The organism is Pseudomonas sp. B21128, assembly GCF_044218865.1.
GTDB classification, from domain to species: domain Bacteria; phylum Pseudomonadota; class Gammaproteobacteria; order Pseudomonadales; family Pseudomonadaceae; genus Aquipseudomonas; species Aquipseudomonas iridis.
This window is the reverse complement of the sequence record NZ_CP162590.1, coordinates 5,511,204-5,741,358: the sequence shown is the minus strand read 5'-3', so window position 1 is coordinate 5,741,358 and position 230,155 is coordinate 5,511,204. Positions and strand designations below refer to the sequence as shown.

The 230,155-nt window shown below is 59.2% G+C and carries 206 protein-coding genes, 2 tRNA genes and 2 pseudogenes (2 of these 210 only partly in view); 132 read left to right on the top strand and 78 right to left on the bottom strand.

The genetic code is table 11. The annotated features are described in order from the left end of the window. From AB4P91_RS25915 to AB4P91_RS25885, 7 genes and pseudogenes are all read right to left on the bottom strand, one after another. Positions 1-539, bottom strand: the 5' portion of a protein-coding gene (locus AB4P91_RS25915) for a class I SAM-dependent methyltransferase (protein ID WP_395603975.1). The gene continues 190 nt to the left of window position 1, outside the view; only the first 539 of its 729 coding nucleotides appear in the window; its start codon is at positions 537-539; its stop codon lies beyond the left edge, outside the window. Positions 540-776: 237 nt separating this feature from the next. Then, a pseudogene (locus tag AB4P91_RS25910) lies at positions 777-869 on the bottom strand (type II toxin-antitoxin system HicB family antitoxin); the annotation flags it as partial. Between the two features lie 194 nt (positions 870-1,063). Further along, positions 1,064-1,137, bottom strand: a tRNA-Gly gene (locus tag AB4P91_RS25905). A gap of 158 nt (positions 1,138-1,295) precedes the next feature. Beyond that, a complete protein-coding gene (locus tag AB4P91_RS25900) occupies positions 1,296-2,180 on the bottom strand; it encodes an alpha/beta fold hydrolase (RefSeq protein ID WP_150594391.1) in 885 nt (294 codons plus the stop codon). 316 nt (positions 2,181-2,496) lie between these two features. Further along, positions 2,497-3,189: a pseudouridine synthase gene (locus tag AB4P91_RS25895; RefSeq protein WP_395603974.1), complete on the bottom strand. Its 693-nt coding sequence runs from the start codon at positions 3,187-3,189 to the stop codon at positions 2,497-2,499. 33 nt (positions 3,190-3,222) lie between these two features. Next, positions 3,223-3,453 carry a cysteine-rich CWC family protein gene (locus AB4P91_RS25890; RefSeq protein ID WP_150687809.1) on the bottom strand — a complete coding sequence of 77 codons (231 nt, stop codon included), beginning with the start codon at positions 3,451-3,453 and terminating at the stop codon, positions 3,223-3,225. After that, positions 3,446-4,933 carry a diguanylate cyclase gene (locus tag AB4P91_RS25885; RefSeq protein WP_395603973.1) on the bottom strand — a complete coding sequence of 496 codons (1,488 nt, stop codon included), beginning with the start codon at positions 4,931-4,933 and terminating at the stop codon, positions 3,446-3,448. The genes AB4P91_RS25890 and AB4P91_RS25885 overlap by 8 nt, the downstream gene beginning before the upstream one ends. Before the next feature lie 347 nt (positions 4,934-5,280). Here AB4P91_RS25885 and AB4P91_RS25880 point away from each other — a divergent pair, with 347 nt between their 5' ends. Next, on the top strand, positions 5,281-5,667 hold the full coding sequence (locus AB4P91_RS25880; RefSeq protein WP_042558053.1) for a hypothetical protein: 387 nt from the start codon (positions 5,281-5,283) through the stop codon (positions 5,665-5,667). Between the two features lie 57 nt (positions 5,668-5,724). On the opposite strand, the gene AB4P91_RS25875 is transcribed toward AB4P91_RS25880, so the two are convergent. Beyond that, entirely contained in the window at positions 5,725-6,837 is a 1,113-nt protein-coding gene (locus AB4P91_RS25875; protein ID WP_395603972.1) for an enoyl-CoA hydratase/isomerase family protein, read from the bottom strand. A gap of 132 nt (positions 6,838-6,969) precedes the next feature. Between AB4P91_RS25875 and ung the strand changes: the two genes are divergently transcribed. Next, the gene (gene ung / locus AB4P91_RS25870; protein WP_150594387.1) at positions 6,970-7,662 is read left to right on the top strand and encodes a uracil-DNA glycosylase; all 693 of its coding nucleotides are present in this window, start codon (positions 6,970-6,972) and stop codon (positions 7,660-7,662) included. A gap of 106 nt (positions 7,663-7,768) precedes the next feature. Here the strand turns inward: ung and AB4P91_RS25865 are convergent, their stop codons facing one another. The 5 genes from AB4P91_RS25865 to AB4P91_RS25845 all read right to left on the bottom strand — a co-directional run bounded on the left by AB4P91_RS25865 (position 7,769) and on the right by AB4P91_RS25845 (position 13,213). Further along, entirely contained in the window at positions 7,769-8,803 is a 1,035-nt protein-coding gene (locus AB4P91_RS25865; protein ID WP_150594386.1) for an AbrB family transcriptional regulator, read from the bottom strand. Then, positions 8,796-10,310: a tripartite tricarboxylate transporter permease gene (locus AB4P91_RS25860; RefSeq protein ID WP_150594385.1), complete on the bottom strand. Its 1,515-nt coding sequence runs from the start codon at positions 10,308-10,310 to the stop codon at positions 8,796-8,798. Before AB4P91_RS25860 ends, AB4P91_RS25865 begins: the two co-directional genes overlap by 8 nt. Position 10,311: 1 nt before the next feature. After that, entirely contained in the window at positions 10,312-10,770 is a 459-nt protein-coding gene (locus tag AB4P91_RS25855) for a tripartite tricarboxylate transporter TctB family protein (protein WP_150594384.1), read from the bottom strand. Between the two features lie 58 nt (positions 10,771-10,828). Next, positions 10,829-11,806 (bottom strand): tripartite tricarboxylate transporter substrate binding protein, encoded by a 978-nt coding sequence (locus AB4P91_RS25850; RefSeq protein ID WP_150594383.1) that lies wholly within the window; start codon positions 11,804-11,806, stop codon positions 10,829-10,831. A 114-nt stretch (positions 11,807-11,920) separates the two neighbouring features. Then, positions 11,921-13,213 (bottom strand): OprD family porin, encoded by a 1,293-nt coding sequence (locus AB4P91_RS25845; RefSeq protein ID WP_395603971.1) that lies wholly within the window; start codon positions 13,211-13,213, stop codon positions 11,921-11,923. A 236-nt stretch (positions 13,214-13,449) separates the two neighbouring features. On the opposite strand from AB4P91_RS25845, the gene AB4P91_RS25840 reads away from it, so the two are divergent. Together AB4P91_RS25840 and AB4P91_RS25835 are read left to right on the top strand one after the other, a co-directional pair. Next, on the top strand, positions 13,450-14,121 hold the full coding sequence (locus AB4P91_RS25840) for a response regulator (RefSeq protein WP_042558060.1): 672 nt from the start codon (positions 13,450-13,452) through the stop codon (positions 14,119-14,121). Then, complete coding sequence (locus AB4P91_RS25835) at positions 14,114-15,499, top strand: sensor histidine kinase (RefSeq protein WP_150594380.1); 1,386 nt, start codon at positions 14,114-14,116, stop codon at positions 15,497-15,499. The genes AB4P91_RS25840 and AB4P91_RS25835 overlap by 8 nt, the downstream gene beginning before the upstream one ends. 147 nt (positions 15,500-15,646) lie before the next feature. Here the strand turns inward: AB4P91_RS25835 and AB4P91_RS25830 are convergent, their stop codons facing one another. Both AB4P91_RS25830 and AB4P91_RS25825 read right to left on the bottom strand, forming a co-directional pair. Further along, positions 15,647-16,468 (bottom strand): HDOD domain-containing protein, encoded by an 822-nt coding sequence (locus AB4P91_RS25830; RefSeq protein ID WP_395603970.1) that lies wholly within the window; start codon positions 16,466-16,468, stop codon positions 15,647-15,649. A gap of 35 nt (positions 16,469-16,503) precedes the next feature. Continuing rightward, positions 16,504-17,445 (bottom strand): YgfZ/GcvT domain-containing protein, encoded by a 942-nt coding sequence (locus tag AB4P91_RS25825; RefSeq protein WP_395603969.1) that lies wholly within the window; start codon positions 17,443-17,445, stop codon positions 16,504-16,506. Between the two features lie 150 nt (positions 17,446-17,595). Here AB4P91_RS25825 and AB4P91_RS25820 point away from each other — a divergent pair, with 150 nt between their 5' ends. Both AB4P91_RS25820 and AB4P91_RS25815 read left to right on the top strand, forming a co-directional pair. Further along, positions 17,596-17,850 carry a succinate dehydrogenase assembly factor 2 gene (locus tag AB4P91_RS25820; protein WP_042558064.1) on the top strand — a complete coding sequence of 85 codons (255 nt, stop codon included), beginning with the start codon at positions 17,596-17,598 and terminating at the stop codon, positions 17,848-17,850. Beyond that, on the top strand, positions 17,834-18,286 hold the full coding sequence (locus AB4P91_RS25815) for a protein YgfX (protein WP_150594377.1): 453 nt from the start codon (positions 17,834-17,836) through the stop codon (positions 18,284-18,286). The genes AB4P91_RS25820 and AB4P91_RS25815 overlap by 17 nt, the downstream gene beginning before the upstream one ends. Here the strand turns inward: AB4P91_RS25815 and nadB are convergent. Next, the gene (nadB, locus tag AB4P91_RS25810; protein ID WP_150597315.1) at positions 18,255-19,871 is read right to left on the bottom strand and encodes an L-aspartate oxidase; all 1,617 of its coding nucleotides are present in this window, start codon (positions 19,869-19,871) and stop codon (positions 18,255-18,257) included. The two genes, AB4P91_RS25815 and nadB, sit on opposite strands and share 32 nt — an antisense overlap. 558 nt (positions 19,872-20,429) lie before the next feature. Between nadB and rpoE the strand changes: the two genes are divergently transcribed. The 4 genes from rpoE (at position 20,430) to AB4P91_RS25790 (ending at position 24,241) form a co-directional block, all read left to right on the top strand. Next, positions 20,430-21,011, top strand: coding sequence for an RNA polymerase sigma factor RpoE (rpoE, locus tag AB4P91_RS25805; protein WP_003172477.1), 582 nt, complete (start codon positions 20,430-20,432; stop codon positions 21,009-21,011). 30 nt (positions 21,012-21,041) lie between these two features. Then, the gene (locus AB4P91_RS25800) at positions 21,042-21,629 is read left to right on the top strand and encodes a sigma-E factor negative regulatory protein (RefSeq protein ID WP_150687814.1); all 588 of its coding nucleotides are present in this window, start codon (positions 21,042-21,044) and stop codon (positions 21,627-21,629) included. 8 nt (positions 21,630-21,637) lie between these two features. After that, positions 21,638-22,603 carry a MucB/RseB C-terminal domain-containing protein gene (locus AB4P91_RS25795; RefSeq protein WP_395603968.1) on the top strand — a complete coding sequence of 322 codons (966 nt, stop codon included), beginning with the start codon at positions 21,638-21,640 and terminating at the stop codon, positions 22,601-22,603. A 207-nt stretch (positions 22,604-22,810) separates the two neighbouring features. Continuing rightward, a complete protein-coding gene (locus AB4P91_RS25790; protein WP_042558069.1) occupies positions 22,811-24,241 on the top strand; it encodes a DegQ family serine endoprotease in 1,431 nt (476 codons plus the stop codon). Positions 24,242-24,321: 80 nt separating this feature from the next. Here AB4P91_RS25790 and AB4P91_RS25785 read toward each other — a convergent pair whose 3' ends face one another. Next, positions 24,322-25,755: a M48 family metalloprotease gene (locus tag AB4P91_RS25785; protein ID WP_395603967.1), complete on the bottom strand. Its 1,434-nt coding sequence runs from the start codon at positions 25,753-25,755 to the stop codon at positions 24,322-24,324. Between the two features lie 99 nt (positions 25,756-25,854). Here AB4P91_RS25785 and AB4P91_RS25780 point away from each other — a divergent pair, with 99 nt between their 5' ends. Continuing rightward, the gene (locus AB4P91_RS25780) at positions 25,855-26,094 is read left to right on the top strand and encodes a sulfurtransferase TusA family protein (protein ID WP_150594373.1); all 240 of its coding nucleotides are present in this window, start codon (positions 25,855-25,857) and stop codon (positions 26,092-26,094) included. Positions 26,095-26,127: 33 nt separating this feature from the next. Further along, the gene (locus AB4P91_RS25775) at positions 26,128-27,198 is read left to right on the top strand and encodes an AI-2E family transporter (protein WP_395603966.1); all 1,071 of its coding nucleotides are present in this window, start codon (positions 26,128-26,130) and stop codon (positions 27,196-27,198) included. Positions 27,199-27,272: 74 nt separating this feature from the next. Here the strand turns inward: AB4P91_RS25775 and AB4P91_RS25770 are convergent, their stop codons facing one another. Both AB4P91_RS25770 and AB4P91_RS25765 read right to left on the bottom strand, forming a co-directional pair. Then, a complete protein-coding gene (locus tag AB4P91_RS25770) occupies positions 27,273-27,746 on the bottom strand; it encodes a peroxiredoxin (RefSeq protein WP_150594372.1) in 474 nt (157 codons plus the stop codon). Positions 27,747-27,756: 10 nt separating this feature from the next. Then, positions 27,757-28,317, bottom strand: a complete 561-nt coding sequence (locus AB4P91_RS25765; RefSeq protein WP_047300076.1) for a glycine cleavage system protein R — start codon at positions 28,315-28,317, stop codon at positions 27,757-27,759. 337 nt (positions 28,318-28,654) lie between these two features. Here AB4P91_RS25765 and dapA point away from each other — a divergent pair, with 337 nt between their 5' ends. From dapA to AB4P91_RS25725, 8 genes are all read left to right on the top strand, one after another. Further along, positions 28,655-29,533 carry a 4-hydroxy-tetrahydrodipicolinate synthase gene (gene dapA, locus AB4P91_RS25760; protein ID WP_042558075.1) on the top strand — a complete coding sequence of 293 codons (879 nt, stop codon included), beginning with the start codon at positions 28,655-28,657 and terminating at the stop codon, positions 29,531-29,533. 17 nt (positions 29,534-29,550) lie between these two features. After that, on the top strand, positions 29,551-30,666 hold the full coding sequence (gene bamC / locus AB4P91_RS25755; protein ID WP_150594370.1) for an outer membrane protein assembly factor BamC: 1,116 nt from the start codon (positions 29,551-29,553) through the stop codon (positions 30,664-30,666). A gap of 4 nt (positions 30,667-30,670) precedes the next feature. Next, on the top strand, positions 30,671-31,432 hold the full coding sequence (locus tag AB4P91_RS25750; RefSeq protein WP_395603965.1) for an MBL fold metallo-hydrolase: 762 nt from the start codon (positions 30,671-30,673) through the stop codon (positions 31,430-31,432). A gap of 28 nt (positions 31,433-31,460) precedes the next feature. Next, on the top strand, positions 31,461-32,174 hold the full coding sequence (gene purC, locus AB4P91_RS25745) for a phosphoribosylaminoimidazolesuccinocarboxamide synthase (RefSeq protein WP_042558078.1): 714 nt from the start codon (positions 31,461-31,463) through the stop codon (positions 32,172-32,174). A gap of 83 nt (positions 32,175-32,257) precedes the next feature. Next, positions 32,258-32,347 (top strand) — tRNA-Ser (locus AB4P91_RS25740). 462 nt (positions 32,348-32,809) lie between these two features. Beyond that, on the top strand, positions 32,810-33,838 hold the full coding sequence (locus AB4P91_RS25735) for a glycosyltransferase family 2 protein (protein WP_395603964.1): 1,029 nt from the start codon (positions 32,810-32,812) through the stop codon (positions 33,836-33,838). Positions 33,839-33,974: 136 nt separating this feature from the next. Further along, complete coding sequence (locus tag AB4P91_RS25730) at positions 33,975-34,388, top strand: GtrA family protein (RefSeq protein WP_150594368.1); 414 nt, start codon at positions 33,975-33,977, stop codon at positions 34,386-34,388. 66 nt (positions 34,389-34,454) lie between these two features. Next, positions 34,455-37,034 carry a hypothetical protein gene (locus AB4P91_RS25725; RefSeq protein WP_395603963.1) on the top strand — a complete coding sequence of 860 codons (2,580 nt, stop codon included), beginning with the start codon at positions 34,455-34,457 and terminating at the stop codon, positions 37,032-37,034. A 184-nt stretch (positions 37,035-37,218) separates the two neighbouring features. Here AB4P91_RS25725 and AB4P91_RS25720 read toward each other — a convergent pair whose 3' ends face one another. Further along, positions 37,219-37,410, bottom strand: coding sequence for a DUF1508 domain-containing protein (locus AB4P91_RS25720; protein WP_150597308.1), 192 nt, complete (start codon positions 37,408-37,410; stop codon positions 37,219-37,221). A 247-nt stretch (positions 37,411-37,657) separates the two neighbouring features. Here AB4P91_RS25720 and AB4P91_RS25715 point away from each other — a divergent pair, with 247 nt between their 5' ends. Both AB4P91_RS25715 and AB4P91_RS25710 read left to right on the top strand, forming a co-directional pair. After that, positions 37,658-38,578, top strand: coding sequence for a LysR substrate-binding domain-containing protein (locus tag AB4P91_RS25715; protein WP_047300083.1), 921 nt, complete (start codon positions 37,658-37,660; stop codon positions 38,576-38,578). Positions 38,579-38,648: 70 nt separating this feature from the next. Continuing rightward, positions 38,649-39,008, top strand: a complete 360-nt coding sequence (locus tag AB4P91_RS25710) for a 5-carboxymethyl-2-hydroxymuconate Delta-isomerase (RefSeq protein ID WP_047300084.1) — start codon at positions 38,649-38,651, stop codon at positions 39,006-39,008. On the opposite strand, the gene AB4P91_RS25705 is transcribed toward AB4P91_RS25710, so the two are convergent. Continuing rightward, positions 39,005-39,940, bottom strand: a complete 936-nt coding sequence (locus AB4P91_RS25705) for a LysR family transcriptional regulator (RefSeq protein ID WP_150594364.1) — start codon at positions 39,938-39,940, stop codon at positions 39,005-39,007. The two genes, AB4P91_RS25710 and AB4P91_RS25705, sit on opposite strands and share 4 nt — an antisense overlap. 185 nt (positions 39,941-40,125) lie before the next feature. Beyond that, the gene (locus AB4P91_RS25700; RefSeq protein ID WP_395603962.1) at positions 40,126-41,310 is read right to left on the bottom strand and encodes a cyanate transporter; all 1,185 of its coding nucleotides are present in this window, start codon (positions 41,308-41,310) and stop codon (positions 40,126-40,128) included. Between the two features lie 309 nt (positions 41,311-41,619). On the opposite strand from AB4P91_RS25700, the gene AB4P91_RS25695 reads away from it, so the two are divergent. The 5 genes from AB4P91_RS25695 to AB4P91_RS25675 all read left to right on the top strand — a co-directional run bounded on the left by AB4P91_RS25695 (position 41,620) and on the right by AB4P91_RS25675 (position 46,427). Further along, positions 41,620-43,269 carry a phosphoethanolamine transferase gene (locus AB4P91_RS25695; RefSeq protein ID WP_395603961.1) on the top strand — a complete coding sequence of 550 codons (1,650 nt, stop codon included), beginning with the start codon at positions 41,620-41,622 and terminating at the stop codon, positions 43,267-43,269. Between the two features lie 129 nt (positions 43,270-43,398). After that, on the top strand, positions 43,399-44,532 hold the full coding sequence (gene rnd, locus AB4P91_RS25690) for a ribonuclease D (protein ID WP_395603960.1): 1,134 nt from the start codon (positions 43,399-43,401) through the stop codon (positions 44,530-44,532). Next, positions 44,529-44,822, top strand: a complete 294-nt coding sequence (locus AB4P91_RS25685; protein WP_395603959.1) for a YcgL domain-containing protein — start codon at positions 44,529-44,531, stop codon at positions 44,820-44,822. Before rnd ends, AB4P91_RS25685 begins: the two co-directional genes overlap by 4 nt. 104 nt (positions 44,823-44,926) lie before the next feature. Then, positions 44,927-45,859, top strand: coding sequence for a D-2-hydroxyacid dehydrogenase (locus tag AB4P91_RS25680; protein ID WP_042561975.1), 933 nt, complete (start codon positions 44,927-44,929; stop codon positions 45,857-45,859). 118 nt (positions 45,860-45,977) lie between these two features. Beyond that, positions 45,978-46,427 (top strand): YcgN family cysteine cluster protein, encoded by a 450-nt coding sequence (locus tag AB4P91_RS25675; RefSeq protein WP_042558093.1) that lies wholly within the window; start codon positions 45,978-45,980, stop codon positions 46,425-46,427. Between the two features lie 163 nt (positions 46,428-46,590). Here the strand turns inward: AB4P91_RS25675 and AB4P91_RS25670 are convergent, their stop codons facing one another. The 4 genes from AB4P91_RS25670 to AB4P91_RS25655 form a co-directional block, all read right to left on the bottom strand. Further along, on the bottom strand, positions 46,591-46,968 hold the full coding sequence (locus AB4P91_RS25670) for a DUF2892 domain-containing protein (protein WP_150594361.1): 378 nt from the start codon (positions 46,966-46,968) through the stop codon (positions 46,591-46,593). An 81-nt stretch (positions 46,969-47,049) separates the two neighbouring features. Further along, a complete protein-coding gene (locus AB4P91_RS25665) occupies positions 47,050-47,520 on the bottom strand; it encodes an RNA methyltransferase (protein WP_007911337.1) in 471 nt (156 codons plus the stop codon). A 203-nt stretch (positions 47,521-47,723) separates the two neighbouring features. Continuing rightward, on the bottom strand, positions 47,724-48,095 hold the full coding sequence (locus AB4P91_RS25660; RefSeq protein WP_007911336.1) for a YajD family HNH nuclease: 372 nt from the start codon (positions 48,093-48,095) through the stop codon (positions 47,724-47,726). Between the two features lie 48 nt (positions 48,096-48,143). Beyond that, positions 48,144-48,830, bottom strand: coding sequence for a spermidine synthase (locus AB4P91_RS25655; protein ID WP_395603958.1), 687 nt, complete (start codon positions 48,828-48,830; stop codon positions 48,144-48,146). A 78-nt stretch (positions 48,831-48,908) separates the two neighbouring features. Between AB4P91_RS25655 and AB4P91_RS25650 the strand changes: the two genes are divergently transcribed. Continuing rightward, positions 48,909-49,193, top strand: coding sequence for a hypothetical protein (locus tag AB4P91_RS25650; RefSeq protein WP_042558096.1), 285 nt, complete (start codon positions 48,909-48,911; stop codon positions 49,191-49,193). Here the strand turns inward: AB4P91_RS25650 and AB4P91_RS25645 are convergent. Together AB4P91_RS25645 and AB4P91_RS25640 are read right to left on the bottom strand one after the other, a co-directional pair. Further along, positions 49,190-49,663, bottom strand: coding sequence for a cyclic nucleotide-binding domain-containing protein (locus AB4P91_RS25645; protein ID WP_150594359.1), 474 nt, complete (start codon positions 49,661-49,663; stop codon positions 49,190-49,192). The genes AB4P91_RS25650 and AB4P91_RS25645 overlap by 4 nt on opposite strands. 116 nt (positions 49,664-49,779) lie before the next feature. Next, positions 49,780-51,834, bottom strand: coding sequence for a S9 family peptidase (locus tag AB4P91_RS25640; RefSeq protein ID WP_395603957.1), 2,055 nt, complete (start codon positions 51,832-51,834; stop codon positions 49,780-49,782). Between the two features lie 237 nt (positions 51,835-52,071). Here AB4P91_RS25640 and AB4P91_RS25635 point away from each other — a divergent pair, with 237 nt between their 5' ends. The 3 genes from AB4P91_RS25635 to AB4P91_RS25625 are packed head-to-tail and all read left to right on the top strand — an operon-like array spanning position 52,072 to position 53,918. Further along, positions 52,072-52,569: an MFS transporter gene (locus tag AB4P91_RS25635; RefSeq protein ID WP_150597304.1), complete on the top strand. Its 498-nt coding sequence runs from the start codon at positions 52,072-52,074 to the stop codon at positions 52,567-52,569. 16 nt (positions 52,570-52,585) lie between these two features. Then, positions 52,586-53,362, top strand: a complete 777-nt coding sequence (locus tag AB4P91_RS25630; RefSeq protein ID WP_150594357.1) for a class II glutamine amidotransferase — start codon at positions 52,586-52,588, stop codon at positions 53,360-53,362. Positions 53,363-53,375: 13 nt separating this feature from the next. Next, positions 53,376-53,918 carry a DUF2937 family protein gene (locus AB4P91_RS25625; RefSeq protein WP_150594356.1) on the top strand — a complete coding sequence of 181 codons (543 nt, stop codon included), beginning with the start codon at positions 53,376-53,378 and terminating at the stop codon, positions 53,916-53,918. Positions 53,919-54,012: 94 nt separating this feature from the next. On the opposite strand, the gene AB4P91_RS25620 is transcribed toward AB4P91_RS25625, so the two are convergent. Continuing rightward, a complete protein-coding gene (locus tag AB4P91_RS25620) occupies positions 54,013-54,927 on the bottom strand; it encodes a LysR family transcriptional regulator (RefSeq protein ID WP_150594355.1) in 915 nt (304 codons plus the stop codon). Between the two features lie 159 nt (positions 54,928-55,086). Here AB4P91_RS25620 and AB4P91_RS25615 point away from each other — a divergent pair, with 159 nt between their 5' ends. The 4 genes from AB4P91_RS25615 to AB4P91_RS25600 all read left to right on the top strand — a co-directional run bounded on the left by AB4P91_RS25615 (position 55,087) and on the right by AB4P91_RS25600 (position 58,823). Beyond that, entirely contained in the window at positions 55,087-56,373 is a 1,287-nt protein-coding gene (locus AB4P91_RS25615) for an MFS transporter (RefSeq protein ID WP_395603956.1), read from the top strand. A gap of 76 nt (positions 56,374-56,449) precedes the next feature. Next, the gene (locus AB4P91_RS25610; RefSeq protein ID WP_395603955.1) at positions 56,450-57,202 is read left to right on the top strand and encodes a 5-oxoprolinase subunit PxpA; all 753 of its coding nucleotides are present in this window, start codon (positions 56,450-56,452) and stop codon (positions 57,200-57,202) included. Beyond that, positions 57,199-57,903: a 5-oxoprolinase subunit PxpB gene (gene pxpB / locus AB4P91_RS25605; RefSeq protein WP_150597300.1), complete on the top strand. Its 705-nt coding sequence runs from the start codon at positions 57,199-57,201 to the stop codon at positions 57,901-57,903. Before AB4P91_RS25610 ends, pxpB begins: the two co-directional genes overlap by 4 nt. Then, on the top strand, positions 57,900-58,823 hold the full coding sequence (locus AB4P91_RS25600; protein ID WP_395603954.1) for a biotin-dependent carboxyltransferase family protein: 924 nt from the start codon (positions 57,900-57,902) through the stop codon (positions 58,821-58,823). Before pxpB ends, AB4P91_RS25600 begins: the two co-directional genes overlap by 4 nt. A gap of 113 nt (positions 58,824-58,936) precedes the next feature. On the opposite strand, the gene AB4P91_RS25595 is transcribed toward AB4P91_RS25600, so the two are convergent. The 3 genes from AB4P91_RS25595 to AB4P91_RS25585 form a co-directional block, all read right to left on the bottom strand. Then, positions 58,937-60,115 carry a VWA domain-containing protein gene (locus tag AB4P91_RS25595; RefSeq protein WP_042558108.1) on the bottom strand — a complete coding sequence of 393 codons (1,179 nt, stop codon included), beginning with the start codon at positions 60,113-60,115 and terminating at the stop codon, positions 58,937-58,939. Between the two features lie 12 nt (positions 60,116-60,127). After that, positions 60,128-60,973 (bottom strand): MoxR family ATPase, encoded by an 846-nt coding sequence (locus AB4P91_RS25590; protein WP_042558109.1) that lies wholly within the window; start codon positions 60,971-60,973, stop codon positions 60,128-60,130. A gap of 143 nt (positions 60,974-61,116) precedes the next feature. Then, positions 61,117-62,193 (bottom strand): DUF748 domain-containing protein, encoded by a 1,077-nt coding sequence (locus tag AB4P91_RS25585; protein WP_150594350.1) that lies wholly within the window; start codon positions 62,191-62,193, stop codon positions 61,117-61,119. A gap of 128 nt (positions 62,194-62,321) precedes the next feature. Between AB4P91_RS25585 and cysK the strand changes: the two genes are divergently transcribed. Beyond that, the gene (gene cysK / locus AB4P91_RS25580; protein ID WP_150594349.1) at positions 62,322-63,296 is read left to right on the top strand and encodes a cysteine synthase A; all 975 of its coding nucleotides are present in this window, start codon (positions 62,322-62,324) and stop codon (positions 63,294-63,296) included. A 247-nt stretch (positions 63,297-63,543) separates the two neighbouring features. Beyond that, a complete protein-coding gene (locus AB4P91_RS25575) occupies positions 63,544-64,482 on the top strand; it encodes an aspartyl/asparaginyl beta-hydroxylase domain-containing protein (protein ID WP_395603953.1) in 939 nt (312 codons plus the stop codon). Positions 64,483-64,579: 97 nt separating this feature from the next. Here the strand turns inward: AB4P91_RS25575 and AB4P91_RS25570 are convergent, their stop codons facing one another. Next, a complete protein-coding gene (locus AB4P91_RS25570) occupies positions 64,580-65,473 on the bottom strand; it encodes a DMT family transporter (RefSeq protein ID WP_150594348.1) in 894 nt (297 codons plus the stop codon). Between the two features lie 213 nt (positions 65,474-65,686). Here AB4P91_RS25570 and aceK point away from each other — a divergent pair, with 213 nt between their 5' ends. The 5 genes from aceK to AB4P91_RS25545 all read left to right on the top strand — a co-directional run bounded on the left by aceK (position 65,687) and on the right by AB4P91_RS25545 (position 74,049). Then, a complete protein-coding gene (gene aceK / locus AB4P91_RS25565; protein WP_150594347.1) occupies positions 65,687-67,408 on the top strand; it encodes a bifunctional isocitrate dehydrogenase kinase/phosphatase in 1,722 nt (573 codons plus the stop codon). Positions 67,409-67,681: 273 nt separating this feature from the next. After that, the gene (hrpA, locus tag AB4P91_RS25560; protein WP_395603952.1) at positions 67,682-71,593 is read left to right on the top strand and encodes an ATP-dependent RNA helicase HrpA; all 3,912 of its coding nucleotides are present in this window, start codon (positions 67,682-67,684) and stop codon (positions 71,591-71,593) included. Positions 71,594-71,935: 342 nt separating this feature from the next. Continuing rightward, entirely contained in the window at positions 71,936-73,057 is a 1,122-nt protein-coding gene (locus AB4P91_RS25555; RefSeq protein WP_150597294.1) for a beta-ketoacyl-ACP synthase III, read from the top strand. Positions 73,058-73,204: 147 nt separating this feature from the next. Next, positions 73,205-73,816 (top strand): RNA polymerase sigma factor, encoded by a 612-nt coding sequence (locus AB4P91_RS25550; protein WP_150594343.1) that lies wholly within the window; start codon positions 73,205-73,207, stop codon positions 73,814-73,816. Beyond that, positions 73,810-74,049 (top strand): anti-sigma factor, encoded by a 240-nt coding sequence (locus AB4P91_RS25545; RefSeq protein WP_150594342.1) that lies wholly within the window; start codon positions 73,810-73,812, stop codon positions 74,047-74,049. The genes AB4P91_RS25550 and AB4P91_RS25545 overlap by 7 nt, the downstream gene beginning before the upstream one ends. Before the next feature lie 203 nt (positions 74,050-74,252). Here the strand turns inward: AB4P91_RS25545 and AB4P91_RS25540 are convergent, their stop codons facing one another. Then, on the bottom strand, positions 74,253-75,575 hold the full coding sequence (locus tag AB4P91_RS25540) for a putative porin (protein ID WP_150597292.1): 1,323 nt from the start codon (positions 75,573-75,575) through the stop codon (positions 74,253-74,255). 282 nt (positions 75,576-75,857) lie between these two features. Between AB4P91_RS25540 and AB4P91_RS25535 the strand changes: the two genes are divergently transcribed. After that, positions 75,858-76,982 carry a GNAT family N-acetyltransferase gene (locus AB4P91_RS25535; RefSeq protein WP_395603951.1) on the top strand — a complete coding sequence of 375 codons (1,125 nt, stop codon included), beginning with the start codon at positions 75,858-75,860 and terminating at the stop codon, positions 76,980-76,982. 119 nt (positions 76,983-77,101) lie between these two features. On the opposite strand, the gene AB4P91_RS25530 is transcribed toward AB4P91_RS25535, so the two are convergent. The 4 genes from AB4P91_RS25530 to AB4P91_RS25515 form a co-directional block, all read right to left on the bottom strand. After that, positions 77,102-78,934, bottom strand: coding sequence for an ABC transporter ATP-binding protein (locus AB4P91_RS25530; protein ID WP_150597202.1), 1,833 nt, complete (start codon positions 78,932-78,934; stop codon positions 77,102-77,104). Between the two features lie 87 nt (positions 78,935-79,021). Further along, complete coding sequence (locus AB4P91_RS25525) at positions 79,022-79,585, bottom strand: peptidylprolyl isomerase (protein ID WP_395603950.1); 564 nt, start codon at positions 79,583-79,585, stop codon at positions 79,022-79,024. Between the two features lie 3 nt (positions 79,586-79,588). After that, complete coding sequence (locus tag AB4P91_RS25520; RefSeq protein ID WP_395603949.1) at positions 79,589-80,392, bottom strand: alpha/beta fold hydrolase; 804 nt, start codon at positions 80,390-80,392, stop codon at positions 79,589-79,591. Positions 80,393-80,406: 14 nt separating this feature from the next. Further along, the gene (locus tag AB4P91_RS25515) at positions 80,407-81,330 is read right to left on the bottom strand and encodes a LysR family transcriptional regulator (protein WP_150594336.1); all 924 of its coding nucleotides are present in this window, start codon (positions 81,328-81,330) and stop codon (positions 80,407-80,409) included. Between the two features lie 49 nt (positions 81,331-81,379). Here AB4P91_RS25515 and AB4P91_RS25510 point away from each other — a divergent pair, with 49 nt between their 5' ends. The 3 genes from AB4P91_RS25510 to AB4P91_RS25500 all read left to right on the top strand — a co-directional run bounded on the left by AB4P91_RS25510 (position 81,380) and on the right by AB4P91_RS25500 (position 83,754). Further along, on the top strand, positions 81,380-81,694 hold the full coding sequence (locus tag AB4P91_RS25510; protein WP_395603948.1) for a 3-phosphoglycerate kinase: 315 nt from the start codon (positions 81,380-81,382) through the stop codon (positions 81,692-81,694). A gap of 232 nt (positions 81,695-81,926) precedes the next feature. After that, positions 81,927-82,526 (top strand): FMN-dependent NADH-azoreductase, encoded by a 600-nt coding sequence (locus AB4P91_RS25505; protein ID WP_210553738.1) that lies wholly within the window; start codon positions 81,927-81,929, stop codon positions 82,524-82,526. A gap of 361 nt (positions 82,527-82,887) precedes the next feature. Further along, positions 82,888-83,754, top strand: coding sequence for a carboxylate/amino acid/amine transporter (locus AB4P91_RS25500; protein WP_150594333.1), 867 nt, complete (start codon positions 82,888-82,890; stop codon positions 83,752-83,754). A gap of 123 nt (positions 83,755-83,877) precedes the next feature. Here the strand turns inward: AB4P91_RS25500 and AB4P91_RS25495 are convergent, their stop codons facing one another. Beyond that, positions 83,878-85,176, bottom strand: a complete 1,299-nt coding sequence (locus AB4P91_RS25495) for a mechanosensitive ion channel family protein (protein ID WP_395603947.1) — start codon at positions 85,174-85,176, stop codon at positions 83,878-83,880. Positions 85,177-85,367: 191 nt separating this feature from the next. Here AB4P91_RS25495 and AB4P91_RS25490 point away from each other — a divergent pair, with 191 nt between their 5' ends. Then, the gene (locus tag AB4P91_RS25490; RefSeq protein WP_042558129.1) at positions 85,368-86,708 is read left to right on the top strand and encodes a DEAD/DEAH box helicase; all 1,341 of its coding nucleotides are present in this window, start codon (positions 85,368-85,370) and stop codon (positions 86,706-86,708) included. Between the two features lie 60 nt (positions 86,709-86,768). Here AB4P91_RS25490 and AB4P91_RS25485 read toward each other — a convergent pair whose 3' ends face one another. From AB4P91_RS25485 to AB4P91_RS25470, 4 genes are all read right to left on the bottom strand, one after another. Continuing rightward, positions 86,769-87,368, bottom strand: a complete 600-nt coding sequence (locus AB4P91_RS25485; protein ID WP_395603946.1) for a hypothetical protein — start codon at positions 87,366-87,368, stop codon at positions 86,769-86,771. After that, positions 87,365-87,964: a papain-like cysteine protease family protein gene (locus AB4P91_RS25480; protein WP_395603945.1), complete on the bottom strand. Its 600-nt coding sequence runs from the start codon at positions 87,962-87,964 to the stop codon at positions 87,365-87,367. The genes AB4P91_RS25485 and AB4P91_RS25480 overlap by 4 nt, the downstream gene beginning before the upstream one ends. Positions 87,965-88,230: 266 nt before the next feature. Further along, positions 88,231-88,506, bottom strand: coding sequence for a hypothetical protein (locus AB4P91_RS25475; RefSeq protein ID WP_042558132.1), 276 nt, complete (start codon positions 88,504-88,506; stop codon positions 88,231-88,233). A 143-nt stretch (positions 88,507-88,649) separates the two neighbouring features. Next, positions 88,650-89,384 carry a DUF899 domain-containing protein gene (locus tag AB4P91_RS25470; protein ID WP_395603944.1) on the bottom strand — a complete coding sequence of 245 codons (735 nt, stop codon included), beginning with the start codon at positions 89,382-89,384 and terminating at the stop codon, positions 88,650-88,652. 174 nt (positions 89,385-89,558) lie between these two features. Between AB4P91_RS25470 and AB4P91_RS25465 the strand changes: the two genes are divergently transcribed. Then, entirely contained in the window at positions 89,559-89,951 is a 393-nt protein-coding gene (locus AB4P91_RS25465; protein WP_150594327.1) for a transcriptional regulator, read from the top strand. 61 nt (positions 89,952-90,012) lie between these two features. Here AB4P91_RS25465 and AB4P91_RS25460 read toward each other — a convergent pair whose 3' ends face one another. The 3 genes from AB4P91_RS25460 to AB4P91_RS25450 all read right to left on the bottom strand — a co-directional run bounded on the left by AB4P91_RS25460 (position 90,013) and on the right by AB4P91_RS25450 (position 92,078). After that, positions 90,013-90,882, bottom strand: coding sequence for a DUF6279 family lipoprotein (locus tag AB4P91_RS25460; protein ID WP_150594326.1), 870 nt, complete (start codon positions 90,880-90,882; stop codon positions 90,013-90,015). Positions 90,883-90,958: 76 nt separating this feature from the next. Then, the gene (locus tag AB4P91_RS25455; protein ID WP_150594325.1) at positions 90,959-91,675 is read right to left on the bottom strand and encodes a TorF family putative porin; all 717 of its coding nucleotides are present in this window, start codon (positions 91,673-91,675) and stop codon (positions 90,959-90,961) included. Between the two features lie 214 nt (positions 91,676-91,889). After that, a complete protein-coding gene (locus AB4P91_RS25450) occupies positions 91,890-92,078 on the bottom strand; it encodes a hypothetical protein (protein ID WP_181818528.1) in 189 nt (62 codons plus the stop codon). A gap of 340 nt (positions 92,079-92,418) precedes the next feature. On the opposite strand from AB4P91_RS25450, the gene AB4P91_RS25445 reads away from it, so the two are divergent. From AB4P91_RS25445 to AB4P91_RS25435, 3 genes are all read left to right on the top strand, one after another. Then, on the top strand, positions 92,419-93,255 hold the full coding sequence (locus AB4P91_RS25445) for a S1 RNA-binding domain-containing protein (protein ID WP_150594324.1): 837 nt from the start codon (positions 92,419-92,421) through the stop codon (positions 93,253-93,255). A gap of 103 nt (positions 93,256-93,358) precedes the next feature. Beyond that, entirely contained in the window at positions 93,359-93,763 is a 405-nt protein-coding gene (locus AB4P91_RS25440; protein ID WP_150687902.1) for a DUF2177 family protein, read from the top strand. Between the two features lie 272 nt (positions 93,764-94,035). Then, positions 94,036-95,004: a DMT family transporter gene (locus AB4P91_RS25435; RefSeq protein WP_395603943.1), complete on the top strand. Its 969-nt coding sequence runs from the start codon at positions 94,036-94,038 to the stop codon at positions 95,002-95,004. On the opposite strand, the gene AB4P91_RS25430 is transcribed toward AB4P91_RS25435, so the two are convergent. Then, a complete protein-coding gene (locus AB4P91_RS25430) occupies positions 94,952-96,133 on the bottom strand; it encodes an MFS transporter (RefSeq protein ID WP_395603942.1) in 1,182 nt (393 codons plus the stop codon). The genes AB4P91_RS25435 and AB4P91_RS25430 overlap by 53 nt on opposite strands. A gap of 105 nt (positions 96,134-96,238) precedes the next feature. On the opposite strand from AB4P91_RS25430, the gene AB4P91_RS25425 reads away from it, so the two are divergent. Together AB4P91_RS25425 and AB4P91_RS25420 are read left to right on the top strand one after the other, a co-directional pair. Beyond that, positions 96,239-97,132, top strand: coding sequence for a LysR family transcriptional regulator (locus tag AB4P91_RS25425; protein WP_150594321.1), 894 nt, complete (start codon positions 96,239-96,241; stop codon positions 97,130-97,132). Between the two features lie 142 nt (positions 97,133-97,274). Further along, the gene (locus AB4P91_RS25420; protein WP_003184145.1) at positions 97,275-97,403 is read left to right on the top strand and encodes a PA1414 family protein; all 129 of its coding nucleotides are present in this window, start codon (positions 97,275-97,277) and stop codon (positions 97,401-97,403) included. A 230-nt stretch (positions 97,404-97,633) separates the two neighbouring features. Here AB4P91_RS25420 and AB4P91_RS25415 read toward each other — a convergent pair whose 3' ends face one another. The 4 genes from AB4P91_RS25415 to speB form a co-directional block, all read right to left on the bottom strand. After that, positions 97,634-99,013, bottom strand: a complete 1,380-nt coding sequence (locus tag AB4P91_RS25415; protein ID WP_150594320.1) for a sodium:solute symporter — start codon at positions 99,011-99,013, stop codon at positions 97,634-97,636. Between the two features lie 157 nt (positions 99,014-99,170). Beyond that, positions 99,171-100,682 (bottom strand): purine-cytosine permease family protein, encoded by a 1,512-nt coding sequence (locus AB4P91_RS25410; RefSeq protein ID WP_395603941.1) that lies wholly within the window; start codon positions 100,680-100,682, stop codon positions 99,171-99,173. A 51-nt stretch (positions 100,683-100,733) separates the two neighbouring features. Beyond that, positions 100,734-101,156, bottom strand: a complete 423-nt coding sequence (locus AB4P91_RS25405; RefSeq protein ID WP_150594318.1) for a nuclear transport factor 2 family protein — start codon at positions 101,154-101,156, stop codon at positions 100,734-100,736. Between the two features lie 10 nt (positions 101,157-101,166). Further along, positions 101,167-102,117 (bottom strand): agmatinase, encoded by a 951-nt coding sequence (gene speB, locus AB4P91_RS25400; protein ID WP_395603940.1) that lies wholly within the window; start codon positions 102,115-102,117, stop codon positions 101,167-101,169. A gap of 396 nt (positions 102,118-102,513) precedes the next feature. Here speB and AB4P91_RS25395 point away from each other — a divergent pair, with 396 nt between their 5' ends. Together AB4P91_RS25395 and AB4P91_RS25390 are read left to right on the top strand one after the other, a co-directional pair. After that, positions 102,514-103,407: a LysR family transcriptional regulator gene (locus tag AB4P91_RS25395; RefSeq protein ID WP_007914510.1), complete on the top strand. Its 894-nt coding sequence runs from the start codon at positions 102,514-102,516 to the stop codon at positions 103,405-103,407. Positions 103,408-103,412: 5 nt separating this feature from the next. Next, entirely contained in the window at positions 103,413-104,009 is a 597-nt protein-coding gene (locus tag AB4P91_RS25390) for a tRNA-uridine aminocarboxypropyltransferase (RefSeq protein ID WP_395603939.1), read from the top strand. Positions 104,010-104,413: 404 nt separating this feature from the next. On the opposite strand, the gene AB4P91_RS25385 is transcribed toward AB4P91_RS25390, so the two are convergent. From AB4P91_RS25385 to AB4P91_RS25375, 3 genes are all read right to left on the bottom strand, one after another. Continuing rightward, on the bottom strand, positions 104,414-105,775 hold the full coding sequence (locus AB4P91_RS25385; protein WP_150594316.1) for an HlyD family type I secretion periplasmic adaptor subunit: 1,362 nt from the start codon (positions 105,773-105,775) through the stop codon (positions 104,414-104,416). 10 nt (positions 105,776-105,785) lie between these two features. Then, positions 105,786-107,948 (bottom strand): type I secretion system permease/ATPase, encoded by a 2,163-nt coding sequence (locus AB4P91_RS25380; RefSeq protein ID WP_395603938.1) that lies wholly within the window; start codon positions 107,946-107,948, stop codon positions 105,786-105,788. A 148-nt stretch (positions 107,949-108,096) separates the two neighbouring features. Next, positions 108,097-109,455 (bottom strand): TolC family outer membrane protein, encoded by a 1,359-nt coding sequence (locus tag AB4P91_RS25375; RefSeq protein ID WP_150594314.1) that lies wholly within the window; start codon positions 109,453-109,455, stop codon positions 108,097-108,099. Between the two features lie 533 nt (positions 109,456-109,988). On the opposite strand from AB4P91_RS25375, the gene AB4P91_RS25370 reads away from it, so the two are divergent. The 4 genes from AB4P91_RS25370 to AB4P91_RS25355 all read left to right on the top strand — a co-directional run bounded on the left by AB4P91_RS25370 (position 109,989) and on the right by AB4P91_RS25355 (position 126,848). Continuing rightward, positions 109,989-119,345, top strand: a complete 9,357-nt coding sequence (locus tag AB4P91_RS25370; RefSeq protein ID WP_395603937.1) for a retention module-containing protein — start codon at positions 109,989-109,991, stop codon at positions 119,343-119,345. Between the two features lie 271 nt (positions 119,346-119,616). Further along, on the top strand, positions 119,617-121,548 hold the full coding sequence (locus AB4P91_RS25365) for a hypothetical protein (RefSeq protein ID WP_395603936.1): 1,932 nt from the start codon (positions 119,617-119,619) through the stop codon (positions 121,546-121,548). 126 nt (positions 121,549-121,674) lie between these two features. Beyond that, positions 121,675-123,624 carry a hypothetical protein gene (locus AB4P91_RS25360; protein ID WP_395603935.1) on the top strand — a complete coding sequence of 650 codons (1,950 nt, stop codon included), beginning with the start codon at positions 121,675-121,677 and terminating at the stop codon, positions 123,622-123,624. Positions 123,625-124,043: 419 nt separating this feature from the next. Next, positions 124,044-126,848: an autotransporter outer membrane beta-barrel domain-containing protein gene (locus AB4P91_RS25355; protein WP_395603934.1), complete on the top strand. Its 2,805-nt coding sequence runs from the start codon at positions 124,044-124,046 to the stop codon at positions 126,846-126,848. 112 nt (positions 126,849-126,960) lie between these two features. Here the strand turns inward: AB4P91_RS25355 and AB4P91_RS25350 are convergent, their stop codons facing one another. From AB4P91_RS25350 to AB4P91_RS25340, 3 genes are all read right to left on the bottom strand, one after another. Continuing rightward, a complete protein-coding gene (locus tag AB4P91_RS25350; protein ID WP_395603933.1) occupies positions 126,961-131,469 on the bottom strand; it encodes an Ig-like domain-containing protein in 4,509 nt (1,502 codons plus the stop codon). A gap of 156 nt (positions 131,470-131,625) precedes the next feature. Continuing rightward, positions 131,626-132,021 carry a YbaN family protein gene (locus tag AB4P91_RS25345; protein ID WP_150594309.1) on the bottom strand — a complete coding sequence of 132 codons (396 nt, stop codon included), beginning with the start codon at positions 132,019-132,021 and terminating at the stop codon, positions 131,626-131,628. Positions 132,022-132,031: 10 nt separating this feature from the next. Beyond that, positions 132,032-132,619 (bottom strand): YecA family protein, encoded by a 588-nt coding sequence (locus AB4P91_RS25340; protein ID WP_042558152.1) that lies wholly within the window; start codon positions 132,617-132,619, stop codon positions 132,032-132,034. Between the two features lie 394 nt (positions 132,620-133,013). On the opposite strand from AB4P91_RS25340, the gene recQ reads away from it, so the two are divergent. From recQ to AB4P91_RS25325, 3 genes are all read left to right on the top strand, one after another. Beyond that, positions 133,014-135,143, top strand: a complete 2,130-nt coding sequence (gene recQ / locus AB4P91_RS25335) for a DNA helicase RecQ (RefSeq protein ID WP_150594308.1) — start codon at positions 133,014-133,016, stop codon at positions 135,141-135,143. 329 nt (positions 135,144-135,472) lie between these two features. Further along, the gene (locus tag AB4P91_RS25330; RefSeq protein WP_150594307.1) at positions 135,473-135,907 is read left to right on the top strand and encodes a MarR family transcriptional regulator; all 435 of its coding nucleotides are present in this window, start codon (positions 135,473-135,475) and stop codon (positions 135,905-135,907) included. A gap of 128 nt (positions 135,908-136,035) precedes the next feature. Beyond that, on the top strand, positions 136,036-137,826 hold the full coding sequence (locus AB4P91_RS25325; RefSeq protein WP_395603932.1) for a FimV/HubP family polar landmark protein: 1,791 nt from the start codon (positions 136,036-136,038) through the stop codon (positions 137,824-137,826). A 150-nt stretch (positions 137,827-137,976) separates the two neighbouring features. On the opposite strand, the gene AB4P91_RS25320 is transcribed toward AB4P91_RS25325, so the two are convergent. Then, positions 137,977-140,166, bottom strand: coding sequence for a patatin-like phospholipase family protein (locus AB4P91_RS25320; protein WP_395603931.1), 2,190 nt, complete (start codon positions 140,164-140,166; stop codon positions 137,977-137,979). Positions 140,167-140,237: 71 nt separating this feature from the next. On the opposite strand from AB4P91_RS25320, the gene AB4P91_RS25315 reads away from it, so the two are divergent. Continuing rightward, positions 140,238-140,525, top strand: a complete 288-nt coding sequence (locus tag AB4P91_RS25315) for a SelT/SelW/SelH family protein (protein ID WP_093442622.1) — start codon at positions 140,238-140,240, stop codon at positions 140,523-140,525. Here AB4P91_RS25315 and AB4P91_RS25310 read toward each other — a convergent pair. Both AB4P91_RS25310 and AB4P91_RS25305 read right to left on the bottom strand, forming a co-directional pair. Further along, a complete protein-coding gene (locus AB4P91_RS25310) occupies positions 140,519-141,412 on the bottom strand; it encodes a DMT family transporter (protein WP_150687845.1) in 894 nt (297 codons plus the stop codon). The genes AB4P91_RS25315 and AB4P91_RS25310 overlap by 7 nt on opposite strands. Positions 141,413-141,510: 98 nt before the next feature. Further along, the gene (locus tag AB4P91_RS25305; RefSeq protein WP_395603930.1) at positions 141,511-142,275 is read right to left on the bottom strand and encodes an AraC family transcriptional regulator; all 765 of its coding nucleotides are present in this window, start codon (positions 142,273-142,275) and stop codon (positions 141,511-141,513) included. A 134-nt stretch (positions 142,276-142,409) separates the two neighbouring features. Here AB4P91_RS25305 and AB4P91_RS25300 point away from each other — a divergent pair, with 134 nt between their 5' ends. Next, entirely contained in the window at positions 142,410-143,225 is an 816-nt protein-coding gene (locus tag AB4P91_RS25300; protein ID WP_047300237.1) for a UDP-2,3-diacylglucosamine diphosphatase, read from the top strand. Between the two features lie 121 nt (positions 143,226-143,346). On the opposite strand, the gene AB4P91_RS25295 is transcribed toward AB4P91_RS25300, so the two are convergent. Together AB4P91_RS25295 and AB4P91_RS25290 are read right to left on the bottom strand one after the other, a co-directional pair. Beyond that, positions 143,347-143,937 carry an HD domain-containing protein gene (locus AB4P91_RS25295; RefSeq protein ID WP_150597179.1) on the bottom strand — a complete coding sequence of 197 codons (591 nt, stop codon included), beginning with the start codon at positions 143,935-143,937 and terminating at the stop codon, positions 143,347-143,349. Between the two features lie 25 nt (positions 143,938-143,962). Beyond that, positions 143,963-144,274 carry a DUF962 domain-containing protein gene (locus AB4P91_RS25290; RefSeq protein ID WP_150594300.1) on the bottom strand — a complete coding sequence of 104 codons (312 nt, stop codon included), beginning with the start codon at positions 144,272-144,274 and terminating at the stop codon, positions 143,963-143,965. 164 nt (positions 144,275-144,438) lie between these two features. Between AB4P91_RS25290 and AB4P91_RS25285 the strand changes: the two genes are divergently transcribed. Next, the gene (locus tag AB4P91_RS25285; protein WP_224787143.1) at positions 144,439-145,500 is read left to right on the top strand and encodes an AraC family transcriptional regulator; all 1,062 of its coding nucleotides are present in this window, start codon (positions 144,439-144,441) and stop codon (positions 145,498-145,500) included. Here AB4P91_RS25285 and AB4P91_RS25280 read toward each other — a convergent pair. Continuing rightward, positions 145,457-146,911: a TrkH family potassium uptake protein gene (locus AB4P91_RS25280; protein WP_042558162.1), complete on the bottom strand. Its 1,455-nt coding sequence runs from the start codon at positions 146,909-146,911 to the stop codon at positions 145,457-145,459. The two genes, AB4P91_RS25285 and AB4P91_RS25280, sit on opposite strands and share 44 nt — an antisense overlap. 121 nt (positions 146,912-147,032) lie before the next feature. On the opposite strand from AB4P91_RS25280, the gene AB4P91_RS25275 reads away from it, so the two are divergent. Then, complete coding sequence (locus AB4P91_RS25275) at positions 147,033-147,599, top strand: nitroreductase family protein (RefSeq protein ID WP_150597178.1); 567 nt, start codon at positions 147,033-147,035, stop codon at positions 147,597-147,599. A gap of 205 nt (positions 147,600-147,804) precedes the next feature. Here AB4P91_RS25275 and AB4P91_RS25270 read toward each other — a convergent pair whose 3' ends face one another. From AB4P91_RS25270 to AB4P91_RS25245, 6 genes are all read right to left on the bottom strand, one after another. Beyond that, positions 147,805-149,145 (bottom strand): ATP-binding protein, encoded by a 1,341-nt coding sequence (locus AB4P91_RS25270; RefSeq protein WP_395603929.1) that lies wholly within the window; start codon positions 149,143-149,145, stop codon positions 147,805-147,807. Between the two features lie 164 nt (positions 149,146-149,309). Further along, positions 149,310-149,756, bottom strand: coding sequence for a Spy/CpxP family protein refolding chaperone (locus AB4P91_RS25265; protein ID WP_395603928.1), 447 nt, complete (start codon positions 149,754-149,756; stop codon positions 149,310-149,312). Positions 149,757-149,954: 198 nt separating this feature from the next. Next, the gene (locus tag AB4P91_RS25260) at positions 149,955-150,632 is read right to left on the bottom strand and encodes a response regulator transcription factor (protein WP_047300242.1); all 678 of its coding nucleotides are present in this window, start codon (positions 150,630-150,632) and stop codon (positions 149,955-149,957) included. A gap of 7 nt (positions 150,633-150,639) precedes the next feature. Then, a complete protein-coding gene (locus AB4P91_RS25255; RefSeq protein WP_150594296.1) occupies positions 150,640-151,050 on the bottom strand; it encodes a translation initiation factor 2 in 411 nt (136 codons plus the stop codon). A gap of 150 nt (positions 151,051-151,200) precedes the next feature. Next, positions 151,201-151,500, bottom strand: coding sequence for a YciI family protein (locus tag AB4P91_RS25250; RefSeq protein WP_016987935.1), 300 nt, complete (start codon positions 151,498-151,500; stop codon positions 151,201-151,203). Position 151,501: 1 nt separating this feature from the next. Then, positions 151,502-152,098: a septation protein A gene (locus AB4P91_RS25245; protein ID WP_395603927.1), complete on the bottom strand. Its 597-nt coding sequence runs from the start codon at positions 152,096-152,098 to the stop codon at positions 151,502-151,504. 87 nt (positions 152,099-152,185) lie between these two features. On the opposite strand from AB4P91_RS25245, the gene AB4P91_RS25240 reads away from it, so the two are divergent. From AB4P91_RS25240 to rluB, 6 genes are all read left to right on the top strand, one after another. Next, positions 152,186-153,049, top strand: a complete 864-nt coding sequence (locus tag AB4P91_RS25240) for a PHP domain-containing protein (RefSeq protein ID WP_150594294.1) — start codon at positions 152,186-152,188, stop codon at positions 153,047-153,049. 13 nt (positions 153,050-153,062) lie between these two features. Beyond that, a complete protein-coding gene (locus tag AB4P91_RS25235; RefSeq protein ID WP_041478985.1) occupies positions 153,063-153,692 on the top strand; it encodes an L-threonylcarbamoyladenylate synthase in 630 nt (209 codons plus the stop codon). A 123-nt stretch (positions 153,693-153,815) separates the two neighbouring features. Next, positions 153,816-154,514, top strand: coding sequence for a ScpA family protein (locus tag AB4P91_RS25230; RefSeq protein ID WP_181818527.1), 699 nt, complete (start codon positions 153,816-153,818; stop codon positions 154,512-154,514). Positions 154,515-154,525: 11 nt separating this feature from the next. Further along, entirely contained in the window at positions 154,526-155,497 is a 972-nt protein-coding gene (gene scpB, locus AB4P91_RS25225; protein ID WP_395603926.1) for an SMC-Scp complex subunit ScpB, read from the top strand. Positions 155,498-155,640: 143 nt separating this feature from the next. After that, entirely contained in the window at positions 155,641-155,832 is a 192-nt protein-coding gene (locus tag AB4P91_RS25220) for a DUF1289 domain-containing protein (protein ID WP_007919669.1), read from the top strand. Positions 155,833-155,986: 154 nt separating this feature from the next. After that, complete coding sequence (gene rluB / locus AB4P91_RS25215; protein ID WP_150594291.1) at positions 155,987-157,204, top strand: 23S rRNA pseudouridine(2605) synthase RluB; 1,218 nt, start codon at positions 155,987-155,989, stop codon at positions 157,202-157,204. A 206-nt stretch (positions 157,205-157,410) separates the two neighbouring features. Here rluB and AB4P91_RS25210 read toward each other — a convergent pair whose 3' ends face one another. Beyond that, complete coding sequence (locus AB4P91_RS25210) at positions 157,411-158,376, bottom strand: leucyl aminopeptidase (protein WP_395603925.1); 966 nt, start codon at positions 158,374-158,376, stop codon at positions 157,411-157,413. A 72-nt stretch (positions 158,377-158,448) separates the two neighbouring features. Beyond that, positions 158,449-158,586, bottom strand: a complete 138-nt coding sequence (locus AB4P91_RS25205; RefSeq protein WP_191624048.1) for a hypothetical protein — start codon at positions 158,584-158,586, stop codon at positions 158,449-158,451. 892 nt (positions 158,587-159,478) lie between these two features. On the opposite strand from AB4P91_RS25205, the gene AB4P91_RS25200 reads away from it, so the two are divergent. Next, positions 159,479-160,900 carry an amino acid permease gene (locus AB4P91_RS25200; RefSeq protein ID WP_150687851.1) on the top strand — a complete coding sequence of 474 codons (1,422 nt, stop codon included), beginning with the start codon at positions 159,479-159,481 and terminating at the stop codon, positions 160,898-160,900. 222 nt (positions 160,901-161,122) lie between these two features. Then, positions 161,123-161,536 carry an alternative ribosome rescue aminoacyl-tRNA hydrolase ArfB gene (gene arfB, locus AB4P91_RS25195; RefSeq protein WP_042558179.1) on the top strand — a complete coding sequence of 138 codons (414 nt, stop codon included), beginning with the start codon at positions 161,123-161,125 and terminating at the stop codon, positions 161,534-161,536. Here the strand turns inward: arfB and AB4P91_RS25190 are convergent. From AB4P91_RS25190 to phhA, 6 genes are all read right to left on the bottom strand, one after another. After that, complete coding sequence (locus tag AB4P91_RS25190; RefSeq protein WP_191624054.1) at positions 161,533-162,720, bottom strand: MFS transporter; 1,188 nt, start codon at positions 162,718-162,720, stop codon at positions 161,533-161,535. The genes arfB and AB4P91_RS25190 overlap by 4 nt on opposite strands. Before the next feature lie 114 nt (positions 162,721-162,834). After that, a complete protein-coding gene (locus AB4P91_RS25185; protein WP_150594287.1) occupies positions 162,835-163,017 on the bottom strand; it encodes a hypothetical protein in 183 nt (60 codons plus the stop codon). Between the two features lie 72 nt (positions 163,018-163,089). After that, on the bottom strand, positions 163,090-163,221 hold the full coding sequence (locus AB4P91_RS25180) for a hypothetical protein (protein ID WP_263596249.1): 132 nt from the start codon (positions 163,219-163,221) through the stop codon (positions 163,090-163,092). 263 nt (positions 163,222-163,484) lie between these two features. Next, positions 163,485-164,678 carry an amino acid aminotransferase gene (locus tag AB4P91_RS25175; protein WP_042558182.1) on the bottom strand — a complete coding sequence of 398 codons (1,194 nt, stop codon included), beginning with the start codon at positions 164,676-164,678 and terminating at the stop codon, positions 163,485-163,487. Further along, the gene (locus AB4P91_RS25170; protein WP_042558183.1) at positions 164,678-165,034 is read right to left on the bottom strand and encodes a 4a-hydroxytetrahydrobiopterin dehydratase; all 357 of its coding nucleotides are present in this window, start codon (positions 165,032-165,034) and stop codon (positions 164,678-164,680) included. The genes AB4P91_RS25175 and AB4P91_RS25170 overlap by 1 nt, the downstream gene beginning before the upstream one ends. Before the next feature lie 110 nt (positions 165,035-165,144). Next, a complete protein-coding gene (phhA, locus tag AB4P91_RS25165) occupies positions 165,145-165,936 on the bottom strand; it encodes a phenylalanine 4-monooxygenase (RefSeq protein WP_042558184.1) in 792 nt (263 codons plus the stop codon). 389 nt (positions 165,937-166,325) lie between these two features. On the opposite strand from phhA, the gene AB4P91_RS25160 reads away from it, so the two are divergent. From AB4P91_RS25160 to flhB, 51 genes and pseudogenes are all read left to right on the top strand, one after another. Beyond that, positions 166,326-167,885, top strand: coding sequence for a sigma-54-dependent transcriptional regulator (locus AB4P91_RS25160; RefSeq protein ID WP_150594285.1), 1,560 nt, complete (start codon positions 166,326-166,328; stop codon positions 167,883-167,885). A gap of 311 nt (positions 167,886-168,196) precedes the next feature. Then, positions 168,197-168,937: a flagellar basal body rod protein FlgF gene (locus tag AB4P91_RS25155; RefSeq protein WP_150594284.1), complete on the top strand. Its 741-nt coding sequence runs from the start codon at positions 168,197-168,199 to the stop codon at positions 168,935-168,937. 45 nt (positions 168,938-168,982) lie between these two features. Continuing rightward, positions 168,983-169,768, top strand: coding sequence for a flagellar basal-body rod protein FlgG (gene flgG / locus AB4P91_RS25150; RefSeq protein ID WP_150594283.1), 786 nt, complete (start codon positions 168,983-168,985; stop codon positions 169,766-169,768). A 52-nt stretch (positions 169,769-169,820) separates the two neighbouring features. Continuing rightward, entirely contained in the window at positions 169,821-170,516 is a 696-nt protein-coding gene (gene flgH, locus AB4P91_RS25145) for a flagellar basal body L-ring protein FlgH (protein WP_042558188.1), read from the top strand. 27 nt (positions 170,517-170,543) lie between these two features. Next, a complete protein-coding gene (locus tag AB4P91_RS25140) occupies positions 170,544-171,632 on the top strand; it encodes a flagellar basal body P-ring protein FlgI (protein WP_224450856.1) in 1,089 nt (362 codons plus the stop codon). Positions 171,633-171,643: 11 nt separating this feature from the next. Continuing rightward, positions 171,644-172,933, top strand: coding sequence for a flagellar assembly peptidoglycan hydrolase FlgJ (gene flgJ / locus AB4P91_RS25135; protein ID WP_395603924.1), 1,290 nt, complete (start codon positions 171,644-171,646; stop codon positions 172,931-172,933). A 24-nt stretch (positions 172,934-172,957) separates the two neighbouring features. Then, positions 172,958-175,003: a flagellar hook-associated protein FlgK gene (flgK, locus tag AB4P91_RS25130; RefSeq protein WP_395603923.1), complete on the top strand. Its 2,046-nt coding sequence runs from the start codon at positions 172,958-172,960 to the stop codon at positions 175,001-175,003. Between the two features lie 13 nt (positions 175,004-175,016). After that, positions 175,017-176,585 carry a flagellar hook-associated protein 3 gene (locus AB4P91_RS25125; RefSeq protein ID WP_150594279.1) on the top strand — a complete coding sequence of 523 codons (1,569 nt, stop codon included), beginning with the start codon at positions 175,017-175,019 and terminating at the stop codon, positions 176,583-176,585. Positions 176,586-176,699: 114 nt separating this feature from the next. Next, positions 176,700-180,302, top strand: a complete 3,603-nt coding sequence (locus tag AB4P91_RS25120; RefSeq protein WP_395603922.1) for a glycosyltransferase — start codon at positions 176,700-176,702, stop codon at positions 180,300-180,302. A 313-nt stretch (positions 180,303-180,615) separates the two neighbouring features. Continuing rightward, a complete protein-coding gene (gene rfbF / locus AB4P91_RS25115; RefSeq protein WP_150597167.1) occupies positions 180,616-181,389 on the top strand; it encodes a glucose-1-phosphate cytidylyltransferase in 774 nt (257 codons plus the stop codon). Next, a complete protein-coding gene (gene rfbG, locus AB4P91_RS25110) occupies positions 181,371-182,453 on the top strand; it encodes a CDP-glucose 4,6-dehydratase (RefSeq protein WP_150594276.1) in 1,083 nt (360 codons plus the stop codon). The genes rfbF and rfbG overlap by 19 nt, the downstream gene beginning before the upstream one ends. Further along, positions 182,450-183,010, top strand: a complete 561-nt coding sequence (locus tag AB4P91_RS25105) for a dTDP-4-dehydrorhamnose 3,5-epimerase family protein (RefSeq protein WP_395603921.1) — start codon at positions 182,450-182,452, stop codon at positions 183,008-183,010. Before rfbG ends, AB4P91_RS25105 begins: the two co-directional genes overlap by 4 nt. Next, complete coding sequence (locus AB4P91_RS25100) at positions 183,007-184,233, top strand: class I SAM-dependent methyltransferase (RefSeq protein WP_150594274.1); 1,227 nt, start codon at positions 183,007-183,009, stop codon at positions 184,231-184,233. Before AB4P91_RS25105 ends, AB4P91_RS25100 begins: the two co-directional genes overlap by 4 nt. Further along, positions 184,230-185,081: an NAD(P)-dependent oxidoreductase gene (locus AB4P91_RS25095; RefSeq protein WP_150597164.1), complete on the top strand. Its 852-nt coding sequence runs from the start codon at positions 184,230-184,232 to the stop codon at positions 185,079-185,081. Before AB4P91_RS25100 ends, AB4P91_RS25095 begins: the two co-directional genes overlap by 4 nt. Next, positions 185,078-186,148 (top strand): class I SAM-dependent methyltransferase, encoded by a 1,071-nt coding sequence (locus tag AB4P91_RS25090; RefSeq protein ID WP_395603920.1) that lies wholly within the window; start codon positions 185,078-185,080, stop codon positions 186,146-186,148. Before AB4P91_RS25095 ends, AB4P91_RS25090 begins: the two co-directional genes overlap by 4 nt. Before the next feature lie 17 nt (positions 186,149-186,165). Further along, a complete protein-coding gene (locus AB4P91_RS25085; protein ID WP_150594271.1) occupies positions 186,166-186,903 on the top strand; it encodes a cephalosporin hydroxylase family protein in 738 nt (245 codons plus the stop codon). Between the two features lie 55 nt (positions 186,904-186,958). Continuing rightward, positions 186,959-189,874, top strand: a complete 2,916-nt coding sequence (locus tag AB4P91_RS25080; protein WP_395603919.1) for a TIGR00180 family glycosyltransferase — start codon at positions 186,959-186,961, stop codon at positions 189,872-189,874. A gap of 29 nt (positions 189,875-189,903) precedes the next feature. Further along, a complete protein-coding gene (gene pseB, locus AB4P91_RS25075) occupies positions 189,904-190,905 on the top strand; it encodes a UDP-N-acetylglucosamine 4,6-dehydratase (inverting) (protein WP_395603918.1) in 1,002 nt (333 codons plus the stop codon). Further along, positions 190,902-192,065, top strand: a complete 1,164-nt coding sequence (pseC, locus tag AB4P91_RS25070) for a UDP-4-amino-4,6-dideoxy-N-acetyl-beta-L-altrosamine transaminase (RefSeq protein ID WP_395603917.1) — start codon at positions 190,902-190,904, stop codon at positions 192,063-192,065. Before pseB ends, pseC begins: the two co-directional genes overlap by 4 nt. A 6-nt stretch (positions 192,066-192,071) precedes the next feature. Further along, the gene (gene pseF, locus AB4P91_RS25065; protein WP_395603916.1) at positions 192,072-192,767 is read left to right on the top strand and encodes a pseudaminic acid cytidylyltransferase; all 696 of its coding nucleotides are present in this window, start codon (positions 192,072-192,074) and stop codon (positions 192,765-192,767) included. Continuing rightward, positions 192,764-193,894 (top strand): annotated as a pseudogene (pseG, locus tag AB4P91_RS25060) (UDP-2,4-diacetamido-2,4,6-trideoxy-beta-L-altropyranose hydrolase); the annotation flags it as partial. The gene pseF and the pseudogene pseG, both read left to right, overlap by 4 nt. 10 nt (positions 193,895-193,904) lie before the next feature. Continuing rightward, positions 193,905-194,957, top strand: coding sequence for a pseudaminic acid synthase (gene pseI, locus AB4P91_RS25055; protein WP_395603915.1), 1,053 nt, complete (start codon positions 193,905-193,907; stop codon positions 194,955-194,957). Positions 194,958-195,183: 226 nt separating this feature from the next. Continuing rightward, complete coding sequence (locus AB4P91_RS25050) at positions 195,184-196,110, top strand: ketoacyl-ACP synthase III (RefSeq protein WP_047300261.1); 927 nt, start codon at positions 195,184-195,186, stop codon at positions 196,108-196,110. Between the two features lie 87 nt (positions 196,111-196,197). Further along, positions 196,198-197,487: a motility associated factor glycosyltransferase family protein gene (locus AB4P91_RS25045; protein ID WP_395603914.1), complete on the top strand. Its 1,290-nt coding sequence runs from the start codon at positions 196,198-196,200 to the stop codon at positions 197,485-197,487. After that, positions 197,484-197,750: a hypothetical protein gene (locus AB4P91_RS25040; RefSeq protein WP_150594263.1), complete on the top strand. Its 267-nt coding sequence runs from the start codon at positions 197,484-197,486 to the stop codon at positions 197,748-197,750. The genes AB4P91_RS25045 and AB4P91_RS25040 overlap by 4 nt, the downstream gene beginning before the upstream one ends. Positions 197,751-197,993: 243 nt before the next feature. Continuing rightward, a complete protein-coding gene (locus AB4P91_RS25035) occupies positions 197,994-198,845 on the top strand; it encodes a flagellin domain-containing protein (RefSeq protein WP_150594262.1) in 852 nt (283 codons plus the stop codon). A gap of 73 nt (positions 198,846-198,918) precedes the next feature. Further along, positions 198,919-199,275, top strand: coding sequence for a flagellar protein FlaG (locus tag AB4P91_RS25030; protein WP_150594261.1), 357 nt, complete (start codon positions 198,919-198,921; stop codon positions 199,273-199,275). 82 nt (positions 199,276-199,357) lie between these two features. Beyond that, positions 199,358-200,821 carry a flagellar filament capping protein FliD gene (gene fliD, locus AB4P91_RS25025; RefSeq protein ID WP_395603913.1) on the top strand — a complete coding sequence of 488 codons (1,464 nt, stop codon included), beginning with the start codon at positions 199,358-199,360 and terminating at the stop codon, positions 200,819-200,821. 130 nt (positions 200,822-200,951) lie between these two features. Beyond that, positions 200,952-201,347, top strand: a complete 396-nt coding sequence (gene fliS / locus AB4P91_RS25020; protein ID WP_150594259.1) for a flagellar export chaperone FliS — start codon at positions 200,952-200,954, stop codon at positions 201,345-201,347. Positions 201,348-201,357: 10 nt separating this feature from the next. Next, positions 201,358-201,654 (top strand): hypothetical protein, encoded by a 297-nt coding sequence (locus AB4P91_RS25015; RefSeq protein ID WP_042558214.1) that lies wholly within the window; start codon positions 201,358-201,360, stop codon positions 201,652-201,654. A 172-nt stretch (positions 201,655-201,826) separates the two neighbouring features. Next, entirely contained in the window at positions 201,827-203,302 is a 1,476-nt protein-coding gene (locus AB4P91_RS25010; protein WP_150594258.1) for a sigma-54 dependent transcriptional regulator, read from the top strand. 110 nt (positions 203,303-203,412) lie between these two features. Then, positions 203,413-204,621: a PAS domain-containing sensor histidine kinase gene (locus AB4P91_RS25005; RefSeq protein WP_150594257.1), complete on the top strand. Its 1,209-nt coding sequence runs from the start codon at positions 203,413-203,415 to the stop codon at positions 204,619-204,621. 5 nt (positions 204,622-204,626) lie between these two features. Beyond that, the gene (gene fleR / locus AB4P91_RS25000) at positions 204,627-206,018 is read left to right on the top strand and encodes a sigma-54-dependent response regulator transcription factor FleR (RefSeq protein WP_395603912.1); all 1,392 of its coding nucleotides are present in this window, start codon (positions 204,627-204,629) and stop codon (positions 206,016-206,018) included. Positions 206,019-206,145: 127 nt separating this feature from the next. Then, positions 206,146-206,475, top strand: a complete 330-nt coding sequence (gene fliE / locus AB4P91_RS24995; protein WP_042558218.1) for a flagellar hook-basal body complex protein FliE — start codon at positions 206,146-206,148, stop codon at positions 206,473-206,475. A gap of 15 nt (positions 206,476-206,490) precedes the next feature. After that, the gene (gene fliF / locus AB4P91_RS24990; RefSeq protein ID WP_395603911.1) at positions 206,491-208,278 is read left to right on the top strand and encodes a flagellar basal-body MS-ring/collar protein FliF; all 1,788 of its coding nucleotides are present in this window, start codon (positions 206,491-206,493) and stop codon (positions 208,276-208,278) included. Next, a complete protein-coding gene (gene fliG, locus AB4P91_RS24985) occupies positions 208,271-209,290 on the top strand; it encodes a flagellar motor switch protein FliG (protein ID WP_016984305.1) in 1,020 nt (339 codons plus the stop codon). Before fliF ends, fliG begins: the two co-directional genes overlap by 8 nt. A 4-nt stretch (positions 209,291-209,294) precedes the next feature. Beyond that, positions 209,295-210,101: a flagellar assembly protein FliH gene (gene fliH, locus AB4P91_RS24980; protein ID WP_150687863.1), complete on the top strand. Its 807-nt coding sequence runs from the start codon at positions 209,295-209,297 to the stop codon at positions 210,099-210,101. Next, on the top strand, positions 210,091-211,449 hold the full coding sequence (gene fliI / locus AB4P91_RS24975; protein ID WP_042558221.1) for a flagellar protein export ATPase FliI: 1,359 nt from the start codon (positions 210,091-210,093) through the stop codon (positions 211,447-211,449). The genes fliH and fliI overlap by 11 nt, the downstream gene beginning before the upstream one ends. Before the next feature lie 6 nt (positions 211,450-211,455). Next, positions 211,456-211,905 carry a flagellar export protein FliJ gene (gene fliJ, locus AB4P91_RS24970; protein WP_115147823.1) on the top strand — a complete coding sequence of 150 codons (450 nt, stop codon included), beginning with the start codon at positions 211,456-211,458 and terminating at the stop codon, positions 211,903-211,905. A gap of 190 nt (positions 211,906-212,095) precedes the next feature. Beyond that, on the top strand, positions 212,096-212,401 hold the full coding sequence (locus AB4P91_RS24965; protein ID WP_150594253.1) for an STAS domain-containing protein: 306 nt from the start codon (positions 212,096-212,098) through the stop codon (positions 212,399-212,401). Between the two features lie 5 nt (positions 212,402-212,406). Then, on the top strand, positions 212,407-214,110 hold the full coding sequence (locus AB4P91_RS24960) for a SpoIIE family protein phosphatase (protein ID WP_395603910.1): 1,704 nt from the start codon (positions 212,407-212,409) through the stop codon (positions 214,108-214,110). A 31-nt stretch (positions 214,111-214,141) separates the two neighbouring features. Beyond that, positions 214,142-214,489, top strand: a complete 348-nt coding sequence (locus tag AB4P91_RS24955) for an Hpt domain-containing protein (protein ID WP_150594251.1) — start codon at positions 214,142-214,144, stop codon at positions 214,487-214,489. A 104-nt stretch (positions 214,490-214,593) separates the two neighbouring features. Next, a complete protein-coding gene (locus tag AB4P91_RS24950; RefSeq protein ID WP_395603909.1) occupies positions 214,594-215,961 on the top strand; it encodes a flagellar hook-length control protein FliK in 1,368 nt (455 codons plus the stop codon). A gap of 373 nt (positions 215,962-216,334) precedes the next feature. Continuing rightward, positions 216,335-216,838: a flagellar basal body-associated protein FliL gene (fliL, locus tag AB4P91_RS24945; protein WP_150594249.1), complete on the top strand. Its 504-nt coding sequence runs from the start codon at positions 216,335-216,337 to the stop codon at positions 216,836-216,838. 9 nt (positions 216,839-216,847) lie between these two features. Next, the gene (gene fliM, locus AB4P91_RS24940; protein WP_007920032.1) at positions 216,848-217,816 is read left to right on the top strand and encodes a flagellar motor switch protein FliM; all 969 of its coding nucleotides are present in this window, start codon (positions 216,848-216,850) and stop codon (positions 217,814-217,816) included. Between the two features lie 56 nt (positions 217,817-217,872). Further along, complete coding sequence (gene fliN, locus AB4P91_RS24935) at positions 217,873-218,322, top strand: flagellar motor switch protein FliN (RefSeq protein ID WP_042558227.1); 450 nt, start codon at positions 217,873-217,875, stop codon at positions 218,320-218,322. Further along, positions 218,323-218,778, top strand: a complete 456-nt coding sequence (fliO, locus tag AB4P91_RS24930; protein ID WP_150594248.1) for a flagellar biosynthetic protein FliO — start codon at positions 218,323-218,325, stop codon at positions 218,776-218,778. It begins immediately after the preceding gene. Continuing rightward, positions 218,778-219,536, top strand: a complete 759-nt coding sequence (gene fliP, locus AB4P91_RS24925; RefSeq protein WP_150594247.1) for a flagellar type III secretion system pore protein FliP — start codon at positions 218,778-218,780, stop codon at positions 219,534-219,536. Before fliO ends, fliP begins: the two co-directional genes overlap by 1 nt. Next, a complete protein-coding gene (gene fliQ, locus AB4P91_RS24920; protein ID WP_042558229.1) occupies positions 219,533-219,802 on the top strand; it encodes a flagellar biosynthesis protein FliQ in 270 nt (89 codons plus the stop codon). The genes fliP and fliQ overlap by 4 nt, the downstream gene beginning before the upstream one ends. 3 nt (positions 219,803-219,805) lie before the next feature. Further along, the gene (gene fliR, locus AB4P91_RS24915) at positions 219,806-220,591 is read left to right on the top strand and encodes a flagellar biosynthetic protein FliR (RefSeq protein WP_042558230.1); all 786 of its coding nucleotides are present in this window, start codon (positions 219,806-219,808) and stop codon (positions 220,589-220,591) included. A gap of 3 nt (positions 220,592-220,594) precedes the next feature. Next, complete coding sequence (flhB, locus tag AB4P91_RS24910; RefSeq protein WP_395603908.1) at positions 220,595-221,734, top strand: flagellar biosynthesis protein FlhB; 1,140 nt, start codon at positions 220,595-220,597, stop codon at positions 221,732-221,734. Between the two features lie 122 nt (positions 221,735-221,856). Here flhB and AB4P91_RS24905 read toward each other — a convergent pair whose 3' ends face one another. Further along, complete coding sequence (locus AB4P91_RS24905; RefSeq protein ID WP_150594245.1) at positions 221,857-222,216, bottom strand: DUF6124 family protein; 360 nt, start codon at positions 222,214-222,216, stop codon at positions 221,857-221,859. A 589-nt stretch (positions 222,217-222,805) separates the two neighbouring features. Between AB4P91_RS24905 and flhA the strand changes: the two genes are divergently transcribed. From flhA to AB4P91_RS24870, 7 genes are all read left to right on the top strand, one after another. Then, the gene (gene flhA / locus AB4P91_RS24900; RefSeq protein WP_042558242.1) at positions 222,806-224,935 is read left to right on the top strand and encodes a flagellar biosynthesis protein FlhA; all 2,130 of its coding nucleotides are present in this window, start codon (positions 222,806-222,808) and stop codon (positions 224,933-224,935) included. Between the two features lie 11 nt (positions 224,936-224,946). Next, positions 224,947-226,287 (top strand): flagellar biosynthesis protein FlhF, encoded by a 1,341-nt coding sequence (flhF, locus tag AB4P91_RS24895; protein ID WP_150594244.1) that lies wholly within the window; start codon positions 224,947-224,949, stop codon positions 226,285-226,287. Between the two features lie 116 nt (positions 226,288-226,403). Next, positions 226,404-227,234, top strand: coding sequence for a flagellar synthesis regulator FleN (gene fleN / locus AB4P91_RS24890; protein ID WP_016771060.1), 831 nt, complete (start codon positions 226,404-226,406; stop codon positions 227,232-227,234). Then, positions 227,231-227,971 carry an RNA polymerase sigma factor FliA gene (gene fliA / locus AB4P91_RS24885; RefSeq protein ID WP_007920004.1) on the top strand — a complete coding sequence of 247 codons (741 nt, stop codon included), beginning with the start codon at positions 227,231-227,233 and terminating at the stop codon, positions 227,969-227,971. Before fleN ends, fliA begins: the two co-directional genes overlap by 4 nt. Before the next feature lie 167 nt (positions 227,972-228,138). Next, the gene (locus AB4P91_RS24880) at positions 228,139-228,510 is read left to right on the top strand and encodes a chemotaxis response regulator CheY (RefSeq protein WP_008072643.1); all 372 of its coding nucleotides are present in this window, start codon (positions 228,139-228,141) and stop codon (positions 228,508-228,510) included. A gap of 22 nt (positions 228,511-228,532) precedes the next feature. Next, complete coding sequence (locus AB4P91_RS24875) at positions 228,533-229,321, top strand: protein phosphatase CheZ (RefSeq protein WP_395603907.1); 789 nt, start codon at positions 228,533-228,535, stop codon at positions 229,319-229,321. A 37-nt stretch (positions 229,322-229,358) separates the two neighbouring features. Continuing rightward, a protein-coding gene (locus tag AB4P91_RS24870; RefSeq protein WP_150594242.1) for a chemotaxis protein CheA crosses the window boundary here: on the top strand, positions 229,359-230,155 show its beginning. Its footprint extends 1,441 nt past the window's final position; 797 of the gene's 2,238 nt are visible here — the first part of the coding sequence; the start codon lies at positions 229,359-229,361; its stop codon lies beyond the right edge, outside the window.

Genomic DNA, 230,155 nt, shown 5'->3' with positions numbered 1-230,155 from the left:
TTCGTCACCCGTTCCCCTTCCAGCTGATAACTGTCCAGCGGCCAGCGCTTGCGACCTTCGCTGTCGATCAGCCAGCCGGGATTGCGCGGTGCCATGAAGATCGGGTGTTCGATGGAAAACACAAAATGCGAACCCGGTTTCAGCGCTGCGTAGAGGTGCGCAAATAACCCCGGCAGATCCTTGATGTAGTGCAGCGCCAGAGAGCTGTAAGCCAGATCGAAACTGCAGGCGGGCAAGTCGAGCTGTTCCAGGTCGGCGCGTTCGTAGCGGATGTTCGCCACCGAAGTGGTGTCGCGTGCTCGCTGCAGCATTTTCTCCGAGACGTCCAGCCCCAGCACGTTGGCTTCACCGTGCTCGCTGGCCCAGCGGCTGAACCAGCCATAGCCGCAGCCCAGATCCACCACGTGCAAACCGTGCATGGAGGGCAGCAACGCCTTGAGCGCAGGCCATTCCGGCGCGGCATCGAGGCCGCCGATGGAGCGGTTCATCTGGCTGTAGCCCTGGAAGAAGTCGGGATCGTCGTAGACGTTTTGAGTCATGGCTCAAGTGCTCTTTTGAGTGAGGTCGTCAGCGGCAAACGGGCCGCATTGGTTTTCCCTCGAAAGTGATGACGCGTATTCGTCGATGGCCGCGCAGGGGGAGGGTGGTGGTCGATGGGTAAATGCTAGCCGGGCGGACGCAAGGTGAGAACCGATTGAGTGTTGGAGAACTGTAATATTGGCGCACGATTTCAGTGTAAATTCACGACGCCACCGGTGGCGGCCTCGATCACCGTCTCAGCCCTGCTGCAACACCTTCAAGGCAGCCGAAGCCAGAAACCCTGAACGACTCTTCTCCTCCGGGTGATGCAGGACATATTCATCCATCCGTTGCTAATCCGCTCAGTGGTTTGAAGCAGTCTAGATAGGGAGGCAACGGAGGCAGGGAGAGTGTGTTGCAGGTTTTCGCGTTGTTTCAGATGTCAGATGTAAACCTTTTTTCGGGCACAAAAAAACCGGCCATCAAGGCCGGTTTTTTCTGTTCTGCATCCCCCGTCAAACAACAACGTGAGACAAAATTTGAGTGGAGCGGGTAGAGGGAATCGAACCCTCGTCGGAAGCTTGGGAAGCTACTGTTCTACCATTAAACTATACCCGCTCAGAGCGGCTGACTTTGTACCAGACTCGGCGGGGAATTTGAAGTTTTTCTTTTTTGCGCAAGGCATTACAGCGTTGAATCGGTCAATCGCGAGCGAGCACTGCGGGGGGCGTGAACAAAACGGTTAGCCCGGCAGGCTCGCTCGCGATGACGCTGTTTCAAATGGCCAGTGCATGTTGATCCTGAACAAACGAGTATCGCGTTCGGCTCGCCTGCGGTGCCGGTTTCAAAAAGCCCAGCAAGGCGTTCTGGCTATCCCGGCACGCAGCCTTGTGCTCCATGTCGAGAAAATGCCCGGTGGCTTGCACGGTGGTGAAGGTGCTCTGTGCCACGTGGTTGCCGAACAAACGCGCATCTTCGGCGGCGGTGTATTCGTCCCATTCACCGTTGAGAAACAGTACCGGCACGTTGATCTTCTTCGCCGCGTTTAAATAGCACTGACGATCGCTGTGCAGCACGTCGCTGATGTGGAAGTGCATCTGCCCGTATTCGTGTTCGGCCAGGCTACTGACGTGGCGATAGTTGAAGCGTTTGAACAGGGACGGCAGGTGTTTGCCGATGGTGCTGTTGACCAGCTGCCCGACCCGATCACCGTCACGCTGGCCGAGGTAATCGACGCCGCGCTCCAGGTAATCAAGCATGTGCGCGTTGATCACCGGCGAAAACGAGCTGATCACCGCTTTTTCGATGCGCCGTGGCTGGTCAGCAAGGGCAACCAGTGTCGCGGCGCCGCCCCAGGAGAACGACAGCACGTGTTCGGCGGCGAAGTGATCGATCAGCTCCAGCAGAATTTGCCCTTCAACGTCCTTTGTCAGATGTTTCTCGTGACGGTTGTGGGCTTTTGACCGGCCCGCGTAGGGCTGGTCGTAGCAGACCACGTTGAATTGCGGGTGCAGGTTTTTCACGGTTTGTGCAAACGACGCAGTCGTGGCCATCGAGCCGTTGACCAGAATGATGGTTTTTTCTGCGGCGTCTGCGCGATAGAACTCCGTGTAAACCCGATACTGACCCTGTATATCCAGCACAGCGATTTCTGGCCTCATGTCATAAGACTCCTGGCAAGCAAGCGGGTATGCGCGCAAATAGACATTGCACGAGCTTTGTGACAGGTAGGCATACGCCTGGAATTTGCTTGGCCCATGTCGATCCATGACTGCGGTCGACGGGTATTGTTATTGGCGGGCAGTTTGCCGGCTGAGGCGCAGCCCTTGGGGCTGACGACCGGCAAAAAGTTTCTTAGAGGTATGGTGTGACTCATCGGTCACATTTCGGCCGACGTCCTGATTCAAGCAGGGGGAGCAGGATCGCGCAAGTGCCGCAGCGCAATTGTTCGACAACTTCTGCTGAGCGGTCGGCTGCTTAGAACAAATGAATCTCTTCGGTGCGCAAAGCGCGATACTCGCCCGGTTTTAGCGCGTTATCGAGCCTCAGCGGGCCCATGGATTCGCGGTGCAGGCGCAGTACTTTGTTGTTGAAGTAACCAAACATGCGCTTCACCTGATGGTAGCGACCCTCGACGATGCTCAGGCGTGCCGAGCGTGATCCGAGTAGCTCCAACTGCGCAGGTTGCGTGGTCAGGTCTTCGAAGGCGAAGTAGATGCCTTCGGCAAACTGGCTCGTATAGTGCGCGCCGATTTCCTGCTCGGTCTCGACGTAATAGACCTTCGGCAATTTGGTTTGTGGCTGGGTCAGGCGCCGCGACCAGGCGCCGTCGTTGGTGATCAGCATCAGCCCGGTGGTGTTGAAGTCCAGGCGCCCGGCGATGTGCAGTTCGTCCTTGTCCGGTTCATTGATCAGGTCGAGCACGGTCGGATGTTGCGGATCGCGAGTGGCGCTGACGCAGCCCGGTGGCTTGTGCAGCATGAAGTAGCGCGCCGGTTTGCCGAGTTGCAGCACTTCGTCATCGACTTCGACACGGCTGAATTCAAGCACTTCACTGTGCGGGTCGCTGACGACTTTTCCGTCAACGCGCACGCGCTTTTCCACCAGCAACAGGCGAACCTGCTGACGGTTGTAGCGGGGCAGGTTGCTGAGGAAGCGGTCGACGCGCATGTTCAGGCTTCAACGGATCAAGGGGCACGCATCTTACGGGATCGGCTGACCGGCCGCTTGCAGTTGCGCCTCGACCTGCGCGCATCGCGGGCACAGGCAGGATTTGTCGCGCAGTGCTGGCGGCAAGGCTTGGAGCACCGCCGGATCAATGCTCACGCCGTAGCACCAGCAGGCGCGGTCGGCGGTGCGCGGGTCAGCCAGGCTGCAGTCGTTGCGGGCACCGCAGGCCGGGCAGAGGTCGGGTTTATCGTCAGAATCAGGCATAGGTCGAGTGAGGCATTTCCACGCAGGTGCGGTTGCGGCCGGTTTGTTTGGCCCGGTACATCGCATGATCGGCCCGCGACAGCAGACTGTGCAAGGTGTCATCGCGTTGCAGGGTGGTGGCGCCGATGCTCACCGTCAATTTTAGGGCATAGCCGTTGTAGGCATATTCTTGTTGTTCGATGTGCTGGCGAATCTTCTCGGCAATTTTCTGGCCGGTGTCGCCGTCGGTGTCCTTGAGCAAAACGATGAATTCCTCGCCGCCCCAGCGGCAAACGATGTCGGCGTGGCGCAGGCAACTTTGCAAATCCCGCGCAAACCCGATCAACACTTGATCGCCGGCCATGTGACCATAAGTGTCGTTCAACACCTTGAAGTGATCGAGGTCCAGTAGCAGCGCCGTCAGGGGTCTGGTTTCACGCTGCGCTTCGTGCAGAGCCTGACCGGCAAGCAAGTCGAAACCGCGGCGGTTCGGCAGTTCGGTAAGGCTGTCGAGGGTGGCCTGGGCCTGGATTTTCGATTGAAACCGTTTGATCACGCGATTGAGCAGCGCCAACACGATCAACGTTACCAGCAGACAGATCAGCAGATTGAGATAGAGCGACTGGCGGATTTCAATCAGCGCGCCATCCTCGCGTTTATCAACAAACAGGTACCAGTTGAGCTCCGGAATAAACCGCACGTTGAGGAAGTGCCCCTGGCCATGGGTCGAATACTCGTAGCTGCCGCTGTGCGGTTTGGGTAACAGGCTGACCAGGCTTTTCATGCTGTCGAGTTCAGCGAGGCTTTGCCCGATATGCGCGCCTTCAGGCCCGCCTTCGGCACCGGTCAGTACCAGTCGGCCGAAGGTGTCGACGAAATACACGCTGCGTTGATAACGCTGTTGATACTTGTCGATCAGTTTGATCACCGCGTCCACGGTCAGGCCGACGCCGGCCGCGCCAATGAAGCGGTCGTGGTAGTCGTAGACCTTGTAATTGATGAAGAACGTCAGGTTGTCCTTGTTGGCCAGATCCGGGTCGACATTGATCTCGTACGGATCTTCCATGTCCCTCACGCGAAAGTACCAGGCGTCCCGCGGCTCACCGACGCTGACCTGCTTGAGTACACCTTTGGCGTGGTAGTAAGTGAGGGTGGTATTGGAGACGAAAAACGCGGTGTAGGCGCCGTAGTGGGTCATGACCTCATTGAGATAACGGGTCATCTGCTCGGGGTTTTGCTCACCGTTCACCACCCAGTCGCGCATGAAGGTGTCGCGGGACATCATCGAGGAAATCAGGATAGGCCTGACGAGGTCTTTCTGGATTTCCGAATAGACGGTATCGGAAGTCAGCGGCAACTCGGTGTTGACGATGTTGTCGCGGATCGATTCGCGCGAGGCGTAGTAGCTCAGCAGCGAAGTAGCGAGAAAACCGGCGCCGAGCAAGGCGACCAGCGTCAATACCAATGAACGTTGCGAGTACAGCGGAGAACGAAGCGGCATGGCAGTTCCGTTGGCAGTGGCCCGATGGCTAGCATTCTAATGGCACTGTGCGGAAATAACTGCTCCATGTGCGGCGCGAATGTTCGTTCCTGTACTGGTACAAATTGCGTAGTGATCAGTGGGAGAGAGCTTGCTCGCGAATGCAACAGGTCAGTCAACGGTGAATCGCCATCGCCGGGAGATTCCTTCCTGCAGGGAGTAGTGGCGTTTAATCATCACTTGTTTCAACTTGTTGCGGAATCGCACCAGATTCGGAAATCGCTGTCTGATCTTTCGTCAGTCACCGAATTAAAGACTGACGCCTGCCAGCGTCGCTGGTGTGGCTACCCGCGGTCCAGGAGGCCGCCATGTATCGACGAATTCTTCTGCTTGCTGCGTTGATGTTTTCCGTCACCGGTTGTGCCCCGTATTCGTACGCGGACACTTATTACAGGTCTGAGGTCTACACATCACCCGCACCGGCGTATTACAACACTGGCGGCACGTACTACTCGGCACCGCGCTATTACCAGCCAGCGCCGCGTTACTATCAGCAACCGCGTTATTACCAGTCGGCGCCGCGCTATTATCAACCGGCCCCGCGGTATTACGAGAGCCGTCGCTGGCACGGTAATGATCGGGGTCGCTGGGATGGCCATCGTCGTGGCGGTTGGGACAATGACCACCGCGGTCGCGGCAATTACGATCGCCACAGCGGTCGGCGCGACCACAACGGACGTGGCAATCGCTGGTAACTGACCCGCAAACAAAAGCGGCGCATGATGCGCCGCTTTTTTGTGCCTGCGATTCAGTCAGTAAGCCGTCAAGTCCGCCAGCGGATGCCGCCCCTCCCACACCTTGTGAAAGTGCGCCTCAACTACCGCATCAGGCACGCTGCTGATGTCCGGCCAATGCCAGTGCGGCTTCTGATCCTTATCGATCAACCGCGCCCGAACCCCTTCGCTGAACTCCGGATGCCGGCAGCAATTGAGGCTCAGGGTGTATTCCATCTGAAAGACTTCAGCCAGCGACATGTGCCGTGCGCGGATAATTTGTTCCCAGACCAGATGGGCGGTCAGCGGCGAGCCTTCGCTAAGCGTTTTCGCTGCCCGGGCGATGAGCGGATCGCTGCTGTCGCGCTGCAGATGGATGGCTTTCCAGGCGCAGGTCACGTCGCTGACGTCGAGCAGTTCGTCGATCTGCTGACGACGCGGCAGCCACTGCGCCTCGGGCATTTGCGCCGCCGCTTCCTGCTGCAAGGCCTTGAGCAGGCTGTTGAGCTGCATGGCGGTCTGTTCCTGCCAGTTGAGTTGCAGCAGGCCTTCAATCAGCTCCGGTTGTTGCTCGTCGAGCAGAAAGCGGTCGGCCAGATCGAGGTCGATCGCGTCACGGCCATTCATGTGCGCGCCGGTCAATCCGAGGAACAGACCGAGCTTGCCCGGCAGCCGTGCCAGGAACCAACTGGCGCCGACATCCGGATACAGCCCAATGCTGATTTCCGGCATCGCCAGACGGCTGCTCGGCGTGACGATCCGCGTACTGGCGCCTTGCAACAGACCCATGCCGCCGCCCAGCACATATCCGTGGCCCCAGCAAATCAGTGGTTTCGGATAGGTATGCAGGCTGTAATCCAATCGGTATTCAGCCGCAAAAAACTGTGCTGCCAGCGGCGGGACTTCGCCGGGGTGCGCGCGACAGGCCTCCACCAGGCTGCGCACTTCACCGCCAGCGCAGAAGGCTTTGGCGCCGTTGCCGCGCAACAGTACGCAGACGATTTGCGGGTCTTTGGCCCAGGCGTTCAGTTTGTCGGCCAGCGCGTTGATCATCGGCAGCGACAGCGCGTTGAGCGATTTTTCAGCATCCAGGCTGGCGATACCGATGCGGGCGCCGGCGGTGCCGCAGAGTTCTTCGAAGTGCAGATTCATCGTGACCTCGATCGGAAATTTGAACGATCAGTATGATCGCTGCGTGGGAAAGTGCCGGATCTGCGTCAGATCAATTGACAAGCGTGGCCGGCTTTCCTAGGGTTCGCCCCATTGTTTTTGCCGGGTATGACCATGACTGCTGACGACCGTATCAAACTCGAACCGAGCTGGAAGGAGGCACTGCGTGCTGAATTCGACCAGCCTTACATGGCAGAGTTGCGCAACTTTCTGCAGCAGGAGCAGGCGGCCGGCAAGGAAATCTATCCGCCACGGCCGCTGATTTTCAATGCGCTGAACTCCACACCACTGGATAAAGTGAAGGTGGTGATCCTCGGCCAGGACCCCTACCACGGCCCGGGCCAGGCCCACGGCTTGTGTTTCTCGGTGCAACCGGGCGTGCCAGCGCCGCCGTCGCTGGTCAACATCTATAAAGAGTTGAAGCGCGACCTGAACATCGACATCCCCAGCCACGGTTACTTGCAAAGCTGGGCGGATCAGGGCGTGTTGATGCTCAACACCACCATGACCGTCGAGCGCGCCAACGCCAATGCGCACAAGGACAAGGGCTGGCAGTTTTTCACTGACCGGATCATCGAACTGGTCAGCGAGCGGCGGCCGCATCTGGTGTTCATGCTGTGGGGCGCTCATGCGCAGAGCAAGCAGAAGCTGATCGATGCGACCAAGCACTTGGTGCTGACCTCGGTGCATCCGTCGCCGCTGTCGGCTTATCGTGGCTTTCTGGGATGCGGGCACTTCGGCCGGACCAACAAGTTTCTTGAGCAGAATGGCGAGACGCCGATTGAGTGGCGGTTGCCGCCGGTTTGATGTTGGCCTGAAGGGCCCCATCGCTGGCAAGCCAGCTCCCACAGGGTTTTGCGGTGTGCACATAATCTGTGGGAGCTGGCTTGCCAGCGATGAAGTCAACTCGGTCTTACTCGGGATTACGATTCCAGTACTTGAACAACGGCTCCGCCAGAAACAGCACGAACAACAGCCGCATCACTTGCATCGCCGTCACCAGCGGCACCGACAGTTGCAAGGTTTCCGCCGTCAGGCTCATCTCGGCGATACCACCGGGCATCATGCCCAACGTCAGCGAACGCAGATCCAGATGGGTTAAAGCGCTCAGTCCCAACGCCGCCAGGCTTGCGATCAACATGGTCAGTGCCGTACCGATCAAGGTGCGGCCCATGAATGACGGCGCACGCCTGAAGAACTGTCGGTTGAAGTGACAACCCAAACCGCTGCCGATCAACCATTGGCCAATCTGACTGCCGCCATCGGGCAAGCCAAGGTGCAGATCCCAGCCAATGCTTACCGCCGCACTCACCAGCAACGGCCCGAACAGCCATGGATTGGGTTGGCGCAGACGCTGCCAGACCCAGGCGAGCAGGGCGCCCGCCGGAAACAGAATGGCCAGCCAGCGCCAATCGACGCTACCGGCATGAGAAATCGGCGTGCCGTCGCCCAGCAAGTACTTGAACGCCGCCGGCACACACAACACCACCACCAGCACCCGCAAGCTTTGCCCCGCCGCCACATGGCTGAGCATCGCGCCGTTGCGTGCGCCGAGGTTGACCATCTCCCCGGAGCCACCGGGCATGCTGGAGAAAAACGCCGTGGCGCGATCCTCACCGGTGCGGCGCATCAACCACACGCCCACCACCGCCGACAAACTGGTGACCAGCGCACCGAAGAAGATCAAACCGAAATGACTCAGCACCTGCTCCATCACCACCGGGGTGAAGTGCAGGCCAATGCCGATGCCGACGATCCACTGGCCGCATTTGCGCCCGCCAGGGATTTCCGTCAGTTGCCACGGGGTCAGGCAGCGCACGAGGATGATCGCCAGCAACGAGCCGACCATCCACGGCAGCGGCCAGCCGATCTGGCTGGCGAGGTAACCGCCCAGCAGACCGACCAGCGGGGTTCCCCACCAGGACTTTAGCGACAGCCGATCAAACATCGGCAATAGCGCGCCGGGCAACTGAACGTTTGCGCCAGATGCGCAGCAGCGGCATCAGCAGCATGATCGCGGTCAGTACCCAGACACCGAAGGTGATCGGGCTCGACCACAGGATTTCCAGTGCACCGTTGGAGATCGACAGGGCACGACGCAGGTTCTGCTCCATCAGACCACCGAGGATGAAACCCAGCAGAACCGGCGACAACGGGAAGTCGAGCTTGCGCAGGATGTAACCGAAGATGCCGATGCCGACCATCAGGAACAGATCGAAGGTGGTCGCGTGTACCGCGTAGACGCCGATGCCGGTGATGATCGCGATGACCGGCACCAGTGCCCAGTTCGGCACCGCGAGGATGCGCGTGAAGATGCGGATCATCGGAATGTTGAGGATCACCAGCATGATGTTGGCGATGAACAACGAAGCGATCAGGCCCCAGACGATGTCCGGTTGTTGCTGGAACAACAGCGGCCCCGGAGTGATGTTGTACAGCGACAGCGCGCCGATCATCACTGCCGTGGTACCCGACCCCGGAACGCCCAGCGTCAACATCGGCACCAGTGCGCCACAGGCCGAAGCACCGATGGCGGTTTCCGGTGCAGCGAGGCCACGGGCATCACCCTGACCGAATTTGCCGCTGGTACCGGCGATGCGTTTTTCGGTCATGTAGGCCACGGCACTGGCCAGCGTCGCACCGGCACCCGGCAACACGCCCATGATGAACCCGAGCAGACCGCAACGAATGTTCACAGTGAACACCGACGCCGCTTCCTTGAAGTTGAACATCATTCGACCGGTGGCTTTCACCGCTTCCTGGCCGCGATGGGTTTTCTCCAGCAGCAACAGAATTTCGCTGATCGAGAACAGGCCCAGCACCAGCACGACGAATTGAATCCCGTCGGTCAGGTGAATGTTGTCGCCGGTAAAGCGATACACGCCGCTGTTGGCATCGATGCCGACCGTCGACAGGAACAAACCGATCAACGCCGCAATAAACGTTTTCAGTGGTCGATCACCGGCCATGCCGCCGAGACAGACAATCGCGAACACCATCAGCACGAAGTATTCCGCGGGACCAAAGGCAATCGCCCATTTCGCCAGCAGCGGGGCGAACAGCACCATGCCGCACGTGGCGATGAAGGCGCCGATGAACGAGCTCCACGCCGACAACGACAGCGCCACACCGGCCATCCCTTTGCGCGCCATCGGGTAGCCGTCGAGGGTGGTCATCACGGTGGAAGCTTCGCCCGGAATGTTCAGCAGAATCGAGCTGATCCGGCCGCCGTATTCGCAGCCCAGATACACCGCCGCCAGCAGAATTAATGCCGATTCCGGCGGCAGGCCGAGGGCAAATGCGATCGGAATCAGTAACGCTACGCCGTTGATCGGGCCCAGGCCCGGCAACAGGCCGACGACGGTGCCGATCAGCGTGCCGCACAGCGCGGTCACCAGGTTGTAGGGGCTCAGCGCGACGCCGAAGCCCTGACCCAAATAGCCAAGAGTATCCATATCAGTTCTCCAGAACGTCGAGCAGGCCGAGGGGCAGCGGAACGTCCATCACACGGTCGAACAGCAGGTAAAGACCGATGGCCATCAGGGTGGTCACCACGATGCTTGGCATCCAGCGACCGCCATACAGACGGGCCATCGGAATGCCGATCAGCATGCTGCTGAGAATGAAGCCCAGCGGTTCGAAAAGGCCGGCGAACACCAGCAACAGCGCGACGCAGATGCAGATTTTGGTCAGCGTCTGGCCATCCAGTGGCGGCTCGTCTTCAGTGTGTTTGATGGGCGTCGGGCGGAACACCATGTACAGCAGCGCTGCGCCCATCAGACCGAGCATCAGCAGAGGGAAGGCGCGCGGGCCCACCGGTTCGTAGGAAAAAGCCGCTTGGTACGGCCACGCCATCAGTGCCAGGCCGACACAGACCAGCAATAGCACCGAAGCGAAAATGCGTTGTAAGAGCATGGGAAACTCCTGTGCCGCCGCCCCGCGAACGGGGGCTACGGCCGCTAGACAGAGACGATCACTGAATCAGGCCGAACTCTTTGGCCAGCACTTTGTAGTCCGCAACCTGCTTCTTCACATAGGTGTCCAGTTCCGGGCCGGTCATGGCGAACGGGAACAGTTCACGCTGATCGCGCAGCTTGGCGAACTCGTCGGAGGCCAGCAGCTTGTCGAACGAATCCTTCCACCAGGCGTAGTCTTCATCGCTGACTTTTGGCCCCAGGTAGAAACCGCGAACCACCGGCCAGACGATGTCGTAGCCTTGCTCGCGGGCGGTCGGGATGTCTTTCATTTCCGGTTCGTCGAGACGCTTGTCGGAGAAGACTGCGAGCAGGCGCATGTCACCGCTCTGGATGTGCGGCATGGAGTCGGAAATGTCGGTGCTGCCAACCTGGATGTGGCCGCCGAGGAGCGCGGTGGCGATCTCGCCGCCACCTTCGAGGGCGACGTAACGCAGTTCGCGCGGGTTGATCCCGGCAGCCTTGGCGATCAGTGCGGTTTGCATCCAGTCCTGGCTGCCGACAGTGCCGCCGGAACCGATAACCACGGAGCCGGGATCTTTCTTTAACGCCTGAACGAGATCGTCGAGGGTCTTGTAAGGCGAATCGCTTTTCACCGCGATGGCACCGTAACTGGTGCCGACTGCCGCGAGCCAGCGCACGTTGGTCTCATCGAAGCGCCCGAACTTGCCTTGCGCCAGGTTCAGCAGCGAACCGCTCGACCACGCCACCAGCGTGCCGGCATCGGCTGGCCGCTGCGCAACCACTGCGTTGTAAGCCACCGCGCCCACACCGCCGGGCATGTAGGTGACGCGCATCGGTTTGGACAGCAGTTTCTCGTTGACCAGCGCGCTCTGCACCAGTTTGCAGGTCAGGTCGAAACCACCGCCGGGCGACGCAGGAGCGATACATTCCGGACGCTTCGGTTCGGCCATGAGTTGGCCAGCGAACAGCACGCAACTGGCGGCGAGTGCAACTTTACGCAGTGACAGGTTCATTCGATTCTCCACGGTTCTTGTTGTAAGGCTTTATGTAGGAGCTGCCGCAGGCTCGGGCTGTGATCGGATGATCTTTTGATCTTCCGATCACAGCACCCTCGGCGTTTCAATCAATTACCAAAGGGCAACGCTATAGCTCACCAGCAGACGCACTTCGTCTGCATCGCGAGCGGAGTAATTGGAGCGGTAAGTGGCATTGCGCAGGCGCACAGCGACGTCCTTCAAGGCGCCGCTTTGTACTACATATTTGATCTCGGTATTGCGCTCCCACTCTTTGCCTTCTTCACCGCTTTTGAGCTTGATGTTGTCACCGCTCAAGTAACGGCTCATGAAGCTCAGGCCGGGAATGCCAAGTTTGGCGAAGTCAAAGTCGTAGCGCGCTTGCCACGAGCGTTCTTCGGCGCCGGCGAAGTCGTTGATCTGCACGAAGTTGACCAGGTACGGGTCGCTGCCATCGACATAGGGGAAGGCGCTATCGCCGGACATGTGCTGATAACCGGCGCTGAACTTGTGGCCGCTCAGGGCGTAGCTGACCAAGCCGTTGAGCGAGCGGTTGTCGATCTCGCCGCCACCGGCCGCACCTTGATCGTCACTGACGGCAAAACGCAGGTCGGTGGCAAATGTGCCGGGGCCCATCGGGCGCGAGGCAACGAGGCCGAAGAAGTGCTGGTTGTAGACTTCGTCGAGTTGCGCGAAGTGGTAACTGCCGGTGATCTTGTCGGTGAACCTGTAATCAACGCCGCCAAAGTCAAAGTGCTTGCCGGCAGCGGTGCCGGCGAAGCGGCTGTTCTTGTTGTTGAGGGCGATGTCCTCGAAATCGGTGCTGTCGCGGTCCTTGGCTTTCTCCAGGCGCCCGCCCGTGAAGGTCAGATTCCTGATTTCTTTGGAGGTCAGCAAGCCACCTTCAAATGTCTGCGGCAGGATGCGTCCGTCGTTGGGCTTGAGGATCGGCAGTTCGGGAATCAGGCTGCCGATTTTCAGTTCCGTGGCAGAGATTTTCACTTTGCCGGTCAGGCCGACTTTCGAGTATTCGTTCGCTGCGCGCCCGTCGTCGTGGGTCGGCAACAGGCCGGTGCCGCTGCGGTCCGGGCTCGAATCAAGTTTCACACCGAGCATGCCCAACGCATCGACACCAAACCCCACGGTGCCGTCGGTATAGCCCGATTGCAGATTGAGCATGAAGCCCTGAGCCCATTCATCGCGTTTGGATTGCTGGGCGCTGGTGCCATCGCGAAAGTCGCGGTTGAAATACATGTTGCGGGTTTCGAAGGTGGCGCTGCTGTCTTCGATGAAGTCGGCAAAACTCAACGGCGAAAAACCCGCGAGGGCGGCTGCACTGGCGAGGGCGGTGTGGCGGAGACGGGAACGGCGAACAGGCACAAGGACCTGGGGCTGCACGGGCGGCATGCGGGTGTACTCCGATTATTGTTTTTATTGGTCGAAAACGCTTCGTGGCGTTTTTCGTAGCGCTGTGTGGCAGCAGCGACGGCAGTCGAAACTGTCCGTAACCCGACTCTAACGGCCTAACCTTTCGCTAACCTTTCAGCTGACTTTCAATGTTTTCGGGCTTCACAGTGGCGGTTGCGGCTGTAAACTCCGCGGCAAAGAGTGGCGTCGGCCATCCCTGAACGAGGTAAAAATCCATGCGTGTTCTGCTCGTCGAAGACCATCTGCAACTGGCCGAAAGCGTCGCCCAGGCGCTCAAGAGCACCGGTCTGACCGTGGATGTGTTGCACGATGGCGTGGCTGCCGATCTGGCACTGGGCAGTGAGGAATACGCCGTGGCGATCCTCGATGTCGGCCTGCCGCGCATGGACGGGTTTGAAGTGTTGGCGCGGCTGCGGGCTCGCGGGAAAAATCTGCCGGTGCTGATGCTGACGGCGCGCAGCGATGTGAAAGACCGGGTGCATGGCCTCAATCTTGGCGCCGATGACTACCTTGCCAAGCCGTTCGAACTGACCGAACTGGAAGCCCGGGTCAAAGCGCTGTTGCGACGTAGTGTGTTGGGCGGTGAACGCCAGCAGCGCTGCGGGGTGCTGGCCTATGATCTGGACACCCGACGCTTCTCCCTCGGTGAGGAACTGCTCACGCTGACGTCCCGCGAACAAGCCGTACTCGAAGCGCTGATCGCCCGGCCGGGGCGAGTCATGAGCAAAGAGCAACTGGCCGCGCAGGTGTTTGGTCTTGATGAAGAGGCCAGCCCCGATGCCATCGAAATCTACGTGCACCGCTTGCGCAAGAAACTCGATGGTCAACCGGTCGCGATCGTGACCTTCCGCGGCCTCGGCTATCTGCTGGAAAGCCGCGATGCATAAGCCCAGCAGCCTGCGCTGGCGGTTGCTGTGGAACCTGGCGTCGTTGCTGGTGGTGTTGATGCTCGCCAGCGGCTTGAGTGCTTACTGGAATGGACGCGAGGCGGCCGACACGGCGTACGACCGCACGTTGCTGGCGTCGGCGCGAACCATCGCCGCGGGCCTGTCGCAACGTGATGGCAGCCTCAGTGCCGACGTGCCTTATGTGGCCCTCGATACCTTCGCTTACGACAGCGCCGGACGGATTTACTACCAGGTCAACGACATCCATCAAAAGCTGATATCCGGCTACGAAAACCTCCCCGGGCCACCGCCCGGTACACCAAGAACTGACAGCTATCCGGCGCTGGCGCGTTTCTACAATGCCACTTACAAGGGGCAGAACGTGCGCGTGGTCAGCCTGCTCAAAGCGGTGAGCGAGCCGAACATGAATGGCATGGCGGAAATCCGCGTGGCCGAAACCGACGAAGCCCGCGTCAGCATGGCGCGCAGTCTGGCGGCCGATACGTTGCTGCGTTTGGGCATGTTGGCGATCGGTGCCTTGCTGTTGGTCTGGTTTGCCGTCAGCGCCGCACTGCGTCCGCTGGAGCGTTTGCGCACGGCAGTCGAGGAGCGCCAACCCGACGACTTGCGGCCATTGCCACTGGTGGAAGTGCAACACGAGCTTTGGCCGCTGGTGCGCGGGCTCAACCATTTTACCGAGCGCCTGCGGGGGCAGTTCGAGCGCCAGGCGCAGTTCATCGCCGATGCGGCGCATGAGTTGCGCACACCCCTGGCGGCGTTGAAGGCGCGGCTGGAATTGGGGCTGCGTTCAAATGACCCGCAGGTCTGGCGGACGACGCTGGAATCTTCGGCCCAAGGCACCGATCGCCTGACCCATCTGGCCAACCAATTGCTGTCGCTGGCGCGCGTCGAAAATGGCGCCCGAGCGATTGCCGAGGGCGGTGCGCAGTTGCTCGATCTGAGCCAGTTGGCCCGCGAGTTGGGCATGGCCATGGCGCCACTGGCGCACAAACGCGGGGTGGCGCTGGCGCTTGAGGCCGATGAGCCGGTGTGGCTGCGTGGCGAGCCAACGCTGCTGAATGAGTTGTTGAGCAATCTGGTGGATAACGCCTTGGCGCATACGCCGCCGGGCGGCAACGTGATCTTGCGCGTGCTGACCCCGGCAGTGCTTGAGGTTGAAGACGACGGGCCGGGGATTCCGCTGCACGAGCGCGATCGAGTGTTCGAGCGCTTCTACCGGCGTAATCAGCAGGTGGCGGGATCGGGGTTGGGGCTGGCGATTGTCGGCGAGATCTGCCGGGCACATCTGGCGCAGATCACGCTGCATGATGGTGAACAGGCGGGGCTCAAGGTGCGGGTGAGTTTTATTGCTGGGTGAGGTTGCGGCGTCTCGGCTGGCCTCTTCGCGAGCAAGCTCGCTCCCACATTGGAATGCATTTCAATTTGAAAGCACATCTGCTTCACAGATGAGGGCATTTTCCTGTGGGAGCGAGCTTGCTCGCGAAGGGCTCGCCACCGTTTAGGATCAGTAAAACATCGAGCGTGATTCTTCCAGATCCGCGCACAGCGCCTTGTTCTCCGGATCAATCCCAAGCTTCCTGAACGCCGGAACACTCAGCGGATCAATCCGCGCAAACGGATGGTCAGTGCCCTTGTGGCAATAGAGGCTCGCCACCTGCACCAGATCGACGTAATCGACCTGTGCCGAGTCGCGTTTGAGATCCTGATACAGCCCCGGCAGCTCCACCAGTCGTTCCGGAAAATCCCAGACGCGCAAGAGCTTGTCGCCGAGCAACGGATGAAGGTGGTCGATTACATGGTTGAGGCTGACCGAATCCGAGAGCAGTTCATAGTGGTCTTCGGCATAGGTCAAAATCGGCAGCACGCCGATCTGATGCACCAGTCCACCCAGCGCCGCCTGATCCGGTTTGAGTTGGGTGTAACGACGACACAGCGCATAACTGACCCCGGCGATTTCCAGGCTCTTGCGCCAGACTTCACGCATTTTCTGTTCCACCACTTCGGAACTGGCGTGGAAAATCTGCTCCATCACCAGGCCGATCGCCAGGTTACTGCTGTAGTTGATGCCCAGGCGGATGATGGCGGTATGCAGGTCGGTGACTTCCTGCGCCGCGCGCAGCAGAGGGCTGTTGACCACTTTGATCAGGCGCGCCGACAGGGCCGTGTCACGGCCGATGACTTTGCTCAGTTCACTGACGCTGATTTCCGGATCTTCAGCAGCCTTGCGAATTTGCAAGGCTACTTCCGGCAGTGTTGGCAGAACCAGCTCATCTTTATCGATGGCCTCAACCAAATCCTGTTGGATCTTATCCGCCAGTTCGTTCATTTAGGCTCTCTAGGGTGTTGCAACAAATGCTGCGATCAGCGCTGGATTTCGCGGTCGCGATCCAGTTCGTAGGGCAAATCGAGCAGATGCAACGCAGGCCCTTCAAGGGTGCCCAGATGTAGATCACCCGCTTCTGCAGCTTCGGCCTGCAACACTGCCAGGAGTTCAATGTTTTGCCCGGCGCCAGCAGCCAGTACGACCTCGCCGATCGAGCTGTTGTGGCTCGGCGCAAACAATGGCGTGCCGGGTTCCGGCAATTGCGTGGCGTCGAGGCTCAAGCGATACAGACGGCGTTTGAGTTTGCCCAGGTACTGCATGCGCGCGACGATTTCCTGGCCGGTGTAGCAACCCTTCTTGAAACTCACGCCGCCGACGGCTTGCAGGTTGAGCATCTGCGGGATGAACAGCTCGCGGGTGGTGGGCATCACCTGACCGATACCGGCGCGGATCTGGCCGAGCAACCACTGGTTCAGTTCACCTTCAGGCAGGGTTATCGACAGCGTTTGTTTGATGGTTTGTGCTTGATCGGCGGGTACCCACAGTTCGGCACGATCCGGCGAGACGCGAATTGCAATCAGGCCGTGGTTGCGTACCACGCTGTCGGTCTCAATGGGCAGATCCAGGCCGAGACTGCTCAGCGCTGCATCGCCCGACCTCAGCCCGAAACGCACCCAGGCGGCGCTTTCGTCGGTCAGTTTCGACTTGGAGAACACCGCGTACTTTTTCAGGTCCGCCAGTTGCGGCTCGAGCAATTCGCTGGCCATCGCCAGCAGCACACCATCGCCTTCGAGCAGAATGCGGAAACTCGATTGCATCCGGCCTTTTTGCGTGCAGCGAGCGCCCAGGCTGGACGCTGTTTCGCTCAGATAATTGATATTGCAGGTCAACTGGCCTTGCAGGAATTTTCCGGCATCCGCGCCGCGGACCGCGAGAACGCCTTCATGAGACAGGGTGCAGAAAAAAGCAGAATCGGCCATGGGTCTTCGCAGGGTAAATAGACTGGGGCACATCATAAGGGCGCGTTGTTGAAATGGGTAGTTGATAAAGGATCGGTGGTGCCCGACCAAAGCCGACTGTGCGAGCGGCATCGGGGCTGTATACTTGCCGCCAAATTTGAGGAGGGCCCCATGGTCGAACAAGTTGAACTGAATCGCCTCTTTTGGCACAGCCGTCGCGGCATGCTTGAGCTTGACGTGTTGCTGGTGCCATTTGTGCAGGAGGTTTACGCAAACCTGAATCAAGTCGATCGCGATCTGTATGTCCGTCTGTTGACTTGCGAAGATCAGGACATGTTCGGCTGGTTCATGGAGCGCAACGAGTCCGAAGATCCGGAGCTGCAACGCATGGTTCGCATGATCCTGGATCGTGTTCAGCCCAAGTAATACGTTCGAATGCCGCTGGCATGCCTCACGGCAGTTGCTGGCGGCGTATCTGTTGGCCCAGGCATTCGCTCTGGGTGCCTTGTTTGTGCTTTCCATTCCCCTATGGGCGAGCTTGCTCGGGGCTTTCGGCTGCCTGCTTCACGGGTTTTGGGTGTTGCCGCGGCAGATTCTGCTCAGTCATCCCAAGGCAATGCGCGGTTTGCGTCGAGACGGCGACGGCTGGCAATTGTGGAATCAGGCGGAGGGCTGGCAAGCGGTGCAGTTGCGCCCGGACAGCCTTGCACTGCCGCTGATCGTGGTACTGCGTTTTCGTTTGCGCGGTGAGTGGCGCGTCAGATCGATCTGCGTGCCACGGGACTCGCAAGCGACGGATTTGCATCGACGCCTGCGAGTGCGGCTCAAGTTCAGCCGGCGTAGGTGGGCGGCACCAGAATAGTGTCGAGCGCTTCGGGCAGCAGGTCAGGGTAGTCGAGGGTGTAATGCAGGCCGCGACTTTCCTTGCGTTCCATGGCCGAGCTGATCATCAGTTCCGCCACTTGCGCGAGATTGCGCAGCTCGATCAAATCGCGGCTGACTTTATAGTTGCTGTAAAACTCGTCGATCTCGTCCAGCAGCAGACGCACGCGATGTTGAGCCCGTTGCAAGCGCTTGTTGGTTCGCACGATGCCAACGTAGTCCCACATGAATCGCCGCAGTTCATCCCAGTTGTGCGCGATGATTACGTCTTCATCAGAATCGGTCACCTGGCTGGCGTCCCAGACGGGCAGGGTGCTTGGCGCTGTGACGTCATCCAGTTGCGCCAGAATATCTGCCGCCGCCGACCGGGCGTAGACGAAACACTCCAGCAACGAGTTGCTGGCCATGCGGTTGGCACCGTGCAGGCCGGTGAAGCTGGTTTCGCCGATGGCGTACAAGCCCGGCACATCGGTGCGGCCATGCTGATCGACCATTACGCCGCCACAGGTGTAGTGCGCGGCGGGAACGACCGGGATCGGTTGTTTGGTGATGTCGATGCCAAAGCCCAGGCAGCGCTCATAAACAGTCGGGAAGTGCGTCTTGATGAACGCTTCGGGTTTGTGGCTGATGTCGAGATAGACGCAGTCGACACCCAGACGCTTCATTTCATGGTCGATGGCCCGGGCGACGATGTCACGCGGTGCCAGTTCGGCGCGCTTGTCGAAGCGATACATGAAGCGTTCGCCGTTCGGCAGCTTCAAATGCGCGCCTTCGCCACGCAGGGCTTCAGTGATCAGGAAGCTCTTGGCCTGCGGGTGATACAGGCAGGTGGGGTGAAACTGGTTGAATTCCAGGTTCGCCACCCGGCAGCCCGAGCGCCAGGCCATGGCGATGCCATCACCGCAGGCGCCGTCGGGATTGCTGGTATAGAGGTAAACCTTGGCCGCACCACCTGAAGCCAGAATCACGAAGCGCGCGCCGTAGGTGTCGACTTCGCCGGTCGCGCGGTTGAGCACATAGGCACCGAGGCAGCGATCGCCGTCCATGCCCAAGCGTCGTTCGGTAATCAGATCGACGGCCACCCGCTGTTCCAGCAGTTCGATGTTCGAGCGCTCTTTGGCCTGGGCCAGCAAGGTTTTGAAGATGGCAGCGCCGGTCGCATCGGCTGCATGGATGATGCGCCGGTGACTGTGGCCGCCCTCGCGGGTCAGATGGAATTCGAAACCGCCGTCTTCAGTGCCGGACTGTTCGTCGCGGGTGAACGGCACGCCTTGGTCGATCAGCCACTGGATGGCTTCACGGCTGTGTTCGACGGTGAAGCGTACGGCGTCCTCATGGCACAGGCCGCCGCCCGCATTCAGGGTGTCATCGACGTGGGACTCGACAGTGTCGGTGTCGTCCAGCACGGCGGCGACTCCGCCCTGGGCCCAGAAAGTCGAACCGTTGGCGAGATCGCCCTTGCTCAAAACGGCAATGCGCAGATGACCTGGCAGGGTCAGCGCAAGACTCAAACCGGCAGCACCGCTGCCAATGACCAGAACATCGTGTTGGAACTGTTGGCTCATTTCAGCATTCCGCTCAAAGCGACCCGGGTCGGGGTTGGCGCATGACACCTGAATCGGCGAGTCAAGACAGCCACACAGCCCACTAGTATATAGAGGGGCAGGTCGGCACAATAGCCGTGCCCAGATGGCATTGTGAAACTACTGTGACGGAAAAAGCCGGGTACTTCGTCGGAAGAATTTTTCGTCGGTTCCGGGGGAAGGCGACTGTATCGCTGCTGAAACAGTCTTTTTCCGTCCAGTGTTGCCCAATGTCGCACGGGTGCGGCTATAAATAATTGGAACTTTTGCCAAAGGGCCAAGATCAATAGACGGTGCCATGAAAAGGGACAGTGTCGGTTTCAGTGAGGAATCTGCGATCTGGGTTTCTACCGGCGAAACCGATGACAAGATTATTCGCGCAGCCGGTTTATCCCGCGCTGCGTTTTTCGTGCGTGCCAAATCAGAGCCCGCAGGAAACTTGCTTGGAGGGGGAGAACTTTTGAGAAAAGCCCGAGTCTATGTTTGCAAGTCTGGTCGTTTAGTTATGCAAGTCTCCTCCGGGCCTATCGAGGAGTGTTCATGCTAACCCAGGAAGAGGATCAGCAGCTGGTCGAGCGCGTTCAACGTGGCGACAAGCGAGCTTTCGATCTGCTGGTGCTGAAATATCAGCACAAAATTCTCGGGTTGATCGTGCGGTTTGTGCACGACACCCATGAAGCCCAGGACGTCGCTCAGGAAGCCTTTATCAAGGCGTATCGAGCACTTGGAAACTTTCGCGGTGACAGTGCGTTTTATACGTGGCTGTACCGTATTGCCATCAACACGGCAAAGAATTACCTCGTTTCACGCGGCCGTCGGCCGCCTGATAGCGACGTAAGTTCTGAGGATGCGGAGTTCTACGACGGCGATCATGGCCTCAAGGATCTCGAGTCTCCAGAACGAGCACTGTTGCGGGATGAGATCGAAGGCACCGTCCATCGAACCATTCAGCAACTTCCAGAGGATTTACGTACGGCTTTAACTTTACGTGAATTCGATGGTCTGAGTTACGAGGACATTGCGAGCGTCATGCAGTGTCCGGTGGGTACCGTGCGCTCCCGGATTTTCCGCGCTCGGGAGGCCATCGATAAAGCCCTGCAGCCGTTGTTGCAGGAAAACTGAGACAGCGGCGACAGCCAAGAGAGGAACGCCATGAGTCGTGAAGCCCTGCAGGAATCGCTGTCCGCAGTGATGGATAACGAAGCGGACGAACTGGAATTGCGTCGAGTGATTAATGCACTGGACGACGTTGAAACCCGTGAAACCTGGGCTCGTTACCAGATCGCTCGGGCAGCCATGCACAAGGATCTGCTGCTGCCACGTCTGGATATCGCTGCGGCAGTGTCTGCTGCGCTGGAAGACGAAACGGCTCCGGCCAAAGTATCTCGCAGCCCATGGCGCAACCTCGGCCGTCTGGCTGTTGCAGCCTCGGTAACTGTTGCTGTTCTGGCTGGTGTTCGCCTGTACAACCAGGACGAAATTGCCGGTGTTGAACTGGCTCAGCAAACTAACCAGCCGACCCTGGCCACTCCACAGGTCAAAGGCCCGGCTGTTCTGGCAGGCTACAGTGAGAGCTCCGAAGCCACGGGCCCTATGGCCAACGGTGTTTTGCAAGGTCAGCCGGGGTGGCATGACCAGCGTCTGCCAAGCTACCTGCGCCAGCATGCTCAGCAAGCTGCGCTCAAGGGTACTGAAAGCGCGTTGCCTTATGCACGTGCCGCAAGCCTGGAAAACCAATAAGGAGGATCATGCGCGCCATACCTCTACTTTCGCTTCTGCTCAGTGGCTGGTTCGTTGTTCCAGCCCACGCTGATGAGGCCCAGGACTGGTTGATCCGTCTGGGCCAGGCCGAGCAGCAGCAAAGCTTTCACGGTACTTTCGTTTACGAGCGTAACGGTAGTTTTTCTACCCATAACATCTGGCATCGTGTCCAGAATGGTCAGGTCCGCGAGCGTTTGCTTCAGCTCGACGGTTCGGCACAGGAAGTCGTGCGCATTGATGGACATACTCAATGCGTCAGCGGCACTCTGATTGCAGGACTGGGAGGTTCTCCGAACGCTGCCGCTCGTCCTCTCGATCCCAAAAAGCTGAAAAACTGGTATGAACTTGCCGTCGTTGGCAAGTCGCGTGTGGCTGGTCGAGACGCAGTGATCGTATCGCTGACGCCTCGTGACCAGCACCGATACGGTTTTGAGTTGCACCTGGACAAGCAGACCGGTTTGCCGCTGAAGTCGTTGTTGTTGAACGACAAGGGCCAATTGCTCGAACGTTTCCAGTTCACCACCCTCGATACTGACAATGTCCCGACGGATAAAGACTTGCTGGCAGATGCCGACTGCAAGGTTATTACCCTCGACAGTGACAAGGCCTCTGCCGTCAAGACCGCCCAAATGTGGCATTCGGACTGGCTGCCGCCGGGTTTTGAGCTGACCAGCAGCACCTCGCACAAAGACCCGCAAACCAAAGCTCAGGTGACTAGCCTGATGTACGACGATGGTCTAGCGCGTTTTTCGGTTTTCCTTGAGCCTTTGAACGGCGCTACCGTTACCGACACCCGGACCCAGTTAGGCCCGACTGTCGCGGTATCCCGACGCCTGACGACACCTGAAGGCGAAATAATGGTGACGGTTGTCGGCGAGATTCCGATTGGCACCGCCGAACGAATTGCGCTGTCGATGCGTAATCAAGATGTCTCTGCAACCAGCAAGCAGTGAGTTGATTTCATTCATTTCCACCTCGTCGTCGAGACCTGGAAATGTTTGCTGAGCATTTTCATTTGCAAATACTCCAAAAGTTTTTTATAGGTCAGAGCCTCACGGCTCTGGCCTTGTTTGTTGTTCCCGGAACAAAAATGCCGGACTGTGGTTTCCGGTGTTCCTTGCTCCATATCGCTTAACCCTGCTCGTCGTAACGGGAGCTGTATGTCGATACCTAGCTTGAAGTCTTATCTCTCCATTTTCGCCACCGTGCTGTTGCTCGGTCAGGCAATCCCTGCCGCGCAAGCGGCCGATCTGCCTGATTTCACCCAACTGGTCGAACAGGCTTCGCCGGCGGTGGTGAACATCAGTACCACGCAGAAACTGCCGGATCGCAAAGTCAACCAGCAGATGCCTGATCTTGAAGGCTTGCCGCCAATGCTGCGCGAGTTCTTCGAGCGCGGCATGCCACCTCAGCAACGTTCGCCGCGTGGCGATCGTCAGCGTGAAGCACAGTCGCTGGGTTCGGGTTTTATCATTTCCCCGGATGGCTACATCCTGACGAATAACCACGTGATTGCCGATGCAGACGAGATTCTCGTCCGTCTGGCTGATCGCAGCGAAATGAAAGCCAAACTGGTCGGCACCGATCCGCGTTCCGACGTGGCCCTGCTGAAAATCGAAGGGAAGGATCTGCCCGTACTCAAACTCGGCAAATCCCAGGATTTGAAAGCTGGTCAGTGGGTAGTGGCAATCGGTTCGCCATTCGGCTTTGACCACACCGTTACCCAAGGCATCGTCAGCGCCGTTGGGCGCAGCCTGCCGAATGAAAACTACGTGCCGTTCATCCAGACCGACGTGCCGATCAACCCGGGCAACTCCGGCGGCCCGCTGTTCAACCTGAACGGTGAAGTGGTCGGGATCAACTCGCAGATCTACACCCGTTCCGGCGGCTTCATGGGCGTTTCGTTCGCGATCCCTATCGATGTGGCGATGGACGTTTCCAATCAATTGAAGAGCGGTGGCAAGGTCAGCCGCGGCTGGCTGGGCGTGGTCATCCAGGAAGTGAACAAGGATCTGGCCGAATCGTTCGGCCTGGATAAACCGGCCGGTGCGCTGGTCGCACAGATTCAGGATGACGGTCCGGCTGCCAAGGGCGGTCTGCAAGTGGGCGACGTGATCCTGAGCATGAACGGTCAACCGATCGTCATGTCTGCCGATTTGCCGCATCTGGTTGGCGCACTGAAGTCTGGCGCGAAAGCCAATCTGGAAGTGATCCGTGAAGGTAAGCGCAAAAACGTCGAGCTGACGGTTGGCGCTATCCCGGATGAAGAAAAAGAGCTGGATGCGTTGCCGAAGTCCGGCGCTGAAACCAGTAGCAACCGCCTCGGCGTAGCCGTGGCCGAGCTGACGGCTGAGCAGAAAAAAACCTACGACCTCAAAGGTGGTGTGGTGATCAAGGAAGTGCAGGACGGTCCTGCCGCCCTGATCGGTCTGCAACCGGGTGATGTCATCACTCATCTGAACAACCAGGCCATCGGCTCCAGCAAGGAGTTCGCCGAGATCGCCAAGGCGCTGCCGAAGAACCGTTCGGTGTCGATGCGCGTTCTGCGTCAAGGTCGTGCGAGCTTCATCACCTTCAAGCTGGCTGAATAATCCGGATTGAGCGGTAAATAAAAACCGCCTCGAAAGAGGCGGTTTTTTTATGCCTGAAGCATTTCAATCGCGAAGAAGCGTCAGCCCATCATGTCCTTGACCATGCGCTCCTGCTCCATCAGTTCGCGCTGGCGGGCATCGATCCGCGAGGACAGCGGGAAGTTGCTGCCAGCCTTGCGCTTGGCGAAATCCAGTTGCTGGATCGCCTGACGGTAATCGCCGACCAAGGCAAAGTATTCGGCGCGCGCCTGGTGCAGGCCAATGATGTTGCCAGACAAACCACGGGTTTCGGCAACCTGATACCAGACATCCGGATCATCCGGGCGAGTCTTGAGCAATCCCTCCAGCGCTTTTTCGGCATCGGCCGCGCGGTTCTGCTTGAGCAGAAGATCGACTCGAACCTGATTCAGTGGATAGTTGCCGGGGTATTGCGTGAGCATTCGCTCAACCCGCGTCTGGGCATCGGGCAGGCGATTGTTGGTGATGTCCAGATCGACCTGAGCGAGGTTGTAGATGATCTCGTTCGGCGCTTTGGCCAGTAACTGTTTGAGGTTCTCCCGAGCTTCGTTCAACTGACCGCCCTTGATCTGCGCGATGGCCAGTCCATAGCGGGCCACGTCGTTTTGAGGGTTCTCGTCCAGTTGCGCACGGAAACGCTTGGCGCCCAGTCCTGGTGTTTCTTCGTAGACCAGCTGCACGCGGGCGCGGATCAGCTGATAACGCTTGGTGTCTTCAATGCCGCCGGTCTTGGCCTGCTCGGCGCGGTTGCGGGTGTCGGCGATCCGTGATTCGGTCACCGGGTGAGTCAGCAGGAATTCTGGTGGTTTGGCATCGAAGCGGTATTGACGCATCAAGCGCTCGAACATGGTTGGCATCGAGCGTGGGTCGTATCCAGCCTTTTCCAGATTGAGGATGCCGATACGGTCGGCCTCCTGCTCGTTCTGGCGGGAGAAACGGCGCTGCTCCTGAAGCGCCGCTGCCTGAGTACCGGCAATGGTCGCGATCCCGGCGTCACCGCCGCCGGCCGCTGCAATCACGATACCGGCCAGCAGCGCCGCCATCATCGGGACTTGCATGCGCTGCGAAGCTTCGACGCCGCGCGCAAAGTGGCGCTGCGACAAGTGAGCCAATTCGTGAGCCAGCACCGAAGCGTATTCGCCCTCGGTCTGTGCGTTGAGGAACAAACCACCATTGACCCCGACCACGCCGCCCGGCGCCGCGAAGGCGTTGAGCTGCGGGCTGTTGATCAGGATGAATTCCAGACGTCGGTCGCTGACCTGGCTGGTCTCCACCAGCTTGTAAACGCTGGATTCGACGTAGTCTTTGAGTTGCGGATCATTGAGCTGTGAAACCTGGCTGCGCAACATGGCCAGCCAGGCGCGACCGAGCTGGTATTCCTGTTGGGGCGAGACAATGGCAGAGCTGGCGTCGCCGAGTGACGGTAGATCGTCGGCAAAGCCTGGTGAGGCGAGCAGGCAAGCGAGCGTCAGCAGGGTAGGGCGCAGAAAAGTCATGCACAAAGCCTTAGAAGACAAAGACCTTACTGTAGCCGGACACCGGGCTTGCGACCAGATATTCTAGGCTGCTCGACTGACCGGATCCGGAGTGACGCAATGACTGACGCTTTAGCCCATGACGCAGAACTGGACGCCAGCGGCCTGAATTGTCCGTTACCGCTGCTCAAGGCAAAAATGGAACTCAACAAGCTTGCAAGCGGCGCGGTGCTCAAGGTGATCGCCACCGATGCGGGCTCCCAGCGCGACTTCCGCACCTTTGCCAGGTTGGCCGGTCATGCTCTGCTGCGCGAAGAAGCCGAAGCCGGCGTCTACCTTTACTGGTTGAAAAAAGCCTGAAACCGACAGCGTCAAAAAACCCAAGGATTATTGATGTTCAAAGTGTTACGCGACTGGATTCAGCGCTACTTCTCCGATGAAGAAGCCGTGGTGCTCGCCGTGCTGCTGGTGCTGGCGTTTACCGCGGTGCTCACCCTAGGCGGCATGTTGGCGCCGGTACTGGCCGGGATGGTGCTGGCGTACTTGATGCAGGGCCTGGTGGTGATGCTGGAGCGTCTGCGCGTACCAGGCGCTGTGGCGGTGGGATTGGTGTTTGCGCTGTTCATGGGCGCGCTGATGCTGTTCATTGTCGTGGTGTTGCCGCTGCTCTGGCACCAGTTGATTACGCTGTTCAATGAGCTGCCGGGCATGCTCGCCAAGTGGCAATCGTTGCTGTTGCTGCTACCGGAGCGCTATCCGCATCTGGTCTCCGATGAGCAAGTGTTGCAGGCGATCGAGGTGGCGCGCGGCGAGATCGGCAAGTTCGGCCAGTGGGCGTTGACGTTTTCGCTGTCGAGTCTGCCGCTGCTGGTGAACATCATGATCTATCTGGTGCTCGTGCCGATTCTGGTGTTCTTTTTCCTCAAGGATCGGGCAGTGATCGGCGAGTGGGTGCGCGGCTATTTACCGCGTGAGCGGGCGCTGATCACGCGAGTGGCGCAGGAAATGAACCGGCAGATCGCCAATTACATTCGCGGCAAAGGCATCGAGATCGTGATTTGCGGCGGTGTGACTTACATCGCTTTCGTCGCACTCGGGCTCAACTATGCCGCGCTGTTGGCGTTGCTGGTCGGTTTCTCGGTGGTGGTGCCGTATGTCGGCGCGGTGGTGGTGACCGTGCCGGTGCTGCTGATTGCGCTGTTCCAGTGGGGCTGGAGCGATCAATTCATTTATCTGATGGCGGTCTACGGAATCATCCAGACACTGGATGGCAACGTGCTTGTGCCGTTGCTGTTTTCCGAAGCGGTCAACCTGCACCCGGTGGCGATCATCTGTGCGGTGCTGTTGTTTGGTGGCTTGTGGGGGTTTTGGGGGGTGTTCTTTGCGATTCCCCTGGCGACGCTGTTCAAGGCAGTACTCGATGCCTGGCCGCGTAAGGAGCCCGCGGTGGCGCCGTTGCTTTAAAACAAAAGATCGCAGCCTGCGGCAGCTCCTCCAGTTTTCGGGAGGAGGCGCCTCAGGCTGCGATCTTTTGTTCCTCAGGCTTTATTCAGCGCTTGAGCAGCAGCCAGAACCGCATCCACATGCCCCGGCACTTTCACGCCACGCCATTCCTGGCGCAGCACGCCGTCCTTGTCAATCAGGAAGGTGCTGCGATCGACACCCAGGTATTCCTTGCCGTACAGCTTCTTGAGCTTGATCACGTCGAACAACTGGCAGACAGCCTCATCCTTGTCGCTGATCAGCTCGAACGGAAACTCCTGCTTGCCCTTGAAGTTCTCGTGAGACTTCAGGCTGTCGCGCGAGATACCGAAGATTTCCGTGTTGGCAGCCTTGAACGCCGCGTGCTGATCGCGAAAGCCCTGGCCTTGAGTGGTGCAGCCCGGGGTGCTGTCCTTTGGATAGAAATAAATCACCACTTGCTTGCCCTTCAGGGCAGACAGGCTGACGGTTTGCCCACTGGTGGCAGGTGCTTCGAAATCCGCAACCGGTTGGTCGATGACAACGGCCATGAAAGCTTCCTTACATTGGGTTTTGTGGGCGCCAGGGTTCGATCAGGGCATCGAGGTTCATGGCGTCGGAGAAATCCAGGAACTGGTCACGCAGCCAACTGATCTGGGTGCCGGCCGGCAGGGTCACGGTGAACGTGGCGTTGAGCATGGTGCCACCGGTCTGTGGTGCCTGATACGTGTCGCACGTCAGGTTTTCCAGTTCGACATTGTGATCCATGAAGAACTGGCACAGCTCATTGATGATGTCCGGACGGTACGCCGAGCTGACGTAAGCCACGTATGGCAGCGCCTGCGGACGGTTCTCCAGTGGGGCGCTACGCACCACGTTGACGGTGAACGCGTGCTTCTTGGCGAGACCTGACAGGCTGCCTTCCAGGCGTGCGAGGGCGTCCCAGCTGCCAGAGATTTCGAGAATCAGCGCGCTGCACTCGCCATGGCGGGTCAGGCGGGAAGTAACCACGGCGCAGCGATTTTCATGGCTGGCGCGGCACAGGACGTTAGTCAGCTCCATGGGGTTGGCGCCGAGGGCACTGATGACAAGGAATTGTTCGCGAACTGTGGGGGTGGACATGCAGCATTCCTAAAGCGATGAGCGGTCGGTAGGTTTACGGGCGTTGATCGCCGCAGAGTGCCCGTGTGCCCATTAAGGCTGTCCATTCAGAAAGCCCCGGCAAGCGCTCGCGGCTCGCTCCACTCAACGGGAGCGCGTCGATGCGACGCTGGAACGGGGCCTGGGAGGCCGAAAAGGGAGGCTGAAACCCGGCGTACAAGCTGATCAGTACCGATCAAAGTCTGAAGGGTAGCGAAAAGCGGCGCCAAGGGGAATGGCGGCAGCGCAGTACTTTGCTTGTGCAAGCATCTTGGCGCCAGTACCATTACCGCTCTCTTTTTCCGGCAGGAGCGGTTTCATGATTGCGGGCAGTATGGTGGCACTGGTCACTCCCATGGATGCACAAGGGCGTCTTGACTGGGACAGCCTCAGCAAACTCGTGGACTTCCACCTCAAGAACGGCACCCATGCCATTGTCGCGGTCGGTACTACCGGCGAGTCGGCAACCCTTGATGTAGAAGAACACATCGCCGTCATCAAAGCCGTGGTCAAACAGGTTGCAGGCCGTATTCCGGTCATCGCCGGCACTGGCGCCAACTCGACCCGCGAAGCCGTCGAGCTGACCCGCAACGCCAAGGAAGCCGGCGCCGATGCCTGCCTGCTGGTCGTTCCGTACTACAACAAGCCGACTCAGGAAGGCTTGTATCAGCATTTCAAACACATCGCTGAATCGGTCGACATCCCACAGATTCTCTACAACGTTCCCGGCCGCACGTCTTGCGACATGCAGGCCGAGACCGTGATTCGCCTGTCCACCGTGCCGAACATCATCGGCATCAAGGAAGCCACCGGCGACCTGGTTCGTGCCAAAGCGATCATCGATGGCGTGAGCAAGGACTTCATCGTGCTGTCCGGCGATGATCCGACCGCCGTCGAGCTGATCCTGCTGGGCGGCAAGGGCAATATCTCGGTGACAGCCAACGTCGCTCCGCGCGAAATGGCTGATCTGTGCGAGGCCGCGCTCAAGGGCGACGCCGAGACCGCACGGGCCATCAACGAAAAACTGATGCCGCTGCACAAAGACCTGTTCATCGAAGCCAACCCGATTCCGGTGAAGTGGGCTTTGGTTGAAATGGGCCTGATGCACGAAGGCATCCGCCTGCCACTCACCTGGCTGAGCACTCCTTGTCATGAAACGCTTCGCTCGGCCCTGCGCCAGTGCAGCGTCCTGGTTTAATTGAGGAAGTACAACGCATGAAGCGAATGGCCGGACTTTCCGCACTTGCCTTGATTATCTCCAGCACCAGCGGCTGTGGATGGGTCTGGGGGCCGGAAGGTTATTTCCGCGACCGTGGTAGCGATTACCTACAAGCGCAACAGACTGCACCGATGCAACTGCCAGCGGATGTAAGCACTTCCAAGCGTCTGGATCCGCTGTTGCCGATCCCGCGCAACGTTGCTGACGACACCGCCAAGGGTGAGTACGTGGTTCCGCGTCCGCAGCCGTTGTCGGCCGTGGCCGATGCCAGCGACTACTCGCTGCAGAAGAGCGGCGATACCCGTTGGGTCGTGGCCCAGCATCCACCGGCCGAAGTCTGGCCAGTGGCTGTGCAGTTCTTCCAGGATAACGGTTTCCGTCTGGACGAACAGCGTCCACAAACCGGCGAATTCACCACCACCTGGCAGCACTCCGACGAACTGTCCGCCGCCATGGCCAAACGTCTGAGCGCGGCCGGTATCGCCAGCGACAGCGAAACCCGCGTTCGTGTGCGGATCGAGCCAGGCGTGCAGCGCAACACCAGTGAAATCTACGTGGTCAGCGCCGAGCGTCCTGCCGGCAGCAGCGCCGATGTGGCCTTCACCAACCGTTCGGTCAACACGGGTCTGGACGCTGCTCTGGTCGACGACATGCTCGCGAGCATGAACCGTATCTCCGAGAAGGGCGGTTCTGTGTCGATGCTGGCGTCCCGTGATTTCGATACTCCGAGCCGCGTCAGTCTCAACGAAGACGGCAGCGGTAACCCGGTGTTGAACGTCGGTACCGACCTTGACCGTGCCTGGTCGAGCGTTGGTCGCGCACTGGAACAAGGCGAATGGCGCGTTGAAGACATCAACCGCAGCCTTGGCCTGTACTACATCAACCTGGCCGAAAAAGCCGAGAACAAAGACGACAAGCCTGGTTTCTTCAGCGGCCTGTTCGGCAGCGCGCCGAGCAAGGAAGAAGTGGAAGCCCGTGCCGAGCGTTATCAGGTTCGCCTGAGCAAGGTTGGCGAGAACATTCAGGTGACCGTCGAGAAAAACATCAACACCGTTGCGCCGGCTGAAGTGGCGCGCAAAGTGTTGAGCGTCATTCAGGACAACCTGGGCTGATCACATGCGTTTTGCCGTTCTCGGCAGCGGTAGCCAAGGGAACGGCACGCTGATCGCCAGTGCTGATACGTATGTGCTGGTGGATTGTGGTTTTTCCCTGCGGGAAACCGAAAAACGCCTGTTGCGCCTGGGTGTCAACCCGACGCAACTGAGCGCGATACTCGTAACCCACGAACATGCCGACCACGTGCATGGCGTGGGTTTGCTGTCTCGGCGCTACAATCTGCCGGTCTACCTCAGTCGCGGCACACTGCGCGGGATGCGCAAACCGATTGAACCCGCAGGCTTTCTGGCCGGCGGCGAGCAGCTGCAGATCGGTGCACTGAACATCGGGGTCATTGCCGTGGCCCACGATGCGCAGGAGCCGACCCAGTATGTATTCAGTGACATCGAGCAGCGGCGCTTCGGCCTGCTGACCGATCTGGGTTCCTACTGCGAGCGGGTGCTGGAGGGTTTTCGGGATCTCGATGCGTTGATGATCGAATCCAACCATTGCCGTGACATGCTGGCCCGTGGTCACTACCCGTACTTTCTCAAGCAGCGGGTGGGCGGCGAGCTGGGACATTTGAACAATCATCAGGCGGCATTCCTGGTGTCCGAGCTGGGCTGGCAGGGGCTGCAACACCTGGTCCTGGCTCATCTGAGCAGCAAGAACAACTTGCCGCAGCTGGCCCGACAATGTTTTGTCGACACCCTTGGGTGCGACCCGGACTGGCTGCAACTGGCCGATCAAGATTCAGGGCTCGACTGGCGCCACATCGCCTAGCCCACCTACTTAGCAAGCGGAGCCCATCATGGAAAAACGTGAAGAACTCTACCGCGGCAAAGCCAAATCGGTGTACAAGACCGACGACGCTGACCGCTTGATCCTGCTGTTTCGCAACGACACGTCGGCGTTCGACGGCAAGCGCATCGAACAGCTCGACCGCAAAGGCATGGTGAACAACAAGTTCAACGCCTTCATCATGCAGAAACTCGAAGCGGCCGGCATTCCGACCCAATTCGACAAGCTGCTGGGCGACAACGAGTGCCTGGTGAAGAAGCTGGACATGATCCCGGTCGAGTGCGTCGTGCGTAACTACGCTGCGGGCAGCCTGGTCAAGCGCTTGGGTGTGGAAGAGGGCATCAAGCTCAATCCGTACACCTTCGAACTGTTCTTGAAGGACGACGCCAAGGGCGACCCGTTCATCAACGAATCCCACGTCGTGGCATTCGGCTGGGGCACCGCCGAGCAACTGGTTCGCATGAAAGAACTGTCGCTCAAGGTCAACGAAGTCCTGAGCAAACTGTTCGACGACGCCGGCCTGTTGCTGGTCGACTTCAAGCTTGAATTTGGCGTGTTCAGCGACGGCTCCATCGTCCTGGGCGACGAGTTCAGCCCGGACGGCTGCCGTCTGTGGGATAAGGACACCAAGAAGAAGATGGACAAAGACCGCTTCCGCCAGGGCCTCGGTGACGTTATCGAAGCCTACGAAGAAGTCGCCAATCGTCTGGGTGTACCGCTTTAATCGACGCAAGCATCTGATAGCACGTAGATTTTTTCGAAAGAGGGTTTGCTTTCGGTAAAAGTGTTGTTATGATGCGCGCCGTTGGAGAGATGCCAGAGTGGCCGAATGGGACGGATTCGAAATCCGTTGTACCTTCACCGGTACCTAGGGTTCGAATCCCTATCTCTCCGCCATACATAGAAAAAGCCCCGTAGCTGAAAAGCTACGGGGTTTTTTTTGCTCGCTTAAAATGTCGGTTGAGCACGTGTGGTACCCAAGGCTGCAGATTCCCGCTGTGGCACGCCCTCAGCGTCGCGCCCGGGGGTGTGAGTGCTGCAGGGCTCGTCGTCGAGCCGCTCCATCGTGGAACGATGCCGTGCATTTGAGATGAGTGAGCAGTCGCGAAGCGCAACAGGTTTGAAGGTTGGAATCATGCCTTTGTCGGGTCTAAACGGATGCGTTGATCAGGGAATCGCTTCCTAACAAGCACCTTTTGTGAGTAGAATTGTGCAGAAATATTTAAATAGCTTATCTCGAGTTATGTGTAGAGCCAATATCGAGATTACGCTGTTGGATAAGTAAATTGTTATGTGGTTGTTAAATTAATGTACTAAAAATATGAATGGTTTCTGCGTATTTACGCGGTAAATTGATTAATGATTTCAGGCAAAATTGGAATGCTGAACCCTATGAGTTTAAGTGATGCAACTCTAGATCTGTCGATCGTTGTACCGGTTTATCGAAGCGCTAGTATTTTGCCGGTGCTGGTACAGCAGATCCAGGAGTCCATGGACAGAGAAGGTCTTTCAAACAAGTTTGAGCTTATCCTTGTCAACGATGCAAGTCCCGATAACAGCTGGCATGTCATACAGTCTCTGGCTGAAACCCACGAATTTATACGAGGAATTAATCTTCGTCGAAACACTGGGCAGCACAATGCGATTATGGCGGGACTTAATAACGTTCGTGGTCGCATAGTTGCAATCATGGATGATGATCTTCAGCACCCACCAAGCGCCCTGAGTCAGGTGATGCGTGCGGTTGATGATGGGTATGATGTTTGTTACACGCGGTATATGAACAGAAAGCATGCGTGGTGGAAGCAAGCGGGTAGTCGCTTCAACGATTTCGTCGCCACACTGCTGCTGGGTAAGCCGCGCGGATTGTATCTTTCTTCTTTCAAGGCGATGCGTCGTGAGATTGTTGACGAAATAACAAAATACGATGGTCCGTATACTTATATAGACGGTCTGATCCTTGACGCAACCCAATCTATTACAGCCATTGATATTGAACACCAGGCCCGACACGAAGGTGAAAGCAACTATAATTTTCGCAGGTTGCTGTCCTTGTGGCTCAAGATGGCGACAAGCTTCTCGATACTTCCTTTGAGATTCGCCACCTACATGGGTTTTTCCTTGGCCGCGCTCAGTATGGTGATGGTGGTTTTTGTAGTGGTAGCGAAGTTGTTGCATCCAGAGTTTCCCCCAGGATGGGCTTCACTGATTGCGGTGGTTCTGTTTATTGGTGGTATTCAAACTTTATGTATTGGCATGGTGGGTGAGTACCTCGGTCGGACTTACTTGAAGCTGAATGGCAGGCAGCAGTTTATTATCGGTGGTACCACTTGGGATAAAAAAACAAGGGTGGTGGTAAGCGAAACTGAGCGCTCTCAGAGGTCGTAGATTCGGATTGCAATCACTGTTCATGTCAGATCCTTTTTAGATCTGACTGTGCGTGTTTGCAATAGGAGGGATCGGCTTGCGTAGAGGGCGACAGGTGGTGGGCTTGATATAGGCGTTGTAATGAGGGTTTATCTGTATGTCTAAATGGCGCGCTGAATCAGTTTATTTAAAACGCTATGCTGGAAGTGGTGCGTTTAATACGCTGGTCGGTTTTTCAATCATGTTCGCGATGATGTGGGCGGGTTTTTCACCCTTTATCGCTAATATAGTGGGTTATGCTGTAGGTTTTGTGTGTGGCTTCATTTTGTCCAAAAAAATCGTATTCCGTAGCAATGGAAGTTTCGTTGCCGAAAGTATGCGTTACCTGATTGCATTTTTTATTGCATTTCTGTTGAATTTTCTAGTTCTCCATCTTCTGCTGGACAGGTTCGGTGTTCACGCTGTGTTGGCCCAAATTGCCGCAGCGGTATGCTATACAGGTTCCATGTATTGTCTGACTCGTTTATACGTATTTTCTTCAGGTCTCCAGGCGAAGAAGGAGGGTGAGTAGTAAGTTTGCTCGTCGGAGGGGCAGAGTTAACGGATTTTTATAACGATTCAGAGTGACGGAGTAGGAATGTTTAACAAGAAGTTATCTTTTTTGTACTTATTATTCGGGGTGTGTGTTTTAGGTGGAGTCGCCCTGGTTTTTTATCGCTCAATGGGCGCTCTTCCCTTTACTGCGCGAGCGCTTTTTGTCTGTGTCGTAGTTTTTGTATTCGCCTTTGCCGGATGGTATGCGTCCCAGGCACTACGGCAATTGGGCAAAGCCAAATATTGGCTGTCTGGCGCTACTCTCCTGTTTGGACTGTTTTTACTGGGTGCCTTCGAGCCCAAATCTCAAAGCATAGAATCTGCCAACGTCAGCTATTCGGATGGCAAGCAGATCGAGAATGTAAAGCCGGAGGTTGTAGACGCGTGGGGGCGTCTGGCTAATGGCTATAATTTGCACCCCGCGTACAGTGATGCTGTAGTTCGAAATGCTTTGGCGGCGACTTTCTTGTCCCAGCCCAAAGAGATCAAGCTCTTGTTCACCAAGCCTTCGTATGCCCTGTATCAGTCCGATGGAAAACCAACCCAGAGCGATGGTATCTCGGTCGATCTCAAGGCGTTTGATAAGAATGGTCACCTCGGCTATTCGAATACCCTGACGATCCCTCAAAAGGATTTCTTGAACAACAAATGGGTTGAAAAATCAGTAAGTATGGACGCGGGGATTGCGTCTATTCAGGTTACGGTGGGCACGGGACCTCCTGGAAGTACGCCATACTTCGATTCGACTGTTGTCGTGTTCAAAATTTCCAGCGCGTATGATTACTTTGAATTTCTTGGAGTCGTCATTCTCGTCTGCATAGGTTTCTTCGTTGTAGCTTTGTCACTCGTAATGAATTTTGGCAAGTTTCTCGATGGGTTCAAATCCCGCGGAAAAAAAATATCATTTTTCACCTGTTTTAATTTTCTGCTGTTCTTTGCGTGTCTGGTGCTGGTGGCATATTGGTGTGAAAGTAGATCCGTGTCCGTTTATTATTGGGATTCCCGGAACTACTGGGAGAAAACCGAGGTTCTGTACGAACTGCTAAAAGCCGGTTTGGTGATGCAAGCGATAAGCACGTTTTTGACTGCTTACGCTGGTGAGTACTCCAATCTTCCTGCAATCGGCCCTGCTCTCCTGAGCTTGATCACAGGCAGTCCGACGCGAGTCAACTATACGCTTTCGATAACAATGCTATATGCGGTCCCCGCCTATATCATGCTCGCCTATATCGCCAAGTGTCTCGTCAATGGTGGCTCCCTCGCTTATAAAGCAGACGATAAGAGTTGGTGGATTCTCGCGAGCTTTCCTGTTTTCTTTGGTTTGTCCAATTACTTTGGCACAACCCTTCTACTGATGCCGGATATTGGCGGTGTCGTCCTGTATGCTGGTGCCTTGCTAAGTGCTTTTACCTTGGTTAAAGCTATTCAGGAGGAGGGGCCGCGAGAGAAGCCGTGGCAGATATCATCAACAATAGTCCGTTCCAGTATCACTCTGGGCGCCTTGTTTAGTCTGATGTTTATATTCCGACGCTGGTACATATTTGCAGTCGTTGGAATGGCCGTTGCTGTTCTGATCATTGTCCTGGTAGACATTGTTCGTGCGAAATTCGCGCGCGATATTATTTTTCGGGCGGTCTCGTCAGCGATCCTGATAGCTTTTGCAGTTCTGCCATTTCTGAGCTGGATATTATTCGCGTGGTCGCGGGATTTTGGACAGCACGACTATTCAAATTTGTATGCGTCCTATCGGTTTCCATTAAGCCGTGATATCGAGGTGTTCAAAGTCCTGTTTGGCTTCGCCGCTCCATTGTTATGCATTGTGGGTGGAGTGCTTTTGTACTTCATGGGCAATGCAAGACGATTGCTCTTTTTGCTGACGTTCTCGACATGTATGGCGTGGCTGCTTTTTTACTATGTTCAAAGCCCGTCGCGACATCATTTCCTGTTGCTCATGCCGATGTTCGGTGTGTTCCTGGCGGGGCTTTCCATGATTCTGGCGCGTCGTTTTGGATTCATGGCGGCGGTTGGTCTGACCCTGATATTAGTGTTGGGTGGAGGGCTGGCAACTCGGGGCGTGAGCGATAAGTACCATAATTCGTTCTTTGCAAGTTTTAATGACTGGTTGCCCCAGCAGCAAGTGTATAAGGATGGCTATATAGCGCTGTCCCACTGGCTTGTTTCGCCAGACAATGTGCAGAAAAAATTCTGTGTGATCGCGTCAGATGGGGCAATCAATCAGGGCATTTTCACAGAGCTTTGGCAAATAATGCCCGGTGCTTCCAAACATGCTTATGATCAACGTTTAGTATCGTTGGGCCAGGTGGATACGGTTGACGGGCCACCCAAGCCACCTGTCAGGGATTGTGAGATCTTTTTGGTAGGGGTGCCTTTCCTATCGCACCTGCGACCTGGCCAGCAATTCACGCTGGAGATCATTCAGCAAGACATGATCAACGGGACCGGAATAGGCTCAGCTGTGGACCGAACCCCCACGGTATTCCCGATGGGCGATAATGTTGAAATACGTGCCTATCAACGGGTGAGGAATATCACCGATGCGGAGTACGATAATCTCGTAAAGCGCTTCCTGGACAGTAAGGCTTCTCAAGAGACTCAACCGTAGTCAAATGGGGGGTAGGCCCTTTCTAGAAGGCTCAAGGCAGGCTTTTATCGATTCTTGACTTCTAACTGAAGTGAGCAATGATGCACCGCGAATTGAGACCCGCAGGATAAAACCTGGCGGGTCTTTTTTTGCGCAACCATTCAGCTCGGCACCTTCAGCCACCCTGCTGAATCGACTGGCTTGTTCAGATCTCCTTGATCGGCGTCTCCCCCTGTACACCCTTGATCAACGCGATCACGTGTAAACAATCCGCCTTGTTCACATACGACTCGCCACTGGCGATAGTCTCGTGATTGCCTGCGCGTAACCTCCAGCGCCATTGGCCTTTGCCGGTGCTTGGGGTGCCTCTGGATTGTCTGTAAATCTCGAAATACATTCAGTTCGCTCCATGCGATGTGTTCGTGCGACAGCCTGTTTGGCGCATCGACCCAAGCCTAACGCAGGCGGTTTTTTTGGCCATCGGACATTTGTTTCCAATCATTCTCGAATGTTTCTGAATAGTGCGGACTGGAGCGTAGTCATCGATATCTCATTGAACCGCTACATCGCGGCACAAAGGTTGATGGACGCCAGGCCCAAGGCCTTTCTACACTGCCGGTATTTCGGGGAGCAGGGGGCTATGGATGAACCGCAACGAACTACGCAAGGCTGACATCAACCTGATGGTGGTGTTCGAGACCTTGATGCTCGAACGCAACGTCACCCGCGCGGCGGAAAAGCTGTTTCTCGGCCAGCCGACCATCAGCTCGGCGCTCAACCGTTTGCGCACGATGCTCAACGATCCGTTGTTTATTCGCGTCGGCCACCGTATGGAGCCGACGGCCCGTGCCGAAGATATTTTTCGCCACCTCAAGCCTGCGCTGGATTCGCTGTCGGTGGCGCTGAGTCTGACCCGCGATTTCGATCCGGCGGTGAGCACCATGACCTTCCGCATCGGCCTGTCCGATGACGTAGAGTTCGGCCTGTTGCCGCCGCTGTTGCGCGCGCTGCGTCAGGAAGCACCGAGCGTTGTGTTCGTTGTGCAACACGTCGATTACTGGCGGATTCCCGACTTGCTGGCCGCCGGCGATATCACGGTCGGCATCAGCCAGACCCGTGGCCTGCCGGCCAATGCCAAGCGCAAACTGCTGCGGCACATTCAGCCGAGCATCTTGCGTGCCGACGCCTCCGATACGCCGCTGACCCTCGATGAATACTGTGCGCGTCCGCACGTGCTGGTGTCCCACACAGCCAACGTGAGCGGCTTCGCCGACGAGTGGCTGGCAGAACTCGGTCGTACCCGTCAGGTGGTGCTGTCGGTGCCGCAATACAGCGCATTGCCGGCGCTGTTGGCCGGCACCGACCTGATCGCCAGCCTGCCGGATTACACCGCCGCAGCCATGGCCACTTCCGGACTGCTGTTCAAGGAACCGTTCCCGTTCAAGACGCCGACGCTGGACCTGTCGATGGTCTGGCTCAGCCACGTCGACAGCGACCCGGCAGAGCGCTGGTTGCGCTCACGGCTTGAAGCGTTCATGAGCGAAAGACCTCTGATCCCGGCGTGATACCCCTCAGGGCGCTGCGATTGGCTGTGTTATATGTATGCCCCCCCAACCCGCTGACTGGAGCATCCCCATGCCACACCTGCACATGGAATACACCGCCAACCTGCCGCAGTTGAACGCCGACCTCGCGTTGATCCGGCTAAACAACACGCTGGTCGGTTCCGGTCAGTTCGCCGCCGAGTTCGATATCAAGAGCCGTGCGGTAAAGGTTGAAACCTTCAAAGTCGGCACGGCCATGGGCGAGCGGGCGTTTGTGCATGTGAAGCTGGCGCTGCTCAGCGGTCGTTCGGCGGAGACCAAGAAGCAGCTGTCGCAAAGTCTGCTGGCGGTGTTGCAGGAGCTTTGCGAATGGCCGGCCGGCGTCGAGGTGCAGTTATGTGTGGAACTGTTGGATATCGACCGCGAGTCCTACAGTAAAGCCGCCATTTAGCCTGCTTCCAGCTCGCTGCACACCTTGATCACTTGCTCGCGCAGCCACACGTTGGCGCTGTCCTGATCGGCGTTCTGGCTCCATTGCATATCGAGGGTGAATCCCGGCAGGCCATTGGGCGGCTCACAGTGATTAAACACCGCATCGTTGGTGAGTAAACGCTGGATGCGCCGGGGCAGGGTGAGGATGAAGTCGGTGCCGGTGATCATCTTGAGTGCGGCGCTGTAACTATTCGAGCGCGCGACGATCTGGCGTTTTTGTGCCTGCCGTGCCAGCCAACCGTCGACCATATTGGTGGTGGACGTCCAGGGTGTCGGGAACACATGCCGCCGCTCGGTGAACGCTTGCAGGCTCAGGCGCGGCTCAAGTGGGGTGGCGCGTTTGTCGAAGACGCAGACCAGGTCATCCTCCAGCAGCATTCGCGATTTCAGGTCAGTGTGGTGGCGGTGAAAATGGGGGCCGAAACTGATCACCAGATCGAGGCTGCCATCGCGCAATTCGTCGGCCGGGACGTCAGTTTCGAACTTGTGCACGTTGACCATCACCGGCAAGTCATCGAAGTCGAAACGTTTCAGCAGGCGCGGCAGAATCAGTTGCTCGAAGTATTCCGGGGCGCAGATGTTGAAAGTGACCGCTTGCTGGGTCGGGTTGAACACCGGGGCGCCGGCGTGGCACAGGTTGATACTTTCCAGAATCTTCTGCACATGGCCGTACATGCTGCAGGCCTTGTAGGTGGGGCGCATGCCGGTGCGAGTGTTGATGAATAGCTCGTCTTCGAAACTGGTGCGCAGTTTTTTCAGGCAATAACTGACGGTGGACTGACTGACAAACAGCGTTTCCGAAACATCGGTGACGCTGCTCTGCTCATACACGGCGACAAACACCATGAGATCCTGCATGTCGAGTTTTCGAAGCAAGTTACTGTTCAGCATCCGTACTGTCTCGCTGTGCTCCTTGCGCTGAATACGCGCAAACGTGTGCGAACGATCCTAACGGAACGATGGTGCCAGGACAAAGCCTTGTAGGACATTTCACGGACAGTTGTGGGACAGAAAGTTTTAGTAAGACGACTTCATCCATCAAACCGCTGAAACATGGCCAGAAGCCTCTAGCCCGTTCATTGGAACTGGCGAGCGTAATGCCGGGGATCGAATCGCCACACCATGACAAGCATGATCATCATCACTGCGGTCAGTGACCACCACGCCCATTCGAAGCTGCCCAGCTGATCGCGGATCATACCCGCCATCAGTGGCGAGAGCCCGGCAATCAGATAGCCGATTCCCTGTACGAAGGCGGTCAGACCTCCGGCGCGCTGCGGGTTGTCGAGGTGATCGAGCGAGACGATCAGGCTCATCGGAAACAGGCCGCCAATCCCCAGACCCAGCAGGCAGGGCCACAACAGACTGAGGAATTGCGGGCTGAGGATCAGTCCACAGAAACCGCCAATGATCAGCCCGAGCAGCGCCATCAGCACCACACGACGATCACGGCTGCGATGGGCGATGGCGGGCACTACCAGGCCGGAAATCACCTCCATGGCGGTCAGAAAACCTAACAACAGCCCGGCGTTTTGTTCGCTCCAGCCTTTTTCAACGTAATACGGCGCGAGCCAGGCGAGAACGCACGTGTAGGACGCTGTCCCCAGACCGAAGAAGATTGCGAGCAACCAGGCGCGGGAATGTGTGAAGAAGGATTGTTTCCTTACAACGGGTGCCGAGTCCCGAAGCGTATTCGCCCGCTGTGCCCACCAGAACAACAATGCCAGCAGTGCCAGCCCTGCCCATATCGCCAGACCGACACGCCAACTGCCAGTGCGTGACATGACCAGTGGTGCAAACGAGGCGGCGATGGCCGCGCCGCCCATGATCGAGGTCACATACAGGCCCATGCACAGTGTCACGTTGTCGGGAAATCGCGATTTGATGAGCGCTGGCATCAAGGCCTGAATCAGTGCGATCCCGAACCCGGCGAGCACGGCACTGACAATCAGCTCGGCGGCCGAATCAACAAACAGGCGTGCCACGGTCGCCAGGCCAATGATGGCCAGCGACGTCAGTACCGTGCGTTGCTCGCCGAGGCGCTGGCTGATGCCCATTGCAGAAAACATTGCCAATCCCATCGCCATGACAGGGAGCATCGTCAGCAGCGAGGCGACGCTGAAACTCAACGCAATATCGCCGCGTATTGCCGATAACAACGGACCAACTGCCGCCATCGATGGGCGCAGGTTAAGGCCTACCAAGACGATGCCGAGCATGAGCCAGGTTGCGGGGCGGGTGGTGATGCGGACGTTTTCCATGTTCAGACCTTAAAACCGAAGGCTGACGATTAGGCGTGCACTCACCTGACGGGGGCAAACCAGAAAATCCACGACCCTACCTAAAAATCCAATAATGCCGATCCCGGTAGGAGGATCCTGCGATTCGCTGAACCAGACCTGAATCATTCCCAAATACTCTGCAAGTTTTGGCTTATAGCCATCAACCAACTATTCGTTGGCTTCTTTTTCACAAAAAATTGATGGTTGCCTGCTTAAAGTTTGTGCTGTCTAAGTCAATGAACTTTTCACGATTGGCGATGGCACTTCTCTTCAGGAATATCCTTAACTATGTTGAAGTTAAAAGCCGTGCGCCCGGAATGGGTGACGTTGTGTGCCAGTGCGTTTTTTTTAGCTGGATTCAACTTCGTGCTTTGGCAGCACCTGTTCGCGATTACCTCGGCGGATGCCAAGGGCATAGCCATGCGTGTTGCTTTCGGGGCGATGATCTTCGCGGCCTTCAACATTGTGCTGACCTTCCTGGCGTTTCGCCGAGTATTGAAACCGGTACTGATGTTGCTGTTCCTGATCAGCGCCGGTGTGGCTTATTTCATGAGCCAATACGGTGTATTGATCGATGCGGGAATGTTGCGTAACTTCGCTGAAACCAATGTCACCGAAGTTCGTGACCTGCTCTCTTTAAAGTTGCTCGCTTACATAGTCTTTTTAGGTGTGGTGCCGTCCTGGTTACTGTGGAAAGTTCCGGTCGACTACCGCCGTTGGCACCGCGAGTTGTTCAGCAAGGTTATTGTGAGCTTTGCCTCAGTGGCGGTCATCGGTGGGGTGGCGCTGGCCAACTACCAAGGGTTGTCATCCTTGTTTCGTAATCACCACGAATTGCGCCTGATGCTGGTGCCGAGCAATTACATCGGTGCATCGGCCGGCTATCTGCGTGAACAAGTTGCTTCTGCGCAGCAGCCATTCCTCAAGATCGGCGAGGATGCTCAGCGCGATGTTGCCTTGCAGAATCATCCGCGCAAATCCTTGACCGTATTGGTGGTGGGTGAAAGTGCACGGGCGGAGAACTTTGGCATTTTGGGGTATGACCGCGACACCACGCCAACACTCGACAAGGAAGCAGGATTGATTGCGTTTACCGATGTGCATTCCTGCGGCACGGAAACGGCGGTCTCAGTGCCGTGCATGTTCTCCAACATGGGCCGCAAGAACTACGACGCCAGTAAGGCGAAGAATGAAGAGGGTTTGCTGGATGTGCTCAAGCGCGCGGGGATCGACGTGATCTGGCGCGATAACCAGTCCGGCTGCAAAGACACCTGTAATCGCGTCACTGTGCAAAACGTCAGCAACTTGAAAGACCCGACCTTGTGCGCCAACAGCGAATGCCGCGACGAAATTCTCCTGCAAGGCCTGCAGGGTTTTATCGATCACCTGGACAAGGACACCGTGCTGGTATTGCACCAGATGGGCAGTCACGGCCCGGAATACTTCAAGCGTTATCCGAAGGAGTACGAGCACTTCACCCCGGTCTGTGAAAGTAATGCGCTGAACAACTGCAGCCGCGAAAGTATCGTTAACGGTTACGACAACACACTGGTGTACACCGACCATGTGCTGTCGAGTCTGATTGATGTGTTGCGCAGCAATCAGGACAAGGTCGATACCGCCATGCTGTATCTGTCTGATCACGGTGAGTCGCTGGGCGAGTACAACCTGTTCCTTCACGGCACGCCTTACATGCTGGCGCCGGAGCAGCAGAAACATGTCGCCATGCTGGCGTGGTTCTCCGACAGCTATCAGAAGTCCTACTCGGTCGACACGCATTGCCTGCAAATGAGTCGCGACAAGCCGTTGAGCCAGGACAACCTGTTTCATTCGATGCTGGGCCTGCTGGAAGTGCACAGCTCGGTGTATCAGCAGGATCTGGACATGTTCGCGGGCTGTCGTGGCGCGGTGATCGACGGGGTCTTGGCCAAAGAGTGAGCCAGCAGACTCACCTTGTAAGACTATTCTTCTTTCAGGCAGGAGATTTCATCAAGCTCTTTTCCAGTTGAGGCGCGGAAACCGCCAGTGGCGATATATACTGCGCGCCATTCTTCAAGGGAGAGCCGTGTGGCCATCGATATTCACTGGATTCGCGACAACGAAAGCCTCGCGCAATTTTGCGCCGAGTGGCAGCAGCTGCCTTTCGTGGCCATCGACACCGAATTCATGCGGGTCGACACCTTCTACCCGATTGCCGGCCTGTTACAGGTTGGCGACGGCAAACGCGCCTACCTGATTGACCCGCTGAGCATCAATGCCTGGCAACCACTGGCCGCACTGCTGGAAAACCCGGCCGTGCTTAAAGTCCTGCACGCCTGCAGTGAAGACCTCGAAGTCCTGTTGCGCCTGACAGGCAGCCTGCCAGCGCCAATGTTCGACACGCAATTGGCCGCCGCTTATCTGAACCTCGGGTTCTCGATGGGTTATTCGCGGCTGGTGCAATCAGTGCTCGGCATCGAACTGCCGAAGGGCGAAACCCGCTCCGACTGGTTGCAGCGTCCGTTGTCCGACACGCAAATCAGCTACGCCGCCGAAGATGCCGTGCATCTGGCGGAGGTTTTCGTACAGTTGCGCCCGAAACTGTCTCACGACAAGTTCGCCTGGGTACTGGAGGATGGCGCTGAACTGGTCGCCAACCTGCGTCGCGAAACCGATCCGTACGAGGTTTATCGCGACGCCAAACTGGCGTGGAAACTGTCCCGTGCGCAGTTGGCCGTACTGCGCGAACTGTGCGCCTGGCGCGAACGCGAGGCCCGCGCCCGCGACCTGCCGCGCAACCGTATCGTGCGCGAGCATTCGCTGTGGCCGCTGGCCCGCACTCAACCGGACTCGCTCAGTGCGCTGGGCAAGATCGAAGACATGCACCCGCGTACCGTGCGTCAGGACGGCGAATTTCTGCTTGATCTGATCAAGCGCTCTGGCAGTGTGGGCCCTGATCAATGGCCGCCCGCTGTTCCGGAGCCGTTGCCGATCGAAGCGGCTGCGCTGATCAAGCAACTGCGCGCCCTGGGGCAGGCCGAGGCCGAGCGCCTGGACATCGCCCCGGAACTGATGCTGCGCAAGAAAACTCTCGAAGCTCTGGTCAAAAGCGGCTACCCCGAGGGTCCTTACCAATTGCCTGAGTCGCTGCGTGGCTGGCGCCGCGAACTCATGGGCCAGAAGCTGCTCGACAGCCTGGCCACCGCCGGAGAACAGCCTTGAAACTTATTTGCTCCATTTACCAAAGCTCGAAACGCAGTGGCATGTACCTCTATGTGCTCAAGAGCGATGAGCTTGAGCGTGTGCCGGAAGCCCTGATGCTGGCGTTCGGCAAGCCGAAACACTCGTTCAATCTGGTGCTGTCGCCGGAGCGCAAACTGGCTAGCGAAGACATCGTCGTGGTGCTGGAAAACCTCGACAAGCAGGGCTATCACCTGCAAATGCCACCGGCCGAGGACGAATACATCGAGCACTTGCCCGAAGAGTTGTTGCGTCGCAACGACCCAATGTGATCGGCGAGGCCCTGTTCTGGGCCTCGTTAACCCTGGAACTGTTTTTAACGCGATGGCCGCGATGAAAGTTGTGGCCATCTGCACGATTTGCGAAAGGTTTGAAGATGCGCGTTCTGATTGCTGAACACGACCACGCGATATACGCCCGACTGCTGCAACAGGCGGCGCCGGAGCTCGAAGTGCTGACCAGCGGCGACTCGGCTGAACTGGCCCAACTGGCTGCCGACTGCCCGGTGTGGCTGGGACAACCGGATCTGCTCGCGACCTTGTTGCGCCAAGGGCATCAACCGCAATGGCTGCAATCGACCTGGGCCGGCATCACACCGCTGCTCGCCGACGGCCTCTGCCGGGATTATCGCTTGACCCGCGCGGTGGGGATTTTTGGCCAGGTGATGGCTGAATACGTGTTGACCTATATGCTCGGCCACGAACGCGAAGTGCTGGCACGGCTGGTCAGCCAGGTCGAGCGTAAATGGGACAACCGCACCGGCCAGAGTCTGGTCGGGCGTAAAGTGTTGATCGTCGGCACCGGCGACATCGGCCAGAGCGTGGCGCAGTTTCTGCTGCCGTTCGGCGTTGAGCTGTACGGCATCGCCAGCAGTGCCCGCGAGCAGGCGCCGTTTGTCGAGGTCGGCTCAATGGCGGATCTGCCGCGACTGGTGGGCGAAGTGGATTACGTGGTCAACCTGCTGCCCAATACTGAACACACCCACGATATCTACGACGCGGCGCTGTTCAAGCAATTCAAGCCGACCGGTTTGTTCATGAACGTCGGGCGGGGCGTGGCAGTGGTCGATGCGGATCTGGTGGAGGCCCTCAAGGAAGGTCATCTGGCGGGCGCGGTGATCGACGTCTGCCGTCAGGAGCCACTGCCGCAACGTCACCCGTTCTGGACGGCGTGGGGCTTGCTGCTCACCGGCCACAGCTCGGCACCGACGTCACCGGCGTTGATGGTGCAGTTGTTCGTCGACAACTTGAAGGCGTATCAGGCGGGTGAAGCATTGCGTGGGGAAGTGGATTTCAATCGCGGTTATTGATCGCGTTGCCACAAAAACTGACAAGTGCGGGGCAACCGGCAGTCGCCAGCGCTTGGCCCGCGGGGGCTTCGGCACTAGACTGGCGGCCTTTTCACCACCTGATGTTGATGCTTGAGCCATGGCCGCCAAAGTCGAACCGTTCTGGATACGCAAAACCCTCGATCAACTCGATCTGGAGGAATGGGAATCGCTGTGCGACGGCTGTGGCCTGTGCTGCCTGCAAAAACTCGAGGATGAGGAAGACAACAGCGTCTACTACACGCGCATCGCCTGCAAACTGCTGGACCTGAAAACCTGCCAGTGCAGCGACTACCCGAACCGCATCAAGTTTGTCCCGGACTGCATCCAGCTCACGCCCGGCCAGGCTGAAGAGTTCAAATGGCTGCCGCCGACGTGTGGTTATCGACTAGTGAGCGAAGGCAAGGATCTGCCGTTGTGGCATCACCTGGTGTGCGGCGACCGAGATGCGGTGCACCACGAAAGGATTTCCCAGTCCGGGCGCATGCTCGCCGAAGGCAGCGTGGCAGAGGATGACTGGGAAGATCATCTGATTTTCCGCGCGGGTTAACGAACAAACGTCTTGGATAATGTGTTGTTTATTAATACCGCCATCGCTGGCTTGCCAGCTCCCACAGGTTTATCTGAATGGCACAGATTCTGTGAACACTCCAAAACCCTGCGGGAGCTGATTTGCCAGCGATGAGGCCGGGAGCCTCATCGCCAACTCAGAATCAAACCCCGGCTTTCGGCGATTTCACCGAATCATTGCCAGTAACGGTTGCGGTGCTGGTTGCGGCCTCGGCGTTGGCCTTCAGCTTGCTCAGTTCTTCACCTGCACGCTCGATCTTGGCCCGCACGTTGTTCATGTCCTGACGGCTTTTCTCGAACAGGCTTTTCACCGAGCTGTGCCCGGTAATGCCGCGGGCCATGGCCACACCGCCAATTGCCACCTGAATCAACCCGAACACACCGCCACGGCGCAGGCCCTTGCCGACCATCACGACGCCGCCGGCCAGTGAGCCAATGCGCTCCCAGCCATGAACATTTTGATCGGACGGGGATTGAAACGGGGTGGATTCGATACGCTCGACGCGTTTGAGCTCGGTCATGATCTTTCTCCAGGCAATGAATAATGGATAAACAAGCTGACTGCCAGAGCGGTCAGCTTGTTCCATCGGATGTGCGACGCTTCAGCGGAATTTAGGCCCGGAGCGGGTGTTCAGGCCTTTGGCCATGCGATCGTAGAGCACAACGTTGACCGTTGCGGCGAGGTTCATGCAACCGGTGGTCGGGATGTACACGACGTCTTCGCACCAGTCGCGGATCTCTTTATCAAGCGAGCCGTCTTCCGGGCCGAAGATGTACAGCGCGCGGTCCGGGTGGGTGTATTCCGGCAGCGGGCGGGCGCCTTCCACGAGTTCCACAGCGACCGGCACGCAGTTGAGCGGGAGGATCTTTTTCAGATCATCGATACCGATCAGTGGAATGTCGTAATGCACGCGTTTGGTGTCGGTGACGAAATCGGCGGCGCGTTCATAACGCTTGCCGGTATAGAACACCGACGCCACGCCGTAACAGCCTGCGGCGCGCATCACCGAACCGACGTTCTCCGGTGATTTTGGGTTGTACAAACCAATGCAGCTGTAACGTTTGTCTGCCACGAGCGGGGAGCCTTGGGGAAAAAGAGCGCGATTATACGGGGATTGGGTGAGGGCGGGCAGTTTCGAGATCTGCGGTGTCTGATCCGGCCTTATCGCTGGCAAGCCAGCTCCCACAGGTATTTCGGGGATACACAAAATTGTGATCGACCCAAATCACTGTGGGAGCTGGCTTGCCAGCGATGGGGCCAGTGTTGGCGTGAAGATCAGTCTTCCTTCTTCATCAGCCCGGCCAATGCAGCAAACGGATTGTGCGTCGCCTTGGCAATCTTCGGCGTGCTCAGCGAGCCTTCGCTGAAGTATTGCTGGTCGGTATAACGCGAGTGCTCGTTGTCATGGCAGTACAGGCACAGCAGCTCCCAGTTCGAGCCGTCCTGCGGGTTGTTGTCGTGGTTGTGGTCACGGTGGTGCACGGTCAGTTCGCTCAGGCGCTTGCCGGAAAACTCACGGGTGCAGCGGCCACACACGTGCGGGTACATCTTCAGGGCCTTGTCGCGGTAGCCCATTTCCTTGTCGCGCTGATTGTCGGCGAGGATGCGATCGAGCTTCGACGTGTTGGTGGGGGTGGACGAACTCATGGGTTCACCTTTGCAGAAGACTAAAGACGGTTATGTTCGCAGTTTAGCTCAGCCCTTGAGCTTCTCGGCAATCCAGATTGTGTGGCGCGTGCCTTTGTTGCCGTGGGCGAAGACCTGCACTTCTTCGGCCTTGAAACCGGCCTTCTTCAATTTGTCGGAAAACTGCCGATCGGCGCTGGCCGACCATACGGCGAGTACGCCTTTGGGGCGCAAGGCCTTGTCGCAGGCGTTCAGCCCGGCGGCGGAGTACAACCAGCTATTGGCCTTCTGGGTCAGGCCTTCAGGACCGTTGTCGACGTCGAGCATGATCGCGTCGAAACCGTTCGGCTCGCTCTGCAGCACATTGGCAACGTCTTCCTGGCGGATCACCGTGCGCGGATCAAGCAGTGGGCGGCCGGACTTTTCGCCAAGCGGGCCACGGTTCCACTCGACCACGCCCGGGACCAGTTCAGCGACCACAACTTCGGCGGTTTTGCCCAGATGCCTGAGCGCAGAGGCGAGGGTGAAACCCATGCCCAGGCCACCGATCAGCACCCGCGAATCCGGACGCCCGGCGACCTTGCGGCAAGGGATCTCGGCCAAGGCATCTTCAGAGCCGTGCATGCGCGTGTTCATCAACTGCCCGCCGTCGCCGCCCTGGATCTTGATGACAAAATCCTCGCCATACTCGAACAGGCACAGTGCACCGCCGCTTTCAGGGATCGGGGTGGTGTCGAGCAGAACAAAACGTTTCATGGAAATCTCTACAAGGGGGAAGGCAAGCAGGCCCGTTGGGAGTAGCCTGAGCGCAGACTAAGGCCAACGGAGCCCTTGATGAAGCGCACCATTCTAACGGTCATTGCCCTGGCCGCGCTCGCGATTACTGCAGCGCAGGCACAGCAGGCCATTCCGGTCAGCCCGGCGCCGCAACCCGGCTCGCCCGGGACCGCAACGCCGACGCCATACCCACAGATCACGCCGATCAACATTCCCAAATCGGGCGCCGGCAGTGGCAGCCCACCGCTGGTGCCGATCGAAATGCCCAGCCCGCCAAGCAAGGATCAGCCGGTACCGGGCATCGAGCCGACCGGCACCAAGGCGAAAACCCCGGGCGGTTAAATCTGCTGCGCCGCCAGTTGGCCGTCAGCCATGCGCAGGCGTTTGGACAGCGAGACGGCGAGGGCGCGGATGATCTTGGCGGCGATCTTCGGTGCGTCGTTGAGCATTTTTTCCAGCGAATCCTTGCCCAGGTTCAGCAACTGACAATTGCTCGCCGCGATGCACGTCGCCGAGCGTCGCTCGCCATCGAGCACGGCCATTTCTCCGAATGCCCGACCGCTGCGCAGCGTGGCCATGGTGATGACCTGGCCGTCGGGCCCGGTTTTCTGCACGGCGACCTGGCCGGTGTGAAGAATGCACATGAAGCTGCCCGCATCGCCTTCGCGGAAAATCGCCTCGCCCTCAGCCACGGTGCTGATGCTGAAGTAGCCGGATGCTGCGGCAAAGTCCGCGAGCAACAGTTGATCAAACAGGCCGCAATCCATCAGCCAGTCGCGGATTTCATTGTTCAGTAAGGTGGGTTCTGACATGTCATTGCTGTCTTTTTGTTTTCTCGGTTTTCAGGCGCTACATGAACCCCTGCAGGCGTTTTGGTGTATCGGCCTCTTGGGTCTGCAATTAAGACCCAAGTGACCGACGGAGTTCCTCAGGCAAGCCCCAGAACCTTGAAAACAAATGCATATTCGAGCGCTACGTCACGTAATCCCTGATATCGCCCGCTCATCCCGCCATGGCCTGCGCCCAATTCGGTCTTGAGCAGGAGTACGTTGTCGTCAGTCTTGTTCGCGCGCAGTTTCGCCACCCACTTGGCCGCTTCCCAGTACTGCACACGGCTGTCGTTATAGCCGGCGATGACCAGCGTCGCGGGATAATCCTGCGCGCTGACGTTTTCGTACGGCGCGTAGGCCTTGATCCGCTCATAGACGTCCGGGTCTTCGGGATTGCCCCACTCGTCGTATTCGGTGACGGTCAGCGGCAGTTCCGGGTCGAGCATGGTGTTGAGTACGTCGACGAAAGGCACTTCGGCAATCGCCACACCAAACAGATCCGGCCGCTGATTAAGCACCGCGCCAATCAGCAAACCGCCGGCGCTGCCACCGCTGATCGCCAGTTGTGGCGCAGTGGTGATGCCGTTGAGGATCAAAAACTCGGCGCAGGCGATGAAGTCGCTGAAGGTGTTGTGCTTGTGCTCCTGCTTGCCGGCGCGATACCAGGCTTCGCCCAGCTCACCGCCGCCGCGCACGTGGGCGATGGCGAAGGCCATGCCGCGATCGAGCAGGCTCAAACGGGCATGGGAGAACCACGGGTCGAGGCTCGAACCGTAAGCGCCGTACCCGTAGAGGTAGAGCGGCACCGGTTTGCCGACCATTTCACGTTTCATCACCAGACTGATCGGCACTTGCGTGCCGTCCGGCGCGGTCGCCCACAGGCGTTGGCTGACATAGGCGTCGGCGTCGAACGGGCCGAGCACCGGGGTTTCCTTGAGGACGGTTTGGTCGCCCGTCGCCAGCGTCAATTGGCGTACCTGAGCGGGACGATTCAAGGCCTCGTAGCGCAGACGAATGCGATCGCTTTCAAATTCCAGACTGTTTTGCACGTAAAGGCTGTAGGCCGCGTCCGGCAATTGCACGCGATAAGGCGTCAGGCCATGCGGGTGAACTTCGATAATCGGCAGTCCACCTTCGCGCAGGCTCAGGGTCATGGCTTCGGTGTTGAGGGTCACGCCGTCGAGCATCACCGTATCGCTGTGCGCGATCAGGTTCTGCCAGTCGGCCTCGCTCGGTGCGACACCCGTATCCGGCGCTTGATACAGGGCGAAGTTGATGCCGTCGCGGTTGGTCCGGATAAACCACGTCCAGGCGCCATCGAGCATGCCGTGATCGACATCGTATTCATGGTCTTCGACCCGCGGCGCCAGGCAAGTGAACGGCAGATGCGGCTGATTGGCGTCCAGTGCCCAGACTTCGCTGGTGGTCTTGCTGCCCAGCGACAACAGCAATTGCTGCTCCGAGCTTGAGCGGTAGCAGTGCAGGAAAAAGCGCCCGTCCGGTTCGTGAAACACTTCTTCGGCCGCGGTACCGTCGAGGCGATAACAGAACAGTTTGTACGGGCGATGAGTGTCGTCGAGGGCGCCGAAAAACAGCGTCAGGCTGTCGTTGGCCCACGTCATGCTGCCATCGCAGTCTTCGAATTCCAGTTCGCTGACCTTGTCGTTGGACAATTCCTTGACGAACAGGGTGTAAATTTCATCGCCCGAGGCATCGACGCTGTAGGCCAGACGCTGGTGATCGGGGCTGATGCTGAACGCACCCAGCGAAAAGAACCCGCCATTGGCCAGCGCGTTCGGGTCGAGCAGCAGCTGTTCGCGGCTTTCGTCGAGTGTCAGGCTGTCGTCCGCCGGGCGCGGGCAACGGTAATGCCGAGCGTATTCATCGCCCGCCGTGGTGCGCGTGTAATAAAGGTACGGACCCCACGGCGAGGGCAGGGACAAATCGGTTTCCAGGATGCGGCCCTTGATCTCTTCGAACAGGGTTTCGCGCAGCTCGGCCTGATCGGCGGTTTGCGCTTCCTGATAGGCGTTTTCAGCCTTGAGGTAATCGAGCACCGCGTCGGTGTCGCGTTCCTGCAGCCAGGCATACGGGTCGGCACCGGCCGCCTTGCGGGCAATCGGGGCGCTGATGACGTTGGCGGATTGGGGCATGGAAGGCTCTCGGACAATGTACGGAATTAAGGTTTTCGCGGATCGTGAAATCGCCGCAGCCCCCTGTGGGAGTGAGCTTGCTCGCGAAGGCGTCCGGTCAGATGACTTCTGTTTCACTGACCCACCGCTTTCGCGAGCAAGCTCGCTCCCGCAGGGTTTGCTGCTCACCGTCTGGCATTGTGACAAGCCTGGCGGGCGAAAAGTCGTTACTATAAGCGCCTCTTTGCCTGCCTTGCCATGGACACCATGACCGAGAACGACTATCTGATCGCCTGGGGCCTCTACGGCTTTGCCGCTGTAGGCTGCCTGTTGGTATGGATGCGCCTGACCCGCTGGATGTGGCGCTGGTTGCGCGAGCCACTTCGTGTACTGATGGCCGTGTTGTTGTTCAGCCCGACTATCGTTGATCCGGTGAAGGAAATGGTCGCCCCGGCCATCGCCATCACTGCGCTGGATCTGGCGTTCAAGGTGGGCAACAACGCCTGGCGGGCGGTCTCCGATCTGTTCATGTACGGCATGATCGCCTTCGGCATCTACCTGATTTACGTGCTGATCCGCTTGCCGATCGAGCGCGCGTCCAGAAATCGCCGCGAGCAGGCTGAAGCTGCCAAAGCCGCCGCCCGCGCCGACGATCGTGACGATGATCAACCCTTCGGCGCCGCCGGAGACGACCGCTACGGTCGCCCGCCGGTACCGAACAATCCGCAGCGCATGCGGGTCGAGCCGCGTCTGTAATCCCGAGAGTCCGCACATGTGTGAATTACTGGGCATGAGTGCCAACGTGCCGACCGATATCGTCTTCAGCTTCACCGGGCTGATGCAGCGCGGCGGCCGCACCGGCCCACACCGCGACGGTTGGGGCATTGCGTTCTATGAAGGCCGTGGCCTGCGGCTGTTCCAGGATCCGGCGGCGAGTTGCGAGTCGGAAGTCGCCAACCTGGTCCAGCGCTATCCGATCAAGAGTGAAGTGGTCATTGGCCACATCCGTCAGGCCAATGTCGGCAAGGTCTGCCTGTCCAACACCCACCCGTTCGTCCGCGAACTGTGGGGACGCAACTGGTGCTTCGCGCACAACGGCCAACTCGCCGACTTCATCCCGATCAAAAGTTTCTACCGCCCGGTCGGCGATACCGACAGCGAAGCGGCGTTCTGCGACTTGCTCAACCGTGTGCGTGCAGCATTTCCCGAACCGGTCGATATAGAAGTGCTGCTGCCGGATCTGGTCGCCGCGTGCGCTGAATACCGCAGCAAAGGCGTGTTCAACTGCATGCTCAGCGACGGCGACTGGCTGTTCTGCTATTGCACGACCAAACTGGCACAGATCACTCGGCGCGCACCGTTCGGCCCGGCGCGGCTCAAGGATGTCGACGTGATCGTCGATTTTCAGGCCGAAACCACGCCAAACGATGTGGTGACGGTCATTGCGACTGAACCGTTGACCGAAAACGAAACCTGGACCCGCTACGAACCGGGCCAATGGAGCCTGTGGCGACGCGGCGAATGCGTCAGCCAGGGCAAGACCGAATAAGGATTTGCACCCCATGTTGCTCAGTTATCTACGGCTGGTGTTGTTTGCGGCGGGCCTGTTGATCGGTGTCCAGGTGCCGGGATTCATCAACGATTACGCGAAGCGGGTCGAGGCGCATCTGATCGAGGCGCAGACCGGTCTGCGCGGGTTCCAGGGCACTGCCGAGCAGTTCTTCAAGGGTGACATTCAGGCGCTGGTCGCGCATTACCGCGCCAGTGAAGACCCTGTGTTTCGCAGTGATGCCGACAGCCTCAGCACCCTGCTCAACCGTCAGATTGCACTGGATAAGCAATTCCAGGCGATGCAGGGCCCTTGGTACATCCGCTTCCTTCAAGTGGTGCTGGCCGCCGATCCGGATATTCGCAAGGAAACCTGGAATGGCTACAGCTATCAGATTCTGCTGACGCCGGAAGCGATGATCTGGGGCATGAGCGGGGCGTTGTTGCTGTCGTTCGGCATCGAATGCCTGTTCCGGCTGATCGACTGGGTGGTGCTGGGCGGCAGACGCCTGCGCCAGAGCCGGCCGATCGAAGACCGCGACGTGCGCGGCCTCTAAGGCCCAGAATCAAAAGATCGCAGCTTGCGCAAGCGCCTACAGGGAAATGCATACCCGCCAGTAGGCGCTCTCGAAGGCTGCGATCTTTTGCGTTTCAGGCATTCAAGACAATGTAATTTTCACCCACCTTGCGCGCATACCCCGCCAACACCTGCTGACACAGCGTCACGATCTCCTCGACCCACTCGACCCCCACCCGCCACGACACCACCACCTGCAACGCCGGCGGTGTTTTATCGATGCCGAGCAACGTCAATTCGCCGCGCGCCAGTTCCTCGGCTACCAGCACCGGCGGCAGCGCACCAATGCCAAACCCGTCACGCAGCAACCGGGTAATCGCCGACACCGAATTCACGCAGTTCAAGCGCGGCGCCAACACGCCGCTGGCCTGCATCAGCGCCAGAATGTCTTGATGCGGTCGCGAGTTTTTCGAGTAGGTGATGATCCGCTCCTGTGCCAGTTCGGCGAGATCGGCGTACTCGCGGTTGTAGATCGAATTGCTGGCGACGATCCAGCCCAGCGGATGGCTGGCCAGTTCCAGACTGCGCACGCTTTCATGGCGTACCAGGTCGGTTTGCAGGATCAGATCGAGAAAGCCTTTTTGCAGCTGATCGCAGAGATTGAGCGACGTATCCGCCACCAGCTCGATTTCAACCCGCGGATACAGCTCGGTCATCTGCGCCACCAACGGGCTCAGCCAGGTGTGAATCACCGTGTCCATGACACCGATACGCACACGGCCGACTTTGCTCGAACGGGTCTCGATCGATTGCTTCAGTGCCTGCATGGTGTCGAGCATCTGCTCGGCATAGTCCAGCACTTTCAAGCCTTCGGGCGTCAGGCTTACGCCACGCGAATCACGCAAAAACAGCTTCACACCGAGTTCGCCTTCAAGCACCGCGATGCGGCTGGAAATCGACGCCTGGGTGGTGAACAGCTTGTCGGCGGTCAGACGAAAACTCTTCAGCCGGGCGACCCAGACAAAGGTCTCGAGAAACTTCAGGTTCATGGGCAAGGCTCGGGTGACAAATTTTTCTTATGCCTAAGGCGGGTTTTTATTCGTTGGACGCAGCAGGGCTACGGGACGAAAAATCGGCGCATCCGGTTCCCACGATAGGCGTCGTCGGGGCTGCGAACAAGACCAATAAAAAACCTGCGGAGATTTGCCATGAGTGCTCCCGACACTATCGATCTATCCAAGCCATCGGCGCGTCCGGGGCCGTTCGACTGGTATCGCAACATCAACCAACAGGAGCGCCGCACGTTCTGGAGCTGCAAGATCGGCTACGGTCTGGACGGCATGGACACGCAGATGCTCAGTTTCGTCGTGCCGACCCTGATCGCGATGTGGGGCATCACGACCGGTGAAGCGGGACTGATTCACACCAGCACCTTGATCGCCTCGGCCATTGGCGGTTGGGTGGCTGGCATCCTCTCCGACCGCATCGGTCGCGTGCGCACACTGCAACTGACCGTGCTGTGGTTTGCCTTCTTCACCTTCCTGTGCGGCTTCGCGCAAAACTACGAACAACTGCTGATCGCTCGCACCCTGATGGGCTTCGGTTTCGGCGGTGAATGGACCGCAGGCGCAGTGCTGATCGGCGAGGTGATCCGCGCCAAGGATCGCGGCAAAGCAGTCGGCATGGTGCAATCCGGTTGGGCGCTGGGCTGGGGCCTGACCGCGATTCTGTATGCGCTGCTGTTTTCGGTGTTGCCACCGGAAGACGCCTGGCGCGCGCTGTTCATCCTCGGCATCGTCCCGGCGATTTTCGTGATTTTCGTGCGGCGCCTGGTCAAAGACCCGGAGATCTATCGCGAGGCCAAGGCTGCGCAAACGCCGGAAAATCAGGCGAAGTTCTACGAGATATTCGCCCCCGGCATGCTCTTCACCACAATCCGTGCGTCGTTGCTGACCACCGGTGCGCTGGGCGGCTACTACGCGATCACCTCCTGGCTGCCGACCTTCCTGAAAAACGAGCGTGGCTTGAGTGTGCTCGGCACGGGCGGTTATCTGGCGATGGTCATCGTCGGCTCGTATGTCGGCTATGTGATCAGTGCCTATCTGACCGACCTCTTGGGTCGCAAGAAGAACTTCATCCTCTTCGCCGTCGGTTCGTTCACCATCGTTCTGCTGTACACGCAATTGCCAGTGAGCAACGGCGTGATGCTGTGGCTGGGCTTTCCGTTGGGGTTCTTTGCTTCGGGGATTTTCAGCGGCATGGGCGCGTTTCTCACTGAGCTGTTCCCCACGCGAATTCGCGGTTCAGGCCAAGGTTTCTGCTACAACATCGGTCGGGCACTGGCGGCACTGTTTCCGCTGTTTATCGGTCTGCTCAGCCAGAAAGTGCCATTGAGCGTGGGCATTGGGGCCTTTGCCGCGGTGTCGTACGGTGTGGTGATTCTCGCGGCGTTGAGCTTGCCGGAGACTCGCGGCAAGCAACTGGATGCGCAGTAACTGATAACCTGCGGGGCATTGCCCAACGGGCTTTGTCCTACGGATAGAAAGACAAGAAGCTACAGGAGTGTTTACCGTGAGCCGCCTGTTATTGAACTGCGACATTGGCGAGAGCTTCGGCAGCTGGACCATGGGTCTGGATGACGAGGTCATGCCCTTCATCGATTGCGCCAACGTAGCCTGCGGTTTCCATGCCGGCGATCCGGGCATCATGCGTAAAACAGTCAGCCGTGCGCTCAGCCACGGCGTGCAGATTGGCGCGCACCCGGCGTATCAGGATCTGGTCGGATTCGGTCGCCGCTCCATGGCCTATTCCGCCCAGGAGTTGCAAGACATCCTGCATTACCAGATTGGCGCGCTCGACGGCATCTGCCGAGCCCAGGGCGCGCGGGTCAGTTACGTCAAACCCCATGGCGCGATGTACAACGACATGATGGCCAACCCGGCGCAATTGCGTGCGGTGATTCAGGCCGTTGCCGCTTACGACCGCAGCCTGCCGCTGATGCTGATGGCCACTCGCGACAACTCCGCTGCGCAGCAGGTGGGCGATGAGTACGGCGTGACCTTATGGTTCGAAGCCTTCGCCGACCGCGCCTACGACAGCGCCGGCCGACTGGTTTCGCGGCATCAGCCGGGCGCTGTGCATCACGACCCGCAAAAAATCATCGAGCAAGCCTTGATCATCGCTCGTGGTGACGCGCTCACCGCCAGCGATGGCAGTGCATTGCATTTGCAGGCCAACACCCTGTGCGTGCACGGCGATAACGCCAGTTCGGTGGCTGCCGTGCAGCGCATCCGTGAGGCTCTGAATCAGCAGAGCGCGCCATGAATCCAAGGATTGAAGTGGCGGCGCTGGATTGCCTGATGCTGCGCCTGTTCGATGAAATCGCCGAAGCCAACATGCCGTGGATGCTCGCGGCCAGCGTGCGGTTGCGTGAGGTGTTCGGCGCGCAGTTGATTGACCTGGTGCCGTCCTACACCACATTGATGGTGCATTACGATTTGACGTCGTTGAGTCCGAAGCAGGCGCGGGAATTGATCGCTGAGGCGTTGATCGATCTGTCGCCAGATGCGCGAACCGTCGGCCAGTGCCATGTGTTGCCGGTCTGGTACGACCTGAGTGTCGGGCCCGAGCTGAGCTTGCTCGCCGAGCGCAGCGGTCTGGCCGTGGAGGAAGTGATTCGTCGCCACAGTGCCAGGGAATACCAGGTGTTTGCCCTCGGCTTTGCACCGGGTTTTGCTTTCATGGGACTGGTCGAAGAGATTCTGGCAGCGCCGCGTCTGAATACCCCACGCAAGAAAGTTGCCGCTGGTAGCGTCGGTATCGCCGAGCGGCAAACTGCCGCTTATCCCGTCGTATCGCCCGGTGGCTGGAACCTGATCGGTCGCACCCCAACGAAGCTATTTGATCGCAATCGTGACGGCTACAGCCTGATGCAGCCCGGTGACACGGTGCGGTTCGAGGCGGTCAGTCATGCCGAGTTCATCAGTCTGGGCGGAGATGACACGCCATTGGAGGCGCTGAAATGAGCCGACTGACGATTGAAGCCAGCACACCGCTGTGCCTGTTGCAGGACGCCGGGCGCTTTGGCGTGCGGCATCTGGGCGTGACGCAGGGCGGCGCGGCGGATTGGTGTTCGATGGGGTGGGCCAACTGGTTGCTGGGTAATGGACTGGATGTGCCGGTCATCGAAATCACCTTGGGCGGATTTACGGTGGTGGCCGAAGAGGACTGCTTGCTGGCGCTGGCCGGGGCTGATCTCGGGGCGCTGATCGACGGCCAGGCGTTGGCGCCGTGGCGCCGTTTCAAATTGAGCAAAGGGCAGACATTGCAGTTGACCCAGCCATTGCTCGGCGCCCGGGCTTATCTGGCGGCGCCCGGTGGTTTCGACGCGCCAAAGGTTTTGGGCAGCAGTGCAACGGTGGTGCGCGAAGAGCTTGGCGGACTTGATGGCATGGGCTTGCCCTTGACCAAGGGCTCGACGCTGAGCTATCACGGCGAAGCCGTCCAACTGCGCGAAGTAACGCATCAACAGCTACCGGACCTGCGCTCGAATGAGCCGCTGGATCTGGTGCTCGGTGCGCAAATCGGTCAGTTCAGCGGGCAGAGTCTGTTTGACGTGTTCAACAGTGCCTGGACGCTCGACAGTCGCGCCGATCGCATGGGTATTCGCCTGTTAGGCAAGGCGTTGCACTATCAAGGGTTGCCGATGATTTCCGAGGGCATTGCGCTGGGCGCGGTGCAGGTGCCGCCGGACGGGCAGCCGATTGTGTTGCTCAATGATCGGCAGACCATTGGTGGCTATCCGCGGCTGGGGGCGTTGACGCCGTTGGCGTTGGCGAGATTGGCGCAGTGCCTGCCGGGGGCGCAGGTGCGGTTGAGGCCGGTGGTGCAGGAAGTGGCGCACCGCGAACATGTCGAGTATTTGCAGCGCTTTCTGAGCAGCTAAAAGCATCGCGGGCAAGCCCGCTCCCACCGTGTCCGAGTTGTACATAAAACTCTGTACATCATCGATACCTGTGGGAGCGGGCTTGCCCGCGATGGTGTCAGTCCAGACAACAATTATTTGGAAAGAAACCGCATCCCTTCTTCCAGCCCGCGAAGGGTCAGCGGATACATCTGGTCCTCGATCAAATCCCTGACGATATTGGTCGACGAGGTATACCCCCACGTATCTTTCGGATACGGGTTGATCCAGATGAGCTTCTTGTACTTCGCCATAAACCGCTGCATCCACACATATCCCGGCTCTTCGTTCCAGTGCTCGACGCTGCCGCCGGCCTGGGTGATTTCATATGGCGCCATGGCGGCGTCGCCGATGAAGATCACTTTGTAGTCGGCACCGTACTTGTGCAGCAGGTCCTGGGTTGAAGTGCGTTCGGAAGTGCGGCGCATGTTGTTTTTCCACACCGACTCGTACACGAAGTTGTGGAAGTAGAAATACTCAAGATGCTTGAACTCGGTCTTGCAGGCCGAGAACAGTTCCTCGCAGATCTTCACATGCGCATCCATCGAACCGCCGATGTCGAACAGCAGCAACAGCTTCACCGTGTTGCGGCGTTCCGGACGCATCTGAATGTTCAGCAGACCGGCATCTTTGGCGGTGTGGTCGATGGTGCCGTCGATATCGAGCTCTTCTGCGGCGCCCTGGCGGGCAAATTTACGCAGGCGACGCAGGGCGACCTTGATGTTGCGCGTGCCCAGTTCCACCGAGTCGTCGAGGTTTTTGTATTCGCGTTGATCCCAGACTTTTACCGCTTTGCCCTGGCGCTTGCCGGCATCGCCGACCCGAATGCCTTCCGGGTTGAACCCGCCGGAGCCGAACGGACTGGTGCCGCCAGTGCCGATCCATTTATTGCCCCCGGCGTGACGTTCCTTCTGTTCTTCCAGGCGCTTTTTGAACTCTTCGATCAACTTGTCCAGGCCACCCAGGGACTGGATTTGCGCACGTTCCTCGTCGCTCAGCGAACGCTCGAATTCCTTGCGCAGCCAGTCTTCGGGAATCAGCGCCTGCAGGTGATCGTCGAGCTTTTCCAGGCCATTGAAGTAAGCGCCGAACGCACGGTCGAACTTGTCGAAATGCCGTTCGTCCTTCACCAGAATCGCCCGCGACAAGTAGTAGAACTCGTCCATGTCGGCGAACGTGACGCGCTGTTTCAGCGCGTTGATCAGGTCGAGCAGCTCACGCACCGAGACCGGCACCTTGGCTGCACGCATTTCGTTGAACAGGTTGAGCAACATGGCATCAGCCTCTTAGCGGGTGCCGCGACGGCTCATGAACGCGAGGCGCTCAAGCAGTTGCACGTCCTGTTCGTTCTTGACCAGCGCGCCTGCCAGCGGCGGGATCGCTTTGGTCGGATCGCGTTCACGCAGCACGGCTTCACCGATGTTGTCGGCCATCAGCAGCTTCAGCCAGTCGACCAGTTCCGAAGTCGATGGCTTCTTCTTCAGGCCCGGCACCTTGCGCACGTCGAAGAACACGTCCAGCGCTTCGCTGACCAGGTCCTTCTTGATGTCCGGGTAGTGCACATCGACGATTTTCTGCAGGGTAGTGCGGTCGGGAAAGGCGATGTAGTGGAAGAAGCAGCGACGCAGGAAGGCGTCTGGCAACTCTTTCTCGTTGTTGGAGGTAATGATGATGATCGGGCGTTTCTTGGCCTTGATCGTCTCGTCGATCTCGTAAACGTAGAACTCCATCTTGTCGAGTTCTTGCAGCAGGTCGTTCGGGAACTCGATGTCGGCCTTGTCGATTTCGTCGATCAGCAGAATCACCCGCTCTTCGGACTCGAAAGCTTCCCAGAGCTTGCCTTTCTTCAAGTAGTTGCGCACATCGTGGACTTTTTCCGTGCCCAGCTGCGAGTCGCGCAGACGGCTGACCGCGTCGTACTCGTACAGACCCTGATGCGCCTTGGTGGTGGACTTGATGTGCCAGGTGATCAACTTGGCGTTGAACGATTCGGCAAGTTGCTCGGCGAGCATGGTCTTGCCGGTGCCCGGCTCGCCCTTGACCAGCAGCGGCCGCTCCAGGGTGATGGCGGCGTTGACTGCCAGCTTCAGGTCATCGGTGGCAACGTAGGCCTGGGTGCCTTCGAACTTCATCTGCTAATCCTCGAACGGTAACGCCGACCTGAACGGGCAGGGCGGGGGCGAAATAATCGGATGCCCCGACTATAACGCGCAGCCCGGTCGACTGTGAACGCAGACGGCTTATTCAGTCTCTGAATGGGGCGTCACATGATGACTCAGCCCTCATCCGGCTTCGGTCGCTCATAGCGAGCATTGAACGCCTGAACAAATCCATTGCGCAAAATCTGCAAAAACGCTTCGAACGCGTTGATATTTTGCTGGTGCACGTTACCGCTGAGTTGTACGCGGGTGGCGAACTGGTTTTTGACCTGGTTCTTGAGTACGGTTTCGGTACCGCCGACCAATGCTTCCCAGACCGAGCGAAACAGACCTTTGTTCTTGTTCTCGACGTCTTGTTGCCAGTCGAACACATCGACGTCGCGCAGCAGCGGTTTGATGTAACCGGTGACTTTTGCTTTCTCAGCCTTTGCTTCAATCACCACGTCCCCGTGACCGGCGTTGAAATCGAACTTGCCATAGGCAGAAGCGAAATCATTCATGCGCTTGAGCTCGATGTCTTTTGCGCGAAGTCGAAACTCGAAGTCTTCGAAGTTGCTCAGCGGATCGAAGGTCGCCGTGGTTTCCAGAGGGGCATGGCCGAGCAACAAGGCTTTGCCCTCGAACCGCGCGTCACGTTTGCCTTCGGTGTCGACCACGTTGGTCAGGTTGTAGATGCTGGCATCGACGTTGGTTGCATTCATGTTCACGGGTGGTTTGGAATTGAAGTTGCGGAAGGTGATTTTCCCGTCGCTGATGCGCACTTCGTTGAGGGTAATCGGCAGGAGTTTGCCCAATTGCTCGCGCCAGTCAGTGCCTTGACCGGTCTGGGAGTTCTGCTTGTTGGCGCCGCCGTCGACAAAGTTGATTTCGGGATTGAAAAACTGCACTTCGCCCACCACCGCATGGTCGTACCACAACGAGTGCCAGCTCACCGCCAGATCAATCACGGGGGCATTGACGAACGGTACGGGTACCTTGCCGTCGACTTTGACGATTTTCAGGCCGTTGATTTTGTAGGCGCCGCGCCACAGCGCCAGGTCGACGTCGGTCACCTGGCCACGGTAATCACCCATGTCCGCCAGTTTGTCATTCAGATAGTCGCGCACCAGGTAGGGCAGGGCGATGTGCAAGGCGACCAGTAGCACAATGACGGTGGCGAAGGCCCACAACGGCCAGCTGTAACGACGCTTCATGGTGACGATTCCCGAACGATGTAAAGCGATTGACTGCGCACGTCGACAGACGTTCGACCCGACTGGACTGTGGTGGGCAACAGGCATACCTTGGAGCGCTAAATTCAATGCTGCATAAGGACCCAGCCATGAGCCGTATCTTTGCTGACAATGCCCATTCCATCGGCAATACGCCGTTGGTGCAGATCAACCGCATCGCGCCACGCGGTGTGACCATCCTGGCCAAGATCGAGGGGCGCAACCCGGGTTATTCGGTCAAGTGCCGGATCGGCGCCAACATGATCTGGGACGCCGAAAGCAGCGGCAAACTCAAGCCGGGCATGACCATCGTCGAGCCGACGTCGGGCAACACCGGCATTGGCCTGGCCTTCGTGGCTGCCGCCCGTGGTTACAAGTTGATGCTGACCATGCCGGCGTCGATGAGCATCGAGCGGCGCAAGGTTCTGAAAGCGCTGGGCGCCGAACTGGTGTTGACCGAACCGGCCAAAGGCATGAAAGGCGCGATCGAAAAGGCGTCGGAGATTGTTGCCAGCGATGCCGACAAATACTTCATGCCGGCGCAGTTCGATAATCCGGCCAACCCGGCCATCCATGAAAAAACCACCGGCCCGGAAATCTGGAACGACACCGATGGCGCCGTTGACGTGCTGGTGGCTGGCGTAGGTACCGGCGGAACCATTACTGGCGTTTCGCGGTATATCAAGAATACCCAGGGCAAACCGATTGTTTCGGTGGCGGTGGAGCCTGTGGCTTCGCCGGTGATTACCCAAGCGCTGGCCGGTGAAGAGATCAAGCCGAGCCCGCACAAGATTCAGGGCATCGGGGCCGGTTTTGTGCCGAAGAATCTGGATTTGTCGATGGTCGACCGCGTCGAGCTGGTGACCGACGAAGAGTCGAAGGCCATGGCGCTGCGTCTGATGCAGGAAGAAGGGATCTTGTGCGGCATCTCTTGCGGCGCGGCGATGGCCGTGGCGGTTCGCTTGGCGGAGACGCCGGAAATGCAGGGCAAGACGATCGTTGTGATCCTGCCGGACTCGGGTGAGCGTTATCTGTCGAGCATGCTGTTCAGCGATCTGTTCACCGACCAGGAGAATCAGCAGTAACCCGGCGAGCAAAAGATCGCCAGGCGACGGCGATCTTTTGCTCCTGTTGTGGCCTTGATCGCGCCAGTCTGATTTGGATCAGCCAACGTTCAGGATCCTTATGTTAATAAATGCTTTGTTACGCAATCCTTAACACTGAATTTTAGGTTGAACGGGTTTTGCCTCAGGCCGGTAGTGTTTATCATGGCCGGCTGCCATGCCGGGTAAAGGGCATTGTGCAGCGTTGTTTTCATTCAAGGAGTCGTTGATGACCTATTCGTTAGCCGCCAAGGTGTCGGTGCTGCTGCTGTTTGTCGGCAGCATCCTCTATGTGCATCTGCGCGGTAAAGCGCGCCTGCCGGTGCTGCGCCAGTTCGTCAACCACTCGGCACTGTTCGCGCCTTACAACGCCTTGATGTACCTGTTCTCCGGCGTACCCTCCAAGCCGTATCTGGATCGCAGCAAGTTTCCGGAACTGGACGTACTGCGCGACAACTGGGAAATCATCCGCGACGAAGCCATGCACCTGTTCGATGAGGGGTATATCCGCGCGGCCGAAAAGAACAACGACGCCGGGTTTGGCTCGTTCTTCAAGAAGGGCTGGAAGCGTTTCTACCTCAAGTGGTACGACAAACCGCTGCCATCGGCAGAGACCCTGTGCCCGAAAACCGTGGCGTTGGTCAGTGCCATTCCCAACGTCAAAGGCGCGATGTTTGCGTTGCTGCCCGGCGGCAGTCACCTCAATCCGCACCGCGATCCGTTTGCCGGCTCCCTGCGTTATCACTTGGGCTTGTCGACGCCCAATTCCGATGATTGCCGGATCTTCGTCGACGGCCAGGTCTACGCGTGGCGCGACGGTGAAGACGTGATGTTCGATGAGACCTATGTGCACTGGGTAAAGAACGAAACCGACAAGACCCGCGTCATCCTGTTCTGCGACATCGAACGTCCGCTGAGCAATCGCCTGATGACCCGCATCAACCGCTTCATCAGCGGCTGGCTTGGCCGCGCGACCGCACCGCAGAACCTTGACGATGAACGCGTCGGCGGGATCAACCAGGCCTATGCCTGGAGCAAGAACTTCAGTGACCGGTTCAGCGGCGTGGTCAAACAGTGGAAGCGCCGTCATCCGAAGGCCTACCGTGTGATGCGCCCGGTGCTGGCGGTAGTTGTGCTGACGTTGTTGGGGTATTGGTTGTTTGGTTGAGGCTGGATGTTGATATGAAAAAAACCGCTCGTTGTGAGCGGTTTTTTTTGTCAGCAAGATGACTTGTATGGTCAAAGATCGCTGCCTTCGGTAGCACCTACAGTTTTTTCACCACCGCCGGCTTCAACACCAGCCACAACGCCAACGCAATCAACACACCGCCGTAGACGTGAGCCATCGATAACGGCTCATCCAGCAACAGCGCCCCCCACAACACCCCGAATGGCGGAATCATGAAGGTCACGGTCATCGATTTGACCGGGCCGATGGAGCTGAGCAGGCGGAAGTAAATAATGTAGGCGAACGCCGTGCAGCCCAGGCCCAGACCGAGCAGCGACAGCCAGACATTCCAGCCGCCCCAACTCGCCGGCGGTTGAGTCACCACGCTGTAACCGAACAGCGGCAGCAGGAACAGTGTCGCGCCAAGCATGCTGCCCACGGCTGACAGACGACTGTCCAACCCGCCGGCCTGATCCAGCCAGCGCCGTGCAAGGAATCCGGCAAAACCGTAACAAGTGGTCGCGAGCAGGCAGGCGAGGGCGCCCAGCAGCAATTGCATATCGAAGGCCACGGGACCGGCGCGCGTCAGCACGCCCACACCGAACAACCCGAGAAACACGCCCGCCAGTTTGGCCGCAGTGAGTTTCTCGCTGAAGAACAACCCACCGATCAACACACCCATCAATGGTGTGGTGGCGTTGAAGATCGCCGAGTAACCGGCCGGCAGCACTTGAGCCGCGACCGAATACAGCGTCGCCGGTATCCCCGAGTTGATCACGCCGAGCAGCATCACGGTTTTCAGCTTGCCCTTGAAATCCCAGCTGATGCGCATCAGTCCGAGGATCACCAGCAGACCGACGGCAGCGATCGACACACGAAAAAACGCCGTCGGAATAGTGCCGATTACCGGCGCAATAATGCGCATGAACAGAAAACTCGCCCCCCAGATGGCAGCCAGCGACAACATACGGAAAATATCGACAGGGCTCACGGCGGGCTCCTTGCTTGATCGGGACGAGAGTGTTGCCGAGCCTCCTGACGATGGCAACCGCTAATCGGGCATTTAAATGTTCCTGGCAGGAGTGCCTGGCAGAAAATGCCACGCCGTACGTCTGCGCTTCGGTTTTGGCCGAAATTGCACTTCTCCTCATGCCGGTTCCGTGGCTAAGCTCAGGCATCACGAATGCACGCAGAGGTTTCATCTATGCCGCAGCAATGGCCCGCCACCGACATCGCCCGCATGATCCTCGATGGCTTTGATGATTACCGTGAGCATTTCCGCCGGATCACCGACGGTGCCCGGGAGCGTTTCGAGCAGGCGCGCTGGCAGGAGACGCAAACGGCGTCGGCGGCGCGAATCAACCTCTACGAGGAAAAAGTCGGCGAAACCATCGCCCGGTTGCGCGAATACTTCGACGACGAAACGCTGATGAATGTCAGCTGCTGGCCGCTGGTAAAAAGCGCCTACATCAGCGTCATCGACCTGCGCTTCGACGATGAACTGTCCGAGACCTGGTACAACTCGATTTTCTGCGGGCTGTTCAGCCATGACCTGATCAGCGACGGCTGCATGTTCATCCACACCACCCGCCCGAGCCTGCGCCGAGCGCGGGCTGCGCAAACCCGCACGTACAAGCCGCAAGGGCAATTGTCGGGGATGCTCGCGAGCATTTTTGCCGACTACCGTTTCAGCGAGGATTACGCCGATTTGCCCGGCGACCTGCGCCGTCTCGAAGCGCAGTTGCGTGAAAACCTCCCGGACTGGGTGTGCAAAGACCCGGAACTGAGCGTCGAGCTGTTTTCCTCGGTGCTTTACCGCAACAAGGGCGCGTACCTGGTCGGGCGCATTTACACCCGCGACGAGCAATGGCCGCTGGTGATTCCGCTGCTGCACCGCGAAGGGCGCGGGATTCAGATCGACGCGCTGATTACCGACGAAGCCGATGTGTCGATCATCTTCTCTTTCACCCGCTCGTATTTCATGGTGGATGTGCCGGTGCCGGCCGAGTTCATCGGTTTTCTGCGGCGGATTTTGCCGGGCAAACACATCGCCGAGTTGTATACCTCGATTGGCTTTTACAAGCACGGCAAGTCCGAGTTCTATCGGGCGCTGATCAATCACCTGGCCAACACCGATGACCAGTTCATCATGGCGCCGGGCGTGCGAGGCATGGTCATGAGCGTGTTTACCCTGCCGGGCTTCAACACCGTGTTCAAGATCATCAAGGACCGGTTTTCACCGTCGAAAAACGTCGACCGTGCCACGGTAATCGAGAAGTATCGACTGGTGAAAAGCGTCGACCGGGTAGGGCGCATGGCCGATACCCAGGAATTCGCCGATTTCCGTTTTCCGTTGAGCAAGTTCGAGCCAGCGTGCCTCGAGGAATTACTGGAGGTCGCACCGTCCACGGTGTCGGTCGAAGGCGAGACGGTGCTGATCCGCCACTGCTGGACGGAACGGCGGATGACCCCGCTCAACCTTTATCTGGAAAACGCCAACGATGCGCAGGTGCATGAAGCGCTGGAAGATTACGGGTTGGCAATCAAGCAACTGGCGGCGGCGAACATCTTTCCCGGCGACATGTTGTTGAAGAACTTCGGCGTCACCCGTCACGGACGGGTGGTGTTCTATGACTACGACGAGATCTGTTTCCTGACCGAAGCCAACTTCCGCCACATCCCGCAACCGCGCACACCGGAGGATGAAATGGCGTCGGAGCCGTGGTATTCGATCGGGCCGCTGGATGTGTTTCCCGAGGAATTTCCGCCGTTTCTGTTTGCTGATTCGGGGCAGCGCAAGTTGTTCAACCAGTTGCATGGCGAGTTGTACAACGCCGATTACTGGAAGAGCCTGCAGGAAGCGATTCGCGCCGGCAAAGTGATTGATGTTTTCCCGTATCGGCGTAAAGGCCTGGACAACGAGTGAACCCAAAAAAGCCCCTCACCCCAGCCCTCTCCCGGAGGGAGAGGGAGCTGACCGAGTTGTCTGGCGTTATCCATCGACCTGAGAGACCTTGGCGATTATGGATTCGGTGAAGCTCGTTCAGGTCGGCGGAGCTGGCACAGTTGACTCGATCGGTCCCCTCTCCCTCGGGAGAGGGCTAGGGTGAGGGGCAGCAATCCCCCTGACACGCCACAAATCCGCCAAATCTGCGACAATCCGCTCCCTGCATAAATAGACGACCGAATTGCGTACCCGATGACCGACGAATCGCCCTCCATCGACAAACTGTTGAAAAACCTCGATCACGCCATGCTCGCCGACCGCCACCGGCTACGGCGGCAGTTGCTTGAGCTGCGCAAGAATCCCGATGAGGCCAAGCTGGCCCAATGGGTGACGCGCATGCAGGCGTCTTGTGATCAGGTGCTGGCGCGCAAGGCCAGCCTGCCGGTGATTCGTTACGACGACAGCCTGCCGATTGCGGCCAAGCGTGACGAGATCAAAAAGGCGCTGGAGCAGCATCAGGTCCTGATCATCGCGGGTGAAACCGGCTCGGGCAAAACCACCCAGTTGCCGAAAATCTGCCTGGAAATCGGTCGTGGTCAACACGGTCTGATCGGCCACACCCAGCCGCGCCGGATCGCTGCGCGCAGCGTCGCCAGCCGCGTCGCTGAGGAACTCGGGACGCCGCTCGGTTCGCTGGTCGGCTATCAGGTGCGTTTTGAAGATCAGAGCGACTCCAACACCCTGATCAAGCTGATGACCGACGGCATCCTGCTGGCGGAAACCCAGAACGACCGCTACCTCGAGCGCTACGACACGATCATCGTCGACGAAGCCCACGAACGCAGCCTCAACATCGATTTTCTGCTCGGTTACCTGAAAACCCTGCTGCCGCGTCGCCCGGATCTGAAAGTCATCATCACCTCGGCAACCATCGATCTGGAGCGTTTCTCCAAGCACTTCGACGATGCGCCGATTGTCGAGGTGTCCGGCCGTACCTTCCCGGTGGACACCTGGTATCGCCCGCTGACCTTGGAGCAGGACGAAGAGGGCAACCGTGTCGAAGATGACCTGACCGTGGATCAGGCGATCCTCGCCACCCTCGACGAAATCGCCGCTTACGAGCGCAGCGAACGCCGCAGTCCCGGTGACGTTTTGGTGTTTCTGCCCGGCGAACGGGAGATTCGTGACGCCGCCGACATGCTGCGCAAGGCGCAGATCAAGCACACCGAAATTCTGCCGCTGTATGCGCGTCTGTCACCGGCCGAGCAGCAGCGGATTTTCCAGTCGCACCCGGGGCGTCGTGTGGTGCTGGCGACCAACGTTGCCGAAACCTCGCTGACCGTGCCAGGCATCCGTTACGTGATCGACAGCGGCACCGCGCGCATCAGCCGCTACAGCTATCGCGCCAAGGTCCAGCGCCTGCCGATCGAAGCGATTTCCCAGGCCAGTGCCAACCAGCGTAAAGGTCGCTGCGGCCGGGTCGAGCCGGGTATTTGCATCCGCCTCTACAGCGAAGAAGACTTCATCGGGCGCCCGGAATTTACCGATCCGGAAATTCTGCGCACCAACCTCGCCGCGGTGATTTTGCAGATGCTCCATCTGCGCCTCGGCGAAATCACTGCGTTCCCGTTCATCGAGCCGCCGGACGGCAAGGCGATCAGTGACGGTTTCAACCTGCTGCAAGAACTCTCGGCAGTCGATCGCAACAGCCAGTTGACCCCGCTCGGCCGCCAATTGGCGCGCTTGCCGGTGGACCCGCGCATGGGTCGCATGCTGCTCGAAGCGGCCAAGCTCGGCAGCTTGCAGGAAGTGCTGATCGTCGCCAGTGCCATGTCGATTCAGGACCCGCGCGAGCGTCCGCCGGAGCGTCAGCAAGCCGCCGATCAGGCCCACGCGCAATGGAAAGACATCGACTCGGACTTCGCCGGGCTGGTCAATCTGTGGCGCGGTTTTGAAGAACAGCGCCAGGCGCTCACGGCCAGTCCGCTGCGCAACTGGTGCCGGAAGAACTTCCTCAATTACTTGCGTTTGCGCGAGTGGCGCGATTCCCATCGCCAGTTGAGCCTGATCTGCCGCGACATGCAGCTGAGCCTGAACAAAGAGCCGGCGGATTATCCGAAACTGCACAAAGCGGTGCTGGTGGGGCTGCTTAGCCAGATCGGCCAGAAAACCGAGGACGGCGATTACCTCGGCGCGCGTCAGCGCCGCTTCTGGATTCATCCGTCGTCAGGCATCGGCAAGAAGCGCCCGCAGTGGCTGATGACCGCCGAACTGGTGGAGACCACCAAGCTTTACGCGCGCATGGTGGCGAAGATCGACGCCGACTGGATCGAGCCGCTGGCCGGGCATCTGATCAAGAAAAACCACTTCGAGCCGCACTGGGAGAAGAAGCGCGGCCAGGTCGTTGCGTTCGAGCAGATCACCCTGTTCGGCCTGATCGTGGTGGGCCGCCGGCCGGTGCACTACGGTCCGGTAGACCCGGTGGTCTCGCGTGAATTGTTTATCCGTGAAGGTCTGGTGCGCGGCGAGATTCAATCCAGAGCCAAGTGTCTGTCCGCTAACCAGAAGCTACTGGAACAGCTCGACGAACTCGAAGCCAAGGCCCGTCGTCGCGACATCCTCGCCGACGAAGAAACCCTGTACGCCTTCTACGATGCACGCTTGCCGGCAGAGATTCACCAGACGGCGACCTTCGACAGTTGGTATCGCATCAACAGCCAGAAAGATCCGCAGCTGTTGATCATGCGTGAAGAAGACGTGCTGGCCCGCGAGGCCAGTGAAGTCACCGCACGGGATTACCCGGACACCCTGCACATCGGTGATCTGGAACTGGCCCTGACCTATCACTTCGAACCCAATCATCCGCGTGACGGCGTGACCTTGCGTGTGCCGGCGCCGCTGTTGCCGATGTTGCCGCCGGAGCGTCTGGAATGGCTGGTGCCCGGGTTGATCGAGGCCAAGTGCATCGCCCTCGTGCGTAACTTGCCGAAAGCGCTGCGCAAGAATTTCGTGCCGGTGCCGGACTTCATCAAGGCTGCGTTGCAACGCATGACCTTCGCCGAAGGTTCGCTCTCGCAAGCGCTGGGCCGTGAGCTGTTGCGCATGACCGGCGCACGGGTCAGCGATGAGGCGTGGGCAGAGGCCGAGCAAGGGGTCGAAGGGCATCTGCGGATGAACCTGGAAATCGTCGACGGCCAAGGCAAGTTTCTTGGCGAAGGACGCGATCTGGCCGAGCTGACCGCGCGCTTTGCCCAAGCCAGTCAGGCCGCACTGGCCGTGCCGCAGAGCGCTAAAAGTCAGCAGCCGGTGGAGGCGAAAGTCTTCGCCCCGGTGGCAGAAAAAACTCAGCAGAAGATCGCCGGATTGTCGATGACGGTGTATCCGGCGCTGGTGGAGGAGGGCGGTACGGTCAAGGAAGGACGATTCTCGACGCCGGCCGAAGCCGAGTTCCAGCATCGTCGCGCGTTGCAGCGTTTGTTGATGCAGCAGTTGGCCGAGCCGGCCAAATTCCTGCGTGGCAAATTGCCGGGGCAGACCGAACTGGGTTTGCTTTACCGCGATCTGGGTCGGGTCGATGCCTTGGTCGAAGACATTTTGCTGGCCAGCCTCGACAGCTGCATTCTGGAGGGCGAAGAGCCATTGCCGCGTGACGGCGCAGGGCTGGCGGCATTGGCCGAGCGCAAGCGCGGCAGCTGGACTGAACACGCCGAGCGTGTGGCGCGGCTGACGCTGGAGATCCTGAAGACCTGGCACGGTCTGCAAAAGCGCTTCAAGGGCAAGATCGACCTCGCCCAAGCCGTGGCGCTCAATGACATCAAGCAGCAGATCAGTAACCTGGTCTATCCGGGCTTTGTCCGGGAAACGCCGATGCAGTGGCTCAAGGAGTTGCCGCGTTACCTGAAAGCGGTCGAGCAGCGCTTCGAGAAACTCGGCGCGCAGGTGCAGAAGGATCGGGTCTGGAGCGGTGAACTCGCTGGCCTCTGGGCGCAATACCAGACTCGCGCCGCCAAACACGCCCAGGAAGGCAAGCGCGATCCGCAGCTTGAGTTGTACCGCTGGTGGCTGGAGGAATACCGGGTTTCGCTGTTCGCCCAGCAGTTGGGGACGAAAGTGCCGATCTCCGATAAACGCCTCAATAAACAGTGGACTCAGGTAGAACCCTGACCTTAAGGCCTCCCGAACCGCCCTGTGGGAGCGAGCCTGCTCGCGAAGGGGATGTATCAGTCAACGACTTGATTGCCTGACCCGCCGCCTTCGCGAGCAAGCTCGCTCCCACAGAGGTGGCGCTAATGGCTAATGCGCGAGCCAGCAAAAAGGGGCCAAAACCTTGGGTTTATGGCAAACTTCGCGACCATAAACGCCGCGTTCGCGACCCAGAGCCTTCGGCCGTGTCCCGGAGCGGAATAAAGCGATGCCAGGTTTGCGTCCCCCGGATGGGAATAGACCCTTTGTGTGTTGGTACGACGGTTCCAGCACTTTCTGCCTGAACAGATTAGAGAAACGACCATGCATAACGTCGTCATCAGCGGCACCGGCCTGTACACCCCGGCCAACAGCATCTCCAACGAAGAGCTGGTGCAGTCTTTCAATACCTACGTCGCCCAGTTCAACGCGGACAATGCCGAGGCCATCGCCAGCGGCGACGTCCAGGCACTGACCGAATCCAGCGCACCGTTCATCGAGAAAGCCTCGGGCATCAAAAGCCGTTTTGTCATGGACAAGGACGGCATTCTTGATCCGCAACGCATGGCCCCGCGCCTGCCGGAGCGGTCCAACGACGAATGGTCGGTGCTCTGCCAGATGGCCATCGGTGCTGCCGAGCAAGCCTTGCAGCGCGCCGGCAAAACCGCTGCCGACATCGACGGCGTCATCGTCGCCTGCTCCAACCTGCAACGCGCCTACCCGGCCATCGCCATCGAAGTCCAGGAAGCGCTGGGCATTCAAGGTTTCGGTTTCGACATGAACGTGGCCTGTTCCTCGGCGACCTTCGGCATTCAGGCAGCGACCAACAGCGTGCAACTGGGGCAGGCCCGGGCGATCCTGATGGTCAATCCGGAAGTCTGCACCGGTCACCTGAACTTCCGTGACCGCGACAGCCACTTCATCTTCGGCGATGCAGCCACAGCGGTGATCATCGAACGCGCCGATCTGGCCACCTCCAGGCACCAGTTCGACGTGGTCAGCACCAAACTGCTGACCAAGTTCTCCAACAACATCCGCAACAACTTCGGTTTCCTCAACCGCGCGGCGGAAGAGGGCGTCGGTGCTCGCGACAAACTGTTCGTGCAGGAAGGCCGCAAGGTGTTCAAGGACGTTTGCCCGATGGTTGCCGAACTGATTGGCGAGCATCTGCAAGAGAACCAGCTCAACGTCGGCGACGTGAAGCGCTTCTGGCTGCACCAGGCCAACCTGAGCATGAACCACCTGATCGTGCGCAAGTTGCTGGGCCGCGAAGCGACCGAAGAAGAAGCGCCGGTAATCCTCGACACCTACGCCAACACCAGCTCGGCGGGTTCGGTCATTGCCTTCCACAAGTATCAGGATGACCTGGCCGCCGGTTCGCTGGCGGTGCTGAGTTCGTTCGGTGCGGGTTACTCGATCGGTAGCGTGATTCTGCGCAAGCGTTAAAAGGTGGTTTAATTTCCTATTAATCGCGCTGATCTTTCCTACATCTGAATCGGCTGGAACGCTGTAGTTTTCGGAAATGACGGCAGGAGACGCATTGAGCGAATCCTGCCGTAATCATTTTCGGAGTCGGAACAAGGAGATTGATGGATGGCGGTTGACGAAACTCAACTGCTCGCGCGTTTGTTGGCAGGCGAGCAAAAGGCTTTCAAGGAGCTGGTGACGACTTATCAAAGCGCCATGCGGGCCGTTGCGTATGCGATCGTCGGCCAGCGTCATGTCGAGGAAGTGGTGCAGGACGCCTGGCTGTCGGTGGTGCGTCATATTGGCAGCTTCGAAGGGCGCTCCAGTCTCAAGACCTGGCTGCTGACCATCACGGCCAACTCGGCCAAGAGTCGCTACAAGCAAAACCGTCGCGAGGTGCTGCTCGACGACTTGCCGTCGCCCCACGGCACTGTCGACGATGACCGTTTTTCGTCAGGTGACGGCCATTGGCTGGTCGCGCCTTTCGCCTGGCATCAGGACACCCCCGAGGCATTGTTGACCGAAGGCGAACTGCGCGAGTGCCTAGAGCACACGCTGCTGAGCCTGTCGGAACTGCAAAGCAGCGTTTTGCTGTTGCGTGAGCGCCAGGGCGTGGAGCTCGAAGAGATCTGTAATCTTCTGGACATCTCGCTCTCCAATGTCCGGGTGCTGCTGCATCGGGCACGGTTAAAGGTCTTCGCGACCGTGGAACATTTTGAGGAGACGGGAGAATGTTGACCTGCAAGGAGCAAGTGGCACGATCCAGCGATTATCTTGATGGTCAGCTGAGTTTTGGCGAGAGGTTGATGGTGCGTCATCACCTGATGTTCTGCCCCAACTGCCGGCGTTTCATGCGCCAGATGCGGTTGATGCAGGCGACGCTGAAGGCCATGCCGGAGAAACCTGAAGAGGGTGTCGATGCACTGGCTGAACGCCTGGCCGAGCAACGCCGAAAAGATAACCCCCTGTAGGCGCTGTCGAGTGAAACGAGGCGGCTCCTACAGGGGGTTTTTGCATCCTGCAGAAACAACCCGGTGCGGGTGAAACGAACGGATGATGGGGATCGTCCCGCCCCCACTGGGCTATAGGGGAGAAGCAGCGTCGAGTGGCAAGCCTCAAGCTGCAAGCGAGGCTCTGACTTGCAGCTTGGAACTTGCAGCTTGACGCTTCTTTTTTAGAACTTGGCTTCCGCATCCAGCTGCAGGGTGTTGGTATCAGCATCACGCTGGGTACGGCTGGCGAAGTCGGCCTTGGTCAGGAAGTACGTCGCGCCGACAGCGAAGTTCTTGTCGATGTCGTAACCGACCTTGAACTTGTGACCCCGCGAACCTGTGGTGCCGTTGGCAAAGTCGGAGTCGGTGAACGCGCCGACCACAGCGTTGCGCTGCACGTCACGATAGTTGTAGTCGAGGTTGAAACCAAAGACCTTCGACTTGGCGCCGAGCAGCCAGGCAGTGTCCTGATCGGTCACGGCATCGTTGTTCTTCACGTACTGGCCGTAGAACGACAGCGGCATTGGCAGACCGCCGATGTCGACCTGGCTGAAACCTTCATACAGGCGGAACTCGTTGTCTGCCGAGTTGCCGTTGACCGCCAGGGCGCACGGCGTGGAGGTGCCGGTGCAACGGCTGTCGTCATCATTCTGGTAAGCGTAGACACTGCCGCCCAAGGTCAGCTTCAGGTTGTCGGTGATATTGAAGCGGCTACCCAGTTGGCCGGCGGTCAGGCGCAGGTCGTGACGGAACTGCACGCCGTCACCATCGACGTTGTCCTTGAGGTTGTAGTTGCCCAGGCTGCCGAACAGTTCGGCGCTGCTGCCCAGCGGGTATTTGTAAGTAACGGCCAGACCTTCAGGGTTGATGTCGCTATCCCAGATCACGTCGCCCATGCTCACCCACGGTTGCAGCATCTTGCCGCCGATCACGTGCAGGTTCTTGATCTGGTCAGGGTGGTAGTCGATGTAACCCAGGTCGAGCCAGATCTGCTTCTTGTCGAAGTAGTTGTCCTGATCCTGGTTAGTCGAACGGGCATCGTCGCCGCCGCCGGTGGCGATACGGATGCCGGTGTCCACTTGCGGGTTGATCTCGGTGTAGGCACCCAGACGGGCACGGATGCGCTGGCGATCCTTGTCGCGACCGCCGTTGTTCGGTTCGCCATCGATCTTGATGGTTTCCTGCCGGATGCGCACGTCGCCCTTGAACTGAGTCTTGGCCGCCCACGCCAGTTTCTGGTCGAAAGCGCTTTGTTCGTTGGTCTTTTTCGCGACAGCCGCGACTTGTTCGTTGGTCTCTTGCTGCGCCTGCTGCGCGATTTGCTGAGCCTTCTGATCCTTGGCCAGTTCAGTTTGCAGTTCAATGTACTGCGCCTGGGAAATCGAACCGTTAGCCTTGAGCATGTCGAGCAGTTTGGCGTCGACTGCAGCACTGGCCGGAACGCTCATGGCCAGCAACAGGCCACCGCACAGGGCCGCCGCAGTTTTCGTGGAAGCAAGACGCATAGCAATCTCCGAAGATGAGAGAGGATGGCTTAACCATCCTGGGCACAACCGACAATCGAGGTCGGAAAACAGTGTCCGGGTTAGAACCCGGCGCTCTAAAAACAGGCGCCAGTATCGCGATGGTTTATGACAGTGCGGTGGCACAGTGATGGCAAGATGATGACCGTGTGCGTCGATCGCGAACTATTGATCTAGAGCGCTGTCGGCCGATTGCGGGTGTGCATTGCGGCGCAATCGGCGATACTCGCCGGGCGCTGGAGTCCTGTTGTGGAGAGCTTGTTGATGCCGTTGCAACGCCTGCAAAACCTGTCGGAAATTTCCTCACATGCCTGGGACGCACTGGTGCCGGACAATCAGCCCTTTCTGCGCCATGCGTTTCTCAGTGCATTGGAAGACAGCGGCAGCGTCGGCCCCCACTCCGGTTGGCAGCCGGAGCATTTGCTGCATATTGAAGATGATCGGCTGATCGCGGCGTTGCCCAGTTATCGCAAGTGGCATTCCTACGGCGAGTACGTGTTCGATCATGGCTGGGCCGATGCCTGTGCCCGCGCCGGAATCGATTACTACCCCAAGCTGTTGACGGCGGTGCCGTTCAGTCCCGTCAGTGGGCCGAGGCTGCTGGCCGCCAGGGTCGAGGACGGTTTCGAGCTGCTCAAGAGCCTGCCCGGTTATCTGGAAATAGAAGCGCTTTCCAGTGCCCACATCAATTTCACCGATGCCTTCACCGACGCCGCCATGGCCGAACACCCGGGCTGGTTGCAGCGCATTGGCTGTCAGTATCACTGGCAGAATCGTGGCTATCGCGACTTTCAGGACTTTCTCGACGTGCTCGCTTCGCGCAAGCGCAAACAGATGCGCAAGGAACGCGAGCAAGTGGCGGGGCAGGGCTTCGAGTTTGAATGGCTGGAGGGAGGAGCGCTGGACGAGGCGCAGTGGGATTTCGTCTACGCCTGCTACGCCAATACCTACGCGGTGCGTCGGCAAACGCCGTATCTGACCCGGGAGTTTTTCAGTCTGTTGGCCGAGCGCATGCCCGAAGCGATTCGCGTGGTGTTGGCCAAACAGGGCTCACGGCCGGTGGCCATGGCGTTCAGTCTGGTGGGGGGCGACAGTTTTTACGGACGTTATTGGGGCTGTCTGGCCGAGTTTGATCGGCTGCACTTCGAAACCTGTTTTTATCAGGGCATGGACTACGCGATTGCCCAGGGTTATCAGCGTTTCGATGCCGGTGCTCAGGGCGAGCACAAGCTGATTCGTGGCTTCGAACCGGTGATCACGCATTCATGGCATTACCTGCGCCATCCCGGATTGAAAGCAGCGGTGAAGGATTTCCTGAAACAGGAACGCGCTGGCGTTCTGGCCTATGCCGAGGAAGCGCGAGCCGCTTTACCCTACCGCCAAACGTAAATATCAATGTGGGAGCGAGCTTGCTCGCGAAGGCGGTGGGTCAGTCGATATTCCCGCGACTGACCCACCGCTTTCGCGAGCAAGCTCGCTCCCACAGTTTTTTTGGCGCTTCGGGATGATCAATCGATCCCGACAAACCCCCCGGTCTGATGCGCCCACAACCGGGCATACAACCCACGGTGAGCCAGCAGTTCAGCATGGGTGCCGCTCTCGGCGATCTTGCCGTTTTCCAGCACCACCAAGCGATCCATCCGGGCGATGGTCGAGAGGCGGTGGGCAATCGCGATCACGGTTTTGCCCTGCATCAGGGTTTCCAGGCTTTCCTGAATCGCTGCTTCAACTTCCGAGTCGAGTGCCGAGGTCGCTTCGTCCATGATCAGGATGGGCGCGTCCTTGAGCAGCACTCGGGCAATCGCGATGCGCTGACGCTGGCCACCTGACAGCTTCACGCCGCGCTCGCCGACATGGGCGTCGAAACCGGTGCGGCCTTCAGCGTCGGATAACAACGGAATGAACTCGTCAGCGCGGGCCTTGTGCACCGCGTCCCAGAGGTCGGCGTCGGTTGCATCAGGTTTGCCGTACAACAAGTTGTCGCGGATCGAACGGTGCAGCAGCGAGGTGTCCTGGGTAATCATGCCGATACGTGCGCGCAGGCTTTCCTGGCCGACTTCGGCGATGTTCTGGCCGTCGATCAGGATGCGCCCACCCTCGACGTCGTACAGGCGCAGCAGCAGGTTGACCAGAGTCGATTTGCCGGCACCGGACGGGCCGATCAGACCGATTTTTTCACCCGGTTTGATGGTCAGGTTGAGGTCGCCGATGATTCCGCGCTTCTTGCCGTAGTGAAAATCCACATGCTCGAAACGCACTTCGCCATTGGCCACGGCCAGCGGTTTGGCCTGCGCCTGATCGGTGACGCTGACCGGTTGCGAGATGGTGCGCAAACCGTCCTGGACCATGCCGATGTTTTCGAAGATGCCAGTGACCACCCACATGATCCAGCCGGACATGTTGACGATGCGGATCACCAGACCCGTCGCCAGGGCAATGGCACCGACGGTGATCAACGATTGCGTCCACAACCACAGCGCCAGAGCGGTGGTGCCGACGATCAGCAAGCCGTTCATGGTGGTAATCGCCACGTCCATGCTGGTGACTACGCGGCCGGCCATTTGCGCCTTGACGGTTTGCTCTTCGATGGCTTCCTTGGCGTAATGCTGTTCGAAGTTGGTGTGCGCAAACAGCTTCAGTGTGGCGATGTTGGTGTAGCCGTCGACGATCCGCCCCATCAGTTTCGAGCGCGCGTCGGAGGCTTCCACCGAACGCTCTTTCACCCGGGGCACGAAGTAGTAGAGCGCGCCGATGTAGCCGACGATCCACACCAGCAGCGGGATCATCAGGCGCCAGTCGGCCTCGGCGAACAGCACCAGTGCGCTGATCGCATAGATCACCACATGCCACAACGCATCGACGGCTTGCACCGCTGAATCACGCAGCGAGTTGCCGGTCTGCATGATGCGCTGGGCGATGCGCCCGGCGAAGTCGTTCTGAAAGAAGTTGAGGCTCTGCTTGAGCACATAACTGTGGTTCTGCCAGCGGATCATGCTGGTCATGCCGGGGCTCAGGGTCTGGTGCACCAGCAGGTCGTGCAGACCAAAGAAAATCGGCCGCAGGACCAGCGCAACCACCACCATCCACGTCAGTTCGAGGGCGTGGTCGCTGAAGAAATTCGGGTTGGGTGTGCCCTGGGCCAGGTCGATGATGCGGCTCAGGTAACTGAACAGCGCCACTTCGATCAGCGCGGCAAACAGGCCAACGACCAGCAGGGCGGCGAAACTTGGCCAGACCTGCTTCAGGTAATAGGTATAGAAGGGCCAGACACGATCTGGAGGGGCCGCCGTCGGGGCGTCGCGAAATATGTCGATCAGTTGTTCGAAACGGCGATAGAGCATCAGATAACCGCCCGGATACGGGCTCTCCTTTTATCAGTGTGAGCGGCGTGGCCCGAGGCCGCCGCCGCTCGAAATGCCCCGCGAAACTTAGTCGATGCGTTTGGCCGACTTGATGATCACAGGGTCGACAGGCACGTTTTGCATGCCGCTTTTGGTGGTGGTTTGCGAGTTGACGATGATGTCGACCACGTCCATGCCCTTGACCACTTTGGCGAATACCGCGTAACCGGCATCACGGCCCGGGTCGAGGAAAGCGTTGTCAGCCACGTTGATGAAGAACTGGCTGGTGGCCGAATCCGGGTTGGAGGTGCGCGCCATCGACAAGGTGCCGCGAACGTTGTGCAGGCCGTTGCTGGCTTCGTTCTTGATCGGTGCCTTGGTGTCTTTCTGCTGCATTTGCTGGGTGAAACCACCGCCCTGAGCCATGAAGCCCGGGATCACACGGTGAAAAATCGTGTTGGTGTAGAAGCCGCTGTCGACGTACTCAAGGAAATTCTTGGTACTGATCGGCGCCTTGACCGGGTCCAGTTCGATTTCGATCTGGCCATTGGTGGTGTCCAGCAGCACGTGCGGCGCTTTGGCCGGGGTGGCAGCCATCAGGTTGGCGGCAAACAGCGCGGTACCGGCGGCGAGGGCGATTTTTTTCAGCATGGGTCAGTGATCCTGAGGATGAATATCGGCTGCGGCGAGAAACTCCAGCAGCGTTTGATTGAAGCGTTCGGGTTGATCGAGCGGGGTGGCGTGGCGCGAATCGGCGATCACCACCAGCCGCGCATCGGGCAGCAGTTTTACATAGGTTTCTTTCAGCGTGACGGGTGTGTAGTCACGGTCGGCGCTGACGATGAGCGTTGGACAGGTCACTCGGGAAAGTCGTTCCTGAACGCCCCAGCCAACAATTGCATCGAAGCTGGCGAGATAAGCACGTTTGTCGTTTTTTGCCCAGCGTTCGGCCATTTTCTGCCGCAGATCGGCCTGTTCCGGCTTGGGGAACAGTTTGCTGCCCAATGCCTTGCCGATGGCTGCCAGGCTGAGCACGCGCATCAGGCTCCATCGTTTGAACCACTGCCAATAGTCGTCGCGCGAACGCAGTTTGACCTCGGGCGCGCTGTTGACGATGGTCAGGCTCTTGAGCAGTTGCGGCTGATCGACACCCAGCTGGAAACCGATCATGCCGCCCATGGACAGGCCAATGTAGTGCACCGGGCCGAGGTTCAAGTGCTCGATCAGTGCGACCAGATCGGCGCTGAAGCCGGCGATGCTGTAGCGCTCGCGGGGTTTGTCCGAACGCCCGTGGCCGCGGATGTCCGGGACGATCACCCGGTAGCGTGCGGCCAGCGCAGGAATCTGCATTTCCCAGTCCAGCGTGCTCGAGCCGAGCCCGTGGACCAGCAGCAGCGGTGTGCCGTGGCCATATTCCTCGTAGTGCAGGTTGCAACCGTCGTGTTCGAAATACGCCATCGGTGAACTCCGTGTCAGGCTTGTTCAGGGGCGGCGAACGGTGCATCCAGCGGCAACGTGTCGAAGGTGCGCAGCAGTTCGATGAGGATTTGCGTCGCCGGGCCCAGCGGTTTGTCCTTGTTCGAGTACAGATAGAAACTCGGGTTGCGACTGCCACCCTGATCCAACGGTAGCAGCTTGAGCGAGCCTTCTTTCAATTCCCGTTCGATCATGTGCCGTGGCAACCAGGCAAATCCCAGGCCGCTGCTGACAAAGGTCGCAGCGGTGGCGAGACTGCCGACGGTCCAGCGCTGCTCGGCGCCGAGCCAGCCGACATCCCGTGGTTGTTGGCGGCCGGAGTCACGGATAACCACTTGCATCTGGGTTTCCAGGTCCTGGAAGCTCAGTTCGCGGTTCAAACGATGCAAGGGATGTTCCGGGTGGGCGACGGCAACAAACTCGACATCGCTCAATTCTGCGCCGAGGTAACCGGGAATGCTGAACCCGGTGATGGCCAGGTCAGCCACGCCTTCAAGCAAGACTTCCTCCACGCCCGACAGCACTTCTTCGCGCAGGCGTACCCGGCAGCCACGGCTTTGCGGCATGAACGCCGTCAGGGCGCGGACGAGGCGAGCGCTGGGGTAAGCCGCATCGACGACCAAACGTACTTCGGCTTCCCAGCCTTGCTCCATATGGTGGGCGAGGTCTTCCAGTTGGCTGGCCTGTTTCACCAGTTGTCGCGAGCGGCGCAGCAGGACGCCGCCGGCCTCGGTGAGCACCGCTTTACGGCCGTCGATGCGCAGCAACGGCACACCGAGTTGGTCCTGCATGCGGGCGACGGTGTAGCTCACCGACGATTGCGAACGGTGCAGGGCCTCGGCGGCCTGGGCGAATCCGCCGTGGTCGACCACGGCCTGCAATGTTCGCCATTGATCAAGGGTCACGCGGGGCGCTTTCATCAATAGCTCCTCTTGTCCTAAGCTGGCTGTCCCTCATGGAGACTGCCGAATGAAAAAATTCTGTTGTGTGCTGCTGGCGCTGCTGCCGCTGACGGCGTTTGCGTATCCGATCGACGTGCAGAAAGACCTCAACGACCTGAAGATCGACTACGAAACGTTCGACACCGATAACGATATTGGCTCGATTCGGGTGGCCAACTACGGCGATGTCGATGCGACCTGCAAAGCGGTATTCAATAATGGTCCGGAAGCACCACGCACCCGTACCATCGATGTGCCCGCCGGCAAACACAAGAACGCCACGGCCAAGTTCACTCGCGAGATCATCAAGCTGCGCATCAAGCTGACCTGCACGTCGAAGTAACACCGCGAATCCCTGTGGGAGCGAGCTTGCTCGCGAATTGGCCGTTTCAGTCGCCATCATTGTTGAATGACCTACCGCTTTCGCGAGCAAGCTCGATCCCACAGTGGGGGCAGGTGCATCTAAACGAATTATTCGATGCTTTGCAGCAATTATTTGCGCTTTTTCATCGATACGATACTGCTTAACCTTCACTCCATCGACCTACAACATTCTCGGATGGAGGCTACACAACATGTCCCGCGTTCTGATCATCGAAAGCAGCGCCCGCCAGCAAGACTCGGTTTCCCGTCAACTGACCCAGACCTTTATCAGTCAGTGGAAAGCGGCGCACCCAGACGATCAGATCACCGTCCGCGACGTCGCCGTCAACCCGGTTCCGCACCTCGATATCAACCTGCTGGGCGGCTGGATGAAGCCCGCCGAGCAGCGCAATGACAGCGAACAAGCTTCGCTGGACCGCTCCAATGAATTGACCGACGAACTGCTCGCCGCTGATGTGTTGGTAATGGCGGCGCCGATGTACAACTTTGCGATCCCCAGCACCCTCAAGGCCTGGCTCGACCATGTGCTGCGTGCCGGCGTGACGTTCAAGTACACCGAAACCGGCCCGCAAGGCTTGCTCAGCGGCAAGCGTGCCTACGTCCTGACTGCTCGCGGCGGCATCTACGCTGGTGGCCCGGCCGACCATCAGGAACCGTACCTGCGTCAGGTGATGGGTTTCATCGGCATCCACGACGTGACCTTCATCCACGCCGAAGGCATGAACCTGGGCGGCGACTTCCAGGAGAAGGGCCTGAACCAGGCCAACGCCAGGCTTTCTCAGGTCGCTTGATATGTTAATCGCCAGATAATCACTGGATGTTCTAGTGCTCTGGCGCAACCCCTTCAAGGCTTTACGCGCATCGAACCTCCCTTTGCACTTGTTGCTCCTGAGTGCTGTAGCCCGATTGAACGCATTAGCGAGATCGGGCTTTTTTTTGCCCGGGATTTGCTCAACAACCCATTCCCCCTGATCTCACACTAACCCTGTGGGCGCGGGCTTGCCCGCGATGAGGGAGTGTCAGGCCGGAAGATGTTGACTGACACATCGCCATCGCGGGCAAGCCCGCTCCCACAGAGGATTGTGTTTTCTGCACATTCGCAGTGGGCGACAAAAACCGCTATCGTCGCCGCCATTCAAAACAGGGGCGACCATGGGCTATCTACTTTTTGTCACGCTTATCCAGGCGTTTTCCTTCAGTCTGATCGGCGAATACCTGGCCGGGCATGTCGACAGTTACTTCGCGGTGCTGGTGCGTGTGGTGCTGGCCGGGCTGGTGTTCATCCCGCTGACTCGCTGGCGTTCGGTGGAGCCGGGGTTCATGCGCGGCATGCTGCTGATCGGCGCGTTGCAGTTCGGCGTGACCTACGTCTGCCTTTACCTGAGCTTTCGCGTGTTGACGGTGCCGGAGGTGCTGCTGTTCACCATCCTCACGCCGCTGCACGTGACCCTGATCGAAGACGCGCTGAACCGGCGCTTCAACCCGTGGGCGCTGATCGCAGCACTGGTGGCGGTAGGCGGCGCAGCGGTGATTCGCTTCGACCGGATCAATCCGGACTTCTTCATGGGCTTCCTGCTGCTGCAACTGGCCAACTTCACCTATGCCGCGGGGCAAGTGTTGTACAAGCACCTGGTGGCCAAACACCCGAGCGATCTGCCGCATTACCGGCGCTTCGGCTTCTTCTACCTCGGCGCGCTGGCGGTGGTGCTGCCGGCGTTTCTGTTGTTCGGCAAATCGAACTTCCTGCCGGAGGCGCCGCTGCAATGGGGTGTGCTGGTGTTCCTCGGTCTGGTCTCGACCGCACTCGGCTTGTACTGGTGGAACAAGGGAGCGTGCATGGTCAATGGCGGCACATTGGCGGTGATGAACAACCTGCATGTGCCGGTGGGGTTGCTGCTGAATCTGTTGATCTGGAACCAGGATGAGGAGCTTGGAAGGTTGTTCCTTGGCGGGAGTGTGATTCTGGCGGCGGTGTGGATCAGCCGGTGGGGCATCCGTAAATCCCCAGCCACCGCATAGTCGCTGACTGACAAATATCCCTGTGGGAGCGGGCTTGCCCGCGATAGCGGAGTACCAGACGATGCATTCATCGCTGACACTCCCTCATCGCCGGCAAGCCCGCTCCCACAGGTTTCAGTGGCGCTACATAATATGTTTCTCAGGCTCTGGGATACTGGCCGCGGTCAACACCGCCGGCATCAACCCCGAGCGCAAATCCCCGCCACTCGGCTGCTGATACAAGCTCAGTCCAAATTCCGGCAGCACGGCCAGCAGGTAATCGAAAATATCCCCCTGAATCCGCTCGTAGTCCGCCCACACCGTGGTGCGGGTGAAGCAGTAGATCTCCAGCGGAATGCCCTGCGCCGTGGTCTGCATCTGGCGCACCATACAGGTCATGTTCGGTTGAATTTCCGGGTGGCTCTTCAGATAAGCCAGCGCATAGGCGCGAAAGGTACCGATGTTGGTCATGCGCCGGCGATTCGCCGACATGGCCGCGACATTGCCCTGCGCCTCGTTCCACGCCTTGAGTTCGGCTTTCTTGCGGCCCATGTAGTCGGTCAGCAGGTGCACCTGGGACAGCTTCGCTTCCTCGTCATCGCGGATGAAGCGCACGCCGCTGGCGTCGATGAACAGGCTGCGCTTGATCCGCCGGCCACCGGACTGCTGCATGCCGCGCCAGTTCTTGAACGACTCGGACATCAGACGCCAGGTCGGGATCGAGACGATGGTCTTGTCGAAGTTCTGCACCTTGACCGTGTGCAGGGTGATATCGACCACGTCACCGTCGGCGCCGACCTGCGGCATCTCGATCCAGTCGCCGACCCGCAGCATGTCGTTGCTGGTCAACTGCACGCTGGCGACAAATGACAGCAGTGTGTCCTTGTAGACCAACAGGATCACCGCCGACATCGCACCCAGACCCGACAGCAGCAACAGTGGCGAACGATCGATCAGCGTGGCGACGATGATGATCGCGCCAAACACGTACAGGACCATTTTCGCCAGTTGCACGTAGCCTTTGATCGAGCGCGTGCGGGCGTGTTCGGTGCGCGCGTAGATATCGAGCAGGGCATTGAGCAGGGCACTGACCGACAGCAGCAGGAACAGAATGGTGAACGACAGCGCCATATTGCCGAGAAAGGTCATCGCGGTTTTGCTCAGCTCGGGCACCAGATGCAGACCGAACTGGATCACCAGCGACGGCGTCATCTGCGCCAGTCGCTGAAACACCTTGTTGTGGCGAAAGTCGTTGATCCAGTGCAGGGCGGGTTGGCGACCGAGCATGCGGCTGGCGTGCAGGATCAGATAACGCGCCACTCGTCCGAGCACCAGCGCGATCACCAGTAAAACCGTCAAGGCCAGGCCGGCCTGCAAGAGCGGATGCTGTTCGAGGGTGCCCCAGAGGTCCTGGGCGTTGAGCCAGAGCTGTTTGAAATCCATGAGAGAAACGATTCTTCTGTGAGACGCGATGGGCGATTAGAGCATTTAAGCCGCTGTGTATTACCGTAAGAGACAAATCGAGCAACAAAAAAGCCACTGATTAATGCCGTTTGTATAAAGAAACTCGGCCTGAGCGCTCGAAACCGGTAACCTATGCAGCTGTTTTTTTGCATATCTTCGAGGTAGCACCCGTGTTTTCCCAATTCGCCCTGCACGAACGCCTGCTAAAAGCTGTGGCCGAGCTGAAATTTGTCGAGCCAACGCCTGTGCAAGCCGCGGCCATTCCGCTGGCGCTCCAAGGGCGTGATTTGCGGGTGACTGCACAAACCGGTAGCGGCAAGACCGCCGCTTTTGTCCTGCCGATCCTCAATCGCCTGATCGGCCCGGCCAAGGTTCGCGTCAGCATCAAGACCCTGATCCTGCTGCCGACCCGCGAGCTGGCCCAGCAGACCTTGAAGGAAGTTGAACGCTTTGCGCAGTTCACGTTCATCAAGTCCGGCCTGATCACCGGTGGTGAAGACTTCAAGGTCCAGGCCGCCATGCTGCGCAAGGTGCCGGACATCCTGATCGGCACCCCGGGCCGGATGATCGAGCAACTGAACGCCGGCAACCTCGACTTGAAAGAAGTCGAAGTACTGGTGCTCGACGAAGCCGACCGTATGCTCGACATGGGTTTCTCCGAAGACGTGCAACGTCTGGTCGACGAATGCCCGAACCGTCAGCAAACCATGCTGTTCTCCGCCACCACCGGTGGTTCGGGCCTGCGCGAGATGATCGCCAAGGTGCTGAACAACCCTGAGCACTTGCAGCTCAACGCGGTCAGCCAGCTGAATTCGACCACCCGTCAGCAGGTGATCACCGCTGACCACAACCAGCACAAAGAACAGATTGTGAACTGGCTGCTGGCCAATGAGACCTATCAGAAAGCCATCGTCTTCACCAACACCCGCGCCATGGCCGATCGTATCTACGGCCGTCTCGTGGCTCAGGAATACAAGGCGTTCGTGCTGCACGGCGAGAAAGACCAGAAGGATCGCAAACTGGCGATTGACCGTCTGAAGCAGGGCGGCGTGAAGATTCTGGTGGCGACTGACGTTGCAGCCCGTGGTCTGGACGTTGATGGTCTGGACATGGTGATCAACTTCGACATGCCACGCAGCGGCGACGAATACGTGCACCGTATCGGTCGCACTGGCCGTGCCGGTAACGACGGTCTGGCGATCTCGCTGATCTGCCACGGCGACTGGAACCTGATGTCGAGCATCGAGCGCTATCTGAAGCAGAGCTTCGAGCGCCGTACCATCAAGGAAGTCAAAGGCACCTACGGCGGACCGAAGAAGGTCAAGGCCTCGGGCAAAGCCGTTGGCGTGAAGAAGAAAAAAACCGACGGCAAGGGCGACAAGAAGAAAACTGCCGCCAAGACGCCGACCAAGCGCAAGAGCGTCAACCGTCCCAAGCCAGACGCTCTGGTGAGCAGCGACGGCATGGCGCCGCTCAAGCGCCGCAAGCCGGCAGAGCCAGCGGCCGAGTAAGTCGTTTCAGGCGCATAAAAAACCCGGACAGTGTCCGGGTTTTTTTATGGGCGGGATTTGTCAGCTCCCGAGCAGACCGCTGGTGTCGGCGTCAAAACGTTGCTTTGCCTTGTCCGCGGCCGGTTTCAACAACGCGAGCAGCGCGGCCTCGCTGTACAACCGGGTTGTCGCGATTTCCTTGGGTGTCGGCTCAATCGGAATCAGCAGCTCTTCACCGTCCGCGTGCAGCCAGATCGCCACAACGTGCAGTGCCGAGACGAACAGCAGCCGCGGCTCCACGGTTTTGCCCTGCAATGGCGGGGACTGCTCTGCCAGTTTCAACGCACCGACAGCAGCGGCGGCGAGCGATCCGTGGTTCAACGAGGCGAACTCGACGTGGCCGCGGACTTCGGCCAGTTGCGCATCGGCAATCGTTACACCGTCGGCGAATACCAGGTAATGCCAGTCGCCCATCCGCGCGTCTTGCAGACCTTTGCCGTTGCTCAAATCCTCCAGACTCAGCGAGTAACCGCGCCAGGCTTCACTGAGGCTGATCTTCGCAGGTGAGGCGTTGGCGAATTGGCGGTTGGCGCCAAAGCCTTGGGTTTGCAGGGCGGCTTGCAGAGCAGGACGCAAGGTCTGTACGCCGTTGGAAGGCGCCTTTGGATAAGTCAGGTTCATACGGTCGCCCCCTGGTTTTTTGCGGTGAAGTAAGTGTTGGTCCAGTTGCCGCCGCCGTTGTATGAGCGGGGGAAAGTGTTCAGCGCGCGGGTCGAATAGCCATAGATCGAGTCCGCGACCAGCACGTAGTTGCCGTTGGTGCCATAGATCGTCAGGAAGTGTGCACCGCCACCGTACCAGGCACAGCGCAGGCCGACCGGGCGGCCCATGTTGATCTGGTTCTGAATGGCCGATATGTTCAGCGAGCCCTGATTCATGCCGTTATAACTGCGCGTGGTGCGCAGGGCGGTGTCCAGGTAGCCATAGACGTTGCACGGTTCCGGCTGATTGCAGCAGTTGCGGTTCAGTTCCGAACTGGCGACCCCGCACTGGGTCCACGACCCGGTGCCGTAATAGTTGCCGACTGAAGCGGAAACGGCTGCCCAGCACCAGTTGGTCCGGGTTTGCTTCTGCATCGTGAAATTGAGGCTGCCAGCGGCGAGTGCGCGGGGTTGCGCCGCTGCTTCGCCTTCGACCAGTTGCGGGTCGACCAGATGGCCGATAAGACACCTTGGCAGGGTCTCGGCGGTAAAACGGGTTGCTTCATTGGTTAACATTTTTCAATCCTCCATGAGTGAAAACAAGCGTCCAGCTTGTGAGTGTGCTGCGGTGTTGCTGAGCCATCGGTGCGTAAGGGTTGCCCTGTTGGATGGCGCGTTCCGATTGCCAGGCTCGAGGTAACTTTAGTTTGAATATGCATTTATGCAATAAAATAAATGCACCGATGCATTTTTAAGGTCAAAAGATCGCAGCCTTCGGCAGCGCCTACAGGTGGACCATCAATCCCATGTAGGCGCTGCCGAAGGCTGCGATGTTTTGACTTTTAGCTGTCCGCTTTCTTCTCAGCCGAATTCAGCTCTTTCAACCGCTGATCAATCAACTGGCACTTGTCCGGCAAATCGGCACTGGCCGTGCCCAGGTCCATCTTCTGCAGTTCAGCGTTGATTTCTTTGGCCTTGGCTGGATTCTGTTCGGTGAGCCGGGTGACTTCCTTGGCCAGTTGTTCACGTTTGGCCGTGGCTTCTTCGGGCGTACAGGCCCACACGGGCAAAGCGCAGGCGAGGGTGGCAGCGAGGGTGAGCTTGATCAGGGTTTTCATGGGAGCAGGCCTCAGTTCCGGTTAAGGCGGGTTAAACGGTTGAGGGCTTTGGCCGGTTAAAAGTTCAGTCTCGCTCCCATCAATCCTCCGCAGACTTTATGGACGCGAGGCTTCTCACAATGGCGATGAAACGGTATCCAAGACTAACTTTCGTGGCAGCAACTGGATCGGTTTCCTCCTTCATACCGATCATGGTGCCGCACCCATTCCATGATCTCGTCCTCATTCCTGCCCTTGGGCGTCAGGTCGAGGTAGTTGTACGCGCCGACCAGCATGTCCAGCCCTCGGGCGTATGTTGAGTAGGTGTGAAAAATCTCACCTTTATCATTGCGATAAAACACGCTCAGCCCCGGCATTTCCTCTTCGGCACTGTCGGTTTTTTCGTAGTTGTAAGTAGCCTTTCCGGCCGCAATATCTTCCGCACGCGCGCAAACGCCTAAGTCATAGTTGAAGTCGCAACCTTCTGACGACACCCAGTCGAACTTCCAGCCCATCCGCCGTTTAAAGTCCTGAAACTCGTTGAACGGTGCATGGGAAACAGCCACCACAGCGATGTCGTGATGAGCCAGATGCTGATTGGCGCCATCGATGTGGTCGCTCAAAAACGAGCAACCCTGACAACCTTCCTCCCAGTCTTTGGCGAACATGAAGTGGTACACCACTAATTGGCTGTTTGTGCCGAAAAGGTCGGCGAGTTTCAGTTCGCCGTTGGCGCCCTGGAAGTGGTAATCCTTGTCGATTTTCACCCAGGGTAACGCTCGGCGTTCAGCGCTGAGGCGGTCGCGTTCCTTGGTGAACGCTTTTTCATGAGCCAAGTGCTGCTTACGGGCGGCGAGCCATTCTTCGCGCGATACCACCGGATGATTCTGAACGTTCATGATGATTTCTCCTGCGGTGTTGAAACCGTCTGTTTCAGACTAGTCGTTTAACCCGCCGGAATTCGACTGACCGCCGGTCGGTCGCCGCGCAAAATGCGGCTGAACGGCTGCGGCACGCCCGGGTCACAACCTATGAACGCGCCATAAACCACGCGCATCGGAGGTTGAATCAGGATGACGACTTATAACTGGGATTTGATTGAGCGCTTGCTGCATGAAGTGCAGAACAGTGCTGGCGAAAGCTTCGCCCCTCGAAAATACGCCGAGGATTACGCGGCGGCGAAGGCCAGTGCAGGCGAGCCGATCGAGAATCTGGATCACTTGAAAACGCTGGCTTGCGAGTATGAAGGTTTGTTGCTCGATCGTGGATACATCGAACCGCGTTCTGATGATGAGGGCAGCACAGGCAATAATTTCAAGCTGACCCCGCGTGGGGCGAGCCTGTTGAGCCTCATCGACAGCAGTATCCCGGGCAACGATCATCCGCGCGAAGTGCTGGATGACCAGGAAGACGCTCTGGATGAGTTGACGTTCGATGAAGTGGCTTCCAAGGCACAGATCGCCTAAAAGCAAAAGATCGTCCGAACGCGGCCCGAGCCTTCGGACGATCTTTTGAGCTTTTGATCTGCTAACCCTGTTTAGCAGCTTTCAAACACTTCAGATCATTGAAGTCTTTACGCACACCCTCGATTTTCTTCAGCAACCGCTGCCGCTGCTGCGGCGTACTCTCGGCCATCAGATCGACTGCCAGCGCTCGTCCTTGTGCCTCGGTGTTGGCGTAGGCCTTGCGGTAATCCGCCGTCCACAAACTTTCGCGATTGATCAGAAGGGTCTCGATACGTTGCGGGAATTCAGGACTCTTGCGCTGTGCAACCGCAGCGCTGAACTGCTTCTGCCAGTGCTCACGGTTGGCAATCCATTGGGTATTCTGATCGCCCAAGGCGTTCGTCCAAGCCACTACGCGCTGTTTTTGTGTAGCGCTTAGTGGGCCGAGCCAGTCGTTCAGACGTTTTTCCATGCGCTCGCCACGTTCCTTGATTTGCTCGGCCAATGGCGGTTTGACGTAATTCTCCTGGCGTTTGCGCAGATCCTTGGCGAACGCGTCGTTCATCTCCGCCACCTGCTCATCGTCCAGACCTTGCAATAGCTCGATGGCCGACGGGGTGATCTCCCGCGCAGTTTCGGCGATGGCTTTTTTCGCTTCCACGGTGCGCGCCTGAAGCGCTTCGTCCGTGACCTGATTGGTCTCGACCATCGTTTGCAAGCGATCCAGCCAGTCGAGATAGCCCGGCAATTGCGTGGTGCAGTGCCAGCTCAGGTGTTCCTGGAGGCGCTCGTTGAACCAGCCCTTTTGCTCGCCGTTCATGTCCAGGTAGTCGCCGAGCGTCCATGGGATGATCACGTCGAGGTTGCGATACGCCAGGCCCACGCGGCTGCAGGCGCCAAGGGCGAGGGTGCAAATCAACAGGGCAGCGATGTGTTTGAACCAGCGAGACATAGGCGAATCCTTGCGATGGCCAGCCGTAGGGTCTGATTCTCATGTGAACGCAGAATGAGCCCGGCAGTTCAGCCAATCAATAGAACGCGCGTGCAGCCTTGAGTGTGACGAGGCCATCGCACTCGCTGTTGTGCCCGGAATAGGCCGAGCAATCGCTGCCGCTGAGACTGGAGTTGCTGTAGATCAGGTCGAGGTCGACGCCCATGAAGGGCCGGGACAATTTCACCGACCAATCGGTAAAACTGCTGACGTAACCACCGTCCACCGCGACCGGCGAATTCAGTTGGTGGGTGGTGTATTTCATGCTGACACCAATGCCGAAGGGTTGATTGCCGCGCAGATCGGCAAACAGCGTGTTGTTCTGTTTATCCGGATCGTTGCTCAAGGCAATGCCGAATCGGCTGCCGAGCAGGGTCAGACCACCGAACAACTCCTGGCTGTCGAGGGTGTCCACTTTGGGATAGCTGTAGTGGATCATCCCCACTTCGTAGCCGAGGGTTTCGTCGAAAGGTTGTTTAAAGCCGACGTAGGAATCGATTTCGAGGTTCTTGCCCGGCGTAATGCCCATGCTCGGTGCGTATTGACCGATATAGAGGCCACTGTCGTGGCTGAGGTCGAGTCCGCCGTGAAACGAGCCGGTGGACGCCGGTTTGACCAGTCCTTGCGCCATGCTGCGAGAGGGCGTGGTGCCGAGCTTGAGGTCGAAATCGCCGAGTTCACGCTGGAAAATCTGCGCGTGCGCAGCCGAACAAGCCAGCAGGCCAGCGAGCGATAAACAGGATGATTTGCGCATGCGTCACTCCATGTACAGCGAGCGCAGGGCGACGGCCTGCTGAAACGCTTGATCTAGACGCGTGCAAGGATACCGGCGAATGCGCGGCGTTGATGGCCGTTCGTCGATTTGCAAAAAATGGATGAGTGTTTTTATAAAGCGGAGGGGGATTTTTCGGTGCCAGTCCAGACGCTTCGAAGCTCAAAGCGCCCAAGGACGGGTGTATGACCGGGGATTACTTCTTGCCCAGGCTGATCTGCTTGGACGGACCGAACGTCTGGCCGCTGACGCCTTTGGCAATTTGCTGGATCTCGCCGCCGGACTTGAGGAACAAGGCAATCTGATCGTTGATCGATTCGCTTGTTTCAACGGCTGGGGCTGGCTTTGCTTTGCTGGTGGATGCTTTTACACGCATGGCGGCCATTAACCTGTAGAAGAGTAACTCGGCCAGGCATCGTACAGGAATAACTTGACAATAGCTCGGTAAATATCCCCCGGAATAACCAACCTTCAAGGTGGATTATTCACGATTAAATATCCGAAATAATTCGCTAACCTGCTGTTTTAGTTAAGAACATCTCTGCCTTTCGGCGCTGTGGCGGTCTTGCGCTGGGCACCGAATCAGTCTGACGAGTGGCACCGCGTGCGTCACCGACCAAGGAGAATCAAGGCGTTGCGCAGATTTTCCCGGCCTCGCTGTTTTGCCGGCGAACGTTCCCGGTAAAAACGGGTAGAATGCCGCCCACGCAATGAGGGTTTTGGAAATGGCTTTAGTCGGGCGCTACAACAGTTTGCAAGTGGTTAAACACACTAACTTCGGTTTATATCTGGACGGCGGTGCCGACGGCGAAATTCTTTTGCCCAACCGTTATATCCCTAAAGATATTCCCAGCGAAGATGAAGACTGGCTCAACGTATTTGTTTATCTGGATAGCGAAGACAAACTTCTCGCGACCACTGAAAAACCGAAAGTTCAGGTCGGTGAATTCGCCAGTTTGAAAGTTGTTGAAGTCAACAGCATCGGCGTGTTCCTCGATTGGGGTTTGCCGAAGGATCTGTTGCTGCCGTATTCCGAAGAGAAGCGTCAGATGACTGCCGGCGAATATTGCGTGGTGCATGTCTACCTCGACAAGCACACCCGTCGCATCACCGCCACTGCGCGACTGGATCGCTACCTCGACAAAACCCCGGCCAGTTACACCCCGGGTCAGGAAGTTGATCTGCTGGTTGCCGAAGCGACCGATATGGGCTTCAAGGCAATCATCAACAACAAGCACTGGGGTTTGATTCACAAGAACGAAATCTTCAAGTTCATGCGCGCCGGCATGAGCGAAAAAGGCTTCATCAAGGAAGTGCGCGCCGACGGCAAGATCAGCCTGAGCCTGCAACCGGTTGGCCAGGAAGCGGCGAGCAGCCTGAACTCGAAGATTCTGGCCAAGTTGCGTGAAAATGACGGCACCCTGCCAGTCAGCGACAAGAGCGATCCGGCATTGATCAGCAGCCTGTTCGGTGTCAGCAAGGGCAACTTCAAGAAGGCCATCGGTTCGCTGTACAAGGAAGGCAAAATCGTCATTCATGCGGATCGCATTGAACTAAGCTGATCGCGCACCAGCCCCATGTAGGAGCCGCCGAAGGCTGCGATCTGTTGATCTTCAACAGCAGAAGATCGCAGCCTGCAGTCACTCCAACATCGAGGGTCGTATGATGAAGAAAGCGCTGATCGCTTATGTTGCAACGCTGGTGACGTTTCTGTTGCTCGACGGGATATGGCTCGGCCTGTTGATGGCGCCGACCTATCGCGAACTGCTCGGTCCGTTGATGCTCGAAAAACCGCTGCCCTTACCGGCAGCGGTTTTTTATGGCCTGTATGTTTTCGGTTGCGTGGTGTTCGTGGTGTTGCCTGCGCTGAACTGGCAGAGGGCAGCGAAGATGGGCGCACTGTTGGGACTGGTAGCGTACGGCACGTATGACCTGACCAATTGGGCGACATTGCGCGGATGGTCGGCGCAGGTGTCGTTGATGGATTGGGCGTGGGGGACGTTTGCCACTGCCGTGGCATGTACTGTTGGGTTTTGGGTCACTCGACGGTTGGGTGTTTCGAATCGTTGAGATGTATTGCTCTGACTGGCCTCATCGCTGCCAAGTCGAATCGTCGCACCGCAGCTCCCACAGGGTTTTGTGTCGAGCACGAGACAGGGGAGGCGCCACGAACTGGTGGGAGCTGGCTTGCCAGCGATTGGCGGCGCAGCCGGCAGCCATTCACCACTGACGCAGCAAGGGAATTAAATGTCTTTTCCAGACGGCTTTTTCTGTCGCACTGGTTAATAATCGACGCCACGACTCTTCGCCCCGGACATTGATCCGGGGTTTTGTTTTGACCAATGGATGGCTGCCATGTTGTGTGTGTTCGAGGTGTTGCGGTGATTGTCGAGCGGCGCAATGCCGACCGTTTTGCCCTGCAGGTGATGATCGGCCTGTGCCTGATCTGGGGCGTGCAGCAGGTGATGATCAAGTGGGCTGCACCTGACATCGCACCGGTGATGCAAGCGGCGGGGCGCTCGGGGATTTCTGCGCTGCTGGTCGGCTTGCTGATCTGCTGGAAGGGCGGTTGGGATCAGGTCGCAAGCACCTGGCGCGGCGGCTTGCTGGCCGGTGCGTTGTTCGGCCTGGAGTTCTTCTTTATCTCCGAAGGCTTGCAGCTGACCACGGCGGCGCACATGTCGGTGTTCCTCTACACCGCGCCGATTTTCACCGCGCTGGGCGTGCATTTTCTGCTGGCCAGTGAGCGTTTGCGACCGCTGCAGTGGCTGGGGATTTTGCTCGCCTTCATCGGTATCGCGATTGCGTTTGCCGGTGGAGTGTCGTGGGACAATCTCGATCGGCGCATGTTACTGGGCGATGCCTTTGGTGTATTGGCCGGTGCCTGTTGGGGGGCGACCACGGTGGTGGTGCGCGCCTCGCGACTGTCGGACGCCCCGGTAACGTTGACCCTGTTCTATCAGTTGATCGTCGGCTTCGTCGGCCTGCTGTTGATTGCGCTATTCAGTGGCCAGATCGGCCATGTCAACCTGACCGCAGTGGCGGTGGCCAGCGTGCTGTTTCAAGGGCTGGTGGTGTCGTTCTTCAGCTACCTGGTGTGGTTCTGGTTGCTGCGGCGTTATCTGGCGGCCAACCTCGCGGTGTTTTCGTTCATGACGCCACTGTTCGGCGTCACCTTCGGCGTGTTGCTGCTCGGTGAACAACTGAGCCTGAACTTCGTCATCGGTGCGGTGCTGGTGCTGCTTGGCATCACATTTGTCAGTGCCGAGCAGTGGCTGCGTCGGCGTTTGCGCAAAGCGCTGGGCCAGTAGCCGTCGATTGCATCGCCAGAGCGCCGGCAATTAGCAAACCACTGCCGGCGATCACCAGCGCCGGCTGCAAGCCACCGCTGAAATGGCTGCTCAGCGCAGCGAGTAACGGGCCGCTGAGCTGGCCGACGGCGAAGCAGGCGGTGAGCATGCCGGCATTACGCTGGGTGGCGTGCGGCGCCAGTTCCCGCGAGCGTTGCATGACCAGTTGCATGCAGGCCAGGAACGGCGTCCCGCAGAAGATGACGCCCAGCGCCAACCCCCAACCGCTGCCCAGCAAGCAGGCGAACACCCCGGCGGCTTGCAGCCATAACGTCGCCATCAACCAGTGACGCGTGGTGTGCGGCTCGTGACGACGCAGGCTCACCAGTAAAACGCCGATGGCGGCGCCGAGGCCGAAGCACGGCCAGAACAGATCGGCCTGCCATTGCCCGTGAAATTGCGCGTTGGCCATTTGCGACAGGAACGTGGCCGGAATGATGTAACCGACGCCGTACAGCGCGTAAATCAACGCCAGACGCCCAATGCCGCGATTCGCCGGGCTGCCGGCCGCTGCATCAATGGCCTTCGCGGCGGCCGGTGGTGGCAGGAGTCGCCAGACCCCCAACATCATCACCAACGCGGCCGCGGCATAAATCAGCCACAACGTCGCGGACGTCTGGTTCAACAGATGTGAGACCAGCGCCAGCAATCCTGTCAGAAAAATCCCCAAACCCGGCCCGGCAAATACCAGCGCTCCCAGTCGTGGGCGACCCGATGCCACCGCCAGTGGCTGACTCAGCGCGGTAATCATCACCAGCACCCAGGCACTCGCCACGCCGGTTCCGAAGCGCAGCAGCAGATGTGCCCAGAAGCCGTTCGCCCAGAACGACGCCAGCGTCAGCAGCACGCAAAGCCACAAGCCACCGTGCAGTCGCCGCTGAACCTGTTGCGCACGATGGGCAAACATCGCATCCACCGCCCCGAGCAGGTAGCCGAGGTAATTGGCCGCGGCAATCAGACCGGCGGCAGTCAGGTCAAACTGCCCTTCGCTGAGCAGGTGCGGCATTTGCGGGGTGAGGGCGAAGCGCCCGATGCCCATGGCCATCATCAGGGCGACGAAGCAGGCGGATAAGCGAATCAGCGGCGACATGGTCTGGATTCCGTAGGCAAGATCAATGACCGTCAGGCTAGGACTGATTGACTTTCTTTAAAATTGAATAATAGTGAGTAACTTGTTCTGTTCTGGAGAAAGGTTGTGGAGTTCAGCCAACTGCGGATTTTTCAGGCGGTCGCCGAAGAAGGTTCGATCACCCGCGCCGCCGAACGCTTGCACCGAGTGCCGTCGAACCTGTCGACGCGGCTCAAACAGCTTGAAGAGCAAATGGGCGTCGAATTGTTCGTCCGTGAGCGTCAGCGTTTGCAGCTATCGCCTGCTGGAAAAGTCTTGCTGGACTACACAGGCAAACTGTTCGCCCTGCGCGATCAGGCGAGCGCGGCGGTGATGGGCGGGCAACCGGCGGGGGATTTTGTGCTGGGCACGATGTACAGCACCGCAGCCATCCATCTGCCGGCATTGCTGGCGCGCTATCACAAGCAGTATCCGGCGGTGAACCTGCAAGTGCAGTCGGCGCCGAGCGGTGAGCTGCTGGAAGGTTTGCTCACCGGACGCCTCGACGCGGCGTTGGTGGACGGGCCGCTGCAACTGGCCGGGCTCGACGGCGTGGCGCTGTGCGAGGAAAGGTTGGTGCTGATCACCGAGATCGATCATCCGCCCGTGCACAGCGCCAGCGATGTCGAAGGGCGGTCAGTGTTTACCTTTCGTCGCGGCTGTTCCTATCGCATGCGGCTGGAGGCATGGTTCGCCCATGCCCACGCGGCAATGGGCCGGGCGATGGAGATCGAGTCCTATCAAGGCATGCTCGCCTGCGTGATTGCCGGCAGCGGGGTGGCGCTGATGTCGGAGTCGATGCTGGCCAGCCTGCCGGGGCGCGAGAGCGTCGCGGTGCATCCGTTGGCCGAGCCGTTCGCGGGTGCGACAACATGGCTCATGTGGCGCCGGGGCATGGTCGGCGCCAATCTCAATGCGTGGATTGAGGTGCAGCAAGCCGTCTATCCCGCGCCTTTGGTTGAATCTCTGGAAACGGCTTGAACCAATGGTGGCGCACTCTGTTCAATTCAGTAACAGATCATTGCGGATTTGGCCGCGCATTGCGTAGGACTTCGGACTATTATCAGTGCGAAGCGGCCTCAGAATTCCGGCCGCTCAGCACCACCCTGAAGGGGGCATGACGATGAAAGAGAAAATTCAAAACTGGCTGCATGATTTGGGTGTTGCCCTCGGCTTGATCGAACCGCCTCTGCAACCGGTACCGATCCGCACGGACGACGAACAGCGTCGGCGCCAACCTCGTCGGCGGTAATGTCCCTGATGTGAAGGGTCAAGAGACTCACGATCAAGAGATCGCAGCCTTCGGCAGCTTCTGCAGATAACAGTGTAGGAGCTGCCGGAGGCTGCGATCTTTTGCTTTCAGTGCCCCAGATCATCGGTAAAAACCGGCTCAAGTCATTCGCACTTTCCTCCAGGCGAAAAAAACGGGTGTGGCAACCGACGCCACACCCGTCGAAGAAAGCATCAGTTGTTACATCGACCTTAGATCGCGCTGGCCACCGTCGCAGGGCGCGGCGACAGCAGGCTGACCACCACAAAACTCACCAGACCCACAGCCAGGCTGTAGTAGATCGGGGTGTTGGCGTCCAGACCGTCCTTGAACATGAACAGCAGCGCGGTGGCAAAGCCCAGGCCCATGCTGGCGATAGCGCCGGCGGTGGTTGCACGTTTCCAGAAGATCGCACCGATCAGCGGAACCAGCATGCCGCCCACCAACAGGTTGTAGGCTAGGGTCAGGGCGCTGATCACGTCGTTTACCACCAGCGCGATCCCCAGTACGACAACACCGGTCAGCAGGGTGAACAGACGGTTGATGCGCAGGCTCGATGGCTTGCCGCCACGCAGTTTCGGCAGCAGGTCTTCGGTCAGCGTGGTGGCGGCGGCGAGGAGGCCGGCGCTGGCGGTGGACATCATGGCGGCCAGTGCGGCAGCGATCACAAGGCCTCGGATGCCGTCCGGCAGCGACAGTTTGACGATCGCGGCGAACGCGTTGTTGACGTTGTCCAGATCCGGGATCAGCACGTGAGCGGCCATGCCGATCAGAGCGCAGGCCAGACCGTAGACGACGCAGTAGACGCCCGCAATGCTGCCGGCGTACTGGGCGACTTTGGCAGTCTTGACCGTGAACACCCGTTGCCAGATGTCCTGACCGATCAGGATGCCGAAGAAGTAGATCATGAAGTAGGTGATGATCGTGTCCCAGCCGATGCTGGTGAAGTTGAACGCGGTGGCCGGCAGTTTCAGCACGAGCTCATCCCAACCGCCGACGCGGTACAGGCAGATCGGCAACAGGATGAACATCAGGCCCACGGTCTTGATGATGAACTGGACGATATCGGTCAGGGTCAGCGACCACATCCCGCCGATCGCCGAGTAGACCACCACGACACCGCCGCCGAGCAACACCGAGACCCAGAAGGGCAGGTCGAACAGCACTTGCAGCACGGTGCCGATCGCCAGGATCGAGGTCACGCCGATCATCAGTGCATAGGCCAGCATGATGACAGCACTCGCCGAGCGGGCCATCGGGTTGTAGCGTTTTTCCAGGACCTGGGTCACGGTGTAGATCTTCAGTTTCAGCAGCGGCTTGGCCAGGAACAGGTTCAGGGCAATGATGCCGCAGCCCAATGCCGCGCACAGCCAGAAACCGGAAATCCCGTGCACGTAACCCAGGCGTACGGTGCCAACGGTGGACGCGCCACCCAGCACCGTCGCGGCCATGGTGCCCATGTACAGGCTCGGGCCGAGGTTACGACCGGCCACGAGAAAGTCCTCGTTGGTCTTGGCCTTGCGCATGCCGAAATAGCCGAGCAACAGCATGCCGGCGGCGTAGATGAGGACGACGAATAAATCCAAAGCCATGATGGCGTGTCTCCGATTGTCTTTTTTATGGTGAGGCTGAATTCGAATTTCCCTGTGGGAGCGAGCGTGCTCGCGAAGGCGTCAGCACATTCAAACGTGATGTGGCTGACCGATCGCTTTCGCGAGCAAGCTCGCTCCCACAGGGTTTGGTGTTTGGTCAGGCGGCTTGGCGTAACGTCTGTTCAGTCGTGGCGTTCACACTGTGGCTACGTACATCCTTCGGCCCAAACACTTCGGGCGGTTCCGGAAACAGGCGAAGCAGCGTCAGGTACACCACCGAGGCCAGGCCCAGGGTCACCGGCAAACTGATGTCGATGCCGCCCGCCAACTCACCCAGCGGACCGACGAACTGCCCCGGCAAATTGACGAAGAACAGACCAACGGCCGCGCTCGGAATCCACGCGCCCAGGCCCCGCCAGTTCCAGCCGTGGGTGAACCAGTAGCGTCCGCCTTGTTCGCCGCGCGTGAACACTTGCAGGTCATCCGGGCAGTAAAAGCCGCGACGCACCACCAGGCCGATGATCATGATCACCATCCATGGCGTGGTGCAGGTGATGATCAGCACGGCGAAGGTCGACACGCTCTGCACCAGGTTTGCTGCAAAGCGACCGATGAAGATGAAGGCAATCGACAGCACGCCGATCAGTAACGTTGCCTTGACCCGCGAGAGCACCCGCGGGAACACGCTCGACATGTCCAGGCCGGTGCCATACAGCGACGTGGTGCCGGTGGACATGCCGCCGATCACCGCAATCAGGCACACCGGCAGGAAGAACCAGCTCGGCGACACCGCCAGCAGACCGCCGACATAGTTGTTGGCCGCGATGTAGTCCGGCGCCTTGATCGCCACGATGGTTGCGGTGGCCAGGCCGAACAGGAACGGGATGAGCGTCGCCAGTTGCGCGGCGACCACCGCCAACATGATGCGGCCCTTCGGCGTTTCGCGAGGAATGTAGCGCGACCAGTCGCCGAGGAATGCACCGAAGGAAATCGGGTTGCTCATGGCCACCAGTGCCGCGCCGATGAACGCCGCCCAGAACCCGGCCTGACCCATGGCCACACTGCCGGGGTACTGGCTGTCGAAGGCGGGGGCAAAGGCGAAGATGCCCAGCAGGAACAACAGGCTCGCGGCCCACACCGCAATGCGATTGACCCACAACATGAAGCGAAAGCCGTAGATGCAAACCGTCAGCACCAGCAGCGCGAACAACCCGTAGGACAGGCCGAGCGTGAGGTCGGTTTCCGGCAGGTCGAGCAGGCGTTTGGCGCCGCCAACCAATGCATCGCCCGAACTCCACACCGAGAGCGAGAAGAACGCGATAGCGGTCAACAGCGACAGGAAGGAACCAACGATCCGCCCATGCACGCCGAAGTGCGCACCGGAAGACACGGCGTTATTGGTGCCGTTGAGCGGGCCGAACAGGCCCATCGGCGCGAGGATCAGCGCACCGACCACCACACCCAGCACAATCGCCCAGACGCCAGCCTGAAAAGACAGACCGAACAGCACCGGGAAGCTGCCGAGCACAGCGGTGGCAAAAGTATTGGCGCCGCCGAAGATCAAGCGAAACAGGTCGCTGGGCCGGGCGTCACGTTCATGATCCGGGATCTGTTCGACCCCGTTTGTTTCGATGCTGCTAAGGCGTTTTTCATTGTTGTTGTTATTCATGATCTGCTCCGATCATCAGGCGCGCTCATCGTGCGTGAGCGTCACCATTGGCTAAGGGGGTGGCAGCCCTTCCGGCATTGCGGACAAATGTTCGTGGCAGGCCAGCCAATGGCCTTGTTGTTCTAGGCTCGACGTTTGTTTCTTGAAAACAATCGTCTCGCGCTCCTGGCTGAAGTGTTGCTCCCCTTGCATGCGCAGCTCGGTGGCCACGTCATGGATGAAAATCGCCACGTCACCCTGCAGGCTGACGAAAGCGTTGCTCGACGTGCAGGAAAGCACCTCGAAGCCATCCTCGGCGCGCCAGCTGTCCCACAACGCCTGATAGGCATCGCGCGACAGCAGCGGCTGTTCGAGGGTGTAAAACACGAAGCTGGCGTCGGCGCTGAACGCGCCGAAGTAGGCTTCGCGATCATTGCGTGCGAAGGCTGAAACCAGTTCGGCCGCCGCATGCAAAACCTGATCATGATCGTTCATGAACCGATCCTCAGCGATGGACTACGCCAGGCAGTACGCAGAGCATTTCGTACAGCAGGTTGGCGGCCAGCAGCGAGGTGTTGCCGGTGGTGTCGTAAGCGGGCGAGACTTCTACCAGATCGCAACCGATCAGGTCGAGGCCTTGGCAGCCGCGAATGATCTCAATCGCCTGAATGGTCGTCAGGCCACCGATTTCCGGGGTGCCTGTGCCAGGTGCCCAGGCCGGATCGATGCCGTCGATGTCGAAGCTCAGGTACACCGGACCGCCGCCGACCTTCTCGCGGATTTCGGCCATCAGCGGCGCCAGCGACTGGTGCCAGCACTCTTCGGCCTGCACCACGCGGAAACCCTGATTCCGGCTCCAGTTGAAGTCATCCGCGGTGTAACCCTGGGCGCGCAAACCAATTTGCACCACGCGATCGCAGTCCAGCAGACCTTCTTCGACGGCGCGACGGAAGGTCGTGCCGTGGGCGATTTTCTCGCCGAACATGTGGTCGTTGACGTCAGCGTGAGCGTCGATGTGTACCAGACCCACCTTGCCGTGCTTTTTGTGAATCGCACGCAGGATCGGCAGGGTGATGGTGTGGTCGCCACCCAAAGTCATCGGAATCACGTTGTGTTCGAGGATGTTGTCGTAGGCTTCTTCAATGATGCGCACGGCGTCCAGCAGGTTGAAGGTGTTGATCGCGACGTCACCGATGTCGGCAACCGACAGCGAATCGAACGGCGCAGCGCCGGTGGCCATGTTGTACGGGCGGATCATCACCGATTCGGCGCGGATGTCACGCGGCCCGAAGCGGGTGCCAGGGCGCAGCGAAGTACCGATGTCCAGCGGCACGCCTACAAAGGCAGCGTCCAGGCCGGCAGCGGTTGGCAAGTGGGGAAGTCGGAGCATGGTGGCGATGCCGCCGAAGCGCGGCATTTCGTTGCCGCCCAGTGGTTGGTGAAGAATCTTGTCCACGGGTAGGGCCTCATCGTCTTTGTTTTATTTATGTCGGCGCGCCGTTCAGCAAAGGTTCGGACGCCGCTGTGGGGCCGATTCTGCGAAATGTAGTGAGGGGGAAGAATCGCTACGGGCAAATACTTAGTTCAGATTTTTCTAAACTAATGGGCGAGGTGGGATTAGAATTCGCCGGCCCAGGGTTTTGAGAGCGGCTGGAAATCGCTGCCCTCACCCCAACCCTCTCCCGGAGGGAGAGGGGGCTGGTCTCCATGGCTTTCAAATCCTGAGTTGGGCGCGATTTTTTCAGGTCGATGCACATCCCGAGGACGCCACGGTCGGCTCCCTCTCCCTGGGGAGAGGGCTGGGGTGAGGGGAAATTCATCAGGCGACACATCTCTTACGCCCGGAGTAGACATGGCCAACGCTTTACCCGACCTGAAACTGTTACGCATCTTCGTCAGCGTCGTGCGCCATCAGGGTTTCGCCAACGCCCAGCAGGAACTCAACCTGTCGACCTCGGCGATCAGCACATACATGAGCCAGCTCGAAGCCGCGCTCGGTCTGGTGCTGTGCCATCGCGGCCGCGGCGGTTTCAGCCTCACCAGCAAAGGGGAACTGTTCCACCAGGAAACCCTGCGCCTTCTCGCCGAGCTCGAAGGTTTCGAACAGTATGCCGCTGCGCTCAAGGGCGAACTGCGCGGCACGCTCAACCTCGGGGTGATTGACTCCACCGTCAGCGACAAGGCTTTACCGTTCGCCGAAGCCATCGGTGCCTACAGTCAGGAGCACCCGGCCGTGCATTTGCACCTGTCGGTGATGAGCCCTTACGAACTGCAACTCGGCGTGCAGGACAACCGCCTCGACCTGGCCATTGGTGCGTTCTCCACGCGCATGAGCGGTCTGATTTACATGCCCCTTTACCGCGAACAGCACTGGCTGTATTGCAGCAGTCGTCACCCGTTGTTCAACGAGCGACGGATTCCCGAGCAAGTCATCACTCAGCAACGCATGGTCGGTCGTGGCTACTGGAGCCAGGCAGAGCTGGCTCGCCACGGTTTCAAACACAGCGCGGCGACGGTAGAAAGTATGGAGGCGCAGTTGATTCTGGTGCTGTCCGGTGCCTACATCGGTTATCTGCCGGAGCACTACGCCCAGGCCTGGGCCGACAAGGGCGATTTGCGTGTGTTGCTGCCCGCGACCTTCGGCTACCAGGCGCCGTTTTCGATGATCATGCGCCGTGGCCGCAGTCGCGAACCGCTGATCCAGACTTTCCGCGATTTGCTTAAAGCCCAGCTCAACCAGGCGTAAAAATGATGTCCAGAGTCCAATGCCCGCGCTGCCTGCGCCCACAAACCCATTGCCTTTGCCCATTGATCCCGAGCCTCGACAGCCGCACCCGGGTGTTGCTGTTGCAGCATCCGAGCGAGGTCAATCATGCGTTGAATACGGCGCGCCTGGCAGCGCTGGGGTTGACCAATGCCGAGCTGATTGTCGGTGAGGTATTTGCGGATTTGCCGACACTGCTGAAGCGCCCGGGGTATCAGGCGCGGTTGCTGTTTCCCGCGGACGATGCACAGCCGATGCAGGCGTATGACGCGTCCGACGAACCGCTGTTGCTGGTCGTGCCGGACGGTACCTGGCGCAAGGCGCGCAAGATGCTGCACCTCAATCCGCTGCTGGCGGCGTTGCCACGGGTGACACTGGCGCAGGGCGCGGTGTCGCGGTATCGGTTGCGCAAGGCGCCGGGCCCCGGGGCGTTGTCGACCATCGAGGCGATTGTGCAGGCATTGCAGACGCTGGAAGCGCCAGCGTCTTTCGAACCGTTGCTCAAACCGTTTGAAGCGTTGATCGAGGGGCAGATTGCAGCGATGGGGCAGGAGACGTTTCAGCGTAATCATGGCGACAGATAAGAGTTGATGGTGCTGGCCTCTTCGCGAGCAAGCTCGCTCCCACAGTGTCCGTGTCGTGTGAAAACTCTGAGAACACCGCTGAAACTGTGGGAGCAGGCTCGCTCCCACAGTCTCCGTGTCGTGTGAAAACTCTGAGAACACCGCTGAAACTGTGGGAGCAGGCTCGCTCCCACAGGGTCCGTGTCGTGTGAAAACTCTGAGAACACCGCTGAAACTGTGGGAGCAAGCTCGCTCCCACAGTGTCCGTGTCGTGTGAAAACTCTGAGAACACCGCTGAAACTGTGGGAGCAAGCTCGCTCCCACAGTGTCCGTGTCGTGTGAAAACTCTGAGAACACCGCTGAAACTGTGGGAGCGAGCTTGCTCGCGAAAGCGTCAGATCAATCACCGCCAATTTCGAAACTGACTACCGCTCGCGCATCGCCTCGGTCCGCGCTTTGAGCACCGGTTTAAGCAGATAATCCAATACACTTTTCTCCCCGGTAATGATGTCCACCGTCGCCACCATCCCCGGAATGATCAGCAGCGGTTTAACATCCCCGCCAAGGTGATTTTTGTCGGTGCGTACCTGAATCAGATAGAAGCTATTGCCCTTGTCGTCAGTGATGGTGTCGGCGCCGATCAACTCGAGCTTGGCGCTCAGGCCACCGTAAATCGTGTAGTCGTAAGCACTGAACTTGACCATGGCTTTCTGGCCCGGATGCAGGAACGCGACGTCTTGCGGGCGTACTTTGGCTTCGATCAGCAGGTTGTCCTCCAGCGGCACGATTTCCACCATGTCGCTGCCTGGCTGGACCACGCCGCCGATAGTGTTGACCTTCATCTGTTTGATCACCCCACGCACCGGCGAGGTCACGGTGGTGCGCGTCACTCGATCGTCGATGGCGATGCTCGATGCGGTGATTTTCGACAGGTCGGTGCGTTTCTCATTCAGCTCTTTGGCGGCTTCCGAACGAAAGGTTTGCTCCGACTCGTCGATCTTGCTGCGGATTTCGGCAATCGCCGATTCGGCGCGAGGAATCGCCAGGGTGGTCGCGTTCAGCGAACCACGGATTTCCACGGCATTGCGTTTGAGCCGCAGGATCTCCACGGGTGAAACCGCGCCGGTTTTGACCAGCGGCTCGGACATGTTCATCTCTTGTTGCAGCAAGCCAAGGCTTGAACTGAACTGGCCTTGCTTGGAGCGAAATTCCGCCAGTTCCTGAGTCTTCTGCCGCAGTTGTTCGCTGAGCGTGCGTTGCTCACTGGCCAGTCGGCGCAGGCGTTGTTCGTGCAGCGAGCGTTCGTCTTCAGCGACTTGCGGCGCCTTGGCGATCACCTCGGCGGAGAGTTTGAACGGTCGCCCCTCGGCCTCTGCCGACAGCCGTTCGACCTGTGCGGTCAACGCATAACGATCCGCCTCGCTTTCACCCTTGTTCGACAAAAATCGCGTGTCATCCAGACGCAGCAGAGTGTCGCCCTTGTTGACCATTTGCCCTTCACGGACGAACAGCTCGGTGACGATCCCGCCCTCAAGGTTCTGGATCACCTGAACCTTGCTCGACGGAATCGCCTTGCCTTCGCCCATGGTCACTTCTTCGAGCACGGCGAACTTGGCCCAGACCACCGCGCTGATCAACAGTGCCGCCGCGAGCCACACGGTGATCCGCGACCAGCGCGGCGAATCCTGCAATGAAGCCCCGGCGGTTTCCGGCATGAACTCGACCTCGGCGCTTTTGCCGAAACTGTCGAAGTAGCCGCGTGATTTGCTATCTGAGGAAGCAGACATGGCGCAACTCCTAGACCGCCGCCGAGCCGACGCGGCCCTTGCGCAGTGCTTCGATGACCGCTTCTTTCGGGCCGTCAGCGACGACCCGGCCGTTATCCAGCACCAGCAACCGATCCACCAGGCTCAGCATCGAGGTGCGGTGGGTGACCAGCAGCACTGTTTTGCCTTGCACCCAGCCATGCAGTTTCTGGCGCAGTTGGTCTTCGCTGCTGTTGTCCATGGCGCTGGTGGGTTCGTCGAGCAACATGATCGGCGGGTCGAGCAGCAACGCCCGCGCCAGCAACACCGCTTGGCGCTGCCCACCGGAAAGCAGTTGTCCGCGTTCGCCTACCGGCCGGTCGAAGCCTTGCGGGTGTTGGCGCGCCAGTTCGGTGACGCCTGTCAGTTCGGCGACTTCGAGCATGCGTGAATCGCTGATGTAGCGCGCACCCAGGGTCAGGTTGTCGCGCAGGCTGCCGGCCAGCAGCGGCAAATCATGGGCGACGTAACCTATCTGCTGGCGCAGGTCAGCGACATCCAGTTGCCGCAGGTCGAGGCCGTCGAGCAGCAGCTGGCCTTCTTCGGGTTCGTAAAAGCCCATCATCAGCCGCGCAAGGGTACTTTTGCCGGAACCACTGCGGCCAATGATGCCGACCCGTTCACCGGGTTTGAGGCTGAAACTGACGTTGCTCAGCGCCGGGGCGTTCTGGCCGTTGTAGTGGAAGGTCACGCCATTGACGTCCAGCGCGCCTTGCAGTTGTGTGCGCTCCAGAGGCCGCTGTTTGCCGTCGCGTTCTTGCGGTAACGACATCAGCGCATCGGTGCTTTTCATGGTCAGTTGCGCTTGCTGATAGCGGGTAATCAGCCCGGCAATCTGCCCCAGCGGTGCGAGCACGCGGCTGCCGAGCATGTACGTCGCCACCAGTGCGCCGACGCTCAAATTGCCGGCGATGATGCTGTAGACCCCTGCAACAATCGTCGCCATCCCCGCGAACTGCTGGATGAACAACGTGCCGTTAGTGGCCAGCGCCGAGAGATTGCGCGCATGGCTGTCGAGGCGGGTGAGGGCGCCGTGGGTGCTTTCCCATTTGTGCTGGCGCTCGCTTTCGGCGCTGCAGGCCTTGAGGGTTTCCAGGCCACCGAGGGTCTCGATCAACAAGGCCTGGCGTTCGGCTCCCAGACTCAAACTCTTCTGCACGGTGTCACGCAGGCGCACCTGAATGATCATCGCGAAGATGATCGTCAGCGGAAACGCCAGCAGTGGAATCACCACCAGCCAGCCGCCGAGCAGGCCGATCACCACCAGCATCAGCACCACGAAGGGCAGGTCGATCAGGCTGGTCAGGGTCACCGCGGTGAGGAATTCGCGCAGGCCCTGGAAGTCGTGAATGCTCTGGGCAAAACCGCCGATGGTTGCTGGTCGTGCCTTCATCGACATGCCGGTGATGCGTTCAAACAAAGTCGCGGAAAGGATCACATCGGTTTTCTTGCCTGCGCTGTCCAGCAGATGCGCGCGCACCACTCGCAGCACCAGTTCGAAACCGGTGCCGATCAACAGGCCGATCGATAACACCCACAGGGTTGACGTGGCCTGATTGGGCACCACGCGGTCGTAGGTCTGCATGACAAACAGCGGCACCATCAGGCCCAGCAGGTTGATCAGAAAACTGGCAAGAATTGCATCGCTGTACAGCCATTTAGACAGCTTCAGGGTGTCGCGAAACCACGCATGCACCCGTGGCACCAGCGGCGAGCGCAGGTCTTCGAGTTCATGCCGTGGCCGTGCGAACAAGGCTTGGCCGCTGTAGTGTTCGCTGAGTTCTTCGCGGCTGACCCACTGCTCGCCGCCATCGGCTTCGCTGGGCAGGATCAGCGCCTTGCCGTCATCGCCAAAGCGCCGCAGCACGGCGGTGCGACCGTCGTTGAGCAGTAGCAGAATCGGCAGATTCAGCGGGGAAATGTCTTTCAGCTCGCGGCGTAACAGCCGCGCCTGCAACCCCGCCCGGGCGGCTGCGCGAGGCAGCAGATCCAGGCTCAGGCGTTGTTTGTTCAGGGGCAGTCCGGCACTCAGGCTGGCGCGACTGACCGCCGCGCCATGGAGTTTGCAGAGGATCAATAGACCGTCGAGTAACGGATCATCGAAGCTCAGCCGCGGATCGACCCCGGTGTTGCCGCCGCCGGCCATGCTAGTCATATTGATCGCCCCTGATAGTGTGCACATCGCCCTGTGTTGGAGCTGCCGAAGGCTTGGGCCGTGATAGGACGATCTTTTGATCCTGGAAAACCAACATCAAAAGATCGTCCTATCGCGGCCCGAGCCTGCGGCAGCTCCTACAGGAGGGTTATTTCAGCTCTGGCAGGCGTGCTTCGTTTTTGACTTCGGCAGAAGCAATCGCATCCGCAGGCAGCACCACCCGTTGTTTGCTCAGCAACTGGCCCATATTGGCCAGCACGCGATACATCGAATACTCCTCGGTGTAGCGGATTTCGGTGTAGCGACGGTTGGCGTTGTAGAGCTCGTTTTCACTGTCGAGCAAGTCGAGCAGGGTGCGTTGACCGAGGCCGAACTGATCCTGGTACGCGGCGCGCACGCGCTTGGTGGTTTCAGCGTACTCACGGGCGGTCGGAGTCTGTTTCTTGGCATTTTCCATGGCGTTCCAGGCCAGACGAATGTTCTCGTTGAGCTGGCGCAGAGCGTTGTTGCGGATGTCCATCGCCTGGTTGATGTCGTGCGCGTTCGCGGCCAGTCGGGCCTTGTCGCTGCCGCCACGGAACAGGTTGTAGTTCATCACAATGCCCACGCGCCATTCGTTGTCGTGGCCTTCGTCACCCTGCACGTTGTTGTTCGCACCCACTGCCGCTTCGGCATCGAAGCGTGGGTAGAACGGCGACTTGGCGACTTCGTACTGGCTCTCGGCCGACTGCACGTCGGCCTGCGCTGATTTCAGGTACGGGTTGTTGTCGACCATGCTCTGCTGGGCTTCGCGCAGTTGGGTGGGCAGTTCGCCGCGAGTCGAGGCCGGGGTTTCCAGTTCATCGGGCATGCGCCCGACGACGCTGTAGAAATTGGATTCGGCATCGGCCAGATCAACTTCGGCGGTGTCGAGGTTGTTTTGCGCCAGCGCCTTACGGGCGACCGATTGGTCGGAGTCGGCGGTGCTGCCGACGCCGCGCTCAGTGCGCAGGCCAATCTGATCATTGACGCGCAAGTGCGCCTGCAGGTTGTTCGTCGCCAGGGTCACCAGTTCGCGGCGCTTGAGCACTTCGAGGTAAACCTCGATGGTACGCAGGGCCAGATCCTGAGCGGTGCCTTGCGCGTAATAGGCGCGCGAATTGGACACACCTTTGGTGCGCTCGACCTCGTTGGCCGTGTTGAAACCATCAAAGATCATTTGCCGCATGCGCAGCTCGGACTGGGTGTAGGTGAGGATTTCGGTGTTGTGATTGCCGAAGGCCCGGGTGTTGGTGTTGTCGCTGTAGCCACGCCCATAGGCCGCGTTCAAATCGACGGATGGATAGAAACCACCCTTGGCGACTTTGACTTGTTCATCAGCCGAAAGGCGAGCGTCCACGCGCGACGCAAGTTCCGGGTGAGTGGCAATAGTGCTTTGAATCGCCTCGGTGAGGTTCATGGCCTGGGCTTGAGAAGTGCAAGCCATGGCCAGCAAAACCGCGCTGCAGAGGGGGGTTAGAACGCGCATGGGTGCATCTCCCTGAGTCCTGATGGTGTGTTACTGTCGCCAAATATTTGACGATATTTTAAGGTCTAAGCGTTTCACTCTTGTAACAACAGAGCTAAGAACATCCTGAAGCGTAGCTAAGAAAAAATTTTCATAAGGCTTATTCCGAAAAAAACTTATGCGGTTTGTAAAATGCAGCACATTGTTCACCTCGAAAGCCTTTGTTTTGTGTGCTTTAGGGAGCGCAAAAAGGCTTGAGGAAAGTTCCATTCACTTTGCGACATACGGCGAAGTACTGCTGAAGGGGAGGGACGCGTAGCGGTGAATGAGCGACAGATTTTTGTCACTCGAGTGCTTCAGCACCGTTACGTAGCGTTAGCAGGTTGGTAGTTTCGATCAGGGTTCGGAGGTGTTTGAAAGCACTGAAATTTCCTGCTCGGGTAAGACCTGTGAAACGAACTGTCGAGGGTGCGAGCGTCGCCACGACAACCCGATTGAGCCATGGGCTGCTTCGCGAACCAGTGCTGACGGTGGTCAGCAGCGGAGGATTTCACATGGCTACGCTCATCGGCACAGTTACCAAGGTTATCGGTCAGGTTTTCGCTCAAGGCATCGACGGCACTCGTCGCGCCCTGATTGAGGGGGATCGCCTGTTTGCCGGCGATCAACTGATCACCGGGGCGGAGGGCGCGGTTGCCGTTCATCTGCAAAACGGCCAGGAACTGACCTTGGGCCGCGGTAGCAATGTGACCCTGACCGACCAGTTGCTGGCCGGCCAAGCGGCACAGGTGAACGCCGCTGAGGCGCTGACCCCGAGCGATGCACAACTGACCGATGTCGAGCAGATCCAGAAAGCCATCGCCGCCGGTGACGACCCGAGTAAAACCGCTGAAGCCACCGCTGCAGGTCCGAATGCCCCAACAAGTGGTGTGCCGGGTGAAGCGGGTGGCGGCCACAGCTTTGTGTTGCTGGAGGAAGTCGGCGGGCGAGTCGATCCGGTTATCGGTTTCCCCACTGCCGGGTTTAACGGTATTCCCGAGTTTCCCGAAGAACGCCGCGAAGCAGTCATCGACAATGGTGACAACGGCGACGATATCGGCGCGCCTGTTGTCCCGCCGCCACCGGTGAACAATCCGGTCACGCTCGGCGGGCTTGCGGTCGCCGGGGGTGAGCTGAACGTAAACGAAGCCAATCTGCCCGACGGCTCTGCCGCCAATAGCGGAGCGTTGACGCAAAGTGGCAGCTTCACCGTATCGGCACCGGACGGTCTGACCAGCCTGAGCATCGGCGGCATCAACCTGATCAACGGTGGCGTGGCCGTCGGCTTCCCACAATCGATCACCACGCAACTGGGCAATACGCTGACCATCACCGGGTACAACCCGGCGACCGGCGTTGTCAGCTACAGCTACACGCTCAACGGCAACGAAACCCATGCGGCCGGCGACGGCGCCAACAATCTCAGCGAACAGTTCACCGTGATCGCCGGCGACAGCAATGGCGACACCGCCACGGGAACGCTCGACGTCAACATCACCGACGACGTGCCCAGGGCGGTCGATGACGGTAATGGTATCGCTTCCGAAACCCTGTTGACGCTGACCGGCAATGTGCTGACCAACGATGATCAAGGCGCCGATCGTGTGCCGATCGGCCCGAATGCTGGCCCGATCACCCCGGGTACGTTCACCGGTACCTACGGCACGCTGGTGCTCAACGCCAACGGCACTTACACCTACACGCTGAACACCAGCGATGCCGATTTCAAAGCCCTGACCGGCGGCGGTAACGGTACCGAAACCTTCGCCTACACCCTGACCGATGCTGATGGCGATACCAGCACCGCGAACCTCGTATTGCAGATCCATAACAACGATGATCCGGTGATCATCAACGGCTTGAACGTTGAGGGTGGCGAACTCACCGTTTACGAGCAAAACCTCAATGACGGCAGCGCGCCTGACTCCGCGGCGCTGACGCAAAACGGCACCTTCACCATCACTGCACTGGACGGCGTCACCACGCTGACTATCGGTGGCATTGCCGTGGTCACCAATGGCGTCGCCGCTGGTTTCCCGCAATCGACCGTCACACCGTTGGGCAGCACGCTGACCATCACCGGGTTCAACGCGACGACGGGCGTGGTCAGTTACAGCTACACCCTGGTCGATAACGAAGCGCACGCAACCGCTAACGGCGCCAACAATCTGCCTGAGCAATTCGCCGTCACCGTGGTCGATGACAACGGCACCACTGCCAACGCGACCCTCGATGTGAATATCGTCGATGACCTGCCAAGCGCCGTGAACGACAGCAACACGTCGACCGCATCGGAAACCCTGCTAACGCTGACCGGCAACGTCCTGACCAGCGACGTGCAAGGTGCCGACCGCGTCGCCACCGGCCCGATCACCGCCGGTACTTTTACCGGTACCTACGGCACGCTGGTGCTCAACGCCAACGGCACTTACACCTACACACTGAACACCAGCGATGCCGATTTCAAAGCCCTGACTGGCGGCGGCAATGGCACGGAAACCTTCGCCTACACCCTGACCGATGCTGATGGCGATACCAGCACCGCGAACCTCGTATTGCAGATCCATAACAACGATGATCCGGTGATCATCAACGGCTTGAACGTTGAGGGTGGCGAACTCACCGTTTACGAGCAAAACCTCAATGACGGCAGCGCGCCTGACTCCGCGGCGCTGACGCAAAACGGCACCTTCACCATCACTGCACTGGACGGCGTCACCACGCTGACTATCGGTGGCATTGCCGTGGTCACCAATGGCGTCGCCGCCGGTTTCCCGCAATCGACCGTCACGCCTTTGGGCAGCACGTTGACCATCACCGGTTTCAACGCAACGACTGGCGTGGTCAGTTACAGCTACACCCTGGTCGATAACGAAGCGCACGCAACCGCTAACGGCGCCAACAATCTGCCTGAGCAATTCGCCGTCACCGTGGTCGATGACAACGGCACCACTGCCAACGCGACCCTCGATGTGAACATCGTCGATGACCTGCCAAGCGCCGTGAACGACAGCAACACGTCGACCGCATCGGAAACCCTGCTAACGCTGACCGGCAACGTCCTGACCAACGACGTGCAAGGTGCCGACCGCGTGGCCACCGGCCCGATCACCGCCGGTACGTTCACCGGTACCTACGGTACCCTGGTGCTCAACGCCAACGGCACTTACACCTACACGCTGAACACCAGCGATGCCGATTTCAAAGCTCTGACCGGCGGCGGCAATGGCACAGAAACCTTTGCCTACACCCTGACCGACGCCGACGGCGACACCAGCACCGCGAACCTGGTTTTGCAGATTCATAACAACGACGATCCGGTGATCATCAACGGCCTCGACGTAAACGGTGGCGAACTGACCGTTTACGAGCAAAACCTCAATGACGGCAGCGCGCCTGACTCCGCGGCGCTGACGCAAAACGGCACCTTCACCATCACTGCACTGGACGGCGTCACCACGCTGACTATCGGTGGCATTGCCGTGGTCACCAATGGCGTCGCCGCCGGTTTCCCGCAATCGACCGTCACGCCTTTGGGCAGCACGTTGACCATCACCGGTTTCAACGCAACGACTGGCGTGGTCAGTTACAGCTACACCCTGGTCGATAACGAAGCGCACGCAACCGCTAACGGCGCCAACAATCTGCCTGAGCAATTCGCCGTCACCGTGGTCGATGACAACGGCACCACTGCCAACGGCACCCTCGACGTGAACATCGTCGACGACCTGCCAAGCGCCGTGAACGACAGCAACACGTCGACCGCATCGGAAACCCTGCTAACGCTGACCGGCAACGTCCTGACCAACGACGTGCAAGGCGCCGACCGCGTGGCCACCGGCCCGATCACCGCCGGTACGTTCACCGGTACCTACGGCACCCTGGTGCTCAACGCCAACGGCACTTACACCTACACGTTGAACACCAGCGATGCCGATTTCAAAGCCCTGACCGGCGGCGGTAATGGCACGGAAACCTTCGCCTACACCCTGACCGATGCTGATGGCGATACCAGCACCGCGAACCTCGTATTGCAGATCCATAACAACGATGATCCGGTGATCATCAACGGCTTGAACGTTGAGGGTGGCGAACTCACCGTTTACGAGCAAAACCTCAATGACGGCAGCGCGCCTGACTCCGCGGCGCTGACGCAAAACGGCACCTTCACCATCACTGCACTGGACGGCGTCACCACGCTGACTATCGGTGGCATTGCCGTGGTCACCAATGGCGTCGCCGCCGGTTTCCCGCAATCGACCGTCACGCCTTTGGGCAGCACGTTGACCATCACCGGTTTCAACGCAACGACTGGCGTGGTCAGTTACAGCTACACCCTGGTCGATAACGAAGCGCACGCAACCGCTAACGGCGCCAACAATCTGCCTGAGCAATTCGCCGTCACCGTGGTCGATGACAACGGCACCACTGCCAACGGCACCCTCGACGTGAACATCGTCGACGACCTGCCAAGCGCCGTGAACGACAGCAACACGTCGACCGCATCGGAAACCCTGCTAACGCTGACCGGCAACGTCCTGACCAACGACGTGCAAGGCGCCGACCGCGTGGCCACCGGCCCGATCACCGCCGGTACGTTCACCGGTACCTACGGCACGCTGGTGCTCAACGCCAACGGCACTTACACCTACACACTGAACACCAGCGATGCCGATTTCAAAGCCCTGACCGGTGGCGGCAACGGTACCGAAACCTTCGCCTACACCCTGACCGATGCCGACGGCGACACCAGCACCGCGAACCTCGTATTGCAGATCCATAACAACGACGATCCGGTGATCATCAACGGCCTCGATGTGAACGGTGGCGAGCTCACCGTTTACGAGCAGAATCTCAGTGACGGCACCAGCCCCAACACCCCGGCGCTGACCCAGAGCGGCACGTTCACCGTGACGGCCCTCGACGGTCTGCAAACCCTCAGCGTTGGCGGCATTGCCGTCGTCACCAACGGCGTGGCCGCAGGCTTTCCGCAATCGGTCACCACCCCGTTGGGCAGCACGTTGACCATCACCGGTTTCAACGCAACGACTGGCGTGGTCAGCTACAGCTACACCCTGGTGGATAACGAAACCCATCCGAACGCCAATGGCGCCAACAGCATCACCGAGAACTTCAACGTCGTCGCAACGGACACCGATGGCAGCACCGCCAGCGGACAGATCAACGTCAATATCGTCGATGACTTGCCGAGCGCGCATCCTGATGCAGCGTCGGTGGCGGAGGGCGCCACCATCAGCGGCAATGTCCTGAACAACGATATTGGCGGTGCCGATGGCCCGGCCGTGACAGGCGCGGTGGTTGGCGTGCGGGTCGGTGCCGATACCTCGACTTCGGCCATCGGTGGCCTGAATTCGCAGATCAATGGCACCTACGGCTACCTGACCCTCGATGCCAACGGCAACGCGGTTTACCACAGCAATCCCAACACGGTGAATGGCCCAGGTGCAGTGGATGTGTTCACCTACACCGTGCGCGATGCCGACGGCGATGAAAGCACCACCACCATCACCATTGACGTCTCCAACAGCAAACTGTGTGCGGTCAGCGATACAGACGTCACTGTCTACGAGAAAGCGCTCGATCTGAGCAAGGACGGCCAGGATATTGCGGCTGGCACCGTGACCGGCAGCGACCCGACCAGCACCAGCGAAACCGCATCCGGCACGTTGGTCGGCTCGGTGGGCGGGGCGGTTGGCGCGATCAGTTATGCGCTGGTCGGCAGTGCCACCGGCAACTACGGGCAGATCGTTCTCAACCCCAATGGCACGTACACCTACACCCTGACTTCGCCAGCGACCACCACACCGAATGCCGATGATGGCGCCAACACCCTGACCGAAACCTTCACCTATCAGGCCACCGATTCGCTGGGCAACATCGTCACCAGCACCCTCGTCGTCAGCATTGTCGATGACGTGCCGCAAGCGATGAACGACAGCAATGCCAACAACGCCTCGGAAACCCAACTGACCCTGAGCGGCAACGTACTGACCAACGACGTGCAAGGTGCAGATGTGGTGGCGAGCGGGCCGATCACTGCGGGTACTTTCACCGGGACGTACGGCACGTTGGTACTCAACGCCAATGGCACTTACACCTACACGCTCGACGCCACTGACGCCGACTTCAAAAACCTGCAAGGTGGCGGCAACGGCACCGAGACATTCACCTACACCCTGACCGATGCCGACGGCGATACCAGCACCGCCAACCTGGTGCTGAACGTCCACAACAATGACGATCCGGTGGTGCTCAACGGCCTCGACGTCAATGGCGGCGAACTCACCGTCTACGAGAAGAACCTCAGTGACAGCACCAGCCCCAACACCTCGGCCCTGACCCAGAGCGGTACCTTCACCGTCACCGCGCTCGATGGCCTGCAAACCCTCACCGTCGGTGGCATCGCCGTGGTCACCAATGGCGTGGCTGCTGGTTTCCCGCAATCAACCGTCTCGCCGCTGGGCAGCACGTTCACCATCACCGGTTACAACCCGGCCACTGGCGTGGTCAGCTACAGCTACACCCTGGTCGATAACGAAACCCACCCGAACGCCAACGGTGCCAACAGCATCACCGAGAATTTCAACGTGGTGGCGACCGACACCGATGGCAGTACCGCCAGCGGTCAGATCAACGTCAACATCGTCGATGATCTGCCGACCGCCAAACCCGACACCGGCGCGGTGGCGGAGGGTGGTACGGTCAACGTCAGCGTATTGGGCAACGACGTCAACGGAGCCGATGGTGCGGCCTATGTGATCGGCGTGCGCGCCGGCAGCAACACCGCCACTTCGGCCGTCGGTGGGCTCAACAGCAACATCAACGGCGCCTACGGTTACCTGACCCTTGATGCGGCGGGCAATGCCGTTTACCACAGCAACCCGAACTCGGTGAGCCCACCGGGCGCCACCGACACGTTCACCTACAGCATCCGCGACAGTGACGGCGACGAAAGCACCACGACCATCACCATCAACGTCGCCGACAGCAAACTTATCGCCTCGGTCGATCAGGACGTGACTGTCTTTGAAAAAGCCCTCGACCTGAGCAAGGATGGCCAGGATCTGGTGCCCGGCACGGTCACCGGCAGCGACCCGGGCAATACCGGCGAAACCGCCAGCGGCACGCTGGTCGGTGCGGTCACCGGCGGCAGCGGCGCGCTCACTTACACCCTGGTTGGCAGCGCCACCGGCACTTACGGGCAGATCCAGCTCAACGCCGACGGCACCTACACCTACACGCTGACTTCGGCACCCAAAACTTCGCCGAACGCCAACGACGGGCCGAACAGCCTGAGCGAAAGCTTCACCTACAAAGCCACTGATGCGCTGGGCAACACCACCACCAGCACCCTCGTCGTCAACATCGTTGATGACGTGCCAAAAGCCGTGGCCTCGGATCGCTCGGTAACAGCCGTGGAGATCGATTCCAACCTGCTGATCGTTCTCGACATCTCCGGCAGCATGGCCGATGCCTCGGGCGTACCGGGCCTTTCGCGCCTGGCGCTTGCCAAGCAGGCGATCAGCGCCTTGCTCGACAAGTACGACGATCTGGGCGACGTCAAAGTGCAACTGGTGACCTTCAGCAGCAACGCCACTGACAGAACCGCCGTGTGGGTGGATGTCGCGACAGCGAAGACGATTCTCGCGGGCCTGACCGCCGGCGGCGGGACTAACTACGACGCTGCCGTTGCGGTGATGCAGACCGCGTTCAACACCTCGGGCAAACTCACCGGGGCGCAGAACGTCGGTTACTTCTTCTCCGACGGCAAACCCAACGAGGGCGACATCAACGCCGCCGATGAAGCCGCGCTGAAAAATTTCCTCGATGCCAACAACATCAAGAACTACGCAATCGGCCTCGGCAGCGGCGTGAGCAACGCCAACCTCGATCCGCTGGCGTACGACGGCATCAACCATACCAACACCAACGCGGTAGTGGTCACCGACCTCAACCAGCTCAACTCGGTACTGTCGGGCACCGTGCAGGGCGCGCCAGTCACCGGTTCGCTGCTGGGCGAGGGTGGCACGTTTGGCGCCGATGGCGGTTTCATCAAATCCATCGTGATCGACGGCACCACTTACACCTACGACCCGAAAGCCCTCAGTGGCCAGGGATCGCTGATCGCGAGCGGTGGTGTCAATCACGGCACCTTCAACACCGCGAACAACACGTTGAGCATCGCCACCAACAACAGCGGCACGCTGCTGATCAACCTCGACACCGGCGAATACACCTACATCTCGCAGAAAACCACCGCTGTGGTGCTCACCGAAAATATCGGCTTCACCGTCAGCGATAACGATGGCGATCTGGCCAGTTCGACGCTGACCGTGAAAGTGATCCCCAACGCACCTCCGGTGGCGATGGACGACCACGTCATCACCAACGTGCTGTCGGGCAACATTGTGGTGCCGGGTGAGTTGTTGCTGGCCAACGACACCGACCCCAACGGCGATACCCTCAACGCCACGCCAACGAGCTTCAACACGGGTTGGGTGTCGAAAGCGGCGGACTTCACCGGCACCGGCGCGATCAATTTCACGGGCACCAACGTCAATACCGCGGCCAACCAGAATCTGGCCAACGTCCGTAGTGCGTTCTCGGCGAACGCGGCAACCATGACCGCCGTGCTGGTGGTCAGCGGCTATCTGGGCGCCGTGACCAACAGCAACGCCAACGATGAAGACCGCATCACCGTCAACCTGCGTCAGGGTGAAACCCTCAACCTCGACCATAACCTGGCGGCCGGTAACGTCGGCATGGAGTACTCGATCAACGGCGGCGGCTGGATCGCGCTGGCAGACGGGCAAACCCTCACTGCGACGTCGAACGCGGTCTACCAGATTCACATCACCAACCTGACCAATCCCACGGGTGGCAACGTCAACGGGCTGGAAAACTACCAGTTGACCATGAAGCTCAACTACTCCGGAGCCCAGGACATCGCCCCGGACTACCACGGCACTTACACCGCCAACGATAACCACGGCGGCAGCGACACGGCCAACGTGAGCATCAGCTACCAGGACGGCCACACCCTCACCGGTACCGCAGGCGATGACGTGCTGGTGGCGGGCGCCGGCAACAACATCATCAATGCCGGCGACGGCAACGACGTCCTGACCGCAGGCTCAGGCAACAACGAACTGCACGGCGGCACGGGCAACGATTTGCTCTACAGCGGCGCGGGCAATGACCTGCTCGATGGCGGCAGCGGTACCGACACCGCCAGTTACGCTCATGCGACTGCTGCCGTCACCGTCAACCTCGGCCTGCTGGTTGCACAAAACACCCTTGGCGCCGGGACGGACACCCTGACTGGCATCGAAAACCTCGTCGGCTCCAACTTCAACGACAGCCTGACCGGCGACAACAATAACAACGTGATCAACGGAGGCCTGGGCAACGACACCCTCAATGGTGGCGGCGGCGATGACTTGCTGATCGGTGGTTCAGGCAACAACACCCTGACCGGTGGGGCAGGGGCCGACACCTTCCAGTGGCTTAAAGGCAATAGCGGCCACGACCTGATCACCGACTTCACCCCCGGCACCGACAAGCTCGACCTGTCGCAACTGCTGCAAGGCGAAAACGGCACTACGTCGTCCCTCGACGACTACCTGCACTTCTCCGTCAGCGGCAGCGGCGCTTCGGTCATGACCAGCATCGACGTCAGTGCCATGGCCGGCGCCACGCCGAACCAAACGATCGATCTGGCCGGCGTCAATCTTGCCAGCCACTACGGCGTCACGCCTGGTGCCGGTGGAATGATTGCCAGCGGGCACGACACAGCGACGATCATCACCGGGATGTTGAATGATCATTCGTTGAAGGTGGATACGGTTTGATCTGAGGCAGAAACGACAAAACCCGCCGTCCCGGTTGAACGGGGCGGCGGGTTTTTTTCATGCCTGAAATTGTTTCCCTTAAACGCTTTTGTTTATTCCTGTCGACCTGCCACTTCGGCGGCATCTCCGACGAACGGTAGCCATACCTGTAATTTCTGACAGTAGCCGCTTTTTGACGATGCGCGCTAAATGAAGCCAGCCATTCGAGCTTTCGCGGTACGACGGCATGCGAACCAGCCGGCCACTCAACATTCGTCAGGGAATACGTGTGATGTCCGCCCACAAAACGCCGAACGATGAAACCACGCTACAGAGTGGTCCGAACGATGATATTCCAGCCCCAAAGGTGCCCTTGGTGCTGGATCCGGATGATCCTTTGGGTTTGCTGCCGCTGCGAGCATTGGGGCGCGATCTGGAGGTCACGTTCGAGGGGCTGGATTTCACGACCATTCCCAATCGTACCGATTTGGTGGAGCTGGGTTGGATGGCGCGCGGCGCCACTTTCATCTCTGTCAATGAGCGTAAATACCCGTCCAGTATTCCTGTGCAACAGCCGCAAACTCTCACTATTCCCAAGAGCCTTTTAATCCAGGGCACTTACGATGTGGCGATCTGCTTTTCTCGCAGCATGGTCAACCCTACGGTGTCCCTTAGGAAAAGCATAACCATTGACACCACCAAACCCAATTTTGGCAACCAACCCGATGCGGTCATCTTTCCCGACGAGTTGAACGGCGTCATCACAGAGAGCTATTTGACGCAACACGGACAGGTTATAGCCGAAGTGCCGTATTACACGGATGTGGCAAAGGGGGATCGAGCGGTTTATTTCTGGACGGATCAGCTGGATCCGAGTGACCGCGAAGTTGAGATCGGCGAGCATGAATTCAGCGAGCAAGAGATTATCGACGAGCGTTTGCTGGTCACGGTGCGTGCCGAAGAGATCCGCGCCTGGGGGCATGGTGATCGCTATATGTATTTCCGGCTCAGGGATCGCGCGGGTAACACCGGGCCAAATGCAAGGCGGGCGGGGATCTTTGTCGATCTCTCGCCGCTTCCGGGCGCGCTGCTCCCCCCCGAGGTGCCTTTGAAGCGCAATTTGCTTGACCGTCAGCAGGCGCGCGAAGGCGTTCAGGTGAAAATCGAACGATATGATTTCGCCGACGAGGTGCATCGAGCTGCCATTGATTGGGACGGTACCGCACTGACAGAGATACCGGTCGACCCCACCCGTTTTCCGTTGGAGACCACGGTGCCGTGGACGGTCATTCACGCACGGGGCGATGGCCCGTCTCGCCCCCGCGTGAGTTATCGCATCCGTCTGGCAGATGGCAGCTACACCGCGCCTTCACCTGACATTTCCCTGGCCCTGGACTTGACCATCGCAGGTCAGGATCACGTGGATGCCCCGGCATTGCTCAATGAAACACTGGCCAGACTGGAAATTCGCGGGCAAAAATCCGATCTCGCCAACCAGTTGCGCAGTATCGACTACGGCTTGCCGGCAAGAGCGTTACTGGTTCTGTACGACAATCCTCAGCCGTATGAGGAAATTGATGTGTACTGGGGGCAGATTTCGACGCCCGTGGCGACCTATCCGGTGAAGGCGGGTGATGTATCAGGCAGCCTTGTCGAGGTTGAAATTCCTTGGGAATACATCCTCCCGGAGCTGCAGAACCCGAACTTGCCGGTTTATTACGTCACCCGCAACGGTGTGAATGAACAGCTCTCGCGCAAGACCGAAGTCAAGGTGTCGATCGTCATCATCGAAAATCTTGAGGAACCGAAATACCCCGATGCAACAAAATGGGGCGTCCTGGATTGTTGTTCCGTGCCTCGCTTGTGGGAGGGCGTTAAGGTTCATGTACCGGGCAGCCCACACTTCGCCGCGATGGATGAAGTGATGGTGCATTGGCAAGGATGTCGCGGGCAAAACGGAACTGACCCGTTCGAGGACGCCTATCACGCGTTTTCGAAAATCATTGATCCTGCGGATGTTGAAGATGGCTTCGATATCGTCGTCACTGATTACGAGAAGTTGATAGCGCCTATGGTGAATAACGGTTCGGCCCTTGTCAGGTACGTTTTGTACAAGCGAGATGGCGGTATAGGCCGGTCGCGTCCGAGTATTGTCATTATCAACAGAACAATGCCCAGTACTGAGGTTTGTTCGCCAGGTAATGAGGTTTATTGCCCGGAATAAATTCCGCGTAAACAAGTAGTGGATAGGTGTTGGATGATCACGGATCAAACTCTTGTTTGATTTGCGAGTGAGCTTGTGTTGTAGGTGTGAATTTTAAATTATTTGCTTGAAAAATGGAGAGCGACAATGACTGTCTATGAACAAAATACTAATGAAGATCCCGGTAGAGCCGCAATAAAGGCAATTCGTGCGGCAAAGTCGGCTCGCGCAGCGACGCCGCCAGAGTTGCAGGGGTTGTTGGAGAATGTTCCAGGTGATGACCCGAACAAACTACCGAAGGCGCGACAGGGTGTTGATAATGACGTGATTATCAACAGCGTACTGGAACTCACTCCTCCTACTCCTCCGGGTCGCTCGGTCGAGTTGCAACTCTTGTGGGATGACTTGCCAGTCGGCGAACCTATTAGCGTAAAAACCCCGGTTGCGCCAATGCAAACACTAGTGTTGCCCGCTCTTTATACAATTACTGAAGGCCCGCACCGGTTGAGTTATCGAGTGAAATATGTTGAAGATATTGCGGACTTTCATACCCCGGTCCAGATCATTATTGATAAGACAGCGCCTAATAAAGATGCTCAGGCGGCGGCCATTATTTTGCCGCCGGAGTATGCTGACAAGCGCATTACCATAGAGCGGCTGGACGCCAATCCATTGGTTCCACTGACTATCCCTCAGCACACCGATCGAAAAACCGGGGATGTTGCCGGCGTCTTTATGGGGCCAAGTTATCCGGGTTCGTTTATCGGCTCCTACGTGACTCCCGATGACAGCGATAGTGCAATGACGGTAGATCTGCAAAAACTTCAAATCGAAAACGGCCGTGAGGGGAAGCGGATCATTTATTACCAGTGGATTGATCGTGTCGGTAATGAGGCGCAGCAGCCTTCCGTTCCTCTACACGTCGTTGTCGAACTCACGGCGGCCCCGGCCAACTTGAAACCACTCTCAGTGCCTGAGGCGCCAGCCCCCGACCACCTCATCACCATCAAGGATGCCTTTCCACACGTTGCTGTAGTTATCGAGGAGGGGTACGACAACATTGGGACGGAGGATGAAGTGAGTTTGAGCTTCGATGGCATTCCCCAGCCCCGCAAGCGGGCCAGCGATGGCTTTCCAATGATTTTCGACATTTCCTATGCGCATGTGAAACGCAATGGTCTGGGACCACGCGCAGTAGCTGTGGGCTACTCCGTATGGCGTGGTACTCAGGAATATCCTGAGCTGACACCTGTGCCGGTAAATGTCGATTTGCGCCGCCCCGGTACACTGCCACCTGACCCTGAAAACCCGGATACCGGCAATCCGAACCTGGCGCAAGTATCGGTTCAAGCGGCAGTGACTACCGAACCCAACAAATTTGAACTGGTCGATGCGGGACAGGATGGTACGGCGACTACGGCCATCGATGACGTCCGCGAAAATGGCGATATCTATCAGTTGTTTATGGGGGGGGTCGCTGTTCCAGGCGCACGTTATGTAGTAGATGGGTCTGAATCAGATGGTGATCCTGTCATATTTACCATTCCTCACGCGTTCATGACTGCTCAAGGTAATAATCCGGATGCTAAGGTGCATTACGAAATAACCAATCCATTGATTCCGGACGGCAATCCAAATTCCTCTGTACGACGATCAGTCAGTGTCTACATTGTTGCTGTTACGCTTCCTACACCCAAAATAAACTTCACTGTAATGGACAGCGGTGATGAGTTTTTAACCTGTTCTTCACTGAGGAGTGTTGCGGGGCAAGGACACGTCGCTGTTGTAACTGTGCCGGGGGGCGAGCCGTTAGCGCCGGGACTTAAGTTGCAGTTTAGCTGGGATGGTGTGGGTTGGGATGGTACGGCTCCTGTTCCATTACCGCCTTACCCTTTTGAAAAGATTCTGTCGGGCAACGAACATCTTGACGGTTTTACGGTGTATTTGCCCTACGATACAGCCTTGGAACCGATCAAGGATGGCAGTGGCAGTATTCGATATGAAGCTGTAATAGGCGGGCGTGACGAAGGCTCGGATCCGCACGAGGTGCAAGTTGTTGCGCGTACCAGTGCCGGGGCCGTCTGTCCGGTACCCTGATGCTTAACTAAGTGGCACTCTTAAAAGGAAGGCGTCAGCCTTCCTTTTTTGTTTTTACTGTCCTGTTTCTCTGCGCTTTGGAATTTCTGCAAGGACTTCGTGCGAAAGCAGGACGCCAACTGTGGAAAATTCGCTATTAAGTATCGGACTAATCCTACATTCGACGGGAAGTTTTCGCATTAAGCTGCTGGCGGCTTAATAGCCAATCCTTGTCGGGTGGTAAAGAACTGGAGCAGGTTGTGAGAAATTTACGAACGAAAGTGGAGCGTTTTCATCAAGGGCGGATGACTTTTATGGCGCTTTCGCCGCTGTTGTTTATTAGTCCGTCCTTGATGGCGTTGACACAGGTGGGGGCGGGCGAAAATGTAACTATTGTTGACAGTACGCCTGTTGATAATTATCTGGTGCGCAACGGCGGTGTGTTAAACACTGAAAATGCGCAAACCCATGAAGTATTTGTGCAGAGCGGATCAACCATCAACGCGTCAGGCGGTGCTTTTGTAGGGCGCAATCGCAATAGCGCCGTTACCCTGACCAACAGTCAGGCCTCACTGACCGGGGCAACGTTGACCAGTGATCGTGCGGCACTGACGCTGAGGCGTGAGATAGGTTCACCCACGGGTTCTTCTGCAGTGGTGACGGACAGTATCCTCCAAGGTGGAACATCGGGGGCGCTGATCACTGGATTGAGCACGCTTGAACTTAACGGTGGTGAAGTCACCGGTGTGCTTGCGGACAGTGTCGGAGTCGATATTTACGGCGGCGAGGTTCGCGCCAACGGTACAACCATCAGTGGCGGCACCAACGGTGTGCGGATGTCTGCAAGCAGTGGCGGGCAACCTGACACATTGTTGACGCTCAATGGTGCCACGCTGGAAGGACGGGAGTCCTCGGCCATCCTCGTTCAGGAAGGCGTGCAGGCGCAGATCAGCGTTCTGAACAACTCGCAACTATTGGCTGGCAACGGCATTCTGCTCGATGTGCAGGATGCATCGGCGGCGGACATGACGGTTATCGGTAGCACGTTGCAGGGCAACGTCAACGTTGCCAGCGGCAGCACCGCCAATCTCACTTTTGATCAGAGTTACATGATCGGCGATGTCCTGGTCGATGACAGCTCGAAAGCCAACCTCACTCTCGACAATCATTCGCAGTTCAACGGTCGCCTGGACAATGTCGACAACGTCATACTGGATAATTCTTCACAGTTAACCGGCCAGCTGGACAACATCGCCAGCGTGACGCTGCAAAATCAGTCGCTGCTCTCCGGCCACTTGAACAATGTCGACAACGTCATACTGGATAATTCTTCACAGTTAACCGGCCAGCTGGACAACATCGCCAGCGTGACGCTGCAAAATCAGTCGCAGCTCTCCGGTCACTTGAACAATGTCGACAGCGTCATCCTGAATAATTCTTCCCAGTTAACCGGCCAGCTGGACAACATCACCAGCGTAACGCTGCAAAATCAGTCGCTGCTCTCCGGTCACTTGAACAATGTCGACAGCGTCGTCCTGGATACTTCTTCACAGTTCAGCGGTCAACTGGACAACGTCGACAGCGTCACGCTGAATAACTTTGCACATCTCACCGGCCGCTTGAACGATGTCGTCAGTGTCGATCTGGACAACTCTTCTCGGCTAACCGGTCACCTGGAGAATGTCGGCAGCGTCGCCCTGGATAATTCTTCGCTGCTCACCGGTGACCTGCAAAATGTCGGCAGCGTGTCCCTGCAAAATCATTCACAGCTCACGGGTGATCTGGAGAGTGTCGACAGCGTGACCCTGCGAAATCATTCACAGCTTACCGGTCGCCTGAACAATGTCGACAGCGTCACCCTTCAAGATCATTCCCAGCTCACCGGTCGCCTGGACAATGTCGGCAGCGTCAACATCAGCAGTAACTCGAACTGGACGATGACCGCCAACGACTCGATCGGTGCCTTGAGTCTGGAGGGTGGCAGTGTCACTTTCGGCGCAGCGGATGCGCCCAACCTGTATCACCAGTTGAATGTTGGCACGCTATCGGGCAATGGCACGTTTGTCATGAAAGGCGATTTCGCCAGCGGTGAGCGTGACTTCCTGAATGTGACGGGCGCGTCGTCGGGCGACTTTGGTCTCGCAGTGGCTGCGTCGGGGCTGGATGCAGCGTCGCCTCAGCAATTGATACTGGCGCGTACCGCTACGATCGATGCGGCGCAGTTTGCCTTGGCGGGCAACAGTGTTGTAGACGTCGGTACCTGGTCTTACAGCCTGAACAGCCGAGAGAATGACGACGGCGGCAAGGATTGGTTTCTGGACCCGGCCACTGAAGTGATCAGCCCGGGTGCGAGTTCCGTACTGGCGTTGTTCAACACCGCACCGACTGTGTGGTACGGCGAGTTGAGTTCGTTACGCAGCCGCATGGGCGAATTGCGATTCAACGGTGGCGAGGCGGGCGGCTGGATCCGCACCTACGGCAATAAATACAACGTCGCCGCTGGGTCGGGTGTGGGCTATCAGCAACAGCAGCAGGGGCTGTCCCTTGGCGCAGACACCCGGATAGGTGAAAGTCAGGTGTTGGTCGGTGTTATGGCGGGGACGAGCAAGTCCAATCTCGACCTGGACCGCGGCACTTCAGGCACGGTGGAAAGCTACTACGTCGGCCCGTATCTAACCTGGGTCGACAGTAAAACCGGTAACTACGCTGACGTCGCGCTCAAGATCAACAAGTTCCGCAATGAGTCCAAGGTCAATCTCAGTGATGGCAGCCGCACCAAGGGCGACTATGACAACTGGGGGGTGGGCGCATCCGCTGAGTTCGGTCGCCACATCAAACTGGCTGACGACTACTTCATCGAGCCGTTCACGCAATTGTCGGCAGTGCAGATTCAGGGCAAGCAATACACCCTGGATAACGACATGGACGCCGATGGCGATCGCATGCGTTCGTTGGTGGCCAAGGCGGGTGCCACGGTCGGGCGCAACTTCGCCTTCAAGGATGGGACCATCGCCCAGCCTTACCTGCGTGCGGCAGTCGCACATGAGTTCGCGTCGAACAACGAAGTGAAGGTCAACGACAATGTGTTCAACAACGACTTGTCCGGCTCGCGTGCCGAGTTTGGTGCGGGGGTGGCGGTCGCCCTGTCTGACAAGTGGCAAGTGCATGCGGACTTTGATTATTCCAAGGGTGAGCATATTGAACAGCCTTGGGGGGCCAATGTGGGGGTGAGGTTTAATTGGTAGAGTGCTGACCAAGATGCAGGTACTTTGTATTTAAACGCTTGGCGTCTTTGCCAACATGCGAAACAAAAGCCGCTTCCCCATCATGAGAAAGCGGCTTTTTTGCGTCTGCGTTCTAAGCGCGTTTGATGCCAAAGCCATCAGCAGTCCCGCCGCCAAAGCCAATGTCAATGCGAGTGTCTGTCCGGCCATCCGCAGGGTAAATCACCCACCTTTTGGCAAAACCGGCAGAGTCTGAAGCCCAGCACCAGCGTTCTATAGTCCGTCTGCCTTGGTAGTTACTGATAAATGCACGCCACTCAGACAAGGATGGAATTCGCCCTCCCATACCGGCTGCAGCATTGGCGCACTGAGTGTAGGTGCTGAAGACGCCCGTCCCGAAAAGACGTTCTACGTTCGCAGTTGAAACAGAATAGCTGGCCCTCTGATTCGCACCGTCCGTAACAGTGATAGTTGCACTGCCATTACCCTTGGAAATCACTCGACCCGTTGTCGCGTTTACTTCCGCTACGTCGTTGTTACTGGATTGATAGCGGTAAGGGGGAACACCGCCTTGCGCCGATCTGTCGCCATAGGCTCCCGACGGTGGATTGCCAGGTGTGTGGTCATCCCTGAAATGCCAGGCATTCAAGTACATTGGCGCATTGTAGATAGTCAGCGGCGGTATCGCAGATATCACCCGAAAGGAACGCACCGTCGAGTTTTGCCCGGTGGACACCGCTTTGGCATACACCGCGTGGCTGCCTACACTGACCGCAAGCGTCGCCCTCCATTCACTGGCGCCAGCGGTCACTGTCAGCCTGTAGCCATTGTTGTCATAAATTTGTACTTGGCGGTAAGGCGTTACTGCACCGCGCAAGGTCACCGAGGTTCGCTTGGTCTCGCCGTTGTTGGGGACTTCGACGAGGCCATCGTGTACCGAAGTCAGCGTCGGTGCGATGTGTGCGGCGACGGTAAAGTTTCTTGGATCGCTTTCCACTGGCTGCACGTCGTACAGCGCCTTGGCTGTCAGGCTGTGTGACGTCAGCGCCAGACCGCTGGCAGGTGCCTCCCACGATTTATCGGCCTTGACGGTCACAGGCGCGCCAACCAGCGAACCTTTGTTGTACAGCTGAATCTGTTCTCGCGGAGTCGCAGTGCCTTGCACTTTCACCGACGTGTCATAGGTCGTGCCGTTGTGGGCTACCGATCCGACCGAGTCCGTGACGGAGGAGATAGTCGGCGCAATATGCGCCGCTACAGTAAAGACCCGGGGCGGTGCCGACACCGGATGACTGCCGTACTCAGCGCGGGCGACCAGGCGATAAACCTTAAATGACAGGTCGGTCATCTGATAGGTCCAATTGCCGCTCGCATCGATTTTCACTGTGTCGATTGGCGTTCCGGCATCAAGCAGGGTGATCGTTTCATTTGGGCTGGCCTTACCGGTCAATGTCACCGCGCGGTAGTAGGTCGTGCCGTTCATATCGACTTCACCGCGGATATCGGTGACTCGCGAGATCGTTGGCGTAACGGCCAACGCCACGACGAACGTCCGAGCGGGGCTCGATGGCGGGTCGACGTCGTACTTGGCCGTTGCGACCAAACTGTAGGTTTTCACTCGCAGATTATTGATGCGGTGCTGCCAACGGCCGTCATCATCGACATCGAGGGTGACGAGGGAGGCATTGCTTTCGAATAGCTGGACCTGCATGTTCGGCGTCGCAATGCCCTCGATCAGCACACTGTTGTCGTACGTTGTCGCCCCGTCAGCAATTTCACTTCGAGAGTCGCTCACCGAGAGGATTTCCGGGGGCTGGGTGAATTTGACCGTGAAGGTTCTAGGGCCGCTGACCACCGGATTGGCGTCATACAGCGCCTTGGCCGTAATGCGGTAATCTTTCTCGGTGAGTATGCCGATCTTCAGGCACCATCGACTGTCGACGCCGACCTCTGCGGTTCCCAGCGACGTCGAACCGCCATCAAACAATTCGATGATTTCCCCGCGCGTGGCGGTACCGCTGACGGTGACATGGTCATCGCGGGTTTTACCGCCATCGATGACTTCACCGCGAGAGTCACTTACCCCGTCAATGATCGGCGTTACGTAGTCGTACCGGGTTCTGACGGTCAGGTTGAGCACCGGAAATACACATGCGCTGTCCTCTGAAAGGTCATTGTCGAAAGCCACCTTGCAGATCACGGTCGCTTCTGAGGAATGGCCCAACATGAGCAATTCGCTTCGCCGCAATGTTTCGTTTAGTCCGTTTGTGACTTGCGTCGAGGTGATCTCCCTGCCGTCGAGAATCCTGATGATGTACGCAGCGCCTGCGGTGGTCTTGCCAATCAGCAGCAACCAGATGCGCTGCGTGAAAGCGATGAATGGCCATCGTTTGACCAGCACTCTCGGGTCGCCACTGAACATCATCAAGTCCAGGACTGAGTTCAATGCCTGCGGCACCTCGGGGCGCGGCAGGTCTTTCTCGGGATCCTGAAAACTCAGCACCCGCAGGGTCAACGATTGCGACTCGGTCGCTTTGCCGTAACGGTTCACCCGATAGTCGACGGTCACCGCTCTGTTGATGTTTGGCCCTACCACCGACGAGAGCAGGTGGAACGCGACAGTCCCGCTTGCGTGCGCCGGTTTGACCTGGTCTACAGATGTGCCTGGGCCGGGTGTACCGATCCATCGCAGGTTGACGGTGTCGAGCGCCGTATCCATGCTGGCATAACTCACCTGCACGTCTACACCATTCAAGGCTTTCATTGGGTCGAGCAAGCCGTCGCTGGCTTGCTCGACGATCGGTGGGGGCAGCTCCCCCACCAGGTACCCAACCATCAGCTTCAACGTTGCCGAGTGGCTGAACAAGCCTGTGGCGGCGTGTTTGATCCAGTAAAACACCTCGACAATCTGACCGATGTTGATCGTCACGAACCGTTCATCCACCCTGAAACGTACAGGGTGGCCTGCTGTTACGGTGGTAATTGGCACCCAGTCGCTGGTGCTGCCCAAAGGGTGCTCCGCATGCCAACCGAAGGAGACGATGTCATCCTTTTCTGTTTTCGCCCCGATCAGCACATGAACGATATCGAACACTCGCGACGGGTCCAGCACATCTGGCGGATCGGCTTCCTCGACCACCGGCATTGGCAGCGTGGCGCGGATTTTCTCGACCTTCGCCAGCAACCGCTCGGATTCAGTGACGCCGTAGAGCGCCGCTTGGTCGTTGGACACTCGGTAGGAAAGATCGAGCCTGGCCAGCGGGCGGATGTGCTCGGCGCCAATGTAAAACGTGATCAATCCTGCCTTGGCGTCATTTTCGCTGACGATGCGCTCTTCCTCGTATACATAAGGTCGACCGTCGGGCTGCGTGCCCCGCCAGATCAGGTTGATCAAATCGCCATTGGCCATGTCGGGATAGCGCACGTCGACGGTCGCGTAGGGTTCGTCCGAGTGCAGCGTGTCGCCGCGAAGCTCACGAATGGTCGGCTCTGGCAGCATCACTACGTCACCCACCACTTGGGCAAACGTGCGCCTGGATGAGAGCGTCTCGCCATTCGTTTTCTCCAACACATATGAAGCATCCGCCAGGCCCATGGCGATGGCTCTTATGTCTGCGTAGGACACTTCCCAATCCAGAATGCTCGGGATGTTGTCGATGGTTCTACACGCTGAACGTATCAATGGCTTACCGGTCTGGGGCGTGCCGATGAAGCAAAAGGTCAATTTGTCGCCGTGAGCGAAATCCTTGCTCTGCACATGAACCCTGATCGTGACGTTCTGTTTGTCCAGATCTCTGATGATAATGAAGCCGTTGACCGATTCTTTGATGACGGGCGCTTCCAGGCGCCAGCCACCGGCATCAACGCGAACGCGCGTGCTTTGCGAGCGCCGGACCGCCCAGTTCCAGACCGGATCGTGAATGTCATAGCGCAATAACAGCGCAGCACTGTCACCCCCGGCCAGGATGGCCGCCTGGTCGGCGATCATCACGATGGGCGTTTTTCTATCGGCCTCATCCTGAGTCACGGTATGGGGCGCAAGAATGTTGTTGGCGCTCCCCCAATGCACCAGGATCGAGTCACCCACTGCCATTTCCGGGTAGAACGGAATGATGATGGGCACGCCTTTTTTCGCCCACTCGACATCAATACCCTGTCGCACGACCTCCTCGGGCAACTGCAGTGGATGCAGCTCGGAATGGCCGTCCGGCAGATGCGGCGCCTTGTCGCGACCGCCGGGGCGCGTGAGTTTGACCCGTAATCGCAACGCCACCGAGGGGGCGTCCGGGGTGTTTTCACCGAATCGGGTCAATTGGTAATAACACTCTTCAACCCAGCCCGGTTGGGCGATGGTTGCTGGCAGGTAAAAAAACAGCGGTTTATTGACTTCGTCCGCCTCTACTACCTTGGTGTAAACGGCTGACCTTTCCCAGCAAATGACAAGCTGATCGCCCTCCTGCATGCCGATATACGGATTGATCACACACAACATCCCGGCGGGGTTGTCGGTGACCACTGCGATATTGATCCCGCCATCCCCATCTTCAATGGGGCGAACCATGCCCGCGATCAGCAGGGGACGAAGCGCCAAGGTCTCGTTGTCATCGAAGCGGGGGAACAGATAGGGGGTCCGGAATGGCATGTTGCGACTCCTGTAGAGCGGCGGCGATGTCGATGACGTAGATCTGGATTGATTAAACCTTTGCGTGGAGAGTTGCGCACCTGTCAGATCTGACAGGTGCGCGATCGTTTCCGATGAATGGCGGGTCGTTTGCGAGGGGGGCTGTTGGAGTGTGACTCAATGCTTGCGCAGAGTTTTCTGCCGCAAAATGTAGACCGTGACAAACACTGCGCTGGTCAACATGAACCCTCGCGCCCACGGCAGGGGCACCAGATAGCAAGAGAACAGAATGCTCGCCCACATCAGCCCGATCGCGTAGACCTTGCCCTTGAGTGGAATACCGTTGCCATCGAGATAATCGCGAATCCATGGCCCGAGCCGGGGATGCTCGACCAACCAACGATAGAAACGCGGAGAACTGCGGGCGAAACACGCGGCCGCGAGTAGCAGGAAGGGCGTGGTGGGCAAAACGGGGAGGAAAATCCCGATCACCCCCAATGCCACGCTGAGCCAGCCGATGGCCAGCAGGCAGTAGCGCAACATCAGGGGGCGGTTGCCTATGGGGTTGTCCATAGGCCGGGTCTTAGTGGTGACGTGGCTTGAGGATCGCCGGTTTTTCGTCTGGCGCCTGGCACAGCAGGTACAGCGCAGTCAGGGCTTCCGGGATCTGCACAATCATGTCGTCCATCAGGTTGGCGTCTTGAGCGATGTCTTCGAACTCGGGTTGTTCGTCGAACAGACCCGAACCGACCATGATCGGCAGGAGCATTTCGCTGACTTCTTCTTCGGCGGTTTCGAACCAGGCGGCTTCACGCAGGAACACACCTTCCATGAAGCCAATGCACCAGCCGCGCAATTCCGAATCGTCCGGGTCTTCGCCCAGATCCAGCTCGCACGGCAGTTCGAATTCTTCGTCGGACGCCAGTTGACGGGCGATGTGCGCCTTGAGGCCGATCAGGGTGGCTTCGATCTCGGCACGCTGTGCCTCATCGCTGTAATGCGGCTCTTCGGCGAACAGGGCGTCGATCCATTCACGCTCCGACACTTCTTCGGAGCAGATCGACAGCGCGGTCAGGTAACCGTGGGCGGCCACGTAATCCAGCGCCTCGTCGTGCAGCTCGTCGGCGTCGAGGAAGACTTGCAGGCGGGTCAGTTGCTCAGCGAAGGACATTACGTTGTTACCTTGGGGAATCAATAATGCGGGAATTCTAGGCCTTCTTGCGCGCTCAAGCCAGCCGCATGGCAGATTTGCCGCAATTGCCGGACACCACCTCAACCTTGTGGGAGCGCGCTTGCTCGCGAATACGGCGGGTCAGTGGCTGCAAAGGTGCCTGACCCAACGCTTTCGCGAGCAAGCTCGCTCCCACAGGATTTTCGTATCGCCGATGAACGGAGTCTTATCAGCGGCACCCTGCGCGGGGGAGGGCTCGGGTATACTTCCGCGTTTTGCGATCCCTGCCCGCATTGCGGTTGTCGTGCAATGCGTTCTTACGTTTTGTTTAAGCGGCCCTGGCTGTTCTGAACCAGCCTGAGCAGGGATGTATCGGTAGATTTTTGGAGTTTTTATGCTCGAACAGGCACAACGCGTCCTCAAGGACATCTTCGGCTACGACAGTTTCCGTGGCCGTCAGGGTGCAATCATTGAGCGCGTGGCCAGTGGCGGTGACGCGCTGGTATTGATGCCTACCGGTGGCGGCAAGTCCCTGTGCTTCCAGGTCCCGGCGCTGTTACGCGATGGCCTGGCAGTGGTGGTATCGCCGTTGATCGCCTTGATGGATGACCAGGTTGCGACCCTTGAAGAGCTGGGCGTGGCGGCCGCCGCGCTGAACTCCACGTTGAGTGCCGAACAGCAGCGTGATCTGGCGACGCGGATCAAGCGCGGTGAAGTGAAGATGCTCTATCTGGCGCCCGAGCGTCTGGTGCAGCCGCGCATGTTGTCCTTCCTGCAAAGCCTCGACATTGCGCTGTTCGCCATCGACGAAGCGCACTGTGTGTCGCAGTGGGGTCATGACTTCCGTCGCGAGTATCTGCAACTCGGGCAACTGGCCGAGTTGTTCCCGACTGTGCCGCGCATCGCGCTGACGGCCACCGCCGACAAACGTACCCGCGAAGAAATCGTCGAACGCCTGCATCTGCAGAACGCCGAGCGCTTCCTGTCGAGCTTCGACCGACCGAACATTTTCTACCGCATCGTGCCCAAGGAGCAGCCGCGCAAGCAGTTGCTGGCGTTTCTTGCCGAGCGGCGCAGCGATGCCGGCATTGTCTATTGCCTGTCGCGCAAGAAGGTTGAAGAAGTCGCGGCATTCCTCAGCGATCAAGGCTTCCCGGCGCTGCCGTATCACGCCGGTCTGCCCAACGAGCTACGCGCCTTCAACCAAAAGCGTTTCCTCAACGAGGAAGGCCTGATCATGGTCGCCACGGTGGCGTTCGGCATGGGCATCGACAAGCCCAACGTGCGTTTTGTTGCCCACCTCGATCTGCCGAAATCCCTCGAAGCGTATTACCAGGAAACCGGACGCGGTGGTCGTGACGGTCTGCCGGCGGATGCTTGGATGGCCTACGGTCTGCAAGACGTGGTGATGCTCAAGCAGATGCTGCAAAACTCTGAAGGCGACGAGCGCCACAAGCGTCTGGAGCAACACAAGCTCGACGCGATGCTGTCGCTCTGCGAAGAGACTCGTTGCCGTCGTCAGACGCTGCTGGCGTATTTCGATGAGCAGATGGCCGAACCTTGCGGCCATTGCGACAACTGCGTCGACGGTGTGCAGACCTGGGACGCCACCGAGCCTGCGCGTCAGGGGTTGTCGGCGATCTTTCGCACCGGTCAGCGTTACGGCGTCGGCCATCTGGTCGATGTGCTGCTGGGCAAGGACAACGAAAAGGTTCGCAGTTTCGGTCATCAGCACCTGTCGGTGTTCGGCGTTGGCAAGGCACTGAGCGAAAGTGAATGGCGCTCGCTGTTCCGTCAATTGGTGGCGCGTGGACTGGCCGATGTCGACCACGAAGGTTATGGCGGCTTGCGTTTAAACGACACCTGCCGGCCACTGCTCAAGGGCGAAGTGACACTGGAACTGCGCCGCGACCTCAAACCTCAGGTCACCGCCAAAAGCGGCAGCAAGAGCCAGGCCAGCCAATTGGTGCGCGGCGAAGAGCGCGAGCAGTGGGAAGCCCTGCGTGCGTTGCGGCGCAAACTGGCCGAAGAACACGGCGTGCCGCCCTATGTCATCTTCCCGGATTCGACACTTCTGGAAATGCTTCGCAGCCAGCCAACCTCGTTGGCGGAAATGGCCCGGGTCAGCGGCGTCGGTGCGCGCAAGCTGGAGCGCTACGGCGATGCTTTCCTCGAAGTGCTCGGCGGCGAGGTCGAGGCGCCGAAGGTGGTGGCCGATGTGCGTCACGAGCTCATCACCCTGGCCCGCGCGGGCATGACCCCGATGCAGATTGCCGGGCAGTTGCAGTGCTCGGAAAAGAACGTCTACACCATGCTCGCCGAGGCGATCGGCAAGCAACAACTCTCGCTGGAGCAGGCCCTGGACTTGCCTGAAGAGCTGATGGGCGAGGTGCAGGACGCGTTTCTTGATGGCGAGGGTGAATTGCCGCCGGTCGCCGAAATCGCCGAACTGTTCGCCGGTCGTGTTCCTGAAGGCGTCCTTTATTGCGTGCGGGCTGCGCTGCAATCCGAGTTTGAAATGTAATTCGGGCCCTAGTCCCTCAGAGCCCCTCATCGGAACGCCGCCCGCCCAGCCCTCTCCCAGAGGGAGAGGGGGCCGACCGAGGTGTCTTGCGGGTTATATCGACCTGAAGGCCTGAGTCGATAATGGATTCGGTACAGACCTTTCAGATCGATGGATTTCTCCAGCATCCCCCAATCAGTCCCCTCTACCTTTGGGAGAGGGTTAGGGTGAGGGGCTTTTCAAGATGTAACGATTCAGTACAGACCGACACTTGCCTATAGCTGCAGCTCATGCTTAGCTGACTAATAATTAGTTTTTCTCTATTACATCCGTCTAACCATGAGTGTTTTATGCCGTTAACCGATCAACACCGCTTTGGCATGCAACTGGCCCAGATGTCCCGCGGCTGGCGTGCCGAGCTGGACCGGCGTCTGGCCGGCCTTGGCCTGTCCCAGGCACGCTGGCTGGTGCTGCTGCATCTGGCGCGTTTCGAGGACGCGCCGACACAGCGAGAGCTGGCGCAAAGCGTTGGTGTCGAAGGCCCCACCCTCGCGCGCTTGCTCGATAGTCTGGAAAGCCAAGGGCTGGTGCAACGCCAGTCGGTGGTTGAAGACCGCCGGGCGAAAAAAATTGTCCTGTGTGCACCGGCCCTGCCGTTGATCGAACAAATCGAAACCATTGCTACCCAACTGCGCCACGAATTGTTCGACGGTGTCGACGAGGCGGATTTAAAGGTGTGCATGCGTGTTCACGGTCACATTCTGGCCAACCTGGAAAAATCTTGAGGCATAACCGCGTGCCAGTTTTTTGAGAGATCGCACTGAGCAGACTATAAGAACTACTAGGCAATATCGTGTTCGTACCGGATGTGCGAACGCATAAGAAGTCGGTTTTGCTTATTTAAGGGATGCTCATGCTCGCAAGTTGGCACACGGTACTGCGCGTTTACGCCAAGGGATTATTGGTCGCTGGCGCATTCGGCTACTCGACCTTGTCGATGGCTTTGGGGCTTGGCGAGATCACGGTTCACTCAGCCCTCAATCAACCGCTCAAGGCCGATATTGCGCTGATCGATGTCGGGACACTGACGCAGAACGACTTGTCAGTAAGCCTGGCCACGGCAGAAGAGTTTGGCCGTGCCGGGGTCGAGCGGGTGTTTTTCCTCAACGACCTCAAGTTCACCCCGATCCTGCATGGCAATCGCCAGATGATTCGGGTGACCTCCCGCAAACCGGTCAACGAACCCTTTCTGAATTTCCTGGTGCAGCTCAATCAGCCCAATGGCCGCCTGCTGCGCGAATACACGGTACTGATCGATCCGCCGGGTTCACCGGGTATCGTGCCGGCTACCGATGAGCCGGACCCGCGCGCGCAATCCTCAGCATTTCCCACTGTCGAGCCCGTGACCGCGCCACCCCAGGCGGCCCAGGGCAAACGCGCCCTGCCTGCCGCGCCTTCATCCACAACCGCGCCGGCCAACGATGCACTGGCCGAACAACTGGCAGCCAGCGTGTTGCAGAACCAGCAGTTGCAAAAGTCCCTTGATGAGCTGAATGCCAAACTGCAGGCGCAGACTGTGCAGATTGCCGACGGCAGGAAACAGGTCAGTGATCTGCAAGCACGCTTGATCGAGCAGCAAAAGGCACCGCCAGCGCCAGTAGTGACACCGGCGCCCACTCCGACAGCTGCCGCGGTGCCGATCGAGCCCGCAGAGAACGGTTTGAGTTGGCCATTACTCGGCGGCTTGCTGTTGCTGGGGGCATTGGCCGGGTTGCTCTTGCTCCGTCGACGCCAGCAAAAGCAGCAGGGCGATGCACCTTTGCCGTTATTACCGTTGAGCAACGAGCCCGATCTGGATGACGCCGGTTCCTCACAGGGATCGAGCGAACCGGTCAGGGCTCACGCCTCGGTCGATCCTCGTGAAGAGCCGACGGCGGGGGATGTGCTGGAAGCCGTGGGGATTTACCTGGCCTATGGGCGCCTCGGCGAAGCCGCCGGACTGTTGCGCGACGCGCTGCACAAAGAGCCGGAGCGCACCGATCTGGGTTTGCAGCTACTCGAAGTGCTGGGGCGTCAGGGCGATAGCGCAGCGTTCGAACAGCAGGAACGTCATTTGCGTGAACAGGGCGTTGCTGCACAAGCCCTGCAGGATATCCGCGCTCGGCACCCGAAGCTGGTGGGCACTGCGCCGTTGGCGGCAGTCACGCCATCAGCCATTGGCATTGCTCCCGTCGTAGTCGCCGGGCCCGCGTTGCCTGAGGACAATTTCGAGTTGAATCTGGATGAGTTGTCGGTGAACTCCAATTGGGATCTGGAGGACAGCCGCCCGGCGCTGGGTCAGTCAGCAACAGACGACTCCCGCTTCGCTTCCAGCCTGAAAGTGTTGCCGCAGGACTTTGACCTGCCAGAAACCCCGGCCAGTGAAGACGCGGAGCTTGAATGGATCCCGGAGCCTGAGGCGCAGCCGCTGGACGATGACTTCCTTGAAGCGTTTTCCGATCCGCTGCCGTCGCTGGCGCTGGAGCCGCTGGATTTACAGATGTCAGCGTCGGACGAGGCGGGGGCGGGGAAGCTCGAACAGGCACAGACCTGCATCGATGACGGTGACATCGACAGCGCGATTGCGCTGCTCAATGAGTTGCTCAAGGACGGGGACGAGCCTTTGAAGCAAACCGCCAGAACCCTTCTGGCCGGGATCCGATAATTCGACAGCTTCAGTCACTGTTGCGGCGATCTTGATGACGCCTTCGCAGGCAGTAATGCCGAACAAAAATGCAGTGAACGACGCTCAACCTGTGGGAGCGGGCTTGCCCGCGATGGCAATAGTCCAGGCAACGCCCATCCTCAATCTGGATCAGAACGTCTGCCCCAGATTCAAATACACCGCCTGTTCATTCGCATCATTGAGCCCATAACTGAAATTCAACGGCCCCAGCGGTGTATCGAAGCCAATAAACACACTCGCCGCATTGATGTAACCACTGTCGAACTCGTTGTCGTTGTTCCACGCTCGCCCACGCTCCAGCGATCCGCCGGCGTACAGCGGGAAGTCCAGCGGCAAATACGAGCGCGGTGTCAGCCGGCGGTAATACACCGCCCGCATCAGACTGACGTTCTGCCCGGAAATCGCATCCTCGCGGAACCCCGACAGCTGGCGCGCGCCACCGAGCAGGAAGCTTGACGTTACCACATTGGTGTCGTCGAGGGTACGGCCATAGCGCCCGCCCAGAATCAATGTGTCCGGTCCGCGGCTCATGGCTTTGTCGAATTTGAACTCCCACTGTCGATAACGCGTATCCGAGCCCAGGCTCGGTTCGAATTGCAGGAGTGTCAGGCTGACGTCCTTGCCTTCGTGGGGGTAGTAGACGTTGTCCAGTGAGTCGTAGGAATACTTCAGCGAATAGAAGCCTTCGTTGAAATTCTCGCTGGGCAGATCCTGATCACCAATGCGCACATCGGCCTTACCCCAGGCCTCGCCGACGCCGAAGCGCACTTCGCCGTTGTTGCCGATTTGCCGGCCGACATTCAAGGCCATGCCGTAACGCTCGACGCGGTACTGGGCGACCGGATCATTGTCGAGCACCGCATCGACGTTTTGCGCCTCGAACACCACCGACGGCGCGATGAAGTAGCGCGAGCCGACGTCCAGTGGCTGATAGAACTCGCTGTACAGCTCCTGTTTGTCGCCAATCTGCACCCGCGTCAGCCATTCCGCGCCGAGACGATTGATGCCGTTTTTGCGGTAACTGGCACCGAGGTTGAAAGCGCTGCTGCCGCGCATGTCGTCCGACAGGTTCAGGCCGACCCTCAGGTAATCGGTGCCACTGCGCTTGCCGCGGGCACTGATGACCAGGGTGTGATCCTGTCCCTTGTGCGCCACGCGGTACTGCACCTGTTCGAAGTAGTCGAGGCCGTACAAGGTGCCCATGTCCGAATGCAATCGACCCAGATCCAGCGGCTCGCCGATATGTTGCCGAATGTAGTAGCGGATCACGTCGTCGTCGACTTTCGAATCGTTCTCGACCTTGATCGCGGTGATGATCGGCGCACGTTGACCCGGCGCTCGGGCGGCGTTGAGTTCGGCGTCCTGAGACTCGGCAGGTTTGAGACTGGCGAGGCGCGCGTCAAGGATTCGGGTTGCGCGATAACCCGCATCGATCATTTCCTGGGCGCGTCCGAAATCAGTCACGCCGAAGCTTGCCAGCGCCGGTTGGATCAACACGTCAGTGGCTTTCAGCGCGGCCAGTTGTTCTTCAGAGTTGCGCCGGGTCATCAGGGTGATCGACTGGTTGAGCACATCGACCACAGTGTTCAGTTGCTTGCGACCGCGCAGCGGCGTGCCGATGTCGACCACGATGGCGATGTCGACGCCCATTTGCCGCGCGACATCCAGCGGAATGTTGTCGGTCATGCCGCCGTCCACCAACAGGCGGCCGTCGAGTTCGACCGGCGCGAACACCGCCGGAATCGACATGCTGGCGCGAATCACCTGGGGCAAGTGACCCTTGCGGAATACCACTTTTTCGCCATTGGCGATGTCGGTGGCCACTGCGCGGAAGGGGATCGGCAACTTGTCGAAATCCCGGGTGTCGCTGGTGTGCGCCAGCAAGCTTTCGAGCAACAGCGCCAGATTCTGCCCCTGAATCACGCCCAGTGGCAGGCCGAGGCTGCCGTCGTCGCGAAAGCTGAGTTTCTGTTTCACCAGAAAGTCGCGGTCATCCTGTTTGCGCCGGAACGGCACGTCTTCCCGGGGCGGCGCGTCGGACAGCGCCTGCTGCCAGTCGATGTCCAGGGCGAGTTTTTCCAGTTCGTCGATCTTGTAGCCTGAGGCATACAAGCCGCCGACCACCGCGCCCATGCTGGTGCCGGCAATCGCATCGATCTTGACGCCTTGCTCTTCCAGCGCCTTGAGTACGCCGATGTGCGCCAGACCACGAGCGGCCCCACCGGACAGCACGAGGCCGACTTTCGGTCGCGGCGCTTCGCTGGCAAGCACGAACAAGGGAAGAAAACCAAGCAGCAGGCAGAACAGCAGACGGCGCATTGTGAGTCTCGGGGCAAGCGATAAAGCCGGGTATTATAGCGGCGCCCTCTGTCTCCGGAGTTTCATTGAACATGACTGTCGCCAAAGCAGAAGTTGTCATCACCTATTGCACCCAATGCCAGTGGTTGCTGCGCGCGGCGTGGCTGGCGCAGGAACTGCTCAGCACCTTCGGGGACGACCTCGGCAAAGTGTCACTGGTGCCGGGCACCGGTGGGGTGTTTCACATCACGTGTGATGGCGTGCAGATCTGGGAGCGCAAGGCTGATGGCGGTTTCCCGGAGGCCAAGGTGCTGAAGCAGCGGGTGCGCGACCAGATCGATCCTGACCGCGACCTCGGCCACAACGACCGCACTCAGTGAGACGCGGCTTCGGCGGCGACGGTTTTTTTGTCGGCACTGCCTGACATTCGCGCCGACACCACGATGGCGACGATGATCAGCGCACCGCCGAGCAACATGCGTAACGTCGGGTTCTCATCGAACAGCAACCAGGCGATCGTGATGCCGTAAACCGGTTCCATGGCGAACACCACAGCAGCGGTGCGCGCCTTGATCACCGCCAGGCTGGCGACAAACAGACTGTGGGCGACGCCGGTGCAGAACACGCCGAGCAGGGCGATCCACAACCAGTCCAGCGCGCGTACTTCGCTCAGTTGTGGCGCCGCCACCGGCAGCAGACACACAGCCACCACGACGTTTTGACAGAGCGCTGCCTGCACCGCCGGGATTCGCCCGGAGCTGGCGCGATTGGTGAGCGACAACAGGGAAAACAGCAGCCCGGACAACACCGACCAAAGCAAGCCTATGGTTGCACCGCTGCCAAGATCGAACGCCGGGGTCACCAGCACCAGACCGACGCTCACCAGCACCACCAGCAGAATTTCATTGGCACGGATGCGCTCGCGAAAGATCAGCCCTTCGAGAATCACCGTGAACGCCGGAAAACTGGCAAAGCCAAGCGTCGCGATGGCGACACCCGCGACCTTCACCGAAATGAAAAAACTCACCCAGTGCCCGGCCAGCAATACACCGCTGAGCACCAGACGCCGCCAATCCACGGCCTGGAGTTTTTGCCAACCATGCTGGCGGGCGAATCGGGCAAAAAATGCCAACGCGATGACGGCGAAAGCGGCACGTCCAAAGACAATCACGGCAGGGGACGCGGCGGCGAGTTTGCCGAACACACCGGTCAGGCCGAACATCAAAGCGCCGATATGCAGTGCGCCAAGGGCGGTACGGGGAGTCATTGTCATCCTTCTATTTCAAACCCAGTCTCAATGTAGGAGCAGCCTTTGGCAGCTCTTACCTATTGAAACGTGTCGCAGCCCATAAATCTGTCGGCAAACTATTGTCCTTTGTCGCCAGCCTCGCGCCGCAATTGGCCCGGCGAGGCGCCGAACTCGCGCAGCACCGCTGCCGCAAATGCACTTTGCGAGCTGTAGCCGACCCGAATGGCGATTTCGCCAATCGGCAGCACAGTCTCACGCAGCAGGGTCACGGCCTTGTGCAGGCGCCGACTGCGGATGTAGTCCATCGGCGTCTGCCCGCATTCAGCCATGAAGCGCGCATGCAGACGCGCGCTGGATAATCCGGCGATCCGCGCCAGATCAGCGACTTGCAGCGGATAAGCAGCATGCTGCTCGATGTGCGCATCCAGCGCCGCGTAAGGCAGGCGCCGGGCGGTGAGTTCGACAGGTTGCGTATGATTCAGACTGGCCAGCAGCAATACCGCGCCTTGCTGCGCAATCAGCGGATCGCCAACCGGGCTGTTCGCCAGCCAACTGACCAACTGGCTTTGTCCTGAATCCAGCGACAACCGGGCGGTCTTGTCGAGTAGGCGGCGGCTGGCTTCGGCGTGCTCGCCCAGTGAATCGAGCAGCCATTGCTCGTCAGGGATGTCCATGACCAGGCAACGACTGCCTTGCGGACTGCCGCAGGCGTGGTGGGCGTCGGCTGGGATGACCACGAAACTCTGCTGACGCACCTGACTGCCGCAGCCCTCGACCTCGAAGTCCAGCGCGCCGGACAAGCCGAACACCAGTTGCGCGTGGTCGTGGCTGTGGGCGATCAGGTCGTGAGAGTAATGACGCAGGGTGAGGATCGGTCGCATGGCAGGTCGTCTCCGAAGTGACCGACAGTCTACACCGGCGCCTCCCGAGTGCGTTGTCACAGGACTGACTCGCGGCTGTCATGGACGATTAACCGGGCGCGCGCAAGCTGGCGAAAACATCCAGAGGGTTGCCCATGACCAGCGCCGAGCTCGCCAAACCCAGCCGCAAACAACGGGTGCGAACCTTGTGGATTTCCGACGTGCACCTGGGCACGCGGGATTGCCAGGCCGAGCATTTGTCGCAATTTCTCAAGGGCTACCACACCGACAGGATTTACCTGGTCGGTGACATTATCGACGGCTGGAAACTGCGCGGCGGCATGTATTGGCCGCAGGCACACACCAACGTGATCCGCCGCTTGCTGACCATGAGCAAGCGCGGCACCGAAGTGATCTACGTCACCGGCAACCATGATGAATTCCTGCGGCGTTACTCGAAGCTGATTCTGGGCAATATCCAGTTGGTCGACGAGGCCGTGCACGTCACGGCTGACGGTCGCCATTTGCTGGTGATCCACGGTGACCAGTTTGATGTGATCACCCGCTATCACCGCTGGCTGGCCTTCCTCGGCGACTCGGCCTACGAATTTACCCTGACGCTCAACCGCTGGCTCAACCACTGGCGCGCGCGATATGGCTACGGTTACTGGTCGTTGTCGGCGTACCTCAAGCACAAGGTGAAGACGGCGGTAAGCTTTATCAGTGACTTCGAAGAAGCCATCGCCCATGAATGTGTGAAGCGCGAGTTGCACGGTGTGGTGTGCGGGCACATTCACCATGCCGAAATCCGCAAGGTCGGCGACGTGGATTACCTTAACTGCGGCGATTGGGTGGAGTCGTGCACGGCGCTGATTGAGCACTGGGACGGTACGATCGAATTGTATCGACTGGCGGATGCGCAGGCGCGGGAGGCGGAGCTCAAGGCTGCCAAGGTTGCCGAACCCGCCTGAGCGAAAGAGAACCCTGTGGGAGCGAGCCTGCTCGCGAATGCAATACATTAGGCAAAGCTTTACTGCCTGACACTCCGCGTTCGCGAGCAGGCTCGTTCCCACATTTTGAGTTGTGGTGTTCTCAAGCCGGGCTGTGTTCTTCCATCGCCGCCTTGTAGATCGAGTTCTTCGGCTGGGCAAACAAGCGCTCCATCATCGGCTCAAAGAAGCTCAATGGCAGCGTGTCGTACTCCGGGTCAAACGCCGCCGCATCGTACTTGGCGCAGAACTCGGCAGTTGCCTGAAACTGCGGATGCTCCCTGAACTGCTCGCGCAGATGCCGATCCATTCCCAGATGATGAAAAAAGTAGTAACCCTGAAACACCCCGTGTTTCTCGACCATCCACAGGTGCTCGGCACTGACGAACGGCTTGAGAATCGCCGCCGCAATGTCCGGATGGTTGTATGAGCCCAACGTATCGCCAATGTCGTGCAGCAGGGCGCACACCACATATTCCTCGTCACGACCATCGCGAAAGGCACGGGTGGCGGTTTGCAGCGAGTGGGTCAGGCGATCCACCGGGAAACCGCCGAAATCGCCTTCGAGCAATTTCAGGTGGGTGATGATGCGTGATGGCAACTGCTTGGCGTAGGCGCTGAAGTCTGCGGCGATGATCGCCCAGTCTTCCTGGGTGCCATCCTGCATATGGGTGAAGCGGGCACTGGCGTTCATGGGCAGTCCTCGTTGTTGCTTGTTTTTAAAACGCCACGCGACCCAGAATCATGTCGCGGTACATGACGAAGTCGCCGAGCAGGCTGTAGAGCGGATGCTGGAACGTCGCCGGCCGGTTCTTTTCAAAGAAGAAGTGCCCCGCCCACGCGAAGCTGTAACCCGCCAGCGGCAGGGCCAATAACAGCAGCCAGGCGCCCTTGGCGATGGTCAGCGCGAGAATGAAAATAACCAACGTCGTGCCAATGAAATGCAGGCGACGGCAGGTGCTGTTGTTGTGCTCGCTGAGGTAATACGGATAGAACTCAGCGAAGCTATTGAAATGCTTGATGTTTTCCACGACTGCGATCTCTGTGGTTATTGTTCTGGCGACGAGTTGTGCTGCGGGTAGCTTATTTGAGTCTAGAGTGATCATGGGGGTGGGCCAGTGACAATCGGCGCCACTTTAGTATCCTTCGCAAATCGGGCCGCAACAGGCGACCCGCCATGTAAAAGAAAAACGCCATGAGCGAACGAACGACTTCTGCAAGCTGGGCGATGGGGATTGTCAAAGCATTGGAGATGGACGGCCTGGATTGCCGGGTTCTGTTCAAGCAACTGGGGCTGGATTACTCGGCTCTGGATGATCCGGATGCGCGTTTCCCGCAAGACTCCATGACCCGGCTCTGGCAACGGGCGGTGGAGGTGTCCGGCAACCCGGCCATCGGTCTGAACATGGGCAAAGTGGTGCGTCCGGCCTCGTTTCATGTCGCCGGTTACGCGCTGATGTCCAGTAATACCCTGGTCGAAGGCTTTCAACGGCTGGTGCGCTATCAACGAATCATCGCCGAAAGCGCTGACCTGAGTTTTCGGCTGCTGGATGAAGGCTACGCGCTGATCCTGACGGTGCACGGCGATCACCTGCCGCCCACCCGGCAAAGCGCCGAAGCGTCGCTGGCCTGTGCGCTTGCCCTGTGCGGCTGGCTGAGCGGGCGCACGCTGCATCCGGTCAAAGTGTTGCTGCAGGGCGATGAGCCGGCTGATCTGCAACCCTACAAACACGCTTTCCATGCGCCGCTGGTGTTCAACGCGCCTTACGATGCGCTGATCTTCGAACGCGCTGACATGGAGGCGCCGCTGCCCACCGCCAACGAGGCCATGGCGCTGTTGCACGATCGCTTTGCGGGAGAGTACCTGGCGCGTTTTTCCGAAAGCCGCGTGACCCACAAGGCGCGGCAGGTGCTCTGTCGGTTACTGCCTCAGGGCGAGCCCAAGCGCGATACGGTGGCGCAGACTCTGCACCTGTCGCAACGCACGTTGCAGCGCAGGCTGCAGGAGGAGGGCACGAGTTTTCAGCAGTTGCTCGATGACACTCGTCGCGAATTGGCCGAACAGTACCTGGCGCAGCCGAGCATGACCCTGCTGGAAATCGCCTATCTGTTGGGCTTTGCCGATCCGAGCAACTTCTTTCGTGCCTTCCGCCGCTGGTTCGACAGTACGCCCGGTGATTACCGGGCGCGGTTGGCCAAGACGCTCAACGCCGTCAGTGACGCCAAAAGGCCGGTATACACAGTACAAACACCGTAATAATTTCCAGTCGGCCGAGCAGCATGCCGAACGACAGGATCCACTTCGCGGCATCCGGCAGCGTGGCGAAGTTGCCCGCTGGGCCAATGGTCTCGCCCAGGCCCGGGCCGACGCCGGACACGGTGCTGGCGGCGCCGGTCAGCGCGGTCATCCAGTCCACGCCCAGCAGCGACAGGAGCAGGGCGATCACGCAGATGGTGATGGCGAAGAAAAACGAAAACGTCAGAATCGAACGCACGATCTCTTCGTCGAGCCGGTGACCGTTGTACTTCTGCTTGATCACTGCACGGGGGTGAATCAGCTGATTAAGGTTGGCTTTGAGCAGGATGTAGGCGACCTGGAAGCGGAAGATCTTGATCCCGCCTGCCGTCGACCCGGAGCAGCCGCCGACAAAACCCAGATAGAAGAACAACATCAACGAGAAGTTGCCCCACAGGCTGTAGTCGCCGAGGGCAAAACCGGTGGTGGTGAGCACCGACGTCACGTTCAGCGCCACATGGCGCAGCGCATCCAGCCAATGCAGTTGGGTCGTCCACCAGTACCAGGTACCGAGCACCAGCCAGGTCACCAGCAACATCGCCAGCATGCCCTGCACCTGCTGATCCTTGATCAACGCGCGGCGATTACCGCGCATCGTCGCCACGTACAGGGTGAACGGCAGGCTGCCGAGAATCATGATGACGATCGCCACCCAGTGCACCGCCGGTTGCGTCCACTTGGCCAGGGATTGGTCGGAGGTCGAGAATCCACCCGTGGAAATAGCCGACATCGCATGATTGATCGCGTCGAACAGGCTCATCCCGGCCCACCAGAACGCCAGGCTGCCGAGGATGGTGATGCCGACATACGCCCCCACGATCAGCCGCGCCACCATGTGTGAACGGGGCATGACCTTTTCCGAGCGATCCGACGATTCGGTCTGGAACAGGCGCATGCCACCAATTCGCAGCAGCGGCAGAATCGCGACCGCCATGCCGATAAAGCCGATGCCGCCAATCCAGTGCAGCAGCGAACGCCACATCAGAATCCCGGGGGACATGCTGTCGAGGCCGTTAAGCACGGTAGCGCCGGTCGCGGTAATGCCGGACATGCTTTCAAAAAACGAGTCGGTGTAGCTGATGTGCTGAGTCAGCAGGAACGGCAGCGCGGCGAAAATACACACCACCAGCCAACTGCTGACGGTCAGCAGGTACATGTCACGCGGGCGCAGATGAATGTGTTCCGGGCGGCCCGGAATCACCAGTGCGAGGCCGGCAACGAAGGTGATCATGCTCGCCCAGAGGAACGACGGCAGATCGCCGGTGCGGTCGAAAATCACCAGGGTGGCCATCGGCACGACCATGGCAATTGCCAGAGTGATCAGGAAGATGCCGATGATGAAACCAATGATCCGTAAGGTCGGCAACGCCATGAAGTCTGCTCGGGCTGATAGGGGAAGGGCGCCATTCTACCCGTGGGGCAGGGCATGTAAACCGGCATCCTTTTGGCAGATACCGCTAGAATAGCTGCATATTTTTTTCAGGAGGTGGCCGATGCAGGCTCTCGACGCTTTGCTCAACCGTGTTTCCGTTCCACGACTGGTCGAACCGGCCCCTACCGCGCAGCAGCGCGAAGTCCTGTTTGCCGCCGCGTTGCGCGCGCCGGATCACGGACACTTGCAGCCGTATCGTTTTTTGACCGTCGAAGGCGCTGCGCGCGAGCAGATGGGCGAACTGTTGGCTGAAGCGGCGCAAAAGCAGGAAGGCGAAATCACGCAAGCCATGATCGACAAGGCGCGCAACGGCCCGCTGCGTGCCCCGCTGGTGGTTGTGGTGATCGCGAAACTGCAGGAACACGTCAAGTACCCGAAGGCCGAGCAATTGCTGGCCGCCGGGTGTGCCGCCCACGGGATTTTGCTGGCGGCGTATGCGCAGGGGATTGGTGCGGTTTGGCGTACCGGCGATCTGGCTTATTCGCAGCATGTCGCGAAAGGCTTAGGACTGGTGGAGGGCGAGGAGGTGATTGCGTTCCTGTACCTCGGCACACCGCAGAAGGAGCCGCGGGTGGCGGAGAAGGTCGATCTGGCGGAGTTTGTCAGCGCTTGGCCTGGTAAAGCGTAAAGCGAAGAGCCCCTCACCCTAACCCTCTCCCGGAGGGAGAGGGGACTGATTGGGGGATGCTCACGAGATACGGCGACCTGAACGATCTTTACTGAATCCATAATCGACTCGATTTTTCAGGTCGATGGGTAGCGCCAGACACCGCGGTCGGCCCCTCTCCCTCCGGGAGAGGGCTGGGCGGGCGGCGTTCCGATGAGGGTAGCTGTCAGGGCTGGACAACAGCTCCCGGCACCAGCGGCAATTCCAGACTGGCCACAAACCCGCCGTCAGGATGATTGGCCAGCACCAGACTTCCGCCATGCCGCTCCGCCGCACGTCGTGCAATCGCCAGGCCCAGACCATGGCCGGCCGCTGTCTGCCCCGGTGCTCGATAAAACGGCTCGCCCAGCTGACTCAGGTGTTCGGCCTGAACCCCCGGGCCATGATCGCGAACACTGATGACTATCCGCTCACCCTGCCGCGAGGCCTGCATTTCAATTGCCTGGCCCTGGGGGTTGAAGCGCTGCGCATTGCGTAGCAGGTTGTCCACGGCGCGCTCGATCATGGTCGGCCAGCCCTTCAGATTCAGCTGTTGCTCGGCGTCCAGACTCACGTTCTGTTCCGGCGACGCCAACTGCGCATCCTTTTGCAGGGCGCTCAGCAGCGCATTCAAGTCCACGTCTTCAGCGCTGGCGTTGTCGGCATCGACCCGCGCCAGCACCAGAATTTCACTGATCAGCGCTTCCAGGCGATCGCATTCGCGGGTCAATCGTGGCCAGAGTTTTTCGCGTTCTTCAGGGTTGGCGCGCTCTGCCAGCGCCAGGGCAATTCGCAGCCGCGCCAGTGGTGAGCGCAATTCGTGGGATACGTCGCGCAACAACTGACGCTGACTGCCAATCAGGCTTTGCAGGCGCGCACCCATGCGGTTGAAGTCGTTGGCGAGGACGCCGAACTCATCGCGGCGGTTGGCCAGTTTGGCCAGGCTGTTCTGCTGATAAGTCGCCTGCCCCAGGTCATGTACCGCGCCGCGCAAACGGCTAAGCGGACGGGTGATGGAGAAGGTCACCAGCAAGCTGAACAGGGTCAGTACCACCAGCGCAATGCCCAGCGCACTCAATGGCCAGAGCAGGCTTTCGCGGTGCCAGGAGTCGAGTTCGGGGTGTGGGATGCGGTAGATGAACAGGTAGGTGTCACCGGTTTTTTCACTGGTGAACTCATCGGTCAGGCGCCGCCACGGCAGGCGTCGGTCATCGTTGTTCTGGCGGGCTTCGAAGGCTGCGGCACGACGGGGGAAGGTGCCGCGCACGACCGGGTCACCGCTTTCGTTCAGCACTTGAACGTCGATGTGGTACTGGCGTTTGCGTTGCTGAAGGATCTGCTGAGCGGCTTCTTCGCCTTGTGCTTCGTAACTCTGCGTCCACTCAGCCGCGAGAGTGTTGAGGCCCGGATGGCGACTGAGGATCCACGCGTCCTGATTGAGCATGTGCCCCAACAGAATGGACAGCCCTGCAACCAGAGCGATGGCCAGCCAGAAGCTTGCGAGAATACGCCAGAACAATGACCGCACAGAAAATCCTCAGAACCTGTGGGAGCGAGCTTGCTCGCGAAGAGGGAGTGCCAGTCGACTCATGCATCGACTGACCCAACGCTTTCGCGAGCAAGCTCGCTCCCACCTTCGATCGAAAGCAAGAAACCCGACGGTGTTGAGCCGTCGGGCCTGGGGTTAAAACATTATTGCGCTTTTTGCGGCTGTTGCGCTTTCCACGCCTTGAACTCAGCCCATTCAGCGCGACGCTCGGCCTTTTTCTTCTGGATCTCGTCGAATTTCTTCTGTTGATCCGGTTTCAGCACGGCGCGAACATCGGCCTCGGCTTTCTTGTGGTTGGCTGCGACCTCATCCTTCATGGCTTTCTGGTCGGCCGGCGAGAGTTTTTCCAGGTACTTGTCGACCACTTGCTTACGCTCGTGCATCTGCTCGCCCATGATCTTGCGGATCTGCTCGCGTTGTTCGCGGGACAGGTCGAGTTGGCTGTACGGGCCTTTGCCGTGCATGCCGTGCATGCCGTGCATCTGACCGCCGTGGCGTGGGCCGTCGAGCGGGCCGCCGTCTTGCGGCATGGCCATGGCGACGGTTGGCAGAGCGGCAGCGAACATCAAAGCGATAAGAGTCTTGCGCATGGTGTATCTCCTTGTCTCGTTCCCGGTACGTTCCGGATGAGTTCAGATTACGCAGATCAAGGTCAGCGGCGGTCAACGCAAGGTAAAGCTTGGGTAAAGACGATTTGTCTTCAACCTTACACGCGCCCCCTGTGCAGGCGCTGCCGAAGGCTGCTACAGGGGGGCGGTTTTATCGAGCATCCCCCTTGGGGGATCAGGTCAGAGGCAGTAGAAGTAACCGCGGCTGCGCAAGGCAACGATGCGCGGGCGCCCGTCGGGGTGCGGTCCGATTTTTTTGCGCAGGTTGCTCACGTGCATGTCGAGGCTGCGGTCGTACAGGGTCAGCTTGCGGCCGAGGGCCAGTTGCGCCAGTTCCTGTTTGTCCAGCGGCTCGCCGGGCTGCTTGAGCAGGGCTTCGAGCAGACGGCTTTCGGAAACGGTGAGGGTCAGTTCTCTCTCGTCGATGCTGACCACGCCGCGCACCGGGCTGAAACTCAGGTCGCCCAGCTCAAGCTGCGTCGACACGGCCGCCGGGTGGCTGCGGCGCAGTACGGCGCGCAGGCGTGCGGTCAGCTCGCGTGGATCACACGGTTTGGCCAGATAGTCGTCAGCGCCCAGTTCCAGACCGAGGATCCGGTCCAGTGGTTCGCCACGGGCCGAGAGCATCAACACCGGCAGATCGGCGTGATCGTTGCGCAATTGCTTGAGCAGTTCCAGACCGCTGCCATCGGGCAGCATCACGTCCAGCACCACCGCCGCCGGGGCGGTTTCGGCCAACGCCTTGCGCGCGCTCTGGCCATCGTGGCAGGCACGAACCTGGAAGCCTTCCTGGCTTAGCCAACTGCTCAGGAGCTCACACAGCTCCTGGTCATCATCAATAATTAACAGCTCGCTCATGACTCACTCAATTTAACCATTGCCGACGTTTTCGGCTTGCGCCACTGGCAAAGATACCGCAGAGCAGCGCCAATAGCGCTACTCCGGCACCCGTGACGAACCACTGCTGCTGATCGGTCAACAAGCGCGGCAGCGGGCTGGCCTGGGCTTCCTTGAGTTGCAGCTTGAGTCGCTGGTTCTCCTGGCGCAACCGGGCGAGCTGAGCGCTTTCACGTTGGTTGTCGGCATTTTGCAGTTGTTTGCTCAGTTCTTCCCGCTGCTCCTCGCTCACTTTGAGGCGCTGCTGCAACTCGGTGATCTGGCTGCCGGCACTTAATGACAATGGCGTGGAGCTGCCGCCTTCGGTGGTTTCATCACCATGGGCGGGCGCCATGATCGATAACGTGACCAACATCAGACACAACGAACCCTTGCGCATCGCGACACCTGTTTCCAAATGGATATTGGGCAGGTTGTCGGCAGGCAAACGAGAATAATGAGCGATTGAGAGTGTGATGAACCGACAAGGTTCAGTGATACAGGTGTGTCGCGGGTAATGAGGAGATGAATCCCCTCATTACCGGACTTTTTAAGGCAGGACTTGCTTGAACGGCTTCACGATCACGTTGGCATAAACGCCCGCCGCGATGTAGGGATCGGCATCTGCCCAGGCTTGCGCGGCGCTCAGGGAGTCGAACTCGGCAACGATCAGGCTGCCGGTGAAACCCGCTGCGCCCGGATCATTGCTGTCGACGGCCGGGTGCGGGCCGGCCAATACGATACGACCTTCGCCCTTGAGCGCTTGCAGGCGTTCCAGATGCGCAGGGCGCGCGGCCAGGCGAGCTTCCAGTGAATTGGCGACGTCGGTGGCAATGATTGCGTAGAGCATGTCAGTCCTCGGTTTTTGGTGTTGTGGTATCGGCGTCATGCAGGTGACGGGACAGGTAAATGCCCTGCGCGACCAGGAACAGCACAGTCATGCCCAAGCTGCCGAACACCTTGAAGTCCACCCAGATGCTCTGGAAGGTAAAGGCGACGAACAGGTTGGCGGCCCCGCAGAACAGGAAAAAGGCGATCCAGGCGATGTTCAGACGGGTCCAGACCGGGTCCGGCAGGGTCAGCGCGTGGCCCATGATGCGTTTGATCAGCAGGCGGTCACCGATGAAGTGGCTGCCGATGAAGGCGACGGCAAACAGCCAGTTGACCACCGGGGCTTTCCATTTCAGGAAGGTCTCGCTGTGGAACGCCAGTGTCAGGCTGCCGAATACGAGGCAGGCGATCAGGGTCAGCCATTGGCTCTTTTCCAGCCTGCGCTGTTGGATGAAAAGCGCGCCGTACACCACCAGGGAGCTGATGATCAGCATCGCGGTGGCGCTGTAAATACCGCCTACAGTCACTTCATGGCCGGCGATGTCGACGACCCGTGGATCAAGTTTGTAAACGATGAAGAACAGCAAAAGCGGGATGAAATCGATGAATTGTTTCACAGTGAGAGCCAGAAGCTGGATGTGGCGGCATAATAACAAACATATGGGCGCGCGATAGCGCTCGCTGATTTGAGGTTACAACTCTCCGTGAATGTTGATTTGCACTGCCATAGCACGGCCTCCGATGGCGCCCTGGCGCCTGCGGTTCTGGTTGCGCGTGCGTTCGAGAACGGCGTGCGAGTCCTGGCCCTGACCGACCACGACACCCTCGAAGGCCTCGCCGAAGCGCGCACGGCTGCGACCGAACTGGGGATGCAACTGGTCAACGGCGTCGAGTTGTCCTGCACTTGGGGCGGGGCGACCATTCATGTGTTGGGTTACGGTTTCGACGTCAATGCTGCACCGTTGGTCGAGGCGATCGCCAGATTGCACGATGGGCGTTGGCTGCGGTCGGAAGAAATAAGCCGCAAGCTCGCCCTCAAGGGCATGCCCGGTGCCCTCGAGGGTGCGAGGCAGATCCAGCAGGAGCTGGGCGACAGCGGCAATGCCCCGGCCCGCCCGCATTTCGCCGACTGGATGGTCCGCGAAGGTTTTGTAAAGGATCGCGCCGAAGCCTTCCGCAAGTGGCTGGGCGCGGGCAAGCTGGGCGACGTCAAACAACACTGGCCGACACTTGAAGACACCGTTGGCACACTGCGCGCCGCCGGTGCCTGGGTCAGCCTGGCGCATCCGTGGCACTACGATTTCACCCGCAGCAAACGCCGAAAGCTGATTGCCGACTATATTCAAGCAGGCGGGCATGCAATCGAGGTGGTCAATGGCCATCAGCCCGCGGAACAGGTGGGCAGCCTGGCAATCCTTGCCCGTGAGTTCGGTCTGCTGGTCAGCGCCGGCAGTGATTTTCATGGCCCTGGAGGTTGGTCCGAGATCGGCCAGTACCGGCCGGTTCCCGAGGACCTTCCACCCCTGTGGTGTCGGTTCAAACATGACACAGTTATTGCCGCCGTCTGAACAGGTAGAGAACGTGAGTCAATTTTTCCAGATACATCCGGAAAACCCGCAAGCGCGCCTGATCAAACAGGCGGTCGAGATCATCCGCAAGGGCGGGGTGGTGATTTATCCCACCGACTCTTCCTACGCCATCGGTTGCCAGATCGGCGACAAGACCGCCATCGAGCGCGTTCGACGCCTGCGTCAGCTCGACGAAAAGCACAACTTCGCGCTGATCTGCAGCGACCTGTCGCAACTGGGCAACTACGCCAAGATCGACACCGGCACTTTCCGTATTCTCAAGGCGCATTTGCCGGGGCCTTACACTTTCATTCTCAACGCCACCCGTGAAGTGCCGCGCCTGCTACTGCACCCGAAGAAGCGCACCATCGGTTTGCGCGTTCCCAGCCACCCGATTGCGCTGGCGCTGCTGGCCGAACTTGGCGAGCCGCTGATGAGCGTGACGCTGATCATGCCCGGTGATGAAGATCCACTGACCGATCCATACGAAATGCGTCAATTGCTTGAGCATCAAGTGGACCTGATCATCGACGGCGGTTTTGGCGGCATCAAGGCTTCCACCGTGATTGACCTGACGGGCGACGATCCTGAAGTAGTCCGCGTCGGTTGCGGCGATCCGACCCCGTTCATGGTCGAGGCCTGAATGTCCGCAGTGGAAACCGTCGCCGATCCTCAGGCCGGCGCCCAGCAGGAGCTGCCGTTCGCCATGGTCTACGGCCAGGCGGTCATGGAAATGCCGCTGGACCTGTACATTCCGCCGGATGCGCTGGAAGTCTTTCTTGAGGCCTTCGAAGGCCCGCTCGACCTGCTGCTGTACCTGATCCGCAAACAGAACATCAACATCCTCGACATTCCGGTGGCGGAAATCACTCGCCAGTACATGGGCTACGTCGAGTTGATGCAGTCGGTGCGTCTGGAACTGGCCGCCGAGTATCTGGTGATGGCCGCGATGCTCGCCGAGATCAAATCGCGCATGCTTCTGCCGCGGGCCGAAACCGTCGAGGCGGAGGAGGACGACCCGCGCGCCGAACTGATCCGTCGCCTGCAGGAGTACGAGCGTTTCAAGGCTGCTGCTGAAGGCATCGACGGCTTGAGCCGGGTTGGCCGTGATGTGGTCGTGCCCAAGCTTGACGCCCCCGAAGCCCGGGCGCGCAAGCTGTTGCCCGACGTGGCGCTGGAAGAGATTTTGATGTGCATGGCCGAAGTGCTGCGCCGTGGCGACATGTTTGAAAGCCATCAGGTCAGCCGCGAAGCGCTGTCCACCCGCGAACGCATGAGCGATGTGCTGGAGCGGCTCAAGGGCGGTGGTTTTGTGCCGTTCGTCGAGCTGTTTACCGCCGAAGAAGGTCGCCTGGGTGTAGTGGTGACCTTTATGGCGATCCTTGAGCTGGTCAAGGAATCCTTGGTCGAGCTGGTGCAGAATGAGCCGTTCGCCGCGATCCACGTGCGAGCCCGAGCCGAATAACGAGTCGAAACATGAACCTGACTGAACCCCGCGAGCTGGCGCCCCTGCTTGAAGCCTTTCTGTTGGCCTCGGGAAAGCCGCAATCCCTTGAGCGCCTTTTTGAATTGTTCGAAGAAGGCGAACGGCCTGAACCGGCAGTCTTCAAGAAAGCCCTGACCCTGTTGGGCAAGTCCTGCGAGGGCCGGGCGTTCGAGCTCAAAGAGGTGTCGTCCGGCTATCGCTTGCAGATCCGCGAGAAGTTTTCGCCGTGGGTCGGGCGCCTGTGGGAAGAGCGGCCGCAGCGTTATTCCCGGGCGTTGCTGGAAACCATCGCGCTGATCGCCTATCGCCAGCCCATCACCCGTGGCGAGATCGAAGACGTACGGGGCGTAGCGGTCAACAGCAACATTGTCAAAACCTTGCTTGAACGCGAGTGGATCCGCGTCGTCGGCTACCGCGATGTGCCCGGCAAGCCAGCCATGTTCGCCACCACCAAGGGGTTTCTCGATCACTTCAACCTGAAGAATCTGGAAGACCTGCCACCGCTGGCCGAACTGCGCGAGATGGAAGCCGACCCGATCCTCGATTTCGACGATGCCCCGGTGCCGCAAGGTTTGCAGGAGCTGGCCGACGCCAGCGCCGAGCCGGAGGAAGAGAAGGAAGAAACCAGTTTCCATACGCTGTTGCTGGAACTGGACACCATGGAAGAGGGGATCAAGACCGACTTCGACGATCTGTTGCGCGATGGCGCCGATGCCGAAGCACCGTCGACCGAGGCCGAAACTGTCGAGCCGGTGAACGAAGTTGAACTCGAAGAAGAGCCGCAAGCCGAACCTGAAAAGGACATTCTGGGCGTAGCCGAAGCTCGGGAAAAACTGCTCGCTGCCGTGGCGGCTCTGGAGCCATCCGCGCCAGAACCCGAACCGGAGTTGAGCGAAGAAGAAGCCGAAGCCCGCGCCCTGGCCGAAGCCATCGAGGCCGAACGCCGCGAGTTCGAGGACTGATCCTTCCTCAAGAACGCTGTTGCCCCTGTGGGAGCGAGCCTGCCCGCGAAGAGGCCGGCACATTCAACGTCATCGCTGACTGATCTGACGCCTTCGCGGGCAAGCCCGCTCCCACAGGGTCATGTGTCGATCCGGGAAAATGTATGAGCTCAACCAAAGACCCCTGCATCAGCCTCTGCAAATTCACCGACGACATCTGCCTCGGTTGCGGGCGCAGCAAGCGCGAAATCAAGGCCTGGAAGAAACTCGACAAGGACGACAAGCGCACTGTACTGGCCGAAGCCGCGTTGCGCTTGATCAAACTTGGTGGCGCCGGTCGGCGGAAAAAGAAATAACCTTGGCCTGATCGACTAGTCTCTGATGCGCGATGCCGCACATCCGCGTATGATTCGCGACCCTTCGCCGATCCCTTCGGTGAAGAACCCAGATTCCAATGCTTCAGACGCCCGGCTCAGGACGTCTGAACAGACCACACCGGGAGGTGCCCAGATGAGTGACATCAATCAGAAAGACGACCAGGAAATCGGCCCAGCAGGCGAGAAACTGCAGAAAGTCCTCGCCCGTATCGGCGTCGGCTCGCGCCGTGACGTGGAAGCCTGGATCACCCAGGGCCGGATCAAGGTCAATGGCAAAGACGCCACCCTCGGTCTGCGCGTCGACATTCTCGACGCCATCACCATTGATGGCAAAGTGATCAAGCGTGAAGAGGCTGCCGAATCGGTACGCCGCGTGATCATGTACAACAAACCCGATGGCGAGATCTGCACCCGTGACGACCCGGAAGGCCGTCCGACCGTGTTCGACAAGCTGCCGCGTCCGAAAGAAGGGCGCTGGATCAACATCGGTCGTCTCGACATCAACACCACCGGTCTGCTGATGTTCACCACCGATGGTGAATTGGCCAACCGTCTGATGCATCCGTCGTACGAGATGGACCGCGAGTACGCCGTGCGTGTACGCGGTGAAGTCGATGACGAAATGATCGAGCGCCTGAAGGCGGGCGTGGTACTGGAAGACGGTCCGGCCAGGTTCACCGACATCAAGCAGGCGCCGGGTGGCGAAGGCTTCAACCACTGGTATCACTGCGTGGTGATGGAAGGTCGTAACCGTGAGGTTCGTCGTCTGTGGGAATCTCAGGGCCTGGTGGTCAGCCGTCTGAAGCGCGTGCGTTTCGGCCCGGTGTTCCTCAACTCCGATCTGCCGATGGGCCGCTGGCGCGAAATGAGCCAGTACGAAGTCGACATTCTGAGTGCTGAAGTGGGGCTGACGCCGGTGGCGATGCCGCAACTGAACGCCAAGAGCAAAGACAAGCTTGAGCGTCTGCAGCGCAAATCGTCGCGCCCGATGGGCAAGACCGAGCGCGTGCGTACGTTGCGTCCTGCCGCTGGCGCTCCGACCGGCCCGCGTCCATCGCGCGAGCCGCACATCGAAGGCGAGCGTCCGGCCCGCAAGCCAGTTGCCCGTGACGGCGAGCGCGCTCCGCGTCCGGCCAACGGTCGCACCGAGCGAGGCGAGCGGGGTGCACCTGCCGGTCGTGGCACGCCAGTGGCCGATCGTCCAGCGGACACCACCAACAAGCGTCCGGCCAAGCCTGCACCGAAGCGTCCGGGGATCAAACTGGCCGACGACAAGCCATCGGGCAAGCGTCGCGGCGCACCGGCCGGTTCCGGCCAGCGTCCGGGTTTCGGTCGCAAGAAACCGGAATAAGTCAGCTGTGAGCTTCTAGCGGCAAGCTTCAAGTTAAAGCAGAAACGCCAACCGCAAGGTTGGCATTTTTTTTCGTCTGGCGAAAGTTATGTAGCTTCTGCAAGGCCGCCTTCGCGAGCAAGCTCGCTCCCACAGTTGGAATGTTATCCCCTGTGGGAGCGAGCTTGCTCGCGAAGAGGCCGGTAGCCTTGTAGAAAAAATCTGGATCAGAATACAAACCGCCCATCAAACACCGGCTTGTCATCCAGCGCCAACACTCCACCCGAGAAGATCAGGTCCAGGTGATGGCTGCCCTTGGCCCCGCCACCGAGCCCCAGATGCAAGCCACAATGGCGTTCCTCGAACCCGGCGTTGCGTGCATACAGGTCTTTCACGCCTTCGTTGGTACCAATCCCCAGTTCCTCGATCCGCCGGTTCGACGGATTCGCATCCAGGTATTTGTTGAAGTCATGCTCCAGGCCCGGCACATCCGTGGCGATGCGGCTGATGGTCGAGTTTTCGATCCACAGTTCCAGCGGCGACTCCAGCACGCCGTACTTGCGCGCAAACGGAATGGTGCTGAGGAAGGTGCCCTTGAACTTCACATGGCCGTTGATTTCTTCGCTGTGGGTGGCGATTTCACCGGGGGCCAGGTCGAAGTTGCCGATGCCGTTGATGTCGGTCCACTTCTTGATGCTGCTCATGGGCGTTTCAAACCATGAGCCGTGGTCGTCCTTGAAACTCAGCGTAGTGGCCTGGGACATGCGCTGGATCAGGTGGCTGTTCAGTCCGGCAATTCGCTGCGGCGTGACGCTGAACGTGTCGTAGAAATAATCGCCGTAATCCTTGAACAGCAGCGACTTCTTCCAGTTCTGCGCCATGACCGTTTGCAGCGCGCGGACAAACTCCGGGCCGTCGGGGCGCGGGTTGGGCAGGGTGGAAGAGTCGTAGAAGAAAATGTACAGATCGCTGTCGGTTATCGCCGAGGTCAGCGCTGCGGTGCTTTCCAGGTCCAGGCGCCGGGCGCTGAAGTTGAAACGCGGATGATCGCCGGCCTGTTCGGCGATCGCGCCGGTCAGGGCTTCGTAATCGGCGGTGTGGCCGAGCAATACCTGCGCCGAGTCGAGACCGGCGAGGGCTGGATGATGTTCGAGGTAGTAAAGGAAATGCGAGATCGCGCGGGGCTTATCCATGAGTCCTCCCTGACTGACCGTGAAGAAAGCGGCAGGCACGACCGGCCCGATCGTGCCTGCCCGGTGATGTCTTTACAGAGGCCACATCGCCGTGCCGAACGGAACGACCGCGTCGGCTTGCATCATTTCTACGGCGGCCTCGTGGGTCGGTGCTTCAAACCATTCGTCCAGTTGCAGTTCGCTATCCAAGTCTTTTTCGAATGCTTGCATGGTCGATCTCCTAGATGACTTTCACGGTTGTGACTGGCCGGTCGAGTTGCCCGGCGAGACGTGAAGAACCTAGTTCAGGGATTTTTATAATGCAAAAAATCATTCATTTAATTTTTAAATAGATTTTTTATTCTGTTTTTTGGCAGCTGTTTTCTTATTTAAAAACAAAAAACTAAGTGTTCGGATCGTTAGCAAGCTAGCTACCGTCAATTTGCAGACGTCTGACAGAAATTTCTGAAATGGAAACTCTTCGTTACGCGCTGTAAATAAATGTTTACGAAAACTACGGTGAACACCAGTGAAAGGAGCCTGATACCCAAGCTGTAAGGAAAACCTGCCGAAGCCCTATCGGCCGGGAGCTGTGCAAGGCTCTGGCGCGCTTGTTTCAGAGGCGTTTGAAGGGTGAGATGCGCCTCATGCCTGCCGTGCAGGTGCATAACAAGAAGGAGGCGCAATGAACGCCGTGACTGATTTCCACTTCTCACCGTGGGACGGCTTTCCTGCCGTTCCCGTCGATGGCCCGCAAAGGCCTGACTCAATTTTTGCAGCCGCTCGAGCGTCTCGAGGCGGACACACGCAATCCCGGCAACCGACACGCTGATCCAGCGGGGTCTGGCGGCAGGGGGTTAGCGGTGTACAATGCGCCGCGTTTTAACTGTGACCCTCTGCGTAATCGCATGAATCTCAAGGCTATACGCCTTGTTCACTCCGCCGCGCCACAAGCGTATCGGGTTCGATTTCGTCACAGATAAAAACAAACAGGTGACGCATGACCGTTGTAAAAAAGCTGAACTCCTGGTGCCTGCGCTGGGGTTTGATCGGGGCTGCTTGAAATCGCAACCTTGCAGCAACGTCTACTGAACATCATCAAACCTTGCGTGAGACCTTTTTCATGAGTGCACAACCCTCGCAATCAGGCGAGCTGAAACGCGGCCTGAAAAATCGACACATTCAACTGATCGCCCTCGGTGGCGCGATCGGTACCGGATTGTTCCTCGGCTCGGCCGGGGTCCTGAAATCCGCCGGCCCGTCGATGATCCTCGGCTACGCCATCTGCGGCTTCATCGCCTTCATGATCATGCGCCAGTTGGGCGAGATGATCGTCGAAGAGCCGGTGGCCGGTTCCTTCAGCCATTTCGCGCACAAGTACTGGGGCGGTTTTGCCGGTTTCCTGTCGGGCTGGAACTGCTGGATTCTGTACATTCTGGTGGGCATGTCGGAGCTGACCGCGGTCGGCAAGTACATCCACTACTGGGCACCGGATATCCCGACCTGGGTGTCTGCTGCCGGGTTCTTCGTGCTGATCAACCTGATCAACCTGGCCAACGTCAAAGTCTTCGGTGAAGCCGAATTCTGGTTCGCGATCATCAAGGTCGTGGCGATTGTCGGCATGATTGCCCTCGGCAGCTACTTGCTGGTCAGCGGCAACGGTGGCCCGCAAGCCTCGGTCAGCAACCTGTGGTCTCACGGTGGTTTCTTCCCCAATGGCGTCAGCGGTCTGGTGATGGCCATGGCGATTATCATGTTCTCGTTCGGCGGGCTGGAAATGCTCGGTTTCACCGCCGCCGAGGCCGACAAACCGAAAACCGTGATCCCGAAAGCGATCAATCAGGTGATCTACCGAATCCTGATTTTCTACATCGGCGCCCTGGTGATCCTGCTGTCGTTGACCCCATGGGACAGCCTGCTGGCAACCCTCAACGCGTCTGGCGATTCCTATAGCGGTAGCCCGTTCGTGCAGGTGTTCTCGATGCTCGGCAGCAACACCGCCGCGCACATCCTCAACTTCGTGGTGCTGACCGCTGCGCTGTCGGTATACAACAGCGGCACCTACTGCAACAGCCGCATGCTCCTGGGCATGGCCGAGCAGGGTGATGCGCCGAAAGCGCTGGCGAAAATCGACAAGCGCGGCGTGCCGGTGCGTTCGATTCTGGCCTCCGCGGCGGTGACGCTGGTGGCGGTGCTGCTCAATTACCTGATCCCGCAGCACGCGCTGGAACTGTTGATGTCGCTGGTTGTGGCGACCCTGGTAATCAACTGGGCAATGATCAGCTTCTCGCACTTCAAGTTCCGCCAGCACATGAACAAGACCAAGCAGACGCCGTTGTTCAAGGCTCTGTGGTATCCGTACGGCAACTACGTTTGCCTGGCGTTCGTGGTGTTCATTCTCGGCGTGATGCTGTTGATCCCGGGTATTCAGATCTCGGTGTACGCGATTCCGGTGTGGGTCGTGTTCATGTGGGTCTGCTACGTGATCAAGAACAAGCGTGGCGCGCAGCAGGCGCTGCACGCGGCGGGTTCTGCCGCGAAGTAAGCACGCTGCACAAACAACAAACCCGGCCAATGTGCCGGGTTTTTTGTTTCTGAAGGCAATCTCGGGATCACACTAACCCTGCGGGAGCGAGCTTGCTCGCGAAGAGGCCGGTTCATTCAAAACCCTCATTGGCTGATACACCGTCTTCGCGAGCAAGCTCGCTCCCACATGGGACGAGGTGAATCAAGGTATCCTGCGCACTCTGAATACGGACGCTTTTCCATGCTGGTGATTTCCAACAATGTGCATCTGCCGGATGCCGAGATCGAATTGACGGCCATTCGCGCCCAGGGTGCGGGTGGGCAGAACGTCAACAAGGTCTCCAGTGCCATGCACCTGCGCTTCGACATCGCGGCCTCGTCCTTGCCCGAGTTCTACAAGGAGCGGTTGCTGGCGCTGCGCGACAGTCGCATCACCAGCGACGGCGTGTTGATCATCAAGGCCCAGCAATACCGCACGCAGGAGGCCAACCGGGCCGATGCGCTGGAGCGTCTGGTGGAGTTGATCGTCAGCGCCACCAAAGTCGAGAAGAAACGTCGCCCGACCAAGCCGACCCTCGGTTCAAAGAAGCGTCGGCTCGAATCGAAAACCAAGCGCGGCAGCATCAAGGCCGGGCGCGGCAAAGTGGATTTCTAGTCTTCGCGGTATTTGGCCGTGTGCTTGTACAGGTACACGCTCAGCGCCAGGCCACTCAGCGCGGCGAGGGCGGCGAACAGGAAGATCGAGGCGAAACCGAATCCGGCAGCAATGGCCCCGGCCAACGGCCCGGTGATCCCCAGCGACAGGTCGATGAACAGCGAGTAGGCGCCGACTGCCGCGCCCCGGCTGGACGCAGGCACCAGGTTCACTGCCTCTACGCCCAGCGCCGGGAACACCAGCGAGAAGCCGAAACCGCTCAGTGCCGCGCCCGCCAAAGCCCAATGCGCATCCGGCGCGAGCCACAGCAGCAACAGCCCCAGTGTCTCTACCGACAAACAGGCAATCGCCACGCGGAAGCCGCCGAGGCGATTGATCAGGTTGCCGAACAAGAGCCGCGCGCCGATGAAACTGGCGCCGAACAGGCTCAGGCACAACACCGCGTTGTCCCAATGCTGCGTGGCGTAATACAGGGTGATGAAGGTGGCGATGGTGCCGAAACCAATCGAGCCCAGCGCCAGTCCGCAGCCGTGCGGAAAAACCCGCCCAAGCACATGCATGAACGGCAAGCGCTCACCGGCGACCACCGGGGCGGCGGTTTTCGGCCACGCCAGCAGCAGGCCCAGCGCGGCCAGCAAGACGATGCTCACGCCCATGCTCCACAAGCCCAGTCGACTGACCAGCCACACCCCGAACGGCGCGCCGATCGCCAGTGCGCCGTAACTGGCGATGCCATTCCACGAGATGACTTTGGCGGTGTTCGCTGCGCCGACGCGGCCGATGCCCCAGCCAATCGAGCCGGAGCCGACCAGGCTTTCCGCGCTGCCCAATACCAGACGCCCGATCAACAGGCTGATCAAGCTGAGCATCGGCAGGTTCGGCGTCCACGCGGAAATCAGCATGAACACGCCGCTAAGGCCACAACCGGCCAGGCCATACATGACGGCCAGTTTGCTGCCCTTGTTGTCGATGATCTTGCCGGCGTACGGGCGGCTGAGCAGGGTGGCGAGGTATTGCACACTGATCACCAGCCCGGCAACGACCGCGCCAAAACCCAGATCACTGTGGACATAGCCCGGCAGCACCGCGAGCGGAATGCCGATGTTCAGATAACCGATAAAAGTGAAGAGGACGATGGAAACAACCTGCAGCGTAACCTTCATAGGGCGCTGGGGCTCGGACATAGAGGACGACATGGGTAAAGATCCACGGGAGCAGCACAATAGATAGGCTGCTCATGATACCGGCGAGAAATAATCTGGGGCGGGAAAAGTAAAACTATTTGCCGGGCGGCAGGCTCAGGATTTGGCGGGAGCCACCAGTTGCGTGGTGACCAGTGCAGCGAGGGCATTTTCTTCGCTGCCGAAACGGGCGAGCAGGGCGGCTTGTTTCTCGGGAGAGAGGCGGCTCCAGATCTCGATCATTTTCTCGGTGGCGCCGATCAGGACAGCAGCTTGGCTTTCGGAGAATTCGTCGGTCATGGCGGGCTCGGTTCAGGCAGTGTGGAAAGCGCATCTTAGCGCTTTCCACACGGTCTGTACGGCGGGTGTTGCTTACTCTTCGCTGTCGGCCGGACGGCTCTCAGCAGCTTCTTTAGGCTCGGCCTGTGCGGCGCCGGCTTGTTGCAGGGTCGTCTGCTCAGGCTCGTGCAGGCTTGGGAAGGGGAGATTAGGAATCTCGTGCATGGTTGCGCTCCTCGCTAAGTCTGTTGATAGATCTGGTAGATCCGCGCTTTCAGAAAGCCTGCGCAGGATACAGCAGGAAAAATGACAATCAGACTTTTAATTCAATTTATTGCGACAAATGGCCGCAGGGGAGGGCGGGGAAGCAAAGAAAGATTGCTGCAAAAACCCATGCAGGAGCTGCCGCAGGCTGCGATCTTTTGATCTTGCTTTAAAAAAGATCAAAAGATCGCAGCCTGCGGCAGCTCCTACAGGGTATTGCGGTGTTACTTGCAGACGTCGGCGATCGCGTCGGCCAGCAGCGCCAGGCGTGTCGCATCGATGCCGGCAACGTTGGCCCGACCCGAACTCACCATGTACACACTGTGATGCTCGCGCAGTTGTTTCACTTGCTCCGGTGACAAACCGGTGTAGGAGAACATCCCGCGCTGCACGCCAATGTGCGCAAAACGCTCGCGCAACCCATGCGGCTCCAGCGCTTCGACCAGGCCGCTGCGCAATTGGGCAATACGCAAACGCATGGCTTCCACTTCATCGGCCCAGCGGGCTTTGAGCTCTGGATCAGCGAGGATCGTCGCGACCACCGCTGCACCATGATCCGGCGGCGTCGACCACAGATTACGGGCGATGTTGGCCAGTTGGCTGCGGATGTCGATGAGCTTGTCGGCGCTTTTCGCGCAGACGATCAGCGCACCAGTACGGTCGCGATACAGGCCGAAGTTTTTCGAGCAGGAACTGGTGATCAACAGCTCAGGCAGTTCAGCGGCGAATAACCGGGTTGACCACGCATCCTGCTCCAGGCCATCGCCAAAGCCCTGATAGGCGAAGTCGATCAGCGGCAGCAAATCCCGGCTGCGCACGACGTCCAGCACGCGCTGCCAGTCGTCGTGGCTCAGATCGAAACCGGTCGGGTTGTGGCAGCACGCATGCAGCAACACCACGTCGCCCTTCGGCACTTCATTGAGCACCGCGAGCATCGCTTCGACGTCGAGACGGTTGTCGCTGCCCACATAAGGGTAGTGACTGGCCTTGACCCCGGCCGCCGCAAAAATGGTTTCATGGATCGGCCAGGTCGGATTGCTCAGCCATACCCCTTTGCCCGGCAGGCATTGGGCGATGAAGTCGGCAGCCAGACGCAGGGCGCCGGTGCCGCCCGGCGTCTGAGTGGCGCCTGCACGCTGCTCGGCGAGCAGTTTCGAACCGGCACCAAGTACCAGCTCGTTGATGACCTTGCCGAACAACGGATTGCCGTGGCCACCAATGTAGGTCTTGGTGTCCTGGCTTTCGACCAGCCGCGCCTCGGCGATTTTCACCGCTTCAGGGATCGGCGTCAGGCCTTGGGCGTCCTTGTAGACGCCAACGCCCAGGTCGAATTTGCGCGGGTTAGGGTCCTGCGCATACGCCTCCATCAAACCGAGGATAGGGTCGCCGGGTACCCGGCCGATGGCGTCAAAGTGCATTACTTGCGTCCTTCAGCGGTCTTGGCCACTTCATCCGTACGCGCGGCCATGATGAAGTCGTTGCGGTGCAGGCCTTTGATCGAGTGGCTCCACCAGGTCACGGTAACTTTGCCCCACTCGGTCAGCAGGCCCGGGTGGTGACCTTCGGCCTCGGAGATCTCGCCGACGGCGTTGGTGAAGGCCAGCGCGTGCTTGAAGTTTTTGAACAGAAACAGTTTTTCCAGTTGCATCACGCCATCGCGAACTTCGATGTTCCAGTCAGGGATCTGCTTGATCAGGATCGGCAGTTCTTCGTCGCTGACTTGTGGCGCATCGGCGCGGCAGGCTTCGCAGTGGGCTTGGTTCAAAGTAGACATGGTGGGTTTCCTGAAATCTGGAGGTGTTTTTTTATATTGGCCGTCAATGCCGCCACGCTAAAGCAAAGTGGGCGCAACTGACAGACTCACTTGTCAGCAAAAGTGGCGGGTCACGCCGCTTTTGGTTTTGGCGGAAATTTCGGCGCGTGCAGACCTAGCTGCATGCCTTGTCTGACCATGGCCATGATGTCTTCATGGGCCACATCGAACAGGCGCTTGAGGTTCGGCAGGACAAAGTACAGTGGTTGCAGGATGTCGATGCGATACGGCGTGCGCATCGCTTCCAGCGGATCGAATGCCTGATGCTCGGGCTCGTCCGACAGCGAATAAACAGTTTCTTTCGGCGAAGACAGGATGCCACCGCCGTAGATGCGTTTGCCTTGCGGGGTGTCGACCAGGCCGAACTCGATGGTCATCCAGTACAGGCGCGCGAGATAAACGCGCTCTTCCTTGGTGGCTTGCAGGCCGAGTTTGCCGTAGGTGTGGGTGAATTCGGCAAACCACGGGTTGGTCAGCAGCGGGCAGTGACCAAAAATCTCGTGGAAAATGTCCGGCTCTTGCAGGTAATCCAGCTCTTCGCGGGTGCGAATGAACGTGGCCACCGGAAATTGTTTGCTGGCGAGCAATTCGAAGAAGGTCTGGAAGGGGATCAGCGCCGGGACCCGGGCAACCTGCCAACCGGTGGTCTCGCCGAGCACTTTGTTGATCTCGCCCAGTTGCGGGATGCGGTCGTGGGGCAGACCGAGTTTTTCGATACCGTCCAGGTACTCCTGGCACGCACGCCCCTCGAGCACTTTCAGTTGGCGAGTGATCAGCGTGTTCCACACCGCGTGTTCTTCGGCGGGGTAGTCGATAAAACCTTGCGCATCGGGCTCGCGGGCCACGTATTGCGTCTGCTTCATACTGCTCTCCTGCTAGGGGAATTCGTTCTTGTTATGTCCAGCGATGGACTCAGAATTACCTGAGAGTGTGGCGGTGTGCAGTAGGTTGAACGATGAATGCGTAGGAAAATTCCGCGTAAATTGTAAAGTATTCGTTACGAACCTGGGTCTGCATCGTGTTTGCGGTCAATTTCGGGTTTGAAAAGGCTAATGGCTGTCACATAATCTTGACAACTATCTGTGCGCCTAAGCAGAAAAATGACACCAAGGCGCGCTGCATTACGCTGTGGGAGCGAACTTGCTCGCGAATGCGTCGGCCCGTTCAGTATTGATGAGTCAGACAAATCGCTTTCGCGAGCAAGCTCGCTCCCACAGAGATGCATTCAACCCATCCTAGTCGGGCGATTTATATGCGTATCAAAGTCCACTGCCAGAACCGCATCGGCATCCTGCGCGACATCCTCAATTTGCTGGTGGCGTACGGGATCAACGTCGCGCGCGGCGAGGTCGGCGGTGAGCATGGCAACGCGATCTATCTGCATTGCCCGAACCTGATCAATATCCAGTTCCAGGCACTGCGGCCGAAATTCGAAGCGATTGCCGGGGTGTTCGGCGTCAAGCGGGTAGGGCTGATGCCGAGCGAGCGACGGCACATGGAGTTGAACGCATTGCTCGGTGCGCTGGAGTTTCCGGTCCTGTCGATCGACATGGGCGGCTCGATTGTCGCCGCCAACCGCGCGGCGGCGCAGTTGCTTGGCGTGCGGGTCGATGAAGTGCCGGGGATTCCACTGTCGCGCTATGCCGAAGATTTCGATTTGCCGGAACTGGTGCGAGCAAATAAATCGCGAATCAACGGCATGCGGGTCAAGGTCAAGGGCGACGTGTTTCTGGCCGATATCGCCCCGCTGCAATCGGAACACGACGACAGCGAAGCGATGGCCGGTGCGGTGTTGACCCTGCACCGCGCCGACCGCGTTGGCGAGCGCATCTACAACGTGCGCAAGCAGGAGCTGCGCGGGTTCGACAGCATTTTCCAAAGCTCCAAAGTCATGGCCGCAGTGGTGCGTGAAGCACGGCGAATGGCGCCACTCGATGCACCTCTATTGATAGAAGGCGAAACCGGCACGGGCAAGGAGTTGCTGGCGCGCGCCTGTCACCTCGCCAGTCCGCGCGGGCAGTCGCCGCTGATGGCGCTCAACTGCGCGGGTCTGCCGGAGTCGATGGCCGAGACCGAACTGTTCGGTTATGGCCCCGGTGCGTTCGAAGGTGCGCGGGCCGAAGGCAAGCTTGGTCTGCTGGAATTGACGGCGGGGGGGACGCTGTTTCTCGATGGCGTGGGTGAAATGAGTCCGCGCCTCCAGGTCAAACTGCTGCGCTTTCTGCAGGACGGCTGCTTCCGTCGCGTTGGCAGTGATGAAGAGGTTTATCTGGATGTACGGGTGATTTGCGCGACGCAGGTGGACCTGTCCGAATTGTGCGCGCGGGGCGAGTTTCGCCAGGATCTGTATCACCGCTTGAACGTGCTCTCGCTGCACATTCCACCGCTGCGCGAATGCCTCGACGGTTTGACGCCGCTGGTGGAGCACTTCCTCGATCAGGCCAGTCGGCAGATTGGCTGTTCGCTGCCGAAACTGGCGCCGGCGGCGATGGATCGGCTCAGCCATTACCACTGGCCGGGCAACGTGCGGCAGTTGGAAAACGTGCTGTTCCAGGCCGTTTCGCTGTGTGACGGCGGCACGGTGAAAGCCGAGCATATTCGCCTGCCGGATTACGGCGTGCGTCAGCCGCTTGGCGATTTTTCGCTGGAGGGCGGGCTGGACGAGATCGTCGGGCGCTTCGAGAAAGCCGTGTTGGAGCGATTGTATTCGGAGCACCCGAGCAGTCGGCAGTTGGGCAAGCGACTGGGTGTTTCGCACACCACGATTGCCAACAAACTGCGTGAGTATGAGGTTGGCAAGTCTGAGTCATAGTCAAAAATTGCATTGGCTTTAATGGCCTCTTCGCAAACAGGCTCGCTCCCACCGTTGCAATGCATTCCCCTGTGGGAGCGAGCTTGCTCGCGAAAGCGGCAGTACTGACAACTTCGGCGTCAGCCTTTGCCACCTACCGGCACAACACCGCCGGTTTTTCGACTTCGGTACATTTCCCCTTTCCCCGCAACCCCCCTCAAGTCCTTTGTTTGCCGGGCTTCGCGCTGCCAGAAAAAAGTTGGTCTGCAAATTGCTTATGGCTCAGCAGTACAGCAGTGGGCGGCAAACGTCCGGCATGCAGAGGAAAGAGCGTGGACAAGTACCTTTATGTAGCAATGACCGGCGCGAGCCAAAACGCGCTGGCGCAAAGGGCTCATGCCAACAACCTGGCGAACATTTCCACCAACGGTTTTCAGCGCGACCTGGAGCAGGCGCGTTCGATGCCAGTGTTCGGTGACAGCTTTCCGGCGCGTGCGTTTGCCATGAGCGAGCGGCCCGCCACCGATTTCACTCCGGGCTCGCTGGTGCAGACCGGGCGTGACCTGGACGTCGCCGTGACCGGCAACGGCTGGATCGCCGTGCAGAACCCGAGCGGCGGCGAAAGCTACGTGCGCACCGGCAGCCTCAACGTCGATGCCCTCGGTGTCTTGCGCGCCGGCAACGGCATGCCGGTGATGGGCAATGGCGGTCCGATCGCCGTGCCGCCCGAGCAGCAGATCGAAGTCGGTGAAGACGGCACCATCAGTATTCGTGCGATGGGCGAAGGCCCGCGTGTGATGGCCGAAGTCGACCGGATCAAACTGGTCAACCCGGACATCAAGAACATGAATAAAGGCCTCGACGGCTCGATCTACACCAAGGACGGCCAGCCTGCGCAGGCTGATGCCAACGTCAAACTGGTGTCGGGTTTCCTTGAGTCGAGCAACGTCAATGCCGTCGAAGAGATGACCTCGGTGCTGGCCCTGGCCAAGCAGTTCGAGTTGCACATCAAAATGATGAACACCGCCAAAGACGACGACCAGGCCATGGCTCGGGTCTTGCAGATCAGCTAATTATCAGAACGTCGCGCCGTAAAACAGGCGCACGAGGAGAATCGAATGCTTCCGGCTCTATGGGTTGCCAAAACGGGTCTGTCCGCTCAGGACACCAACCTGACCACCATTTCCAACAACCTGGCGAACGTCTCGACCACGGGTTTCAAACGTGATCGCGCCGAGTTCCAGGACTTGCTGTATCAGATCAAACGCCAGCCAGGCGCCCAGTCGACTCAGGACAGCGAACTGCCGACGGGTCTGCAAGTGGGTACTGGTGTGCGCATCGTCGGCACCCAGAAAAACTTCACCGCCGGCAGCCTGCAAACCACCGAGCAGCCGCTGGACATGGCCATCAACGGTCGCGGTTTCTTCCAGATCCTGCAGCCGGACGGCACCACGTCCTACACCCGTGACGGCACGTTCCACCTCGACTCCAATGGCCAGATCGTCAACGCCAGCGGTTTCGCTCTGGAGCCGGCGATCGTTATTCCGAACGACGCGCAAACCTTCACCGTCGGCAATGACGGCACCGTTTCCGTCACGCTGCCCGGCAATCCCGCCTCGCAAGTGATCGGCAACCTGCAGACCGCTGACTTCATCAACCCGGCCGGTCTGCAAGCCGTGGGCAACAACCTGTTCCTGGAAACCGCCGCTTCCGGCGCGCCGCAGGTTGGTACTCCGGGCCTGGCCGGTTTCGGCACCACGCTGCAGAACACCCTGGAAACGTCCAACGTCAGCACCGTTGAAGAGATGGTCAACATGATCACCACTCAGCGCGCTTACGAGATGAACTCCAAGGTGATCTCCACCGCCGACCAGATGCTCTCGTTCGTAACGCAGAATCTGTAATCAAGTCTATGAGGCGGCCATGAGGTCGCCTGCAACACCGTGAGGTAGGGTCATGAATCGCTTTGTATCTGTTCTGGCATTGAGTGGGGTCGTCTCGCTCGCGGGCTGCGTCGCCCCGACGCCCAAGCCCAATGACCCTTACTACGCTCCGGTGTTGCCGCGCACGCCGTTGCCGGCGGCTGCCAACAATGGCTCGATCTATCAGGCCGGTTTTGAGCAGAACCTGTACAGCGACCGCAAGGCGTTCCGGGTCGGTGACATCATCACCATCACCCTGAACGAGCGCACCCAGGCGAGCAAGAACGCCAACTCGCAGATGGACAAGAACAGCGACAACTCGATCGGTCTGACCTCGTTGTTCGGTTCCAGCCTGACCACCAACAACCCGATTGGTGGCGGCGACCTGAGCCTGAACGCCGGCTACAGCGCCGACCGCTCGACCAAGGGTGACGCCAAGTCGGGACAGAGCAACAGCCTGACCGGTTCGATCACCGTAACCGTCGCCGACGTGTTGCCTAACGGCATCATCGCCGTGCGCGGCGAGAAGTGGCTGACGCTGAACACCGGCGACGAGCTGGTGCGCATCGCCGGCATGGTCCGCGCCGATGACATCGCCACCGACAACACCGTGTCGTCGACTCGTGTCGCCGATGCTCGCATCACCTATTCGGGTACCGGCGCGTTTGCCGACACGAGTCAGCCAGGCTGGTTCGACCGCTTCTTCCTCAGCCCGCTGTTCCCTTTCTAGGTGGCTACGTTGAATCTGAAAAGCCTAATGCTGGCCGCTCTGTTGTTGCCGGTGGCCTTCACTGCACACGCCGAACGGTTGAAAGACATCGCCAGCATTTCCGGCGTGCGTTCCAACCAGTTGATCGGCTATGGCCTGGTGGTCGGGCTTAATGGCACCGGTGACCAGACGACGCAGACGCCGTTCACCCTGCAGACCTTCAACAACATGCTCTCGCAGTTCGGCATCAAGGTGCCGCCGGGATCGGGCAACGTGCAGTTGAAGAACGTCGCGGCGGTGTCGATCAGTGCCGATCTGCCGGCGTTCGCCAAGCCGGGTCAGCAGGTCGACATCACCGTTTCGTCGATCGGTAACTCCAAGAGCCTGCGCGGCGGCACACTGCTGCTGACCCCGCTCAAGGGTATCGACGGCAACGTCTACGCCATTGCTCAGGGCAACCTTGTTGTCGGTGGTTTCGACGCTGAAGGTCGTGACGGTTCGAAGATTACCGTCAACGTTCCGTCGGCCGGTCGCATCCCTGGCGGTGCGTCGGTTGAGCGTTCGGTGCCGAGCGGTTTCAACCAGGGCAACAGCCTGACGCTGAACCTCAACCGTTCCGACTTCACCACCGCCAAACGCATCGTCGACAAGATCAACGACATGCTCGGCCCTGGCGTCGCACAAGCCATCGACGGCGGTTCGATTCGCGTGACCGCGCCGCTCGATCCGAGCCAGCGTGTCGACTATCTGTCGATCCTGGAAAACCTCGAAGTCGATCCGGGTCAGGCCGTCGCCAAAGTCATCATCAATTCGCGCACCGGCACCATCGTCATCGGCCAGAACGTGAAGGTTTCGCCGGCCGCCGTGACTCACGGCAGCCTGACCGTGACCATCACCGAAGACCCGATCGTCAGCCAGCCAGGTCCGTTGTCCAACGGCCAGACCGCTGTTGTGCCGCGTTCGCGAGTGAATGCCGAACAGGAAGCCAAACCGATGTTCAAATTCGGCCCGGGCACCACCCTCGACGAGATCGTTCGTGCGGTGAACCAGGTTGGCGCGGCACCGGGCGACCTGATGGCGATTCTTGAAGCACTGAAACAGGCCGGTGCGTTGCAAGCCGATCTGATCGTGATCTGAGGACGGCCACTATGGATATGCGCAAAAGCGGTCTGGTCGGCAGCAGCGATTCGGGTTCCTACTCCGATCTCAATCGTCTGAATCAGCTCAAGGTCGGCGACAAGGACAGCGATGCGAACATGCGCAAAGTTGCGCAGGAATTCGAATCGCTGTTCCTCGGTGAAATGCTCAAGTCGATGCGCTCTGCCACTAATGCGTTGGGCGAAGACAATCCGCTGAACACGCCGGCGGCCAAGCAGTATCAGGAAATGTACGACCAGCAACTGGCCGTTTCCATGTCCCGCGAAGGCGGTGGCATTGGCCTGGCCGACGTGCTGATGCGCCAGATGTCGAAGAACAAGCCAATGGCGCCGGGCGAGGCTGAAGCCGCCTCCGCCGCCAAGCAGGAAGCCGCGAAAGCCGCTGCCGCGAATGTCGCCACACCGATTGCGGCCGGCACCGTCGGCACTGGCCCTTTGTCGCGCCTCAATGGCGAGCGCCCGCTGTGGGCCTCGCGTGCGGTGCATGCGCCGAACACCCAGCTCGCGCACAGCAATGACATGGCGCTGATCAACCAGCGCCGTCTGGCCTTGCCGCCGAAACTGGCTGATCGTTTGCTCGCAGGGCTGGTGCCGTCGGCAACGCCTGCGGCGGCAACTCAATTGCCGCAACGCGCCACGACTGCTGCCATCACTGGCACAGGCCCGCTGTACAACGGCGACTGGCTGGCGCGTGCCGAGGCCGAGAAAGCCTCGGGCGGCCAGATGCAGGTTTACGGCCGTGCGGTGGCGCAGATTCCGCTGGCACCGGCGAAGAAAGCCTTCAGCTCTGCCGACGAATTCGTCAACACCATGCTGCCGATGGCCAAGGAAGCCGCCGACCGTATCGGCGTCGATCCGCGTTACCTGGTGGCGCAAGCCGCGCTGGAAACCGGTTGGGGCAAATCGGTCATGCGCGCGCAGGATGGCAGCAGCAGCCACAACCTGTTCGGTATCAAGGCGAGCAGCAACTGGCAGGGCGATTCGGCCCGGGCAATCACCAGCGAGTTCCGCAATGGCGCGATGGTCAAGGAGACGGCCCAGTTCCGTTCCTATGCCTCGTACAAGGACAGCTTCCACGATCTGGTGACTTTGCTGCAGTCCAATAATCGCTATCAAGAAGTGCTGAAGTCGGCCGATAACCCAGAACAGTTTGTACGCGAGTTGCAGAAGGCCGGTTACGCAACCGACCCGAACTACGCGAGCAAGATTTCGCAGATAGCCAAGCAGATGAACAGTTTTGAAAACTACGCTGCGGCGGGCGTTTCCACCACGCCTTTATAAGGCACAAGGTATAAGGTCTGAACCATGAGTTTGCTCAATATCGGGATGTCGGGGCTGTCGGCTAGCCAGTCCTCTTTGGCTACGACAGGCAACAACATTGCCAACGTCGACACCGCCGGTTATTCGCGCCAGCAAACCGTGCAGGGCACCAAATCCTCGCAGCAGTACGGCAGCGTTTTCATCGGCACAGGCACCACCCTGGCCGACGTGCGCCGGGTCTACAACTCGTACCTGGAAACCCAGTTGCACACCGCGACTTCGCTCAACAGCGAATCGGCGTCGTTTCTGGCGCAAGCCAAACCGCTGGACGGCACGCTGTCCGACGTCAACACCGGCCTGACCGGTGTGTTGCAGAAATTCTTCACCACGATGCAGGGCGTATCGACTTCGGCCACCGATGACACTTCCCGTCAATCGGTGCTGACCGGCGCACAGGCGCTGACCGGTCGCTTCAACTCCATCGCCAAGCAGTTGAGCGACCAGAACACCACGATCAACGGCAGCCTGAGCGACATGACCGCCCAGGTGAACAAGCTGGCCAATTCGATCGCCGCGCTCAACCAGAAGATCGGTGAGATCTCTACCAGCGGCGGTGCGCCGAACGATTTGCTCGACAGCCGTAATGAAGCCGTGCGTCAGTTGTCCGAACTGACCGGCGCGCAAGTCGTCGAGCGTGGCACCAGTTTCGATGTGTATGTCGGCAGCGGCCAGCCGCTGGTCATCGGCAACACCACCAACTCCCTCAGCACCGTGCCGAGCAAGGATGACCCGACACGCATGGGCATCCAGATGGATCGTGGGTCGAGCACCATCGACATCACTTCGGTGATCAGCGGTGGCGAAATCGGCGGTTTGCTGACTTATCGCAAAGAAGTGCTCGACCCGTCGCTCAACGAGTTGGGGCGTGTAGCGCTGGTCATCGCCGATCAGATCAACAGCCAGCAAGCCCAGGGCATCGACAAGAACGGTGACTTCGGCGCGGCGATTTTCAACAATATCAACAGTGCCGCGCTGATCAGCCAGCGCAGCATTGCGCAGTCGGGCAACAGCGCAGGCTCGGGCAACCTTGATGTCACCATCAAGGACACCGGCAAGCTGACCACCAGCGATTACCAGGTGACATTCACCAGCGCCACCGATTACAGCGTCAAGCGCTCCGACGGCACCGACATGGGGACGTTCAGCACCAACACGACGCCACCGCCGGTGATCGACGGCTTCAGTCTGGCCCTCAAGGGCGGCGCGTTGAGCGCAGGCGACAGCTTCAAAGTGACGCCGACGCGCAATGCGGCAGCGAGCATCCAGACCGTACTGACCGATCCGAAGAAAATCGCTGCAGCGGGCCCGTTGACCGGTGTCGCCAGCGCCAATAATTCCGGCACTTACATCCAGCCGACGCTCACCGACAAGATCAACATCTACAACCCGGCCGCCCAGGCAGAAATGCAGACCGCGCTGAAATATTCGACGCCGGTCAAACTGGTGTTCGGCGAGGCGAGCGGCGGCAGCCAGCCGTACACCATGGTCGACGCCAAGGGCGGGCTCATCAGCTCCGGTATGATCGTTCCGGGGCAGGCGAATACCCTGGACCTGAAAGTGGGTATGGTCGATGCCAACGGCGCCAAGATCATGGACACTTCGGTCACGCCGAACGTGCAGAAGACGTTTACCGTGCAGACCACGGTCGGCGGCACGCCGAAGGCTGGCGAAACCTTCACCATAAATATGACCGGCGCGGCCTCTTCGGATAACCGCAACGCCCAGGCGTTGGTGGGCCTGCAAACCAAACAGACCGTCGACACCGGTTCGGCGAGCAAGGGCATCAGCCTGACCGACGCCTACAACAAACTCGTGACCAACGTCGGTACCAAGACCGCGCAAGGCAAGTCCGACGTGGAAGCCACCACGGCGATCCTGACGCAGGCTGCCGGTGCGCGAGATTCGCTGTCCGGGGTCAACCTGGATGAAGAAACCGGCAACCTGGTCAAATACCAGCAGTACTACACAGCGTCTTCGCAGATCATCAAAGCTGCGCAGGAAACTTTCGCCACGCTGATCAACAGCCTTTAAGGAGTCGTAATTCATGCGCATTTCCACCGCCCAGTATTACGGAACGCAAGCTGCGGACTATCAGCGTAACTTCAACAAGGCGCTGGCCAGCGCCAGCGAGGCGAGCAGCCTGCAACGCATCAACACCGCCGCTGATGATCCGGTCGGTGCCGGTCGCCTGCTGCAGCTGGGTCAGCAGGCCGCGATGCTGGAGCAGTACACCACCAACATCAACAGCACCAAGAGTGCGTTGACCGTGCAGGAATCCACGCTGGATGCGATCACCACGGCATTGAGTCGCGCCAAGGAACTGTCCCTGGCCGCGAACAACGGCACGATCACCGACAAGGATCGCCAGGCTTACGCGTCGGAACTGGGCGAGATCCAGAAACAGGTATTGGGCCTGATGAACTCCAAGGATGCCGACGGCAACTACCTGTTCGCCGGTTCGAAAACCGACACCGCGCCGTACTCGCAAAACACCGACGGCACTTACACCTACAACGGTGACCAGACCACCATCAATCTGGGCATCGGCGATGGCCTGACGGTCGGCACCAATACCACCGGTTGGGATGCATTCCAGCAGACCATCAACACCGGTCGCACCAACACCAGCCTGACTGCCCCCGCGGTGGATGACGGTCGCGTCGTATTGTCCAACGGTACCGTTGGCACCGCTGCCACCTATAACTCGAAGTTCGCCAGTGGTCAGCCGTACACCGTCGAATTCGTCAGCAGCACGCAGATGAAGATCACCGACGCGCTGGGTAACGACGTGACTGCTGACGCCAGCAAGAACGGCGTGATCAGCAACACCAGCGGCAGCAACCAGAGCTTCAGCTTCCGCGGTGTCGACATGCAGCTGAACATCAACCTGAAGGCCGGTGACACCAACCCGGATGCGGTCATTGCCGGGCACAGTTTTCAACTGGCGGTGACACCGGACACGTTCACCACGTCGCGTAGCCCGGGAAACCCTTCGACGGCGGTGATCACCGGTTCCAGCATCACCGACCAGGCGGCCTACACCGCGGCATTTCCGCAGGGTGGGGCGATTCTCAAGTTCACCAGCGCCACAGCGTTCGACCTGTACGCGGCGCCGGTGACTGCTGACAGCAAGCCTGTGTCTTCGGGCACGGTGGCCGGTAGCAACGCGACGGCAGCCGGTGTGACGTTCGCTCTGGGTAGCGCCCCGGCAGCCGGCGATCAATTCTCGATTCAGCCAAACAATCACCAGACTCAGAACGTGCTCGACACCCTGGGGCAGATGATTACCGCGCTGAACACGCCGATCGATGGCGATCCGGTGGCCAAGCAGAAACTGAAGGGCGCCATGGAAGCCGGTATCGGCAACATCGACGCCGCCACCAATCAGATCGGCACCGCTGTCACCTCCATCGGTGCCCGTGGCCAGTCGCTGGATATGCAATCCGTCACCAACGACAGCCTGAGCACAGCGAACACCACGACCCAGGGCTCGATCCGTGATTCGGACCCGGCTGAAGTCATGACCCGCCTGACCTTGCAACAGACCATGTTGCAGGCCGCGCAACTGGCGTTCAGCAAGATCAGTCAGTTGGGTTTGTTCAACAAGATCTGACGGTAACGGGCGCGCAAGCGCCCGCTAGCTCGGCTCTTTAGTTTCCAATGTCTTTTTTCGCGGTTTCAGAGGGCTCGCTGTTCCGGGCGGGGTCCCGCCGCTTGCGAGTCCGCCGTGAATTCACTTCCCCTTGTCAGCCTTGTTATTCCTGCCTTCAATTCGCGTTTTTTCGAGCGGGCGTTGCGCAGTGCCGTCAGTCAGGGCTATGGCAATCTTGAAATCATTGTGTGCGATGACAGTCGCGGCAGTGAGATCCAAGACATCGTTGCGTCGGTTGTCGAGCAGTCCGGCGTCACTGTGCGTTACGTGCGTAATCCGCACACGTTGGGAATGATCGGCAATCTGAAAGCCTGTCTTGACCAGGCTCAGGGCGAGTTCATCAAATTCTTGTGTGACGACGATCATCTGTTTGCCAGCTGTATCGAGTATCAGGCTCGCGTGCTGGCCGAACGTGACGAAGTCAATCTGGTGCTGGCCCAGCGTCTGCTCTGGGACGCCGACGACATGGTGCTCCCTTCACGTCTGGAAAATACGCCGCTGTCACCGATCAGTGGTTTGTTCAAGGGTGACGACTTGCTGGCAATCTTCGAGGCGTTCCCGGCGAACATCCTCGGTGGTTTCAGCAGTGCCATGTTCCGTCGCACCGATGTTCTGGAGTTGTTGCCGGCGCTGACGCAGCCCGAGCACTGCTTTGTGGCGAGCCTCGATTTTGCGCTGTTTGTGTGTTTGATGCGGCGCGGCAACGTGGTCGTGTCCAACCACGTGTTGAGTGTCGAACGCCTGTATCCCGATCGTCTGAGCGGCCAGCAAGCCATGAAAGACGCGCTCGAAATCGAGCGGCAATGGCTGATGCAAATGCTCAAGGCGCGCAGCGGAGAATCTGCGCCAGCAAAGGGTTGGGTGCGTTATGTGCCGTTGCCCAAGGCAGATGATTCGCCACGGGTCTGGGAAGAGCTGCCGCTGAGCCGCACGCTCGGCACCAAACAGAGCGCTCAGATATGGGCGGTTGGTGGTAGCAGTCAGAGTTTTTCCGAACTCTATACGCAATGGCTGGCGTGCCGCACGCTCACTGACGTTCAGCGCAGACTGTTGCCGGACACACTGGCAGGCTGGCCGTCCACGCCGCGAATCGTGCCCATCGTGGTTGATGATCAGGGCAGTTCTGCCGCGCTGGAACGTACGCTGGAGAGTCTCGCCGCGCAGGTCTATGCGCCCGAGCTGACACTGGTGTTGTCTTCCAGTTGCGCTGAGCCGGTACTGGATGGACGTGTGTTCCATTTGCCGCTTCAGGACGATCGCCTGCAACAGATCAATGAGTTGCTGCCACAGTTGCAGGGAGCCGACTGGTTTTATCTGCTGCGTGCCGGTGATCGTCTGGTGCCTCCTGCCTTGCTGATGATGGCCGAGCGAATCGCCTTCAACAGCGATTTGCAGTGTCTATACAGCGATGAAGGCAGTTTGCGGGCGGGTGAGTCGGTGGAGCCGGCATTCAAGCCTGACTTCAACCTCGACCTGATGCGCACCTATCCTTATGTTGGCCGTGCCTTGGCGTTCCAGCGTAATGCCTTCGTGGCGCTCGGCGGGTTCGATTCGACGTTCACTGAGTTGGCGCCTCACGACCTGTTGTGGCGGATGGTTGAAGATCAGGGCACTCAGGTGGTCGGGCATCTGGCCGAGATTGCCATCGAGTCGACATTCGATTTGGCCAAGTGGCTATCGCTGCCTGAAGTGACCGAAAACAACGCGCGATTGCTGGCGACCCATCTTGATCGTCTGGGGATCGCCCACGACATGCGTCGCGGCAGCGGCGAGTTGCTCAATCGAGTCGATTACCGGCATGTGAACCGGCCGTTGGTCTCGATCATCATTTCTACCCGCGATCAGATTTCAGCGTTGCAGCGTTGTGTCGAGAGCCTGCTGGAGAAAACCGCGTACAGCGAATATGAGCTGCTGCTGGTGGATAACGGCAGCGAGACCGAGGAGGCCCGTACCTGGCTGAGCGGTATGGCGCAATTGGGCAGTGATCGAGTGCGGGTGTTGACGTACCCGCAGCAGGGCAACGTCGCAGCCTTGCGCAATTTTGCCGTTGCCCAGGCGCGGGGCGAGTACGTGCTGCTACTCAACCCCTTTGCGGTGATCACTCAGGGTGACTGGCTCGACGAGTTGCTCAACCACGCCCAGCGTCCGGAAGTGGGCATCGTCGGTGCCAAGCTGTTCAATCCCGATGGCTATGTCTTGCATGCCGGGCTGGTGCTGGGCTTGCAGGGGCCGGCCGGTCTGCCGTTTTATGGTCAGGCGATGCAGTCCGCCGGGTACATGTTCCGATTGCAAGCGGTTCAGGACCTGAGTGCCGTCGGGGCTGATTGCCTGATGGTGCGCAAGTCGGTGTTCGATGCGGTTGACGGTCTGGACGAGCAGAGCCTGCCGCGCACGCTGCACGAAGTGGACCTGGCCCTGCGCGTCGCCCGGCAAGGTTATCTGGTGGTCTGGACCCCTTACGCGGTGCTGGCGCTCGGCGCGCAACCCGTCGAGTCGGTCATTGATGAAGCCGCAATCTCACACAGCGAGCAGGAAAAAACCTTTTACAAGCGCTGGCTGCCGGTGGTTGCCCGTGACCCGGCCTACAATCCCAACCTGTCGTTGAACGGGGCCACCCGTTCGAGTTTCACGCTCGAGCCGGGCCTGCGCAGTGGTTGGAGTCCTTTCAGCAATAGCTCCTTGCCGAAAATTCTCGGGCTGCCGATCAATGCCTCCGCCGTCGGGCACTATCGTGTCACCCAACCGCTGATCGAACTCGAAGCGGCAGGCAGGGTGCAGGGGCAGATTCGCTATAGCGTGAACCTGCCGCCAATTGTTGAGATCGAGCGTCTGTCACCTGATGTGATTGTTCTGCAGGGCCGTTATGCCGAAGCGCCGATCAACGAGATGCCAGTGCTGCGCGATTACTTCAATGCGCGGCGAATCTATGAGCTGGATGACTACGTCATCGATGTTCCCCATCGCAATGCGCATATCCGCAACATGCCGGACAAGCATCAGATGGAGCGTCTGGTTCGCCGTGCGATCGGCATGTGCGATCGCGTCGTCGTCTCGACTCAGCCGTTGGCCAACGCATTGTCGGATATGCATCACGACATTCGAGTAGTGCCCAACATGTTGGCCAAAGAATTCTGGAGCAACCTGCGCAGCCAGCGCCGGACCTCGAAAAAGCCCCGCGTCGGCTGGGGCGGCGGTACCAGTCACCATGGTGACCTGGCGGTGATCGCTGATGTCGTGCGCGAACTGGCGGATGAAGTCGACTGGGTATTTTTTGGCATGTGCCCGGACGACCTGCTCCCGTACATGCATGAGTTTCACGGGGTGATTGCCCTCGACGCGTATCCGGCGAAACTGGCCAGCCTCAATCTTGATCTGGCCTTGGCGCCGCTGGAATTCCACATCTTCAACGACTGCAAGAGCAACCTGCGTCTGCTGGAGTACGGCGCCTGCGGTTATCCGGTGATTTGCACCAACACCGAGGCCTACCAAGGCTATCTGCCGTGCACACGGATCAAGACCAACACCACGGACGAATGGCTGCAGGCAATCCGCATGCACCTGGCCGACCCGGACGCCAGCTATCGCATGGGTGACGATTTGCGCGAAGTCGTGCTGCGCGACTACATCTTGCGTGGCGATAACTTGCGTTATTGGGAAAGCGGATGGCTGGCGGATTGATGCCCGCCAATAGCGATTCGTTCGCCATGTCTGGCTGACAACTCAATCCAGCACTGTCGATCCTGCAACGGGATTGATGGTGAGCAACTTTGCTAAAGGCGAACCCGATTTTGGATTCGCCTTTTTTACGGCTGCACCCAGCCGGCACCCACCTTCCCTAGATGGCGCGTTTCCTGCAAGTCCCCCTCAAATCGCCATAAAACGAGCGCTCGCGGGCATCCCACCTGCGCCCGAACCGGCAAAAAGGTTAGCCAGTAGGCCGCAACGCTCAAGAAAGCTGTGCGCAGCCCGGTGAAGAACAAGAGGGGAGACGATGAAGGCAGTTATTTTGGCGGGTGGCCTCGGCACGCGCATCAGTGAAGAGTCGCACCTCAAGCCCAAACCGATGATCGAGATCGGCGGCAAGCCAATTCTCTGGCACATCATGAAGCAGTATTCCGCCCACGGAATTCACGACTTCGTGATCTGCCTCGGCTACAAGGGCTACGCGATCAAGGACTTCTTCGCCAACTACTTCCTGCACACCTCCGACGTCACCTTCAACATGCGCGAAAACCGCATGGACGTGCACCAGAATTACAGCGAGCCATGGAGCGTCACGCTCATCGACACCGGCGAAGAAACCATGACCGGTGGCCGTCTGCTGCGCGCCGCTCGTTATCTCCAGGATGAAGAGGCGTTCTGCTTCACCTACGGCGATGGCGTTTCCGACATCAACATCGCTCAACTCGTGGATTACCACCGAGCTCACGGCCGTCTCGCGACCGTCACCGCCGTGCAGCCGCCGGGGCGCTACGGCGCGCTTGAGCGTCAGGGCGATCAAGTGCTGGGTTTTACCGAAAAACCTCGCGGCGACGGCGGCTGGATCAACGGTGGCTTCTTCGTGCTGTCGCCGAAAGTGCTGCCGTACATCACCGATGACACCACCACCTGGGAAGCCGAACCGTTGGCGCGTCTGGCCGCAGACGAGCAGTTGAACGCCTACGAACACGCAGGCTTCTGGCATCCAATGGACACCCTGCGCGACAAGAACCATCTCGAAGCACTGTGGCAGAGCGGGGAGGCCCCATGGAAGCAATGGGCCTGAGTGCGGATTTCTGGCGCGGCAAGCGCGTTCTCGTCACCGGACATACCGGGTTCAAAGGCAGCTGGCTGACCCTGTGGTTGCAAAGCCTCGGCGCGCAAGTCAGCGGCTTTTCACTGGATCCGTCGACCGAGCCGAGCCTGTTCGAACTGGCGCGGGTGCATGAAGGCATCGATGATCAGCGCGGCGATCTGCGTGACCTCGGCGCCTTGCTCGAAATCATCGCCGATACCGAGCCGGAGATTGTCCTGCACCTGGCGGCCCAGCCGCTGGTGCGCGAAGGCTATCGCGACCCGCTCGGTACTTATTCCAGCAACGTCATGGGCACGCTCAACCTGCTCGAAGCGATTCGTCAGGTCGGTTGCGTGCGCGCCTGTGTGCTGGTGACCACCGACAAGGTTTACGCCAACAAGGAATGGCTGTGGCCGTACCGCGAAGACGAAGCCCTCGGTGGCCACGATCCTTACAGCAGCAGCAAGGCCTGCTGCGAACTGTTGGCGCAGTCTTACGCGGCGTCTTTCTTCCCGGCGGACAAGTACGCCGAGCACGGTCTGGCCCTGGCCACGGCGCGTGCCGGCAACGTTTTGGGCGGTGGTGATTTCGCTCCCGAGCGACTGATTCCCGATGTACTCAAAGCCTGGACGGCAGACGAGCCGGTGACCCTGCGTTACCCGCACGCCGTGCGCCCATGGCAACACGCGCTGGAGCCATTGGCCGGGTATCTGCAACTGGCTGCCGGCCTCTACGAGCAAGGCCCGGAGTACGCCGGTGCGTGGAACTTCGGCCCCGGCGAGGCGGACATGTGCAGCGTCGGCGAAGTGGTCGAATTGCTCGCCAGCCGCTGGCCTCAGGCGCGCGGTCTGCGCATCGAGCCGAGCGAACTGCACGAGGCCGGTCTGCTGCGTCTGGACAGCAGCCGCGCACGTCAATTGCTCGGTTGGCAACCGCGCTGGACCTTGCAGCAATGCCTGACCCAGACCCTCGACTGGCATTTGGCGTGGCAGAACGGCGATGACATGCGCGCCGTCACCCTTGGCCAACTGAACCTGTACCGAGGCGCGTTGTGAGCGAGTTTTCCTTGCAGGCATTGCCGCTGGCCGGGCTGTTCAGCGTGCAGCACAAACGCTTCGAAGATCAGCGCGGGCACTTTTCCCGGTTGTTCTGCGAGGGCAGTCTGAGTGCGTTTGGCAGTGAGTTTCATATCCGCCAGATCAACCATTCCTGCACCCGCGAGAAGGGCAGCGTGCGCGGTCTGCATTATCAGAACGCGAACGTGCCGGAAGCCAAACTGATCACCTGCCTGCGCGGTGAAGTGTGGGATGTGGCGGTTGATTTGCGTCCGGATTCGGAAACCTTTTTGCACTGGCACGCCGAGCATCTGAAGGCCGGCGACGGTCGCAGTCTGTTGATTCCGGCCGGGTTCGCCCATGGTTTCCAGACGCTGACCGAAGATGCCGAATTGCTTTACCTGCACAGCGCCGATTACGCACCTGCGCATGAGGGCGGTCTGTCGGTGAATGACCCGCGGCTGGCAATTGCCTGGCCGTTGCCTGTCAATAATTTGTCAGCGCGTGATTCCAGCCATCCCGCGCTTGATCAACACTTCGCTGGAGTGCGTCTATGAATTGCCGTGGGTGCGCCGCACCGCTGAGCCTGCCGCTGATCGACCTCGGCACCTCGCCACCGTCCAACGCCTACGTGCATGCCGATCGGCTGGAACAGGCCGAGCAATGGGTGCCGCTGAAGGTCGCCGTGTGCCAGCAATGCTGGTTGGTGCAGACCGAGGATTACACCTCCGCCGACAGCCTGTTCGATGCCGAGTACGCCTACTTCAGTTCGTTTTCCAGCACCTGGCTGGCCCATGCCGAGCGCTATGTGGCCGAGATGGTCGAGCGCTTCGGCCTGACCGCCGACAGCCGCGTCGTCGAAGTCGCTGCCAATGACGGTTACCTGCTGCAATACGTCGCCGGTCGCGGTATTCCGTGTCTGGGCGTCGAGCCGACCCGCAGCACCGCGCAAGCGGCGCGGGAAAAGGGGCTGGACATTCGTGAGCTGTTCTTTGGTCGCGACACCGCCGCGCAGCTGAAAAGCGAAGGCTGGGGCGCCGACCTGATGGCCGCCAACAACGTGCTCGCGCATGTGCCGGACATCAACGATTTCCTCGGCGGTTTCGCCACCTTGCTCAAGCCAGCCGGTGTGGCGACTTTCGAGTTCCCGCAACTGCTGACACTGATGGCGGGCGCGCAGTTCGACACGCTTTATCACGAGCACTATTCGTATCTGTCGCTGACGGCTGTGCAAACGCTGTGCGAGCGCAATGGTCTGGAAGTGTTCGACGTCAGCCAGTTGACCACTCACGGCGGTTCGCTGCGGGTGTTCGTGCAGCGCAAGGACGGCGAGCGCCGCCCGGTGCAACCAGCGGTGCAACAACAGTTGCAGGCTGAACTTGATGCCGGGGTGAAAACCCCCCAGTACTACGCGACCCTCGCGCCTGCCGCCGAACGAATCAAGCATGAACTGCTGCGCTTTCTGCTGCAGGCCAAGGCTGACGGTAAACGTGTGGTGGGTTACGGCGCGGCGGCGAAGGGCAACACCCTGCTCAACTATGCCGGAGTCAAACCGGACCTGCTCGCCTGGGTGGCCGATGCCAACCCGCACAAGCAAGGCAAGTGTCTGCCGGGCAGTCGCATCCCGATTGTTGCGCCGGCGCAGATCGATATCGAAAAGCCGGACTATGTGCTGGTGCTGCCGTGGAACCTGCTGCACGAAGTCAGTCAGCAACTGTCGCAGGTGCGGCAGTGGGACGGCCGCTTCGTGATGGCGGTGCCTGAGTTGAAAGTGCTGTGAAGGTCCTCGTCACCGGAGCCACGGGCTTCGTCGGTCGACATCTGGTCGCGGCATTGCTGGCGCGCGGCTGTGTTGTTCGTGCAGTGGCACGCAACGCAGAAACCGCGCGGGGCATGCCGTGGATCAACAATGTCGAGTTCGTCGCGGCGGATATTCACGCCGACGATCTCGATATCGCCGCGTTGACCGAAGGCGTTGATGCGCTGGTGCATCTGGCCTGGCCGGGGTTGCCGAACTATCGGGCGCTGTTCCATTTCGAGCACAACCTGATGGCCGACTACCGCTTTATCAAACGTGCGGTCGAGGCGGGGGTGAAGCAGGTTCTGGTCACCGGCACGTGCTTCGAGTACGGCATGCAAAGCGGCCCGCTCAGCGAAAACACCGAGCCAAGGCCGAGCAATCCGTACGGTCTGGCCAAGCACACCTTGCACCTGTTTTTGCAGAACTTGCAGCAAGCGCATCCGTTCACCCTGCAATGGGCGCGGCTGTTTTATCTGCACGGCGAAGGGCAGAACCCCAACAGTCTGCTGGCGGCGCTGGACCGTGCAGTCGATGCCGGTGAGGCGTCGTTCAACATGTCTGCGGGCGAGCAGTTGCGCGACTTTCTGCCAATCGAGACCGCTGCCGGTTACCTCGCCGCGATCCTGCATCAACGCGACTTCAGTGGCGTGATCAATTGCGCCAGTGGCCAGCCGGTCGCGGTGCGTTCGCTGGTCGAACAGCGCCTGCGTGAACGCGGCAAGTCCATCGAACTGAACCTCGGCCACTACCCATACCCGACCCACGAACCACTGGCGTTCTGGGCACTGACCGAGCGTTTGCAACAGTTATTGGGAGCGTCGCAATGAGGCACGAGTTGTATCGGGTCACCGACCTGCCGGTGTTGCAGAACCGTACCTTTGCCGATGCAGAGTCGGCGCAGGCGTCGGCCAGTGCCGACATGCTGCTGGTGCAGGACGAGCGCAGCGGCTTGATCTTCAATGCCGCGTTCGACGCCAACAAGCTCAGTTACGACGCCGATTACCAGAATGAGCAAGCGCATTCCGGCCAGTTTCAGAAGCACCTGAGCGATGTTGAAGGCATCATCGCCAGGCACTTCAAGGGCCGGGAGTTAATCGAGGTCGGCTGCGGCAAGGGCTACTTTCTTGAGTTGCTCAAGGGCCTTGATTACTCGATCACCGGTATCGATCCGGCTTATGAAGGCGACAATGCCGACGTGATCAAGGCGCCGTTCACCCGTGGTCTTGGCCTGGCGGCGGACGCCATCGTGCTGCGCCATGTGCTGGAGCACATCGAGGATCCCGTGAGTTTCCTCTCGGTGATCGGCGAAGCCAATCAGGGTGGGCAGATCTACATCGAAGTGCCGTGCTTCGACTGGATCCTCGAACACAAAGCCTGGTTCGACCTGTTCTATGAACACGTCAACTATTTCCGCCTCGATGACCTGCGCCGGATGTTCGGCACTGTGCATGAGGCCGGTCACCTGTTCGGTGGCCAGTACCTGTACATCGTCGCCGACCTGTCGACGTTGCGCCTGACCCCGGAACAGCCGGTGCCACGCCTGACGCTGCCTGAAGGTTTCACCGCCAGCCTCGACCGCGCGGTGCAGATCATTCAGGCCGCGCCTGAGCAGGGTTCGGCGATCTGGGGCGCCTCGTCCAAAGGCGTGATCTATTCGCTGTTCCTGCAACGTGCGGGCGTGGCGGTGGATCGTGTGGTGGATATCAACCCGGCCAAACAGGGTCGTTATCTGCCGTTGAGCGGTGCCCGTGTGTCCTCGCCGCAAGAGGCCATGGACGCATTGCCCGAAGGCGCCAACCTGTTTGTGATGAACTCCAATTACCTCGAAGAAATCAAGCGGATGACCGGTGGACGCTACGTCTATCACGCCGTCGATAGCGCTTCGTTCCAGTGACCATTGAGACTTTGAACATGACCGACAACAGCATCAACCAAGCTTTCGAAGCCGAATGCCGCGAACAGATCGCCCAGCAAGGTGACGACCAGAAACTCACCGGCCTGGCCCGGGATTTCTTCAACGAGTCCGCTAAACACAAGTACAGCTACCACTTCTCGTGGATGGGCCGCCCAATCATCCAGCTGCCACAAGACATGATGGCGATGCAGGAGATCATCTGGCAGGTCAAGCCGGATCTGATCATCGAGTGCGGCATCGCTCACGGTGGTTCGATCATCTATTACGCGTCCCTGCTGGAGCTACAAGGCCACGGCGAGGTGCTGGGCATCGATCTCGATATCCGTCCGCACAACCGTGAAGCGATTGAAAGCCACCCGATGGCCAAGCGCATCAAGATGATCGAAGGTTCGAGCATCGATGCGGCCATCGCCGCCCAGGTGCAGGCTGCCGCCAAAGGCAAGAAAGTCATTGTGGTTCTCGACTCCAACCACACCCACGATCACGTCCTGGAAGAGCTGCGCCTTTACGCGCCGCTGGTGTCGGTCGACAGCTACTGCGTGGTCATGGACACCGTGGTTGAAGACATGCCGGCCGATTTCTTCCCGGATCGTCCGTGGGGCCCGGGCGATAACCCGAAAACCGCCGTGTGGAAATACCTCGAAGAGAACAAGGATTTCGAGATCGACCAGCAGTTGCAAAACAAGCTACTGATCACCGTGGCGCCGGACGGCTATCTGCGTCGCGTTCGTTAATTCGCACCATCACCAAAGCGTTATTTCGGCGAGTCGCCGGTTGTGGAGAGAAGTTATGCAAGGCAAGTACAGTTCTGAACCAGCGCTGCCACTAAACGAGCTGCTGACCGTGGTGCTGATTACTCACAATCGGCCGGCTTTTTTGCGTCGGGCGGTGAAGTACTACAGCAGCTTGCCCTGCAGAATCATGGTGCTTGACTCCACACCTGATCGGCCGGAAGGCGATTTTTCCTCGGTCGATTATCACCATGTGCCGCAGTTCGCCTATTGGGGCATGCAGGCCAAACTGGCTTACGGCGTGGAGCAATTGACCACGCCCTACATGGTGCTGGCGGCCGACGACGATTTCATCCTGCATGAATCGCTGACCGAGTCGGTCAACTTCCTGGAGGCCAACCGCGACTACGGACTGTGCCACGGCTACTGCCTGATGTACCTGGCGCTGGCCGGCAGCGTCAGCTACTACCGACGCGACAAGAAAGTCTGCGAAGACTACGCGTCGGAGCGTGCCGAGGATCGCATTCTCGACTTCATGCACCAGTACGTGCCGCCGTTCTATGGCGTGTGCCGCACCTCGATCATCAAGAACTGGTACGCGGCATTGCCGCCGGGCACCAGTTTCGAATGGCAGGAAATCGGCCACACCTACTACCTGCTGGCGAACGCCAAGGCGCGCATCCTGCCGATTCCTTATGTCGTGCGCGAGATCAACATCGGTTTCTCCGACCACAACACCGAGGTCTACCACGTGCTGTCGTACACCGATACCAAGTCGGTGACCGAGCGCGAAGCCTTCGCCGAATTCCTCGCCTCCTTGCCGACCGGTATCACCGATCTCGACCAGGCGCAGCGCAAGGCGTTGGCCCTGGAAAGCTTCGCGGCCATGACGGACAGCCTGGTCTCCGGACGGGCGTTGACGACCGAGCTGATTTTCGAGTCCACCTGGAGCAACCTTACCAAGACACCAGAGCGCAAGTTCGGGCCACGCCAATACGTCGAGATGCCTTTCTACAACGAGCGCTTTTTTGACTTGCTGACCCAGTTCGAGTTTTTGCTGCACGCGATGCCGGCCGGCCGCATTCAACTGGAAAAACTCGAGGGTGTATGGACCCGGCAGGAATACCTGCTGCAGGCACGCAATAACGATACGGCGCAAAGTGTCGTCGACCGGTTGTGGCAGGCCCATGACAGCAACGCGTTCAACCGCACTGTGCTCAAGCGCCTGACGGCGCAACTGCAAACCCTGGGCGAAGAAGAGCAAGCGCAGAAGATCGCTGAGTGGGATGCTCGTCTGGGGGCGGTGGCGGACACCGATCATTACCCGGTCTTCAGCAAGATGCGCTCGGGCCGTTTGCTCGACTGGCTGGCGGCCCGCAAGCCGGACGCCGAACAGGCTGCGTTGATTGCCAGGCATCTGGCGGCGAACAATGGCGGTCCACAATTCGGCATTTTCCTGCTGGATCTGGACAACAACGTCGAGAAGCTGCAAGTGACACTCGACAGCCTCGTCGAAGGTCACAGCAAGGCTTTCAAAATCGTCGTTTTCACCACGGGCGAGCCGCAGAGTGCGACCACCGCTCAGAACACCTTGCACTTTGTCCGGGTCACGCCGGGCAACCTCGTCGACAAACTCAACCTGAGCGCCGAGCAGTCTCCATGCGACTGGTTGCTGCTGGCGAACGTGGGTGATGAATTCACGACGAGTGGCCTGTTACGCGCCGGTCTGGAGTTGATGTCGGCCACGGGACTTCGCGCCGTGGCCACTGATGAAATCCAGCGCACTGAAGAGGGGGCGCTGATGGACGTATTCCGCCCCGGCTTCAACCTTGATTTGCTGCAGAGTATTCCGTCGCTGATGGCACGCCATTGGCTAGTGCGCCGCGACGTGCTGCTGGAGGTCGGCGGTTATCAGGCCGACTTCAGCAAAGCGATGGAGTTCGACCTGCTGCTGCGCATTATTGAGCAGGGTGGCCTCGACGGTCTGGCGCATCTCGACGAGCCGTTGTTGATCACACAAGCAGCAGCGCTGGAGGAAAATGCCCACGAGCGTCAGGCGTTGTTGCGCCATCTGGGCAATCGTGGCTACCAGGCCAAAGTGACTTCGGCGGCGCCGGGCACCTGGCAGATTGATTACCGCCACACTGAGCAGCCGATGGTGTCGATCATCCTGCCGGTCGTTGATGACTTGCCAGTGATGCGCCGTTGCCTGGAAGGGATGCTGCTCAGAACCCGCTACAACCGTTATGAAATTTTGTTGGCGGCCAATCAGAATCAATCGGCGGCGGTCAATGACTGGCTGGGTGAGTTGCGTCATCCGAAAGTGAATGTCTTGCGCGCCGATCAGACACTCGGCGAAGTGGCGCTGTATAACGCTGCCAGCGAGCAGGCGCAGGGTGAATACCTGGTGCTGCTGGCCGCTGACGCAGAAGTCGTCAATCCGAACTGGCTCGACTCGTTGCTCAACCATGCCCAGCGTCCGGAAGTCGGGATCGTGGGTGCCAAACTGGTCAGCCGTGACGGGAAAATCTCCCAGGCGGGTTTGATTCTCGGTCTGAACGGTGGCGTCGGTTCGGCGTTCATCGGCGAGAAGCACAGCGCTGCGGGCTATATGCACCGTCAGATGGTCGAGCAGAACTATTCCGCCGTGTCGAAGGTGTGCCTGATGGTGCGCAAAGAGTTGTTCAATGCGCTCGGTGGTCTGGATGAAGTGACCTTCGCTGATGGCTTCAGCGATGTCGATCTGTGCCTCAAGGCCGGGCAGGCCGGTTACCTCACCGTGTGGACGCCGCTGGTTCAGGTGTTGCACACCGGTGAATTGCCGCAAGCCCCTGAGGCGCTGGCCGCATTGCGCGAGAAGTGGAGCAGCGCTTTTGCCCAGGACCCGGCTTACAACGCCAACCTGGCCCTGACCGGCAAAGGCTTTACCTTGGCTGAAAACACTTCGATCAACTGGTCGCAGTTGCTCGCTTGAGTCCGTCGGACAGGGAACAGGAATTACACATGTTCAACGGTAAATCGATCTTCATCTCCGGCGGCACGGGCTCGTTCGGGCGTAACTTCATCCGCCGCTTGCTGGAGCAGTACCAGCCCAAGCGCGTGGTGGTGTTCTCCCGCGATGAGCTCAAGCAATACGAAATGCAGCAGACGTTCAACGCGCCGTGCATGCGTTATTTCATCGGTGACGTGCGTGACGCTGACCGTCTGCGTCAGGCCATGCGCGGCATCGATTACGTGGTGCATGCCGCCGCGTTGAAGCAGGTGCCGGCGGCTGAGTACAACCCGACCGAATGCATTCGCACCAACGTCAACGGCGCGGAAAACATCATCGCCGCGGCCATCGACAACGGTGTGAAAAAGGTTGTGGCGCTGTCCACCGACAAAGCTGCCAGCCCGATCAACCTGTACGGCGCGACCAAGTTGCTGTCGGACAAATTGTTCGTCGCCGCCAACAACATTGCCGGCGAGCAGGAAACCCGGTTTGCCGTGGTGCGCTACGGCAACGTGGCTGGTTCGCGGGGCTCCGTGGTGCCGTTCTTCAGCAAGCTGATTACCGATGGCGCGCAAGAGCTGCCGATCACCGACGAGCGCATGACACGCTTCTGGATCACCCTCGACCACGGTGTGCAGTTCGTCCTCGACAGCTTCGCGCGGATGCACGGCGGTGAAGTGTTCGTGCCGAAGATTCCGTCGATCCGCATCGTCGATCTGGCCCGTGGCATGGCCGAACACCTGCCGCACAAAAACGTCGGCATTCGTCCAGGGGAAAAGCTCCATGAGTTGATGGTGCCGCTGGACGATGCGCGGATGACTATTGAGTTCGAGGATCACTACACCATCCAGCCGTCGATTCGCTTTACCAGCGTGGATGTCGATTTTGCCGTCGACAAACTTGGCGAGCAGGGGCGCGCGGTGAGCGAAGATTTTGAATATCGCTCCGACACCAATCCGCACTTCCTCTCGATCGGACAGATCGCGGCGCTGCACGCGAAGCTCTCGGTATGATCCCCTACGGCCGCCAGAGTCTCGATCAGTCGGACATCGATGCCGTCGTCGAGGTGTTGCAGTCGGACTGGTTGACGCAAGGGCCGACCATCGAGCGCTTCGAGCAGGCTGTGGCCGAGCGTTGCCAGGCCGATTTCGCCGTGGCGGTGTGCAACGCCACGGCGGCGTTGCACATTGCGTGTCTGGCGGCGGGTCTTGGCCCGGGCGATTGTCTGTGGACCACGCCGAATACATTCCTGGCCTCGGCCAATTGCGGGCGTTACTGCGGCGCCGACGTGGATTTTGTCGACATCGACCCGCTGACCTGGAACCTCGATGCTTACGCATTGGCGGCGAAACTGGATCAGGCTGAACAGGACGGTAAACTGCCAAAAGTCTTGGTGGCGGTGGCGTTTTCCGGGCAGAGCTGCGACATGCGCAAGATTGGCGAACTGGCCGAGCGCTACAACTTCACCGTGATCGAAGATGCCTCCCACGCGGTCGGCGCTTCTTACGCCGGGCGTCCGGTGGGTTGCGGTGAATTTGCGGCAATGACCGTGTTCAGTTTTCATCCGGTGAAGATCATCACCAGTGCCGAGGGCGGCATGGTCCTGACCAATCGACCGGCACTGGCCGAGCGCCTGCAACGCCTGCGCAGCCATGGCATGACCCGCAATTCGCAGCAGATGACCGAGCCCAGCCAAGGCCCTTGGTATTACCAGCAGATCGAGCTGGGCTTCAATTACCGGATCACCGATCTGCAAGCCGCGTTGGGCTTGTCGCAACTGGGCAAGCTGGACGACTTCATCGCTCGGCGTCGCGAGTTGGCAGCGCGCTACGAGCAGTTGCTGACGTACCTGCCGCTGACGTTACCCAGCGCTCAACCGGATGCGGAATCAGCCTGGCATTTGTATGTGGTGCGCTTGCAGACCGAGCGCATTAGCCTCAGCCATCGTCAGGTGTTCGAAGGCTTGCGCGCGGCCGGGATCGGCGTGAATCTGCACTACATTCCGGTGCATCTGCAGCCTTACTATCAGGCACTGGGTTTTGCCGAGGGCGACTTTCCCAACGCCGAGCGTTATTACGCCGAAGCGATCAGCCTGCCGATGTTTCCGCTGCTGACCGAGGAGCAGCAGGATTACGTGGTCGAGCAATTGCGCCGGCTGCTGATTGAGGAGTAGGACAACGTGAGCAACATCGCAATCATCCCGGCGCGCGGGGGCAGCAAACGCATCCCGCGCAAGAACCTGGCGCTGTTCGCTGGCGTGCCGATGATTGTCCGCTCGATTCGTACGGCGCTGGATTCGGGGTTGTTCGATCAGGTTGTCGTCAGCACCGATGACGAAGAAATCGCCGAGGTCGCGCGGGCGCACGGGGCTGATGTGCCGTTTTTGCGCCCGGCCGATCTGGCGGATGATTTTACCGGCACCGCCGCAGTGATCGTGCATGCCTTGCAGCAACTGCCAGGCTTTGAATACGCCTGTTGCGTGTACGCCACGGCGGCGTTGTTGCAGGCGCGTTATCTGCGTCAGGGGTATGAACTGCTTGCACAGCATCCGGAAAAATCCTTTGCCTTCTCCGTGTGCAACTTCGGTTTCCCGGTGCAGCGTGCGCTGACGCTGGACGGGCAGGGCGCGCTTACGGCGTTGTACCCGGAATTTCGTGACACCCGTTCGCAGGATCTGCCCGAAGCGTTGCAGGATGCCGGGCAGTTTTATTGGGGACGTACGGATGCGTGGCTGCGCGGCGAGGTAGTCTATTCGCCGGCCAGCCTGCCGGTGATTTTGCCCCGGCATCTGGTGCAGGACATCGATACGCCTGAAGACTGGAAACGTGCCGAATACCTTTACGCCGCGCTCAAGGCCGGCGGAGAGTTGCAATGAGAATCCTGATTCGCGCCGACGCCTCGCCCACCATCGGCAGCGGCCATATTGCCCGCTGCCTGACGCTGGCGCGGGTGCTGCGCAAGCAGGGCAGTCATGTCGCGTTTGCCTGTCGGCAGTTGCCGGGGCATCGACTCGATGCTCTGAGCGCCGAAGGTTTCGAGACATTCGCACTGCCTGAATTTTATCCCGGTGAAGATCCGCAGCAGGCCATCGAGTCGATGCTGCCGTGGCAGGCCGACATCGATGCGTTGGATTTGCTGCTGGAAGATCACGCCCAATTCGACTGGATCATTGCCGACCACTACGGCCTCGATCATCACTGGCAGACTGCCTCACGGCGTTGGGCACCGCGTATTGCTGCCGTCGACGATCTCGCCACCCGGCGCTACAGCGTTGATCTGCTGCTCAATCAGAATCTGTCCGGCCTCAGCGAAAACTACACGCCGCTGTTGCCCGAGGGCTGCCGCACACTGCTCGGCCCGCGCTATGCCATGTTGCGTGAAGAGTTCGACTGCCCGGCGATCGAGATCAAACCCGAAGCCCGCCGCGTACTGGTGAATTTCGGCGGTTTCGATGCGGCCATGCAGACCCATCACGCCATGCTGGCGCTGGTGGACTTCCCTGAGCTGGACGTTGATTTCGTCGCCGGTGTCGACAACCCGGCATGGACGCAGATGCAGGCACTGGCGCAAACGCGGCCGAATTGGCGTCTGCACAGTTTTGTCAGCGATTTCCATCAACGCATGACCGAGGCCGATCTGTTTATCGGCGCCGGTGGCGGCACCAGTTGGGAGCGTGCGGCGTTGGGTTTGCCGACGATCTGTATAGCGGTGTCGAATAACCAGCAGGTCAACGGTGAAGTCATGGCGGCGGCGGGCGCGCATGTATTCCTGGGCGCGCGCGAACAGGTCAGCGTTACGCAGTTGCGTGACGCGATTGGTTTTGTTGCGGGCAACGTTTATCTGCGCCAGAGCCTGGCCGAACGCTCCCGGCAAATGGTCGATGGGCGCGGTGCATTGCGAGTCGCCGCGGCATTGGCCGATGCTGTGCTCGCGTCAAGTCACGCCACACTGGACGGTGCGCAGTTGCTGCCCGATGGGCCGAACTCCAGTTTGAATAAAAGGAACACCGTTCATGAGTAGTTTCAAGATTGGCGACCATCTGATCGGTGCCGACGCGCCGCCGTTCATCATTGCCGAGATGAGCGGCAATCATAACCAGTCGCTGGACGTGGCCCTGCAAATTGTCGAAGCCGCCGCCAAGGCCGGCGCGCACGCCCTGAAACTGCAAACCTACACCGCCCAGACCATGACGCTGGATCTGGCCGAGGGCGAGTTCTTCATCAAAGACCCGGGCAGCCTGTGGGCCGGCACTTCTTTGTACGACTTGTACGAGCAGGCCCACACGCCGTGGGAATGGCATGCGCCGATCTTCGCTCGCGCCAGGGAACTGGGGATGCTCGCGTTTTCGACGCCGTTCGACGACACGGCCGTGGACTTTCTCGAAAGCCTCGACGTGCCGGCGTACAAGATCGCCAGTTTTGAAAACACCGATCTGCCGTTGATCCGCCGTGTCGCCGCCACGGGCAAGCCGCTGATCATCTCCACCGGCATGGCCAGCATCGCCGAGCTTGATGAAACCGTGCGCGCCGCCCGTGAAGCCGGGTGCAAGGATCTGGTGCTGCTCAAGTGCACCAGCACTTATCCGGCCACCCCGGCAAACAGCAATGTGCGGACGATCCCGCACCTGCGGCAATTGTTCGGTTGCGAGGTGGGGCTGTCCGATCATTCGATGGGCGTTGGCGTCTCGGTGGCGGCCGTGGCGCTCGGCGCGACGGTGGTGGAAAAGCATTTCACCCTCGACCGTTCGGCGGGCGGGGTGGATGCCAGTTTCTCGCTGGAGCCGGCCGAGATGGCCAGCCTGGTGGTGGAAACCGAACGCGCATGGCAAGCGCTCGGCCAGGTGCAATACGGCGCAACCGAAGCCGAACTCAAGTCGGTGGTGTATCGCCGCTCGCTGTACGTGACCGCCGACATGGCCGCCGGTGACTCCTTTACGCGGGACAATCTGCGCGCCATTCGTCCTGGCCTCGGCCTGCCGCCCAAGCACACCGATGCCGTCCTCGGGCGCTGCGCTCGCGCGCCGATCAAGCGCGGTACGCCGCTGGATTGGTCGTTGGTCGAATAACCCAATCTGTAATGGATTCGGCAAAATAGCGTGACCTGCGAGTCATAACGCGCATCTTCACTGTATTGTATTGATCGGGGAGATGGCGCCTGGCCCGTTTTTGGTTCCAGTGATAGCCCTTTGCTCTCCCCTTGGTTGCCCGTCGTGGCAACCATTTTCTGTTTGTCGGCGCCCCTCAAATCCTTGCGAGCGGTGGTCTTGGGCTGTTTTTTATTGGGAAGCCGTAATGATTGGCATAAAAAGCATTGCGAGCTACGTTCCTGTAGCCGGCGTGGACAATTACGCACAAGGTGCAAAATTCGAGAAGGATGAAGAGTTCATCCTTGGCAAGATTGGCTCGGCATTCCTGCCGCGCAAAGACGCTGATCAAGAAACCTCCGATCTGTGTGTGGAAGCCGCCAACGCGCTGTTTGCCAGCAACCCTGAGCTGAAGCGTGAATCGATCGATGCCTTGATCGTCGTCACCCAGAACGGTGATGAAGAAGGCTTGCCGCACACTGCTGCGATCGTGCAGGACAAACTCGGTCTGCCGACCAATGTCGCCGCGTTCGATATTTCGTTGGGCTGCTCCGGTTATGTTTACGGCATCTACGCGATCAAGGGCTTCATGGAAGCCGCAGGCCTGAAGAACGGCCTGCTGATCACCGCCGACCCTTATTCGAAAATCGTTGACCCGGAAGATCGCAACACCACCATGCTGTTCGGTGATGCGGCCACCGCGACCTGGATGGGTGAAGATCCGACCTGGGCACTGGGCAAGGCCAAGTTCGGCACCGACGGTTCCGGCGCGCCACACCTGAAAGTCACCGATGGCGTGTTCTTCATGAACGGTCGTCAGGTGTTCAACTTTGCGCTGCTCAAAGTCCCGGCGCACTTGCACGAGTTGCTCGATGATTCCGGCCTCAAGGCTGATGACATCGACGCCTTCTGCATTCACCAGGGCAGTGCGGCGATCGTCGACGCCGTGGCGCGACGCTTCGAAGGCGAGCCTGAAAAGTTCATCAAGGACATGGTCGAGACCGGCAACACCGTGTCGTCGAGTATTCCGCTGCTGCTGGAAAAGCACGTACTCGATTCCGCCTGGCAGCGCGTCGCGCTCAGTGGTTTCGGTGTCGGTCTGTCGTGGGGCTCGGCGATCATCTTCCGCCCCTGAGCCTGATTAAAAACGGCGGATACAAAAATAGCGTTCAAGGTTAACCTTGAACGCTATTTTTTTGCCTGAAACGGAGCGCGAGGCGCCATGAGCGAGTTTTTCCAGGCCAACGCCGAAGTCCTTCAGCGCCGCTGGCCGGCGCTGTTCGAGCGCTTGATGGCCGAAGACAGTGCGGCGGTTCAGGCTGAACTGGTGCAGGGGCTCGGTTCGACATTGAGCGTCAATGGCGTTCAACTCACCAGTCGCCATGACCGTACTCACGAAGCCCGTGTTCAGGCCGCCAGCCTGGCGGATAAAGCGCAGTTGCATGTCTATGGCACCGGCCTCGGCGATTTGCCTGCGGTGTTGCTGGAGCGCGCCGGGCTTGAGCGGTTGTACGTGCATATCCTCAACGGCGCGCTGTTTGCGCTGGTCGTGCAGTTGCTCGATCAGCGCCATTGGCTGGAGGATCCGCGCGTGGAGCTGTTCTACGCCGGTGACCTGTCTGATATCTGCACGCCGTTTTTTGCCCTGCCGGCCGAGATGCTGCTGGCTGATGACTTCAACGCAAAGATCCGTGATCGGCTGGTCAGTGAAGTGCACCTGAGCTTCAACAATCGTGAGTTCGATCCGCAGTCGCCGGTCATTCAGCAACGCTTGCAGGATTGCTTGCCAGTGCTGCTGGGCGATGACGATGTGGCGCAACTGTTCGGCACTTGCGTCGACCGTGACGTCTACGTGATCGCCACGGGGCCGACCCTGGAGGGGCATTTCGAACGGCTGGCGAAAGTGCGGGCTCAGGCGCAGCGTCCGCTGTTCATCTGTGTCGACACCGCTTATCGACCGCTGCGTGAGCACGGTGTGGTGCCGGATCTGGTGGTGAGCATTGATCAGCTCATCAGCTTCCGTCACCTGCCATTTGAACAGTCCGAAGGCATTCCTCTGGTCTATTTGCCGATGAGCGACCCCGAGGTTTTGCGCGCCTGGAAGGGCAAGCGCTACGGCGGCTACTCCGCCAGCCCGGTTTATGCGGCATTGCGCGAGGCATATCCGCGAGGCGAACTGCATGTCGGCGGCAGTGTGATTCACCCGGCGGTAGACCTGGCCGTGAAAATGGGCGCGAGACGCATCACTCTGTTCGGCGCCGACTTCGCCTTCCCGATGAACAAGACCCATGCTGGCTGGAATGACGGTGAGCTTGGGCCGAGTGTGAATCAGGCGCGGCATTGGGTGCGTGACGGGCATGGTCAGCGCGTCAGCACCCAACTCAACTTCCGTGGCTATTTATGCGTTCTCGAACGCTACATCGCCGCCCATCCCCAGGTTGAGTTTTTCAATAGCAGCAGAGCGGGCGCGCTGATCGCCGGGACGCGGTTCAATCAGGAGTTTGTGCAATGACGGCAATGGCGCAATGCATCAACGACTGCCGTGCCTGCGCAAGTCTGTTTCGACTGGGACGTGACGTCGAGGCGGCGCTAAGCATGGTCGAGGTCTTCGAGGGTGCGCACCCGTTACTTCAGTCCGCGCCTGCGGATGTCCAACAGATGTGGGCGCAGGTACTGACGCAAATGCTCGATTGTCAGGAGCGCCAGGACTGGTTGGGGCTGGCGGACTTCATGGAGTACGAACTGATCGAACTGCTGACGGCCACGCCAGCCTGAAGGCGGGCAACCGCACTGGCCCGCAGGTTTGCGCAGCGGTCGGTTTTATGGCGTCATTTTTTCGAAAGTGAGGGGCGGCTAAGCCTTTGTTTTCTCTGGGGTGGCAGGGTGATGGCAAATATTTTTTAAAAAGCCCTCAAGCAACCTGCATTCCCGACGATAACTATTACGAAGGTTCTCTAGGCCATACCCGGCGGTTGCCAGGGCCGGAAGCCGCAGTACCCAACCAACGAGGAATTCGTCATGGCTTTAACAGTAAACACCAACACCACATCGTTGAACGTTCAGAAAAACCTGAACCGCGCTTCCGACGCTCTGTCGACTTCGATGCAGCGCCTGTCTTCCGGCCTGAAAATCAACAGCGCTAAAGACGACGCTGCTGGCCTGCAAATCTCCACCCGTATGCAATCGCAAATCCGCGGCGGCAACCAGGCTATCCAGAACGCCAACGACGGTATCTCCGTTGCCCAGACCGCTGAAGGCGCTCTGCAAGCGACTACCGACATTCTGCAGCGTATGCGTGAACTGGCTGTTAAAGCACGTACCGGCACCAACGGCACTGCTGACCAGAAAGCGACCAACAAAGAATTCGCCGACATGTCGGACGAAATCAGCCGTATCGCTGCTTCCACCAACCTGAACGGCAAAAACCTGCTGGACGGTTCGGCTGGTACTGTGACTCTGCAAGTTGGCGCAAACACCGGTACTGCCAACCACATCGACCTGGTACTGAGCTCCAAGTTCGACGCCGTGAGCCTGTCCGTAGACAAAGGCGCTCTGGCTCTGACCGGTACTGACGCTGCTACCGCTGGTACCAACATCGACGCCGCTATCACGGCCATCGACGCTGCTATCGCTGCAATCGGTGATACCCGTGCCAGCCTGGGTGCTTCGCAAAACCGTCTGACCAGCACCATCTCCAACCTGCAGAACATCGTTGAGAACACCACTGCTGCACAGGGTCGTGTACAAGACACTGACTTCGCCGCAGAAACTGCTAACCTGACCAAGCAGCAAACTCTGCAGCAGGCTTCGACCTCCGTTCTGGCTCAAGCCAACCAACTGCCTTCCGCTGTACTGAAACTGCTTCAGTAATCTCGGAACAAGTTTGGGCGGGGGAGTGCGCTAGTCGTGCTCTCTCGCCTTTTTACGTTAGGAGGTGATGAGCATGGACATGAGCGTGAAGCTTAACCTGTCTTATCCGGCTCCCAAGCCAGTAACGCCGGTTGCTGACAAACCGTCAGAGAGGCCTGAAGTTACCAAGGCTGAAGCTCCGGTCGCTGCCAAGAGTCAGGATACGGACGATGCCAAGTTGAAACTGGCAGTGCAGGAGATCGAAAAGTTTGTTCAATCGATCAAGCGCAATCTGGAGTTCTCCATCGATGAGCATTCCGGGAAGGTCATCGTCAAGGTGATCGCAAGCGAGACGGGTGAAATCGTTCGACAGATTCCCTCCGCAGAAGCCCTCAAGCTGGCAGACAGCCTCGCCAACGCAAGTCACGTGTTGTTCGACGCCAAGGCCTGATAGCTGGCATGAATAATGTTTGTACGTTCTCAAGATGCGTGTAGCGGTCAAAAGAATGGCAACAATCTGAAGGGAGATGCACATGGCAAGTCCAATTCTACCGGGTTCCGGACTGGGTTCCGGCCTGGACATCGGGGCGATCGTTACTGCGCTGGTCAACGCCGACAAGGCGCCGAAGCAGACGCAAATCGATACCGCGACCAAAGCCAACACACTGAAGATTTCCGGTATCGGTTCGTTGAAGAGCGCGCTGACCGCGTTCCAGACGGCAATGACCAATCTGGGCAGCAAGACCAATCCAGCGTTTGCCGGCTTCACCGCGACTTCGGCCAATACCGCCGTTTTGAACGCCACCGCCGATAGCACCGCGGTTTCGGGTAATTACAGTGTTGTCGTGAATCAGCTGGCCACCGGCTCGAAAGTCGCCAGTGCCTCTTTTGCCGGCGGCGCCGCCAGTGCCATTCCGACTGGTACCCTGAAAATCAGTCAAAATGGCACTGATTACAATGTGGACATCCCGGCCAATGCCACCTTGCAGAGCACCCGTGACGCCATCAACAAGGCTCAGGGCGCCAACGGCATCTCCGCCAACATTGTGACCGACAGCACCGGTGCTTCGCGCCTGGTGATCAGTTCGAACAAGACCGGCGAAGGTTCCGACCTCACCGTCAGCGGTATTGCCGGTCTGGAAATTGATGGCACCAAGCCGTTGGGGACTAGTCCTGCGGCAGGTGCTGCGGGCGCCGTCAACGGCGTTGCACAAGATGCCAAGCTGACCATCGACGGTCTTCAGGTCAGCAGCAAGAGCAATACGGTGACCGGTGCAATCAGTGGTCTGACGCTGAATCTGACAACGGTCAGCGCTGGCGCGCCAGCGGCGGGCACCCCGACTGTTATCGGCGTGGATGCCAACACCAAGGGTCTGCAGGCCTCGATTCAGTCGTTTGTCGACGCTTACAACACGTTGAAAACTACCATCGACACCTTGTCCAAGGCGACGCCGGACGAAGATGGCAAGCTGACCGTACAAGCGGCTTTCACTGGCGATGCGATGCCGCGTTCGCTGATTGCCAGCGTTCGTGCCGAGTTGACGGCGCCGGGTGCTGGTGGACCGCTGGCCGTGCTGTCCCAGCTGGGTGTGATGACCGACCGCAACACCGGTAACCTGACGTTTGATACCAACGCGTTCACCAAAACCATGGCCCAGCCAGGCATGACTGGCGAGGTTCAACAATTGTTCTCCGGCACCGACGACACCAATGGTCTGTTGGCGCGTATGAGCAAAGCGGTGGATCCGTACCTCAAGCCGCCAGCGGACGATAAGCTCGGCACCGGTTTGCTTGATCAGCGCATGGCGATTCTCACCAAGAACACGCGCAACCTGACCAACCAGCAACTGGCGCTGGACTTGCGTGTCGCCAACCTGACCAAGGTGTTGACTGCCAAGTACAATGCCATGGACCTGCTGGTAGGGCAGATGAAGGCCACAGCCAGCAACATCACGTCATTCTTTAGTACGCTGAACGCTCAGCAATCCGCGAAGTAACAGGCAAGCACGACAAAAACCCGGCTACGCTTTATCGGCGTGTGCCGGGTTTTTGTCTTATTGATCTAAAGTTCTGTGACTCGTTGGCGATACACTGGTTATACGAGTCATTGTGGCAATGAGGTAGAACATGAACCCAATGTTAGCCCTTCGGCAATATCAGAAAGTCGGCGCGCATGCGCAGACGTCCGAAGCGAGTCCGCACCGTCTGGTGCAAATGCTGATGGAAGGCGGCCTGGAGCGCATCGCTCAGGCCAAAGGCGCCATCGAGCGCAAGGACATTTCTGCCAAATGCACGGCCATCAGCAAGGCCGTTGGCATTATCGGCGGCTTGTGTGAAGGCCTGGATCTGGAAAACAGTGCCGATTCGGTGGGTGAGCTCAACCAGCTTTACATCTACATGATGAAGCGACTTGCCGAAGCCAACGTCAAGAGTGATCCGCAGATTCTCGACGAAGTTGCCGGCCTGCTGCGCACCGTAAAAGAAGGCTGGGACGGCATCGCTCCATCAGGCCCCCAGTTCTAAGGAGATCACCATGAGTCTTGTATTGCAGCGAATTGCCGATACCCGTGAAGCATTGGTCAGTGCCTTGGCCGAGCGCAATTGGGAAGCCATTGGTGAGTTGGATCTGGCTTGCCGTTCCTGCATGGAAGACGTCTTGAGTGAGGCTTCGATGGACGAGGTCGCGTTGCGCGATAACCTTGAGGAGTTGCTCCATGTCTACAAGGAGCTTCTTGAAGTGGCCATGGGGGAGCGGCAGGCGATAGCCAACGAGATGTCGCAGATCACCCAAGCGCAGAAGGCGGCAAAGGTTTACCATCTGTTTGGCTAATTAACCTCCAGTTAATCCAGGCATGTGCGCCATAAATTTGACTGTGCACGGTTTTTTGACTTAACTAGTGGCTGTTTTCAGATTTCAGGCGTCTACAGGCACATGGTGTCCTGCAAGCGTGTCGCTTGCCCCATTTTTCGGGCATTGAGTTGACTAGGGAAGTTGCTATTGCATGTGGCGTGAAACCAAAATTCTGCTGATCGATGACGATAGCGTTCGCCGCCGCGACCTGGCGGTGATTCTAAATTTTCTCGGCGAAGAAAATTTACCCTGCGGCAGCCATGACTGGCAGCAGGCAGTCGGCTCTTTGTCGTCTAGTCGTGAGGTCATTTGCGTACTGATCGGGACTGTAAATGCTCCTGGCGCGCTTTTGGGCTTGCTAAAGACACTCTCAACCTGGGATGAGTTCCTTCCGGTTTTGTTAATGGGCGATAATTCTTCCATCGACTTGCCTGAAGACCAGCGTCGCCGAGTGCTTTCGACCCTCGAAATGCCGCCCAGCTACAGCAAATTGCTTGACTCCCTGCACCGTGCCCAGGTCTATCGCGAGATGTACGACCAGGCCCGCGAGCGTGGCCGTCATCGCGAACCCAATCTGTTTCGCAGCCTCGTCGGCACCAGCCGGGCAATTCAGCACGTGCGTCAGATGATGCAGCAAGTGGCCGACACCGATGCCAGCGTGCTGATCCTCGGCGAGTCGGGCACCGGCAAGGAAGTGGTCGCGCGCAACCTGCATTACCACTCCAAGCGCCGCGACGGGCCATTCGTACCCGTCAACTGCGGGGCGATCCCGGCCGAATTGCTGGAAAGTGAACTGTTCGGCCATGAGAAGGGGGCCTTCACGGGCGCCATCACCAGCCGAGCCGGCCGTTTTGAGCTGGCCAACGGCGGTACGCTGTTCCTCGACGAAATTGGCGACATGCCGCTGCCGATGCAGGTCAAACTGCTGCGCGTGCTGCAAGAGCGCACCTTCGAGCGCGTGGGTAGCAACAAGACCCAGAGTGTCGACGTGCGCATCATCGCCGCGACCCACAAGAATCTTGAAAGCATGATCGAGATCGGCACATTCCGCGAAGATCTCTACTACCGCTTGAACGTGTTCCCGATCGAGATGGCGCCGCTGCGCGAGCGTGTCGAAGACATCCCGCTGCTGATGAACGAACTGATCTCGCGCATGGAACACGAAAAGCGCGGTTCGATCCGTTTCAACTCGGCGGCAATCATGTCGCTGTGCCGTCACGGCTGGCCGGGCAACGTCCGCGAACTGGCCAACCTGGTGGAGCGCATGGCGATCATGCATCCGTACGGGGTGATCGGCGTGGTCGAATTGCCGAAGAAATTCCGCTACGTCGACGACGAAGACGAGCAATTGGTCGACAGCTTGCGCAGCGATCTCGAAGAGCGCGTCGCAATCAACGGTCATACGCCGGACTTCACCGCCAACGCCATGTTGCCGCCGGAAGGCCTGGACCTGAAGGACTACCTCGGTGGTCTGGAGCAGGGCCTGATTCAGCAGGCGCTGGATGATGCCAACGGTATTGTGGCGCGCGCGGCGGAGCGCTTGCGCATTCGTCGTACCACGCTGGTGGAGAAGATGCGCAAGTACGGCATGAGCCGGCGCGACGGTGACGAACAGGCGGATGATTGACGCCTGTTTTTCAACTGATTCATTTATAAGCAGTTTTTTTTAGGCACGGGTATTGCTACATCCCTCGCAACGTTCCGTTTAACTGACGGTCAGCCAAGCGAGAGAGCACAATGCCCCAAGCCGCCCAGATCTCTGCCTCCAATCCCGAGGGGCAACCTTCGTCCGTAGAGCAGGCAGGCCGCCAGGGTCTTGAGCAGGCTTTCGAGCTGTTCAGTCAGATGTCGAGCCAACTGACCGACTCCTACAGCATGCTTGAAGCGCGGGTCACCGAGCTCAAGGGTGAACTGGCCGTGGTCAGTGCCCAGCGCATGCAGGAGCTGGCGGAAAAAGAACGTCTGGCTAACCGTCTGCAAAACCTCCTTGATCTGTTGCCCGGTGGCGTCATCGTGATTGATGGTCATGGCATCGTGCGCGAAGCCAATCCTGCCGCCATCGACTTGCTCGGTCTGCCGCTGGAGGGCGAGTTGTGGCGCCATGTCATTGCTCGCTGCTTCGCCCCGCGTGAAGACGACGGTCACGAAATCTCCTTGAAAAACGGTCGGCGCCTGTCGATTGCCACGCGTTCGCTGGATGCCGAGCCTGGGCAATTGGTGTTGCTCAACGACCTGACAGAAACCCGACATCTGCAGGATCAACTGGCGCGCCACGAACGCCTGTCCTCGCTGGGGCGAATGGTGGCCTCGCTGGCTCATCAGATCCGCACGCCCTTGTCCGCCGCTTTGCTCTACGCCAGTCATTTGACTGAGCAGCAGTTGCCGGTCGCCACTCAGCAACGTTTTGCCGGGCGTCTTAAAGAGCGCCTGCACGAGCTGGAGCATCAGGTGCGCGACATGCTGGTGTTCGCTCGCGGCGAATTGCCGCTGACGGATCGCCTCACCCCCAATGCCTTGATGCAGGCGCTGCAAGCTGCGGCCCTGACCCATGTACAGGATCTGCCGATTCGCTGGCAGTGCGACAGCCATGCCGGCGAGTTGCTGTGCAACCGTGACACGCTGGTCGGGGCGCTTTTGAACCTGATCGAAAACGCGATTCAGGCCAGCGCCGGCGAGGTGCGCCTGAAAGTGCATTGCTACACCCGCGACAACACCCTGCGTCTGTGCATCAGCGATTCCGGTAGCGGGATCGAACCTGCGGTGCTGGCGCGACTCGGCGAGCCATTTTTCACCACGAAGGTCACCGGCACTGGCTTGGGCCTGACCGTGGTCAAGGCGGTGGCGCGAGCCCATCAGGGAGAATTGCAGCTGCGCTCGCGAGTCGGGCGCGGCACGTGCGCGCAGGTGATCCTGCCGCTGTTTTGCGCTGTCCACGGAGCTGAGTAAAAGACATGGGCATCAAGGTGTTGCTGGTTGAGGATGACCGTTCGTTGCGCGAGGCGCTGGCTGATACGTTGCTGTTGGCCGGCCATGATTTTCACGCGGTCGGCAGCGCTGAAGAAGCGTTGACGGCGGTGGCGCGCGAAGCGTTCAGTCTGGTGATCAGTGACGTCAACATGCCCGGTATGGATGGTCATCAATTGCTCTCGCTGCTGCGAGTGCGTCAGCCGCAATTGCCAGTGTTGTTGATGACTGCCCACGGCGCCGTTGAGCGTGCCGTCGATGCAATGCGCCAGGGTGCTGCGGATTATCTGGTCAAGCCGTTCGAGCCCAAAGCCTTGCTCGATCTGGTGTCGCGACATGCGCTTGGCAGCGTCGGTGCAACTGACGTCGAAGGCCCGATTGCGGTCGAGCCGGCCAGTGCCCAGCTTCTGGAGCTGTCGGCACGAGTGGCCCGCAGTGATTCCACGGTGCTGATCTCCGGTGAGTCCGGTACTGGCAAGGAAGTGCTGGCGCGCTACATTCACCAGCAATCCCATCGCGCCGCTCAACCGTTCATCGCAATCAATTGCGCCGCGATCCCCGACAACATGCTCGAAGCCACACTGTTCGGTCACGAAAAAGGCTCGTTCACCGGCGCCATCGCTGCGCAGCCGGGCAAGTTTGAGCAGGCGGATGGTGGCACCATTCTGCTCGACGAAATTTCCGAAATGCCTCTCGGCCTGCAAGCCAAGCTGCTGCGAGTGTTGCAAGAGCGTGAAGTCGAACGGGTCGGCGGGCGCAAGCCCATTACCCTTGATATCCGTGTGGTCGCCACGACCAACCGTGATCTGGCCGCAGAAGTGGCGGCAGGGCGCTTCCGTGAAGATCTTTTCTACCGTCTGTCGGTTTTCCCCCTGGCGTGGCGTCCACTTCGCGAGCGCACTGCCGATATCTTGCCGCTGGCTGAGCGGTTGCTGACAAAACACGTCAATAAAATGAAGCATGCAGCAGCGAAACTTTCGCCAGAGGCGCAAGCGTGCCTGACCGCGTACCCGTGGCCCGGCAACGTGCGTGAGCTGGATAACGCCATTCAGCGTGCGTTGATCCTGCAGCAGGGTGGCGTGATTCAGCCGCAGGATTTCTGCCTGGCCGGGCCGGTGATGTTTGCTGCATTGCCTGTGTCAGTGCCCACCCCTGCGATCATCCGTGAAGTCGAAATCGAAGCTGATTCGGCCGGTGCCTTGGGCGATGACCTGCGCCGCCGGGAGTTTCAGATGATCATCGACACCTTGCGCAGCGAGCGCGGCCGACGCAAGGAAGCCGCGGAAAAGCTCGGTATCAGCCCGCGCACCCTGCGTTACAAGCTGGCGCAAATGCGCGATGCCGGGATGGACGTCGAAGGTTATCTGTTCGCCACTTGATCGCTGGCGCAATGTTTGAAAACGCTTTTCTGAAAGGGCCGGCCATGAGCTGGCACCCTTGTTGCTAATACCTGTGTACCCGCCGAGTGAGTGTCAAAAAATTGCGGGCCGCCCAAGAGAGTAGACCATGAGCCAAGGTATTGAATTCAATCGATTGATGATGGACATGAAGGCTATGAAAATAGACGCCATGTCTGCGCCGAAATCGACTGCCGCTGTCCCTGAATTGGCGGGCAGCAGCTTTTCCGACATGCTCGGTCAGGCGATCAACAAAGTCAGCAATACCCAGCAGGCGTCGACTCAGTTGGCCAACGCCTTTGAAGTGGGCAAGAGCGGCGTCGATCTGACGGACGTGATGATCGCTTCGCAAAAAGCCAGCGTGTCGTTCCAGGCTCTGACCCAGGTGCGTAATAAACTGGTTCAGGCCTATCAAGACATCATGCAGATGCCGGTATAAGGACGAGATTGAGTCATGGCAGAAGCAGTCGCCGATAACGTTCCGGCCAAGGCCACCCCGATAGACGGCAAACCGCCGTTGTTCGGCCTGTCCTTCCTGGAAAACCTCTCCGAGATGACCATGCTGCGTCAGGTGGGCCTGTTGGTCGGCCTGGCTGCGAGCGTGGCGATTGGCTTTGCCGTGGTGCTGTGGTCGCAGCAGCCGGATTACCGTCCGTTGTATGGCAGCCTTGCCGGCCTGGACGCCAAGCAGGTCATGGAAACCCTGGCCGCCGCCGACATCCCTTACAACGTCGAACCGAGCTCCGGTGCCTTGCTGGTCAAGGCCGATGACTTGTCCCGTGCGCGGCTCAAGCTCGCCGCCGCTGGTGTCACTCCCAGCGACGGCAACATCGGTTATGAAATCCTCGACAAGGAACAGGGTCTGGGTACCAGCCAGTTCATGGAAGCGACCCGTTATCGTCGGGGCCTCGAAGGTGAACTGGCGCGAACCATTTCCAGCCTGAACAACGTCAAGGGTGCCCGCGTGCACCTGGCAATTCCGAAGAGTTCGGTATTCGTGCGCGATGAGCGCAAGCCCAGTGCTTCGGTTCTGGTCGAGCTGTATTCCGGTCGTTCGCTCGAGCCGGGTCAGGTAGTGGCGATCATCAATCTGGTGGCGACTTCCGTTCCCGAGTTGAGCAAATCGCAGATCACCGTCGTCGACCAGAAGGGCAACCTGCTCTCTGATCAGGCGGAAAACTCCGAGATGACCATGGCCGGCAAGCAGTTCGATTACAGCCGCCGCATGGAAAGCATGCTGACCCAGCGCGTCCACAACATTCTGCAACCGGTGCTGGGCAACGATCGCTACAAGGCTGAGGTTTCGGCCGATATCGATTTCAACGCCGTCGAGTCGACTGCCGAGCAGTTCAACCCGGACCAACCGGCGTTGCGCAGCGAGCAGTCGGTCAGCGAGCAACGCACCGCCAGCAATGGCCCGCAAGGTGTGCCGGGTGCCTTGAGCAACCAGCCACCGTCGCCGGCTTCGGCACCGCAAACCACTGCGGGTGCAGCCGCTCCGGCCGCCATGGTGCAGCCAGGTCAGCCATTGGTTGACGCCAACGGCCAGCAGATCATGGACCCGGCCACCGGCCAGCCGATGCTCGCGCCGTACCCGGCAGACAAGCGTCAACAATCCACCAAGAACTTCGAACTCGATCGTTCCATCAGCCACACCAAGCAGCAGCAGGGTCGCCTGAATCGCCTGTCGGTGTCGGTGGTGGTCGACGATCAGGTCAAGGTCAACGCGGCCAACGGTGAAACCACCCGCGCGCCGTGGACCGCCGATGAACTGGGCCGCTTTACACGTCTGGTGCAGGACGCGGTCGGCTTTGATGCCAGCCGTGGCGACAGCGTCAGCGTGATCAACATGCCGTTCTCCGCCGAGCGCGGTGAAGTGTTTGCCGAAATTCCGTTCTACTCCCAACCTTGGTTCTGGGACATCGTCAAACAAGTGCTGGGTGTATTGTTCATCCTGGTGCTGGTGTTTGGTGTGCTGCGTCCGGTGCTTAACAACATCACCGGCGGCGGCAAAGGCAAGGAGCTGGCCAATTTGGGCAGCGACGTGGAACTCGGAGGCATGGGCGGCCTGGACGGCGAACTGTCCAACGACCGCGTGAGCCTCGGTGGTCCGCAGAGCATTCTGTTGCCGAGCCCGAGTGAGGGTTATGACGCGCAACTGAATGCAATCAAGAGCCTGGTGGCTGAAGATCCGGGCCGTGTGGCTCAGGTCGTGAAAGAGTGGATTAACGCAGATGAGTGATAACCGAGCCGCAACCCTCAAGCTGACCAAGGTCGACAAAGCGGCGATTCTGCTGCTGTCCCTGGGTTCGACCGATGCTGCGCAAGTGCTGCGCCACATGGGCCCTAAAGAGGTTCAGCGTGTGGGTGTGGCCATGGCCCAAATGGGCAACGTCCATCGTGAGCAGGTCGAACAGGTCATGAGCGAGTTCGTCGACATCGTCGGCGATCAGACCAGCCTGGGCGTCGGTTCCGACGACTACGTGCGCAAAATGCTCACCCAGGCATTGGGCGAAGACAAGGCCAACGGCCTGATCGACCGCATCCTGCTCGGTGGCAACACCAGCGGTCTCGACAGCCTGAAATGGATGGAGCCGCGCGCTGTTGCCGACGTGATCCGTTACGAACACCCGCAGATTCAAGCGATCGTGGTCGCCTACCTTGACCCGGATCAGGCGGGTGAAGTACTCGGCAACTTCGACCACAAGGTGCGTCTGGACATCATCCTGCGCGTCTCGTCGTTGAACACCGTGCAACCGGCGGCATTGAAAGAGCTCAACCAGATTCTCGAGAAGCAGTTCTCCGGCAACTCGAATGCCTCGCGCACCACCCTGGGTGGCATCAAGCGTGCGGCCGACATCATGAACTTCCTCGACAGCTCGATCGAAGGCCAGCTCATGGACTCGATCCGCGAAGTCGACGAAGACCTGTCCGGTCAGATCGAAGACCTCATGTTCGTGTTCAACAACCTCGCCGATGTCGACGACCGCGGGATCCAGGCGCTGCTGCGCGAAGTGTCCTCCGACGTGCTGGTCCTGGCCCTCAAGGGGTCGGACGAAGGCGTCAAGGAGAAGATCTTCAAGAACATGTCCAAACGTGCCGCCGAACTGTTGCGCGACGACCTCGAGGCCAAAGGCCCGGTGCGCGTCAGCGACGTCGAAACTGCGCAGAAGGAAATCCTCACCATCGCCCGCCGTATGGCCGAAGCCGGAGAAATCGTGCTCGGTGGCAAGGGCGGCGAGGAAATGATCTAAGCCCATGGACAAGCACGACGACGATGTGACGGATCTGATCCGTGCCCGCGATGTCCGCGGTTTCGAGTCCTGGGCGATGCCCAGCTTCGATCCGCCAAAACCGGAACCCGAGCCTGAGCCCGAGCCCGAACCGCCGGAAATGGAAGAAGTGCCGCTGGAAGAAGTTCAGCCACTGACCCTGGAAGAACTCGAAAGCATCCGCCAGGAGGCTTATAACGAAGGCTTCGCGACCGGCGAAAAAGAAGGTTTTCACAGCACCACTTTGAAGGTGCGCCAAGAGGCTGAAGTCGCCTTGGCGGCGAAACTCGCCAGCCTTGAGCAATTGATGGCAAACCTGTTCGAGCCCATCGCCGAACAAGACACACAGATCGAAAAATCGTTGGTTGATCTCGTTCAGCACATCACCAAACAGGTGATCAAACGCGAACTGTCCATCGATTCGAGCCAGATCGAACACGTCATGCGCGACGCCCTTAAGCTGTTGCCGCTGGGTGTCGATAATGTCCGCCTGTTCGTCAATCCGCAGGACTTCGAACAGGCCAAAGCCCTGCGCGAACGTCACGAAGAAACCTGGCGCATTGTCGAGGATGAAGCGCTGATGCCGGGCGGTTGCCGGGTTGAAACCGCTCACAGCCGCATTGATGCAAGCATTGAATCGCGTGTGACGCAGGTGATGGGCAAACTGTTCGATCAGCTGCATGAACAGGCCTTGCACCCGGCGGCGGCGGACTTGACTCTGGACATTGCCGAAGACGTCAAACCGGCTGCCGTGACTGACGAGCCGCTCGCGGACGCCGACGATGCGCCTTGAACGCACCAGTTTCGCCAAGCGCCTGAGCACGTACGCCGAGGCCACTGAAATTGCCGGGGCGCCGATTCTTGAAGGTCGGCTGCTGCGCATGGTCGGCCTCACGCTGGAAGCCGAAGGCCTGCGCGCCGCCATGGGCACGCGCTGCCTGGTGATCAACGACGACAGCTACCATCCTTCGCAGGTGGAAGCAGAGGTCATGGGCTTCTCCGGCAGCAAAGTCTTTCTGATGCCGGTTGGCAGCGTCGCCGGTATTGCCCCGGGCGCCCGCGTGGTGCCTTTGGCCGATACCGGTCGCCTGCCGATGGGCATGAGCATGCTCGGTCGTGTGCTCGATGGCGCCGGTCGTGCGCTGGACGGCAAGGGCGGCATGAAAGCCGAAGACTGGGTGCCGATGGATGGCCCGACGATCAATCCGCTCAACCGTGACCCGATCAGCGAACCGCTGGACGTCGGCATCCGTTGCATCAACGGTTTGCTGACGGTCGGTCGTGGCCAGCGTCTGGGTCTGTTCGCCGGTACCGGTGTCGGTAAATCGGTATTGCTGGGCATGATGACCCGTTTCACCGAAGCCGACATTATCGTCGTCGGCCTGATCGGTGAGCGGGGTCGGGAAGTGAAAGAATTCATCGAGCACAGCCTGGGTGAAGAAGGCCTCCAGCGTTCGGTGGTGGTGGCCTCGCCTGCGGACGACGCACCCTTGATGCGTTTGCGCGCGGCGATGTACTGCACACGTATCGCCGAGTATTTTCGCGACAAGGGCAAGAACGTCTTGTTGCTGATGGATTCGCTGACCCGTTTCGCCCAGGCCCAGCGGGAAATCGCCTTGGCCATCGGCGAACCGCCAGCGACCAAGGGTTATCCGCCGTCGGTATTCGCCAAGCTGCCGAAACTGGTGGAGCGTGCCGGTAATGCCGAGAAGGGCGGGGGTTCGATTACCGCGTTTTACACCGTGTTATCCGAAGGCGATGACCAGCAAGACCCGATTGCCGACTCGGCGCGGGGCGTGCTCGACGGTCATATCGTGCTGTCGCGGCGTCTGGCCGAGGAAGGGCACTACCCGGCCATCGATATCGAAGCGTCGATCAGCCGGGTAATGCCGGCGGTGGTCTCGGCGGAGCACATGCAGCGCGCGCAATATTTCAAGCAGCTGTGGTCGCGTTATCAGCAGAGTCGCGACTTGATCAGCGTCGGTGCCTATGTCGCCGGTGGCGACCGCGAGACCGACCTGGCAATTTCCCTGCAAGCGCAGTTGGTCAGGTACCAGCGGCAGGGCCTGAACGACAAAATCAACATGGGCGAAAGCCAGGCGTATCTCGAAACCCTGTTCGCCCCCGCGGCGGGCGGGTAACCGTTTATGGCCGTCAGCCGAGCCGCGCGCCTGGCGCCGGTGGTGGACATGGCCGAGAAGGCCGAGAAAACCGCCGTGCAGCGCATGGGTTACTTTCAGGGCCAGGTCAAGGTCGCTGAAAGCAAACTCGCCGACCTGAACGCCTTTCGTCTGGATTACTCCGAGCAGTGGATCGTACGCGGCAGCACTGGCGTGAGCGGGCAATGGCTACTCGGCTTTCAGGGGTTTCTCGCGCAACTCGATACGGCTGTTGATCAGCAGCGCCAGAGCCTGGTCTGGCACCAGAACAATCTCGACAAGGCGCGTGACGAGTGGCAGAAAGCGTTCGCCAAGGTCGAAGGCTTGCGCAAACTGGTGCAACGATATCGCGAAGAGGCGCAACGCCTGGAAGACAAGCGCGAGCAGAAGTTGCTGGATGAGTTGTCCCAGCGTTTGCCACGGCATGATCCGTTTTAAACCACTGCGATATCCCCTGTGGGAGCGAGCTTGCTCGCGAAGGCCATCGGCCAGTTGACTAAAATGTCGACTGACACGACGCCTTCGCGAGCAGGCTCGCTCCCACATTTGATCCTGTGTTGCACCTTGCCCCTGCGTCTACCAAGTGCTAAACCTTGTAGACGTTCGTTAATGACAAGGAAGCCAGTCAATGTCAGTCGTTACAGAAGTCTCTCCCGATGGTCATAAACTGACGATTTCAGTCAAAGGGCGGTTTGATTTCGGTCGCCATCAGGAATTTCGCGAGTCCTACGAGCGACTCAATCGAAAGCCTGAGTCCATCGTGGTCGACCTGAAAGACGCCACCTACCTCGATAGTTCTGCGCTGGGCATGCTGCTTCTGCTGCGCGATCACGCCGGTGGCGATAATTCCGATATTCGCGTGGTCAACAGCAACTCCGACGTGCGCAAGATCCTCGCCATCTCCAACTTCGACAAGCTGTTTGACATCCGTTGACGGCGATGCAGGCGCAAGAGCCGCTGATAATCCTGATCGCCGAAGACAGCGCCGCTGACCGGTTGCTGCTGTCCACCATCGTCCGCCGTCAGGGCCATGAAGTATTAACGGCAGCCAATGGTAGCGAAGCCGTCGATATTTTCCGTCGCGAGCAACCCAGTCTGGTGCTAATGGACGCGATGATGCCGGTGATGGATGGTTTCGAGGCTGCGCGGCAGATCAAGGCACTGGCCGGGGAAACGCTGGTGCCGATCATCTTCCTCACGTCGCTGACTGAAAGTGAAGCGCTGGCCCGTTGTCTGGAGGCTGGCGGCGACGACTTTCTGGCGAAGCCCTACAACCAGGTGATCCTTGCCGCCAAAATCAAGGCGATGGACCGCTTGCGCCGCTTGCAGGCCACGGTGCTGCAACAGCGCGACCTGATCGCCAAACATCACGATTACCTGCTCAATGAGCAGCGTGTTGCCAAAGCGGTATTCGATAAAGTCGCGCATTCCGGTTGCTTGAGTGCGCCGAACATCCGTTATCTGCAATCCCCTTACGCGCTGTTCAATGGTGATTTGTTGCTGGCGGCGTACACGCCGGCGGGCGACATGCACGTGCTGCTCGGCGATTTCACCGGGCACGGTTTGCCGGCTGCGGTGGGGGCCATGCCGTTGGCGGAGGTGTTTTATGGCATGACAGCCAAGGGTTACGGCTTGTCCGAAACCCTGCGCGAGATGAATGCCAAGCTCAAACGTATTTTGCCGGTAGACATGTTTTGCTGCGCGACGCTGCTGTCCCTGAGCTTTCAGCGGTGCTCGGTTGAAGTATGGAACGGCGGCATGCCGGACGGTTATCTGCACCGCATCGCCAGCGGTGAGCGCCTACCGTTGGCCGCACGGCATTTGCCGCTGGGTGTGCTCAGCCCGCAAGCATTTGATGACGGTACGCAAGTGCACCCGATGGCCGTCGGTGATCGGGTCTTCCTGTTGTCTGACGGGGTGATCGACACCAGTGATGCCAGCGATCAATTGTTCGGCGTCGAGCGTTTACAGCAAGTGTTTGCCGCCAATCGTGAGCCGGATCGGCTGTTCGAGGACATCGAGCGGGCGCTGCGGGATTTTCGCGGCGAGGCTCGCGACGATGTCAGCATGGTCGAAGTCAGTTTGCTGGAGCCTGAGCAGGTTCATCCGCCGGCGCCCGTGTATTCCGACAGCGGCCAATTGAGTCCGCTGGACTGGTCGGTGAGCTTCGAATTCCGTGACGCTACGCTCAGGCGTTACAACCCGTTGCCCTACTTGCTGCAATTGCTGTTGGAAGTGCACGGCCTGCGTACGCAAAGCGGCGCGCTGTACAGCGTGCTCGCGGAGTTGTATTCCAATGCGTTGGAGCACGGGGTGCTGGGGCTCGATTCCAGCCTCAAGCGCGATGCCGCAGGATTCGCCCGCTATTATGAGCAGCGCAACGCGCGTCTGGAGGTTTTGCAGGACGGCTATGTGCGTGTGCATTTGCAAGTCAGGCCGCACGGCGCGGGCGGCTGTCTGGTCATTCGGGTCGATGACAGCGGCAAGGGATTTGATGTGGCGCGGGTGATGGAACGACCGCTGGACGGTGTCCGTTTGTCGGGGCGTGGTGTCAGCGTAGTCCGTCAATTGGGGCGCAACGCCCGTTGGTCGGACGAAGGTCGTAGTGCCCACGTGGAGTTTTTCTGGGAGATTGAGGCATAATCCGCGCAATTCTTGATCAAGGAGTGAACAAGTGGCAGATAAACAAGTTGATCGCGAGGTACTGGATACCCTGCGTGAAGTGATGGAAGACAGTTATCCGGACCTGCTGGATACCTTTCTGTGCGATTCCGAAAGCCGTTTGCATGAGTTGCAAAAGACCGCTGATGCCAAGGTTCTTTCGGAGGTTGCCCACAGCTTCAAGGGCAGCGCCAGCAATATGGGGGCTGTTCGACTGGCAGCGCTGTGCCAGGAGCTTGAATCCGACGCAAAAAACAAGAGCCCGGCAGAAAACGTCAAACTGGTGGCTGAAATCAGCGGCGAATTTGCCAATGTGCGCCCTGTTTACGAAAATGAGCGACAGCACCTCCACCTTCACTGATTGCTCCGCTCGGCGCTTTTCTCAAGAGTGGGGCAGACATGGCCCGGCGCTTGCTAATAACTCCATGACTGTACCTACGATCCCAGTGCAGCGGAGACCGTTTCATGCCTGCGACCCCCAACATTCTTCTTCAGAACGCCGCCCAGGCCAAGGCTCAGGCCGCGTCTGCCAAATCGTCGGCAATGGCCGCAGACGCTGGGGACAAGGCTTCAAGCTTCGCCAAAGTATTTGCCGATCAGGGCTTAAGCAAGGCTGCGGTCGCTGCTGATAATTCGCTGAAATCGACGCGCGACAAGGTTGCAGATAGCAGTGGCAAAAAGGACGTCGGCACTGATCAGTCTGCCGCTCCCGAGCCGGCGATTGCCGATAGCGGCAAGTCGTTGCCTGCTGACAAAGCGGCATCGAGCGACGACAAGGCTGGCAGCGACGATGGCGCACAGACGCCGGTAGCCGACGCCACCGTCGATGACGCTGCAGTGGTTGACCCGGCGCTGGATCCGGCGTTGGCTGCCATCGCGCAGCCGACCGTGACGGCGCCCGTGGTAGCGGCGCCAGTGGTTGCAGCGGCCGCACCGGTCCAGGACGAACCCCCGGAAGTTGCCGTGCTGCCGAGCATGGTCAAAGACCCGGCGGCCAGCGCCGACAGCGATTTCGACCCTTCGGCGGATCCGCTTGATTCGCTGCCGGCCGTGCGTATGGCGATGGAGCAGGGTGGTCATATTTCCGCCGCGAGTCAGGCGCAGCCCAAAGCTGCGCCAGCGCAGGCCGATGGTGAATTGACCTCGGCGCAGACTTTTGCCGCAGGCATGGCGAGCATGCTCGACGTGCAGACCGACAAGGACAGCACCCGTCAGGGCGGTGACAAAGCCTTCAGCGGGCTGCTCGATGACGGCCTCAAAGACCTTAAGTCCGCCACCAGCGATACCCGCGTCGATGACTTCGCTAACCGTCTGGCGGCGTTGACCCAGGCCGCTACACCGAAGACCGCGAACGCTGTGCCGGTCAATCAGCCGATTGCCATGCATCAGAGCGGCTGGACCGAAGAAGTGGTTAACCGCGTCATGTATCTGTCGAGCGTCAATCTGAAGGCGGCGGACATTCAGTTGCAGCCGGCCGAATTGGGTCGTCTGGATATCCGCGTGAACATGGTCCCGGACCAGCAAACCCAAGTGACGTTCATGAGCGCGCACCCGAGTGTGCGTGAAGCGCTCGACGGGCAGATGCATCGCCTGCGTGAGATGTTCAACCAGCAGGGCATGGGCCAGGTCGACGTCAATGTGTCCGACCAGAACCGTGGCTGGCAGGGTCAGCAGGGTCAGGAACAGGCGCACCAAGGCCAGAGCGGCCGCACCAGTGCTGGCGGTGCTCGACTGGATTCGGCAGATGAAGAATTGGCAGCCGCCGCTGTTGCTGAGGCAGCCGTTCAAACCACCAGCGTGATCGGTACCAGCGCAGTCGATTATTACGCCTGATTGATCAACAGCCCCTCACCCTAGCCCTCTCCCGGAGGGAGAGGGAACTGACTTGGGGTGATCGGGATATTCGCCGACCTGATTGTTGCGCTGAATCCGTTTGATGCGCGCCAACCTGATCGTCTTGCGTTGAATTGCGTCTGACCCTCGCCGATCTGATCGTTTTTGCCCCGATTTCATAATCGATTCGGTCGTTCAGGTCGACGTTTGACGCCTGACACCTCGGTCGGCCCCCTTTCCCTCCGGGAGAGGGCTGGGGTAAGGGTGCCTTTGACTTTAGCGTTGTCTCCACAACCACCGACACTTCTGGCATAACACTTGCTCTTGCCTTGCCGTGCGACTGTGAAAACCCGAATAGTGACGGATTATTGGCATGGCGAAGAGCGAAACAGCAGCAGTAAAAGACCCCGCAACCAAAGGCAAACTCAAGCTGATCATCGTGATCGTGCTGGCGTTGTTGTTGGCCATTGGTGCGTCCGTGGGGGCGACCTGGTTCTTCATGCACAGCGCTCAGAGCAAGCCCGCCGATGCCGCCGAAGCTGCGCCGGTCGGCAAGCAGCCAGCGATTTTCGAGCCGATGGCGCCAGCCTTTGTCGCCAACTACAACCAGAACGGCCGTCAGCGCTACATGCAGGTGAGCATCACCATGCTGGCGCGTAACCAGGCCGATCTGGACGCGCTGAAAGTGCACATGCCGGTGATCCGCAACAACCTGGTGATGCTCTTCTCCGGTCAGGATTTCGCCACCTTGGCGACCCCGGTCGGCCAGGAAATGTTGCGCCAGAAGGCCACCGCCAGCGTGCAGGAAGTGGCGCAGAAAGAGCTGGGCAAAGTGGTGATCGAACAGTTGCTTTTCACTAATTTCGTACTGCAGTAGGAACACGACATGGCCGTGCAGGATCTGCTGTCCCAGGATGAAATCGATGCGCTGTTGCATGGCGTCGACGATGGTCTGGTACAGACCGATAACGCTGCCGAACCCGGCAGTGTCAAAAGCTACGACCTGACCAGCCAGGATCGCATCGTCCGTGGACGCATGCCGACTCTGGAAATGATCAACGAGCGTTTTGCCCGCTACACCCGCATCAGCATGTTCAACATGCTGCGCCGCTCGGCGGACGTTGCCGTCGGTGGCGTACAGGTGATGAAGTTCGGCGAATACGTGCACTCGTTGTATGTGCCGACCAGTCTCAACCTGGTCAAGATCAAACCCCTGCGCGGCACCGCGCTGTTCATCCTCGACGCCAAACTGGTGTTCAAACTGGTGGACAACTTCTTCGGCGGCGACGGCCGTCACGCCAAGATCGAAGGGCGTGAGTTCACCCCGACCGAACTGCGCGTGGTGCGCATGGTGCTGGAGCAGGCCTTCGTCGATCTGAAAGAAGCCTGGCAGGCGATCATGGAAGTCAATTTCGAGTACATCAACTCGGAAGTGAACCCGGCCATGGCCAACATCGTCGGCCCGAGCGAAGCGATTGTGGTCTCCACCTTCCACATCGAACTCGATGGCGGTGGCGGCGACCTGCACGTGACCATGCCGTACTCGATGATCGAGCCGGTGCGTGAAATGCTCGACGCCGGTTTCCAGTCGGACCTCGACGATCAGGACGAGCGCTGGGTCAACGCCCTGCGCCAGGACGTGCTCGATGTCGACGTGCCGATCGGTGCCACCGTGGCCCGCCGCCAGTTGAAGCTGCGCGACATCCTGCACATGCAGCCGGGGGATGTGATCCCGGTCGAGATGCCGGACGAAATGATCATGCGCGCCAACGGCGTGCCGGCCTTCAAGGTCAAGATGGGCTCGCACAAAGGCAACCTCGCGTTGCAGGTGATCGAGCCGATCGAGCGTCGCTGAAGCGGCGCTTTCACCCCCAAACATTTAGCTGAATTGTTGCCCGCCGAGGACACATGATGAACGACGATATGAACGCCCAGGACGATCAGGCACTGGCTGACGAATGGGCTGCTGCCCTGGAAGAAACCGGTGATGGTCAATCCGAAATTGACGCACTGCTGGCAGCCGACGCATCCAGCGGCTCGCGTCTGCCGATGGAAGAGTTCGGCAGCGTGCCGAAGAACAACGATCCGGTGACGCTGGACGGCCCGAACCTGGACGTGATCCTCGACATCCCGGTGTCCATCTCGATGGAAGTTGGCAGCACCGACATCAACATCCGCAACCTGTTGCAACTCAACCAGGGTTCGGTGATCGAGCTTGATCGTCTGGCCGGTGAGCCGCTGGACGTGCTGGTCAACGGCACGCTGATCGCGCACGGCGAAGTGGTGGTGGTCAACGAGAAGTTCGGCATCCGCCTGACCGACGTGATCAGCCCAAGCGAACGCATCAAGAAGCTGCGCTGAGTGAAAAGGTTTCTCTGGGCTCTGCTGGCCTTGCCCCTGAGCGTGTTGGCCGCTGAACCGGTTGCTGGCAATGCCGCGCCTGCCGCTGCTACCGCGCCGATGGTCAACAGTGGCGTGGCCGGGCAATTGACGCAGTTGGTGTTCGGCCTGTTGCTGGTGCTGGGGTTGATCTTCTTCCTTGCCTGGCTGTTGCGTCGGGTGCAGCAAGCGGGGCCGGCGGGCAAAGGCCAGGTGATTGAGCTGATTGGCTCGCGCGCGCTCGGCCCGCGTGACCGTCTGATGCTGGTGCAGGTCGGCAATGAGCAGATTCTGCTCGGCTTGAGCCCTGGCACCATCACCGCGCTGCACGTGCTCAAGGAACCGATCGAGGTGCCGAGCACCAGCGAGAAAGCGACGCCGGAATTTGCCCAGCATCTGCTGAGGATTCTCGGCAAGGATCAGAAGGATAAGAAGTAATGGGTGCGCTACGCATCGTCTTGACGCTGGCCCTGATGCTGGCCGCGCCGCTGGCGTTCGCCGCCGATCCGTTGTCGATCCCGGCGATCACGCTGGGCACCAACGCCGACGGCGCGCAGGAGTATTCGGTCAGTCTGCAGATCCTGCTGATCATGACCGCGCTGAGTTTTATCCCGGCGGCGGTCATCCTGATGACCAGTTTTACGCGGATCATCATCGTGTTCTCGATCCTGCGTCAGGCCCTGGGTTTGCAGCAGACGCCGTCGAACCAGATCCTCACCGGCATGGCGCTGTTCCTGACGATGTTCATCATGGCGCCGGTGTTCGACCGGGTGAACAACGATGCGCTGCAACCGTATCTGGCGGAAACACTCACCGCCCAGCAAGCGGTGGAAAAAGCCCAGGTGCCGATCAAGGATTTCATGCTCGCCCAGACGCGGACCAGCGATCTTGAGTTGTTCATGCGCCTGTCCAAGCGTACCGACATCGCCACCCCGGATCAGGCACCACTGACTATTCTGGTGCCGGCGTTCGTCACGTCCGAGCTGAAAACGGCGTTTCAGATCGGCTTCATGATCTTCATTCCGTTCCTGATCATCGACCTCGTCGTGGCCAGTGTGCTGATGGCGATGGGTATGATGATGCTCTCGCCGCTGATCATCTCGCTGCCGTTCAAGATCATGCTGTTCGTGCTGGTGGATGGCTGGGCGCTGATTATCGGCACCTTGGCCAGCAGTTTCGGAGGTGTCTCGCCATGACGCCGGAAGTCGCGGTCGATATCTTTCGTGAGGCGCTGTGGCTGACCACACTGATGGTCGCGATTCTGGTGGTGCCGAGCCTGTTGGTGGGCTTGCTGGTGGCGATGTTTCAGGCGGCCACGCAGATCAACGAACAGACCTTGAGCTTTCTGCCGCGTCTGCTGGTGATGCTGGTGACCCTGATCGTCGGCGGTCCGTGGATCGTGCAGACCTTCATGGAATACATCATCGAGCTGTACAAAAACATCCCGATGGTCATCGGCTAAGCCATGCAGTCGCTGCTTCAGCTGACCGACACCCAGATCAGTTCCTGGGTGGCGACGTTCATGTTGCCGCTGTTTCGCGTGGCCTCGATGCTGATGGTCATGCCGGTATTCGGTACGACCCTCATCCCGCGGCGCGTGCGCCTGTATTTTGCCGTGGCGATCACCGTGGTGATTGTCCCGGGCCTGCCGCCGATGCCGGCGGTGAGTCCGCTCGATCTCAGTGGCTTGCTGCTGATTGCCGAGCAGATTCTGATCGGCGCCGTGCTCGGCTTTTCCCTGCAGCTGTTTTTCCAGGCATTTGCCGTGGCCGGGCAGATTGTCGCGATCCAGATGGGCATGGGCTTCGCCTCGATGGTCGACCCGGCCAACGGCGTTTCGGTGGCGGTGATCGGGCAGTTCTTCACCATGCTCGTGACGTTGTTGTTCCTGTCGATGAACGGCCATCTGGTGGTGTTCGAAGTCCTCACCGAGAGCTTCACCACGTTGCCGGTGGGTAGTGGGCTGATGACCGCGCATTATTGGGAACTGGCCGGCAAACTCGGCTGGGTTCTGGGGGCGGCGTTGCTGCTGGTGCTGCCGGCAGTGACCGCGTTGCTGGTGGTCAACATCGCTTTCGGCGTAATGACCCGCGCCGCGCCGCAACTGAACATTTTCTCCATCGGTTTTCCGCTGACGCTGGTGCTCGGGCTGTTCATCGTCTGGGTCGGTCTGGCGGACATTCTCAATCAGTATCAGCCGCTGGCCACCGAGGCCTTGCAGTTGCTACGCGAACTGGCACGGGCGCGCTGAGTCATGGCAGAGAGCGAAAGCGGTCAGGACAAAACAGAAGACCCCACGGACAAACGTAAAAAGGATTCCCGTGAGAAGGGCGAGATTGCCCGCTCCAAAGAACTCAACACCCTCGCTGTAATGATGGCCGGTTCCGGCGCGCTGTTGGTGTTCGGCGGCATGCTTGCCGAAGACCTGATGGACCTGATGCGCCTGAACTTCACGCTGTCGCGCGAAGTGATCATGGACCAGGGCTCCATGGGCGCGTTTCTCTTGCAGTCAGGGAAAATCGCCTTGGTGGCGATTCAGCCGATCATGATCACTCTGCTGTTGGCGGCACTGATCGGGCCGATTTCCCTCGGTGGCTGGCTGTTCGCGGCTGGCTCCATGGCGCCCAAGTTCAGCCGGATGAACCCGGGAGCCGGCCTGAAGCGGATGTTCTCGATGAAGGCCATCATCGAACTGCTCAAGGCGCTGGCCAAGTTTTTGATCACCCTGTCCGTGGCCCTGATGGTGTTGGCTGCGGACGTCGATGACTTGCTGCGTATTGCCCATGAGCCACTCGAGCTGGCGATCATTCACAGTGTGGTACTGGTCGGCTGGAGCACGCTGTGGCTGGCCTGTGGCCTGATCATCATTGCGGCAGTCGATGTCCCGGTGCAGATCTGGGAGAGCATGAAAAAGCTCAAGATGACCAAGCAGGAAGTGCGCGACGAGCACAAGGATCAGGAAGGTCGGCCGGAGGTCAAACAGCGTATCCGCCAGACCCAGCGCGAAATGTCCCAGCGACGCATGATGGCGGCCATTCCCGACGCCGACGTGGTCATTACCAACCCGACCCACTACGCCGTGGCGCTGAAATACGATTCGGAAAAGGGCGGCGCGCCCATCCTGCTGGCCAAGGGCAGTGATTTCCTGGCGCTGAAGATCCGCGAAATTGCCGTGGCCAATAACGTCATGCTCCTCGAGTCGCCGGGGCTGGCGCGATCGATCTACTACTCGACCGAACTCGATCAGGAAATTCCCGGTGGGCTTTACCTGGCCGTTGCCCAGGTATTGGCCTACGTCTATCAGATCCGCCAATACCACGCGGGCAAAGGTAAGCGTCCGGATCCGCTCAAGGATGATTTGCCGATTCCGCCAGATCTGCGGCGCGATGCCTGACATTACCGTGATGAAACAAAAAAACCGCCGTCCCGATTGAACGGGACGGCGGTTTTTTTATGCCTGAAGGCAGATACCTCCTCCAGCAAAATATCTGTTTAATCAGGCCCGATGTTCAGGGATCAGCCCGGCAACTCCAGATTATCCAGCACGCGATTCACCGCCAGCTCGCCGAGCATGATCAGTTGCGCGATCCCCAGCAGCGTCCTGCGCTGTGACGCTGGCAAGAGGCGGGCGAAGTCTTGGGCGATGGTTTTGGCCGAGGCGAGTGTTTCGCAGGCATCGACCAGCAGTTCCTCGTTTTTGAAGTCCGCAGTAACGGCGTACATCCTGCGGGTTTGACGGGGTGTTGGCGCGGAGCCGGGTGGGCAGAGGTAGTGATCGAGGGCGCGGTCGGCGGCGTCGTTGAGTTTTTTGGAATCGAGGGATTCGTAGGGAGAGGTGGGGTCGGTTTCGGGTGGGTTGGGTGTTGGTTTGATCATGGTGAAGCCTCTAGAGTAATGAAGCTGCCACTGTTCGCTGCTAACGAAAGGGGTGGCGGCTATACGCGGGTTAGCAGACCAGGACTCTAGAACCCGGCGCACCGAAGTGCCCCACGCAAAGCCGCCATAACGGCAACGGACTGTGTGCGTCTAGAGATAACCCAGGCTGCTAAACCCGATCACTGAGAAATCAGCGACGGCTCAACAATAGAGTCCACCCCCAAGGCGCACAAGCCGGCGGATTCTGGCGTAGCTGTAGGCAATGGCGCAAGGATTCGTAGCCTGGAACCCGTGTCTGCAAGTGTCTTTTAAACACCTTCGTTTAAATCAAAGAATCGCGCCGGATTTTACGGCCCCTTAGCGAGCAAGCTCGCTCCCACAGAGATCTTCAGTGGTTGCAGGTTTTGTGTCCGACAAGAAGCAAATGTGGGAGCGAGCTTGCTCGCGAAGGGGCGGCCCGGTCAGCAGACAATCCCCAGTCAAACCCCTCTGTTTCAATCATTGGCAAAAGTTGGAAGGTTTCTTGCAATAGCCGCCGTACGTCCGTTCTGGGCGTCAAAAGTTTGCTTTAAAGGAACGGGGAAAACCGGTGGATCGCTCTCAGTTACTCAACAGTGCTCGCTCAAACGTTGCCGACCTCAGTCGAGGCAATCTGGGCGTGCCGTTGTTGCTGCTGGTCATGTTGGCAATGATGATGTTGCCGATTCCGCCGTTCCTGCTGGACGTGTTTTTCACCTTCAACATCGCCTTGTCCATCGTCGTGCTGCTGGTGTGCGTTTACGCCCTGCGGCCACTGGATTTTGCGGTGTTCCCGACCATCCTGCTGGTGGCGACGCTGATGCGGCTGGCGTTGAACGTGGCATCGACGCGGGTGGTGATGCTCCACGGTCAGGACGGCCACGCCGCCGCCGGTAAGGTGATCCAGGCCTTCGGTGAGGTGGTGATCGGCGGTAACTACGTGGTCGGTATCGTGGTTTTCGCGATTTTGATGATCATCAACTTTGTCGTGGTGACCAAGGGTGCCGGGCGAATTTCCGAGGTGAGCGCACGTTTCACCCTCGATGCGATGCCCGGCAAACAAATGGCGATCGACGCCGACCTCAACGCCGGTCTGATCGACCAGAACCAGGCCAAGTCGCGCCGTCAGGAAGTCGCCCAAGAGGCCGAGTTCTACGGTTCCATGGACGGTGCGAGCAAATTCGTCCGTGGTGACGCCATCGCCGGCCTGCTGATTCTGTTCATCAACCTCATCGGCGGTATGGCCGTCGGTATTTTCCAGCACAACATGAGCTTCGGTGACGCTGGCCGGGTTTACGCCTTGCTGACCATCGGTGACGGTTTGGTGGCGCAATTGCCATCACTGTTGTTATCGACAGCGGCGGCGATCATGGTGACCCGTGCTTCCGGTTCGGAAGACATGGGCAAGCAGATCAATCGCCAGATGTTCGCCTCGCCGAAAGCGCTGGCGGTGGCTGCCGGTCTGATGGCGGTCATGGGCCTGGTGCCGGGCATGCCGCACTTCTCCTTCCTGAGCATGGCCGCACTGGCCGGCGGCGCCGCGTACCTGTTCTGGAAAAAACAGAACGTGGCCAAAGTCGTCGCGCTGGAAGAGGTCAAGCGTCAGCAGGAATTGCTGCCATCGCCGGCCCGCGCCATGGAAACCAAAGAGCTTGGCTGGGACGACGTGACCCCGATCGACATGATCGGCCTGGAAGTCGGCTATCGCCTGATCCCGCTGGTGGATCGCAATCAGGGCGGGCAATTGCTGGCGCGGATCAAGGGCGTGCGCAAGAAGCTGTCGCAGGATCTGGGCTTCCTGATGCCCACTGTGCACATTCGTGACAACCTCGATCTGGCGCCGAGCGCGTATCGCCTGACCTTGATGGGGGTGATCCTGGCCGAAGCCGAGATTTACCCGGATCGCGAACTGGCGATCAACCCTGGCCAGGTCTATGGCGCGCTCAACGGTATCAACGCCAAAGATCCGGCTTTCGGTCTGGAAGCGGTGTGGATCGAAATCAGCCAGCGCGCGCAGGCACAATCGTTGGGTTATACCGTTGTGGATGCGAGCACCGTGGTCGCGACGCACTTGAACCAGATTCTGTACAAGCACTCCAGCGAGCTGATTGGCCACGAGGAAGTGCAGCAACTCATGCAATTGCTGGCCAAAAGCTCGCCAAAACTGGCGGAAGAGCTGGTGCCGGGCGTGGTTTCGTTGTCGCAGTTGCTCAAGGTGCTGCAAGCGTTGCTGGCCGAGCATGTGCCAGTACGCGATATCCGTAGCATTGCCGAAGCCATCGCCAACAACGCCGCGAAGAGTCAAGATACCGCCGCGTTGGTGGCTGCTGTGCGGGTCGGCGTATCTCGCGCAATCGTCCAAAGCATTGTAGGCACGGAGTCTGAGCTACCTGTTATCACTCTGGAGCCAAGGTTGGAACAGATATTGCTCAATAGTCTGCAGAAGGCAGGACAAGGCTCGGAAGAGGGTGTCCTGCTGGAACCAAGCATGGCCGAGAAGCTGCAGCGTTCGTTGATCGAAGCGGCGCAGCGGCAGGAAATGCAAGGTCAGCCGGTCATCCTCTTGGTAGCCGGCCCGATCCGCGCGATGCTCTCGCGCTTTGGCCGCCTGGCAGTCCCTGGATTGCACGTGCTGGCCTACCAGGAAATACCGGACAACAAGCAAGTGACCATCGTTGCGACAGTAGGGCCCAACGGCTGAGGTAGTGGTTTATGCAAGTTAAGCGTTTTTTCGCCGCCGATATGCGTCAGGCCATGAAGCTGGTTCGTGATGAGCTGGGCGCTGATGCCGCCATCATTGGCAACCGCCGCATTGCCGGCGGCGTCGAACTGACGGCGGCGCTGGATTACACGTTGTCGGCGCTCGCGCCACGGGTTCCGAACATGGAACTCGAAGACGAGCTGCGCAAGACCCAGTCGCGCATCGTCACCGCCCAGGCCGAATTGAGCCTTCGCGGCGAAGCCGATGGCGACACCAATCGCCAGTTGTTCGCCGGTTTGCCAATGACGGCCGGCCTGCCGCTGACCGCTGCCGAACCGTTGAGCGAGCCGACTTACGCGGCCCCGGCGCGTCCGGCCCCGGCACCTGCGCAATCGTCCGGCGGGATTGATCCGCGTGCACTGGATTCGATGCGTTTTGAATTGAACAGCCTGCGCGAGCTGATGGAAGTTCAGCTCGGCACCCTCGCCTGGAATCAGCTGCAGGGCAGCCGCCCGGCGCAAGCCAACCTGTATCGCCGTCTGCAACGGATCGGCCTGTCCGGCCCGTTGTCGCGCGACCTGCTGGCGATGGTCACGGATATCGAAGAACCTCGTCAGGCCTGGCGCATGCTGCTGGCGCATCTGGCGCGGATGATTGCCGTACCGGAGGTCGAGCCGCTGGAAGAGGGGGGTGTGATTGCCATGGTCGGCCCTGCCGGCATGGGCAAGACCACCACGCTTGCCAAGCTTGCTGCCCGCTACGTGCTCAAGTACGGCGCGCAGAATGTCGCGCTGGTGAGCATGGACAGCTTCCGCATCGGCGCTCAGGAACAACTGAAGACCCTGGGCCGGATCCTCAACGTGCCGGTAACGCACGTCGATCCGGGGCAGTCGCTGGTACAGGCCCTGGACCCGCTGCTGCGCAAACGCGTGGTGCTGATCGATACCGCCGGCCTGCAGGCCAGCGATCCGGCACTGCGTATGCAGCTCGAAAGTCTGGCCGGGCGTGGCATCCGTTCAAAAAATTATCTCGTGCTGGCAACCACCAGCCAGAAACAGGTTCTAACCGCCGCTTATCACAGTTACAAGCGTTGCGGGCTCTCCGGGTGCATCCTGACTAAACTGGATGAAACGGCTAGCCTTGGCGAAGTGTTGAGCCTGGCGATCAGTCATGAATTGCCGGTCGCGTATCTGACCGATGGCCCACGGATTCCGGATGATTTGCATCTGCCGCGCCGTCATCAACTGGTCAGCCGCGCCGTCAGCGTGCAAATGCAGGAAGAACCCAGCGAAGAAGCCATGGCTGACATGTTCGCTGATATCTATCACAGCCCGACCAAGCAGGTAGGCTGAGGTAATCATGAACAGTTTTTGTACCTACATCGATGGTCTGCCATGCATTGTTCCGTTTGTGAACGCGCAGCCAGTAATGTGGCCTCCGTCTATGCAAGACAAGGTAAAGAAATAACATGGGCAGCATGCATCCCGTACAGGTTATCGCGGTGACCGGCGGCAAAGGTGGCGTCGGCAAGACTAACGTGTCAGTGAACTTGTCTCTTGCGCTGGCAGAGCTTGGCCGTCGGGTCATGCTGCTGGACGCCGATCTGGGACTGGCGAACGTCGACGTTCTGTTGGGCCTGACGCCCAAACGCACCTTGGCCGACGTGATCGAAGGCCGCTGCGAATTGCGCGACGTGCTGTTGCAAGGCCCGGGCGGAATTCGCATCGTGCCGGCTGCGTCGGGCACTCAGAGCATGGTGCATCTGAGCCCGGCTCAGCATGCCGGTCTGATTCAGGCGTTCAGCGACATCGGCGACAATCTCGACGTCCTGGTGATCGACACCGCTGCGGGCATTGGTGACTCGGTAGTCAGTTTCGTACGCGCCGCGCAAGAAGTGTTGCTGGTGGTCTGCGACGAGCCGACTTCGATCACCGACGCTTACGCGCTGATCAAGTTGCTCAACCGCGATTACGGCATGAACCGCTTCCGCGTTCTGGCCAACATGGCGCAGAGCCCGCAGGAAGGGCGCAACCTGTTCGCCAAGTTGACCAAGGTCACGGATCGCTTTCTTGACGTGGCCCTACAATACGTCGGCGCCGTGCCTTACGACGAAAGCGTACGCAAGGCCGTGCAGAAACAACGTGCGGTCTATGAAGCCTTCCCCCGTTCCAAGTGCGCACTGGCGTTCAAGGCAATCGCACAGAAGGTCGATACCTGGCCGCTGCCTGCCAACCCGCGCGGCCACCTTGAATTCTTCGTCGAGCGTCTCGTGCAGCAAACGGCAGGGCCTGTCATATGACCGCAAGCGGTATGAACTACTACAAGAAGTCGGCACGTGATGCGCAGTACGAGTTGATCGAGCGTTACGCGCCACTGGTCAAACGTATTGCCTACCACTTGCTGGCACGGTTGCCGGCGAGTGTGCAGGTCGAGGATCTGATCCAGGCCGGAATGATCGGCCTGCTCGAAGTCTCGACCAAATATGACGCCAGCAAAGGCGCCAGTTTCGAAACGTACGCGGGCATTCGAATCCGCGGCGCGATGCTCGACGAAGTGCGCAAAGGGGACTGGGCGCCACGCTCGGTTCACCGCAATACCCGTATGGTCAGCGACGCAATTCGCTCGATTGAAGCTAAAACCGGCCGTGATGCTAAAGATCACGAAGTTGCGGCCGAACTCCAATTGAGTCTCGACGATTATTACGGGATTTTGAATGACACCCTGGGCAGCCGCTTGTTCAGTTTCGACGACCTGTTGCAGGACGGCGAACACGAAGGGCTGCACGAGGATGGCGCGAGTGCTCATCTTGAGCCGTCACGCGATCTGGAAGATGAACGCTTCCAGGCAGCGCTGGCGGACGCGATTGCCAATTTGCCGGAGCGTGAGCGACTGGTGTTGGCGCTGTACTACGACGAAGAGCTGAACCTCAAGGAGATCGGTGAAGTCCTTGGCGTCAGTGAATCGCGGGTCAGCCAGTTACACAGCCAGTGCGCGGCCCGTTTGCGGGGGCGTTTGGGGGAGTGGCGAGCGCGCTGAAGGCAGTGTGGGGACACTGCGAACGAGGCTGGTGCGGTGATGAACGGCACCGGTCTTGCTCTGTTGTGCTCCAGACAGTCTTTGAGTGTTACGCCGGATTGAATGAAATGGCGCGTCCAGGTGCTGGGCGCGTTTAAGACTGCTTGGAGGTCGAATTGGACAAGAACATGAAAATCCTCATCGTTGATGACTTCTCAACGATGCGGCGGATCATCAAGAACCTGCTGCGCGATCTGGGGTTCACCAACACCGTCGAGGCTGACGATGGCATTACCGCCATTCCGGTTCTCAACAGCGGCAGCATCGACTTTCTGGTAACGGACTGGAACATGCCGGGCATGACCGGTATCGACCTGCTGCGTCACGTGCGCGCCGATGAAAAACTCAAGCACCTGCCAGTGCTGATGGTGACCGCTGAAGCCAAGCGCGAACAGATCATTGAAGCAGCCCAGGCCGGTGTAAACGGCTATGTGGTGAAACCCTTCACGGCCCAGGCGTTGAAAGACAAGATCGAGAAGATTTTCGAACGCATCGGTTGAGAAACTGCGCCACGGGGGAGCTATGGACCACAACGAATCTTCACAGGGCGATTTTGAATCGACCCTGAAAAAACATGCGGTCGAACTGGTCGAAAGCCTTGAAAAGGGCAGGTTCGGCGACGCTGTGCAATTGATCCATGAGCTCAATCAGACCCGTGACCGTGGCCTGTACCAGGAAGTTGGCAAGCTCACACGTGAACTGCACAGTGCGATCGTCAATTTCCAGATTGATCCGAACATGCCGCAGGCCGAGGAAGTGTCGCAAATTACCGACGCCACCGAACGCCTGGGCTATGTGGTCAAGCTGACGGAAGCCGCGGCCAACCGCACCATGGATCTGGTGGAAAGCGCCACGCCGGTGGTCAATGGTCTGGCTGAAGAAGCCCAGGCCTTGAGTACCGATTGGGGTCGTTTCATGCGTCGTGAGGTCGGGGCTGAAGAGTTCCGCGAACTGGCGCGCCGGGTCGACGGTTTTCTGTCACGCAGCAGCACGGGCAACCGTGCGGTGTCGAGCAATCTGAACGACATCCTGCTGGCTCAGGATTATCAGGACCTCACCGGTCAGGTCATCAAGCGTGTGACCCAACTGGTCACCGAAGTCGAAAGCAATTTGCTCAAACTCGTGCTCATGGCCAGTCAGGTGGACCGCTTTGCGGGCATCGAACATGACCGTACGGCGATGCTCGCTGAAAAAGATCCACAAAAACATCTCTCGCAGGGTGAAGGTCCGCAGATTCATGCCGATAAACGAGAAGACGTTGTGTCCGGTCAGGACGATGTGGACGATTTGCTATCCAGCCTTGGATTTTGAAGTTTAGGTTTTTAGACCTGTTAGGAGCACCCCCTTAATGAGCTTCGGCGCCGATGAAGAGATCCTTCAGGATTTCCTGGTTGAGGCCGGCGAGATTCTTGAGCAACTGTCAGAACAATTGGTCGAGCTGGAAAGCCGCCCGGATGATGCTGATCTGCTCAACGCAATTTTTCGCGGTTTCCACACTGTAAAAGGGGGCGCCGGCTTCCTTCAGCTCAATGAGCTGGTTGAGTGCTGTCACATCGCCGAAAACGTGTTCGACATCCTGCGCAAGGGTGAGCGTCGCGTTGATTCAGAACTGATGGACGTTGTGCTCGAAGCACTGGACGCGGTGAACGGCATGTTCACCGAAGTGCGCGAGCGCAGCCCGATTACGGCGGCTACGCCTGAGCTGCTGGCTGCCCTGGCGCGTCTGGCCGAACCGCAATCGGCTGATGCCGTAGCGGTTGAAGAAGTCGTTGAGGCACCGGTTGCCGAAAGCGATTCGGGCGACATCACCGATAACGAATTTGAACAGTTGCTGGACTCGCTGAACGCCGTCAAGGCTCAGGCCGAAGCCCCGGCGGCGGCCGCTGCGCCTGCTGCAACTGAAGCGGCCAGCGATGAAATCACCGATGCCGAGTTCGAGTCGTTGCTCGATCAACTGCACGGCAAAGGTCAGTTCGCGGTTGATGCGGTGGCTCCAGCGGCACCGGCCCCTGCGGCACCGGCCAAGGGCGACAGCTCGGACATCACCGACGACGAATTCGAAGCGCTGCTCGACCAGTTGCACGGCAAGGGCAACTTTGCCGTTGATGCGCTGGAATCGGCGATTGCCGCGGTGCCTGCGCCTGC

What these genes read in the sequence shown, in the direction of transcription:
- AB4P91_RS25900 (WP_150594391.1), bottom strand. Translation starts at nt 2,180, where the DNA reads ATGAGGCCAGAAATCGCTGTGCTGGATATACAGGGTCAGTATCGGGTT.
- AB4P91_RS25895 (WP_395603974.1), bottom strand. Translation starts at nt 3,189, where the DNA reads ATGCGCGTCGACCGCTTCCTCAGCAACCTGCCCCGCTACAACCGTCAG.
- AB4P91_RS25890 (WP_150687809.1), bottom strand. Translation starts at nt 3,453, where the DNA reads ATGCCTGATTCTGACGATAAACCCGACCTCTGCCCGGCCTGCGGTGCC.
- AB4P91_RS25885 (WP_395603973.1), bottom strand. Translation starts at nt 4,933, where the DNA reads ATGCCGCTTCGTTCTCCGCTGTACTCGCAACGTTCATTGGTATTGACG.
- AB4P91_RS25880 (WP_042558053.1), top strand. Translation starts at nt 5,281, where the DNA reads ATGTATCGACGAATTCTTCTGCTTGCTGCGTTGATGTTTTCCGTCACC.
- AB4P91_RS25875 (WP_395603972.1), bottom strand. Translation starts at nt 6,837, where the DNA reads ATGAATCTGCACTTCGAAGAACTCTGCGGCACCGCCGGCGCCCGCATC.
- ung (WP_150594387.1), top strand. Translation starts at nt 6,970, where the DNA reads ATGACTGCTGACGACCGTATCAAACTCGAACCGAGCTGGAAGGAGGCA.
- AB4P91_RS25865 (WP_150594386.1), bottom strand. Translation starts at nt 8,803, where the DNA reads ATGTTTGATCGGCTGTCGCTAAAGTCCTGGTGGGGAACCCCGCTGGTC.
- AB4P91_RS25860 (WP_150594385.1), bottom strand. Translation starts at nt 10,310, where the DNA reads ATGGATACTCTTGGCTATTTGGGTCAGGGCTTCGGCGTCGCGCTGAGC.
- AB4P91_RS25855 (WP_150594384.1), bottom strand. Translation starts at nt 10,770, where the DNA reads ATGCTCTTACAACGCATTTTCGCTTCGGTGCTATTGCTGGTCTGTGTC.
- AB4P91_RS25850 (WP_150594383.1), bottom strand. Translation starts at nt 11,806, where the DNA reads ATGAACCTGTCACTGCGTAAAGTTGCACTCGCCGCCAGTTGCGTGCTG.
- AB4P91_RS25845 (WP_395603971.1), bottom strand. Translation starts at nt 13,213, where the DNA reads ATGCCGCCCGTGCAGCCCCAGGTCCTTGTGCCTGTTCGCCGTTCCCGT.
- AB4P91_RS25840 (WP_042558060.1), top strand. Translation starts at nt 13,450, where the DNA reads ATGCGTGTTCTGCTCGTCGAAGACCATCTGCAACTGGCCGAAAGCGTC.
- AB4P91_RS25835 (WP_150594380.1), top strand. Translation starts at nt 14,114, where the DNA reads ATGCATAAGCCCAGCAGCCTGCGCTGGCGGTTGCTGTGGAACCTGGCG.
- AB4P91_RS25830 (WP_395603970.1), bottom strand. Translation starts at nt 16,468, where the DNA reads ATGAACGAACTGGCGGATAAGATCCAACAGGATTTGGTTGAGGCCATC.
- AB4P91_RS25825 (WP_395603969.1), bottom strand. Translation starts at nt 17,445, where the DNA reads ATGGCCGATTCTGCTTTTTTCTGCACCCTGTCTCATGAAGGCGTTCTC.
- AB4P91_RS25820 (WP_042558064.1), top strand. Translation starts at nt 17,596, where the DNA reads ATGGTCGAACAAGTTGAACTGAATCGCCTCTTTTGGCACAGCCGTCGC.
- nadB (WP_150597315.1), bottom strand. Translation starts at nt 19,871, where the DNA reads ATGAGCCAACAGTTCCAACACGATGTTCTGGTCATTGGCAGCGGTGCT.
- rpoE (WP_003172477.1), top strand. Translation starts at nt 20,430, where the DNA reads ATGCTAACCCAGGAAGAGGATCAGCAGCTGGTCGAGCGCGTTCAACGT.
- AB4P91_RS25800 (WP_150687814.1), top strand. Translation starts at nt 21,042, where the DNA reads ATGAGTCGTGAAGCCCTGCAGGAATCGCTGTCCGCAGTGATGGATAAC.
- AB4P91_RS25795 (WP_395603968.1), top strand. Translation starts at nt 21,638, where the DNA reads ATGCGCGCCATACCTCTACTTTCGCTTCTGCTCAGTGGCTGGTTCGTT.
- AB4P91_RS25790 (WP_042558069.1), top strand. Translation starts at nt 22,811, where the DNA reads ATGTCGATACCTAGCTTGAAGTCTTATCTCTCCATTTTCGCCACCGTG.
- AB4P91_RS25785 (WP_395603967.1), bottom strand. Translation starts at nt 25,755, where the DNA reads ATGACTTTTCTGCGCCCTACCCTGCTGACGCTCGCTTGCCTGCTCGCC.
- AB4P91_RS25780 (WP_150594373.1), top strand. Translation starts at nt 25,855, where the DNA reads ATGACTGACGCTTTAGCCCATGACGCAGAACTGGACGCCAGCGGCCTG.
- AB4P91_RS25775 (WP_395603966.1), top strand. Translation starts at nt 26,128, where the DNA reads ATGTTCAAAGTGTTACGCGACTGGATTCAGCGCTACTTCTCCGATGAA.
- AB4P91_RS25770 (WP_150594372.1), bottom strand. Translation starts at nt 27,746, where the DNA reads ATGGCCGTTGTCATCGACCAACCGGTTGCGGATTTCGAAGCACCTGCC.
- AB4P91_RS25765 (WP_047300076.1), bottom strand. Translation starts at nt 28,317, where the DNA reads ATGTCCACCCCCACAGTTCGCGAACAATTCCTTGTCATCAGTGCCCTC.
- dapA (WP_042558075.1), top strand. Translation starts at nt 28,655, where the DNA reads ATGATTGCGGGCAGTATGGTGGCACTGGTCACTCCCATGGATGCACAA.
- bamC (WP_150594370.1), top strand. Translation starts at nt 29,551, where the DNA reads ATGAAGCGAATGGCCGGACTTTCCGCACTTGCCTTGATTATCTCCAGC.
- AB4P91_RS25750 (WP_395603965.1), top strand. Translation starts at nt 30,671, where the DNA reads ATGCGTTTTGCCGTTCTCGGCAGCGGTAGCCAAGGGAACGGCACGCTG.
- purC (WP_042558078.1), top strand. Translation starts at nt 31,461, where the DNA reads ATGGAAAAACGTGAAGAACTCTACCGCGGCAAAGCCAAATCGGTGTAC.
- AB4P91_RS25735 (WP_395603964.1), top strand. Translation starts at nt 32,810, where the DNA reads ATGATTTCAGGCAAAATTGGAATGCTGAACCCTATGAGTTTAAGTGAT.
- AB4P91_RS25730 (WP_150594368.1), top strand. Translation starts at nt 33,975, where the DNA reads ATGTCTAAATGGCGCGCTGAATCAGTTTATTTAAAACGCTATGCTGGA.
- AB4P91_RS25725 (WP_395603963.1), top strand. Translation starts at nt 34,455, where the DNA reads ATGTTTAACAAGAAGTTATCTTTTTTGTACTTATTATTCGGGGTGTGT.
- AB4P91_RS25720 (WP_150597308.1), bottom strand. Translation starts at nt 37,410, where the DNA reads ATGTATTTCGAGATTTACAGACAATCCAGAGGCACCCCAAGCACCGGC.
- AB4P91_RS25715 (WP_047300083.1), top strand. Translation starts at nt 37,658, where the DNA reads ATGAACCGCAACGAACTACGCAAGGCTGACATCAACCTGATGGTGGTG.
- AB4P91_RS25710 (WP_047300084.1), top strand. Translation starts at nt 38,649, where the DNA reads ATGCCACACCTGCACATGGAATACACCGCCAACCTGCCGCAGTTGAAC.
- AB4P91_RS25705 (WP_150594364.1), bottom strand. Translation starts at nt 39,940, where the DNA reads ATGCTGAACAGTAACTTGCTTCGAAAACTCGACATGCAGGATCTCATG.
- AB4P91_RS25700 (WP_395603962.1), bottom strand. Translation starts at nt 41,310, where the DNA reads ATGGAAAACGTCCGCATCACCACCCGCCCCGCAACCTGGCTCATGCTC.
- AB4P91_RS25695 (WP_395603961.1), top strand. Translation starts at nt 41,620, where the DNA reads ATGTTGAAGTTAAAAGCCGTGCGCCCGGAATGGGTGACGTTGTGTGCC.
- AB4P91_RS25680 (WP_042561975.1), top strand. Translation starts at nt 44,927, where the DNA reads ATGCGCGTTCTGATTGCTGAACACGACCACGCGATATACGCCCGACTG.
- AB4P91_RS25675 (WP_042558093.1), top strand. Translation starts at nt 45,978, where the DNA reads ATGGCCGCCAAAGTCGAACCGTTCTGGATACGCAAAACCCTCGATCAA.
- AB4P91_RS25670 (WP_150594361.1), bottom strand. Translation starts at nt 46,968, where the DNA reads ATGACCGAGCTCAAACGCGTCGAGCGTATCGAATCCACCCCGTTTCAA.
- AB4P91_RS25660 (WP_007911336.1), bottom strand. Translation starts at nt 48,095, where the DNA reads ATGAGTTCGTCCACCCCCACCAACACGTCGAAGCTCGATCGCATCCTC.
- AB4P91_RS25655 (WP_395603958.1), bottom strand. Translation starts at nt 48,830, where the DNA reads ATGAAACGTTTTGTTCTGCTCGACACCACCCCGATCCCTGAAAGCGGC.
- AB4P91_RS25650 (WP_042558096.1), top strand. Translation starts at nt 48,909, where the DNA reads ATGAAGCGCACCATTCTAACGGTCATTGCCCTGGCCGCGCTCGCGATT.
- AB4P91_RS25645 (WP_150594359.1), bottom strand. Translation starts at nt 49,663, where the DNA reads ATGTCAGAACCCACCTTACTGAACAATGAAATCCGCGACTGGCTGATG.
- AB4P91_RS25640 (WP_395603957.1), bottom strand. Translation starts at nt 51,834, where the DNA reads ATGCCCCAATCCGCCAACGTCATCAGCGCCCCGATTGCCCGCAAGGCG.
- AB4P91_RS25635 (WP_150597304.1), top strand. Translation starts at nt 52,072, where the DNA reads ATGGACACCATGACCGAGAACGACTATCTGATCGCCTGGGGCCTCTAC.
- AB4P91_RS25630 (WP_150594357.1), top strand. Translation starts at nt 52,586, where the DNA reads ATGTGTGAATTACTGGGCATGAGTGCCAACGTGCCGACCGATATCGTC.
- AB4P91_RS25625 (WP_150594356.1), top strand. Translation starts at nt 53,376, where the DNA reads ATGTTGCTCAGTTATCTACGGCTGGTGTTGTTTGCGGCGGGCCTGTTG.
- AB4P91_RS25620 (WP_150594355.1), bottom strand. Translation starts at nt 54,927, where the DNA reads ATGAACCTGAAGTTTCTCGAGACCTTTGTCTGGGTCGCCCGGCTGAAG.
- AB4P91_RS25615 (WP_395603956.1), top strand. Translation starts at nt 55,087, where the DNA reads ATGAGTGCTCCCGACACTATCGATCTATCCAAGCCATCGGCGCGTCCG.
- pxpB (WP_150597300.1), top strand. Translation starts at nt 57,199, where the DNA reads ATGAATCCAAGGATTGAAGTGGCGGCGCTGGATTGCCTGATGCTGCGC.
- AB4P91_RS25600 (WP_395603954.1), top strand. Translation starts at nt 57,900, where the DNA reads ATGAGCCGACTGACGATTGAAGCCAGCACACCGCTGTGCCTGTTGCAG.
- AB4P91_RS25595 (WP_042558108.1), bottom strand. Translation starts at nt 60,115, where the DNA reads ATGTTGCTCAACCTGTTCAACGAAATGCGTGCAGCCAAGGTGCCGGTC.
- AB4P91_RS25590 (WP_042558109.1), bottom strand. Translation starts at nt 60,973, where the DNA reads ATGAAGTTCGAAGGCACCCAGGCCTACGTTGCCACCGATGACCTGAAG.
- AB4P91_RS25585 (WP_150594350.1), bottom strand. Translation starts at nt 62,193, where the DNA reads ATGAAGCGTCGTTACAGCTGGCCGTTGTGGGCCTTCGCCACCGTCATT.
- cysK (WP_150594349.1), top strand. Translation starts at nt 62,322, where the DNA reads ATGAGCCGTATCTTTGCTGACAATGCCCATTCCATCGGCAATACGCCG.
- AB4P91_RS25575 (WP_395603953.1), top strand. Translation starts at nt 63,544, where the DNA reads ATGACCTATTCGTTAGCCGCCAAGGTGTCGGTGCTGCTGCTGTTTGTC.
- aceK (WP_150594347.1), top strand. Translation starts at nt 65,687, where the DNA reads ATGCCGCAGCAATGGCCCGCCACCGACATCGCCCGCATGATCCTCGAT.
- hrpA (WP_395603952.1), top strand. Translation starts at nt 67,682, where the DNA reads ATGACCGACGAATCGCCCTCCATCGACAAACTGTTGAAAAACCTCGAT.
- AB4P91_RS25555 (WP_150597294.1), top strand. Translation starts at nt 71,936, where the DNA reads ATGCATAACGTCGTCATCAGCGGCACCGGCCTGTACACCCCGGCCAAC.
- AB4P91_RS25550 (WP_150594343.1), top strand. Translation starts at nt 73,205, where the DNA reads ATGGCGGTTGACGAAACTCAACTGCTCGCGCGTTTGTTGGCAGGCGAG.
- AB4P91_RS25545 (WP_150594342.1), top strand. Translation starts at nt 73,810, where the DNA reads ATGTTGACCTGCAAGGAGCAAGTGGCACGATCCAGCGATTATCTTGAT.
- AB4P91_RS25540 (WP_150597292.1), bottom strand. Translation starts at nt 75,575, where the DNA reads ATGCGTCTTGCTTCCACGAAAACTGCGGCGGCCCTGTGCGGTGGCCTG.
- AB4P91_RS25535 (WP_395603951.1), top strand. Translation starts at nt 75,858, where the DNA reads ATGCCGTTGCAACGCCTGCAAAACCTGTCGGAAATTTCCTCACATGCC.
- AB4P91_RS25530 (WP_150597202.1), bottom strand. Translation starts at nt 78,934, where the DNA reads ATGCTCTATCGCCGTTTCGAACAACTGATCGACATATTTCGCGACGCC.
- AB4P91_RS25525 (WP_395603950.1), bottom strand. Translation starts at nt 79,585, where the DNA reads ATGCTGAAAAAAATCGCCCTCGCCGCCGGTACCGCGCTGTTTGCCGCC.
- AB4P91_RS25520 (WP_395603949.1), bottom strand. Translation starts at nt 80,392, where the DNA reads ATGGCGTATTTCGAACACGACGGTTGCAACCTGCACTACGAGGAATAT.
- AB4P91_RS25515 (WP_150594336.1), bottom strand. Translation starts at nt 81,330, where the DNA reads ATGAAAGCGCCCCGCGTGACCCTTGATCAATGGCGAACATTGCAGGCC.
- AB4P91_RS25510 (WP_395603948.1), top strand. Translation starts at nt 81,380, where the DNA reads ATGAAAAAATTCTGTTGTGTGCTGCTGGCGCTGCTGCCGCTGACGGCG.
- AB4P91_RS25505 (WP_210553738.1), top strand. Translation starts at nt 81,927, where the DNA reads ATGTCCCGCGTTCTGATCATCGAAAGCAGCGCCCGCCAGCAAGACTCG.
- AB4P91_RS25500 (WP_150594333.1), top strand. Translation starts at nt 82,888, where the DNA reads ATGGGCTATCTACTTTTTGTCACGCTTATCCAGGCGTTTTCCTTCAGT.
- AB4P91_RS25495 (WP_395603947.1), bottom strand. Translation starts at nt 85,176, where the DNA reads ATGGATTTCAAACAGCTCTGGCTCAACGCCCAGGACCTCTGGGGCACC.
- AB4P91_RS25485 (WP_395603946.1), bottom strand. Translation starts at nt 87,368, where the DNA reads ATGAACCTGACTTATCCAAAGGCGCCTTCCAACGGCGTACAGACCTTG.
- AB4P91_RS25480 (WP_395603945.1), bottom strand. Translation starts at nt 87,964, where the DNA reads ATGTTAACCAATGAAGCAACCCGTTTTACCGCCGAGACCCTGCCAAGG.
- AB4P91_RS25475 (WP_042558132.1), bottom strand. Translation starts at nt 88,506, where the DNA reads ATGAAAACCCTGATCAAGCTCACCCTCGCTGCCACCCTCGCCTGCGCT.
- AB4P91_RS25470 (WP_395603944.1), bottom strand. Translation starts at nt 89,384, where the DNA reads ATGAACGTTCAGAATCATCCGGTGGTATCGCGCGAAGAATGGCTCGCC.
- AB4P91_RS25465 (WP_150594327.1), top strand. Translation starts at nt 89,559, where the DNA reads ATGACGACTTATAACTGGGATTTGATTGAGCGCTTGCTGCATGAAGTG.
- AB4P91_RS25460 (WP_150594326.1), bottom strand. Translation starts at nt 90,882, where the DNA reads ATGTCTCGCTGGTTCAAACACATCGCTGCCCTGTTGATTTGCACCCTC.
- AB4P91_RS25455 (WP_150594325.1), bottom strand. Translation starts at nt 91,675, where the DNA reads ATGCGCAAATCATCCTGTTTATCGCTCGCTGGCCTGCTGGCTTGTTCG.
- AB4P91_RS25450 (WP_181818528.1), bottom strand. Translation starts at nt 92,078, where the DNA reads ATGGCCGCCATGCGTGTAAAAGCATCCACCAGCAAAGCAAAGCCAGCC.
- AB4P91_RS25445 (WP_150594324.1), top strand. Translation starts at nt 92,419, where the DNA reads ATGGCTTTAGTCGGGCGCTACAACAGTTTGCAAGTGGTTAAACACACT.
- AB4P91_RS25440 (WP_150687902.1), top strand. Translation starts at nt 93,359, where the DNA reads ATGAAGAAAGCGCTGATCGCTTATGTTGCAACGCTGGTGACGTTTCTG.
- AB4P91_RS25435 (WP_395603943.1), top strand. Translation starts at nt 94,036, where the DNA reads ATGGATGGCTGCCATGTTGTGTGTGTTCGAGGTGTTGCGGTGATTGTC.
- AB4P91_RS25430 (WP_395603942.1), bottom strand. Translation starts at nt 96,133, where the DNA reads ATGTCGCCGCTGATTCGCTTATCCGCCTGCTTCGTCGCCCTGATGATG.
- AB4P91_RS25420 (WP_003184145.1), top strand. Translation starts at nt 97,275, where the DNA reads ATGAAAGAGAAAATTCAAAACTGGCTGCATGATTTGGGTGTTGCCCTC.
- AB4P91_RS25415 (WP_150594320.1), bottom strand. Translation starts at nt 99,013, where the DNA reads ATGGCTTTGGATTTATTCGTCGTCCTCATCTACGCCGCCGGCATGCTG.
- AB4P91_RS25410 (WP_395603941.1), bottom strand. Translation starts at nt 100,682, where the DNA reads ATGAATAACAACAACAATGAAAAACGCCTTAGCAGCATCGAAACAAAC.
- AB4P91_RS25405 (WP_150594318.1), bottom strand. Translation starts at nt 101,156, where the DNA reads ATGAACGATCATGATCAGGTTTTGCATGCGGCGGCCGAACTGGTTTCA.
- AB4P91_RS25395 (WP_007914510.1), top strand. Translation starts at nt 102,514, where the DNA reads ATGGCCAACGCTTTACCCGACCTGAAACTGTTACGCATCTTCGTCAGC.
- AB4P91_RS25390 (WP_395603939.1), top strand. Translation starts at nt 103,413, where the DNA reads ATGTCCAGAGTCCAATGCCCGCGCTGCCTGCGCCCACAAACCCATTGC.
- AB4P91_RS25385 (WP_150594316.1), bottom strand. Translation starts at nt 105,775, where the DNA reads ATGTCTGCTTCCTCAGATAGCAAATCACGCGGCTACTTCGACAGTTTC.
- AB4P91_RS25380 (WP_395603938.1), bottom strand. Translation starts at nt 107,948, where the DNA reads ATGACTAGCATGGCCGGCGGCGGCAACACCGGGGTCGATCCGCGGCTG.
- AB4P91_RS25375 (WP_150594314.1), bottom strand. Translation starts at nt 109,455, where the DNA reads ATGCGCGTTCTAACCCCCCTCTGCAGCGCGGTTTTGCTGGCCATGGCT.
- AB4P91_RS25370 (WP_395603937.1), top strand. Translation starts at nt 109,989, where the DNA reads ATGGCTACGCTCATCGGCACAGTTACCAAGGTTATCGGTCAGGTTTTC.
- AB4P91_RS25365 (WP_395603936.1), top strand. Translation starts at nt 119,617, where the DNA reads ATGTCCGCCCACAAAACGCCGAACGATGAAACCACGCTACAGAGTGGT.
- AB4P91_RS25360 (WP_395603935.1), top strand. Translation starts at nt 121,675, where the DNA reads ATGACTGTCTATGAACAAAATACTAATGAAGATCCCGGTAGAGCCGCA.
- AB4P91_RS25350 (WP_395603933.1), bottom strand. Translation starts at nt 131,469, where the DNA reads ATGCCATTCCGGACCCCCTATCTGTTCCCCCGCTTCGATGACAACGAG.
- AB4P91_RS25345 (WP_150594309.1), bottom strand. Translation starts at nt 132,021, where the DNA reads ATGGACAACCCCATAGGCAACCGCCCCCTGATGTTGCGCTACTGCCTG.
- AB4P91_RS25340 (WP_042558152.1), bottom strand. Translation starts at nt 132,619, where the DNA reads ATGTCCTTCGCTGAGCAACTGACCCGCCTGCAAGTCTTCCTCGACGCC.
- recQ (WP_150594308.1), top strand. Translation starts at nt 133,014, where the DNA reads ATGCTCGAACAGGCACAACGCGTCCTCAAGGACATCTTCGGCTACGAC.
- AB4P91_RS25330 (WP_150594307.1), top strand. Translation starts at nt 135,473, where the DNA reads ATGCCGTTAACCGATCAACACCGCTTTGGCATGCAACTGGCCCAGATG.
- AB4P91_RS25325 (WP_395603932.1), top strand. Translation starts at nt 136,036, where the DNA reads ATGCTCGCAAGTTGGCACACGGTACTGCGCGTTTACGCCAAGGGATTA.
- AB4P91_RS25320 (WP_395603931.1), bottom strand. Translation starts at nt 140,166, where the DNA reads ATGCGCCGTCTGCTGTTCTGCCTGCTGCTTGGTTTTCTTCCCTTGTTC.
- AB4P91_RS25315 (WP_093442622.1), top strand. Translation starts at nt 140,238, where the DNA reads ATGACTGTCGCCAAAGCAGAAGTTGTCATCACCTATTGCACCCAATGC.
- AB4P91_RS25310 (WP_150687845.1), bottom strand. Translation starts at nt 141,412, where the DNA reads ATGACTCCCCGTACCGCCCTTGGCGCACTGCATATCGGCGCTTTGATG.
- AB4P91_RS25305 (WP_395603930.1), bottom strand. Translation starts at nt 142,275, where the DNA reads ATGCGACCGATCCTCACCCTGCGTCATTACTCTCACGACCTGATCGCC.
- AB4P91_RS25300 (WP_047300237.1), top strand. Translation starts at nt 142,410, where the DNA reads ATGACCAGCGCCGAGCTCGCCAAACCCAGCCGCAAACAACGGGTGCGA.
- AB4P91_RS25295 (WP_150597179.1), bottom strand. Translation starts at nt 143,937, where the DNA reads ATGAACGCCAGTGCCCGCTTCACCCATATGCAGGATGGCACCCAGGAA.
- AB4P91_RS25285 (WP_224787143.1), top strand. Translation starts at nt 144,439, where the DNA reads ATGAGCGAACGAACGACTTCTGCAAGCTGGGCGATGGGGATTGTCAAA.
- AB4P91_RS25280 (WP_042558162.1), bottom strand. Translation starts at nt 146,911, where the DNA reads ATGGCGTTGCCGACCTTACGGATCATTGGTTTCATCATCGGCATCTTC.
- AB4P91_RS25275 (WP_150597178.1), top strand. Translation starts at nt 147,033, where the DNA reads ATGCAGGCTCTCGACGCTTTGCTCAACCGTGTTTCCGTTCCACGACTG.
- AB4P91_RS25265 (WP_395603928.1), bottom strand. Translation starts at nt 149,756, where the DNA reads ATGCGCAAGACTCTTATCGCTTTGATGTTCGCTGCCGCTCTGCCAACC.
- AB4P91_RS25260 (WP_047300242.1), bottom strand. Translation starts at nt 150,632, where the DNA reads ATGAGCGAGCTGTTAATTATTGATGATGACCAGGAGCTGTGTGAGCTC.
- AB4P91_RS25255 (WP_150594296.1), bottom strand. Translation starts at nt 151,050, where the DNA reads ATGCGCAAGGGTTCGTTGTGTCTGATGTTGGTCACGTTATCGATCATG.
- AB4P91_RS25250 (WP_016987935.1), bottom strand. Translation starts at nt 151,500, where the DNA reads ATGCTCTACGCAATCATTGCCACCGACGTCGCCAATTCACTGGAAGCT.
- scpB (WP_395603926.1), top strand. Translation starts at nt 154,526, where the DNA reads ATGAACCTGACTGAACCCCGCGAGCTGGCGCCCCTGCTTGAAGCCTTT.
- AB4P91_RS25220 (WP_007919669.1), top strand. Translation starts at nt 155,641, where the DNA reads ATGAGCTCAACCAAAGACCCCTGCATCAGCCTCTGCAAATTCACCGAC.
- rluB (WP_150594291.1), top strand. Translation starts at nt 155,987, where the DNA reads ATGAGTGACATCAATCAGAAAGACGACCAGGAAATCGGCCCAGCAGGC.
- AB4P91_RS25210 (WP_395603925.1), bottom strand. Translation starts at nt 158,376, where the DNA reads ATGGATAAGCCCCGCGCGATCTCGCATTTCCTTTACTACCTCGAACAT.
- AB4P91_RS25205 (WP_191624048.1), bottom strand. Translation starts at nt 158,586, where the DNA reads ATGCAAGCATTCGAAAAAGACTTGGATAGCGAACTGCAACTGGACGAA.
- AB4P91_RS25200 (WP_150687851.1), top strand. Translation starts at nt 159,479, where the DNA reads ATGAGTGCACAACCCTCGCAATCAGGCGAGCTGAAACGCGGCCTGAAA.
- arfB (WP_042558179.1), top strand. Translation starts at nt 161,123, where the DNA reads ATGCTGGTGATTTCCAACAATGTGCATCTGCCGGATGCCGAGATCGAA.
- AB4P91_RS25190 (WP_191624054.1), bottom strand. Translation starts at nt 162,720, where the DNA reads ATGTCCGAGCCCCAGCGCCCTATGAAGGTTACGCTGCAGGTTGTTTCC.
- AB4P91_RS25185 (WP_150594287.1), bottom strand. Translation starts at nt 163,017, where the DNA reads ATGACCGACGAATTCTCCGAAAGCCAAGCTGCTGTCCTGATCGGCGCC.
- AB4P91_RS25180 (WP_263596249.1), bottom strand. Translation starts at nt 163,221, where the DNA reads ATGCACGAGATTCCTAATCTCCCCTTCCCAAGCCTGCACGAGCCTGAG.
- AB4P91_RS25175 (WP_042558182.1), bottom strand. Translation starts at nt 164,678, where the DNA reads ATGCACTTTGACGCCATCGGCCGGGTACCCGGCGACCCTATCCTCGGT.
- AB4P91_RS25170 (WP_042558183.1), bottom strand. Translation starts at nt 165,034, where the DNA reads ATGTCTACTTTGAACCAAGCCCACTGCGAAGCCTGCCGCGCCGATGCG.
- phhA (WP_042558184.1), bottom strand. Translation starts at nt 165,936, where the DNA reads ATGAAGCAGACGCAATACGTGGCCCGCGAGCCCGATGCGCAAGGTTTT.
- AB4P91_RS25160 (WP_150594285.1), top strand. Translation starts at nt 166,326, where the DNA reads ATGCGTATCAAAGTCCACTGCCAGAACCGCATCGGCATCCTGCGCGAC.
- flgG (WP_150594283.1), top strand. Translation starts at nt 168,983, where the DNA reads ATGCTTCCGGCTCTATGGGTTGCCAAAACGGGTCTGTCCGCTCAGGAC.
- flgH (WP_042558188.1), top strand. Translation starts at nt 169,821, where the DNA reads ATGAATCGCTTTGTATCTGTTCTGGCATTGAGTGGGGTCGTCTCGCTC.
- AB4P91_RS25140 (WP_224450856.1), top strand. Translation starts at nt 170,544, where the DNA reads ATGCTGGCCGCTCTGTTGTTGCCGGTGGCCTTCACTGCACACGCCGAA.
- flgJ (WP_395603924.1), top strand. Translation starts at nt 171,644, where the DNA reads ATGGATATGCGCAAAAGCGGTCTGGTCGGCAGCAGCGATTCGGGTTCC.
- flgK (WP_395603923.1), top strand. Translation starts at nt 172,958, where the DNA reads ATGAGTTTGCTCAATATCGGGATGTCGGGGCTGTCGGCTAGCCAGTCC.
- AB4P91_RS25125 (WP_150594279.1), top strand. Translation starts at nt 175,017, where the DNA reads ATGCGCATTTCCACCGCCCAGTATTACGGAACGCAAGCTGCGGACTAT.
- rfbF (WP_150597167.1), top strand. Translation starts at nt 180,616, where the DNA reads ATGAAGGCAGTTATTTTGGCGGGTGGCCTCGGCACGCGCATCAGTGAA.
- rfbG (WP_150594276.1), top strand. Translation starts at nt 181,371, where the DNA reads ATGGAAGCAATGGGCCTGAGTGCGGATTTCTGGCGCGGCAAGCGCGTT.
- AB4P91_RS25100 (WP_150594274.1), top strand. Translation starts at nt 183,007, where the DNA reads ATGAATTGCCGTGGGTGCGCCGCACCGCTGAGCCTGCCGCTGATCGAC.
- AB4P91_RS25090 (WP_395603920.1), top strand. Translation starts at nt 185,078, where the DNA reads ATGAGGCACGAGTTGTATCGGGTCACCGACCTGCCGGTGTTGCAGAAC.
- AB4P91_RS25085 (WP_150594271.1), top strand. Translation starts at nt 186,166, where the DNA reads ATGACCGACAACAGCATCAACCAAGCTTTCGAAGCCGAATGCCGCGAA.
- AB4P91_RS25080 (WP_395603919.1), top strand. Translation starts at nt 186,959, where the DNA reads ATGCAAGGCAAGTACAGTTCTGAACCAGCGCTGCCACTAAACGAGCTG.
- pseB (WP_395603918.1), top strand. Translation starts at nt 189,904, where the DNA reads ATGTTCAACGGTAAATCGATCTTCATCTCCGGCGGCACGGGCTCGTTC.
- pseC (WP_395603917.1), top strand. Translation starts at nt 190,902, where the DNA reads ATGATCCCCTACGGCCGCCAGAGTCTCGATCAGTCGGACATCGATGCC.
- pseI (WP_395603915.1), top strand. Translation starts at nt 193,905, where the DNA reads ATGAGTAGTTTCAAGATTGGCGACCATCTGATCGGTGCCGACGCGCCG.
- AB4P91_RS25050 (WP_047300261.1), top strand. Translation starts at nt 195,184, where the DNA reads ATGATTGGCATAAAAAGCATTGCGAGCTACGTTCCTGTAGCCGGCGTG.
- AB4P91_RS25045 (WP_395603914.1), top strand. Translation starts at nt 196,198, where the DNA reads ATGAGCGAGTTTTTCCAGGCCAACGCCGAAGTCCTTCAGCGCCGCTGG.
- AB4P91_RS25040 (WP_150594263.1), top strand. Translation starts at nt 197,484, where the DNA reads ATGACGGCAATGGCGCAATGCATCAACGACTGCCGTGCCTGCGCAAGT.
- AB4P91_RS25035 (WP_150594262.1), top strand. Translation starts at nt 197,994, where the DNA reads ATGGCTTTAACAGTAAACACCAACACCACATCGTTGAACGTTCAGAAA.
- AB4P91_RS25030 (WP_150594261.1), top strand. Translation starts at nt 198,919, where the DNA reads ATGGACATGAGCGTGAAGCTTAACCTGTCTTATCCGGCTCCCAAGCCA.
- fliD (WP_395603913.1), top strand. Translation starts at nt 199,358, where the DNA reads ATGGCAAGTCCAATTCTACCGGGTTCCGGACTGGGTTCCGGCCTGGAC.
- fliS (WP_150594259.1), top strand. Translation starts at nt 200,952, where the DNA reads ATGAACCCAATGTTAGCCCTTCGGCAATATCAGAAAGTCGGCGCGCAT.
- AB4P91_RS25015 (WP_042558214.1), top strand. Translation starts at nt 201,358, where the DNA reads ATGAGTCTTGTATTGCAGCGAATTGCCGATACCCGTGAAGCATTGGTC.
- AB4P91_RS25010 (WP_150594258.1), top strand. Translation starts at nt 201,827, where the DNA reads ATGTGGCGTGAAACCAAAATTCTGCTGATCGATGACGATAGCGTTCGC.
- AB4P91_RS25005 (WP_150594257.1), top strand. Translation starts at nt 203,413, where the DNA reads ATGCCCCAAGCCGCCCAGATCTCTGCCTCCAATCCCGAGGGGCAACCT.
- fleR (WP_395603912.1), top strand. Translation starts at nt 204,627, where the DNA reads ATGGGCATCAAGGTGTTGCTGGTTGAGGATGACCGTTCGTTGCGCGAG.
- fliE (WP_042558218.1), top strand. Translation starts at nt 206,146, where the DNA reads ATGAGCCAAGGTATTGAATTCAATCGATTGATGATGGACATGAAGGCT.
- fliF (WP_395603911.1), top strand. Translation starts at nt 206,491, where the DNA reads ATGGCAGAAGCAGTCGCCGATAACGTTCCGGCCAAGGCCACCCCGATA.
- fliG (WP_016984305.1), top strand. Translation starts at nt 208,271, where the DNA reads ATGAGTGATAACCGAGCCGCAACCCTCAAGCTGACCAAGGTCGACAAA.
- fliH (WP_150687863.1), top strand. Translation starts at nt 209,295, where the DNA reads ATGGACAAGCACGACGACGATGTGACGGATCTGATCCGTGCCCGCGAT.
- fliI (WP_042558221.1), top strand. Translation starts at nt 210,091, where the DNA reads ATGCGCCTTGAACGCACCAGTTTCGCCAAGCGCCTGAGCACGTACGCC.
- fliJ (WP_115147823.1), top strand. Translation starts at nt 211,456, where the DNA reads ATGGCCGTCAGCCGAGCCGCGCGCCTGGCGCCGGTGGTGGACATGGCC.
- AB4P91_RS24965 (WP_150594253.1), top strand. Translation starts at nt 212,096, where the DNA reads ATGTCAGTCGTTACAGAAGTCTCTCCCGATGGTCATAAACTGACGATT.
- AB4P91_RS24960 (WP_395603910.1), top strand. Translation starts at nt 212,407, where the DNA reads ATGCAGGCGCAAGAGCCGCTGATAATCCTGATCGCCGAAGACAGCGCC.
- AB4P91_RS24950 (WP_395603909.1), top strand. Translation starts at nt 214,594, where the DNA reads ATGCCTGCGACCCCCAACATTCTTCTTCAGAACGCCGCCCAGGCCAAG.
- fliL (WP_150594249.1), top strand. Translation starts at nt 216,335, where the DNA reads ATGGCGAAGAGCGAAACAGCAGCAGTAAAAGACCCCGCAACCAAAGGC.
- fliM (WP_007920032.1), top strand. Translation starts at nt 216,848, where the DNA reads ATGGCCGTGCAGGATCTGCTGTCCCAGGATGAAATCGATGCGCTGTTG.
- fliN (WP_042558227.1), top strand. Translation starts at nt 217,873, where the DNA reads ATGAACGACGATATGAACGCCCAGGACGATCAGGCACTGGCTGACGAA.
- fliP (WP_150594247.1), top strand. Translation starts at nt 218,778, where the DNA reads ATGGGTGCGCTACGCATCGTCTTGACGCTGGCCCTGATGCTGGCCGCG.
- fliQ (WP_042558229.1), top strand. Translation starts at nt 219,533, where the DNA reads ATGACGCCGGAAGTCGCGGTCGATATCTTTCGTGAGGCGCTGTGGCTG.
- fliR (WP_042558230.1), top strand. Translation starts at nt 219,806, where the DNA reads ATGCAGTCGCTGCTTCAGCTGACCGACACCCAGATCAGTTCCTGGGTG.
- flhB (WP_395603908.1), top strand. Translation starts at nt 220,595, where the DNA reads ATGGCAGAGAGCGAAAGCGGTCAGGACAAAACAGAAGACCCCACGGAC.
- AB4P91_RS24905 (WP_150594245.1), bottom strand. Translation starts at nt 222,216, where the DNA reads ATGATCAAACCAACACCCAACCCACCCGAAACCGACCCCACCTCTCCC.
- flhF (WP_150594244.1), top strand. Translation starts at nt 224,947, where the DNA reads ATGCAAGTTAAGCGTTTTTTCGCCGCCGATATGCGTCAGGCCATGAAG.
- fleN (WP_016771060.1), top strand. Translation starts at nt 226,404, where the DNA reads ATGGGCAGCATGCATCCCGTACAGGTTATCGCGGTGACCGGCGGCAAA.
- fliA (WP_007920004.1), top strand. Translation starts at nt 227,231, where the DNA reads ATGACCGCAAGCGGTATGAACTACTACAAGAAGTCGGCACGTGATGCG.
- AB4P91_RS24880 (WP_008072643.1), top strand. Translation starts at nt 228,139, where the DNA reads ATGAAAATCCTCATCGTTGATGACTTCTCAACGATGCGGCGGATCATC.
- AB4P91_RS24875 (WP_395603907.1), top strand. Translation starts at nt 228,533, where the DNA reads ATGGACCACAACGAATCTTCACAGGGCGATTTTGAATCGACCCTGAAA.